Origin of the sequence: Rhodococcus sp. AH-ZY2 (genome assembly GCF_030916465.1) — a bacterium.
GTDB classification, from domain to species: domain Bacteria; phylum Actinomycetota; class Actinomycetes; order Mycobacteriales; family Mycobacteriaceae; genus Rhodococcus; species Rhodococcus ruber.
Map to the genome: position 1 here is coordinate 4,615,677 of NZ_CP126458.1, position 230,088 is coordinate 4,845,764.

The 230,088-nt window shown below is 70.3% G+C and carries 215 protein-coding genes and 1 riboswitch (2 of these 216 running past the window's edge); of the genes, 132 read left to right on the forward strand and 83 right to left on the reverse strand.

Annotated features, from left to right (window positions below; genetic code table 11):
- The 8 genes from QNA09_RS22225 to QNA09_RS22260 form a co-directional block, all read left to right on the forward strand.
- A protein-coding gene (locus tag QNA09_RS22225; RefSeq protein ID WP_029540004.1) for a phosphoribosyltransferase family protein crosses the window boundary here: on the forward strand, positions 1–55 show its final stretch. It extends 1,217 nt beyond the left edge of the window; only the last 55 of its 1,272 coding nucleotides appear in the window; its start codon lies off the left edge, out of view; the stop codon is at positions 53–55.
- The gene (locus QNA09_RS22230; protein ID WP_308072100.1) at positions 52–1,158 is read left to right on the forward strand and encodes a cysteine protease StiP family protein; all 1,107 of its coding nucleotides are present in this window, start codon (positions 52–54) and stop codon (positions 1,156–1,158) included. The genes QNA09_RS22225 and QNA09_RS22230 overlap by 4 nt, the downstream gene beginning before the upstream one ends.
- Positions 1,159–1,193: 35 nt before the next feature.
- Positions 1,194–2,051 (forward strand): HAD family hydrolase, encoded by an 858-nt coding sequence (locus QNA09_RS22235; RefSeq protein WP_308072485.1) that lies wholly within the window; start codon positions 1,194–1,196, stop codon positions 2,049–2,051.
- Between the two features lie 17 nt (positions 2,052–2,068).
- Positions 2,069–3,352, forward strand: coding sequence for a TerD family protein (locus QNA09_RS22240; RefSeq protein ID WP_308072101.1), 1,284 nt, complete (start codon positions 2,069–2,071; stop codon positions 3,350–3,352).
- A 273-nt stretch (positions 3,353–3,625) separates the two neighbouring features.
- Complete coding sequence (locus QNA09_RS22245; RefSeq protein ID WP_308072102.1) at positions 3,626–5,188, forward strand: long-chain-fatty-acid--CoA ligase; 1,563 nt, start codon at positions 3,626–3,628, stop codon at positions 5,186–5,188.
- Complete coding sequence (locus tag QNA09_RS22250) at positions 5,185–6,243, forward strand: MBL fold metallo-hydrolase (protein WP_140189025.1); 1,059 nt, start codon at positions 5,185–5,187, stop codon at positions 6,241–6,243. Before QNA09_RS22245 ends, QNA09_RS22250 begins: the two co-directional genes overlap by 4 nt.
- A 4-nt stretch (positions 6,244–6,247) precedes the next feature.
- Complete coding sequence (locus tag QNA09_RS22255; RefSeq protein WP_003938578.1) at positions 6,248–7,123, forward strand: LysR family transcriptional regulator; 876 nt, start codon at positions 6,248–6,250, stop codon at positions 7,121–7,123.
- 4 nt (positions 7,124–7,127) lie between these two features.
- On the forward strand, positions 7,128–7,997 hold the full coding sequence (locus QNA09_RS22260; RefSeq protein WP_026137612.1) for a LysR family transcriptional regulator: 870 nt from the start codon (positions 7,128–7,130) through the stop codon (positions 7,995–7,997).
- A gap of 70 nt (positions 7,998–8,067) precedes the next feature.
- Here QNA09_RS22260 and QNA09_RS22265 read toward each other — a convergent pair whose 3' ends face one another.
- Both QNA09_RS22265 and fabG read right to left on the reverse strand, forming a co-directional pair.
- Complete coding sequence (locus QNA09_RS22265; RefSeq protein ID WP_017680117.1) at positions 8,068–9,279, reverse strand: acetyl-CoA C-acetyltransferase; 1,212 nt, start codon at positions 9,277–9,279, stop codon at positions 8,068–8,070.
- Between the two features lie 52 nt (positions 9,280–9,331).
- The gene (gene fabG, locus QNA09_RS22270; protein WP_010594110.1) at positions 9,332–10,072 is read right to left on the reverse strand and encodes a 3-oxoacyl-ACP reductase FabG; all 741 of its coding nucleotides are present in this window, start codon (positions 10,070–10,072) and stop codon (positions 9,332–9,334) included.
- A gap of 206 nt (positions 10,073–10,278) precedes the next feature.
- Between fabG and QNA09_RS22275 the strand changes: the two genes are divergently transcribed.
- Positions 10,279–11,463 (forward strand): acyl-CoA dehydrogenase family protein, encoded by a 1,185-nt coding sequence (locus QNA09_RS22275; protein WP_026137613.1) that lies wholly within the window; start codon positions 10,279–10,281, stop codon positions 11,461–11,463.
- A 119-nt stretch (positions 11,464–11,582) separates the two neighbouring features.
- Here the strand turns inward: QNA09_RS22275 and QNA09_RS22280 are convergent, their stop codons facing one another.
- The 4 genes from QNA09_RS22280 to QNA09_RS22295 form a co-directional block, all read right to left on the reverse strand.
- The gene (locus tag QNA09_RS22280; protein WP_203011226.1) at positions 11,583–13,256 is read right to left on the reverse strand and encodes a class I adenylate-forming enzyme family protein; all 1,674 of its coding nucleotides are present in this window, start codon (positions 13,254–13,256) and stop codon (positions 11,583–11,585) included.
- A 10-nt stretch (positions 13,257–13,266) separates the two neighbouring features.
- On the reverse strand, positions 13,267–14,031 hold the full coding sequence (locus tag QNA09_RS22285) for an SDR family NAD(P)-dependent oxidoreductase (RefSeq protein ID WP_203011227.1): 765 nt from the start codon (positions 14,029–14,031) through the stop codon (positions 13,267–13,269).
- Between the two features lie 29 nt (positions 14,032–14,060).
- Complete coding sequence (locus QNA09_RS22290; protein WP_040269944.1) at positions 14,061–15,191, reverse strand: thiolase family protein; 1,131 nt, start codon at positions 15,189–15,191, stop codon at positions 14,061–14,063.
- A gap of 123 nt (positions 15,192–15,314) precedes the next feature.
- Positions 15,315–16,649 (reverse strand): MFS transporter, encoded by a 1,335-nt coding sequence (locus QNA09_RS22295; RefSeq protein ID WP_040269946.1) that lies wholly within the window; start codon positions 16,647–16,649, stop codon positions 15,315–15,317.
- A gap of 313 nt (positions 16,650–16,962) precedes the next feature.
- Between QNA09_RS22295 and QNA09_RS22300 the strand changes: the two genes are divergently transcribed.
- The 3 genes from QNA09_RS22300 (at position 16,963) to QNA09_RS22310 (ending at position 20,646) form a co-directional block, all read left to right on the forward strand.
- Positions 16,963–18,231, forward strand: a complete 1,269-nt coding sequence (locus tag QNA09_RS22300; RefSeq protein WP_308072103.1) for a CoA transferase — start codon at positions 16,963–16,965, stop codon at positions 18,229–18,231.
- Positions 18,228–19,421 carry an acyl-CoA dehydrogenase family protein gene (locus QNA09_RS22305; RefSeq protein ID WP_308072104.1) on the forward strand — a complete coding sequence of 398 codons (1,194 nt, stop codon included), beginning with the start codon at positions 18,228–18,230 and terminating at the stop codon, positions 19,419–19,421. Before QNA09_RS22300 ends, QNA09_RS22305 begins: the two co-directional genes overlap by 4 nt.
- 67 nt (positions 19,422–19,488) lie before the next feature.
- Positions 19,489–20,646: an acyl-CoA dehydrogenase family protein gene (locus tag QNA09_RS22310; protein WP_308072105.1), complete on the forward strand. Its 1,158-nt coding sequence runs from the start codon at positions 19,489–19,491 to the stop codon at positions 20,644–20,646.
- Positions 20,647–20,744: 98 nt separating this feature from the next.
- On the opposite strand, the gene QNA09_RS22315 is transcribed toward QNA09_RS22310, so the two are convergent.
- The 8 genes from QNA09_RS22315 to QNA09_RS22350 form a co-directional block, all read right to left on the reverse strand.
- The gene (locus QNA09_RS22315; protein WP_010594119.1) at positions 20,745–21,575 is read right to left on the reverse strand and encodes a sugar phosphate isomerase/epimerase; all 831 of its coding nucleotides are present in this window, start codon (positions 21,573–21,575) and stop codon (positions 20,745–20,747) included.
- Positions 21,572–23,302 (reverse strand): FAD-dependent oxidoreductase, encoded by a 1,731-nt coding sequence (locus QNA09_RS22320; protein ID WP_017680123.1) that lies wholly within the window; start codon positions 23,300–23,302, stop codon positions 21,572–21,574. The genes QNA09_RS22315 and QNA09_RS22320 overlap by 4 nt, the downstream gene beginning before the upstream one ends.
- Entirely contained in the window at positions 23,299–24,393 is a 1,095-nt protein-coding gene (locus tag QNA09_RS22325) for a Gfo/Idh/MocA family oxidoreductase (RefSeq protein ID WP_308072106.1), read from the reverse strand. The genes QNA09_RS22320 and QNA09_RS22325 overlap by 4 nt, the downstream gene beginning before the upstream one ends.
- On the reverse strand, positions 24,393–25,229 hold the full coding sequence (locus QNA09_RS22330) for an aldo/keto reductase (protein WP_119700167.1): 837 nt from the start codon (positions 25,227–25,229) through the stop codon (positions 24,393–24,395). Before QNA09_RS22330 ends, QNA09_RS22325 begins: the two co-directional genes overlap by 1 nt.
- Entirely contained in the window at positions 25,226–27,178 is a 1,953-nt protein-coding gene (locus tag QNA09_RS22335) for an FAD-dependent oxidoreductase (protein ID WP_017680124.1), read from the reverse strand. Before QNA09_RS22335 ends, QNA09_RS22330 begins: the two co-directional genes overlap by 4 nt.
- Complete coding sequence (locus QNA09_RS22340; protein ID WP_308072107.1) at positions 27,175–28,074, reverse strand: shikimate dehydrogenase; 900 nt, start codon at positions 28,072–28,074, stop codon at positions 27,175–27,177. The genes QNA09_RS22335 and QNA09_RS22340 overlap by 4 nt, the downstream gene beginning before the upstream one ends.
- Before the next feature lie 66 nt (positions 28,075–28,140).
- The gene (locus tag QNA09_RS22345) at positions 28,141–29,505 is read right to left on the reverse strand and encodes an MFS transporter (protein WP_119700169.1); all 1,365 of its coding nucleotides are present in this window, start codon (positions 29,503–29,505) and stop codon (positions 28,141–28,143) included.
- 145 nt (positions 29,506–29,650) lie between these two features.
- Positions 29,651–30,544, reverse strand: coding sequence for a LysR family transcriptional regulator (locus QNA09_RS22350; RefSeq protein ID WP_017680127.1), 894 nt, complete (start codon positions 30,542–30,544; stop codon positions 29,651–29,653).
- A 132-nt stretch (positions 30,545–30,676) separates the two neighbouring features.
- Between QNA09_RS22350 and QNA09_RS22355 the strand changes: the two genes are divergently transcribed.
- On the forward strand, positions 30,677–31,369 hold the full coding sequence (locus QNA09_RS22355) for an SDR family NAD(P)-dependent oxidoreductase (protein WP_017680128.1): 693 nt from the start codon (positions 30,677–30,679) through the stop codon (positions 31,367–31,369).
- A gap of 120 nt (positions 31,370–31,489) precedes the next feature.
- Here QNA09_RS22355 and QNA09_RS22360 read toward each other — a convergent pair whose 3' ends face one another.
- A complete protein-coding gene (locus tag QNA09_RS22360; protein WP_308072108.1) occupies positions 31,490–32,674 on the reverse strand; it encodes a 4-hydroxybenzoate 3-monooxygenase in 1,185 nt (394 codons plus the stop codon).
- Between the two features lie 101 nt (positions 32,675–32,775).
- A complete protein-coding gene (locus QNA09_RS22365; RefSeq protein ID WP_010594129.1) occupies positions 32,776–33,516 on the reverse strand; it encodes an IclR family transcriptional regulator in 741 nt (246 codons plus the stop codon).
- A gap of 81 nt (positions 33,517–33,597) precedes the next feature.
- Here QNA09_RS22365 and QNA09_RS22370 point away from each other — a divergent pair, with 81 nt between their 5' ends.
- The 9 genes from QNA09_RS22370 (at position 33,598) to QNA09_RS22410 (ending at position 38,617) form a co-directional block, all read left to right on the forward strand.
- Positions 33,598–34,218 carry an AIM24 family protein gene (locus QNA09_RS22370; RefSeq protein WP_003938727.1) on the forward strand — a complete coding sequence of 207 codons (621 nt, stop codon included), beginning with the start codon at positions 33,598–33,600 and terminating at the stop codon, positions 34,216–34,218.
- Positions 34,219–34,226: 8 nt separating this feature from the next.
- On the forward strand, positions 34,227–34,931 hold the full coding sequence (locus tag QNA09_RS22375; protein WP_040269958.1) for an AIM24 family protein: 705 nt from the start codon (positions 34,227–34,229) through the stop codon (positions 34,929–34,931).
- Positions 34,880–35,683: an AIM24 family protein gene (locus QNA09_RS22380; RefSeq protein ID WP_269071537.1), complete on the forward strand. Its 804-nt coding sequence runs from the start codon at positions 34,880–34,882 to the stop codon at positions 35,681–35,683. Before QNA09_RS22375 ends, QNA09_RS22380 begins: the two co-directional genes overlap by 52 nt.
- A gap of 135 nt (positions 35,684–35,818) precedes the next feature.
- Complete coding sequence (locus QNA09_RS22385; protein ID WP_003938724.1) at positions 35,819–36,016, forward strand: bacterioferritin-associated ferredoxin; 198 nt, start codon at positions 35,819–35,821, stop codon at positions 36,014–36,016.
- Between the two features lie 46 nt (positions 36,017–36,062).
- A complete protein-coding gene (bfr, locus tag QNA09_RS22390) occupies positions 36,063–36,539 on the forward strand; it encodes a bacterioferritin (RefSeq protein ID WP_003938723.1) in 477 nt (158 codons plus the stop codon).
- Positions 36,536–37,000 (forward strand): carboxymuconolactone decarboxylase family protein, encoded by a 465-nt coding sequence (locus QNA09_RS22395; RefSeq protein WP_017680132.1) that lies wholly within the window; start codon positions 36,536–36,538, stop codon positions 36,998–37,000. The genes bfr and QNA09_RS22395 overlap by 4 nt, the downstream gene beginning before the upstream one ends.
- 44 nt (positions 37,001–37,044) lie before the next feature.
- Entirely contained in the window at positions 37,045–37,506 is a 462-nt protein-coding gene (locus QNA09_RS22400; RefSeq protein WP_017680133.1) for a MarR family winged helix-turn-helix transcriptional regulator, read from the forward strand.
- A gap of 17 nt (positions 37,507–37,523) precedes the next feature.
- Positions 37,524–37,814 carry a GNAT family N-acetyltransferase gene (locus QNA09_RS22405; protein ID WP_017680134.1) on the forward strand — a complete coding sequence of 97 codons (291 nt, stop codon included), beginning with the start codon at positions 37,524–37,526 and terminating at the stop codon, positions 37,812–37,814.
- 23 nt (positions 37,815–37,837) lie between these two features.
- Positions 37,838–38,617, forward strand: coding sequence for a putative protein N(5)-glutamine methyltransferase (locus tag QNA09_RS22410; protein ID WP_017680135.1), 780 nt, complete (start codon positions 37,838–37,840; stop codon positions 38,615–38,617).
- A 97-nt stretch (positions 38,618–38,714) separates the two neighbouring features.
- Here the strand turns inward: QNA09_RS22410 and QNA09_RS22415 are convergent, their stop codons facing one another.
- Positions 38,715–39,236 (reverse strand): CGNR zinc finger domain-containing protein, encoded by a 522-nt coding sequence (locus tag QNA09_RS22415; RefSeq protein WP_308072109.1) that lies wholly within the window; start codon positions 39,234–39,236, stop codon positions 38,715–38,717.
- 26 nt (positions 39,237–39,262) lie between these two features.
- On the opposite strand from QNA09_RS22415, the gene QNA09_RS22420 reads away from it, so the two are divergent.
- From QNA09_RS22420 to QNA09_RS22460, 9 genes are all read left to right on the forward strand, one after another.
- Positions 39,263–39,433, forward strand: a complete 171-nt coding sequence (locus tag QNA09_RS22420) for a hypothetical protein (protein ID WP_308072110.1) — start codon at positions 39,263–39,265, stop codon at positions 39,431–39,433.
- A gap of 32 nt (positions 39,434–39,465) precedes the next feature.
- Positions 39,466–39,987: a DUF1992 domain-containing protein gene (locus QNA09_RS22425; protein ID WP_308072111.1), complete on the forward strand. Its 522-nt coding sequence runs from the start codon at positions 39,466–39,468 to the stop codon at positions 39,985–39,987.
- Positions 39,988–40,220: 233 nt separating this feature from the next.
- On the forward strand, positions 40,221–41,129 hold the full coding sequence (locus QNA09_RS22430) for a polyphosphate polymerase domain-containing protein (protein ID WP_308072112.1): 909 nt from the start codon (positions 40,221–40,223) through the stop codon (positions 41,127–41,129).
- Between the two features lie 42 nt (positions 41,130–41,171).
- Positions 41,172–41,849 (forward strand): DUF4956 domain-containing protein, encoded by a 678-nt coding sequence (locus QNA09_RS22435; protein WP_010594140.1) that lies wholly within the window; start codon positions 41,172–41,174, stop codon positions 41,847–41,849.
- A complete protein-coding gene (locus tag QNA09_RS22440) occupies positions 41,849–43,390 on the forward strand; it encodes a CotH kinase family protein (protein WP_308072113.1) in 1,542 nt (513 codons plus the stop codon). The genes QNA09_RS22435 and QNA09_RS22440 overlap by 1 nt, the downstream gene beginning before the upstream one ends.
- 235 nt (positions 43,391–43,625) lie before the next feature.
- Entirely contained in the window at positions 43,626–44,207 is a 582-nt protein-coding gene (locus tag QNA09_RS22445; RefSeq protein WP_308072114.1) for an AAA family ATPase, read from the forward strand.
- 167 nt (positions 44,208–44,374) lie between these two features.
- Positions 44,375–44,851: a sigma-70 family RNA polymerase sigma factor gene (locus QNA09_RS22450; RefSeq protein WP_308072115.1), complete on the forward strand. Its 477-nt coding sequence runs from the start codon at positions 44,375–44,377 to the stop codon at positions 44,849–44,851.
- A 270-nt stretch (positions 44,852–45,121) separates the two neighbouring features.
- Positions 45,122–45,787 (forward strand): GAP family protein, encoded by a 666-nt coding sequence (locus tag QNA09_RS22455; RefSeq protein WP_308072116.1) that lies wholly within the window; start codon positions 45,122–45,124, stop codon positions 45,785–45,787.
- Positions 45,788–45,885: 98 nt separating this feature from the next.
- On the forward strand, positions 45,886–47,061 hold the full coding sequence (locus tag QNA09_RS22460) for an ATP-binding protein (protein ID WP_308072117.1): 1,176 nt from the start codon (positions 45,886–45,888) through the stop codon (positions 47,059–47,061).
- Positions 47,062–47,066: 5 nt separating this feature from the next.
- Here the strand turns inward: QNA09_RS22460 and QNA09_RS22465 are convergent, their stop codons facing one another.
- Positions 47,067–48,251, reverse strand: a complete 1,185-nt coding sequence (locus tag QNA09_RS22465) for an ROK family protein (protein ID WP_308072118.1) — start codon at positions 48,249–48,251, stop codon at positions 47,067–47,069.
- Positions 48,252–48,419: 168 nt separating this feature from the next.
- Here QNA09_RS22465 and zwf point away from each other — a divergent pair, with 168 nt between their 5' ends.
- From zwf to QNA09_RS22510, 9 genes are all read left to right on the forward strand, one after another.
- Positions 48,420–49,883, forward strand: coding sequence for a glucose-6-phosphate dehydrogenase (zwf, locus tag QNA09_RS22470; RefSeq protein WP_308072119.1), 1,464 nt, complete (start codon positions 48,420–48,422; stop codon positions 49,881–49,883).
- Entirely contained in the window at positions 49,880–51,706 is a 1,827-nt protein-coding gene (gene edd / locus QNA09_RS22475) for a phosphogluconate dehydratase (protein ID WP_040269973.1), read from the forward strand. Before zwf ends, edd begins: the two co-directional genes overlap by 4 nt.
- 11 nt (positions 51,707–51,717) lie before the next feature.
- Complete coding sequence (gene eda, locus QNA09_RS22480; RefSeq protein ID WP_040269975.1) at positions 51,718–52,341, forward strand: bifunctional 4-hydroxy-2-oxoglutarate aldolase/2-dehydro-3-deoxy-phosphogluconate aldolase; 624 nt, start codon at positions 51,718–51,720, stop codon at positions 52,339–52,341.
- A 180-nt stretch (positions 52,342–52,521) separates the two neighbouring features.
- The gene (locus QNA09_RS22485; RefSeq protein WP_048771675.1) at positions 52,522–53,688 is read left to right on the forward strand and encodes an ROK family transcriptional regulator; all 1,167 of its coding nucleotides are present in this window, start codon (positions 52,522–52,524) and stop codon (positions 53,686–53,688) included.
- Between the two features lie 213 nt (positions 53,689–53,901).
- Positions 53,902–55,344, forward strand: a complete 1,443-nt coding sequence (locus QNA09_RS22490) for a sugar porter family MFS transporter (protein WP_017680146.1) — start codon at positions 53,902–53,904, stop codon at positions 55,342–55,344.
- A gap of 36 nt (positions 55,345–55,380) precedes the next feature.
- Positions 55,381–56,364 (forward strand): ROK family glucokinase, encoded by a 984-nt coding sequence (locus tag QNA09_RS22495; RefSeq protein WP_017680147.1) that lies wholly within the window; start codon positions 55,381–55,383, stop codon positions 56,362–56,364.
- An 83-nt stretch (positions 56,365–56,447) separates the two neighbouring features.
- Positions 56,448–57,338: a MoxR family ATPase gene (locus QNA09_RS22500; RefSeq protein ID WP_010594155.1), complete on the forward strand. Its 891-nt coding sequence runs from the start codon at positions 56,448–56,450 to the stop codon at positions 57,336–57,338.
- An 8-nt stretch (positions 57,339–57,346) separates the two neighbouring features.
- Positions 57,347–58,462, forward strand: a complete 1,116-nt coding sequence (locus QNA09_RS22505) for a VWA domain-containing protein (protein WP_017680148.1) — start codon at positions 57,347–57,349, stop codon at positions 58,460–58,462.
- On the forward strand, positions 58,455–59,594 hold the full coding sequence (locus QNA09_RS22510) for an XdhC/CoxI family protein (RefSeq protein WP_017680149.1): 1,140 nt from the start codon (positions 58,455–58,457) through the stop codon (positions 59,592–59,594). The genes QNA09_RS22505 and QNA09_RS22510 overlap by 8 nt, the downstream gene beginning before the upstream one ends.
- Positions 59,595–59,605: 11 nt before the next feature.
- Here QNA09_RS22510 and QNA09_RS22515 read toward each other — a convergent pair whose 3' ends face one another.
- Both QNA09_RS22515 and QNA09_RS22520 read right to left on the reverse strand, forming a co-directional pair.
- Positions 59,606–61,072 carry an aminotransferase class I/II-fold pyridoxal phosphate-dependent enzyme gene (locus QNA09_RS22515; protein WP_119700348.1) on the reverse strand — a complete coding sequence of 489 codons (1,467 nt, stop codon included), beginning with the start codon at positions 61,070–61,072 and terminating at the stop codon, positions 59,606–59,608.
- Between the two features lie 38 nt (positions 61,073–61,110).
- Positions 61,111–61,572 carry a DUF6098 family protein gene (locus tag QNA09_RS22520; protein WP_119700178.1) on the reverse strand — a complete coding sequence of 154 codons (462 nt, stop codon included), beginning with the start codon at positions 61,570–61,572 and terminating at the stop codon, positions 61,111–61,113.
- 198 nt (positions 61,573–61,770) lie between these two features.
- On the opposite strand from QNA09_RS22520, the gene QNA09_RS22525 reads away from it, so the two are divergent.
- The 5 genes from QNA09_RS22525 (at position 61,771) to QNA09_RS22545 (ending at position 67,349) form a co-directional block, all read left to right on the forward strand.
- Positions 61,771–62,274, forward strand: coding sequence for a (2Fe-2S)-binding protein (locus QNA09_RS22525; RefSeq protein WP_003938697.1), 504 nt, complete (start codon positions 61,771–61,773; stop codon positions 62,272–62,274).
- Positions 62,271–64,658: a xanthine dehydrogenase family protein molybdopterin-binding subunit gene (locus tag QNA09_RS22530; RefSeq protein WP_010594160.1), complete on the forward strand. Its 2,388-nt coding sequence runs from the start codon at positions 62,271–62,273 to the stop codon at positions 64,656–64,658. Before QNA09_RS22525 ends, QNA09_RS22530 begins: the two co-directional genes overlap by 4 nt.
- The gene (locus QNA09_RS22535) at positions 64,655–65,512 is read left to right on the forward strand and encodes a xanthine dehydrogenase family protein subunit M (RefSeq protein ID WP_010594161.1); all 858 of its coding nucleotides are present in this window, start codon (positions 64,655–64,657) and stop codon (positions 65,510–65,512) included. Before QNA09_RS22530 ends, QNA09_RS22535 begins: the two co-directional genes overlap by 4 nt.
- A 22-nt stretch (positions 65,513–65,534) precedes the next feature.
- Positions 65,535–66,212, forward strand: coding sequence for an SRPBCC family protein (locus QNA09_RS22540; protein ID WP_064066249.1), 678 nt, complete (start codon positions 65,535–65,537; stop codon positions 66,210–66,212).
- A 234-nt stretch (positions 66,213–66,446) separates the two neighbouring features.
- Complete coding sequence (locus tag QNA09_RS22545; protein ID WP_010594164.1) at positions 66,447–67,349, forward strand: LLM class F420-dependent oxidoreductase; 903 nt, start codon at positions 66,447–66,449, stop codon at positions 67,347–67,349.
- A 72-nt stretch (positions 67,350–67,421) separates the two neighbouring features.
- On the opposite strand, the gene QNA09_RS22550 is transcribed toward QNA09_RS22545, so the two are convergent.
- Positions 67,422–68,165, reverse strand: a complete 744-nt coding sequence (locus tag QNA09_RS22550) for a metalloregulator ArsR/SmtB family transcription factor (protein WP_048771316.1) — start codon at positions 68,163–68,165, stop codon at positions 67,422–67,424.
- A 94-nt stretch (positions 68,166–68,259) separates the two neighbouring features.
- On the opposite strand from QNA09_RS22550, the gene QNA09_RS22555 reads away from it, so the two are divergent.
- From QNA09_RS22555 to QNA09_RS22575, 5 genes are all read left to right on the forward strand, one after another.
- A complete protein-coding gene (locus tag QNA09_RS22555; RefSeq protein ID WP_010594166.1) occupies positions 68,260–68,709 on the forward strand; it encodes a hypothetical protein in 450 nt (149 codons plus the stop codon).
- 70 nt (positions 68,710–68,779) lie between these two features.
- Positions 68,780–69,256, forward strand: coding sequence for a hypothetical protein (locus QNA09_RS22560; protein WP_010594167.1), 477 nt, complete (start codon positions 68,780–68,782; stop codon positions 69,254–69,256).
- Between the two features lies 1 nt (position 69,257).
- Entirely contained in the window at positions 69,258–71,084 is a 1,827-nt protein-coding gene (locus tag QNA09_RS22565) for a glycoside hydrolase family 15 protein (RefSeq protein ID WP_102031738.1), read from the forward strand.
- 52 nt (positions 71,085–71,136) lie between these two features.
- Positions 71,137–71,778: a hypothetical protein gene (locus tag QNA09_RS22570; protein ID WP_102031739.1), complete on the forward strand. Its 642-nt coding sequence runs from the start codon at positions 71,137–71,139 to the stop codon at positions 71,776–71,778.
- Positions 71,775–73,178: an FAD-binding oxidoreductase gene (locus QNA09_RS22575; RefSeq protein WP_119700179.1), complete on the forward strand. Its 1,404-nt coding sequence runs from the start codon at positions 71,775–71,777 to the stop codon at positions 73,176–73,178. The genes QNA09_RS22570 and QNA09_RS22575 overlap by 4 nt, the downstream gene beginning before the upstream one ends.
- A 37-nt stretch (positions 73,179–73,215) precedes the next feature.
- Here the strand turns inward: QNA09_RS22575 and QNA09_RS22580 are convergent, their stop codons facing one another.
- Entirely contained in the window at positions 73,216–73,662 is a 447-nt protein-coding gene (locus QNA09_RS22580; protein WP_017680160.1) for a MarR family winged helix-turn-helix transcriptional regulator, read from the reverse strand.
- Positions 73,663–73,742: 80 nt separating this feature from the next.
- Here QNA09_RS22580 and QNA09_RS22585 point away from each other — a divergent pair, with 80 nt between their 5' ends.
- Both QNA09_RS22585 and QNA09_RS22590 read left to right on the forward strand, forming a co-directional pair.
- Positions 73,743–74,366, forward strand: a complete 624-nt coding sequence (locus QNA09_RS22585) for a DsbA family protein (RefSeq protein WP_017680161.1) — start codon at positions 73,743–73,745, stop codon at positions 74,364–74,366.
- A gap of 13 nt (positions 74,367–74,379) precedes the next feature.
- Positions 74,380–75,030 carry a maleylpyruvate isomerase family mycothiol-dependent enzyme gene (locus QNA09_RS22590; RefSeq protein ID WP_119700180.1) on the forward strand — a complete coding sequence of 217 codons (651 nt, stop codon included), beginning with the start codon at positions 74,380–74,382 and terminating at the stop codon, positions 75,028–75,030.
- Positions 75,031–75,037: 7 nt separating this feature from the next.
- Here QNA09_RS22590 and QNA09_RS22595 read toward each other — a convergent pair whose 3' ends face one another.
- Both QNA09_RS22595 and QNA09_RS22600 read right to left on the reverse strand, forming a co-directional pair.
- Complete coding sequence (locus QNA09_RS22595; RefSeq protein ID WP_003938681.1) at positions 75,038–75,289, reverse strand: hypothetical protein; 252 nt, start codon at positions 75,287–75,289, stop codon at positions 75,038–75,040.
- A gap of 47 nt (positions 75,290–75,336) precedes the next feature.
- Positions 75,337–76,482, reverse strand: coding sequence for an LLM class flavin-dependent oxidoreductase (locus tag QNA09_RS22600; RefSeq protein WP_119700181.1), 1,146 nt, complete (start codon positions 76,480–76,482; stop codon positions 75,337–75,339).
- Between the two features lie 104 nt (positions 76,483–76,586).
- On the opposite strand from QNA09_RS22600, the gene QNA09_RS22605 reads away from it, so the two are divergent.
- Positions 76,587–77,414 carry a triacylglycerol lipase gene (locus tag QNA09_RS22605; RefSeq protein WP_017680165.1) on the forward strand — a complete coding sequence of 276 codons (828 nt, stop codon included), beginning with the start codon at positions 76,587–76,589 and terminating at the stop codon, positions 77,412–77,414.
- Positions 77,415–77,423: 9 nt separating this feature from the next.
- Here the strand turns inward: QNA09_RS22605 and QNA09_RS22610 are convergent, their stop codons facing one another.
- Entirely contained in the window at positions 77,424–78,407 is a 984-nt protein-coding gene (locus QNA09_RS22610) for a DUF389 domain-containing protein (protein WP_017680166.1), read from the reverse strand.
- A 140-nt stretch (positions 78,408–78,547) separates the two neighbouring features.
- Here QNA09_RS22610 and QNA09_RS22615 point away from each other — a divergent pair, with 140 nt between their 5' ends.
- The 4 genes from QNA09_RS22615 to QNA09_RS22630 all read left to right on the forward strand — a co-directional run bounded on the left by QNA09_RS22615 (position 78,548) and on the right by QNA09_RS22630 (position 80,368).
- Positions 78,548–78,898, forward strand: a complete 351-nt coding sequence (locus QNA09_RS22615) for a sigma factor-like helix-turn-helix DNA-binding protein (protein ID WP_017680167.1) — start codon at positions 78,548–78,550, stop codon at positions 78,896–78,898.
- A complete protein-coding gene (locus tag QNA09_RS22620; RefSeq protein ID WP_225222707.1) occupies positions 78,850–79,296 on the forward strand; it encodes a hypothetical protein in 447 nt (148 codons plus the stop codon). Before QNA09_RS22615 ends, QNA09_RS22620 begins: the two co-directional genes overlap by 49 nt.
- Positions 79,297–79,380: 84 nt before the next feature.
- Entirely contained in the window at positions 79,381–79,833 is a 453-nt protein-coding gene (locus QNA09_RS22625) for a DUF6069 family protein (protein WP_010594179.1), read from the forward strand.
- Positions 79,834–80,152: 319 nt separating this feature from the next.
- Positions 80,153–80,368, forward strand: coding sequence for a hypothetical protein (locus QNA09_RS22630; protein WP_010594180.1), 216 nt, complete (start codon positions 80,153–80,155; stop codon positions 80,366–80,368).
- Between the two features lie 13 nt (positions 80,369–80,381).
- On the opposite strand, the gene QNA09_RS22635 is transcribed toward QNA09_RS22630, so the two are convergent.
- The 6 genes from QNA09_RS22635 to QNA09_RS22660 form a co-directional block, all read right to left on the reverse strand.
- On the reverse strand, positions 80,382–80,873 hold the full coding sequence (locus tag QNA09_RS22635; protein ID WP_010594181.1) for a TspO/MBR family protein: 492 nt from the start codon (positions 80,871–80,873) through the stop codon (positions 80,382–80,384).
- 342 nt (positions 80,874–81,215) lie between these two features.
- Positions 81,216–82,934 (reverse strand): ABC transporter permease, encoded by a 1,719-nt coding sequence (locus QNA09_RS22640; RefSeq protein ID WP_119700182.1) that lies wholly within the window; start codon positions 82,932–82,934, stop codon positions 81,216–81,218.
- On the reverse strand, positions 82,931–83,872 hold the full coding sequence (locus QNA09_RS22645) for an ABC transporter ATP-binding protein (RefSeq protein WP_119700183.1): 942 nt from the start codon (positions 83,870–83,872) through the stop codon (positions 82,931–82,933). The genes QNA09_RS22640 and QNA09_RS22645 overlap by 4 nt, the downstream gene beginning before the upstream one ends.
- A 72-nt stretch (positions 83,873–83,944) precedes the next feature.
- The gene (locus tag QNA09_RS22650; protein ID WP_119700184.1) at positions 83,945–86,527 is read right to left on the reverse strand and encodes a cation-transporting P-type ATPase; all 2,583 of its coding nucleotides are present in this window, start codon (positions 86,525–86,527) and stop codon (positions 83,945–83,947) included.
- Positions 86,528–86,749: 222 nt separating this feature from the next.
- A complete protein-coding gene (locus QNA09_RS22655; RefSeq protein WP_119700185.1) occupies positions 86,750–88,051 on the reverse strand; it encodes an MFS transporter in 1,302 nt (433 codons plus the stop codon).
- A 122-nt stretch (positions 88,052–88,173) separates the two neighbouring features.
- Positions 88,174–89,841, reverse strand: coding sequence for a class I adenylate-forming enzyme family protein (locus QNA09_RS22660; RefSeq protein ID WP_119700186.1), 1,668 nt, complete (start codon positions 89,839–89,841; stop codon positions 88,174–88,176).
- A gap of 288 nt (positions 89,842–90,129) precedes the next feature.
- On the opposite strand from QNA09_RS22660, the gene QNA09_RS22665 reads away from it, so the two are divergent.
- Entirely contained in the window at positions 90,130–92,448 is a 2,319-nt protein-coding gene (locus QNA09_RS22665) for an FHA domain-containing protein (RefSeq protein WP_017680176.1), read from the forward strand.
- Between the two features lie 16 nt (positions 92,449–92,464).
- Here the strand turns inward: QNA09_RS22665 and QNA09_RS22670 are convergent, their stop codons facing one another.
- Complete coding sequence (locus QNA09_RS22670) at positions 92,465–93,043, reverse strand: hypothetical protein (RefSeq protein WP_048771301.1); 579 nt, start codon at positions 93,041–93,043, stop codon at positions 92,465–92,467.
- Positions 93,044–93,134: 91 nt separating this feature from the next.
- Between QNA09_RS22670 and QNA09_RS22675 the strand changes: the two genes are divergently transcribed.
- On the forward strand, positions 93,135–94,181 hold the full coding sequence (locus QNA09_RS22675; RefSeq protein ID WP_119700187.1) for a GlxA family transcriptional regulator: 1,047 nt from the start codon (positions 93,135–93,137) through the stop codon (positions 94,179–94,181).
- Positions 94,182–94,188: 7 nt separating this feature from the next.
- On the opposite strand, the gene QNA09_RS22680 is transcribed toward QNA09_RS22675, so the two are convergent.
- Positions 94,189–96,558 (reverse strand): FdhF/YdeP family oxidoreductase, encoded by a 2,370-nt coding sequence (locus QNA09_RS22680; RefSeq protein WP_119700349.1) that lies wholly within the window; start codon positions 96,556–96,558, stop codon positions 94,189–94,191.
- Positions 96,559–96,724: 166 nt separating this feature from the next.
- On the opposite strand from QNA09_RS22680, the gene QNA09_RS22685 reads away from it, so the two are divergent.
- From QNA09_RS22685 to sfnG, 30 genes are all read left to right on the forward strand, one after another.
- Positions 96,725–98,299, forward strand: a complete 1,575-nt coding sequence (locus QNA09_RS22685; protein WP_010594192.1) for an FMN-binding glutamate synthase family protein — start codon at positions 96,725–96,727, stop codon at positions 98,297–98,299.
- A gap of 101 nt (positions 98,300–98,400) precedes the next feature.
- Positions 98,401–98,562 carry a hypothetical protein gene (locus QNA09_RS22690; protein ID WP_155621881.1) on the forward strand — a complete coding sequence of 54 codons (162 nt, stop codon included), beginning with the start codon at positions 98,401–98,403 and terminating at the stop codon, positions 98,560–98,562.
- 10 nt (positions 98,563–98,572) lie between these two features.
- Positions 98,573–98,665 carry an Ms4533A family Cys-rich leader peptide gene (locus QNA09_RS29200; protein WP_312026504.1) on the forward strand — a complete coding sequence of 31 codons (93 nt, stop codon included), beginning with the start codon at positions 98,573–98,575 and terminating at the stop codon, positions 98,663–98,665.
- A gap of 210 nt (positions 98,666–98,875) precedes the next feature.
- Positions 98,876–99,907, forward strand: a complete 1,032-nt coding sequence (locus QNA09_RS22695) for a sulfate ABC transporter substrate-binding protein (RefSeq protein WP_119700189.1) — start codon at positions 98,876–98,878, stop codon at positions 99,905–99,907.
- Positions 99,908–99,923: 16 nt separating this feature from the next.
- Positions 99,924–100,796 carry a sulfate ABC transporter permease subunit CysT gene (cysT, locus tag QNA09_RS22700; protein ID WP_029540016.1) on the forward strand — a complete coding sequence of 291 codons (873 nt, stop codon included), beginning with the start codon at positions 99,924–99,926 and terminating at the stop codon, positions 100,794–100,796.
- Positions 100,793–101,599, forward strand: a complete 807-nt coding sequence (cysW, locus tag QNA09_RS22705) for a sulfate ABC transporter permease subunit CysW (protein ID WP_010594194.1) — start codon at positions 100,793–100,795, stop codon at positions 101,597–101,599. The genes cysT and cysW overlap by 4 nt, the downstream gene beginning before the upstream one ends.
- On the forward strand, positions 101,596–102,609 hold the full coding sequence (locus QNA09_RS22710; RefSeq protein WP_119700190.1) for a sulfate/molybdate ABC transporter ATP-binding protein: 1,014 nt from the start codon (positions 101,596–101,598) through the stop codon (positions 102,607–102,609). The genes cysW and QNA09_RS22710 overlap by 4 nt, the downstream gene beginning before the upstream one ends.
- A 279-nt stretch (positions 102,610–102,888) precedes the next feature.
- Positions 102,889–103,860 (forward strand): amino acid ABC transporter permease, encoded by a 972-nt coding sequence (locus QNA09_RS22715; protein ID WP_119700191.1) that lies wholly within the window; start codon positions 102,889–102,891, stop codon positions 103,858–103,860.
- A complete protein-coding gene (locus QNA09_RS22720) occupies positions 103,857–104,639 on the forward strand; it encodes an amino acid ABC transporter ATP-binding protein (RefSeq protein ID WP_059174738.1) in 783 nt (260 codons plus the stop codon). Before QNA09_RS22715 ends, QNA09_RS22720 begins: the two co-directional genes overlap by 4 nt.
- Positions 104,640–104,656: 17 nt before the next feature.
- Complete coding sequence (locus QNA09_RS22725; protein ID WP_119700192.1) at positions 104,657–105,631, forward strand: ABC transporter substrate-binding protein; 975 nt, start codon at positions 104,657–104,659, stop codon at positions 105,629–105,631.
- A 28-nt stretch (positions 105,632–105,659) separates the two neighbouring features.
- Positions 105,660–106,790, forward strand: a complete 1,131-nt coding sequence (locus QNA09_RS22730) for an FAD-dependent oxidoreductase (protein WP_119700193.1) — start codon at positions 105,660–105,662, stop codon at positions 106,788–106,790.
- Positions 106,787–107,290 (forward strand): GNAT family N-acetyltransferase, encoded by a 504-nt coding sequence (locus QNA09_RS22735; protein WP_119700194.1) that lies wholly within the window; start codon positions 106,787–106,789, stop codon positions 107,288–107,290. Before QNA09_RS22730 ends, QNA09_RS22735 begins: the two co-directional genes overlap by 4 nt.
- Before the next feature lie 351 nt (positions 107,291–107,641).
- Positions 107,642–108,886 carry an LLM class flavin-dependent oxidoreductase gene (locus QNA09_RS22740; protein WP_119700195.1) on the forward strand — a complete coding sequence of 415 codons (1,245 nt, stop codon included), beginning with the start codon at positions 107,642–107,644 and terminating at the stop codon, positions 108,884–108,886.
- Positions 108,883–110,241, forward strand: a complete 1,359-nt coding sequence (locus QNA09_RS22745) for an NtaA/DmoA family FMN-dependent monooxygenase (RefSeq protein ID WP_010594203.1) — start codon at positions 108,883–108,885, stop codon at positions 110,239–110,241. The genes QNA09_RS22740 and QNA09_RS22745 overlap by 4 nt, the downstream gene beginning before the upstream one ends.
- A gap of 12 nt (positions 110,242–110,253) precedes the next feature.
- A complete protein-coding gene (locus QNA09_RS22750; RefSeq protein WP_244213196.1) occupies positions 110,254–111,675 on the forward strand; it encodes an MFS transporter in 1,422 nt (473 codons plus the stop codon).
- A gap of 45 nt (positions 111,676–111,720) precedes the next feature.
- A riboswitch (SAM riboswitch) is annotated at positions 111,721–111,812 on the forward strand.
- A gap of 204 nt (positions 111,813–112,016) precedes the next feature.
- Positions 112,017–113,648 (forward strand): ABC transporter substrate-binding protein, encoded by a 1,632-nt coding sequence (locus tag QNA09_RS22755; RefSeq protein ID WP_010594205.1) that lies wholly within the window; start codon positions 112,017–112,019, stop codon positions 113,646–113,648.
- Positions 113,649–113,651: 3 nt separating this feature from the next.
- Complete coding sequence (locus QNA09_RS22760) at positions 113,652–114,683, forward strand: ABC transporter permease (RefSeq protein WP_010594206.1); 1,032 nt, start codon at positions 113,652–113,654, stop codon at positions 114,681–114,683.
- A complete protein-coding gene (locus QNA09_RS22765) occupies positions 114,676–115,569 on the forward strand; it encodes an ABC transporter permease (RefSeq protein WP_119700196.1) in 894 nt (297 codons plus the stop codon). The genes QNA09_RS22760 and QNA09_RS22765 overlap by 8 nt, the downstream gene beginning before the upstream one ends.
- Positions 115,566–117,167 (forward strand): ABC transporter ATP-binding protein, encoded by a 1,602-nt coding sequence (locus QNA09_RS22770; protein ID WP_119700197.1) that lies wholly within the window; start codon positions 115,566–115,568, stop codon positions 117,165–117,167. The genes QNA09_RS22765 and QNA09_RS22770 overlap by 4 nt, the downstream gene beginning before the upstream one ends.
- Positions 117,157–118,260 carry an LLM class flavin-dependent oxidoreductase gene (locus QNA09_RS22775; RefSeq protein ID WP_119700198.1) on the forward strand — a complete coding sequence of 368 codons (1,104 nt, stop codon included), beginning with the start codon at positions 117,157–117,159 and terminating at the stop codon, positions 118,258–118,260. Before QNA09_RS22770 ends, QNA09_RS22775 begins: the two co-directional genes overlap by 11 nt.
- Before the next feature lie 14 nt (positions 118,261–118,274).
- Positions 118,275–119,645 (forward strand): NtaA/DmoA family FMN-dependent monooxygenase, encoded by a 1,371-nt coding sequence (locus tag QNA09_RS22780; RefSeq protein WP_308072120.1) that lies wholly within the window; start codon positions 118,275–118,277, stop codon positions 119,643–119,645.
- Complete coding sequence (locus tag QNA09_RS22785; RefSeq protein WP_040272923.1) at positions 119,642–120,418, forward strand: DUF1684 domain-containing protein; 777 nt, start codon at positions 119,642–119,644, stop codon at positions 120,416–120,418. Before QNA09_RS22780 ends, QNA09_RS22785 begins: the two co-directional genes overlap by 4 nt.
- Entirely contained in the window at positions 120,415–121,569 is a 1,155-nt protein-coding gene (locus QNA09_RS22790; protein WP_010594212.1) for an LLM class flavin-dependent oxidoreductase, read from the forward strand. The genes QNA09_RS22785 and QNA09_RS22790 overlap by 4 nt, the downstream gene beginning before the upstream one ends.
- 242 nt (positions 121,570–121,811) lie before the next feature.
- On the forward strand, positions 121,812–122,390 hold the full coding sequence (locus QNA09_RS22795) for a hypothetical protein (RefSeq protein WP_040272926.1): 579 nt from the start codon (positions 121,812–121,814) through the stop codon (positions 122,388–122,390).
- Positions 122,391–122,561: 171 nt separating this feature from the next.
- A complete protein-coding gene (locus QNA09_RS22800) occupies positions 122,562–123,734 on the forward strand; it encodes an LLM class flavin-dependent oxidoreductase (RefSeq protein ID WP_010594214.1) in 1,173 nt (390 codons plus the stop codon).
- A 1-nt stretch (position 123,735) separates the two neighbouring features.
- On the forward strand, positions 123,736–124,950 hold the full coding sequence (locus QNA09_RS22805) for an SfnB family sulfur acquisition oxidoreductase (RefSeq protein WP_010594215.1): 1,215 nt from the start codon (positions 123,736–123,738) through the stop codon (positions 124,948–124,950).
- A 122-nt stretch (positions 124,951–125,072) separates the two neighbouring features.
- Complete coding sequence (locus QNA09_RS22810; RefSeq protein ID WP_010594216.1) at positions 125,073–126,290, forward strand: acyl-CoA dehydrogenase family protein; 1,218 nt, start codon at positions 125,073–125,075, stop codon at positions 126,288–126,290.
- A complete protein-coding gene (locus QNA09_RS22815) occupies positions 126,287–127,699 on the forward strand; it encodes an LLM class flavin-dependent oxidoreductase (RefSeq protein WP_006943659.1) in 1,413 nt (470 codons plus the stop codon). The genes QNA09_RS22810 and QNA09_RS22815 overlap by 4 nt, the downstream gene beginning before the upstream one ends.
- A 29-nt stretch (positions 127,700–127,728) precedes the next feature.
- A complete protein-coding gene (locus tag QNA09_RS22820; protein WP_010594217.1) occupies positions 127,729–129,102 on the forward strand; it encodes a styrene monooxygenase/indole monooxygenase family protein in 1,374 nt (457 codons plus the stop codon).
- 100 nt (positions 129,103–129,202) lie between these two features.
- Positions 129,203–130,324, forward strand: coding sequence for a dimethylsulfone monooxygenase SfnG (sfnG, locus tag QNA09_RS22825; protein WP_010594218.1), 1,122 nt, complete (start codon positions 129,203–129,205; stop codon positions 130,322–130,324).
- 10 nt (positions 130,325–130,334) lie between these two features.
- On the opposite strand, the gene QNA09_RS22830 is transcribed toward sfnG, so the two are convergent.
- From QNA09_RS22830 to QNA09_RS22850, 6 genes are all read right to left on the reverse strand, one after another.
- Positions 130,335–130,826 (reverse strand): NADPH-dependent FMN reductase, encoded by a 492-nt coding sequence (locus QNA09_RS22830; protein ID WP_119700199.1) that lies wholly within the window; start codon positions 130,824–130,826, stop codon positions 130,335–130,337.
- 228 nt (positions 130,827–131,054) lie between these two features.
- On the reverse strand, positions 131,055–131,567 hold the full coding sequence (locus QNA09_RS22835) for a winged helix-turn-helix domain-containing protein (RefSeq protein WP_010596234.1): 513 nt from the start codon (positions 131,565–131,567) through the stop codon (positions 131,055–131,057).
- 101 nt (positions 131,568–131,668) lie between these two features.
- Positions 131,669–132,232: a flavin reductase family protein gene (locus QNA09_RS22840; RefSeq protein ID WP_119700200.1), complete on the reverse strand. Its 564-nt coding sequence runs from the start codon at positions 132,230–132,232 to the stop codon at positions 131,669–131,671.
- Between the two features lie 64 nt (positions 132,233–132,296).
- Positions 132,297–132,368, reverse strand: a complete 72-nt coding sequence (locus QNA09_RS29205) for a putative leader peptide (protein WP_353852504.1) — start codon at positions 132,366–132,368, stop codon at positions 132,297–132,299.
- Between the two features lie 95 nt (positions 132,369–132,463).
- On the reverse strand, positions 132,464–133,309 hold the full coding sequence (locus QNA09_RS22845; protein ID WP_010596236.1) for an NADPH-dependent oxidoreductase: 846 nt from the start codon (positions 133,307–133,309) through the stop codon (positions 132,464–132,466).
- Positions 133,310–133,403: 94 nt separating this feature from the next.
- Complete coding sequence (locus QNA09_RS22850) at positions 133,404–134,522, reverse strand: LLM class flavin-dependent oxidoreductase (RefSeq protein ID WP_010596237.1); 1,119 nt, start codon at positions 134,520–134,522, stop codon at positions 133,404–133,406.
- 492 nt (positions 134,523–135,014) lie between these two features.
- Here QNA09_RS22850 and QNA09_RS22855 point away from each other — a divergent pair, with 492 nt between their 5' ends.
- From QNA09_RS22855 to QNA09_RS22890, 8 genes are all read left to right on the forward strand, one after another.
- Complete coding sequence (locus QNA09_RS22855; RefSeq protein ID WP_010596238.1) at positions 135,015–136,079, forward strand: isopenicillin N synthase family oxygenase; 1,065 nt, start codon at positions 135,015–135,017, stop codon at positions 136,077–136,079.
- Positions 136,076–136,915 carry a MetQ/NlpA family ABC transporter substrate-binding protein gene (locus QNA09_RS22860; protein ID WP_006943671.1) on the forward strand — a complete coding sequence of 280 codons (840 nt, stop codon included), beginning with the start codon at positions 136,076–136,078 and terminating at the stop codon, positions 136,913–136,915. The genes QNA09_RS22855 and QNA09_RS22860 overlap by 4 nt, the downstream gene beginning before the upstream one ends.
- Positions 136,912–137,922 (forward strand): methionine ABC transporter ATP-binding protein, encoded by a 1,011-nt coding sequence (locus tag QNA09_RS22865; protein ID WP_102031753.1) that lies wholly within the window; start codon positions 136,912–136,914, stop codon positions 137,920–137,922. Before QNA09_RS22860 ends, QNA09_RS22865 begins: the two co-directional genes overlap by 4 nt.
- Positions 137,919–138,587 carry a methionine ABC transporter permease gene (locus QNA09_RS22870; RefSeq protein ID WP_029546695.1) on the forward strand — a complete coding sequence of 223 codons (669 nt, stop codon included), beginning with the start codon at positions 137,919–137,921 and terminating at the stop codon, positions 138,585–138,587. Before QNA09_RS22865 ends, QNA09_RS22870 begins: the two co-directional genes overlap by 4 nt.
- A 119-nt stretch (positions 138,588–138,706) precedes the next feature.
- Entirely contained in the window at positions 138,707–139,750 is a 1,044-nt protein-coding gene (locus QNA09_RS22875) for a YeiH family protein (RefSeq protein ID WP_006943674.1), read from the forward strand.
- A gap of 169 nt (positions 139,751–139,919) precedes the next feature.
- A complete protein-coding gene (gene ggt / locus QNA09_RS22880; protein ID WP_119700351.1) occupies positions 139,920–141,881 on the forward strand; it encodes a gamma-glutamyltransferase in 1,962 nt (653 codons plus the stop codon).
- A 134-nt stretch (positions 141,882–142,015) separates the two neighbouring features.
- Positions 142,016–142,444 carry a CBS domain-containing protein gene (locus QNA09_RS22885; protein ID WP_010596244.1) on the forward strand — a complete coding sequence of 143 codons (429 nt, stop codon included), beginning with the start codon at positions 142,016–142,018 and terminating at the stop codon, positions 142,442–142,444.
- A 105-nt stretch (positions 142,445–142,549) separates the two neighbouring features.
- Entirely contained in the window at positions 142,550–143,221 is a 672-nt protein-coding gene (locus tag QNA09_RS22890) for a hypothetical protein (RefSeq protein ID WP_119700201.1), read from the forward strand.
- Here the strand turns inward: QNA09_RS22890 and QNA09_RS22895 are convergent.
- The gene (locus QNA09_RS22895) at positions 143,212–144,939 is read right to left on the reverse strand and encodes a cutinase family protein (protein ID WP_119700202.1); all 1,728 of its coding nucleotides are present in this window, start codon (positions 144,937–144,939) and stop codon (positions 143,212–143,214) included. The genes QNA09_RS22890 and QNA09_RS22895 overlap by 10 nt on opposite strands.
- 245 nt (positions 144,940–145,184) lie before the next feature.
- Between QNA09_RS22895 and QNA09_RS22900 the strand changes: the two genes are divergently transcribed.
- Together QNA09_RS22900 and QNA09_RS22905 are read left to right on the forward strand one after the other, a co-directional pair.
- Positions 145,185–145,601: a TIGR03618 family F420-dependent PPOX class oxidoreductase gene (locus tag QNA09_RS22900; RefSeq protein WP_010596247.1), complete on the forward strand. Its 417-nt coding sequence runs from the start codon at positions 145,185–145,187 to the stop codon at positions 145,599–145,601.
- Between the two features lie 341 nt (positions 145,602–145,942).
- Positions 145,943–147,244 (forward strand): aromatic acid/H+ symport family MFS transporter, encoded by a 1,302-nt coding sequence (locus QNA09_RS22905; RefSeq protein WP_010596248.1) that lies wholly within the window; start codon positions 145,943–145,945, stop codon positions 147,242–147,244.
- A gap of 109 nt (positions 147,245–147,353) precedes the next feature.
- Here the strand turns inward: QNA09_RS22905 and dnaB are convergent, their stop codons facing one another.
- The 5 genes from dnaB to rpsF all read right to left on the reverse strand — a co-directional run bounded on the left by dnaB (position 147,354) and on the right by rpsF (position 152,657).
- On the reverse strand, positions 147,354–150,563 hold the full coding sequence (dnaB, locus tag QNA09_RS22910) for a replicative DNA helicase (RefSeq protein ID WP_201027024.1): 3,210 nt from the start codon (positions 150,561–150,563) through the stop codon (positions 147,354–147,356).
- Positions 150,564–151,031: 468 nt separating this feature from the next.
- Positions 151,032–151,487, reverse strand: coding sequence for a 50S ribosomal protein L9 (gene rplI / locus QNA09_RS22915; RefSeq protein ID WP_017680194.1), 456 nt, complete (start codon positions 151,485–151,487; stop codon positions 151,032–151,034).
- 19 nt (positions 151,488–151,506) lie between these two features.
- Positions 151,507–151,749: a 30S ribosomal protein S18 gene (gene rpsR / locus QNA09_RS22920; protein WP_003938621.1), complete on the reverse strand. Its 243-nt coding sequence runs from the start codon at positions 151,747–151,749 to the stop codon at positions 151,507–151,509.
- Between the two features lie 43 nt (positions 151,750–151,792).
- A complete protein-coding gene (locus tag QNA09_RS22925; protein WP_010596250.1) occupies positions 151,793–152,305 on the reverse strand; it encodes a single-stranded DNA-binding protein in 513 nt (170 codons plus the stop codon).
- 64 nt (positions 152,306–152,369) lie between these two features.
- Complete coding sequence (gene rpsF, locus QNA09_RS22930) at positions 152,370–152,657, reverse strand: 30S ribosomal protein S6 (RefSeq protein ID WP_003938619.1); 288 nt, start codon at positions 152,655–152,657, stop codon at positions 152,370–152,372.
- A gap of 130 nt (positions 152,658–152,787) precedes the next feature.
- On the opposite strand from rpsF, the gene QNA09_RS22935 reads away from it, so the two are divergent.
- The 3 genes from QNA09_RS22935 to QNA09_RS22945 all read left to right on the forward strand — a co-directional run bounded on the left by QNA09_RS22935 (position 152,788) and on the right by QNA09_RS22945 (position 155,031).
- Positions 152,788–154,131 carry a glycosyltransferase 87 family protein gene (locus QNA09_RS22935; protein WP_040273033.1) on the forward strand — a complete coding sequence of 448 codons (1,344 nt, stop codon included), beginning with the start codon at positions 152,788–152,790 and terminating at the stop codon, positions 154,129–154,131.
- A 124-nt stretch (positions 154,132–154,255) separates the two neighbouring features.
- Positions 154,256–154,606, forward strand: coding sequence for a CD225/dispanin family protein (locus tag QNA09_RS22940; RefSeq protein ID WP_010596252.1), 351 nt, complete (start codon positions 154,256–154,258; stop codon positions 154,604–154,606).
- 11 nt (positions 154,607–154,617) lie between these two features.
- Complete coding sequence (locus QNA09_RS22945; RefSeq protein WP_010596253.1) at positions 154,618–155,031, forward strand: DUF2752 domain-containing protein; 414 nt, start codon at positions 154,618–154,620, stop codon at positions 155,029–155,031.
- A gap of 98 nt (positions 155,032–155,129) precedes the next feature.
- Here QNA09_RS22945 and QNA09_RS22950 read toward each other — a convergent pair whose 3' ends face one another.
- The 3 genes from QNA09_RS22950 to QNA09_RS22960 form a co-directional block, all read right to left on the reverse strand.
- Positions 155,130–156,707 (reverse strand): glycosyltransferase family 87 protein, encoded by a 1,578-nt coding sequence (locus tag QNA09_RS22950; protein ID WP_119700203.1) that lies wholly within the window; start codon positions 156,705–156,707, stop codon positions 155,130–155,132.
- 9 nt (positions 156,708–156,716) lie between these two features.
- A complete protein-coding gene (locus QNA09_RS22955) occupies positions 156,717–159,155 on the reverse strand; it encodes a transglycosylase domain-containing protein (protein ID WP_308072486.1) in 2,439 nt (812 codons plus the stop codon).
- A 476-nt stretch (positions 159,156–159,631) separates the two neighbouring features.
- Positions 159,632–160,054, reverse strand: coding sequence for a DUF5318 domain-containing protein (locus tag QNA09_RS22960; protein ID WP_048771266.1), 423 nt, complete (start codon positions 160,052–160,054; stop codon positions 159,632–159,634).
- Between the two features lie 94 nt (positions 160,055–160,148).
- Here QNA09_RS22960 and QNA09_RS22965 point away from each other — a divergent pair, with 94 nt between their 5' ends.
- From QNA09_RS22965 to QNA09_RS22985, 5 genes are all read left to right on the forward strand, one after another.
- Positions 160,149–160,964 (forward strand): DUF1707 domain-containing protein, encoded by an 816-nt coding sequence (locus QNA09_RS22965; protein ID WP_010596257.1) that lies wholly within the window; start codon positions 160,149–160,151, stop codon positions 160,962–160,964.
- A gap of 23 nt (positions 160,965–160,987) precedes the next feature.
- On the forward strand, positions 160,988–161,809 hold the full coding sequence (locus tag QNA09_RS22970) for a DUF1707 domain-containing protein (RefSeq protein ID WP_119700205.1): 822 nt from the start codon (positions 160,988–160,990) through the stop codon (positions 161,807–161,809).
- Positions 161,806–162,357, forward strand: a complete 552-nt coding sequence (locus QNA09_RS22975; RefSeq protein WP_228287134.1) for a hypothetical protein — start codon at positions 161,806–161,808, stop codon at positions 162,355–162,357. Before QNA09_RS22970 ends, QNA09_RS22975 begins: the two co-directional genes overlap by 4 nt.
- 120 nt (positions 162,358–162,477) lie before the next feature.
- On the forward strand, positions 162,478–163,035 hold the full coding sequence (locus tag QNA09_RS22980; protein WP_010596260.1) for a PadR family transcriptional regulator: 558 nt from the start codon (positions 162,478–162,480) through the stop codon (positions 163,033–163,035).
- Positions 163,028–164,116, forward strand: a complete 1,089-nt coding sequence (locus QNA09_RS22985) for an inositol-3-phosphate synthase (protein ID WP_010596261.1) — start codon at positions 163,028–163,030, stop codon at positions 164,114–164,116. The genes QNA09_RS22980 and QNA09_RS22985 overlap by 8 nt, the downstream gene beginning before the upstream one ends.
- 236 nt (positions 164,117–164,352) lie before the next feature.
- On the opposite strand, the gene QNA09_RS22990 is transcribed toward QNA09_RS22985, so the two are convergent.
- The 3 genes from QNA09_RS22990 to QNA09_RS23000 are packed head-to-tail and all read right to left on the reverse strand — an operon-like array spanning position 164,353 to position 167,419.
- Positions 164,353–165,105, reverse strand: coding sequence for an SDR family oxidoreductase (locus QNA09_RS22990; RefSeq protein ID WP_119700206.1), 753 nt, complete (start codon positions 165,103–165,105; stop codon positions 164,353–164,355).
- On the reverse strand, positions 165,102–166,172 hold the full coding sequence (locus QNA09_RS22995) for a phosphotransferase family protein (protein ID WP_010596263.1): 1,071 nt from the start codon (positions 166,170–166,172) through the stop codon (positions 165,102–165,104). The genes QNA09_RS22990 and QNA09_RS22995 overlap by 4 nt, the downstream gene beginning before the upstream one ends.
- Positions 166,169–167,419 carry an acyl-CoA dehydrogenase family protein gene (locus tag QNA09_RS23000; protein ID WP_119700207.1) on the reverse strand — a complete coding sequence of 417 codons (1,251 nt, stop codon included), beginning with the start codon at positions 167,417–167,419 and terminating at the stop codon, positions 166,169–166,171. Before QNA09_RS23000 ends, QNA09_RS22995 begins: the two co-directional genes overlap by 4 nt.
- Positions 167,420–167,501: 82 nt before the next feature.
- Between QNA09_RS23000 and QNA09_RS23005 the strand changes: the two genes are divergently transcribed.
- Positions 167,502–168,158, forward strand: a complete 657-nt coding sequence (locus QNA09_RS23005; RefSeq protein WP_017681641.1) for a TetR/AcrR family transcriptional regulator — start codon at positions 167,502–167,504, stop codon at positions 168,156–168,158.
- Here the strand turns inward: QNA09_RS23005 and QNA09_RS23010 are convergent.
- The 6 genes from QNA09_RS23010 to QNA09_RS23035 form a co-directional block, all read right to left on the reverse strand.
- Positions 168,061–170,202, reverse strand: coding sequence for a transglycosylase domain-containing protein (locus tag QNA09_RS23010; protein WP_010596266.1), 2,142 nt, complete (start codon positions 170,200–170,202; stop codon positions 168,061–168,063). The two genes, QNA09_RS23005 and QNA09_RS23010, sit on opposite strands and share 98 nt — an antisense overlap.
- A gap of 170 nt (positions 170,203–170,372) precedes the next feature.
- Entirely contained in the window at positions 170,373–170,570 is a 198-nt protein-coding gene (locus tag QNA09_RS23015) for a hypothetical protein (RefSeq protein ID WP_010596267.1), read from the reverse strand.
- Positions 170,567–171,418, reverse strand: coding sequence for a carbohydrate ABC transporter permease (locus QNA09_RS23020; RefSeq protein WP_010596268.1), 852 nt, complete (start codon positions 171,416–171,418; stop codon positions 170,567–170,569). The genes QNA09_RS23015 and QNA09_RS23020 overlap by 4 nt, the downstream gene beginning before the upstream one ends.
- Positions 171,415–172,497, reverse strand: coding sequence for a carbohydrate ABC transporter permease (locus QNA09_RS23025; protein ID WP_040272965.1), 1,083 nt, complete (start codon positions 172,495–172,497; stop codon positions 171,415–171,417). The genes QNA09_RS23020 and QNA09_RS23025 overlap by 4 nt, the downstream gene beginning before the upstream one ends.
- Positions 172,498–172,511: 14 nt before the next feature.
- On the reverse strand, positions 172,512–173,789 hold the full coding sequence (locus QNA09_RS23030) for an ABC transporter substrate-binding protein (protein ID WP_010596270.1): 1,278 nt from the start codon (positions 173,787–173,789) through the stop codon (positions 172,512–172,514).
- 145 nt (positions 173,790–173,934) lie between these two features.
- Positions 173,935–175,008 (reverse strand): ABC transporter ATP-binding protein, encoded by a 1,074-nt coding sequence (locus tag QNA09_RS23035; RefSeq protein ID WP_010596271.1) that lies wholly within the window; start codon positions 175,006–175,008, stop codon positions 173,935–173,937.
- A gap of 89 nt (positions 175,009–175,097) precedes the next feature.
- On the opposite strand from QNA09_RS23035, the gene QNA09_RS23040 reads away from it, so the two are divergent.
- A complete protein-coding gene (locus tag QNA09_RS23040; protein ID WP_162919344.1) occupies positions 175,098–175,907 on the forward strand; it encodes a DUF2786 domain-containing protein in 810 nt (269 codons plus the stop codon).
- Entirely contained in the window at positions 175,904–176,419 is a 516-nt protein-coding gene (locus QNA09_RS23045; RefSeq protein ID WP_017681637.1) for a TIGR04338 family metallohydrolase, read from the forward strand. Before QNA09_RS23040 ends, QNA09_RS23045 begins: the two co-directional genes overlap by 4 nt.
- Before the next feature lie 4 nt (positions 176,420–176,423).
- Here QNA09_RS23045 and QNA09_RS23050 read toward each other — a convergent pair whose 3' ends face one another.
- Positions 176,424–176,645: a CsbD family protein gene (locus QNA09_RS23050; protein ID WP_040272969.1), complete on the reverse strand. Its 222-nt coding sequence runs from the start codon at positions 176,643–176,645 to the stop codon at positions 176,424–176,426.
- A 293-nt stretch (positions 176,646–176,938) separates the two neighbouring features.
- Here QNA09_RS23050 and QNA09_RS23055 point away from each other — a divergent pair, with 293 nt between their 5' ends.
- From QNA09_RS23055 to QNA09_RS23100, 10 genes are read left to right on the forward strand one after another with little or no spacing between them, the layout of a single operon-like run.
- Complete coding sequence (locus tag QNA09_RS23055; protein WP_026137977.1) at positions 176,939–177,643, forward strand: hypothetical protein; 705 nt, start codon at positions 176,939–176,941, stop codon at positions 177,641–177,643.
- A gap of 5 nt (positions 177,644–177,648) precedes the next feature.
- On the forward strand, positions 177,649–178,881 hold the full coding sequence (locus QNA09_RS23060; RefSeq protein WP_119700208.1) for an SRPBCC family protein: 1,233 nt from the start codon (positions 177,649–177,651) through the stop codon (positions 178,879–178,881).
- Complete coding sequence (gene gvpJ, locus QNA09_RS23065) at positions 178,878–179,300, forward strand: gas vesicle protein GvpJ (RefSeq protein WP_119700209.1); 423 nt, start codon at positions 178,878–178,880, stop codon at positions 179,298–179,300. The genes QNA09_RS23060 and gvpJ overlap by 4 nt, the downstream gene beginning before the upstream one ends.
- Complete coding sequence (locus QNA09_RS23070; RefSeq protein WP_119700210.1) at positions 179,300–180,097, forward strand: GvpL/GvpF family gas vesicle protein; 798 nt, start codon at positions 179,300–179,302, stop codon at positions 180,095–180,097. Before gvpJ ends, QNA09_RS23070 begins: the two co-directional genes overlap by 1 nt.
- 3 nt (positions 180,098–180,100) lie before the next feature.
- Complete coding sequence (locus tag QNA09_RS23075; protein ID WP_010596279.1) at positions 180,101–180,358, forward strand: gas vesicle protein GvpG; 258 nt, start codon at positions 180,101–180,103, stop codon at positions 180,356–180,358.
- A gap of 6 nt (positions 180,359–180,364) precedes the next feature.
- Positions 180,365–180,703 (forward strand): gas vesicle protein, encoded by a 339-nt coding sequence (locus QNA09_RS23080; RefSeq protein WP_119700211.1) that lies wholly within the window; start codon positions 180,365–180,367, stop codon positions 180,701–180,703.
- A complete protein-coding gene (locus QNA09_RS23085; protein WP_119700212.1) occupies positions 180,700–181,089 on the forward strand; it encodes a gas vesicle protein in 390 nt (129 codons plus the stop codon). Before QNA09_RS23080 ends, QNA09_RS23085 begins: the two co-directional genes overlap by 4 nt.
- Entirely contained in the window at positions 181,082–181,870 is a 789-nt protein-coding gene (locus tag QNA09_RS23090) for a GvpL/GvpF family gas vesicle protein (RefSeq protein ID WP_119700213.1), read from the forward strand. The genes QNA09_RS23085 and QNA09_RS23090 overlap by 8 nt, the downstream gene beginning before the upstream one ends.
- A complete protein-coding gene (locus QNA09_RS23095) occupies positions 181,867–182,103 on the forward strand; it encodes a gas vesicle protein (protein ID WP_010596284.1) in 237 nt (78 codons plus the stop codon). Before QNA09_RS23090 ends, QNA09_RS23095 begins: the two co-directional genes overlap by 4 nt.
- Positions 182,096–182,389 (forward strand): gas vesicle protein K, encoded by a 294-nt coding sequence (locus tag QNA09_RS23100; RefSeq protein ID WP_003934962.1) that lies wholly within the window; start codon positions 182,096–182,098, stop codon positions 182,387–182,389. The genes QNA09_RS23095 and QNA09_RS23100 overlap by 8 nt, the downstream gene beginning before the upstream one ends.
- Positions 182,390–182,399: 10 nt before the next feature.
- On the opposite strand, the gene QNA09_RS23105 is transcribed toward QNA09_RS23100, so the two are convergent.
- A complete protein-coding gene (locus tag QNA09_RS23105) occupies positions 182,400–183,536 on the reverse strand; it encodes an acyl-CoA dehydrogenase family protein (protein ID WP_017681628.1) in 1,137 nt (378 codons plus the stop codon).
- A gap of 9 nt (positions 183,537–183,545) precedes the next feature.
- Positions 183,546–184,718 carry an acyl-CoA dehydrogenase family protein gene (locus QNA09_RS23110; RefSeq protein WP_119700214.1) on the reverse strand — a complete coding sequence of 391 codons (1,173 nt, stop codon included), beginning with the start codon at positions 184,716–184,718 and terminating at the stop codon, positions 183,546–183,548.
- 181 nt (positions 184,719–184,899) lie between these two features.
- Between QNA09_RS23110 and QNA09_RS23115 the strand changes: the two genes are divergently transcribed.
- A complete protein-coding gene (locus tag QNA09_RS23115; RefSeq protein WP_119700215.1) occupies positions 184,900–185,538 on the forward strand; it encodes a TetR/AcrR family transcriptional regulator in 639 nt (212 codons plus the stop codon).
- 6 nt (positions 185,539–185,544) lie between these two features.
- Here QNA09_RS23115 and QNA09_RS23120 read toward each other — a convergent pair whose 3' ends face one another.
- Positions 185,545–186,021 (reverse strand): nitroreductase family deazaflavin-dependent oxidoreductase, encoded by a 477-nt coding sequence (locus tag QNA09_RS23120; protein ID WP_010596288.1) that lies wholly within the window; start codon positions 186,019–186,021, stop codon positions 185,545–185,547.
- A 92-nt stretch (positions 186,022–186,113) separates the two neighbouring features.
- Between QNA09_RS23120 and QNA09_RS23125 the strand changes: the two genes are divergently transcribed.
- The 7 genes from QNA09_RS23125 (at position 186,114) to QNA09_RS23155 (ending at position 195,539) form a co-directional block, all read left to right on the forward strand.
- Positions 186,114–186,908, forward strand: a complete 795-nt coding sequence (locus tag QNA09_RS23125; RefSeq protein ID WP_017681625.1) for an LLM class F420-dependent oxidoreductase — start codon at positions 186,114–186,116, stop codon at positions 186,906–186,908.
- A gap of 130 nt (positions 186,909–187,038) precedes the next feature.
- On the forward strand, positions 187,039–188,265 hold the full coding sequence (locus QNA09_RS23130) for an acetyl-CoA acetyltransferase (protein WP_082170342.1): 1,227 nt from the start codon (positions 187,039–187,041) through the stop codon (positions 188,263–188,265).
- Positions 188,266–188,275: 10 nt separating this feature from the next.
- A complete protein-coding gene (locus QNA09_RS23135) occupies positions 188,276–189,793 on the forward strand; it encodes a carotenoid oxygenase family protein (RefSeq protein WP_119700216.1) in 1,518 nt (505 codons plus the stop codon).
- A gap of 10 nt (positions 189,794–189,803) precedes the next feature.
- Positions 189,804–190,745 (forward strand): helix-turn-helix domain-containing protein, encoded by a 942-nt coding sequence (locus tag QNA09_RS23140; RefSeq protein WP_208643854.1) that lies wholly within the window; start codon positions 189,804–189,806, stop codon positions 190,743–190,745.
- 36 nt (positions 190,746–190,781) lie between these two features.
- Positions 190,782–192,578, forward strand: coding sequence for an ABC transporter substrate-binding protein/permease (locus QNA09_RS23145; protein WP_119700218.1), 1,797 nt, complete (start codon positions 190,782–190,784; stop codon positions 192,576–192,578).
- A gap of 3 nt (positions 192,579–192,581) precedes the next feature.
- Positions 192,582–193,325 carry an amino acid ABC transporter ATP-binding protein gene (locus QNA09_RS23150; RefSeq protein WP_010596296.1) on the forward strand — a complete coding sequence of 248 codons (744 nt, stop codon included), beginning with the start codon at positions 192,582–192,584 and terminating at the stop codon, positions 193,323–193,325.
- A gap of 138 nt (positions 193,326–193,463) precedes the next feature.
- On the forward strand, positions 193,464–195,539 hold the full coding sequence (locus tag QNA09_RS23155) for a PhoX family phosphatase (RefSeq protein ID WP_119700219.1): 2,076 nt from the start codon (positions 193,464–193,466) through the stop codon (positions 195,537–195,539).
- 52 nt (positions 195,540–195,591) lie between these two features.
- Here QNA09_RS23155 and QNA09_RS23160 read toward each other — a convergent pair whose 3' ends face one another.
- From QNA09_RS23160 to QNA09_RS23200, 9 genes are all read right to left on the reverse strand, one after another.
- Positions 195,592–196,311 carry a haloacid dehalogenase type II gene (locus QNA09_RS23160; RefSeq protein WP_059174492.1) on the reverse strand — a complete coding sequence of 240 codons (720 nt, stop codon included), beginning with the start codon at positions 196,309–196,311 and terminating at the stop codon, positions 195,592–195,594.
- A gap of 93 nt (positions 196,312–196,404) precedes the next feature.
- Positions 196,405–197,700 (reverse strand): CdaR family transcriptional regulator, encoded by a 1,296-nt coding sequence (locus QNA09_RS23165; RefSeq protein WP_048771234.1) that lies wholly within the window; start codon positions 197,698–197,700, stop codon positions 196,405–196,407.
- The gene (locus QNA09_RS23170) at positions 197,693–199,120 is read right to left on the reverse strand and encodes an NAD(P)/FAD-dependent oxidoreductase (protein WP_119700220.1); all 1,428 of its coding nucleotides are present in this window, start codon (positions 199,118–199,120) and stop codon (positions 197,693–197,695) included. Before QNA09_RS23170 ends, QNA09_RS23165 begins: the two co-directional genes overlap by 8 nt.
- Positions 199,117–200,904: a DUF3556 domain-containing protein gene (locus QNA09_RS23175; RefSeq protein ID WP_010596301.1), complete on the reverse strand. Its 1,788-nt coding sequence runs from the start codon at positions 200,902–200,904 to the stop codon at positions 199,117–199,119. The genes QNA09_RS23170 and QNA09_RS23175 overlap by 4 nt, the downstream gene beginning before the upstream one ends.
- Before the next feature lie 82 nt (positions 200,905–200,986).
- On the reverse strand, positions 200,987–202,447 hold the full coding sequence (locus QNA09_RS23180; RefSeq protein ID WP_119700221.1) for a class I adenylate-forming enzyme family protein: 1,461 nt from the start codon (positions 202,445–202,447) through the stop codon (positions 200,987–200,989).
- Positions 202,448–202,607: 160 nt separating this feature from the next.
- Entirely contained in the window at positions 202,608–204,077 is a 1,470-nt protein-coding gene (locus tag QNA09_RS23185; RefSeq protein WP_119700222.1) for an amino acid permease, read from the reverse strand.
- 170 nt (positions 204,078–204,247) lie between these two features.
- On the reverse strand, positions 204,248–205,669 hold the full coding sequence (locus tag QNA09_RS23190) for a permease (protein WP_119700223.1): 1,422 nt from the start codon (positions 205,667–205,669) through the stop codon (positions 204,248–204,250).
- Between the two features lie 167 nt (positions 205,670–205,836).
- On the reverse strand, positions 205,837–207,798 hold the full coding sequence (locus tag QNA09_RS23195; RefSeq protein WP_040273011.1) for a hydantoinase B/oxoprolinase family protein: 1,962 nt from the start codon (positions 207,796–207,798) through the stop codon (positions 205,837–205,839).
- A complete protein-coding gene (locus QNA09_RS23200) occupies positions 207,795–209,858 on the reverse strand; it encodes a hydantoinase/oxoprolinase family protein (RefSeq protein ID WP_119700224.1) in 2,064 nt (687 codons plus the stop codon). The genes QNA09_RS23195 and QNA09_RS23200 overlap by 4 nt, the downstream gene beginning before the upstream one ends.
- A gap of 110 nt (positions 209,859–209,968) precedes the next feature.
- Here QNA09_RS23200 and QNA09_RS23205 point away from each other — a divergent pair, with 110 nt between their 5' ends.
- Positions 209,969–211,528: a PucR family transcriptional regulator gene (locus QNA09_RS23205; protein ID WP_119700225.1), complete on the forward strand. Its 1,560-nt coding sequence runs from the start codon at positions 209,969–209,971 to the stop codon at positions 211,526–211,528.
- 28 nt (positions 211,529–211,556) lie between these two features.
- Entirely contained in the window at positions 211,557–213,107 is a 1,551-nt protein-coding gene (locus QNA09_RS23210; RefSeq protein WP_119700226.1) for a PucR family transcriptional regulator, read from the forward strand.
- Positions 213,108–213,245: 138 nt separating this feature from the next.
- Here the strand turns inward: QNA09_RS23210 and QNA09_RS23215 are convergent, their stop codons facing one another.
- Positions 213,246–213,890, reverse strand: coding sequence for an RES family NAD+ phosphorylase (locus QNA09_RS23215; protein WP_026138123.1), 645 nt, complete (start codon positions 213,888–213,890; stop codon positions 213,246–213,248).
- 7 nt (positions 213,891–213,897) lie between these two features.
- A complete protein-coding gene (locus QNA09_RS23220; protein ID WP_017682279.1) occupies positions 213,898–214,497 on the reverse strand; it encodes a hypothetical protein in 600 nt (199 codons plus the stop codon).
- 477 nt (positions 214,498–214,974) lie between these two features.
- Between QNA09_RS23220 and QNA09_RS23225 the strand changes: the two genes are divergently transcribed.
- Positions 214,975–216,123: a hypothetical protein gene (locus QNA09_RS23225; RefSeq protein ID WP_048771218.1), complete on the forward strand. Its 1,149-nt coding sequence runs from the start codon at positions 214,975–214,977 to the stop codon at positions 216,121–216,123.
- A gap of 84 nt (positions 216,124–216,207) precedes the next feature.
- On the opposite strand, the gene QNA09_RS23230 is transcribed toward QNA09_RS23225, so the two are convergent.
- From QNA09_RS23230 to gabT, 4 genes are read right to left on the reverse strand one after another with little or no spacing between them, the layout of a single operon-like run.
- Positions 216,208–217,323, reverse strand: coding sequence for a CaiB/BaiF CoA-transferase family protein (locus tag QNA09_RS23230; protein ID WP_017682277.1), 1,116 nt, complete (start codon positions 217,321–217,323; stop codon positions 216,208–216,210).
- Positions 217,320–218,786: an aldehyde dehydrogenase family protein gene (locus QNA09_RS23235; RefSeq protein ID WP_010596314.1), complete on the reverse strand. Its 1,467-nt coding sequence runs from the start codon at positions 218,784–218,786 to the stop codon at positions 217,320–217,322. Before QNA09_RS23235 ends, QNA09_RS23230 begins: the two co-directional genes overlap by 4 nt.
- Before the next feature lie 32 nt (positions 218,787–218,818).
- Positions 218,819–220,012 carry an acyl-CoA dehydrogenase family protein gene (locus QNA09_RS23240; RefSeq protein ID WP_119700227.1) on the reverse strand — a complete coding sequence of 398 codons (1,194 nt, stop codon included), beginning with the start codon at positions 220,010–220,012 and terminating at the stop codon, positions 218,819–218,821.
- A 28-nt stretch (positions 220,013–220,040) separates the two neighbouring features.
- On the reverse strand, positions 220,041–221,399 hold the full coding sequence (gene gabT, locus QNA09_RS23245; protein ID WP_048771209.1) for a 4-aminobutyrate--2-oxoglutarate transaminase: 1,359 nt from the start codon (positions 221,397–221,399) through the stop codon (positions 220,041–220,043).
- Between the two features lie 177 nt (positions 221,400–221,576).
- Between gabT and QNA09_RS23250 the strand changes: the two genes are divergently transcribed.
- Complete coding sequence (locus QNA09_RS23250; RefSeq protein ID WP_119700228.1) at positions 221,577–224,699, forward strand: NAD-glutamate dehydrogenase domain-containing protein; 3,123 nt, start codon at positions 221,577–221,579, stop codon at positions 224,697–224,699.
- Positions 224,700–224,704: 5 nt separating this feature from the next.
- Here QNA09_RS23250 and QNA09_RS23255 read toward each other — a convergent pair whose 3' ends face one another.
- The 7 genes from QNA09_RS23255 to QNA09_RS23285 form a co-directional block, all read right to left on the reverse strand.
- Entirely contained in the window at positions 224,705–225,031 is a 327-nt protein-coding gene (locus QNA09_RS23255; RefSeq protein ID WP_010596318.1) for a putative quinol monooxygenase, read from the reverse strand.
- Positions 225,032–225,131: 100 nt separating this feature from the next.
- The gene (gene groL, locus QNA09_RS23260) at positions 225,132–226,781 is read right to left on the reverse strand and encodes a chaperonin GroEL (protein ID WP_119700229.1); all 1,650 of its coding nucleotides are present in this window, start codon (positions 226,779–226,781) and stop codon (positions 225,132–225,134) included.
- Positions 226,782–226,818: 37 nt separating this feature from the next.
- On the reverse strand, positions 226,819–227,844 hold the full coding sequence (locus tag QNA09_RS23265; RefSeq protein WP_010596320.1) for an NAD(P)-dependent alcohol dehydrogenase: 1,026 nt from the start codon (positions 227,842–227,844) through the stop codon (positions 226,819–226,821).
- Positions 227,841–228,590, reverse strand: a complete 750-nt coding sequence (locus QNA09_RS23270; protein WP_010596321.1) for an iron-sulfur cluster assembly protein — start codon at positions 228,588–228,590, stop codon at positions 227,841–227,843. Before QNA09_RS23270 ends, QNA09_RS23265 begins: the two co-directional genes overlap by 4 nt.
- Positions 228,587–229,630 carry an amidohydrolase family protein gene (locus QNA09_RS23275; protein WP_010596322.1) on the reverse strand — a complete coding sequence of 348 codons (1,044 nt, stop codon included), beginning with the start codon at positions 229,628–229,630 and terminating at the stop codon, positions 228,587–228,589. The genes QNA09_RS23270 and QNA09_RS23275 overlap by 4 nt, the downstream gene beginning before the upstream one ends.
- Positions 229,631–229,708: 78 nt before the next feature.
- Entirely contained in the window at positions 229,709–230,044 is a 336-nt protein-coding gene (gene mimD / locus QNA09_RS23280; RefSeq protein WP_085999772.1) for a propane 2-monooxygenase effector subunit MimD, read from the reverse strand.
- Between the two features lie 2 nt (positions 230,045–230,046).
- Positions 230,047–230,088, reverse strand: the 3' portion of a protein-coding gene (locus tag QNA09_RS23285) for an aromatic/alkene monooxygenase hydroxylase subunit beta (protein WP_040273022.1). The gene runs 1,065 nt beyond the window's last position; only the last 42 of its 1,107 coding nucleotides appear in the window; its start codon lies beyond the right edge, outside the window; it ends in the stop codon at positions 230,047–230,049.

Below are 230,088 nucleotides of genomic sequence, written 5' to 3' on the forward strand. Positions count from 1 at the left end.
CGTCGTGCCCGCCACCGATCCCGCCGTGCTGCGCGCCGACCGGGAGGAACGATGACGACCCCGTTGACCGGGCCCGGCTTCGGCTCCTACGCCCCGGACGAGGTGAGCTGGCTCCTCAAGGACCTCTCACACGTCGCACTCGAGGCCGACGTCGCCGAACGCGAGCGCCGCATCCAGGCGGGCCTCGCCCACTACGCCGAGTCGCTGCCGATCGAATACCAACCCGATGCCGCCTACTGCGAGCTGTTCGACAAGGTGCTCGCCGCGACGGCGGGGCGCCTCGCGCACGCCGTCGGCACCGTCACCGAACTGCTGCTCGCCGAACGGGGCCGGGACCTGACGCTCGTATCGCTGGCCCGCGCAGGCACTCCCGTCGGGATCCTGATCCGCCGCTGGGCGCAGCGGCACCACGGACTGAACCTGCCGCACTATGCGGTGTCGATCGTGCGGGGCCGTGGTATCGACTTCGCCGCCCTCGACCACGTGACGGCACGACACGATCCGGCCTCGGTGGTGTTCGTCGACGGCTGGACCGGCAAGGGCGCCATCGCCCGCGAACTCACGGCGGCCCTGGCCGAGTACCGGGCCGCGGGCGGCCCGGAGCTTTCCGACGACCTCGCCGTGCTCGCCGACCCCGGGTACTGCGTGCGGACCTACGGCACCCGCGACGACTTCCTCATCGCCTCGGCGTGCCTGAATTCCACCGTGTCCGGACTGGTTTCACGCACTGTCCTCAACGAAACCCTGATCGGCCCGGGCGAGTTCCACGGCGCCAAGTTCTACGCCGAACTTGCCGGCGAGGACGTCTCGGCGGTCCTCCTCGACACCGTGGCGGCCGAGTTCGGCGACCGGGAGGCCGCGGTCACCGCCGCCGGGAACATCCTGCACTCCGATCGCACCCCCACGTGGGCGGGCTGGGAGTCGGTGGAGAAGGTGCGGGCCGAGTACGGCATCTCCACTGTCAACTACGTCAAACCCGGTGTCGGCGAGACCACCCGGGTGCTGCTGCGGCGCGTGCCGTGGCGGGTGCTGGTCCGCGAGGCCGACGCCGAGGAGCACGCGCACATCCGGATGCTCGCCGCCGCCCGCGACGTGCCGGTGGACGTGGTTCCCGACCTGGCATATTCGTGCATGGGCCTGATCAAGGATCTGCCGTGACCACCACCCTCGTCGCCACCGACCTCGACCGCACGATGATCTACTCACGCGCCGCGATGGGCGAATCACCTGTCCCCGACGGCGATCTGGTGTGCGTCGAGCACTACGACGGCGCACCCCTGTCGTACGTGACCGTCACATCCGCGCAGCGCCTGCGCGACCTCACCGCGGCGGCGGTGGTGGTGCCGACCACCACGCGCACCCCGGAGCAGTTCCGGCGCATCGACCTGCCCGGGGCGCCGTGGCGGTACGCGATCGCCAGCAACGGCGGCATGATCCTCGCCGACGGGGTGCCGGACGCCGGGTGGCGACGGACGGTGGACACGGCCGTGCGCACCGAGGGCGCCGGACTCGACGAGGTCACCGCCGAACTGCGCCGCCGCATCTCCGACGACTGGGTGCACAAGTTCCGGGTCGCCGACGAGCTGTTCTGCTATCTCGTGATCGACGTCGCCGCGCAGCCCGTCGGCTTCCTCGACGAATGGGACCACTGGTGCCGGCGCCGCGGATGGAACGCGTCTCAGCAGGGCCGCAAGCTGTACACGATGCCGTCGGCGGTGTGCAAGAGCCGCGCGGTCGCCGAGGTCCGCCGACGTCTGGTCGACGACGGCACGCTCGTCCCGGACGCCGTCGTACTCGCCGCCGGGGACGGCGCGCTCGACGCCGAGATGCTGACCGCCGCCGACGCCGCGATCCGGCCGCGCCACGGCGAACTCGAGGCGCTGGACTGGCGGCACCCGACACTGACGGTGACCCGGCAGGCGGGGATCCGGGCCGGCGAGGAGATCCTCGCCTGGTTCGCCCGATCCGCCCGGATCGGCGCGGCTTCGTACAGTGACAATGACGCCCCGCATTTCCCGAGACCGAGTTTCCCGAGACCGAGTTTCCAGTAACAGTGAGGACCCCACCCGTGCCCGTATCTCTCGCCAAGGGTCAGAACGGCCCCCTCACCGCCACCGACGTCGTCGTCTCCGTCGAGCTGACCACCCCGGCCGACCTGTCCGCCCTGCTGGTCAAGGCCGACGGCAAGGTGCGCTCCGACGCCGACTTCGTCTTCTTCAACCAGCCCACCGGGCCGGGCGTGCGGCTCGTGCCCGGCGCGCCCGGCCAGGCCGCGTCGCTGGCCGTGTCACTGAACCAGGTGCCGGCGGACATCGACCAGGTGCGTGCGGTCATCACCCTCGACGACGCGTCGAGCAGCTTCGGCCGCTTCGCCCCGCCGACCGCGCGGGTCGCCGACACCGCGGGCACCGTCCTCTACGAGTACCGGATCGACGGCCTGAGCAGCGAGTCGATCGTGATCGCCCTCGAGCTGTACCGGCGGCAGGGCACCTGGAAGGTCCGAGCCGTCGGCCAGGGCTACGCGGGCGGATTCGCCGCCCTCGTGACCGACCACGGCGTGAGCGTCGACGACGCGCCGGCCGCCGCCCCGCAACCGGCGCAGCCCGTCCCGCCTGCACCCCCGGCAGCGCCGCCCGTCCCGCCGGCCTACGCCACCCCGCCGGCGACCGCCCCGCAGCCCTACCCGCAGCCGGCCCCGCCGCAGCCGTACGTGCAGGCCTCCGCGCCGCAACCGGCGCCGGACGCCCAGCCCGAGGTCAGCCTCACCAAGAGCCGGCCCGTCAGCCTCGTCAAGGGCCAGAAGGTCACCCTCCGCAAGGAGGGCGGCGTGGCCCTGACCTACCTGCGCATGGGGCTGGGCTGGGACCCGGTCGCGAAGCGGGGCCTGTTCGGCAATCGTGCCGCCGACATCGACCTCGACGCGTCGGCTGTGCTGTTCGCCGACCAGAATCTCGTCGACGTCGCGTACTACGGGCAGCTGCGCTCCAAGGACGGCTCGATCCAGCACCAGGGCGACAACCTCACCGGCGAGGGCGCCGGCGACGACGAGGTCGTGCTCGTCGACCTCACCCGCGTACCCGCCCACATCACGACCGTCATGTTCATCGTCACCTCGTACAAGGGCCACACCTTCGAGCAGGTCGCGAACGCGTTCTGCCGGCTGGTGGACGGCACCAACAACGCCGAGCTGGCCCGCTACACCCTGCAGGGCGGCATGCCGTTCACCGGCATGGTGATGGCCAAGGTGTACCGGCAGGGGCAGGACTGGAAGCTCCAGGCCATCGGCGAGGCGATCCAGGCCAAGCATCCCGGTGAGGCCGCGCCGCAACTCGGCCGGTTCCTGGTGTCCTGACGCCGTGACGGGGAGATTCACGGCGCTGGGGCGCTGAGCCCGGGGTCGAACCGGACATCCGCGCGGGGTTGTGCTCCTTGCGCGCGTCCGTACCCGCGCAAGAAGCACTTCTACGCGCAGGGACAGTCGCCCACTGCCCGACCCCCGACATAGGCACTCGCTATCGGTCGCTGTGGATCTTGGACTTTGTCCCCTCGACGCGGCGGTGGTCGACTGATCGGGCACGGCGGGCCCGGCATCGAGGCGCTCGCCGAACGGAACGAGGAGTGTGATGTGAGCGGTCTGCACCTTCCGCAGCGGGTCCGGCAGCACGCGGCGGAACGGCCGGACGCACTCGCACTGACCTGCGGCGACACCACCGTCACCTTCGCCGAGCTCGACGGGCGCACCAACCGGGTCGCGACCGCCCTGAACGGGCTGGCCCGGCGCGGCGGGCGGATCGGGGCCCTGCTGCGCATGCGCCTCGAGGCCGCCGAGACGTTCGTCGCCTGCGGGAAGGCGGGGCTGGTGTTCGTCCCCCTGAACTGGCGGCTCACCCCGGCGGAGGCCGCCCGCATCGCCGAGGACGCGGAACTCGACGTGCTCGTCGTCGAATCCGGGTTCGCCGCGGCAGCGGAGGCGATCCGTGCCGCGCTGCCCGGCCTGCCCGTCGTCCTCGTCGACGCCGAACCCGGCGACGAGCTGCTGCCGGGGGCGTGGACGTGGCAACGACTCGCCGGTAGCGGCACGGACGACGATCCCGGCCGCGGCGACGATCCCGACGCGGTCCTGTTGCAGCTCTACACCTCCGGCACCACCGGCACGCCGAAGGGCGTGCTCATCACGCACCGCAACCTCCACAACGACGAGGAGGGGCAGCGCATCTACCACTGGCAGCCCGAGTCGGTGGCGCTGAACGCGATGCCGCTGTTCCACATCGCCGGCGCCGGCTGGCTGAGCACCTGCCTGTCCGCCGGGGTGCACGCCGTCCTGCTCGGCGAGTTCCATCCGCGCACCGTCGCCTCGCTCGTCGAGCAGCATGGCATCACCCACGCGTTCCTGGTGCCCGCGACCGTGCAGATGCTGCTCGACCTGACCGACCTGGACTCGTTCGACCTGTCGAGCCTGCAGCTGATCTTCTACGGCGCCTCCCCGGTCACCCCGACGATGCTGCGGCGCGCCGTGCGCACCCTCGGATGCGGCTTCGTCCAGCGCTACGGGATGACGGAGACGAGTGGCTCCGTCACCGCGCTGCGCGTCGAGGACCACGACCCGACCGGTCCGCGGTCCTACCTGCTGCGCTCGGCGGGCCGCCCGATGCCCGGCGTGGAGCTCGCCATCCGTGACGTCGTGACCGGTGCGGACCTACCCGTCGGACAGTCCGGCGAGATCGTGTGCCGCTCCCGGCACAACACGTCCGGCTACTGGCGGCGCCCGGAGGAGACCGCGGCGCTGTTCACCGACGACGGGTTCCTGCGCACCGGCGACGCCGGTCACCTCGACGAGGACGGCTATCTGTTCGTCACCGACCGGGTGAAGGACATGATCATCACCGGCGGCGAGAACGTCTACCCGATCGAGGTGGAGTCGGTGCTCGCCGAGCATCCCGCCGTCGCCGAGGTCGCCGTGATCGGAGTGCCCGACCGCAAGTGGGGCGAGGCCGTCACCGCCGTCGTGCGGGTGGCCGACGGTACCGCCGCACCGGACGAGAACGAACTGGTCGCGTTCACCACCGGCCGGCTCGCGTCCTACAAGAAGCCGCAGCGCGTCCACTTCGTCAGTGAGCTGCCGCGCAACGCCAGTGGCAAGATCCTCAAGCGCACGTTGCGCGACACTCTCGCGGAGGAGGTCTCGTGACCGCGATCGAGGTCGTCGGCGTCGTGCAGCAGGAGGCGTGGCGGCGCGGTGAGCTGCCGCCGGTCGAGCAGGTCCGGCCCGGGCTGTGGTCGATTCCCGTGCCCATGCCGAACAATCCGCTGCGCTACGTGCTGGTCTACGCGTTGGCACTGCCCGACGGCCTGGCCCTGATCGACGTCGGCTGGGACTCGGAACAGTCCTGGCAGGCCCTCGTCGACGGGATCCGGCAGACCGGGCACGACATCACCGAGGTCCGGTTCGCGGCGATCACCCACCTGCACCCCGACCATTTCGGCCTGGCACCACGGCTGCGCGAGGTCAGCGGAGCCGCGCTGGCGATGCACGCCGCCGACGCGTCGCTGCTCGGCCACCACACCGCGACGGACCGGGAAGGGTACGCCGCGTCGTGGGCCCGGCAGCTGGCCCGGCTCGGAGCGCCCGACGAAGTCCGCTCGGGCGAGGTCATGGAACTGGTCCGCTTCGGGCCGCACGAATCACTCGACGTCGTGCTCGACGACGGCACCCCCCTCGACCTGCCCGGCTGGGATCTGCGCGCCGTGTGGACGCCCGGCCACACCCCCGGTCACCTGTGCTTCGTCGACGACACCCACGAACTGGTGTTCAGCGGCGACCACATGCTCCCCCGCATCAGCCCCAACATCTCCACCATCCCGGGTGAGCTGCCGAATCCGTTGCACCGCTACCTGCTGTCGCTGCACGCCACCGTCGGCCTGCCCGACGGTGAGGTCTTCCCCGCGCACGAATACCGTTTCCGCGGTGTCGCTTCCCGCGCGCAGGCACTGCTCGGCCACCACGAGGAACGCCTGGACGAGATCGCCGACGTCGTGGCCCGGCATCCCGGCTCCACGGCATGGGAGGTCTCCACCCGAATCTCGTGGTCCCGGCCCTTCGAGACGATGGCGCCGCGGCTGCGCCGGCTCGCGGTGCGCGAGACCGACGCCCACCTGCTGGTTCTCGCCGACCGGGGAGTGGTCACCGGATGCGGCACCGATCCGGACCGCTGGGCGACGGCCGTGACAACCCCCGTACGATAAGCGAGTGGACCTTCACCTCATCACCTACTTCGTCGCGGTCGTCGACCGAGGTGGGATCACGAAGGCCGCCCAGTCCCTCTACATTTCGCAGCCGTCGCTGTCGCAGGCCATCCGGACCCTCGAACGTCGGCTCGGCACAACCCTGTTCGACCGCACCGGACGCCGGCTCACACTGACCGAGGACGGACGCCGGCTCGACGTAGCGGCCCGCCGGATCCTCGCCGACGTCGAACGGGCGAAGGCGAAGGTGGCCGCGGTACGCGAACTCGTCTCGGGCCGCGTCGACGTGGTGACGTACTCGTCGTTCTCCTTCGATCCGATGATCGAGCTCGCGCGCCGCTTCCGTGACCGCTACCCGCACATCCTGGTGCGGATCGTCGACGCGGACGGCCCGGGCGGCGTGCACACTGCGCTGCGACGCGGGGAAGCCGAGATCGGGGTGACCGACTTGTCCGTCGAGCACGCCGGCATGATCACCGTGCCGCTGTTCGAGCAGGAACTCGTGCTCGCTCTCCACCACGACCTCGCGGCCGGCCTGCCGGATCCGGTCCCGCGCGTCCGTGTGCGGGACGTGCCGCTCGTCGTCGACGTCGGTGATCGCACCAACGCTGCGAAGGCCGGCGAGTTGCTTGCCGAGAACGCCGCCAACGTCGTCGTCGACTGCGCCCACCCGGCGGCGACATGGGAGCTGGTGTGCCTGGGCACCGGCGCCACGGTGGTGCCCAGGCCGGTGGCCGAACAGCAGATGCCCACGGTGACGGTGCGGCCCCTGGAGCCGCCGCTGACCCGGCCGGTCGGGTTGGTGCTGCGTGCGGGTGAGCCGTCGCCGGCCGCGGCGGCGTTCCTCGAGGTCGCCTCGACACTGCGACAGGGGGCGTAGGACTGTGGATTTCCGGCAGGTGGAGTACTTCCTCGCGGTCGTCGAGAACAACGGCATCAACGGGGCCGCCGCCGCGCTCGGCGTCGCACAGCCGACGGTGTCGCAGGCGCTGCGCAGCCTCGAACGCGAACTCGGCGTCGAGCTGTTCCACCGCATCGGCCGCGGCATGGTCCTCACCGCAGCCGGGCGCAGCCTCGTCGGCCCGAGCCGGCAGATCCTGCGCGACGTGACCGCCGTCGAGGAGTTGCTGACCACGTCCGACGGCGCGGTCGCGGGCCGGCTCGACATCATGGCGTTCCCGTCGCTGTCCGTCGGACCGCTGGTGGAACTGATCGCCCGGTTCCGGCGCGAGTATCCGAAAGTGGCGGTGCGGCTCTCGCCGCTACGCGACGAGGAGCAGGTCGCGTCGTTGATTCGCGATGGCCACTGCGAGTTCGTCGTCGCGCACCTGCCGCTCGAGGGCGGTGACGGACTCGAGGTGATCGAACTCGGCGAACAGGAGTACTGGCTGGCGTATCCGCCGGGGTTCGAGGTTCCGGAGGGCCCGATCCACCTGTCCGAATTGCCGGACATTCCCATGGTGTTCGCGCCGACGGGCGCCTCGATGGTCGACGCGGTGGAATCGGCACTGCGCGCGGCCGGCGCCCGGCCGGAGATCTCCGTGCTCGTCGGCCAGCGCGAGGTCCGGCTGCCGATGGTGGCGGCTGGACTCGGCGGGTCGATCGTGGATCGGGTACCCGCCGAGGCCGCCGGGGACCGGGTCGTGGTCCGCGCATGCGAACCGCGGCTGGCGCGCGCGTACGGACTCGCCTTCGACCCCGCCTCTCTGTCGGCGGTCGGTCAGGCGTTCGTCGACCTGGTACGCCGGCGCTGACGCGCCGCCGGCGCTGACGCGCCGGTGCGCCCTTTGGGCGGCCCTGGCAACCCAAAGGACACACCGGCGGCTACGCCGCCTTTTCGAATACCGCGGCCAGGCCCTGGCCGCCGCCGATGCACATCGTCTCGAGGCCGTAACGGCCGTCGCGGCGGTGCAGCTCGCGGGCGAGCGTCGCCAGCATGCGGCCGCCGGTCGCGCCGACGGGGTGGCCGAGGGAGATGCCGGAACCGTGGACGTTGGTGCGTTCGAAATCGGCTGCGCCGAAATTCCATTCGCGGGTCACCGCGAGCGCCTGCGCCGCGAACGCCTCGTTGAGCTCGATGACGTCGACGTCCGCGAGGGTGATGCCGGCCTTCGCGAGGGCCTTCTCCGTGGCCGGGACCGGGCCGATGCCCATGATCTTCGGCGCCACGCCGGCCAGCCCCCAGGACACGACCCGAACCAGCGGGGTCAACCCCAGCTCCGCGGCCTTCTCCGGGGTCGTGACCAGGCACATCGATGCGGCGTCGTTCTGGCCGCTGGCATTGCCGGCGGTGACCGTCGCCTCGGGATCCTGCTTGTCCATGATCGGCTTCAGCCTCGCCAGCGACTCGACGGTGACGTCCGGACGGGGATGCTCGTCGGTGTCGATGACCTCGTCGCCGGCACGGGTGGTGACGGTGACCGGCACGATCTCCTCGGCGAGGATGCCGTTCTTCTGCGCGGCGACGGCCCGGGCATGGGACGACACGGCGAGTTCGTCCTGCTCGAGCCGGCTGATGCCGTAGTCGCGGCGCAGGTTCTCGGCGGTCTCGATCATGCCGCCGGGCACCGGGTAGTGGCGTCCGCCCGCGGTGGCGCGGGCCCGCACCAGACTGTCGTGCATCTGCACACCGGTGCGCGCACCGCCCCAGCGCATGTCGACGGAATAGAACGAGGCGTTGCTCATCGACTCGGCACCGCCGGCGACGACGACGTCGTTGTCGCCGTTGCCCACCTGCAGCGCTGCCTGGATGACGGCCTGCAGACCCGAGCCGCAACGACGGTCGATGTGCATGCCCGGCACCGTGATCGGGAGTCCGGCGTCGAGCGCGACGACACGGCCGATGGCCGGCGCTTCGCTGTTGCCGTTGCAGTGGCCGAGGATGACGTCCTCGATCGAGTCGGGGGCGATCCCGGTGCGGTCGAGCAGGCCCTTCAGGGCGGCGACACCGAGGTCTACGGCGTTGAGGGACTTGAACATTCCACCGTAGCGACCGATGGGGGTGCGGACGGGCTCGCAGATGACGACTTCGCGCATGACGACCTTCGGGAGAGGAGAGGGATAGTGAAAGAGACGGTGAGACAGGGACTCACATGAAGCGGCCGCCGGTGACCTCGAGCACCGTGCCGGTCATGTAGGAGGACATGTCGGAGGCGAGGAACAGGGCCACGGATGCGATCTCGGACACCTCGCCCGGTCGGCCCATGGGAATCTCGCTCATCTTCTGATCCCACGCCTTCTGCGGCATGGCCTCGGTCATCGCGGAACGGATCAGGCCCGGCTGGATCGCGTTGACGCGCACGCCGTGGTGCGCCATCTCCTTCGCGGCGGCCTTGGTCAGGCCGACGATACCTGCCTTCGCCGCCGAGTAGTTGGTCTGACCGACCATCCCGACCTTGCCGGAGAGCGACGAGATGTTGACGATGGCGCCGCGCTTGGCGTCGCGCATGATCGCCGACGCCTTGCGGGTGCCGTGCCAGGTGCCCTTGAGGTGCACGGCGATCACCAGGTCGAAGTCCTCCTCGGTCATGGTGCGCATCGTCGCGTCGCGGGTGATGCCGGCATTGTTGACGACGACGTCGAGCGAGCCGAATCCGTCGACGGCCTCCGCGAGGAGCGTGTCCCACTCGTCCGCGTTCACGACGTCGCACCGCACCGCGCGGGCCACGTCGCGGCCGCCGAGCTTCTCGGCGGCGGCCGTGGCGGCGTCGAGGTCGAGGTCGCCGAGGACCACCCGGGCGCCGGCGTCGACGAACTCCTGTGCGATTGCGAAACCGATGCCCTGAGCGCCTCCGGTGACGACGGCGGTTCGGTTCTCCAGCAGTGACATGAGGTTCCTTTCGCACGAGCCTGCCCGGTCCGGGGACGGCGGGAAGACACCGATGAATCGAGGACGCGGGCGACGCCCGTCGGCTGATGCTCCGAATATACCGAGAGGACCGGTGATTCGACCCCGCCCGATTCATCGACAGTGCCTATGTGGTGATGGGGCGATTCGTATTGGACACCCGAGGTCCCGGAACCGATGGTGGTGTCATGACAACCTCGACTGCGATGCCGGCCACTGAGGTGGACGACGACGACTTCCAGGAAATCCTCGCCCAGACCCGCGCATTCGTGCGTGGCGTGGTCGTGCCGCGCGAACAGGAGATCGCCGACACGAACGCGATCCCCGACGACATCCGCGCCGCGGCCAAGGAGATGGGTCTGTTCGGGTACGCCATCCCGCAGCAGTGGGGCGGGCTCGGATTGAACCTGATGCAGGACGCCGAACTGGCGATGGAACTGGGCTACACCACCCTGTCGCTGCGGTCGATGTTCGGCACCAACAACGGCATCGCCGGCCAGGTCCTCGTCGGGTTCGGCACCGACGAGCAGAAGACGCAGTGGCTCGAGAAGATCGCCTCCGGCGAGGTCGTCGCGTCGTTCGCCCTCACCGAGCCCGGCGCCGGCTCGAACCCGGCCGGGCTGCGCACCAAGGCCGTGCGCGACGGCGACGACTGGGTGCTCACCGGTGAGAAGCGGTTCATCACCAACGCCCCGATCGCGGACCTGTTCGTCGTGTTCGCCCGCACCCGCCCCGCCGACGCGAACGGCACCGGCATCGCGGTGTTCCTCGTCCCCGCCGACACCGCGGGCGTGACGGTGGGCAGCAAGGACGCGAAGATGGGCCAGGAGGGGGCGTGGACCGCGGACGTGCACTTCGACCAGGTGCGGGTGCCGGCGGCGGCGCTGGTCGGCGGCAGCGAGGACGTCGGCTACAAGGCCGCGATGACGTCGCTGGCCCGGGGCCGGGTGCACATCGCGGCGCTGTCGGTGGGGCAGGCGCAGCGCGCGCTGGACGAGTCGGTGGCGTACGCGGCGACCGCCACGCAGGGCGGCACCGCGATCGGCAGCTTCCAGCTGGTGCAGGCGATGCTCGCCGATCAGCAGACCGGGGTGATGGCCGGGCGGGCGCTGGTGCGCGACGCGGCGCGGGCGTGGGTGGCAGGCACCGACCGGCGGATCGCGCCGTCGGCGGCGAAGCTGTTCTGCACGGAGATGGTCGGCAAGGTCGCCGATCTGGCGGTGCAGATCCACGGCGGCACCGGCTACATGCGGGAGGTGCCGGTCGAGCGGATCTACCGGGACGTGCGGCTGCTGCGCCTGTACGAGGGCACCAGCGAGATCCAGCGCCTGATCATCGGCGGCGGACTCGTCAAGCAGGCCCAGCGCGGCTGACCCGCACCCGTGCGTGGTTCTGGCAGCAAGGGCTACCAGAACCACGCACGGGCAGAACGGCCTCGCCGTGCGTGTTTCCGGTAGTCGGTACTACCGAAAACACGCACGGCGAGGATGGTTCAGCGCGTGGCTGCGGACTGCTCGAGCCGCGTCCGCAGGTCCGTCTTGAGCACCTTGCCCGCCGCGGAGGTGGGCAGTGCGTCCACGAGGACGATCTCGCGAATCTTCTTGTAGGGCAAGACCTGCTCGGCGACGAACGCCATCAGCTCGGCCGGGTCGGGTTGCGTGCCCGGCACCGGCACCACGAAGGCGACCGGTTCCTGGCCGACGCTGCCGGCCTCCCGGCCGACCACCGCGGCCGTCGACACCGCCGGATGGGACACCAGAATCTCCTCGAGCTCACGCGGATACACGTTGTAGCCCTTGTAGATCAGCATGTCCTTGGCGCGATCGCAGATGTAGACGTAGCCGTCGGCGTCGCGGTAGGCGATGTCGCCGGTGTCGAGCCAGCCGTCCACGTACTGCTGGGCCGTGATCTCGGGATGGCCGAGATAGCCGTCGGTCACCTGCGGCCCCCGGATCCACAGCTCACCGCGCTCGCCGTCACCGAGGACGACGCTCGGATCGCCCTGTGCCCGGATCTCGAGCTCGGTGTCGAAGAGGGGCAGGCCCACACTGCCGAGACGGTAGGCCGACCCGACGACCAGCGGCATGGCGGTGACCACGCACGTGCCCTCGGTCAGGCCGTACCCCTCGGCCACACGGGCGTTCGGGAACGCCACCTCCAGCGCCTCGAGCGTGACGTGATCGATCGGCGCCGCACCCGACGACACGACCCGCACCGACGTGGTGTCACGGCGTGCGACGTCCGGGTGGGTGGCCAGCGCATGCCACATGGCCGGGCTGCCGGTGATGTAGCTGACGCGGTGCCGCTCGACGAGCTCGAGCATGCGCGCGGGGTCGAATCGGCCCGCGAGTACCTGGGTGAGGCCGCACAGCAGCAGGAACGACGTGTTGATCAGCGCGTGGGCGTGGAACAGCGGGGACACGACGACGGTGGCGCCCTCGCCGGGGATCACCCCGTGCACGTCGAGCCCCTCGATCGGGCGCAGCGCGACCAGCCCGTCACCGGTGGTGACGACCTGGTGGGCGGCCCGCCAACCGCACATCTGGGTCACGTTGGCGACCACGTTGCGGTGCAGCACCCGCACACCCTTGGAGATGCCGGTGGTGCCGCCCGTGTAGGCCAGATGCGCGACGTCCGTTCCGGCGACGTGTGCCGGTGTGAACGCGGTGGGCTGTCCGGAGAGGAAGTCGTCGAACCGCACCACGGCCGCGGACGTGGGCGGTGCGGACACCGGGTCGTCGGATGCCACCACGATCGTCGCGACGGTGGTGCCCGCGGCGGCGCCGAGCAGCACTCCCAACTGCTGCGTCTGGGTGACGGCCGCGACGGCGCCGGTCTCCTCGATCTGCTTGCGCAGACCCGGTTCCGGTTGCAGCGGGTTGACCAGCGTCACGGTAGCCCCGGTGCGTAGCGCGCCGTAGTAGGCGACGAGAAACTCGATGCAGTTGCCCACGTGCATCAGCACCACGTCGCGCGGAGCCACACCGGCCGCCGTCAGCGCGGAGGCGAACTGCGCGGACCGCTCGTCGAGCTCGCGGTACGTGCAGGTTCGCTCGCCGTCGACGACGGCGGGGCGGTCGCCGTACAGGGCGGCCATGCTCGGCGCCCACACACCCATCGTCACGTCCGGGTAGGTCAGGGACAGGGCGGGCACGTCGGTGCTCATCGTCGCCACCTCAGCGCGGGGCCATGCGGATGGCACCGTCGAGTCGGATGGTCTCACCGTTGAGGTAGCCGTTCTCGAGGATGTTGGTGGCCAGCCGGCCGAACTCGTCCGGGCGGCCCAGGCGCGCCGGATTCGGCACGGTCTTCTCGAGCGAGGCCCGCACGTCGTCGCGCAGGCGGGCGAGCAGCGGGGTGTCCATGATGCCCGGCGCGATCGTGTTGACCCGGATGTTCTTGCTCGCCAGGTCGCGGGCGGCGACGACGGTCATGCCGACGATGCCGGCCTTGGACGCCGAGTAGTTGATCTGGCCGATCTGGCCCTCGAACGCCGCGACGGAGGCGGTCATGACGATGGCACCGCGCTCGCCGTCGACCGGTTCGAGTGCGGCCATGCGCTCGGCGCCGAGGCGCAGCGCGTTGAACGACCCGATGAGATTGAGGCGGATCACGAACTCGAAGTCCTCGAGCGAACCGGCCTTGCCGTCCTTCTCGAGGATCCGCATCTTGCGGCCGGCGCCGGCGCAGTGCACGAGCCCGCGCAGACCGCCGCGCTCGTGCGCGACGTCCAGGGCGGCGGCGAACTGCTCGGCGTCGGTGACGTCGGCCGCAGCGAACGTGGCGCCGTCACCGAGGGACTTCGCGACGTCGGCGCCCGGTGAGCCGGGCAGGTCGACGAGGGTGACGGTGCCGCCGGCGTCGAGGACGCGGCGGGCGGTGGCCAGGCCGAGACCGGAGGCGCCGCCGGTGATCGCGACGGAAAGACCCTTCAGTTCCATATCTTTCGTTCCTTTGCGTGAAGTGCGTGTCAGAGCAGTTCGAGAATGGTGGCGTTGGCCATGCCGCCGGCCTCGCACATCGACTGCAGACCGTATCGGATTCCGTTGTCGCGCATGTGATGTGCCAGTCGAGTCATGAGGATCGCGCCGGATCCGCCGAGCGGGTGCCCCACGGCGATGGCGCCGCCGACCGGGTTCAGGCGCGCGTCGTCGACGCCGGTCTCGGCCTGCCACGCGAGCGGAACCGGTGCGAACGCCTCGTTGATCTCGAAGGCCCCGATGTCGTCGAGCGACAGGCCCGACCGGTCGAGGGCCTTCTGGGTGGCGGGGATCGGTCCGGTGAGCATGATGACCGGGTCGTCGGCGGCGACGACGGCGGTGTGGATCCGCGCCATCGGCGTCCACCCCTGGGCGGCCGCGTACTCGCTGGTGGTGACGAGCAGGGCTCCCGCGCCGTCGGAGATCTGCGAGGAGTTGCCGGCATGGATCACCCCGTCCTCCTTGAAGACCGTCTTCAGCTTGGCGAGCGATTCGACACTGCCGCCGCGGCGGATACCCTCGTCGGCGGTCAGCCCGGCGATCGGCGCGAGCTGCCCGGTGAAGGCTCCGGCGTCGGTCGCGGCGGCGGAACGCTCGTGCGAACGCAGCGAGAACTCGTCGAGGAGGGTGCGGGACAGGCCCCACTTCTCGGCCATCATCTCCGCGCCGACGCCCTGGCTGAAGCCGTCGACGCCGAACCGGTCGAGCACCTCCGTCGGGAAGTGCTCGCCGTTCTTCGCGGCCGTGCCCATCGGCACCCGGCTCATCACCTCGACGCCGCCGGCGATCACCACGTCGTTCTGGCCGGACAGGACGGTGGCGGCGGCGAACGAGACCGCCTGCTGGCTCGAACCGCAGGCCCGGGTCAGCGTGGTGGCCGGAACCGTCACGGGCCAGCCGGCGGCGAGCACCGCCGAGCGGGAGACGATGCCGGCCTGCTCGCCGACCTGGCTGACGCAACCCCAGATCACGTCGTCGACGGTGCCCGGATCGAGCCCGACCCGTTCGGCCAGCGCCGTCAGCACATGTGCCGACAGGTTGACGGGGTGGATCTCGGACAGGGCGCCGCCCCGGCGTCCGACGGGGGTGCGGACGGCATCGACGATCACGGCATCGCGCATGGGTGGATCCTTTGCAGTAGCGGGAGACGACGACCGGCCGGGTGGTGGCCCTCGATATCGAGTCGATCACGCACCCGGCCGGTGGGGAAAGGACATTCGGTGGATGGCTCCGTTAGGCGGAAGCTATGCCTTCGCGGGGGCCTCCGACCGGATGACGGCGCGGTCGCGTTCCGGGTTCGCGAAGACCAGGACCAGGATCGCGGCGACGATGCCCAGCGCACCGATGACCTGGAACGCGGTCGCGTAGCCCTCGGCCGCGGTGGCGGCGTTGTCGACGAGCACACCGGTGCCGTAGGGGGCGACGAGGCCGCCGACGGCCATGAGCGCGAGGAACACGCCCATCGTGCCGGCGGTCTGCTGCGGCGGGCACAGCTCGGAGATCGCGGCGTTGATGAGGGGGAAGGCGATCGCCCCGAAGCCGTAGCCGATGGACACGGCCGCGACCGCCAGGGCCGGGGTGCCGATGCTGGGCAGGAACACCAGGACGGAACCGCAGACCAGGACACCGGCACCGGGAACGATGATCCGCACGACGCGGGAGCGGTAGCCGCGCTGGGCGAGCCGGTCGGTGACCGAACCGGACGTGACCATCAGGATCAGGCCGACGATCGACGGCAGGGCGAACATCGAGCCGGCCTGCAGGGCGCTGTAGCCGAGACCCACCTCGAAGTAGGAGGGCAGCCAGGTCAGCACGACGGTGGTGAGCGCGTAGACGACCATGATCAGGACGACGCAGCTGAGGAACGTGCGGGTGAGGAAGATCTTCTTCCACGGCACCGACGGCTCGGTGGAGGCGGCGCCGGTCCCCTTCTTCACGGCCGTCGCGGTGAACGGGCCTTCCTTCCAGCCGGTCAGCCACGACGCCATCCACAAGGCACCGAGGATCGACAGCGCGATCAGGGCGGCGCGCCAGCCCCACTGGACGGTGATGTAGGCGAGGATCGGAGCGAGGGCGATCTTCGCGACCGACGCCGAGCCGGCGAGGAACGCGCCGGGCAGGCCGCGCTTGGCCGGGGGATGCCAGGAGTACGCGGCGGTGTGCATGAGCGCGGAGCTGGGGCCCTCGGCCAGGCCGAGCAGCATGCGGGTGACGATCAGCATCATCAGGCTCGCCGAGACGACCAGCGGCAGCATGACCACCGACCAGACGGCGCCCAGCGCCAGCAGCGCCCACCGCAGGGTGAGGTACTTGTTGAGGGGGCCGGCGAGGAAACCGCCGAGCGTGAAGGTCACGAAGAACAAGGATCCGACGAGGCCGATCTGGGAGGAGGACAGTCCCAGCTCGCGAGCCAGCGGCTGCGCGATGATGCCCAGCACAGCCTTGTCGGCATAGTTGACGACGTACAGGAAGATCACGAGGCCGGTCATGCCCCACGCCTGCTTGCCGCTGACGAGTGGGGTAGCCCCCTTCGGCGGGGCGCCGTGCGCTGCGTCGTGCGAGATTTCGCCAGTGGTCACCGGAGTGTCCCCTTAATGGCTCGAAGGGATGTGTCGGTCGGACGGTGCGTCGTCGACCGAGAGATGTGCACCGATCAGGCGCTCGGCATCCATTCAACGTGGTGTAGGTCACTGAAGCAATGTCCGGTCGGTGAATCGACCGATCACCGATACCTATGGACTTCCGGCGGTGCGAACGGGGCCATTGACGGCCGCTAACCGACCTATAGCCGAACGGTGTTGGTCCTACGGTCCGGCGGTGCTGCATATTTGGCCGTACAACTTCGTCGGCGCGTTCCGGGCTCCGACGTCCGGGCGGATGAGGACAGGCGACATGAACCCCACTGCTTCCATCGACGAGCTCCCCTCGTCCACCGCGCCCCTGGCCGGGGTGCGGGTCGTCGAGGTCTCGAGTTTCATCGCGGCTCCCCTGTGCGGCATGACGCTCGCGCAGCTCGGTGCCGAGGTCGTCCGCGTGGACCCGATCGGCGGGGCCGCCGACTACCATCGGTGGCCCGTCACCGACGACGGCGAATCGATCTACTGGGCGGGTCTGAACAAGGGCAAGCGTTCCTTCGCCGCCGACTTCCGGGATCCAGAGGCGCACAGTCTGATCCGTGATCTGATCACCGACGCCGGGGTGCTCGTCACCAACGCGGCCGGGCGGGACTGGCTGGACTACGACAGCCTCGCCGCGATCCGTCCCGACCTGATCCACGTGCAGGTCCTCGGCCGCGCCGACGGCGGCTCCGCCGTCGACTACACCGTCAACGCCGCCGCCGGCTTCCCGCTCGCCACCGGTCCCGTCGGCCACGACGGCCCGGTCAATCACCTGCTGCCGGCGTGGGACCTCGCATGCGGTCTCTACGCCGCGCTGTCGGTGGCGTCCGCGGTGCACCGCCGCGAGGTCACCGGCGCGGGCGCCAAGATCGTGCTGCCGCTCGAGGACGTCGCCCTCGCCACCGCCGGAAACCTCGGCTATCTCGCCGAGGCCCAGCTCGGCGGGCCCGAACGCGACCGCATCGGCAACTCCGTCTACGGCACCTACGGGCGCGACTTCACCACGTCCGACGGCGCCTCCTTCATGGTCGTCGCGCTGACCCCGCGGCACTTCCGGGACCTGACCGACCTGACCGGCACGACGACCGCGGTGGGCGCGCTCGAATCCGCCCTGGGCGCCGACTTCCGCAACGAGGGCGACCGCTACCGGCACCGCGAGGTGCTCGACGCGTTGTTCGCCGTGTGGTTCCGCGAGCACACCGCGGCCGAGGTCGAGGCCGCCCTCGCGGGCACCTCGATCCTGCACGAGCGGTACCGCACCTTCGCCGAGATCGCGAAAGACCCTCGCGTGACCGCCAACCCGATGTTCCAGTACGTCGACCAGCCCCGTGTCGGCGGGCACCTGGCCCCCAGCCTGCCGATGTCGTTCGACGGCCACCACCCCGCGCCCCGTCCGGCGCCCGCCAACGGCGACGACACCGCCGCCGTTCTCGCCGAGCACCTGGGTCTGACGCCCCAGGAGATCGATCGCCTCGCCACCGACGGGACCATCCGGGTGCCCGCCGGAACCCTCCCCGCCCTCGAGAAGGACCTCGCCGTATGACCCGCCTCGCCCAGACCCTCGGCCTGACCGAGTTCCAGACCGAGATCCTCGCCACCGTCCGGCGGTTCGTCGACCGCGAGATCATTCCGAACGCCCAGGAACTCGAACACTCGGACACCTACCCGCAGGACATCGTCGATGCGATGCGGGAGATGGGCCTGTTCGGGCTGATGATCCCCGAGGAGTACGGCGGACTCGGCGAATCCCTGCTCACCTACGCGCTGTGCGTCGAGGAACTCGCCCGCGGCTGGATGAGCGTGTCCGGGGTGATCAACACCCATTTCATCGTCGCCTACATGCTGCGTCAGCACGGCACCGTCGAGCAGAAGAGCTACTACCTGCCGAAGATGGCCACCGGCGAGACCCGCGGCGCGTTCTCGATGTCCGAACCCGAACTGGGCTCGGACGTCGCCGCGATCCGCACCAAGGCCAAGCGCGACGCCGACGGCGACTACGTGATCAACGGCCAGAAGATGTGGCTGACCAACGGCGGCAGCTCCACCCTCGTCGCCGCCCTGGTGCGCACCGAGGAAGGCGCCGCCAAGCCGCACGAGAATCTCACCACCTTCCTCGTCGAGAAGCCCGCCGGCTTCGGCGAGGTCGTCCCCGGCGTCACGATCCCGGGCAAGATCGACAAGATGGGCTACAAGGGGATCGACACCACCGAGCTGATCTTCGACAACTACCGTGCGAAGGCCACCGACGTCCTCGGCGGCGCCCCGGGCAAGGGGTTCTACCAGATGATGGACGGCGTCGAGGTCGGCCGCGTCAACGTCTCCGCCCGCGCCTGCGGCGTCGCGATCCGCGCGTTCGAGCTCGCCGCCCGCTACGCCCAGCAGCGCACCACGTTCGGCAAGCCCATCGCCGCGCACCAGGCGATCTCGTTCTCCCTCGCCGAGATGGCCACCAAGGTCGAGGCCGCCCACCTGATGATGGTCAACGCCGCGCGGCTCAAGGACTCCGGCGAGCGCAACGACGTCGCCGCGGGCATGGCGAAATATCTCACCAGCGAGTACTGCTCGGAGGTCACCCAGGCCAGCTTCCGCATCCACGGCGGCTACGGCTACTCCAAGGAGTACGAGATCGAGCGGCTCATGCGCGAGGCACCGTTCCTGCTCATCGGCGAGGGCACCAGCGAGATCCAGAAGACGATCATCAGCAAGGGCGTGCTGCGCGAATACGCGCTGTAGTCCCGATTCAGCTGTATTCCTGATTCAGCTGTATTCCCGATTCATCCGAGACCCGAGGAGACCGCCCGTGCAGCGTACGGTGTTCGACGAAGACCACGAAGCGTTCCGCAAGACCGTCCGCGACTTCATCGCGAAGGAAGTCGCCCCCGTCCAACACGAGTGGGAGGCCGACGGCCATCCCCCGCGTGACTTCTACCGCCGCCTCGGCGAACTCGGCATCCTCGGTATCCAGGCACCCGAGGAGTACGGCGGTGGTGGCGAGTCGTCGATCAAGTTCAACGCGGTCGTCGCCGAGGAGGTCGCTGCAGCCGGCGCGTCGTTCGGCTCCTACTCCGTGCACACGAATCTGATCCTGCCGTACCTGATGGAGTACGGCACGGACGAGCAGAAGCAGCGCTGGCTGCCCGGATTCTGTTCCGGCGATCTGATGTTCGCGATCGCCATGACCGAACCTGGCACGGGATCGGACCTCGCGAACATCTCGACGACGGCGAAGCTGTCGGAGGACGGCAGCCACTACGTCGTCAACGGCGCGAAGACGTTCATCACCGGCGGTGTGCTCGCCGACCGCGTCCTCACGGTGTGCCGCACGGCCCCGTTCGACCCGGAGAACCGGCGGGCCGGGCTGTCGATCCTCGTCGTCGACACCACCACTGAGGGGTTCGCCGTCGGCCGCAAGGTCGAGAAGATCGGCCTCAAGACCTCCGACACCGCGGAACTGTCGTTCACCGACGTCCAGGTGCCGGTGCAGGATCTGCTCGGTGAGGAGGGCAAGGGCTTTTCCTACCTGACGCACAACCTCGCGCAGGAACGTCTGACGATCGCATTCGGCGCATCCGCCACCGCGGCCGCCGCCCTGCAGCACGCACTGGCATACACCAAGGACCGCAAGGTGTTCGGCAAGCCGGTCGCCGCGTTCCAGAACACCAAGTTCGTGCTCGCCGAATGCTCCACCGAGTTGCAGGCCGTGCAGTTGATGGTCGACAACGCCCTCGAGCTGCACGACCGCGGAGAGCTCACCGTGCCGGATGCGGCACGTGCCAAACTGTTCAGCACCGAAGCCGCGGGCCGCATCATCGACAAGTGCCTGCAGCTGCACGGCGGATACGGCTACGTCCTCGAATACCCGATCGCGCGGCTCTACGCGGACACCCGCGTCAGCCGCATCTACGGCGGCACCAGCGAGGTCATGAAGACGATCATCGCCAAGGACCTCGGTCTCTGACCCCACGCACACAGGATCCGTGCGGTGAACCGGAATCCGCCCACGTCACGGCGTGGGCGGATTTCGATGTTCCGAGCGAATTCAACTGTGCGGCGCAGCTACTCGATGGTCGCGGCGGCCGGGACCCGACCCAGTACGGCCCTGGCCGCCGTGATCAGTTGCTCGAGCCAGACGTCCGTGCCGACCGCTCGGCGCAACGGCTCGTTCGGCAACTCGATGCTCACCGGCAGCCCCGCCGGGAGGGCGGACCAGATCGCCGGCAGGTCGATGCCGCCCGACCCCGGCACCAGGCGTTCCTCGCGGGCGTGCCGGATCAGCTCCGCGTGGTCACGCGGGGCGGGAACCGAGCCGTCGCACATCTGGGCATAGTGCAGCCACTCGCGCGGAATCGCGGCCAGGTCCTCGGGCGACGTGGCCGAACGCGCGACGTGCAGCGCGTCGACGAGGACGCTGCGGGCCGGGCCGTCGGCCTGCCCGACGATCTCCACCGCGGTCTTCGCGTCGGGAACCGCGGTCCACGGCATGAATTCGAGGCTCGCGACGATGCCGTAGGAGGCGCACAGTTCCGCCAGCCGCGCGTACGAGTCGGTGAGACGGCTACGGTCGCGGTCGTCGCCGCCGACGAGCACCGCCTTCGCCCCGAGCCGGGCCCCGGCCTCGAGCAGCGGCACGTACGCCGTCGCGTCGAAATCCGGTCCGATTCGGATGATCTCGAGATCGAACACCTCGACCGGAGAATCGTTCAGCCGCCGGACGAGTGCGGACAGCGCGGCGTCGTCCTCGTGCAGTGGATAGGCGGTGGTGCCGGGCGCTGCGGGCAGCAGACGCAGTCCGATCGTGTCGAAGCCGTGCCGCTCGGCGAGGTCGACGTGCTGCAGCGGCGGTGTGTCGAGGACGGTGAGGGCGGCGAGGCCGAGTGGGGTGCTCATCGGGTGGCTCCTGTGGTCGAGGCGAGTCGGCGTCCGGTCAGGTACCCGAAGGTCATTGCCGGGCCCAGGTTGATTCCGCCGGAGGGATAGTGGCCGCCCATCACGCTGGACTGGTCGACACCGACCGCGAACAGCCCGTCGATCGGCCGGTCGTCGCCGTTCAGCACCCGCGACGACGAGTCGGTGACCAGGCCGGCGAACGTGCCGAAACTGCCCGGGACGACCTTGACGGCGTAGAAGGGACCGCGTTCGAGCGGGGCGAGGGACGGGTTCGGCCAGGGGTTGTCCGCGTCGCCGGACTTGACGTTGAACGGTGTGGTGCCACGGCCGAATTCGGGATCCTCCCCGACTCGGGCGCTCTCGTTGAACGCGGTGACGGTCTTCTCGAGCCCGTCCGGGTCGACGCCGATCTTCTCCGCGAGGTCGCGGATCGTGCGCCCCTTCGAGAGGTATCCGGATCGCAGGTAGGGCCAGGTGGGGATCGGGAAGGGCTTGGCCATGCCGAGCGGGAAGTACCGCAGGTACTGCTGGTCGGCGATCAGCCAGGAGCACACCTCCTCGCCGTCCGGCACCTGTTCGATCATGGCCAGGGTGTAGTCGTGGTAGCCGAGCGCCTCGTTGACGAAGCGGCGCCCGTCGGCGAGCACCCCGATGACGCCGGGCTTTCCGCGGTCCAGGATGTGCGGGAACACCCCCTGCCTGCCGTTGCGGTAGCGGACCAGGGAGACGGGACAGTACGCCACCGGTGACGCGAGGGAGCGGTCGAGGCGGCCGCCGACGGATTCGCCCAGTGAGATGCCGTCGCCGGTCGTCGTCGGCGGGGTGAGCGTCCAGTGTTCGCGTCCGCTCGGAGTCCGCGGGAACAGCTCTCGTCGCCGGTCGATGTCGTGGGTGAACCCGCCGGTGGCGAGGACGACACCGCGGCGGGCGGACACGGTACGCGCACCGCCGGGGCCGTCGATCCGGACTCCGGTGACGCGCCCGGACGGGTCGGTGACGAGTGCGGTGGCGGCGGTGGCGACCCGGATGTCGACGCCGGCGTCGAGGGCGGAGCGCAGCAGCCGGCCCACGAGTGCGGTGCCGTTGACCAGTTGCTGGCCGCGGCGCTCGGTGGCGAGGTCGAGCATGTGGGTCGAGACCCGTCGTGCACAGTGCACGAACGCGCGGCCGGAGCGCGTCGAGTGCAGGAAGGCCTGCAGGTCCGGGCCGGCCATGATGCCCATGCCGAGGAACGAGGTCTCGTACAGCTGCCGTCGCAGCAGCGCAGCGACGTCGGATCCGAGGCGGCGCAGGCTCACCGGCTTCGGCGCGACGGATCGGTGTCCCGTGCCCGCGCCGGGCGTGTCACCGTGGATGTCGGCGATGGCGGCACCGGGGACGAACTGCAGCGCCGTGTGACGTTCGAAGAATTCGACCATCTCGGGGGCGCCGTCGAGGAAGGCATCCACCTTGGCGGCATCGAACTCGTCCCCGAGCCGGTGTTCGAGGTAGCGGCGCGGCTGCGCGCGGTCCTCGTGCACACCGTCGGCGTGGGCGAACAGGTTCCGCGGTGTCCACATCCATCCACCCGACCAGGCGGTGGCGCCGCCGCACACGTCCGCCTTCTCGACGACGAGCACGGAGGCGCCCCCGTGGGCGGCAGCCACGGCCGCGGACAGCCCGCCGGCACCGGACCCGACGACGACGACGTCGTAGGTGAGGGATTCGGACACTGTGGCGGGGTTCATCGGGGCTCCTTGCCGGACGGGACGGGGGTGGGTGCGGGCGCGAGTTCGACGACTCTGCCGGTGCGGGAGGATTCGTAGATCGCGGCGACGACGGCCAGTGAGGCGCGGGCGTCGCGGCCGGTCACCGCGGGCCGGCGCCCGGTCAGCACCGCCTCGGCGAAGTCCTGGACCTGCAGGGTGTGGAAGTCGGTGAGCCCGGCGTTGATGTCGCGGACGTCGAGGTTGGCGTCGACAGCCGGCGAATACGGAGACCTCAGCTCCACCTCGCCCGGCACGGTCCACAGCTCGTTGACGCCCTCCCGCCCCTCCGGGAACTCGAGGACGCTCGCGATCGCCCCGGTTGCGCCGATCACCGTGACGCGGTTGCCGAGGTTGTGGCCGGCGCCGGTGGTGGCGGTGATCGTCGCGGTGCCGCCGGAGGCGAACGAGACGACGGCCGAGGCAGTGTCCTCGGTTTCGATGTGCTCGCCGTGGAAACGGGTGCCGACGAACCCGCCGACGCGGACCGGCTCGCCCATGAACCACTGCAGCATGTCGATCTGATGGACGGCCTGCGTCATCAGGACGCCGCCGCCGTCGGTGTCCCACCGCCCGCGCCACGCGTCGGCCGAGTAGTAGCGGGACGGGCGGTGCAGGAGCACCGACACCTCCCCGAGAACGGGCACGCCGAGACGGCCGTCCTCGATCGCCGCCTTGATGCGGCGGGCCGCGGGCCAGAATCGGCGCTGGAACAACACCCCGAAGGTGATGCCCGCGCGGTCGGCGGCCGCGATCATCCGGTCGGCCGCGGCCACGTCCACCGCGATCGGCTTCTCGCACAGCACGTGGATCCCGGCCTCGGCCGCGGCGACGACGATCTGTTCGTGCACGGGGTGCGGGGTGCACACGGTGCAGGCGTCGAGGCCGAGCCCGAACAGCTCGTCCACCGATCCGACGGCGTGAGCGATACCGTGCCGGGCAGCGAAGGCGCGGGCGCGCTCCAGGTCGGGATCGCAGCACGCGACGACCTCGACGCCGGGCACCTGCTGCAGCGCGTGCGCGTGGTTGCCCGCGATCTTTCCGCATCCGACGATGCCTGCGCGGAGGGCCATCAGAAGTGTTCCTCTCGTTCGACGTCCCGGGCTGCGGCTTCGCCACGGTCCAACCGGTTCAGCGCGGCGACGTCCGCTGCCGTGAGTGCCACGTCGACGGCGGCCAGATTCTCGGCCTGGCGCGCCGGATTCGCCGACCGCGCGACCGGCACGACGCCCTGCGCGAGGTGCCAGGCCAGCACGACCTGCGCACGGGTGCAGCCGATGCGGTCCGCGATCGAGGCGACGGCGGGGGCCGCGAGCACCTCGCCGCGGCCGAGCGGGCTCCACGACTGCGTGAACACGCCGAGTTCGTCGTTCGCGCGGCGGACGGGCAGCCGGGCCAGCGACGGGTCCATCTGGATCTGGTTGACGGCGGGCGCCTCCCCGGTCTCGGCCACCACCTTGTGCAGGTGGTGACCGAGGAAGTTGGACACCCCCACGTAGCGCACGAGCCCGGCGTCGCGGCACTCGAGCATGGCCTCGAACGCCGCGGCATACCGGTCGAACCGCGGCAGCGGCCAGTGGATCAGGAACAGGTCGAGCCGCTCGAGGCCCAGGCGCTCGAGGCTGCGTTCCACGGCGCCGCGGACGTCCCCGGACACATGGTCGCTGCCGCGGAGTTTCGTGGTGACGAACAGGTCCTCGCGGGGCACGCCGCAGGTGGCGAGGGCGGCACCGACGGCGTCCTCGTTTCCGTAGATCGCGGCCGTGTCGATCAGCCGGTAGCCGGCCTCGATGCCGGTGAGCACGGCGCGGGTGGCGTCGGGCCCGACGAGCGGCCAGGTGCCCAGGCCCAGGCGCGGCAGTGCGGTGCGGACGGAATCGGGCGCGGGTGCGGTGGTCTCCGCGCTCATGCGCCGGCTCCCACGCGCGAATCGGCGGCCTCGGTGATCCGGACGGCGACGTCGGCGGCGGTGACGAGCGCGGCCTGGATCGATCCGCCGTCGCCGCTCGCGTCGCCGACGCAGTGCACGCCGAGGCGGGGCTCGAGCCGGCGCAGATCGGCCAGCAGGTCGGTGCGCGGCTCGATGCCGTGCGAGACGAGCAGCTCACCGGGTGCGGCGACGGTGCGTTCGCGCCCGTTCGTCGAGACGACCACGTGCTCGGGTTCGATCCGGGTGACGATCGACGACAGGTGTGTGGTGAGGCGTTCGCTCGCCGCGAGCCGGGGCAGCAGGACGATCTTCGCCCGGCGGCCGACGTCGTGCGCGATCGTCTCCTGGGGGCCGATCAGCACGACCGTCGTCCCGCGCCGGAGCAGATCGTCGGCCACGGCCGCGGCCTCCCGGTCGGCACCGAAGATCGTGATCGCCTCGGGCGCAGGGTCTCCGGAGGCGAGAAACTCCCGCACGTCGCGGATCGACCGGGTGTGGGCACCGGGGATGTCGATCGCGGGTCCGCGTCCGCCGGTGGCGAGCACCACCGCGTCGAAGCCGAGCGGCGCCAGGGTCGCGGCGTCGACCCGAGTGCCGGTGTGGCAGGTGACGTCGAGGTCGGCCAGTTCGTCGCGGTACCAGTCGACGATCCGGTGGTACTCCGGGTACTCGTGCAGCCGGGAGGCCAACGCGAAGTCGCCGCCCAGGGTGTCGCGCTCGTCGTAGAGGTCGACGCTGTGGCCCGCCAGGGCGAGCTCGCGCGCTGCCGCCGTACCGGCCGGGCCGCCGCCCACGACGGCGACCCGCACCGGGGTCCCGGCCGGTTTCGTCGGCTGCTCGAGCTCGCGGCCGACCCAGGGGTTGACCGAACACGGAATCGGCCCTGCGGCAAGGTTGTCGATGCAGAAGTTGCAGGCGATGCAGGGCCGGTAGCGGCCTCCGTCCAGCGCCCGGTTCGGGAAGTCCGGGTCGGCGTGCAGCGTCCGGGCCAGGCTCACGAAATCGGCGCGGCCGGAGGCGATGATGTGTTCCGCCGTCTCGGGGGTGTTGATCCGGCCGGCGACGCCCACCGGGATGGCGAAGTCGCGGGCATACGGTTCGGCGTAGGGGGCGAGCAGACCGCGCTGCCATTCCCCCGGCTGGATGATCCACTGCCCCGACTCGTAGTTGCCCGCCGAGACGTCGAGGAAGTCCAGCCGGTGCGTGTCGACCGCGTCGATACGCTCGCGGGTCGTCTGCGCATCGAGCCCGCCGTCGACCGCCTCGAACGCCGAGAAGCGCAGTCCCAGAGCGATACCCGGTGCCATGGTGCGGACCGCATCGATGACCCGGTTGAGGAACAGTGCCGGGTCGGCCCACTCGTCGTCGCGGTGGTTGTATGCGGGCGAGAGGAATTGGTGGATGAGATAGCCGTGGCCGCCGTGCAGGGAGATCACGTCGACGCCGGCCTCCGCGCAGCGCGCGGCGGCCTCACCGAAACACTCGACGATGTGCTCGATGTCGTCGCCGTCGAGTTGCTCGGGCATCTCGCCGCCGACCACCGCGCACGGGATCGGGGTGGGGGCCACCGGGACGAACCCGCTGACCGCTCCCTGCGCGGTGCGGCCACCGTGGTTGAGTTCGACCCCGAGCAGCGCGCCGTGCGCGTGCACCGCCTCGGCGAGCCGGGCGATGCCGGGGATGCGGTCGTCGACGTCGACCCCCATCTGCCGGATGCGGCCCTTGCCGTCGGCCCGCACATAGCTCGCCTCGGTGAAGACGAGCGCGGCACCGCCGGCGGCACGTCGTTCGAGATAGGCGATGTAGGCGTCGGTCATCGAGCCGTCGGGTTCGCAGTAGTTGCGTTCCATCGGCGCCGACACGAAGCGGTTGCGCAACCGGACGGGACCCATGTCCAGGGGCCGCGCGAACGCGGGGGTGGTGGTCATCGTGCCTCCTGGTGCGTGGCGAGGACCTGGTTCGACAGCAGCTCGTCGAGGTGACGTCGCATGCGGTCCGCGTCGGGGTCGATGCCGGTCAGCAACGCGAACGTGTCGGCGGCCTGGGCGACGAGCATCTGTCCGCCGTCGAGCACGTCACAGCCGAGAACCGCGGCGGCGGAGATCAGTTCGGTTCGGATCGGCCGGTAGACGATGTCCGCGACCCACAGCCGGGGGTGCAGGGCAGCGACGTCGAACGGCGTTCCCGAGTGGCCGACCATGCCGATCGGCGAGGCGTTGACCACCCCGGTGCACGTGCGCAGGGCGGCCGGGATCGCCTCCACCGGCAGAGCCGTGGCCCGTGTCGAGGGGAAGGCGGCCGACAGTCGTGCGCAGACGTCCGCGGCGCGAACGGTGTCGACGTCGGCGATCCGCAGGTCCGCGACACCCGCGGCGGCGAGCGCGTACGCCACGGCCGAGCCGGCGCCGCCCGCACCGACCAGCACGACCGCATCCAGCGCGGCGGCCGGCAACCCGCGCCGCAGCGCCGTGAGGAATCCGCTGTGGTCCGTGTTGTGGCCGATCAGGCGCCCGTTCCGGACGACGACGGTGTTGACCGCGCCGAGCAGACGGGCGTTGTCGGACAGATCGTCGAGGACCGGCAGGACGACCTGCTTGCACGGGTGGGTGATGTTCAGCCCGGTGCAGCCGTCGGCGACGGCGGAGCGCACCAGGTCCCCGGTGCGTTCGGCGGGTACGTTCTCCGCCTCGAGGTCGAGCAGTTCGTAGCGGTAGTCGGTCAGGCCGAGTGCGGCGGCCTCGCGCTCGTGGAGGGCCGGCGACAGGGACGAGGCGATGCCTGCCCCCACGAGCCGGATGCGGTGGCGGGCGGTGGACGGGGTCACGGTTACTCCTACGGGATGGGACGGGCCGTGGCCCCGGCGCCTCGGGCGCCGGGGCTCGGTGGCCGGTCAGACGTCGCTGCGGACGAGTTCCTGCGCCGGTCGCGCCACTGACGCCGGGCGAGACTCGCCCAGGTCCTCGGTGCGGGTGCGGTAGGTCTCCGGCCCGGTGAGGGCGGCGATCGACGACAGCACCGCGAAGCCCAGGCACATCCAGGCGACCGGGGTCCAGTTGCTGGTGTCGCCCGCCGAGAGCAGCTGCGCGACGGCGGGGGTGAATCCGGCGACGAGCAGACCCAGCATGAGGCTCACGGCCATGCCGGTGTAGCGCACCCGCGCCGGGAACTGCTCCGGGAAGTAGGCCGGGTAGACACCGTTCGGCATGGCGTAGAAGAAACCGATCAGGACGATTCCCGAGGCGAACACCAATGGCGCGCTTCCGGTTCCGATGGCGTGGAAGAAGACGAACACCATCGCGCCGGAGCCGAGGGCACCGAACACGAACACCGGCTTGCGGCCGACCCGGTCGGCGAGCAGCCCGGCGACGGGCTGGCTGAGCACCGCCACGAAGTTGGCGGTGGCGATCGCCCACAGCATCGTGGAGCGCTCGAAGCCTTCGACCTGCACGGCGTAGGCGAGCGCGAAGACGTTGACGATCGTGTTGATCATGGCGAACGTGGCGCTGAGGCTGATCCGCACGACGGTGCGCCAGTGCGACCGGAACATCTCGACGACGGGGAGTGCGGCGGTGTCGCCGTTCTCCTGGAGTTCCTCGAACACCTCGGGTTCGTCGAGCTTGCGGCGCAGCCATACCGCGACCACCGTGACGACGATGCTGAGCCAGAACGGCACCCGCCAGCCCCACGAGTAGAGCGCCTCGTCGGGAAGCGACGCCACCGGGATGAACACGAGGCTCGAGATGACGATGCCGAACATGATGCCGCTCATGGTGAACGACGTGAAGAACGAGCGCCGGTTCGCCGGGGCGTGCTCGAGTGTCAGGGACGACGAGCCCGGGGATTCACCGCCGGCCGACAGGCCTTGCAGCAGGCGCAGCAGCACCAGGATCACCGGTGCGGCGATGCCGATCTGTTCGTAGGTGGGCAGGCAGCCGATCACGAACGTGGCGATGCCCATCAGCAGCAGGCAGGCCAGCAGGGCGTTGCGCCGGCCGAACTTGTCGCCCCAGTGCCCCCACAGCACCGCGCCGAGCGGGCGGGCGATGTAGGCGACGCCGAGGGTGCCGATCGACAGCAGCGTCGACGTCGCTCCGTCGCCGGGGAAGAAGATCTTCCCGAAGACGAGCGCTGCGGCGGAGCCGTAGATGAAGAAGTCGTAGTACTCCAGGGTGCTGCCCAGGAAACCGGAGATGGCCGCCCGGCGGGCGTTCTCGTTCGGTCGTCCGTCGGGGCCGGCAGCGTGTGTGTTCGCCATGGCGTTCCTTTCGTCCCAGGATCCGACGGACGCCGAGTCGGCCTTCGGTGATGGCCCTCACAGTCGCCGGAACGGAACGAGCCTGACACGCCGCACTATGCAGCGTCCAACACTGAAAAAGTCTCAGATAAAGACGATTGTCGTCTCAATCCGGAGTGGGAAGGATCTCCTCGGCGACCCGCAAGGCGACTTCGAGCGCCGGGGACACGCGGCGCGGTGACCAGCCGATCCCGTGGTGCATGTAGACGGATTCGTCGGCGAGAGGGACGAAGACCGTGCCCGGCGGCGTGATCGTCGCGATGCTCGACGTCATCAGCGCCACTCCCACGCCGGCCGAGACGAGCACCAGGATCATGTACGGGTCGGTGATCTCCTGGACCACGCGCGGGCGGAATCCGGCGTCGAGGCAGGCCCGCATGGCGCTCTCCTGCAGGGCCGACCCCGCCGACAGCGGCGTGGTGATGAAGCCGTCGTCCGCGAGGTCGTGCAGGTCGATCTCCGCCTCCCCGGCGAGCGGGTGGTCGGAGGGCAGCACGGCGCCGAACGACTCGCGGCGGATCAGCCGGGTGGCCACCGCCGTGGACTGGACCGGCAGCCCGACGAACGCGAGATCCAATGCGCCGCTTTCCAGTTGGGTGACGGCCTCACGGGTCATGATGCGGCCGACGAGATCGAGTTCGATGTCCGGGTACCGCTGCCGCAGCGCCCGCGTCAACGGGGGGAGCGAAATATGGTTCAGCACACCGGTGAACCCGATCTTGATGCGGCCGTACACACCGCCGGCGGACGCGCGCGTGGCCTGTCGTGCCGTCTCGACGCTTTCGAGAATGTGGTAGGCGTGGGGCAGGAAGGCATGCCCCCCGGCCGCGAGAGCGACGCTGCGCGTATTGCGTTCGAACAACGGCACACCGAGGTCCTTCTCGAGCTTGCGCACCGTCTGACTCAGCGGCGACTGCGCCATCTGCAAGCGGGCGGCCGCCCGCCCGAAGTGCAGTTCCTCAGCGACGGCGACGAAGGCCTGAAGCCAGCGGATCTCCATCTCGATCCCTCCGGGGACTTGACGGCTGCGCCTACAGCCGTATATCCAGATCCATACATGGTGCGTCGTCGATTGTTTCGATTTCGCACATGGATTCAGACTACTACCGGCACACCCGCGAGGAGCGAGCGCATGGTGACCTATCCCTCGGGCGCGACCGCGCTCGTCACCGGCGGGGCGAGCGGAATCGGTGCGGCCTGCGCGAGGCGGCTGTCCGCCGAAGGCATCCGGGTCGTCACCGCCGACGTCGCGGACGGTGCCGACGAGCACGTCGACGTCACCGATCCCCAGGCCGTCGACCGGCTGCGCGCACGCCTGGGGCGGGTCGACATCCTCGTCAACAGCGCCGGGGTGGTGGGTCCGTCGGCCCCGCTCGTCGACACCGCCCTGACGGACTGGCAGCGGACGTTCCGCATCAACGTCGACGGCACGTTCCTCATGTGCCGCGCCTTCGTGCCCGCCATGATCGACGCCGGCTGGGGCCGGGTGGTGAACCTGGCGAGCATCGCCGCCAAGGACGGCAACCCGAACCAGAGCGCCTACTCCGCGTCCAAGGCCGCGGTGATCGCGCTGACGAAGTCGCTCGGCAAGGAGATCGCGACCACCGGGGTGCTCGCCAACGTGGTTGCGCCCGCGGCGGTGGAGAGCCCGATGAACGCCGGAACGGATCCGGCGATCCTGGCCCGGTCGCAGAGCCTGACGCCGATGGCCCGGATGGGCCGGCCCGACGAGATCGCCGAACTCGTCGCCTGGCTGTCCTCGGACGCGCTGAGCTTCTCGACCGGCGCCGTGTACGACGCGAGTGGCGGCCGCGCGTCGTACTGACGGATGCCGCGTCCAGCGGGAGCTTGTCGTCGGGGCTACTCGGCCGATGCCGCGGTCACGGCCCGCTCGGCGCGACCGGTCGGCCGACGCCGAGCGGACCGCGCAGCGAACTCCCGCGTCTCAGACCAGCGGCCAGCCGGTGTACTGCTCGGCGATCAGGGTGCGTCCCGCGACGGAGCGGGTGACCGCGTCGAGCTCGGCGTCCTGCCGCTTGTTGTCGAACGGGCTGTTGCCCGGGTGGGTGTGCAGCATCGACGACATCCACCACGAGAAGTGCTGGGCCCGCCACACGCGCGGCAGGACCTCTTCGGTGTAGCCGTCGAGCCGGGCGCGGTCGCCGCGGGCGAGGTACTCGTCCATCGACCGGGCGAGCACGAAGACGTCGGCGACTGCGAGGTTGAGGCCCTTGGCGCCGGTGGGCGGGACGGTGTGCGCGGCGTCGCCGGCGAGGAACAGGTTGCCGTGCTGCATGGGTTCGCACACGAAGCTGCGGAACTGCAGGATCGACTTCTCGAAGATCCGGCCGTCCTTGATCTCGGCACCCTCCCCGTCGACCCGGGCGTGCAGTTCGCCCCAGATGCGGTCGTCGGACCAGTTCGCGATGTCGTCGTCCGGATCGACCTGCAGGTAGTGCCGCTGCACGTCGGCGGTCCGGGTCGAGACGAGCGCGAAGCCACGCTCGTGCCGCGCGTAGATCAGCTCCTCGGACGAGCGCGGCGCCTCGGCGAGGATGCCGAGCCACGCGAACGGGTACTGACGGAAGTGGTCGGTGCGGATCTGCGGCTCGGGGATGAGACCGCGGGTGCTGGTGCGCGAGCCGTCGCATCCGGCGACGAGCCGGGCATCGAGACGCTGCGGGTTGCCCTGCGGGTCGGTGTAGGTGAGGTAGGGCCGATCGGTGAGGTGATCGTGGACCTGCACGTCGGAGACCCCGAAGCGGATGTCGCCACCGTCGGCGAGGCGGCGCGCGATGAGGTCCTTGTTGACCTCGTGCTGCGGGTAGACGGTGACCGCACGGCCGACGAGTTCGTCGAACGCGATGCGGTGTCCTCGGCCGCCGAAACGGAACTCCACGCCGTGGTGCTCGTACCCCTCGGCCTTCAGCCGGTCGCCGACCCCGGTTTCGACCATCAGGTCGACGGTGTTCTGCTCGAGCACGCCCGCACGAATGGTGGCCTCGATGTCCTCCCGCGAGCGCACCTCGAGCACGACGGACTCGATGCCGCGCAGATGCAGCAGGTGCGACAGCATCAGGCCGGCGGGGCCGGCGCCGACGATCGCGACCTGGGTGCGGGACTCGCTCATGGGAAGACTCCTCGGAAACGGGGACGATCGGTGATGCCCCTCACTGTCCGGCAGGAAGGACCACGTCGTCACCCCCTGCTTTCACTCACCGAAAGACGGCTTCAGGTCAGCCTGCGGGAGATGCCGCTCGCGGCGGCCCGCATCGCCGGGATCAGCGGCGCGGGATCCGCCTCGATCGACACCACCACCGACACCGCGGCGACGACCCGGCCCGAGCGCTCCCGGATGGGCGCCGCCATCGCCATCGTGCCGACGTTCAGGTACTCCCGGGCGATCACGACGCCGGTCCGCCGGATGTCGTCGAGCACCCGCCGGAGCCGGGACTCGTCGACGATCGTGGCGGGGGTGAAACGTTCGAGTCCGGCGTCGAGCACCTCCTGCAGCAGCTCCGTCCCGCCGTGGGCGAGCAACACCAACCCGCCGCTCGACGCGTGCAGGGGTAGCCGGCCGCCGGCCCGGCCGACGACGGGCACGGCGCCGCGCGCCGAGAGCCGCTCCACGTACAGAGCCTCGAGTCCCTCGCGGACGACGAGTTGCACGTTCTCCCGCGTCGCGTCGAACAGATCCTCGAGATAGGGCATCGCCACCTGGCGCAGACCGTGGGCCCGCGGCGCGAGGGCGCCGAGTTCCCATACCCGCACCCCGATCTGGTAGCTGCCGTCCGCCCGCCGCTCGAGCGCTCCGGCGTCGACGAGCTGACCGCACAACCGGAACACCGTCGGCAGGGGCAGTCCGGTCCGGCGGCTCAGTTCCGACTGGGTCAGGCGCGGCCGTTCGGCGGTGAACGCGCCCAGCACTGCGAAGGCACGGCCGAGCAGGGACCGGTCGGGAGCATCGGGCACGCACTCATTGTGGGGTGTCCGCGCCACCGGGCGCCGAGCCGGAAGGGCGAACCGGCGGCCGAGCGTCTATCGTCTTCCCGCATGCGACTGGTCGAGAAATCGAAACGGGTCATAGAGGCGCACCTGAACAACACCAGTGTCCGGGCACTGTCGGGGTCGATGGTGGCGTACGAGGGCCAGGTGCAGTTCAAGTCGGCCGGGTTCGGCGGGGGCGAGGGCGTGCTGGCCGGACTGCGCCAGCGGGCCACCGGGGAGGGTCTGTCGCTGATGGAGTGCAGCGGCAACGGCGTGGTCTATCTCGCCCACCAGGGGCAGGACGTCACGGTGCTCGAGTTGAACAACGAGACACTGCAGGTCGAATCGGAGCAACTGCTCGCCCTGAACGGCAACCTCGGCACGAACGTCACGTTCGCCGGGGTGCGCGGCAACATGAGCGGCCAGGGCCTGTTCACCACGACGGTCACCGGCAGCGGGCAAGTGGCGCTGCTCTCGGCCGGCGGTCCACTGATCCACCTCGAGGTCTCCCCGCAGTATCCGCTCGTCGTCGACCCGGACGCGTTCGTGTGCGCGAAGGGACAGCTGAGCCAGTCGTTCGTCACCGACGTCTCGTGGCGCACGTTCGTCGGGCAGGGCAGCGGCGAGGCGTTCTCGCTGCGGTGGGACGGCATGGGCGTCGTGTCCATCCAGCCGGCGGAGCGGTGAGGGAGAGCATGTTCTCGAAGATCAACGGCAAGGTCGTCAAGGTCGATCTGAACCAGTCCGGTCCGGTCGTCGCCCGCCGCGGGGCGATGCTGTTCTATACGGGCATGGTGCAGTTCGCTCCGCATCAGGTGCCCGGCGCCGGCGGGATGCCGGGCATGGGCGGGATCGCCGGAATGGCGGGACGGATGATGCAGGGCGAGCACGAACGCACGATGCTCGCGCAGGGCAACGGCGTCGTCCACTACGGCTTCCGCGGCCTCGAGGTGCACGTGGTGGACCTGTCCGCCGGCGGTGACCTGCGGGTGGAGGCGTCGCGGCTGCTCGGCTACACCGCGAGCCTGCAGAGTTCGGTGGTGTCGATGTCGGCGCCGCCGGCGGGCGGTGGCGGCGGCGGGGGCGGCGGTTTCCTCGGCGCGCTGCGCAACGCCGCGACGGGCATGGTGACCGGCACCGGCATGTTCACCACCCAGCTGTCGGGGCGCGGCACCGCGGTGCTGCTCGGGCACGGCGGCTTCCTCGAACTGCAGGTGGGCGGTCCGGCCCCGGTCGTCGTCGACCCGCAGTCGTTCATCGCCGCGTCCGGACCGGTGCGGACGGAACTGAAGTCCGCCATGAGCTGGCGCAACGCCGGCCGCAGCGGCGGCGAGGGCCTTCAGCTCGAATGCACCGGTCAGGGCATCGTCTACGTGCAAGCGTCCGAGGAGAAACTGTGAGCGTCGTCCTCAATCCCTCTCATCTCGTCGGCAGCGACAACCTGCCCGGCAATCACTACGCCTTCTGCATCGACCTGCAGAGCCCGTGGTTCCTGTCCAAGGGCGCGATGATCGCCTACTACGGGCAGGTGCAGTTCACCTCGCTCACGCACGGTCTGCAGGGCCAACTCCTGCAGATGGTCGCGCATCAGTTCTCGGCGCCGCTGTACATGGGCGACTACGTCGTCGCCGAGGGGTACGGGAAGCTGATCATCGGCGACCGGGGTTACGACATCAACTCCTACGACCTCGACGACGGCAATCTGACCATCCGGGCCGCGAACCTGCTCGCCTTCGAGCCGGGGTTGTCGCTGAACCAGTCGATCGTGCCCGGCTTCCTCACCCTGATCGGCACCGGCAAGTTCCTCGCCTCGTCGAACGGGCCGGTGATGTTCGCCGAGCCGCCCCTGCGGGTCGACCCCGAGGCGCTCGTCGGCTGGGCGGACTGCCCGTCGCCGAGCCACCACTACGACGAGGCGTGGGTGAACGGCTTCGTGGCTGCGGGGGCGCGCATGTTCGGCGTGCAGTCCGGGGAGGAACGGCAGTTCGACTTCACGGGCGCCGGGACCGTGCTCATCCAGTCCAGCGAGAAGGTGATCGACGACAGCGCGGTCGTCCGGACCATCGAAGGGCAGCTGCCCGGTCTGACCCCTGGTGGTCTGCAGCGGATCAACCAGGTGGTGGCGTCGCAGCTGCAGTCCCAGCAGCACTGAGCCCGGGCGCCCTGGGTCGGGACTGGGCACTTGCCCGGGGCGCCCACCGCTGGACTGTGACTACGCTCACAGGTAAGCCACACCTCAGTGAGGTAAGGTTTGGTGAACCTAAGTAGTATGTCCAGGAGGGCCTCGATGATCGTCTGCAGCTGCCACGCTCTCTCGCACCGGCACATCGAGGCCCACATCGCTGCCGGCGCGCGCTGCACACGCGAGATCGGGGCGGCCTGCCGCGCGGGCACCGACTGCGGACGCTGCGTCCGGAATATCTCGGCGATCGTTCGCGCATCCCGCGACCGGGATGAGAGGATCGAACTCGAGACCGCCGTCTAGACCCAATACCCGGCGGTCGATCCGCGTTCGGTCCCCGGGAGGCGCCATGAAGGGCGACAAGAAGGTCATCGAGTACCTCAACGAGCAGCTCACCGCCGAGCTCACGGCGATCAACCAGTACTTCCTGCACTCGAAGATGCAGGACAACAACGGTTGGACGAAGCTCGCCGCGCACACCCGCGCCGAATCCTTCGAGGAGATGCGGCACGCCGAAACCCTCACCGACCGGATCCTGTTCCTCGAGGGCCTGCCCAACTACCAGCGCCTGGGCACGCTGCGGCTCGGCGAGACGGTCAAGGAGATGTTCGAGGCCGACCTGCAGGTCGAGATCGAGGCCCGCGACCGGCTCCGCAAGGGCGCCGAGTACATGCGTTCGGTCCACGACATCACCTCGGCCCGCATCTTCGAGGAGATCCTCGCGAACGAGGAAGAGCACATCGACTACCTGGAGACCCAGCTGGGCCTGCTCGAGCAGCTCGGCGAACCCCTCTACATCTCCGTGCACGTCTCACCGCCGGAGTGAGCGACAAGCGCGTCGCGATCGACAAGCAGACCCGCCCGGTGTACCGGGCGCAGATCGCGGTCGCCCAAGCGATACGCCAGGCCACGGCCGACGCCGGACTCGGGCGTCGGCTCGTGGAGCTGGTGAACATCCGCGTCTCCCAGATCAACGGCTGCGCCTACTGCCTGGACGTGCACGTCCGGGACGCCCTGCGCGAGGGCGAGACCACTCAGCGGCTGGCGGTGTTGCGGGCCTGGCGGGACACCGACCTGTTCAACGAGCAGGAGCAGGCCGCCCTCACCCTCGCCGAATCGATCACCGAGCTGCCCGACAGTCGTACCCAGGACCGGGACTACGCCTTCGCCCGCGCCCGCCTCACCGAGGACCAGCTCTCCGCGATCGCGTGGGTGGCCGTGGCGATGAACACGTTCAACCGGGTCTCCATCGTCAGCCGGCACCCGGTCCGTCCCCCGCAGGAGTGACGCCGAACTGATTTCCTGAGCAACCATCCGGTTATCCTCGACTGATGACGAAGACCCGGTGGCTCAGCGACGACGAGCAGCGCACCTGGCGCGCCTACCTCGACAGCACCCGCCTGCTGATGAATGCCCTGGACCGGCAGCTCACCCGGGACTCCGGCATGTCCCTCACCGACTACGAGCTGCTGGTCGCGCTCTCGGAGGCCCCCGGCCGGCGGCTGCGCATGCGGGCGCTCGCCGACGCCGTCGTCACCACCCGCAGCGGCGTCACCCGCGCGATCAGCCGCCTCGTCGACGCCGGGTGGGTCCGGCGCGTCGAATGCGACGAGGACAAGCGCGGCATGCTGGCCGAACTCACCGACGCCGGGGCCGCGAAGCTGGCCCAGGCCAGTCCCGGGCACGTCGAGGCCGTACGCTCCTACGTGTTCGACCTGCTCGGTCCCCGGGACGTGACCCGCTTCGGGGACACGTACACCGCGATGCGCACGCACCTGCTCGAGAACACCTGAACAGCCGGAGGAATGCCATGAGCGACCCGTCCGTCGTCGCCGTCCACAATCCGCAGCGCCAGCGTTACGAACTGCGCGACGGCGACACCGTCGTCGGCTACACCCAGTACCACCCCGACGGCGACGTCCAGCTCGTGTTCGACCACACCGAGGTCGACAACGCCTACTCGGGCCGGGGCCTGTCGAGCACGCTGGTGCGGTTCGCGCTCGACGACGTCCGCGCCCGCGGAAAGCGCGTCGTGGCGATCTGCCCGTTCGTCGACGGCTTCATCGACAAGCATCCCGAATACAAGGATCTCGCCGACTGAGACCCGCCGCCGGGCACCACCGCATGCCGCCCCCACCGGACGTCACCGCCGTCGCCGCCACCCTGCGACGGGCGGGGTGCGTGTTCGCGGAGGACGAGGCGCGGCTGCTGATCGACGCCGCCCGGACGCCCGGCGACCTCGCCGACTCGGTGCGCCGGCGCGCCGCCGGCGAACCGCTCGAGCACGTTCTCGGCTGGACCGAGTTCCGCGGCCTGCGCATCCACGTGACCCCCGGGGTCTTCGTCCCCCGCCGGCGCAGCGAGTTCCTCGTCGAGTGCGCCGTCGCGCTTGCCGCGCCGGGCGTCGTCGTCGACCTGTGCTGCGGATCCGGGGCGCTCGGTGCCGCGGTGGCGGCGGCCGTCGCCGACGTGGAACTGCATGCGACGGACCTCGATCCGGCGGCGGTGGAGTGCGCGGGCCGCAACCTCGCCGCGTTCGGCGGCCACGTGTACGAGGGCGACCTCTACGACCCGCTGCCCGCGGGACTGCGCGGGCGCGTCCACCTCCTGCTCGCCAACGTGCCGTACGTCCCGACCGCGGACCTGGCGCTCCTGCCGGCCGACGCCCGGGAGCACGAAGCCCGCATCGCCCTCGACGGCGGTGCCGACGGCCTCGACGTGCTGCGCCGGGTGGCAGCGGCGGCCGGACGATGGCTCGCGCCGGGCGGACATCTGCTGGTCGAGTCGAGCACGCAGCAGGCCGACGGGATCGCCGCGTGCTTCGACCGGAACGGGCTGACCCCGCAGGTGGCACACAGCGACGACGACTTCGCGACCGTCGTCGTCGGCACCGCGCCGCGCTGAGCGCGGTTCAGCCGGCGCGCAGCGCGGTTCAGCCGGCGCGCACAGCGCGGTTCAGACGGCGCGCACGGCGCGGTTCAGACGGCGCGCACGGCGCGGTTCAGCCGGCGCGCACAGCGCGGTGCCGGCGCACGGCGTCGCGGTTCGCGCACCGCGGCGAACAGTACCGCTGCCGCCCGTTACGGGAGGTGTCCGCGTAGACGTCGTCGCACTCGTCGAGGGCGCAGCGGCCGAGTCGGTGCATGCCCCGGCCCACCAGGTGCAGGGCCGTACCGACAGAGATCAGCGCCTCGAGCACCCCGGCGAGCGAATGCTGATCGTCCCGGTAGTGCAGGTGCCAGCCGTCCCCCGCGTGATTCGTCATCCGCGGATACGCCGAAGCGGCGGCCAGCATCTCGTTGACGAGCGCGGCACGCTCGGCGTCACCGGTCGCGTCGACGACGCCACACCATCGCACGAGCATCGCCTCGACGTCGCGCAGGTCGCCGGCACCGACGGGAAAGTCGATCACCAGGCCCGCTTCGAGGCAGCGGCGCACCAGAGCCTCGACGGTCGCGGGTGGGTCGTTCACCAGATCCGCGGCGAGGCGCACGGCGTACTCGCCGTAAGGGTTGAGATGCACAATGTCATTACATCACGCTGGGTGGCATGCAGACATCCCACAGCCACCACTGGACCGAGGTCTCCCGCCACCCGACGAGCGAAGGGGTGGTGCGGTACCAGCGCTGCGCGTGCGGCCGCTGGCGCCTGCTCTCGACGCCCTTCATCCCCGACCCGATCGGCGTGTCCGCAACGGTCCCGGTGACCCGCCGAGCGTGAAACCCGGCGTCTCGCGGAGGACAATCGCCTCCATGACCGAGCGCAAGCGGCCGGACATCACCTTCGAGTCGTGGATCGAACGCCAGATCCGCGTCGCGCAGGAGCGGGGCGACTTCGACAACCTGCGCGGAGCGGGCAAGCCGATTCCGCACCGCAGCGACGACGAGCTGTGGTGGGTCAAGGACTACCTGCGCCGGGAAGGACTGTCGACCGAGGCCCTGCTGCCACCCCCGCTGCAGCTGCGCAAGGAGGTCGAGCGGCTGCGCGACACCGTGCGCGACGTGCCCACCGAGCCGGCGGTGCGGCAGATCGTCCGGGAGCTGAACCGGCGAATCGTGGACTGCCTGCGCGCACCGAGCGGTCCCCTGGTTCCCATCCACCGAGTCGACCCGGAAGCGGTCGTCCGCCAGTGGGCCGCGGACCGGGCGGAGCTGCGGTCGACACGCGCCGAGCGGGCCGCGGCGGCGGCCGCAGCGCTGCGTGAGTACACCGCCGAGCCGCCGCGTCGACGCTGGTGGCACCGCATCCTGGGGATCCAGCCCGCCGGAACCTGACGACGCGCGGGACAGCCTTCTTCGGAGCCGCACAGCCGCGCACTTCGCAGCCGTACGCGACAGCGATCGTCGGTGCGTATGTCGATTCGTGTCGCGGGTACGAGTCCCGATCCCGACACGTTGCCAGCAGACTGCCAGGAACGTCCCAAGATCCCTCGAGCGTCACCGGCTGTACTGGTCCCGTTCGCATCGCGTTCCCCGCAGCGCAGTTCGCCGACGAGAGGCCGGGTTCCATGACAGTGTTCGACCGATTCCGCACGTCCACCCCGCAGGACATGCCCCCGACCGACGCCGTTCCCACGGCACCGACGGGCTACCGGCGGACCGCCGGTAGCCTGCATGCCTTCAACCGCTACGAGATCAAGTACTTCGTCGACGAACTGAAGGTTCCCGACCTGCGCCGGGAACTCGCGGCACGGATGGACACCGATCCGTATTCACCCCACGGCGGGTACCCAGTCACCTCGCTCTACTACGACACGCCGGACCTGCGGTTCTACTGGGAGAAGATCGAGGGCCTGAGATTCCGGCGAAAACTGCGGATGCGTCTGTACGGCAACCCTTCCGAATGCACCCACGACACGCCGGTGCACATCGAGATCAAGCAGCGCGTCAACCGGGTCACCCAGAAGCGGCGCATCGCGATGCCGTACGGGACGGCGCAGCGCTGGCTCGACGGACGGCAGGAGGTCGGCTGTGATCCCCCGCAGCGTCCATTCGTCCACGAGGTGACGACGTTGATCGGCAATCTCGACCTGCGACCGATCGTGACCACGGGATATCTGCGGGAGGCGTTCGTCGGCCGCGAGGCCGACCTCGGCCTCCGAGTGACGATCGACCACAAGGTGCACGGCCGCGACCGCGATTTCGGCTTCGCGTCGGGAGCGCAGAACCGGTTCGTCGTGCCGCCGAAACTCGCGATCGTCGAACTCAAGGCCAACGAACGCGTTCCGTACTGGGCGACCGATCTCACTGCCCGCATGGACATGTCGGTCGTCCGCGTCTCGAAGTACTGCCAGTCCGTCGAGGCGTTCGGTCTCGCGCCCCGTTCCCGGTTCGGCGCTCCCGAACTCGTTCTGCCGCAAGGCTTCGACGGCCGTGTGCCGACCGGCCTCCTCGAAACCACGACGACGGTGCCCTGACCTGCCGCCCTGTTCCCGTCCCTACACCGAACCAGGACTCTCATGAATTTCGACCTGCAAGACCTCAGCGGGACGTTCACCACGTTCGACATCATCGTGTCGCTGTCACTGTCGTTCGTGCTCGCCTCGATCATCGGCTGGGTCTACCGGCACACCCACAAGAACGTCTCCTACAGCCAGTCCTACGTGCAGACCCTGGTACTGGTCGGCATGGTGATCGCGCTGATCATGCTGGTCGTCGGCTCCAACATCGCCCGCGCGTTCGCACTCGTCGGCGCCCTGTCGGTGGTTCGGTTCCGCAACGCCATCAAGGAGACTCGCGATGTGGGCTTCATCTTCCTGGTGATGGCCGTCGGCATGACCACCGGCACCCGCTTCTACCTGCTGGCGATCGCCGCGACGATCGCGATCTGCCTGGTGCTGCTGATCATGAGCAAGTTCAACTGGTTCGAGCTCGACGTCCGGCGCCAGGTTGTCAAGGTGCAGGTACCGCCGGAGCAGCAGTACAGCGCGATGGTCGAAGACGTGCTCGTCCGGTACTGCACCGAGTTCGAGCTGGTCTCCACCGAATCCGTCCGCTCCGGGGCGCTGACCGAGTTGTACTACACCGCGCAGCTGAAGAAGGACGCGAAGCCGAACGAGCTGATCTCGGCCCTGAGCGCGGTCAACACCGGTCAGCGGGTGACGGTCCTGACCGGCTACGACCAGACGGACATCTGATGGGCGGGACGCCGACCGGCGGACAGCCGCCACCGCGACGACGGCTCCGGCACCGGATCCCGGTGTCGTTACGACAGCACTGGAAACTTCTGGCGGTGTTCGTCGCGTTCGTGACGATCCTGGCGACCGTGTTCGGGGCGACCCGCATCCGGCCGTACCTCACCGGCGACCCGACGATCATCGCCTCGGAGATCACCGACAACATCACCGGCACGGTGGACCTGTTCGACGCCTCTGTCCCGCACGAACTCTCGGTCGAGCTCACCGACGCGGAGTACGACGAGATGATCACCGCCTTCCAGAGCACCGGCGAGAAGAAGTGGGTCACCGCCGACGTCACCCTCGACGGCACGCTGATCACCGACGTCTCGGTGCGATTGAAGGGCAACTCCACCCTGATGGGATTGCGCGGCACCGATACTCGCGTCGGCGGTCAGGGCGTCGCACCACCGGCGGGGCTGGAGCTGCCCGAAGGATTCGAGCCGCCGGCCACGGGCGGCATGTCGCAGGCGACCGCGGACGATCCGACGTCGCTGCCGCTGCTCGTCAGCTTCGACGAGAACGCCGACGGCCGCGCCTACCAGGGCATGACCGAGATCTCGGTGCGCCCCGGTTCGCCCGTGCTCAACGAGGCGATGGCCTTGTCGCTGACCGCGGAGACCGAGCAGCCGACACAGCGTTACGCGTACACGGTCTATTCGGTCAACGGCAGCGCCACCACCACGCGCCTGCTGCTCGAACATCCCGACGACACCTATGCGAACTCCCTGTTCGACTCCGAAGGCTATCTGTACAAGGCGGATGCGTCGTCGCGGTTCGAGTATGTCGGCGACGACCAGTCGGACTACGCCGACCAGTTCGAGCAGATCAACGCGGTCGGGACGGGGAACCTGCAGCCGATCGTCCGCTTCCTGGAGTGGCTGGATTCGGTGGGCGACGAGGAGTTCGACGCACACTTGTCGGAGTGGGTGGACGTGGACTCGTTCGCGCGGTACGTCGCCACACAGAATCTGCTCGTCAACGGCGACGACATGAGCGGGCCGGGCCAGAACTACTACCTCTGGTACGACCTCGGGACGGGCAGGCTCTCCGTCGTGTCGTGGGACCTGAACCTTGCCATGCAAGGTGACGCCACGACCGGCCCGCACGACACCGTCTCGATGGGCCCCGGGGCGAGGGGCGGCGCCGGGCAGGACGGCCGCGGTACCCCACCCGCCGGCGTCGGCGCGGTGGCTCAGCCGCGCGCGATGCCCTCGGACGCAGCCGCGCCCCCGGGAGATGGCCGGATGCAGTCCGGCAATGCGCTGAAGACACGGTTTCTCGGATCCGATGCCTTCACCGGCGTCTACGAGGACGCCTACCGGGAACTGTACGACCAGATGTACGGCAGCGGACGCGCCCTCGAGATGCTCGACACCCTCGTCGCGACCGTTCCGGTGAGCGACGGGCTCCCGGCCGATTCGCTCCGATCGAGTGCGGACTCGATGCGGTCCTGGATCGAGCAGCGCACCGCTGCGCTCGCGGAGCTGCGTGACAGTTGAGCTGCGTGAGTGGGGACCGGCCGAGGCATGAGAGGCGGGCCGCGCGGTGCGGCCCGGTTTCACAGCCGGACCTCAGGAAGGTCTCAGCGGTGACCCAGTCCGTGCCGGCATTCTGGAGACGGCAGAATCGATCGCGAACCTGTTCGCGGGGAAAGGAATCGTCATAGCCGCTTCAGCTCCGACGGTCTCCCGCCTGGCACATCCGTCCGGGCGCGACACCGGTGCCGTCTTCCTGATGGTCGGTGGCATTCCCGGAGCGGGTAAGAGCACCCTGCTTCGCCGGATCGAGCACGACATCCCGGGTCTGACCGTTCTCGATCCGGAACGCCGTGCCGAAGGCCTCGCCGCCGCGCTTCCGCCGGCCCTGCCGTATCGCCGGTATCGGCCACTCGTCCATCTCATGCACACCCTCGACGTGATGCGCACTCTCCTGGCCGGACCGCACAGGAGCGAAGGGCCTGTGGCCGTTCACGACACCGCCACACGCAGCCGCCGACGCGACTGGACGGCTCGCCTGGCGCGGCGGCGAGGCTGGACGCCGGTGCTCGTCTTCCTCGACGTACCCCGCGATGTCGCGCAAGCCGGGCAGCACGCTCGCGGGCGCGTTGTGAACGAGTCGTCGTTCGCGCGGCACTGGCATCGATGGACCGTTCTGCGATCGCACCTCACCGACGAGGACGACGCCACGGCCGGGAGCCCGTGGGACCAGGTCGTCGTCACCACCCGCGACAATGCGAAGAGCCGAGTGTTCGACGTGCTGACACAGGACGAAACGGTCCCCTGCGGGCTCGGCGGCGGATCTCCGGTACCGCAGTGACATCGACACCCCGGTGACCGGTGTCTCCGACGCCTGCCGGGTTCGCCGCAGACGCAGTTCCCAGCAGATCCACGGCGCACTCCCATGGGCGCCGGGCGAACGTCCGGTTGTGTGGGTGCGTGGACGGACGCGATGCGTCATGTCACAGCAAGGAAAGGCACGACTCGATGACAGCTCCTGTGAACGACGGGCTTCCGTCCGACTCCCTACGATCGAGTGCGGACACGATGCGGCCCTGGATCGAGCAGCGCACCGCTGCGCTCGACCCCGGGAATCCTGATGCCGTGCGGTCGGATCCACGGAACGCAGCACCGGTCGGAGACGTTCCCGACGTACCGTGGGGACCGGAGGCTCCCGAAACCCACGCACGGCGCCACTACGAGCGGCGTCGCATCGATGCGCTGCTGGACGTCCTGACCGACAGGCAACGCGACATCCTGCATCTGCGGGTCGTCCACGGCATGTCGACGGCGGAAACCGCCGCCGTCCTGCACATCACGCCCGGCGCGGTCCGGCTCGGACAGCACCGCGCACTGTCTCGGCTGCGCGTCGCCCTGGCCCGGCCTGCGGATGAGCCGATCACCTGCCGAGGCACGGTGGTTCCGCTCGATGCCCGGCGCCGCGACGCGACCCGGCCTGCGTGACACCGGCCGTTCGGTGTGCGGTGCCGAGCGTGCACGTCCCGTCGGTGGCACGACCGGGGTGTACCGGACCGTATGTGTGCTTCATGTTCCCCAACGGGTGATTCGGACGCCTGGGACGGGCGGGGTGGCAGAGACAGGGGGACAAGATCCGCGTCGCGGAGGACTGGGTGTCGGCCCGGAGGAGACCGCGCGACCGTGTCCGTCTCCACCGGACGGGGATGCGACTACTCTTCGTCGGAGATCGATGATCGGCGATCCGAGGGGTGGCTCATGGCAGGTGCGATCGGGCAGTCCCTGCCGATTGCGGTCGGCCTGCTGCTGGCGGCGATGCCGATAGTGATGCTGTCGGTGCTCTTGGTCACCAAGCGGCCGCTGCGCGTCTCCTATGCCTTCGTCGGCGGCTGGTTCGCGGGTCTGCTCGTGGTGGGCGCCGTGGTCGTCGCGGTGGCGGATGTGATCATGCTGTCCGACGAGCCCACCTGGTGGGCCGCTGCTGCGAAACTCGTGCTGGGAGTCGTGCTGGTCTTCCTGGCCGTCCGGAAGTGGTACTCGCGGCCGCAGCCGGGAGAGGAATCCACCGTGCCCGGATGGATGGCGGCCGCGCAGACCATGACCGCTCGACGGGCTCTGGCTCTCGGGTTCCTGTTTGCGGCGGCGAATCCGAAGAACCTCGCCCTGGTCGCAGCCGGCGCGGTGGTGATCGCGGACGCGACTGCGCGCGTTCCCGAACAGATCGTGGCGCTGATCGTCTTCGCGGTCGTAGCCAGTCTGGGGGTGGCTGCCCCGCCCGTGGTGCGCGGCGTGTTCGCCGACCGTGCCGACCGGGCGCTCGCGGCCGCCGACGAGTGGATGACCCGCCAACACACGGTGATCATGGCGGCAGTTCTTCTGATCCTCGGCCTGAGCCTGATCGGCAACGGGATCGCCGGGCTGTGAGTCGGACGGCGAAGAAGCGCGGCGGACGAATCTATCGGTAGTTATGGACGACTATGGAGCGATTCAGATAAGTCGCCATAAGTCTCTATACTCGGTTCGTGGATCTCGAGCTCAATCCGTTCAAGCCCGGCTCCGGCCTGCGGCCGCCGGCGCTCGAGGGGCGTGACGAGCAGATCGGGGCGTTCGAACTCCTCGTCGCCCGCAGCAAGCGGCAGATCTACGACCGCGGACTCATCCTGTCGGGTCTGCGGGGGGTCGGGAAGACGACCCTGCTCAACGCTCTCGTCGAGCACGCCGACCGGCAGGGTTGGCTGACGATCGCCCTCGAGGCACGGCCCAGCGAGGCCGGAACCAGCGCGGTTCGCGCGAAGCTCTCCCAGGAGCTGACCGTCGGACTGCGCCGCTACAGCCGCAAGCACCGGATCCAGCATGCGATCGACCCGCTCATCGACCTCGCCAGGGGCTTCTCCCTCGGTCTCGGCCTCGGCCCGGCCACCGCGAGCTTCTCCCTCGACCAGCGTCCGGCGGCGACCGGGGACATCGACCTCGACCTCGAGGAACTCGTCGAGGCGATCACCGCCGAACTCCGGCCGAGATCCAGCGCCTTCGGATTGTTCGTCGACGAGATGCAGGACCTCGACTCCGACCTGCTGTCGGCGTTGCTCGCCGTCCAGCACCGGGCGAGCCAGCGGGAATGGCCGTTCTTCCTCGTCGGCGCCGGACTGCCCAATCTTCCCGCGGTCCTGGCCGGCAACCGCTCGTACGCGGAGCGCCAGTTCCTCTACAGCACCATCGGCCCCCTCTCGCCGACCGCCGCCGCCGACGCCCTGCGGATCCCGGTGCGCCGTCAGGGCGGAGACTTCACCGACGACGCCCTCGCCGTGCTCGTCCAGGCCAGCGGGGGCTATCCGTACTTCCTCCAGGAGTTCGGGAAGGCAATCTGGAACATCGCTCCGCACAGCCCCTTCCAGCTCGAGGATGCCGAGCTCGCCGTCGAGGTGGGCCGCCGTCACCTCGATGAGGGATTCTTCCCGTCGCGCTGGAACCGGGCCACCGACCGTGAGCGCCGGTATCTCACCGCACTCGCCGCGGCCGGCGAGGAGGCACCCCGGTCCGGAAAGGTCGCCCAGCTGATGGGCTCGACGGCCACCGGTGTCAGCGACGTCCGCAACTCGGCCATCCGCAAGGGCCTGATCTGGGCGCCGGAGCACGGTCGCATCGCCTTCACCGTCCCGGGTATGGCCGACTTCATCCGCCGCCAGCCGGCGGAGTAACCGGGTCACCGGCCCCGCTCGGCCACCATCCGGTCCACGGCGCGCACGCTGAGTACCTGGTCCAGCGCCATGGAGGCGCAGCCGATCATCCCGGAGCGATCGCCGTGCGACCACGGCAGGATCTGCAGGGCACGGGTGGCGACGGACACCGCATCGCGATAGAGGGTCTCGCGCAGTCCGGCGACGAACACGTCGTAGGCCTCGGCCATGTCGCCGCCGACGACGAGCACCGCCGGGTCGAGAAGGTTGACGGCGCCGGCGATCACCTCGCCGATCCGCCGGCCGCTGTCGCGAATCATGCGGCGCGCCTCCGCATCCCCGCCGACGGCGAGGGCCACGACGTCGCGGATGTGGGTCACGTCCCGGCCCTGCTCCTGCAGGTCACGGACCAGCGCCCAGCCCCCGGCGATCGCCTCGACGCAGCCGATGTCGCCGCAGCGGCACAGGACGCCCTGCGCCGCAGCGGTCTTGGTGTGCCCGATCTCGCCGGCCGCGCCCACCGCGCCGCGCTGCAGCACCCCGCCCGACACGATGCCCGCCCCGAGGCCCGTGGATGCCTTGATGAGGAGCATGTCGTCGAACTGCCTTCGTTCGCCCAGTCTTTCGGCGAGCACCATGACGTTCGCGTCGTTGTCGACGAAGACCGGTGCGCCGCCGAGGTCCGCCAGGAACGGCTGCAACTCGACACCGTCCCAGCCGGCCATCATCGGCGAATCCAGGCTGCAGCCCCGGACCGTGTCCACGGTGCCCGGCAGGCTCACCCCGATGCCGACGGTGCGGGGGGCGCCGGGACCGAGCGCGTCGCGCAGGTCGGCGAGGTGCGCGGCCACCTTCGGCATCAGCTCACCCGGGCTCGCCCCGATCTCCTGCTCGAGGTCCTCGGTACGGAGCAGTTCCCCGGCGAGATCGCAGACGGCGAGCTGGGTGCGGCTGCGGCCGATCGCGACGACGAGCACGATGCCCGCCCCCGCCCCGAAGGTGAGGGTGAGGGGCGGGCGCCCCCCGGTCGAGGGCCCCTCCTCCGTTTCGACGACGAGGCCGAGGTCCTGGAGCGCCGCGACCCGGGCCGCGACGGCGGTGCGGGAGAGCCCGGTGTGGTGCCCGATCTCGCTTCGGGTGGTCGCGGCGCCGGCACGGACGAGGGCGAAGACCTCGCCCGCTGTGGCGGGCGCGCTGGAGGATCGGCTCATACCGCCATTGAACCAAGGAAACGCATTCGAGAGCGCCCGGCGCCGCGGCAGGACGCCACACTCCGGCGGACTTTGTTCTTAGAAATGCGTAAGTTTGTTGTTTAAGTGCGGAAGATGCTCTACGGTTGCGAGTGACAGCCCTCACCCCCTCATTCGGGAGGACAAGCCATGTCACCCGCCGCCCCCTGTACCGTCGTCGTCTTCGGCGGCACCGGCGATCTCGCCGTCCGTAAGCTCCTGCCCGCCCTCTACCTGCGCGATCGGGACGGCCAGCTGCCACCCGGCAGCCGGATCGTCGGCGCCGCACGCGCCGGCCTCGACACCGACGGCTACCGCGACAAGATTCGCGGCGAGCTCGCGCGCTTCGTGCCCGCTCCCCTGCTGGACGCCGGCACTCTCACCCGGTTCCTGGACCGCCTCGACTACGTGAGCCTCGACTTCGCAGGCGGGGACGACTGGTCCGCCCTGCACGACGTCCTGACCCCGGACTCCGTGCGCGTGTTCTACCTCGCCTGTGCCCCTTCGCTGTTCGGGCCGATCTCCCATCACCTCGACCGGCACGGACTCGTCGAACCGACCTCGCGGGTGGTGCTCGAGAAGCCCATCGGCCGCGACCTCGCCTCCGCCCGCGCGATCAACGACGCGGTCGGCGAAGTGTTCGACGAGTCGCAGATCTTCCGCATCGACCACTACCTCGGCAAGGAGAGCGTCCAGAACCTGCTGGTCACCCGGTTCGCCAACACCCTGCTCGAGCCGCTGTGGAACTCGACGTGGATCGACCACGTCCAGATCACCGTCTCCGAATCCCTCGGCGTGGGCACCCGCGGCGGCTACTACGACACCTCCGGGGCGCTGCGCGACATGCTGCAGAACCACCTGCTGCAGGTGCTGTGCCTGGTGGCGATGGAACCGCCGACGATCGTCGACCGCGAAACGGTGCGCGACGAGAAACTCAAGGTGCTGCAGGCACTGCGGCCGATGACGGCCGACGACGTCGAAAGATTCACGGTGACCGGCCAGTACGGCCCGGGACTCGTCGACGGCGGTGCCGTGGCCGGGTATCGCGACGAGGTGGAGAACCCGGACAGCCGCACCGAGACCTTCGTCGCGGTGCGCGCGGAGGTGCGCAACTGGCGCTGGGCCGGCGTGCCGTTCTACCTCCGCACCGGCAAGCGCCTCGAGAAGCGCAGCTCCGAGATCGTGGTGCAGTTCAAGGACGTTCCGCACCCGATGTTCCCCCGCGCCGAAGGCGCCACCGAACCCAATCGACTGGTGATCCGGCTGCAGCCCGACGAGGGCATCTGCCTGCACATGACCGCCAAGGAACCCGGACCCGGCGGGATCCGCCTGCGCCCGGTCTCACTGGATCTGAACTACGTCGACGCGTTCGACCGGCCCTCCCCCGACGCGTACGAGCGGCTGCTGATGGACGTGGTGCGGGGCGACCCGACCCTGTTCATGCGGCGCGACGAGGTCGAGACCGCATGGGCGTGGGTCGAACCGATCCTGCAGACCTGGGACCGCACCGGCCGGATGCCGCGCCGCTACCCGGCGGGAACGTCCGGCCCCACCGACGCGACCACCCTCATCGAGCGCGACGGACGCGCCTGGTACGAAGGAACTTCCGTATGAGCCATCCCGTTCTGGACCGGGTCACCGACCGCATCGTCCGGCGCAGCCGCGCCGAGCGCGGCGCCTACCTCGAGCGGCTGCGTGCCGCCGCCGACAAGGGCCCCGCCCGCGGGCGTCTCGCGTGCGCCAACCTGGCCCACGGATTCGCCGCCGCCGAACCTGCCGACAAGTCCGCCCTGCGCGGGCTGGTGAAGCCGAACATCGCGATCGTCTCCTCCTACAACGACATGCTCTCGGCGCACCGGCCTTTCGAGGACTACCCGGCGCGGCTGAAGGCGGCGGTCCTCGAGGCGGGCGGCATCGCGCAGTTCGCCGGTGGCGTCCCGGCCATGTGCGACGGCATCACCCAGGGCCGCGACGGCATGCAGCTGTCGCTGTTCAGCCGCGACGTCATCGCAATGTCCACCGCAATCGCGTTGTCGCACGACATGTTCGACGGAGCCCTCATGCTCGGTGTCTGCGACAAGATCGTCCCCGGCATGCTGATCGGCGCGCTCGGCTTCGGGCACCTGCCGACGGTGTTCGTCCCGGCCGGGCCGATGACGTCGGGGTTGCCCAACGGCGAGAAGGCCCGGGTGCGGCAACTCTACGCGGAGGGCCGCGCCGGCCGCGAAGACCTGCTCGAGGCCGAGGCCGCCTCCTATCACGGCGCCGGCACGTGCACGTTCTTCGGCACCGCCAACTCCAATCAGCTGCTGATGGAGGTGATGGGCCTGCACCTGCCCGGCGCGAGTTTCGTCAATCCCGGCACCGAACTGCGGGACGCGCTCACCGCCGAGGCCGCGCGCCGCGTCACCGGCCTGACCGCCCTCGGCTCCGATTTCACCCCGGTCGGTGAGGTCGTCGACGAGCGGGCCGTCGTCAACGGCTGCGTCGCACTGCTCGCCACCGGCGGCTCCACCAACCACACGATGCACCTGGTGGCGATCGCCCGGGCCGCCGGGATCACCCTCACGTGGCGCGACCTGGCGGACCTGTCGGCCGTCGTGCCGCTGCTCGCCCGGATCTACCCCAACGGCGCGGCCGACGTGAACCACTTCCACGCCGCCGGCGGGCTCGGTGTCGTGGTCTCGGACCTGCTCTCGGCGGGCCTGCTGCACGACGACGTCACCACCGTCGCCGGGCCGGGGCTGCACCGGTACACGCAGGAACCGCGGCTGCGCGACGGGACGCTGCGGTGGGAAGCCGGGCCGTCCGAGAGCCTGGACCGCACCGTGCTGCGCGGCGTCGCGGATCCGTTCGCCGTCGACGGCGGACTCAAGGTGCTCGACGGCAACCTGGGCGAGGCCGTACTCAAGGTGTCCGCGGTCGCCCCGGAGCACCACGTCGTCACCGCCCCGGCCCGGGTGTTCGACGACCAGGCCGACTTCCTCGCGGCGTTCGAGGCCGGCGAACTCGACCGCGACGTCGTGGCCGTGCTGCGCTACCAGGGCCCGCGCGCGAACGGGATGCCCGAGCTGCACAAGCTCACCCCCGCGCTGGGGGTGCTGCAGGATCGGGGACGCCGGGTCGCGCTGGTGACCGACGGCCGGATGTCGGGCGCGTCCGGCAAGGTTCCCGCCGCCATCCACGTCACGCCCGAGGCCGCGGCCGGGGGTCCGCTCGCCCGCGTCCGCGACGGCGACCCGATCACCGTCGACGCCGTCGCCGGCTCGCTGTGTGTGCACCTGTCCGACGCCACGCTCGCCGGCCGCGCGGCGACCGGTCACGCCCCCACCGACGACGCCTGGACCGGCACGGGCCGTGAGCTGTTCGCGGGCCTGCGGGCCACCGTGGGCCCGGCCACCCACGGCGCCAGCGTCTTTCAATCCGACTTCGCGTGAAGGAGACCCCGATGAGCCTGCTGGACGTGACCCCCGTCGTGCCCGTCGTCGTGATCGACGATGCCGCCGACGCCGTCCCGATCGCCCGGGCCCTCGCCGACGGCGGCGTGCCCATGATCGAGCTGACCCTGCGCACCCCGTGCGCCCTCGAGGCGATCGAGCGGATCGCCGACGAGGTCCCCGACATCACCGTCGGTGCCGGCACGATCGTCGAACCCGGCCAGGCCGCGCAGGCCGCGGCGGCCGGTGCGCGCTTCCTGGTGTCGCCGGGCGCGACGGAGTCGCTGCTGAAGGCCATGACCGACACCGGGCTGCCGCACCTGCCGGGGGCGGCGACCGTCTCGGAGGTGCTGCTGCTGCTCGAACGCGGCTACCGCGAGATGAAATTCTTTCCCGCGGAGGCCGCAGGCGGCACCCGGTTCCTCGCGTCCGTCCACTCCCCCGTGCCGGCGGCCCGGTTCTGCCCCACCGGCGGAATCTCGGTCGCGACGGCCCCCGACTACCTCGCGCTGCCCAATGTGGGCTGCGTGGGGGGCTCGTGGCTCACCCCCGCCGATGCGGTGCAGACCCGGGACTGGGCCCGGATCACCCGCCTCGCGCAGGTGACCACGGGACTGCGCCGGGCCGAGGCGTAGGCGAACCGGACTCGCCTCCGCCCCGCTCGGATGCGGCGGGGGCGAGTCCTCGACGTCACCGCATCCGCGCGCCCGATCGTCGTACGCGACCGTCGCGACGCGCGCGTACGACCGGGCCGGTCGCGGATGTTCCCGGCCGTCCGGAACGAGCGGACGGTCGCGGGCCGGTACCCTGAGCGGATGCGTGAGGACACCGAACATCCCGGCTCGCAGTCGTCGCTGCGTTCGGCCAATCAGCAACGGGTGGTTCGGGTTCTGCAGTCCGGCGGTGAGCTCACGCAGGCGGAGATCGCTCGGCGCACCGGTCTGGCCCCGGCCACGGTGTCGAATCTGGTCCGGGAACTGACAGCCGGCGGTCTGGTGGAGGTGGCCGCCGCCGAGCGTCCGGGCCAGCGGGGACGGGCCGTGAAGCTCACCCGGTCGGCGGGCCTGGCCGTCGGGATCGACTTCGGGCACCGGCATCTCACCGTCGCCGTCGCCGACCTGTCGCACGAGATCCTCGCCGAGAAACGGGTCGAGCTGGCGACCGGGCACCGCGCCGAGGACGGAATAGAAAGAGCCGGAGCGCTTCTCGACGACGCTCTCGTCGAACTCGGGTGCGGCCGCGACGCCGTTGCGGCCGTCGGCATGGGCCTGCCCGCACCGGTCGAGTCCGCCACGCACCGCATCGGTGGGCCGTCGATCCTGCCGGGCTGGGTCGGCGTCGACCCGGCCGCCCTGGCCGCCGAGCGGCTCGCGCTTCCCGTCCACGTCGACAACGACGCGAATCTCGGCGCACTGGCCGAACACATCTGGGGCGCCGGGCGCGGCATGGACGACCTGGCCTACATCAAGCTGTCCGACGGCGTCGGCGCCGGACTGGTCCTGGACGGGCGGCTGTACCGCGGCCGCGCCGGCACGGCTGGGGAGATCGGCCACACCTCCCTCGACGAGTTCGGCCAGGTGTGCCGGTGCGGCAATCGTGGCTGCCTCGAGACGATGGTGGCTTCCCACGTGGTGATCGGGCTGCTCGAGCCGAGCCGGGGGCCCGGCCTGACGATCGCGGACGTGGTGGCGCTCGCCGAGGCCGGCGACGCCGGGTGCGCCCGGGTGCTCGCGGACACCGGCCGTCACGTCGGGGTCGCGGCGGCGGGCCTGTGCAACCTGCTCAATCCGCAGCTGATCCTGATCGGCGGCGAACTCGCGCTCGCGGGCGAGTGGCTGCTCGAGCCGCTGCGCCGTGCGATCGAGCGGTATGCGGTGCCCAGCGCCGCGCGCACCGTGCAGGTGCGGACCGCGGCCCTCGGGGCCCGCGCCCAGGTGCTCGGGGCGGTCGCCCTGGGCCTGCGGGCGGCCAACCCGCACTGATGATCGACTCCGACGATTTCTTCTCGCTCCAGGTCGCTACTTAAGTTCAAATTCGAACATAGAAGATCATCGACAAGGATTTGTTCATTCATTTCTTGACGACAGAGCCGTCTTCGCCCTACTGTGGTCCAGCACACAGTTCGCGTGACCGCCGCCACTCGCCTCCCGGAACGGGACCGCCGCGGCCGGTTCCCGCCGCCTACGAGGAGTCCCATGAGCAACCACGTCGCGCTCCCGACCGTCCCCGACACCGGGCCGGACACTGCCGGCGCCGCGGTGCCGGTCCGCATCGCCGTCATCGCCGCGCTCGGCGGTCTGTTGTTCGGCTTCGACAGCGCCGTCATCAACGGCGCCGTCTCGGCCATCGAATCCCGGTTCGCCGTCTCGTCCGCCGTCCTCGGTTTCGCCGTCGCCTCGGCCCTGCTCGGCGCGGCCGGCGGCGCCGTCCTCGCCGGCCGCATCGCGGACCGCTACGGCCGCCTCACCACGATGCAGGTCGCCGCCGCGATGTTCCTGGTCAGCGCGTTCGGCACCGGATTCGCCTTCAACGTCGAAACTCTCGTCCTGTTCCGGATCGTCGGCGGCGTCGGCGTCGGACTCGCCTCCGTCATCGCCCCCGCCTACATCGCCGAGATCTCCCCCGCCCGGGTACGTGGCCGCCTCGGATCGCTGCAGCAACTCGCGATCGTCGTCGGTATCTTCGCCGCCCTGCTCGTCGACTATGCACTCGCCGCTCTCGCCGGCGGCTCCCGCGAGGAACTGTGGTTCGGGCTCGAGGCGTGGCGCTGGATGTTCCTGTCCATGGCCGTCCCCGCCCTCGTGTACGGATTCCTGACCCTCACCATCCCGGAGTCGCCGCGCTATCTCGTCGCGAAGGGCCGCATCGGCGAGGCCCGCGGCATCCTCGGCATGCTGCTCGGCGAGCAGGGAATCGACCTGCGCATCGAATCGATCCGCGCCACCCTCGGCCACGAGCACACACCGTCGCTGCGCGACCTGCGAGGACCCGCGCTGGGCCTGCTGCCCATCGTGTGGATCGGCATCGGACTGTCGGTGTTCCAGCAGTTCGTCGGTATCAACGTGATCTTCTACTACTCCAGCATCCTCTGGCAGGCAGTGGGATTCGATGAGAGCAGCTCCCTCGTCATCACCGTCGTCACCTCGGTCGTCAACATCGCCACCACCCTCGTGGCCATCGCATTCGTCGACCGCGTCGGACGCCGGCCCCTGCTGATCATCGGCTCGGCGGGCATGGCCGTCACCCTCGCCACGATGGCCGTCGTCTTCGCCACCGCCTCGACCACCGTCGTCGACGGTGTGACCACCCCGCACCTGACCGGACTGCAGGGACCGATCGCGCTGATCGCCGCGAACCTGTTCGTCGTCGCCTTCGGCATGTCGTGGGGACCGGTCGTGTGGGTCCTGCTCGGCGAGGCCTTCCCCAACCGGATCCGCGCGGCGGCACTGTCGCTCGCCGCCGGCGCGCAGTGGGCGGCCAACTGGGTCATCACCGTCTCCTTCCCCGCCATGAAGGAACTGTCGCTGGGGATGTCGTACGGCTTCTACGCCGTGTGCGCGGTGCTGTCGCTGCTGTTCGTCCTGCGCTGGGTGAAAGAGACCAAGGGCCGCGAGCTCGAGGACATGGACGTCGCCTGAACCCGTCCGGCAACTGAAGTCAGGGAGAGAACAGACATGGCACTGACCATCGGAATCGACGTGGGCGGCACCAAGGTTGCCGCCGGCGTGGTCGACGAACACGGCACTCTGCACGCCCGGCTCCGCCGCGCCACGCCGTCGGACGACCCTGCCCGCACCGAGGACGTCGTCGCCGACGTCGTGCGCGAACTCCGCGCCGCGCACGACGTGTGCGCGGTGGGGATCGGCGCCGCCGGGTTCGTCGCCTCCGATCGTCGTACCGTACTGTTCGCCCCCAACCTCGCGTGGCGCGGCGAACCGCTCGGGGCGGCCGTCGAGGCCGCGTGCGGGCTGCCGACCGTCGTCGAGAACGACGCCAACGCCGCCGCCTGGGGCGAGGCGCGCTTCGGCGCGGGCCGCGGCGCCCGCACCGCGATCGTGCTCACCGTCGGCACGGGCATCGGCGGCGGGCTGATCATCGACGGCGCCCTGCACCGCGGATCCTCCGGGCTCGCCGCGGAACTCGGCCACCTCAACGTCGAACCGCACGGGCGGCGCTGCGGGTGCGGGAACCACGGCTGCTGGGAGCGGTACGCCAGCGGGCGGGCCCTGGTGCGGGAGGCACAGGAGATCGCAAGCGTCTCGCCCGCGCTCGCCGGCCGGCTGCTCGAGCTGGCCGGCGGGCGCGCCGAGCAGATCACCGGGCACCACGTCACCACCGCCGCCCACGAGGGCGACGCCGCCGCGCTCGAGTGCTTCCGCACGATCGGCACGTGGCTCGGGCACGGCATGGCCGACCTCGCGGCGTTCCTCGACCCGGAGGTCTTCGTCCTCGGCGGCGGAGTGTGCGAGGCCGGGGAGCTGCTGCGCGGCCCCGCCGTCGCCACGTTCGCCCAGCGGCTGACCGGACGCGGGCACCGCCCGGCCGCGCCGGTGCGCCTGGCCGAACTCGGCCCCGACGCCGGGATCGTCGGCGCCGCGGACCTCGCGCGGCACCGCACGGACGACACCCCGCGCCTCGAGGTCGTGGCCGTCGCCTGACCGCCGAGCTGCTCGGTCCCCGCCCGCGGTGCCCGGGGATCGGAAAACGCACCTCGGCAGCGACGCTGCCATAGGCTCGCACCATGACGGCAACGGCGGCGATCGGCTCACCGGCGGAGCTGACGCGGGCACTGGACACGACCGGGTACCTCGCCGACGACGGGCTCGCGACGGTGGCGTTCCTGGCGCTGCGCATGGGCCGCCCGCTGTTCTGCGAGGGGGAACCCGGCACCGGCAAGACGTCGCTGGCCGTCGCCCTCGCCGACGCGCTGGACCTGCCGCTGATCCGGTTGCAGTGCCACGAGGGCATCGACGCGTCCCAGGCCCTCTACGACTGGGACTTTCCCCGGCAGCTGCTGCACCTGCGCACCCTCGAAGCCGCGAGCGGCGGCCGGCTCGAGGCCGAGGAGGCGGAGCGCTCGCTGTACACCGAGCGGTTCCTGCTCGCGCGGCCCCTGCTGCAGGCGCTCACCGACGCGCCGTGCGTGCTGCTCGTCGACGAGATCGACCGGGCCGACGACGAATTCGAAGCCTTCCTGCTGCAGGTGCTCGACGAGAACGCCGTCACCATCCCCGAACTCGGACAGGTGCGGGCGCAGACGCCGCCGCTCGTGGTGCTCACCTCGAACCGCACCCGCGAGGTGCACGACGCCCTCAAACGCCGCTGCCTGTACCACTGGCTCGAACACCCCGACCTCGCGCGGGAAGTGGAGATCCTGCGCCGCCGCATCCCGGGCATCGACGAACACCTCGCGGCGCAGGTCGCCCACGCCGTGCAGGCCATGCGCGGGATGGACCTGCTCAAACCACCCGGGGTCGCGGAGTCGCTGGACTGGGCACGAGCGCTGCGGGAACTCGACCGCGACGTGCTCGACGCGACGACCGCGGCCGCGACCCTCGGTGCCGTCCTGAAGTACCGGGAGGACCTCGACCGGGTGGTCCGCACCGGGCTCGACCGGCTCCTGACGGGGTGACAGCGGCGATGACGACGACCACTGACGCCGGGGGTTCCCTCGTCGGACTCACCGGCTTCACCCGCGCCCTCGCCGCGGCCGGCCTGTCCGTCGCCTCGGACGCCACCGTGGCCTACCTGCGCGCCCTGCGCGAGATCGACCTCGGCGACCGCCGTCAGGTGTACTGGGCCGGGCGCGCCACCCTGTGCCACGACCCCGACGACATCCCCCGCTACGACCTCGCGTTCGAGAGCTGGTTCGGCGGAACGGCACCCGACGTGACGTCGCCGCGCACCCGCACTCCGCGCCGGGCCCGCATCGCGGGCCTCACGCCTTCGGGAGGCGACGAGACCGCCGGCGGCGGCCCCGAACTGCGGGTCGCCGCGGACGACACCGACGTGCTCCGCCGGCGCGACATCGCGGAACTGACCGACGCCGAGCGGGCACATTTGGCGGAACTGATCGCGACGCTGCATCCTCGGCCGCCCACCCGTCCGGCGATGCGGCTGCGCCCGTCGCGCCGGGGCCGCATCGACCCGCACCGCACGGTGCGCCGGATGCTCGCGGCCGGCGGCGAACCCGTCCGGCCGAGCCGGCACGGCAGGGCGACCCGGGCGCGCCGCGTGGTGCTGCTGCTCGACGTCTCCGGCTCGATGAGCCCGTACGCGGACGCGCTGCTGCGTTTCGCGCACGTGGTGACCCGCGCCGATCCCGCCCACACCGAGGTGTTCTCCCTCGGCACCCGCCTCACGCGGCTCTCGCGCGCGCTGCGGGCCCGCGACCCGGAACGCGCCCTCGCCGCGGCGGGCCGGGCGGTCCCCGACTGGGCGGGCGGCACCCGGCTCGGCGAGACCCTGCGGGCCTTCCTGAACCGGTGGGGCCGGCGCGGCCTCGCGCGCGGCGCCGTCGTGGTGATCTTCTCGGACGGGTGGGAACGCGGCGATCCGGCCCTGCTCGCCGAGCAGCTCGCCCAGCTGCGGCGGCTCGCCCACGCCGTCCTGTGGGTCAATCCGCACGCCGGGGCAGCCGGGTACGAGCCCGTGCAGTCCGGCATCGCGGCCGCCCTGCCCCATCTCGACCGTCTGCTCGCGGGGCACAGCCTCGCGACGCTGCAGGAACTGCTGGAGGAGGTCCACCGTGCGTGAAGTTCTCGACGAACTCGAACGTCGCTACCGGGCCGGTGACACCGTCGCCCTCGGAACCGTGGTCTCGACGTTCCGGTCCGCGCCCCGCGCACCGGGCGCCGCGATGCTCGTCGCCGGGGACGGCACGGTGACCGGCAGCGTCTCCGGCGGTTGCGTGGAAGGCGCCGTGTACGAGCTCGGGCAGCAGGTGCTCGACGACGGTGTGCCCGTGTTGCAGCGGTACGGCGTGTCCGACGACGACGCCTTCGCCGTCGGCCTCACGTGCGGCGGCATCATCGACGTGTTCGTCGAACGGGTGGATGCCGCCACGTTTCCCGAGCTGGGTGAAGTCGTCGCGTCGATGCGGGCCGAGGAGGCCGTCGCGGTCGCCACCGTTACCGAACATCCCGATCCGGCATGGGTGGGGCGTCGCCTGGCGGTGTGGCCGGATCGCGCGCGCGGGTCGCTGGGGTCGGCGCGGGCGGACGACGCCGTCGCCGACGACGCGCGGGGCCTGCTCGCCGCGGGCCGGACCGCGACGCTGCACTACGGGCCCGACGGGCAGCGCCGCGGCGAGGGCATGTCGGTGTTCGTCCACTCCTTCCAGCCGCCGCCGCGGCTGCTGGTGTTCGGCGCCATCGACTTCGCGGCCGCCATGGCGCAGCTCGGCTCGTTTCTCGGCTACCGCGTGACGGTGTGCGACGCCCGGGGCGTGTTCACCACCGCCGCCCGGTTCCCCGCCGCCGACGAGGTGGTCGTGGACTGGCCGCACCGCTACCTCGCCGCCGAGGCGGCCGCGGGTCGCGTGGACTCGCGCACCGTGGTCACGGTGCTCACCCACGACCCGAAGTTCGACGTGCCGCTGCTCGAGGTGGCATTGCGGCTCGACCTGGCCTACGTGGGCGCGATGGGCTCGCGGCGCACGCACGAGGACCGGTCGGCGCGCCTGCGTGCGGCGGGAATGACGGACGACGAGCTCGCGCGGCTGTGCTCTCCCATCGGCCTGGATCTCGGGGCGCGCACCCCGGAGGAGACCGCGGTGTCGATCGCGGCCGAGATCATCGCGCTGAAATGGGGTGGCCGGGGCGAGCACCTCGCCCGCACCGCAGGCCCGATCCACGCCCACGAGGACACCGCGGTGCCGGGGCCGTAGGGCCGCGGCGGTCAGTTCTCGGCGACCACCCGGAACTGCTCGACCGAGGTGTCGGTCGCATCGGGAATCGTCATCCCGGCATTCACGCCGCTGCGCAGATAGTCGACGACGGCGTCGTCGAGCCGCTCACCCGGCACGACGGCGGGAATGCCCGGCGGGTAGGGGGTGATCTGCTCGGCAGCGATGCGCCCGGTGACACTGCTCGCATCGACCATCTCCGCCTTGCCGAAGAACGCGTCGCGTGGCGACATCACCGAGTCGAGCTGCAGTTCATCGGGGCTCGGCAGAGACATCTGCGGCGGCGGATCGAACGACTCCGCGGCCTGCGACAGCGACTCGAGCGCCGAGACGAGCCGATCGGTGGTGCTCTCGTCGTCGGCCATGGACAAGGTCGCCAGGATGCGCCGGTGATCGGTCATGCCGAGGTCGAGCCGGCAGTGCTCGCGCAGCCAGTCGCTGCACTGGTAGCCGGAGACGCCGAGCTCGCTCACGTCGATCAGCACCTGCAGCCGATCCAGGTCGTGCGAGGCCTCCTCGCCGAGCAGCCGGTCCTCGAGGACGGCGAGACCGTCGATCCCGGCGATCCGCTCACGGGTCCGCCGGGCCAGGTGCAGGGCGTCGCCGAGCAGTTCGGTGCCGTACTCGACCATCTGCCGGCGCCACCCGTCGATCGCCGTGTAGATCATCACGTTCGGGCTCGTCGTCATCAGCAGATCGGCGCAGGCCGACAGGTGTGCGCCGTCCACCAGGTCGCCCTGCAGGTGATAGACCGATCCCTGCTCGAAGCCGGCACCCATCTTGTGGACACTGACGACACAGATGTCGGCGTCGGCGTCCATCGCCCAGGTGGGCAGGTCGTCGTGGAACGGCAGGTGCGCACCCCACGCCTCGTCGACGATGAGGGGCTTGCCCCGCTCGTGACAGACGTTCGCGATGCCCTCGATGTCGGCGCACGTGCCGTAGGGACTGGGACTGACGATCAGCGCGCCGGCCGCGTCCGGGTACTTCTCCCACGTCTCGCGCACCTGTTCCGGCGACGGCGGATGCGAGAAGTGCATCTCCTCGTCCCAGCGGGGCGTGATCCAGCGGGGCGTGACGCCGCTGAAGATCAGACCGGCCACGATCGACTTGTGCGAGTCCCGGCCGACGAGCAGTCCCCCCGGGTCGTTGCCCGCCACCGCCATCATCGCGGCCTTGACCGACAGCGAGCTTCCGCAGGTGGAGAAGAACGCCTGCTGCGCTCCCACCGCCTCGGCCATGAGCTGCTCGGCCCGCGACAGGTAGCCGTTGCGCGACCTGCGGTCGTCGAGGCCGCCGGAGGCGAGCACGTCCGAGCGGAAGGGGTCGAGCCCGAGCACCTTCTTCACCCGCGGGTCGGCGCCGCGCCCCTGGCGGTGGCCGGGCGGGGAGAACCCGTAGCGGTCGAGTCGGTGGTACTGATCCAGCGCATCCAGCATGGGAGTTTCGGACTGGTCCATGCCCGACGGGTACCCCGCGCGCGCCCCCGCGACGCGGGTCAGCTTCGCGAATCGTTCCCGACGCGGAACCGGGTCCGGTAGCACTCGGCCGCCTCGTCGAGCATCTCGTCGGACAAGCGCGCCAGCGGGCGGGCGCGCACGACGAGCGGTTCGTGGTCCGGTCCCTCGCCGACCACCGTGCCGGTCAGCAGCCACGCGAATCGGCCGCTCTCGCGGCCCAGCTCGGCGTACTTGCGGATCCGGCGCGCCACCCAGTCGACGGCGGGCCGCGGCCACCACGGCTCCGGGACGATCCTGGTCACCGACAACCCGGACAGTGTCACGTCGGCCTCGTAGTCCCGGCTCGGGCCCTTCCGCGCATCGCTGTCCGGTCCCTTCGAGTACCGCAGGTAGATCTCGGAGTCGTGGGACATCACCAGGTCCGTCAGTTCCGCCAGGCTGCCGACGACGGGCAGGTCCCGGCCGGCGCCTCGCTCGACGATCTCCTCCACCGTGGTCACCTCTCACCTCCGCCTGTCGTTCTCCGACGAACGTGTCCGTGCGGATTCCCTCGTCCCGGTCGTCGCAAACGCGGGAACGAGGTTGATCCGCCACCGATTCGGCGAATCGGCGTGTTCGGTGGTCACCGTTGGAGCACAGTGTCAGTGAACACTTCTCGACGATCTTGGATCCCGGATGTTCCCGGCATTGGAGGCCCGATGCGCATCACTGTCACCGTCGACGGGACGGCCTACACGGACGAGGTGGAACCGAGGCTGCTGCTCGTGCACTATCTGCGCGAGCGGCTCGGCAAGGTCGGCACCGTGGTCGGCTGCGACACCAGCAACTGCGGCGCCTGCACCGTGCATCTCGACGGCCGCAGCGTCAAGTCCTGCTCGGTGCTCGCCGTGCAGGCCGACGGTTCGGAGGTCACCACCGTCGAAGGCCTGTCCCGCGACGGCGTGCTGCACCCCGTCCAGCAGGCGTTCCACGACAACCACGCCCTGCAGTGCGGCTACTGCACGCCCGGCATGATCATGTCGACGATCGACCTGCTCGAGGAGAATCCCGATCCCGACGAGCAGGAGGTGCGGCTCGGCCTCGAAGGCAACCTGTGCCGCTGCACCGGCTACCAGAACATCGTGAAGGCGGCACTGGACGCGGCGCAGAAGGCCCGCGCCGCCGAACTGCAGACCGACGCGGCCGCAGGAGGCGGACGATGACCAGTACCGTCGAACCGGAGATCGGCCAGGCGCGGCGGCGCAAGGAGGACGAGCACCTCGTCACCGGACGCACCCGCTGGACCGACAATCTCGTCCTCCCCGGGATGCTGCACATGGCGATCCTGCGCAGCCCGTTCGCCCACGCCCGCATCACCTCGATCGACACGTCGGAAGCCCGGCAGAGGCCCGGCGTGGTGGCGGTGCTCACCGGTGCGGACGCCTCACCGGAGCAGGGCAGCCTGCCGTGCGCGTGGGTGATCACCCCCGACATGAAGATCCCGCCCGCGCCGTCCCTGGCCGTCGACACGGTCAACTTCGCCGGGGAGGCCGTCGCCGTCGTCGTCGCGCGCAGCGCCTACGAGGCGCACGACGCCCTCGAGGCGATCGACGTGGACTACGACGACCTGCCCGTGGTCCTCGACCTGGCGGACGCGGCCCGCGACGGCGCCGACCTCGTGCACCCGGACCTCGGCACCAACGTCAGCGCGACGTGGACGTTCGATTCCGCCGAGGCCGGTACCGGGGGCGACGTCGAGCAGGCCATCCGGGACGCCGAGGTGGTCGTCGAGCGTACGTTCCGGCAGCAGCGGCTCATCCCGGCGTTCATGGAGCCGCGCTCCGTCGTGGTCGACCCGACCGGCCCGCAGATCACGGTGTGGTCGGCCACGCAGGTCCCGCACATCCTCAAGATCATGCTGGCGATGACGCTCGGCATCCCCGAGCACAAGCTGCGGGTGATCGCCCCGGACGTCGGCGGTGGTTTCGGCGGCAAGCTGCAGGTGACGCCGGAGGAGCTGCTCGCCCTGCTCGTCGCGCGCCGGCTCGGGAAACCGGTGAAGTACACCGAAACCCGCAGCGAGTCGATGGTCGCGGCGCATCACGGCCGCGACCAGATCCAGAAGCTCACCCTCGCCGCGCGCCGCGACGGCACCGTCGTCGGCCTGAAGGTGGAGCTGCTGGCCGACATGGGCGCCTACCTGCGGCTGGTCACCCCGGGTGTACCGATCCTGGGTGCGTTCATGTTCAACGGCATCTACAAGTTCGGCGCCTACCACTTCTCCTGCACCAACGTGTTCACCAACAAGGTGCCCACCGACGCCTACCGCGGGGCAGGCCGGCCGGAGGCGACGTTCGGAATCGAACGCATCATGGACGAACTCGCCGCCGAACTGTCGATGGATCCGCTCGAGCTGCGAGCGAAGAACTGGATCCGGCACGAGGAGTTCCCGTTCGACACCGTCGCGGGCCTGACGTACGACTCGGGCAACTACGAGGCCGCCACCGCGAAGGCCCGCGACCTGTTCCACTACGACGAGCTGCGCCGTGAGCAGGAGGAACGCCGTCGCCGGAACGATCCGGTCCAGCTCGGCATCGGGGTGTCGACCTTCACCGAGATGTGCGGCCTGGCGCCCTCGCGGGTGCTCGGCTCGCTCAACTACGGGGCGGGCGGCTGGGAGCACGCCGCGATCCGGATGCTGCCCACCGGCCGGGTCGAGGTGGTCACCGGCTCGTCGTCGCACGGGCAGGGGCACGAGACGGCGTGGAGCCAGATCGTCGCCGACCGGCTCGGCGTGCCGTTCGAGGATGTCGAAGTGCTGCACGGCGATACGCAGACCTCCCCGCGCGGGCTGGACACCTACGGATCCCGGTCGCTGGCCGTGGGCGGCGTGGCGGTGGTCAAGGCCGCGGAGAAGGTGATCGCGAAGGCCCGTCCGATCGCGGCGCACATGATGGAGTGCTCGGAGGACGACCTCGAGTTCGCCGAGGGCCGGTTCCGGGTCCGCGGCACCGAGAAGGCCGTGGGCATGAGCGACATCGCGCTCGCGGTGTTCACCGCCGCGGACCTGCCCGAGGGCATCGAACCCAACCTCGATTCCGAGGCCACCTACGACCCGGACAACTTCTCGTTCCCGCACGGCACGCACCTGTGCGCCACCGAGGTGGACACCGAGACCGGGCAGGTGCGTATCCGCTCGTACGTGTGCGTCGACGACGTCGGGCACGTCGTCAACCCGCTCATCGTGGAGGGCCAGGTGCACGGCGGCCTCGCCCAGGGCATCGCGCAGGCTCTGTACGAGGAGGCCGTGCACGACGAGTCCGGCACCCTGCTCAGCGGCTCGTTCGCCGAGTACCTGCTGCCGTCGGCCGCGGACCTGCCGACGTTCACCACCGACCGCACCGAGACCCCCGCGACCGGAAACCCGCTGGGCGTCAAGGGGGTCGGTGAGTCCGGCACGATCGCCTCCACGCCGGCGGTGGTCAACGCCGTCCTCGACGCCGTGCGCCATCTCGGCGTGCGGGACATCGAGATGCCGTGCACGCCGATGCGGGTGTGGCACGCCGTCGAATCAGCTCGGAACTCGGCTCAGGGAGGCGTCCGATGATCCCGTCGACGTTCGACTACGTCGCGCCCACCACCGTCGACGAGGCCGTCGCCGCCCTGGCCTCGGCGGGGGAGGACGCCAAGATCATCGCCGGGGGGCAGTCCCTGATGCCGGTGCTGCGGCTGCGGCTGGCGGCCCCCACCACGCTCGTCGACCTCGGACGGGTCCCGGAGTTGCGGGGTGTCCGCGAGGACGGCGGCGACCTGGTGATCGGGGCGATGACCACGCACCACGACGTGATCCACGATCCACTCGTGCGGGAGCACGCCCGGTTGCTCGCCGAGGCCACGAGCACGGTGGCCGACCCCCAGATCCGGCACCGGGGCACCCTCGGCGGGGCTCTGGCCCACGCCGATCCCGCCGGGGATCTCGGCGCGCCGGTGCTCGCGCTCGAGGCGACCCTTGTCGCGGCGGGACCGTCGGGGCGGCGCAGCATCCCCGTCGCGGACTTCTTCGACGACTACTTCACCACCACCCTGCAACCCGATGAGATCCTCGTCGAGGTGCGGATCCCCAAGCGCACGGGATGGGCGGCGCGGTACGAGAAGTTCAACCGGGTGGCGCACGCCTGGTCGATCGTCGCGGTCGCCGCCACCGTGCAGACGGACGGCGGCACGATCCGGCAGGCCCGGGTGGCGCTGACCAACATGGCGGCCGTGCCGGTCCGCGCGCACGCCGTCGAGCAGGCACTCGTCGGGCAGCCCGCGACGGCCGACACCATCCGGGCCGCCGCCGAGCGGGCCACCGAGGGCACCTCCCCCATGAGCGACGGCAACGCCGACGCCGACTACCGTCGCCAGCTCGCGCGGGTGCTCACGCGCCGTGCGGTGTCGACGGCAGCGGACGTCGCCTGAGCAAACACTGGAGACGAAAACCATGCAACTCGAACACCACATGTCCGTGCCGGCACCCGTCGACGAGGTGTGGACGGCACTGCTCGATCCGGAGAAGGTGGCACCCTGCATGCCCGGGGCCACCCTCACCGGCGTCGACGGCAACGCCTTCACCGGCACGGTGAAGATCAAGATGGGGCCGGTGCAGCTGCTGTACAAGGGCACCGGCAAGTTCGTCGAGACCGACGAGCAGGCGCGTCGCGCGGTCATGGAGGCCGCGGCGAAGGACTCGCGCGGCAACGGCACCGTGAACGCGACGTTCACGATCACGCTCACCGGCGACGGCGACCGCACCGAAGGCACCGTCGTGACCGACCTGTCCATCACGGGCAAGCCCGCCCAGTTCGGCCGGGGCATGATCTCCGACGTCGGCGGCAAGATCATCGAGCAGTTCACGGCGTGCCTGGCGGACAAGCTCGGCGGCCCGCCCGCCGCCCCGGCCCCGGCCCCGACGCCGGAAGCGGTCACACCCGCCGCGCCCGCCGCACCGGCGGTCGCGCCGGTGACCCCGGCCCCGGCGGCGCAACCCACCGAGGCTGCCCCGCTGGACCTGATGCAGTTCGCCCGCGGGTCGGTGCTGAAGAGGGTCGGGCCGGCGGTGGCCGTCGGGGCGCTGCTGGCGCTGATCATCTACCTGGTGCTGCGGCGCCGACAGGGGTGAGCCGAGGCCGCCGAGCCCGCCGAAAACGCACGGACCCCGCCGGCGCATACATCCGAGAGCGCCGGCGGGGTCGTCGGGCGCCGGCACGACCGCGAGGTCCTTCCGGCGGATCACCCACGCAGGGGGGAGTGGGTGATCGCCCTCCACGCTAACGCGACACGAAACCCGTGCGCCGCCCCCGCAGCACGAAAGACGCAACCGTTGCGGGATCGATATCCGCCGCGGCCCGACGGAATGAAACCGGAACCGGTGGAGGTTGGACTCGGCGTGACGGATTCGACGAAGGCAGAGAACTCGACGCAGACTCCCCCGCTCGGCCGTTTCGGCGTCTGGCGGCACGCGACCGGTCTCCCCCCGGAGACCGGGGCCGAGATCGAGAAACTCGGTTACGGCACGATCTGGATCGGCGGCTCACCGCCCGCCGACCTCGAGGTGGCCGAACGCCTCCTCGACGCCACCGAGACCGTGGTCGTCGCCACCGGCATCGTCAACATCTGGACCGCTCCCGCCGACGAGATCGCCGCCTCCTACCACCGGCTCGAGGAGCGCCACCCCGGCCGCTTCCTGCTCGGGGTCGGCGTCGGCCACCCCGAGGCGCACGGTGAGACGTACCGCAAGCCGTACACGGCGCTGGTCGAATACCTGGACGTGCTCGACCGCGAGGGCGTACCCGCGGCGCGGCGGGTGCTCGCCGCGCTGGGACCGAAGGTGCTGAAGCTGTCCGCAGACCGGTCCGCCGGGGCCCATCCCTACCTCACCACCCCCGAGCACACCCGTGAGGCGCGCGACGTGCTCGGCCCGGACGTCGTGCTCGCGCCCGAGCAGAAGATCGTGCTGTCCACCGACGTCGCCACGGCCCGCGACGTCGGCCGCAAGGCCGTGGCCAACCCGTATCTGAAACTGCGCAACTACCGCGCGAATCTGGAACGCACCGGCTTCACCGCCGAGGAACTCGACAACGACGGCACCGACCGGGTCGTCGACGCACTCGTCGCGCACGGCGACGCGGAGTACATCGCGACCCGGCTGCGAGAGCACCTCGACGCCGGGGCGGACCACGTCGCGGTGCAGACCCTGCCGATGCGTGACGACCCGGTCCCGGCCCTGCGCGAGGTAGCCGCAGCTCTCGGGCTCTGACACCCGGACGGGACCGCACGGCCGGTGCGGTCCCGTCGTCCGCGGCGGGACCGGTGCGGCGCCGCCGGCCGTTCACCGGCCCCCGCTCCGGATCCGGACGCAGCAGAATCCCGGTTCCGGTGCGAGCTCTGTGTCGAGACCGGCAGTGTCGAGACCGGCAGCCCCGAGCCCGGCGACGACCGCCTCGACCAGGGCGAGGTTCATGCCGCAGACCAGGTCCCGGTGTTCGCCGGCCAGCCGGTCGAACGGGCAGTTCGCCAACCGGATCTGGCCGTCGCCGGACAGGCGCGGCTCGTAGCCGTGCCGGGCGAGTACGCGCGCCACGCCCTCGAGGCCGGCGGGCGTCTCGGCATCGTCTCCGCTTGCGGGGTCGTCGGCCGAGGTCGCCGGGGCCTGCTCCACCGCGATCCGCCGCCCTCGTTCGGCGGCGGCGCTTCGCACCGCGTCCGCGATGGGCACCGACTCCCGCATCGATCGCTCGATGGCAGCTGCCAGGATCTCCCCCGCCAGGTCGTAGCGACGCTCGGGCAGGGAGATCGACAACTCCTGCGACGAGCGCCGGTAGAGCTTCGACGGCCGTCCTGCGCCCGGCCCGGTCCGTCCCGAGAGCCGTCGGAACTCGGTCTCGAGCAGCCCGTCGGCCACGAGCCGGTCGAGGTGGAATTTCGCCGCGTGCACCGGCACCCCTGCCGCGGCCGCCGCCTCCTCGCGTCCGACCGCGTCCGCCTGCGCGACGACGTAGCGGTAGAGCGAGCGCCGGACCGGGTCCGCCAGCGCCCCGATCCCTGCGGCCTGCTCCGCGAACTCGTCCTGCACGCTCGTCCTCCTTCTAAAAGAGAAACTTCTTGACGTAATCTACGTCACATATCTAAAATAGAGCCTACTCTCTTTTAGAAGTCAGGAGACTTCGATGAGCCCCTCACCTCTCTCCCCTGCCACATCCCCTCACACCCGCACCGACGCCGAGGTCGGAGCACGCCAGGCATTCATCCTCCTCCGGACCGTCTTCACCGTCGCTCCGATCGCCTTCGGCCTCGACAAGTTCACGAACCTGCTCACCGAGTGGGAGCACTATCTCGCCCCCTGGATCGACGACATCGTCCCCGGCACCGCCCACCAGGCCATGCTCGCGGTGGGAGCGGTCGAGATCCTCGCCGGCATCCTCGTCGCGATCCGGCCTGCGATCGGCGGCTACGTCGTCGCCGCATGGCTGCTCGGCATCATCGTCGATCTGCTCACCCTGGGCGGCTACCTCGACATCGCACTGCGCGACGTCGGACTGGCGGTCGCCGCCCTCGCCCTGGCCCGGCTGGCTACCGCCCCGGCCGCCCGGCGCAGAGTCGCCGCCGGCGCCCCGTGAATTCGAGCGGCAGGGCCACGGCGGACGCCGGCCGTGGATCTGCCGCTCCCGCACCCGAAGGTGAAATGCCATGGACTGGGCCGGATGGGCACTCTTCGGATCGCTGGCCACCACCGTCCTGACGGCGGTCATGATCGCCGCCCAACTGGCCGGTTTCAGCCGACTGGACCTGCCGTTGGTGCTCGGCACGGCCGTCACCCCCGACCCGGACCGCGCCCGGGTGGTCGGCTTCCTCGTCCACCTCGCGATCGGCCAGGGCTTCGCCCTGGGGTACGCCGCCACCTTCGCACTTCTCCATCAGGCGACGTGGTGGCTCGGCATGGCGCTCGGCCTGCTGCACGGCGTCGTCGCCTTGACGGTTCTGCTGCCGCTGCTGCCGGGCGTGCATCCACGTATGGCATCCCAGCGAGCCGGCCCGCGCAGCACCGCCGTCCTCGAACCGCCCGGCCTGCTGGGCCTGAACTACGGCGCCCAAACCCCGACCGTCGCCGTCGTCGCACATCTCGTCTACGGCGTCGCACTCGGACTGCTGTTGCAGGTGAACTGAAGTGACCTTCACGGCAAGCACTTTCGAACGGATCCGGGACGACGCGGCCGTGCCGTCCCGGATCGAGGACTACGGCCTGCTCGGCGACACCCGCACTGCGGCGCTGGTCTCCGAGGACGGATCGCTCGACTGGCTCTGCGTGCCGCGCTTCGACGCAGACCCCGTCTTCGGCCGGCTCGTCGGCGGGGCCCAGGCGGGGCGGTTCCGGCTCGGCCCCGACGGGCCCGCCCCTGTCGTCCGGCGCCGCTACCGGACGCACACCGCGACGCTGGAGACGACCTGGGATCTCGGCAACGCCCGGCTCACCCTGCGCGAGGCGATGATCGCGGAGGTGGCCGGGCGGCTGCTACCGGCGACGGTCCTGGTGCGGCAACTCTCTGCCGAGGGCGGATCTGTCCGAGCCGCAGTCGATTTCGACCCCAGGTTCGGCGAACGGCACCGCGCGCCCAAGGTTCGGCGGCGCGGTCCCGATCTCGTGTGCGAGTGGGGCTCGCTCGCCCTGTCGCTGGCCTGCGATCCCGGAACCTCGATCACGCCGGGCCGGCCGACCTCGATCCACGTGTCCCCGGGCCACCCGGTCACCGTCGTCCTGGCCGTGGCTCACCGCGAGCCGCTGATCCACCTCACTCCTGGCGCGGCGTGGGAGCTCGTGGCCGAGGACGAGGCACGCTGGCGGACATGGACGGCGGACATCGCTCACGACCTGCCCTACCGGGAGGCCGTCGTGCGAAGCCTGCTGACGCTGCGTCTGCTCACCTACTCTCCCTCCGGCGCACCGGTGGCCGCGCCGACGACGTCGCTGCCCGAACGGCTCGGGGGGATCCGGAACTGGGACTACCGCTACGCCTGGCCGCGCGACGCCGGCATCGGCGTCGCGGCGTTTCTCGGGGCCGGCAAGGTCGACGAGGCACGCGGGTTCCTCGGGTGGCTCCTGCACGCGAGCCGTCTGCAGCGACCCCGCCTGCCGGTCCTGTTCACACTCGACGGCCGGCCCGGACCCGCCGAACGCACCCTGGCGGGATGGCCCGGCTTCGCCGGCAGCGCCCCCGTGCGGTTCGGCAACGACGCGGCCGACCAGCACCAACTCGACGGCTACGGCTGGGTCGTCGACGCCGCGTGGGCGTTCGTCCGGACCGGCCGGTCGCTGAATTCCGAAACCTGGCGAATGGTACGCGGATTCACCGATCATGTCTGCGAACGGTGGCGCGATCCGGATGCCGGCATCTGGGAGATCCGCGCCGACGCCGCCCACCATGTGCACTCGAAGACGATGGCCTGGCTGGCCCTCGACCGTGCCTTGCGCATCGGCGAGACCCATCGCCTGTCCGCCCGTCGCCGCCGGCGCTGGCGCGCAGCGCGGGACGCCGTCGCCACGGAGGTGCGCGCTCGCGGCTTCGACCGGCTCGGAGACCGCTACACCCGTACCTACGGCTCCCGCGACGTCGATGCCGCCCTGCTCGTGCTTCCCGTGCTGGGCATCGACGACCCGGACTCGCACCGGGTGAGGGGCACGATCGACGCGATCCGGCGCGAGCTGTCGGCCGGAGGTCCGCTGCTCTACCGGTATCCGCCCGGCCAGGACGGACTGCCCGGAGGCGAGGGCGCGTTCCTGCCGTGCTCCTTCTGGCTGGTCCAGGCGCTGGCCCTCACCGGCCGGCGGACGGAAGCCGAGGAGCTGTTCGAAACCCTGCTGCGGCGCACCGGCACCCTCGGCCTTCTTCCGGAAGAAGTGGATCCCGCCACCGGCGCCTTCCTCGGCAACTACCCGCAGGCGCTCACCCATGCCGCGGTGGTGCAGGCCGCCCTCGCCCTCCGGGCCGCCCGATGAGCAGGACCGCCGGGACCTTCTCTCCCCGGCTCCGGTGTGGAACAGTTCTCTCATGGCGATCCGCACGCTCGCCGCAGTTGCGACAGCGGTGAGTGCCTTCGTCCTGTATCGCCGGTGGCACCGGCGGTGGGGAGCGACGACTGCCGAGTGCGCCGGCCCGATGCCCGGAGACGACATCCTCTCCTCGGCCGCGTTCAGCGCGACCCGCGCCCTCACGATCGACGCGCCGGCCGAGTGCGTGTGGCCGTGGATCGTCCAGGTCGGCTACAACCGGGCCGGCTTCTACTCCTACGACCGTCTCGACAACCTGGGGCGGCCCAGCGCGACGACGATCGATCCACGCCTGCAGTGCATCGAGGTCGGCGACGTGGCGGCGCCGATGGCGAGTCCGGCCACGGCGGCGACGTCCTTCCGGGTGCACTCCTTCGATCCGGGGCGCTACCTGGTGTGGGCGAAGCCGGATTCGACGTGGTCGTGGCGCCTCGATCCCGTCGACGGCGGGCGACGGACCCGGCTCGTGAGCCGGTTGCAGGCCGCCTACCGGCCCACACCGTCGCTGCCGCTCACCGTCGCACTGATGGAACTGGCCGATTTTCCGATGATGCGCAGGATGCTGCTCGGCATCCGGGAGCGCGCCGAACGCCTCGCCGGAGAGGATCCCGCCTGCGCCCGGCAACGTCTGGAGAACACATGACTCACACGACCGGCGACCTCGGCATGCTGCGGGCCGCGATGGAGGGCCCGGTTCTCGGACCCGGCGACGCGGACTACGACGAAGCGCGCACGGTGTGGAACGCCGACATCGACCGCCGCCCGGCCGCGATCGCACAGTGCCGGAGTACCGCCGATGTTCAGGCGGCGATCGCCTATGCGACCGGGCACGGACTGGAGCTGGCTGTGCGCGCGGGCGCCCACAGCACCGCAGGCGCGTCGGTCGTCGACGACGGCCTCGTGATCGACCTCGGATCGATGGATCACGTCGTCGTCGACCCGGAGCGCAGACGGGCGCGGGTCGGTGGCGGCGCCCTGCTGCGTGATCTCGATGCCGCCACACAGGCCCACGGACTCGCCGTCCCGGCTGGGCTGATCAGTCACACGGGCGTCGCGGGACTCACGCTGGGCGGAGGAATGGGCTGGCTCACGCGGCAGGCCGGATTGACCATAGACAACCTCGAATCGGCCGAGGTGGTCACCTCCGACGGCCGGATCCTGCGCGCCGCCGAGGACGAGAATGCGGACCTGTTCTGGGCCATCCGGGGCGGCGGCGGAAACTTCGGTGTGGTGACGGAATTCGAGTTCCGCCTGCACGAGGCCGGTCCCGTCGTGCAATTCGGACTCCTGTTCTGGGGCCTGGATCAGGGCACCGAGGTGCTGCGGCTCGCCCGGGAGGTGATCGGTACGCTGCCGCGCGAGCTGAACATCGTGGTTGCCGGCGTGAACGCCCCACCGGCCCCGTTCGTGCCCGAGCAGTACCATCTGCAGCCCGGCTATGCCCTTCTGGTCACCGGTTTCGGAGCAGCGCAGACGCACGAGGACGTGCTGACGCGAATTCGGCGCGCTCTGCCACCACTGTTCGAGTTCGTCACGCCGATGCCCTATCCAGACGTGCAACAGCTGCTCGACGAGAGCAACGCGTGGGGCTTCCACTGCTACGACAAGGGCTGCTACCTCGAAGCTCTCTCCGACGACGTCATCGAGACCGTGGTCGAGTTCGTGCCGCAGAAGACTTCGCCTCTGTCGCTCCTGTTGTTCTACCGGCTGGACGAGGCGTACTGCGAGACCGGGGAGGACGACACCGCCTTCGGCGGCGGACGGACGCCACGCTTCGCCGTCTTCATCGTCGGCGTCTGTCCCGATCCCGCACTGCTGCCACCGGAGCGAGCCTGGGCCCGGTCCCTGTGGGATGCCCTGCGCCCGTATTCGGTCGGCATCGGCGCGTACGTCAACTCCATGACCGAATTCGAGCAGGACCGGGTGCGCGCCACCTACGGTCCGGACAAGTACGCGCGATTGGCCGAGATCAAGGCGAAGTACGATCCGCACAACGTCTTTCACCGGAATGCGAACATCGTTCCCGGCGTAGGGCACGCGTGACACCGGGTGGACGTCCCGGCCGGATGCGACCGGACGACTACGCTCCCGTGGACCGATACGGATCGGTGATCTCCCGGAGCAGGGTGAGCGCCTCGCGCAGCTGCTTCATCCGGCGCACGCCGAGGTGCTCGGTCCATTCGGCCTCGATCCGCGCCTCCTCGGCCCGGGCGACAGGGAGGGCCTCCGTGCCGCGCCGCGCGATCCGCACGAGTCGCGCACGGGCGTCGGTGGGGTCGACGGTGCGTTCGACGTAGCCGGCCCGCTCGAGCTGGTCGACGAGGAAACTCGCCGTCTGCTTGGCCACCTGGGCCTGCTCGGCGAGGTCCGTCAACCGCGTGCCGTCGGGTCCGATGCGGGCGGCCACCCGCGCCTGAGCGAGCGTGATGTCGTCGTAGCCGGCGCGCCGCAGCGCCGCGAGAATGCGGTTCTCCGCCGACCGGGCGGCGATGAACATCAGCAGGGCGGTATTGAGATCGACTGCCATCCCACTCCTTGCAGATAGTACGATCCTCGAACTATATTGGTACCAGCATCGTACTTGTTGGCCCGCCCGGGAGGTGCGAGATGGCCGACGAAGCGCCCGTCGTGGACTTCTACTTCGACCCCGTCTGCCCGTACGCGTGGATCGCGTCCCGGTGGCTGCTGGAAGTGGAGCGCCGGCGGCCCCTCGATCTGAGATTCCATGTGATGAGCCTGAGGGTTCTCAACGAGAACCGCCCGGGCGATCCCGCCTATCTCGCCAACATCGAACGTTCCGCCGGTCCGTCACGAGTGGCCACCGCTGCCGCCGTCCAGTTCGGCGAGGCGGTCCTGCGGGACTTGTACACGGCATTCGGTGACGCGATCTTCGATCGGTGGCGCTACCCCGATGCGGACGAATATCGCACCGCGATGGCCGGTGCGCTCGAGCGGACCGGCCTGCCGGCCCGGCTCTCGTCCGCGGGCGACTCGACCGAGTACGACGACGCGCTCCGCCGCAGTCACGACGCCGGGATGGCGCCGGTGGGCCGCGAGGCCGGCACGCCGACCGTCCACCTCGACGGCGTCGCGTTCTTCGGTCCGGTACTCAACTCGATTCCGCGCGGCGACGACGCCGTGCGCGTCTTCGAGGGCGCGCGATTGCTGTCCGGGTTCTCGGACTTCTTCGAACTCAAGCGCACCCGGACCCGCCCACCGGTGTTCCACTGACAAGGGGGGCCCCATGATGAACGAGGACGAGATCTGGGCCGCGATCGACAGCGCGCGAGGGCGCACGGCCGACCTGCTCGAACGGCTCTCCGACGACGAATGGGCGCAGCCCTCGCTGTGCGACGGCTGGACGGTGCGTGACGTCGCCGCCCACCTGACCCTGCAGCAGTTGACCGTCGGGGACGCCGTCCGGATCGCCCTGCGGCATCCCGGCCCGATGAATTCGATGATCCGTGCCGCCGCGCGCGACCGGGCGGCGCTGCCGACCGACCGGTTGATCGCGGACCTGCGCGCGACGATCGGCTCCCGCCGCCACAATGTGGGGCTGACCGCCTTCGAGCCCCTGACCGACATCCTCGTGCACGGCCAGGACGTCGCGATCCCGCTGCACCGCGACCTCGGGATGCCCGCGGACGCGGCGTCCGCGGTCGCCGCGCGGGTGTGGTCCCAAGGCGGCAGGGGCAAGGCCCGGGTCTTCCGCTCCCTTCCCCTGCGCGGCTACCGGCTCACCGCCACCGACGTCGCGTGGTCGGTCGGCGAGGGACCGGAGATCCGGGGACCGATCTCCGCGATCCTGTTGCTGCTCACCGGCCGTCGCGTGGCGCTGCCCCGATTGTCCGGGGCGGGTGTGGACGATCTGCGGGCACGGGTGGCGACCGGGTGATCCGGGTTCAGGACGAGCCGTCGCGCTCCCACGCCGCGGCGATCTCCGGGTATCCGGCCGCGATCTCGTCGAGCCGCTCGTCCGAGGCGGTCTCGATCTCGGCACGGTGCCGCTGCGCCGCCACGAGGGACCCGTCGAACTCCCCCGACGTCGGCACCGGACTCTGTTCGCCGGGACCCGGGGCACTCGTCTCGAGGGCCCCGATGATCTCGTCGAGCCGCTGAGCCACGAACCTGCGCTTGTCGTTGTGTGTCTCCATACGGACCGGCATACCCGGCTCGCTGCGCGTCACACCGCCGGTTCGGCTCAGAGAGTCTCGGCCTCCCCGGCGGCGGACAGGTCGACCTTCGCGGGTATCACGAGCCGGTGCGGCGAGTCTGCGCCCTCGGCGACGAGCGAGGCGTGCGTCGGCGGGTCCGACGGCACGTGCGCCGGGCGGCGACGCTCGAATTCGGCGCGCAGCACGGGCACGACGTCGCGACCGAGGATCTCGATCTGCTCGAGCACCACGTCGAGGGGCAGGCCGGCGTGGTCCATGAGGAACAGCTGCCGCTGGTAGTCGCCCGCGTAGTCGGCGAAGCCGAGGGTGCGCTCGATCACCTGCTCGGGGGTGCCGACGGTGAGCGGGGTGGTCGCGGAGAAGTCCTCGAGCGACGGCCCGTGACCGTAGACGGGGGCGTTGTCGAAGTACGGCCGGAAGACGCGCTTGGCCTTCTCCTCGGTCTCGGCCATGAACACCTGGCCGCCCAGCCCGACGATCGCCTGGTCGGCGGCGCCGTGGCCGTACTGCTCGAACCGGGTGCGGTAGAGGCCGATCATCTGCTGGATGTGTTCGCGGTTCCAGAAGATGTTGTTGTGGAAGAAGCCGTCGCCGTAGAACGCGGCCTGCTCGGCGATCTCCGGCGAGCGGATCGAGCCGTGCCACACGAACGGCGGGGTGTCGTCGAGAGGCCACGGAGTCGAGGTGTAGCCGCGCAGCGGGGTGCGGAACCTGCCTTCCCACTCGAGGTCCTTCTCCCGCCAGAGCCGGCGCAGCAGGTGGTAGTTCTCGATCGCGAGCGGGATGCCCTGGCGGATGTCCTTGCCGAACCACGGGTAGACCGGGCCGGTGTTGCCCCGGCCCATCATGAGGTCGACGCGGCCGCCGGACAGGTGCTGCAGCATCGCGAAGTCCTCGGCGATCTTGACCGGGTCGTTCGTCGTGATCAGCGTCGTGGCCGTGGAGAGGATCAGTTTCTCGGTCTTCGCCGCGATCCAGCCGAGCATGGTGGTCGGCGACGACGGGACGAAGGGCGGGTTGTGGTGCTCACCGCTCGCAAAGACGTCGAGCCCGACCTCCTCGGCCTTCAGCGCGATCTCCGTCATGGCGACGATCCGCTCGTGCTCGGTGGGGACGCGGCCCGTGGTGGGGTCGCGGGTGACGTCGCCGATGGTGAAGATGCCGAACTGCACGGGTGCCTCCGTCTAATCGTTGATTGCTCAACTATACGAACGGCGGGGGCTCGCCGGTATTCCCCCTCCGGCCGTTCCGGCCCCCGCCTGGACCTCGGCGGTGCATGATCGGCGTCATGATCCGCACACTCGCGGTCGCCGGTCTCCTGGTGCTGGGCGGCAGTGTCGCCGCGAGTCCGTCGGCCTCCGCCGACGAGCCGACCGGCCCACCGCAGAGCACCTTCGGCGCCGCGCTCGCCTACTCGCTGGTGCATCCCGGGGTCGTCCCGGCCGGGACGAACGACTTCGGCTGCGTGCCTGTGCCGGAGCACCCCGAGCCGGTGGTGCTCGTCCACGGCTTCCTGGAGAACTCCTACGCCAACTGGGCCGGATTGGCGCCGGCGCTGAAGACCGAGGGGTACTGCGTGTTCGCACTCGACTACGGCGCCCCGCCGGCCGAGCCGTTCAAGGCGCGGGAGCCGATCCCGGATGCCGCCGGCGAACTGGCGGCGTTCGTCGACGCCGTCCTGGCGGCAACCGGTGCGGAGCGGGTGTCCGTCGTCGGCCACTCCAAGGGCGGGGCCGTCCCCCGGTGGTACGTGCGGTTCCTCGGCGGGGCGGACAAGACCAGCCGCATCGTCGGGCTGGCGCCGGCGAACTACCCGTCGCTCGGGCCGCCGTCCGTCGCGCAGGACGCCGTGCTCGCCGAACTCAACGCGGGCAGCGACACCGTCGAAGGGGTTTCCTACACGGTCGTCGCCACCAGATACGACCAGGTGATCATCCCCTACACGGCGTCGTTCCTCACCGGCCCCGGCGCGCGGAACATCCTGCTGCAGGACGTGTGCCCGGCGAACACCGCCGACCACGTCTCGATCCCCTACGATCCCGTCGCCGAGCAGCTCGTGCTGGCCGCGCTGGACCCGTCCGCGGACCGGCCGGTCGTGTGCTGACCGCGGCCGCTACCCGCCCGGCAGGCGCCGCGTTCCCCCGATGACGAGGGTGACCTCGACGTCGACGTCGCGCAGACCCGCCTCGTTCAGGGCCTCGCGCAGCGTCGCCGGGTCCGCCTCCGGCGGCGGCCCGAGCGCCTCGATCCAGAGCACGGACTGCCGGAACCCGATCTCGGTGATCGCCCAGCCCTGCTCCTGGGCCCACCGCTCGGCGACCGGAGCGACGTCGGCCTTCAGCGTCTCCTGCCGGATCACCCGGGTGCTGGACAGCCCCAGCGGCACCGCGACGACCACCACCGCGGCCACCACCGTGAGCAGGCTGAGGCCGCGCAGGTCCCCGACCTCGCGACCGGCGCGGCGCGCCGCCCCGCGCACCCCCGCGAACAGGAAGACCAGCGTGCCGGTGGCGACGATCGCCGCGACGTTCGTGGCGAACAGCAACAGCGCCCCACCGGCCTGGCGTGGCGCGTCGGACTCGAGGGTCAGGCCCACCACCGCGAGCGGCGGCACCAGCGAGATGGCGATCGCCACCCCGGGCAGGGCGTCGGACACGTCGCGCCGCACCAGCGCGAACGCCCCGACCGCGCCCGTGGCCAGGGCCGCGACGAGGTCGATCAGCCGCGGCGCGACCCGGCCCGCCACCTGGCTGTTGTTCTCGGCGAGCACATCCAGTGGATCGAGCAGGCCCACCGCGTATCCCGTCGCCACCACCGCGGCCGCACCCGCCGCGACGAGCAACGCGGAGGCGACCAGGTTGCGATGATCGTTGAGCACCACCGCCAGGGCCGTCCCGACGATCGGCGTCATCAACGGGGCGACGATCATGGCGCCGATGACGGTGGCGGTGGAGTCCGCGACGACGCCCGCCGAGGCGATGACCGAGGCCAGCACGAGCAGGGTCCAGAACGTCGCGCGCCGCGACCGCGGCTGGGCGTCCTCGGACAGGAACAGCGTGGCGGTCATCCGCTCGATGTCCTCGGCGGTCGGTCTCACGGAAGCCTCCCTGGGTGCGTCGTGTCGCGAGTGCATCACAGCAGACGCCGGGCGCCCGCGCGATCGGGACACCGGTCCCTTCCGTCCGGGACACCGGTCGCGACACGATGTCCCGCACCGGACGGAGGAGGACGCACGCGGTGACGACGGACGAGGCGGTGACGACGGACAAGGCGGCGACACGACCCTCGACGCTGATCGCTGCCCTCCCGCACCGCTACCGCGCCGTGCTGCACCTGCGCATCGCGTGTGGCCTGTCGATCACCGACACGGCTCGTGCCCTGAACACCGATGCCGCCTCCGTCCGGCTCGCTCAGCACCACGCTCTGAACCTGCTCCGGCACCAGCTCCGGCACTCCCGGAACATGTCGGACCCCCGGCGCACACTGATCACAGAACCGGGGACCACCTCGCCCGGACGTACCGAGGAGGAGCGAGTGTCATGGACACGGGGTGTGGGGCCTTCTTCAGCTGGACCTCACGACGGGTGACGTTGCCGCACTGCCTGCGGGCCGTCGCGGCGGGAACGCCCGCGCGGTCCGGGCTGACTCTCGATCGGCGGCTCGTCTCGGGCACCGTCCGCGGCCGGCTGCTGGCCTATCACGACGCGGACGACGACGCCGACTACGTGGCCCTGCTCATCGGCGACGTGGTCGGATCGGACGACGTGCCCGTGCGGGTCGTCGACGAGGAGCGGCTGCTGGTGGAGGGCGCGCGCAGCACCGAGCCGGCGGAGATCCTCGTGGGTGCCCCCGACGCCCGCGACCCGGACGCCGAGCAGCGCGAGCTCGACCGGCAGCTGTGCCTGGGTGGCCCCGTGCGTTCCATGCTCGCGCATTCCGGTGCGCGTTCGGTCACCGTGGACTGGTGCGCCGTGGCCGCCGCGTAGCTCGCGAGGAAAGAACTTGACCTCGAGTCGACTCGAGGTTGAACGATGGGCGACGTCAGTTCATCCGCCCTTCCGGAGGACATCATGAGTGTTGTCAAGCCTCTCGACCGCACCGCCACGCCGACCCTGCCCGCGTTCTCGCTCAATCGTCCGATGGCGGTGCTCGTCCCGGTCGTCGTGGCTCTCGTCGCCAACATCGCCCTGTGGCTCGTCGGCCTCGCCGCCGGCGGCACGTTCGAGGTCACCAACGGTGACACCGTCGAAAGCGCCGCCCCGGGTGGCGTTCTCGTCATGACCGTCGTCCCGCTCACCGTGGGCATGGGTCTCGCGGCGCTGCTCAGCCTGCGCTGGTTCGGCATCGTCCGCGTCGCCGAGGTCGTGGGCGCGGTGGCCGCGCTCGGCACGATCGCGTCGACGATCGTCGCCGACTTCGACACCCCGAGCACGATCACACTCTCGCTGATGCACGTGGTGATCGCGATCGTCGTCGTCGGGGGGCTCGAGGCGATGCGCAACCGCATTGCAGCCCAGCGGTAGTCGCGCAGCGACGCCACCCGTCCGGGGTCACCGGCTCGAAGGTCCCGATTGTCGAGGGACCTTCGAGCCGCCGCCGGCCCCTCCGTGGGCGCTGACCTACGGCACGGCGGCCGATGCCTCTTCCGTTTCTCCCCAGGGACTTTCGCATCGAACCGCGCGCCGGCTGCAGGTGGTGCCGGTTCCACGGGTGGCGCCGGCGTTTCGTCCGCAGCCGCCGTCCACAGGACCGAAGCACCCGACCGGCAGGGACGTACGTCCCGAGATCCGTTTCCCGGTAATCCGTCCGGCACACACGGCGATTCGCAACGCGGCCGGTTCCGTGGAGTTCCATGTCCGTCGCGTCTCCGGCGGGTGGGTGAGCCCGTACATCGTCGGCCATGCCCGCGTCGGCGAGACGTGGGTGCTCGGCTCCGGGGACTGGTCGGGGCACGACGTGCAGATCGCCGGCCCGCCCGCCATGATCCAGGCGACCGAGTTCCGGCTGCAGGCCGCCGGCGTGCCCGCGGACCGCCTCCGCCACGACCCGCTCTACTGACCTCCGCGCCCGCTCAGGACCGGTTGAGCCGCGCGATCCGGCCGCTGAGAACCGTGGCGAACGCGCACCACACCGCGTACGGACCGAGCGCGGCCCCTGCCGCCGGCTTCGCGACGGCGGCGCGGCGCGCCAGGTCGGCACTGCTCACCGCGAGCGCTCCGGCGACCACCGTCGCCGGCACGAGCCGGTGCGCCTTGAAGAACACCCACGACCAGGACGCGTTGAGCACCAGATTCACCGCGAGGGCGGCCCGATAGTAGGTGGCCTCGTCGACCCGCGCCTCCGATTCGAGTTCGTCGATCGCCACCGCGGAACTCACCGCGATGTCGGCGTACAGCGCCGTCCACACGACGGGAAAGACCGCACCCGGCGGCTGGAACGACGGTTTGCGCAACCGCCGGTACCACCGCGTGTCCACGTCCCGCGAGGCGATCGATCCCGCCACCGCCGTCGCGGCGGTCGCCGCGGTCGTTCCGAGCAACGTGCGGCCGAACATGCTGGACATACCTGCTCTCCTCACTCTCGCCGTCGGCGAGGTCGTCACATCGCGTTGTCGGGGATCTGAGGGAAGGGCCGCTGCGGATGCGGGGGCGAGGGCTCGGGATCCGGTTCCGGCGGGAACGGCGGCTGCGGCTCCGGTGGGGTCGGCACCGGATTCGGCTCCGGCGGGAACGGTGACGGCGGCGTGGGCGTCGGTGGGACGGGCGGGGCCGGCTCGGGCGAGCCCGGCCCCGTGTCCGGGTCCGGTGTGGTCAGGCAGGGCGTGGTCAGGCAGGGTGTGGTCAGGCAGGGTGTGGTCAGGCAGGGTGTGGTCAGGCAGGGGGTGGTCATGGCCGGTCCCTTCCGATCATCGGCGAGCGCTGTTCCGGGCATACCCGGAGCCGCGGCGGCGCAATCCCAGTGGGGCGGCGGACGGCGCCCCGTGCTCCGCCCGCGGACCCCAGCGGAAGGTGCGCGTCGCGACGAGCGCGGCGGCGACGAGCCAGGCAGCCATCACCGCGATGGCGCCCCACAGGATCCGGGGACCGGACGGATCCAGGGCTGCGGCAAGTGAATTCGAGAAATGCTTCAACGGAAAGGCCGATCCCACCGTCTGCATCCAACCGGGGGTGTCGCCGAGGAAGAAGATGTCGGAGAAGAACGCGAGCGGGAGGAGGATCGCGAGGCCGACCGCGGAGACCGCCTTGCTGCTCGGCAGCACCGCAGCGAGAGCGAAACCGCACGCAGCCAACGTCGCGGTGCCGAGCACCACCACAGCGGCGGCGAGGAACACGCCGGGCCACGTGAGGACGAGGCCGAAGAAGACGACACCGACGGCCACGACCAGAACTGCGGTGACCAGGGCAATCCACAGCGTCGACACGGTGTGCCCGGCCATGAAACCGACCGGCCCGAGCGGGGTGCCGCGCAGCCGCTTCAACACCCCCCGGTCGCGGGCCCGCACCACCGCCTCGGGCATGTTGACGAACGCGGTGACCGCTGCACCCCACGCCGCCATGCCCGCCGCCCCGGACAACTCCGGGGGCACGTCGGCGACCGTGACGGCACCGTCGGGCAGCACGGCCATGATGAAGGCGTACAGGCCCACCGGCAGGGCGACCGCGAAGAACACCCAGCCCGGGTCGCGCGCGGCCGCCCGGGTGGTCCAGGCGATCCGGCCGAGGACCAGTCGGGCCGTGGAGGGCCGGCCGGGCACGTCGGCGTCCAGCATGCGATCTGCGCGCCGGGACGCGACGGGCGGGGCAGACGCGCGGCCGGTGCTGCCCCGCGCGGGGTCCCAGCCGAAGGCACGCACCGCGACGAGGGACGCGGCGAAGGTCCACGCCGTCATCACGGCCAGCGCGCCGAGATCCCAGCCGCCACCGGCGGCGAACGGATCGAACTGCTCCTGTACCGCCTCGGCGAACGGCTTCAGCGGGAAGACGGCCGCGATCGAATCCGCCCACCCCGGCATGTCACCGACGATGAACAGTCCCGACACGAACCCGAGCGCCACCGCAGCGGCGATCGACACCGCCTCCGCGACGGCAGCGGTGGGGGACAGCGCGGCCACGGCCAGGCCGAGTGCCGCGAAGCAGGCGATTCCCACCGCGATCGTCACGACGGTGGCGGGTGCGGTGCGCCACAGGATCTGCACGTCGTAGACGACCGTCCCGACGAGCAGCATCGTCAGCACCGAGCACAGCGCGAACACCACGGCGCCCCCGACACGCCCGGCGAGGTAGATCCACGCCGGCAGCGGGGTTCCGCGTACCCGCTTCAGGACTCCCTGTTCGCGTGCGGTGGCCAGGGCCGTCGCCACGGTCGGAAAGGCAGCGTAGAGGACACCCATCACCGCCGCGGTGGGCGTGACGAACTGCATCACGCGCACCCCGCCGGTCTCGTCCACGGTGGCGTTGCCGGCGAGGAACCCGATGACGACCAACCAGGTGAGGGGGAACAGGAAGGTGAAGACGAAGACGACCCGGGCGCGCCACAGGTCGACGACGGTGTGGCGCAGCTGCTCGGCGAACAGACCGGCCGCGGCCGGACGGCCGGTGTGCGCGGAGGCCTGGGGGACGCTCACGACGGCACCTCCGCGGACCGGGCGGTCGCGCGCCGGTCGTCGTGCCGGGCGACCAGCTCGAGGTAGACGTCCTCGAGGGACGGTCGGGTGACGGTCAGCGCGGGCAGCTCCTGGCCGCGGTCCCGGGCCCACTCCGTGAGCCGGCGCAGCGCCGCGGTCGGGGTGGAGGTGCGCAGCTGCCAGTCCGCCCCGTCGGTGGTCAACGGTGCGCCCAGGTCGGGTAGCCCCGACGGTGCCGCGCCGGGTGGCAGGCGGAAGCTCACGACGGCGGCACTGCCCTGTTCGCCGCCGATCTCGCCGGGCGTGCCCAGCGCGATCATGCGTCCGGCGACGACGATGCCCACCCGGTCCGCGAGATGCTCGGCCTCGTCCATGTAGTGGGTCGTGAGCAGGACGGTCTTGCCCAGACCGCGCAGGGCCTCGACGAGATCCCAGGCGCGGCGCCGGGCGGCGGGATCGAACCCGGTGGTGGGTTCGTCGAGGAACAGCAGTTCGGGATCGCCGACGAGGCCGAGCGCCAGGTCGAGGCGACGCCGCTGACCGCCGGACAGGGTCTCGACTTTCGCGTCGCGCTTGTCCGACAGGCCCACGAGATCCACGACATCGTCCACGTCCAGCCGGCGCGGATACAGGGACCGGTAGTGACGGACGAGTTCCCGGACGGTGAAGTGCTCCTCGAAACCGGCTTCCTGCAACACGATTCCGATACGTTCGCGAAAGTCCCGTCCCCCGGTCTCCGGGTCGAACCCGAGCACGTCGACCTCTCCGGACGTGCGCCGCCGGTGTCCCTCGAGAATCTCGACGAGGGTGGTCTTGCCCGCGCCGTTCGGTCCCAGCAGCGCGAAGACCTCACCGGCCTGCACCGCGAACGACACCCCGTCGACCGCCCGCACGTCTCCGTAGTGCTTGTGCAGATCCGTGACTGTGACGACATCCATGTGCCCTCCTCCCTTCGGTCCCATCGTGCGCGTGCGGGTCCCGGACCGCACCCCGAGGCCGGCGCGCCGCACTCACCGGCGGCTACGGACCGTCTTGTACACGAAGTCCGCGGCAAGGACCGCGGGGATGCCCAGCAGCGCGACACCCAGCGCCTCGAGCGGCGGAACCGCATGGCCCAGCACGTCGGCGACCGGGACGACTCCCAGGAAGACGACGAGGGCGACGAGCTCGACGAGAACGGCCCACAGCAGCAACCGGTTCGAGCCCCACCCGAGCTGCCACGGCGGCCGGGACGCGCTGCGGCAGGCGAACGCGGTGCCCACCTGCCCCAGGACGACCGCGGCGAACGCGGCGCCCGAGGCCGCGAGAAGCGCCGGACCGGTGGGAAATTCACCTCCGGGACGCCAACCCGCGACGAGGAGCGCGACGAGGAACGCACTCATCTCGACGATCGCCTCGACCGGTCCGAGAACCCCGAACACCCGGACCAGCAGGGTCCGGTCGACGAGGTGCCGACGCTCCGGTGGCCGCTTCAGCGTGTCCCGGCTCGGCGGTTCACCGCCGAGGGCCAGCGCCGGCAGCAGATCGGTGCCGATGTCGATGCACAGGATCTGCAGCACCCCCAGGGCGAGCGGAAACTGCCCGCCCGACAGTCCCCACAGCGCGAACGGCGTCAGTTCCGCCACGTTGGAGGTCAGGTGATAACTGAGGAAGCGGCGGATGTTGGCGTAGGTGGCCCGGCCCTGCTCGACCGCGGTGAGGATGGTTGCGAAGTCGTCGTCGAGCAGCACCAGGTCCGCGGCCTCGCGCGCGACGTCGGTGCCGCCCTCGCCCATCGCCACCCCGATGTCGGCCTGCCGCAGGGCCGGTCCGTCGTTGACACCGTCGCCGGTCATCGCGACGACGTGACCGCGGTCCTGCAGGGCCTTCGCGACGCGCAGCTTCTGCTCCGGAGAGACCCGGCTGATCACGACGCCGTCGCGATCGAGGAGGGCACCGAGCAGCTGATCGTCGTCCGGCAGATCCTTGCCCTGCACCACCTTGCCCTCTGCGCCGAGCAGGCCGATCTCGCGGGCGATGGCGCGGGCCGTCTCCGGGTGGTCACCGGTGAGCATCGCGACCTTGATGCCGGCGCCGCGCGCGGCCCGCAGCGCGGCCGGGACGGCGATCCGCGGCGGATCCTCCATACCCAGCAGGCCGAGGAGTTCGAGGTCGCGTTCGGCGAGCCCGGGGTCGGTGAGCGCGCCGGAATCGCTCAGGGTCCGGCGGGCGACGGCGAGCACCCGCAGTCCCCGCGACGTCATGCTCGCGAGTGCCGCCTCCGCGCGGTCGATCAGCTCGCCCGGGTCGGCGCAGCGCGGGAGCACCGCGTCCGGTGCGCCCTTGAGCAGCAGCCGCCCGCCCACGATCACCGATTCCCGGCGGCGCCGCGGGTCGAACACGAACCGGCGGGTGACCGGTCCCGGCTGCACGTCGGGGCCGGCGAGACGCGCCGCGAACGCGGCGATCGCCGCCTCCATCGGGTCACCGACCGCCCGCCACTCGTCGTCGTCGAGGGCGATCCCGCCCTTCGAGGCGGCGGCACCGGCGAGGCCCGCGGCCGCGGCGGCCGCCACCGCCGGCTCCGGGCCGGTCACCTCGCCGGTGGGCGCATACCCCTCTCCGCGCACCGTGACCGTCCCGGACGGGGTCCAGGCCTCGACGACGTTCATCCGGTTCTGGGTGAGCGTGCCGGTCTTGTCGGTGCAGACGAACGTCGTCGCCCCGAGGGTCTCGACGGCCTCGAGGTTGCGCACCAGCGCGTTGTCCCTCGCCATGCGCTGCGCCCCCATCGCCAGCGACAGCGTGACCGTGGGCAGCAGTCCCTCGGGTACCAGCGCGACGGTGATGCCCACCGCGAAGAGGAAGGCGTCCCGCCAGGCGATCCCCACCAGGAGGGACACGGCGAAGAACACCGCGCCGACGCCGACGGAACCGAAGGCGAGAGTCCGGACGATGCGCTGGATCTCCCGGTCGAGCGGACCGGGTGGGCGGCGCACCGACGTGGTCAGGGCCGCGATACCGGCGAGGCGAGTATGCGCACCCGTCGCGGTCACGACGCCCTCGGATTCGCCCTCGGCGACGAACGTGCCCGCGAACACGACCGCGCCGGCCTCGCGGAGCACCGGTTCGCTTTCCCCGGTGAGGGTGGACTCGTCGAAGGTGCAGCGGCCCGCGACCACAAGGTTCAGATCGGCCGGGACCCGGTCACCGCCGGTGAGCACGACGACGTCGCCGACCACCAGGTCTCGGGCGTCGACCGTGCGCAGCGCCCCGTCCCGGCGCACCACGATGGTGGTGGGCAACAGCTCGCCGAGGCGCTCGGCGGCCTTCTCCGCGCGTTCCTGCTGCACGAAGGCGAAGATGCCGTTGACGACGATCACCACGATCACGGCGATGCCCAGCTCCGGCATGCCCGCGACGAACGCGAGCGCCGAGGCGAACCACAACAGCAGCGCGAAGAAGTGCGTCAGCTGCGCGACCAGCCTGCGCCACCACGGCACCCGGCGCGCGGCGGGGAGCTGGTTCGGGCCGTCGCGGGTCAGCCGCGCGGCGGCCTCACTTCCAGTGAGACCGCCGCCGGGGAGCACCTGCGGACCGGAATGTGCCTGCACACCGCCTCCTCGCCCACCCGGGATGCGTCACCGCGACCGGGGTCGGCCCCCGTCGCGGCAGGCCCAGCGTATCGGCACGGGGGCTGTCGCGGACGCGACTGCGCCCCACCCGTCGCGGACGCGACTGCGTCCCACCCGTCGCGGACGCGACTGCGCCCCACCCGTCGCGGACGCGACTGCGCCCCACCGCCACGATGCCGGTGGGGCGCAGGGGACGAGCCGTCAGGCGTGCTCGAGGCGGATGCCCTTGGTCTCCCTCATGAAGATGCAGGCGATGCCGGTCAGCACGCACAGCACCATGATGTACACGCTGAACGCCCATCCGAGGCCGCGGCCGATCAGCAGCTGGTTCAGGTACGGGGCGGTGCCGCCGAACACCGCGACGGAGAACGAGTACGCGAAGCCGATCGCCTGGGTCCGCAGCCGGGTGGGGAAGCTCTCCGACAGCGTCGCCGACAGCACCGACGCGGGAACGGAGATGACGAGCAGCGCGACGGTCGTCGCGACGAGGAGGGTCCATCCGGCCGAGGAGATCATCATCGTCAGCGGCAGCTGCAGCACGAGCATCAGGCCGGCGAACGCGAACAGCATGGGACGGCGGCCGATCCGGTCCGACAGCATGCCCCAGAAGGGCAGGGAGATCAGCGCGATCGACTGGGCGATCACCGACATCCAGTAGGCGACGTCGGGGTCCATGCCCTGCTGGGTGATGGCGTAGGTGGAGACGTACGACGTCCAGGTGTAGTGCGCGGCGGTGATGCCGGAGGTCATGCCGATCATCAGCAGGATCGCGCGGACGACGGTCTTGCGCGGGATGCGCGGCTGCTCGTCCTGCTCCTGGTGGGCGTCGAACACGTCGCTCTCGTCCATGCTGCGGCGCAGGTACAGGGCGACCAGGGCCAGGCAGGCACCGATGAGGAACGGGATGCGCCAACCCCATTCGGCGACGGCGGATTCGGAGAGCGACGAGGTGACCGCGCCGCCGATGCTGTAGGCGAGGACCGAGCCGCCGAAGATCGCGATGAAGGCGACGCTGCCCCACATGCCGCGGCGGTGCGGCGGGGCGATCTCGCCGACGTACGAGTAGGCGGTGGCCGATTCACCGCCGTGGGCGAAGCCCTGCATGATCCGCGCGGCGAGCAGGATCAGCGACGCCCACGCCCCGATGGACTCGTAGGTGGGCATGATGCCGATGACGAGGCTGCCCGTCGCCATCATGAGCATCGTGGTGACGAGGACGAACTTGCGGCCCCGCCGGTCGGCGATGCGGCCGAACACGATGCCGCCGAGGGGGCGCATGAGGAAGCCGACGGCGAAGACCGCGAGCGTCGACAGCAGCGCGGAGATCGGATCGGAGTTGTTGAACATCACCGCGGCGATGAACGGTGCGAAGACCGCGTAGGCGCTCCACTCGTACCACTCGAGTACGTTGCCGACCGCGCTGGCGAACAGCGATTTCTTCTTCGAGGCCAGGGTGGGCGCGGTGTCGACCGCATCCCGGGGGTTCCGGACGTCGGTGTTCACGTGGTGTCTCTTTTCGTTCGCGGGAGCAGTGGCCGAATGTCACATCGGTTCGATGTGACCGAACCGGTGTGACATTCGGTCGGTCGGTCGGTCATTCGGTCGGGTGGGAGGGGGGCGGATCGTCAGGTGGTCGCGGTGGGGGCGGTGCGGTCGCGCAGGTCGCTGCGCCGGATCTTGCCGGTCTGGGTCTTGGGGAGGTTCTCGACGATGTGGACCCGGCGGGGCCGCTTGTAGGCGGCGAGGCGGTCGCGGACGAAGTCCACGAGCTCGCGCTCGGTGGCGTGGGCGTCGCGTTCGAGCGACACGTACGCCACCACGGATTCGCCCTGGTAGTCGTCGGGCTGACCGACGACGGCGGCCTCGTGGACGGCGGGGTGCTCGTAGAGGGCGTCCTCGACCTCGCGGGGCCACACCTTGTATCCGGAGACGTTGATCTGATCCTTGAGGCGGTCCACCAGGTAGACCCAGCCGTGCCGGTCGATGATCGCGCCGTCGCCGGTGCGCAGCCGTCCGCCGGGCAGGGTGGAGGCGGATGCCTCGGGCTTGCGCCAGTACCCCGAGATCACCTGCGGGCCGGCCAGTTCCAGCTCCCCCTGCGTGCCGGGTTCGACGACGGCACCGTCCGCGTCGACGACGCGCGCATCGATCAGGGGCAGCGGGACGTCGATCGCGAGGGTGCCGCTGGCGGGGTCCACGGGTGCCCGCCGTCCGGGGGGCACCGCGATGACGCCGGAGGAGGTCTCGGTCATGCCGTACGCGTTGTGGATGTACTTGCCGAACTTCGCTTCGAACTTCTCCACGGTTGCGGGCGGGATCGGTGCGCCGCCGGAGTAGAGGGTCTTGACCGACGCGAAGTGGCGGGCGTCGGCGCCGGGGGTTTCGTACAGGGCGTTGAACACCGTGATCGAGCCGATCGTGAACGTGACCCCGTGCTCGACGAGGGCCTCGAGCGCGACCTCGGCATTGAAGCGGTTGGCGAAGACCAGGGTGGTTCGGTGCACCAGCGCCAGCGTGGCGTTGATGACGGCGCCGGTGATGTGGAACAGGGGGGCGACGGCGAACACCGCGTCGCCGGCGGTCAGGCCGACGAAGGAGCCGAAGGTGGTGGCCACGGCCAGCACGTTGGCGTGGGTGTTCATCGCGCCCTTCGGCGGTCCGGTGGTGCCCGAGGTGTAGGCGAGCAGGGCGACGTCGTCGCCGGTGATCTCGACGGGCGACGGCCGCCGGCCCCGGTGTTGTTCGATCAGCTCGACGAGGTCGCCGTCGGGCGCGGCCACGGCACGGTCCGTCGTCGGGAAGACCCGTGCGTCGTCGCGGCTCTGGAAATCCAGGTCGCTGGTGCTGACGATCCAGCGCACCGAGCTGTCGCGCACGGTGTCCGCGGTCTCCGCGACGGCGGTGTCGGCGCACACCATGCCGACGATCTCGGCGTCGTCGACGAGGCGGCGCAGTTCGGCTCGCCGGTACATGGGGTTGAGCACGAGCGCCGCGGCGCCGAGTTTCCACAGCGCGAGCAGGGTCAGCGCATACTGGGGGATGTTCTGCAGGTAGATGCCCACACGGTCGCCGCGCCGCACCCCGCGAGCGGCGAAGGCGACGGCGAGAGCGTCGGAGAGCTCGTCGGTCTCGCGGGCGGTCAGCACACCGTCGAAGTAGGCGATGGCCTTGCCGTCGGGGTCGGCATCCACGCGGGCGCGCCACGCGTCCACCAGGGAGACGAACGGCACCACCGGCTCGGGGTCGAGTCCGTTCGGGTAGAGCGCGGTCCAGGGGCGCATCTGGGACGTCACGACGCAGTTCCTTCCACTCGACTGCGGGGCCTTCCACCGCCACGACCGATCGCTCGGTCGGTAAGCGGTCTGTCAGTAGTGTCGTGGGCCACACAACCGCGTGTCAAATCGGACAGGACACACCCGTGGCGTCCGCATGCGGGCCCTGGCCTGGGCATTCCCGGAGTGGGAGAATCGGAGATCGAACGACCCCCGGCGCGCGACGCGACGAGCGGTCGGAAATCGTCGGTGGGCGGTCGAGAACCGCACGTCGGTACGAGCGGACACGGCTGACGGAAGGCCGAGACGATGGACGACGTGGACACCCGGCACGCGCAGGTTCTGCTCGAATGGGACAGCGGCCGCGCCGGCTACGACCCCGGAACGACGGTGCACATCGGCCGCGACCGATCGATGGATGTCACCCTCGAACACCCGGTGGTCTCCCGCGAACACGCGCTCCTGCAGTGGGAGGACGGCTGGTATCTCGTCGACTCCGGCAGCAAGAACGGGCTCTTCGTCGACGGCCGCCGGGTGGAGCGGATCCGGGTGACCGGCACGGTCGTCGCCCGCCTCGGCGACCGCGCCGAGGGACCGGACCTCCGGATCTCCGTCGCCGAACCCGAGGCGACCCGCGAACGCCGCGGGGGTCTGCTCGACCAGCTGACCGCGGTCCGGGCCGGCGAGACCCGCGGGGCGCGGCGCCGGACCCGCCGCGCGCCCCGCACCGGCGACGTGTCGATCGGCCGCGCCGCCGACAACACCGTCGTCGTCGACGACGTCCTGGCCTCCCGCCAGCACGCGGCCCTGCGCACCGGGCCGACCGGCCTCGAGATCGAGGACCTCGGCAGCGTCAACGGCACGTTCGTCGCGGGCACCCGCATCGATCACGCCGTCCTCGCCGAGGGCGACGTCGTGACGATCGGCAACACCGACCTCGTCGTCCGCGACGGCACCCTCGTCCCGCGGGAGAAGACGGCGGCGGCCACGACCGACGGGCTGCGCGTGCGCGCCGTCGGACTGACCATCGACGGGAGCCGGCGACTGCTGCACGACGTCACCCTGGCCGCGCCGCCCGGCACGCTCACCGCCGTCATCGGCCCCTCCGGTGCCGGCAAGTCCACCGTGGCCAAGATCGTCTCGGGCACCGGCAGTCCCACCGACGGGGTCGTGGAGTTCGACGGCCACAGCGTGCACGCCGAATATCAGGCGCTGCGCTCCCGGATCGGCCTCGTCCCCCAGGACGACGTGCTCCACCGGCAGCTCACCGTCCGCGAGGCCCTCGGTTACGCCGCCGAACTGCGGCTGCCGCCGGACACCACCCGCGCCGACCGCGAGGAGGTGATCGCCCGGGTGCTCGGCGAACTGCAGCTCACCGAACACGCCGGCACCCGGGTCGACCGCCTCTCCGGGGGGCAGCGCAAGCGCGCGTCGGTCGCCCTCGAACTGCTCACCGGGCCGTCGCTGCTGATCCTCGACGAACCCACCTCCGGCCTCGATCCGGCACTCGACCGGCAGATCATGACCACGCTGCGCCGCCTCGCCGACTCCGGCCGGGTCGTCCTCGTCATCACCCACTCCCTGTCCTACCTCGAACTGTGTGATCAGGTGCTGCTGCTCGCTCCCGGCGGCAAGACCGCCTATGTGGGGCCGCCCGGCGAGGTGGGCACCGCGCTCGGCAGCTCCGACTGGGCGGAGATCTTCGCGCGCGTCGCCGCCGAACCCGACGCGGTGCACGCCGAGCACCTCGCCCGCAGTGCGACCGTCGACCATCCACCCGCCGCGGCCCCCGGCCCGCTGGGCCGACCCGCCCACACCTCCCGTCGCAGACAGCTGAGCACCGTCGCGCGGCGGCAGATCCGGTTGATCCGCGCGGACCGCGGCTACCTGATCTTCCTGTCGCTGCTGCCGTTCATCCTCGGCGGGCTGTCGATCCTGGTGCCCGGCAGCGACGGATTCGGCCCGCCGAGCCCGGGGGCGGATCCGGGCGAGCTGGCGTTCATCCTCATCCTGCTGATCCTCGGGGCCTGCTTCATGGGCTCGTCGCTCACCGTCCGGGATCTCGTCGGCGAACGGATGATCTACCACCGCGAACGCGCCGCCGGGCTCGCACCGTCGGCGTACCTGATCGCGAAGATCGTGGTGTTCTGCGCCGCCGCGATCGTGCAGTCGTTCGTGCTGGTCCTCGTCGTCCTGGTCGGCAAGGGCGCCCCCGGTGCCGGCAGCGTGATTCCTTCCGGCAGCGTCGAACTCGTCGTCGACATCGCCCTGACCACGTGTGCCTGCGTGGTGGTCGGCCTGGCCCTGTCGGCCGTCGCCCGGTCCGGTGAACAGGTGATGCCGCTGCTCGTCGTGACGGTCATGGTGCAGCTCGTGCTCAGCGGTGGCCTGATCCCCATCACCGGGCGCGCCGTGCTCGCCCAGCTGTCGTGGCTGTCGCCGTCGCGGTGGGGCTACGCCGCGACCGCCTCGACCGTCGACCTGCGTGCCAAGGATCCGACCGCCGAGGCCGACGTGCTGTGGCAGCACGCCCCGTCGTGGTGGCTGCTCTCGGCCGGGATGCTGCTCCTCCTCGGTATCGTCTACGCCACGTTCACCTACACCCGGTTGCGGCTGCGCGCCCGGTGAGCGCGATGCCGATGTCTCACACGACGACGAGCGCGACGGCGACCGCGATGTCGAGGACGGCGCAGAACTCGGCGAAGGAACGGTCCACGGTGACCCGGAGCCGATGGTGGACGAGATCCCACACGCCGTGCAGGAACCATCCGGCCGCGACGAGGTAGCGGGCGACGTCCGGATCGACGGCGAGCGCGACCAGGCCGAGCACCCCGAAGGCGACCATGCCGGCCACCTGGACGAGGAAACGGCGGTCGCGCAGCCGGCCGCGCACCGCGCCCACGACGATCACGACCGCCGCCGCGGCGCCGATCAGCACCGTCGACGGCACGACGTCCAGCGCCCGCAGCACGAACCACGCCGTGTAGGAGGCCGGGAACACCACCCATACCGCCCGCGGCCGACCCAGCACGGACGTGACGAGATACAGGAACGGCAGCAGCATCATCATCTCGGTGAGGATCTCGACGCTCGCCTCGGCGGGCGTGCCGATCAGGGCGAACGCCAGAGCCGCGACCGTCGGCCAGCGCTGCGCCAGGAAGGCCGGACCGGCCGGGCGGCGCGATGCGGGGCGGGCCGTGCTCACGGCCGTCGTGGTGTCCATGAGGTCTCCCGGGGGCAGTGGTGGGCGGATGCCTCCACGATCGGCCCCCGGATCCGGCCGGAGGAGATCCCGAGGTCGGACGTGTCCGGAAATGTGGGATCCCTGTCCGTCGGACACGCCGCGTCCGGCCCCGGCCGCGGCTACCGTCGACGGTGTGGACGAACGACGCGTGGTGGTCGTCGGCTACGACCGGGCGGAGCTGCTCGACATCGCCTGCGTGACGACGACGTTCGCGGCGGCGAACCGATTCGGCGCCGCCCCGGCGTACCGGGTGGAGCTGGCCACCCCCGGCGGGGCCGCGATCACCTGCGACACCGGGCTGGTGCTGGCCGGACAGCGACGGCTCGAACGGCTCGTCGGAGCACTCGACACCCTCGTCGTCTCCGGCGGCTTCGGGCACGTCGACGTGGCCGACGACGCCCGGTTCGTCGGCCACGTGCGCCGCCTCGCGCGGGACAGCCGCCGGGTGGCGTCCGTGTGCACGGGCGCCTCCGTCCTCGCGGCCGCCGGTCTGCTCGACGGCCGGCGCGCCACCACCCACTGGGCGTTCGCCGCTCGGCTCGCCGCGCGGTACCCGCAGGTGCAGGTGGATCCGCTGCCGATCTTCGTGCGCGACGGCCACGTCGCGACCGCCGCCGGGGTGACCAGCGCCCTGGACCTCACCCTCGCGTTCGTCGAGGAGGACCACGGCCCCGACCTCGCCCGCCACGTCTCCCGCGCCCTGGTCACCTACCTGCAGCGACCGGGCAACCAGGCGCAGATGAGCCTGTTCACCACGGTGCCCGAGCCGGAGGACCGCGGGATGCGGCGCCTCGTCGACCACATCACCACCCACCTCGGCGGCGATCTGTCGGCTACCGCGCTCGCCGCGCGGGCCGGGATGAGCGAACGGCACCTCACCCGGATGTTCCTGCACCACCTGCACGACACCCCCGCCCGCTACGTCCGCCGGGTCCGGCTCGAGGCCGCCGCCGTCCTGCTCACCACCACGTCGCTGCCGGTCACGGCGATCGCGGCGCGCTGCGGGTTCGGCACCACCGAGACGCTGCGGCAGGCGTTCACCCGGCGCTACGGGGCGTCACCGGCGGCGTTCCGCGCCGGTCACTCCCACGCCGCCGCCCGGCACACCGGGGGCTGAACGGGTCTCAGGACAGGTACTCGGGGTCCGGGCAGGTCTTGTGCGACCAGTCCGAACCGAGGGTGCCCTGGTGCGAGTCCTCCGGGCACTCGTCGCTGCGTTCGCCCACGCGGGCCAGGGACACCACGACGGACTTGGAGGTAGGGCAATTGCTCTGGCGGGCAGTCGAATCCAGCGGCACCAATCCGTTGGTCTCGGGATAGTAGGCGGCAGCCGATCCGCGCGGAGTGTCGTACTCGACGATCCGGAACGACCGCGCGCACCGGACCCGCTCGTCGCCGTCCCACCGCGTGAACAGGTCGACCAGATCACCGTCGTCGAAGCCGAGGGCGGCGATGTCGTCGCGGTGCAGGAAGATCACCCGCCGCCCGCCCTCGACGCCGCGGTACCGGTCGCTCAGCCCGTAGATGGTGGTGTTGAACTGGTCGTGGCTCCGCAGGGTCTGCAGGATCACGTGCCCCTCGGGCACGTGCAGCACGTCGATCGGGGAGACCGCGAATTCGGCCCGCCCGGAATCGGTGTGGAAGGTACGCGAATCGCGGGGCGGGTGCGGCAGGACGAACCCGCCCGGGCGACGGACGTTGACGTCGTAGCTCTCACAACCCGGGACGACGCGGGAGATCAGGCCGCGGACGACGCCGTAGTCGTCGCGCATCGCCTTCCAGTCGAGGCCGTACCGGTCCCCGAGCGTGGCCTCGGCGATCCGCGAGACGATCTCGACCTCGGACTTCAGGTGCGGGCTCGCGGGCTCGAGCGGCCCGCGCGACGCGTGCACCGAGCACGTCGAGTCCTCGACCGTCACGAACTGCGGGCCCGACGCCTGCACGTCCTGCTCGGTGCGCCCCTTGGTCGGCAGGATCAGCGCCGTCTCGCCGCACACGAGATGCGAGCGGTTGATCTTGGTGGAGACCTGCACGGTCATCCGGGCCCGCCGCATCGCGGCCGCGGTGACGTGGGTGTCGGGCGCGGCCTGCACGAAGTTGCCCCCGAGACCCATGAAGAAGCGGGCCCGGCCGTCGCGCAGCGCCCGGATCGAGTCGACGGTGTCGAAGCCGTTCTCGCGCGGCGGATCGAAGCCGAACTCCCGTTGCAACGCATCGAGAAAGTGGGCCGGGGGCCGCTCCCAGATTCCCATGGTGCGGTCGCCCTGCACGTTGGAATGCCCGCGCACGGGGAACAGACCCGCGCCGCGCTTACCGATATTGCCCTGTGCCAGAGCCAGATTGGTGACCTCCTTGATGGTGGCGACCGCGTTGCGGTGCTGGGTCAGGCCCATCGCCCAGCAGAACACCGTCGCCCGCGAGTCACGCAGCAGCCTCGCGGCCTCGGTGATCTGCTCCCGCGACAGCCCCGTGGCGGTGGTGACGACGTCCCAGTCGACGTCGGCGACGTGGCGGCGCCACTGCTCGAAACCGCGGGTGTGCCGCTCGATGAACTCGTGGTCGAGCGCGTCCCACTCCACGAGCAGCGACCCGAACGCCTGCAGCAGCGCCAGATCCCCGTTCAGCGCGATCGGCAGGTGCAGGTCCGACAGGTCGGTGCCCCGGCCGACGACCCCGCGCGGGGTCTGCGGATTGCGGAAGTTGACCAGGCCCGCCTCCCGCAGCGGATTGATCGACAGGATAGTGGCGCCGTTGCGTTTGGCCTTCTCGAGCGCGGTGAGCATGCGTGGATGGTTCGTCCCCGGATTCTGGCCCTGCAGGACGATGAGCTCCGCGTGGTAGACGTCGTCGAGCGTGACGCTCGCCTTGCCGATGCCGATCGACTCCTGCAACGCGATGCTGGTGGACTCGTGGCACATGTTGGAACAGTCGGGCAGGTTGTTCGTGCCGAACGCCCGGGCGAAGAGCTGGTAGGCGAACGCCACCTCGTTCGAAGCCCGCCCCGAGGTGTAGAAGATCGCCTCGTCGGGGCTGTCGAGCGCGTTCAGCTCCGCGCCGATCAGGGCGAACGCCTCGTCCCAGTCGATCGGTTCGTAGTGGGTGCCGCCGGGCCGCTTGATCATCGGATGCGTGATGCGGCCCTGCCGGCCGAGCCAATGCTCGCTGTGCGCATCCAGCTCGGCGAGGCTGTGGGCGGCGAAGAACCCGGGGGTGGCGCGGCGCCGGGTCGCCTCCTCCGCCACCGCCTTCGCACCGTTCTCGCAGAACTCGGCGACCGACCGATGTCCCGGGTCCGGATCGGGCCACGCACAGCTCATGCAGTCGAAGCCCTCGGCCTGGTTCAACCGCAGCAGTGTCTGCGCCGTCCGGATCGGTCCCATCCGTTCGAGGGACCGCTTCATCGACACCGCCACCGCGGTCGGGCCCGCGGCATGATCCTCGGCGTCGTCGACCTCGAGGTCGCGCTCGTCGTAGTCCCGATCGTGTCTGCGCATCGCCGGCCCCTCGTCGTCCACACCGTGTCCGCGGTCGTCCACACCGTGTCCGCGCGCCCGGCTCCCCGCGCACGCGTGTCGATGCTCTGCCTACCCGCGCGCCGCGCCCGCGAAACCGGATTCACGAAGGTCGGCGGGCCTCGCGGCCGCGTCGTACGGTGGCCTCATGAAGTGGTCGAAAGCCCTCGGACTCCCCGCCGCGGCGATGGCCGCGGTCGCGTCGTACGACCTGCTGCAGCGGCGGCACGCCATCCTGCGCAACTTTCCCGTCGTCGGGCACGGCCGCTACCTGCTCGAAGCCGTCGGTCCCGAGTTGCGGCAGTACATCACCACCGGAAACGACGAGGAGCGTCCCTTCACGCGCGATCAGCGCCGCTGGGTGTACACCTCCTCGAAGCTCGTGAACAACACCTTCGGTTTCGGCACCGACAACGACGTCGAATACACCGACGGCTACACGATCATCAAGCACCGCACGTTCTCCGAGACCCCGCCGTCGGCGGCGCCGCACGCCGGGGAGAAGCTGCCGATCCCGTCGGCGAAGGTCCTCGGCGGACCGCGTGGGCGGGCGAAGGCGTTCCGGCCGCAGTCGATCGTCAACGTCTCGGCGATGAGCTTCGGGTCGTTGAGCGGGGCCGCCGTCTCGGCGCTCAACTGCGGCGCCGCCGACAGCGGTTGCCTGCACAACACCGGCGAGGGCGGGCTGTCGCGCTACCACCGCAACGGGGCAGACCTGATCTTCCAGATCGGCACCGCGTACTTCGGTTGCCGCGACGAGGAGGGCCGGTTCGACCTGGCCCGGCTGAAGGCCGTCGTCGAGTCGGCGCCGGTGCGGGCGATCGAGATCAAACTGAGCCAGGGCGCCAAGCCCGGCCTCGGCGGCCTGCTGCCCGGGGCCAAGGTGACGCCCGAGATCGCCGAGATCCGCGGCATCCCGGAGGGCCGCGACTGTGTCAGCCCGTCGCGGCACACCACGTTCCACGACGTCGACAGCATGCTCGACTGGATCGAACTGCTCGCCCACGAGACCGGGCTGCCGGTCGGCATCAAGTCGGCGGTCGGCGACATGGCCTTCTGGCAGCACCTCGTCGACGCGATGTGCAACTCCGACCGTGGCGTCGACTTCGTGACGATCGACGGCGGCGAGGGCGGCACGGGTGCGGCGCCGCTCGTGTTCACCGACGCGGTCTCGCTGCCCTTCCGCAGTGGCTTCGCCCGGGTCTACAAGCTGTTCGCGGAGGCCGGTCTCAGCGACGACGTGACGTTCATCGGCGCCGGCAAGCTCGGACTGCCCGACAACGCGGTGGTGGCGATGGCCCTGGGCTGCGACATGATCAACGTCGCGCGGGAGCCGATGCTCGCGATCGGCTGCATCCAGGCCCAGAAGTGCCACACCGATCGGTGCCCGACCGGCGTCGCCACCCAGAACCCGTGGCTCGAGCGGGGCCTCGACGTCGAGCTGAAGGCGGTGCGCGCCGCCAACTACCTCCGGGCGCTGCGCCGGGACATGTTCAAGCTGGCCGAGGCCTGTGGCGTCGCGCATCCCGGTCTGATCACCCCGACCGACGTCGAGGTGGCCGACGGCAACCGGCGCGCGATCACCCTCGCGGAGATGTACGGCTACCAGCCCGGCTGGGGTCTGCCCGGTGCGGCGGACCGCGAGGAGATCACGCGGCTGATGCTCGGGGTCGCCGCGGCCGAGGGCGGCGAGGGCTCGCCGGGCGCGCGAACGACGCCCTGACACCGGCACTGTCCAGAATCCGGACAGTTCGGGACGCCGACCCCACGTCACGCTGGAGCACGACCACTCGCGACACCACCGAACCCGCCGGGAGGCAGATCGTGATCGACAAGATGTACGCCGCGGTGCTTACCGTCGGCGGTGTCGTGTTCGCCGGCTGCCTCCTCCTCGGCGAGGCCGTGGACGCGATGGGCGGCGCGGGCGTCATCGGACTGCGCGCGCTTCCGGACGACACCGTCGAACAGGCCGAGCGCTTCTGCTAGAGTCTGCCGCGTGTCCGCTACCGCCGTGCCTCGCGTCCGCCATGAACTGGCGCTGATCGCTGTCGGCGTGCGCGCGGTCGCCGACGTCGACTGTCGTCGCTGACTCCCGTCACCAACCCTTGCGGCATCGTTGCCGCCCCCGGTTGCCGAGGAGTCGCGTCGCCCCGTCCGGCGTGACATTCGTCGGCCCGACTCGTTCGGGTCCACGTCTCCACCACCTTCGTCCGTCCTGCGGAGCGTCTCCTCGAACCGGTGTGCCCGGGTCCTCCCCCGGTCTCGCACAGAGACACTCCTGCAGGAAAGGCATCACCTCATGAAGAGACGTTCGGGTCTGTTCGTCACCGCCCTCGTCGCCCTCGGCGCGACCGTGCTGACCGCGTGCTCCGGCGGATCCAGCGACACCGTGGGCGGAGGTGAGAGCAGCGGCGACGGCTCCGGCGGCACGATCAACCTGTACGCGTACGCCGTGCCGAAGCCTGGATTCGACAAGCTGATCCCCGCCTTCCAGGCCACCGAGGAGGGTGCGGACGTCGAGTTCCAGCAGTCCTACGGCGCCTCCGGCGATCAGTCCCGGAAGGTCAAGGACGGCGCCGAGGCGGACTTCGTCAACTTCTCCGTCGAGCCGGACATCACGCGTCTCGTCGACGCCGGGCTCGTCGAGGCCGATTGGAACTCCGGTCCGTACAACGGAATTCCCTTCGGATCGGTGGTGACGATCGTGGTGCGCGAGGGCAACCCCAAGAACATCACCGACTGGGACGACCTGCTGCAGCCCGGCCTCGAGGTCGTCACGCCCAACCCGTTCAGTTCCGGCTCGGCCAAGTGGAACCTGCTCGCCCCCTACGCGGCGAAGAGCGACGGCGGCGCGAACCCGCAGGCGGGTCTGGACTACGTCACCACACTCGTGAACGAGCACGTCAAGATCCAGCCCAAGTCCGGTCGCGAGGCCACCGAGGCGTTCCTGCAGGGCTCCGGCGACGTGCTGCTCAGCTACGAGAACGAGGCGCTGTTCATCGAGCGCAACGGCGACCCGGTCGAGCACGTCACCCCGCCCACCACCTTCAAGATCGAGAATCCGGCTGCAGTGCTCACGAATTCGAAGAACGCCGAGAAGGCACGGGCGTTCGCGGACTTCCTCTACACCCCGCAGGCGCAGCGTCTGTGGGCGGAGGCGGGCTTCCGGCCCGTCGACCCCGCGGTGGCGGAGGAGTTCGCGGCCGACTTCCCGCAGCCGGCGAAGCTGTGGACGATCGCGGACCTGGGCGGCTGGAAGGCTGTCGACGAGCAGTTGTTCAAGGCCGAGACCGGCTCGATCGCCGTGATCTACGACAACGCCACGAAGTAGAGCCCGGACAGTGAGTATCACCGACAGCGCCACCGGGGTGGGACCGAGGCCGGCTCCCGCCCCGGCGGCGCGCCGCCGCACTCCGCTGCGCGCAGCGACCGGCACGGTCGGACCGCTCGGCATCGGAGTGTCCGTGCTGTGGCTGTCCGTCATCGTTCTGTTGCCGCTCGCGGCGCTGACCGCGGAGGCGTTCGCCGACGGTCCGAGTGGCTTCTGGAACGCCGTCACCGCCCCGGCCGCGCTGGCGACGCTGCGGATCACCGTGGTCGTCTCCGCGATCGTCGCGGTCGTCAACGTGGTCATGGGCACCCTCATCGCGTGGGTACTGGTGCGCGACGAGTTCCCGGGCAAGAAGTTCGTCAATGCCCTGATCGACCTGCCCTTCGCGCTGCCCACCATCGTGGCGAGCATCGTGCTGCTGGCGCTGTACGGGCCGGAGAGCCCGATCGGTATCCATCTCAACGCCTCCCAGCCGGGGCTCGTCGTCGCGCTGGCATTCGTGACGCTGCCGTTCGTGGTGCGTTCGGTGCAGCCGGTGCTCCTCGAGGCGGACCGGGAGGTGGAAGAGGCCGCGGCGTCCCTCGGCGCGAACAACCTGACCGTCTTCCGGTCCGTGGTACTGCCCGCGCTGACCCCGGCTGTCGTCAGCGGTGCCGGGCTCGCGTTCGCCCGTGCCCTCGGCGAATACGGATCGATCGTGCTCATCGGCGGCAACATCCCGTACGAGACCCAGGTGGCGTCGCAGTACATCCAGCAGCAGATCGAGATCGACCGCCCGATGAACGCTGCCGCGGTGTCCGTGGCACTGCTGCTCATCGCCTTCGTCGTGCTGTTCGTGCTGCGCCTGGCAGCGGGACGCAGCCTGCGCCGGGAGGAGGAGGACCGATGAAGGTCTCCCCGTGGACGCGAATCTCGCTGCGGACGATCGCACTCGGCTACCTGTTGGTCCTGTTGCTCGTTCCGATCGGGGTGATCCTCTACCGCACATTCGAGAACGGCGTGGGTGCGTTCCTCCAGTCGATCAGCACGCCCGCGGCGATCTCGGCGTTGAACCTGTCGCTGCTGATCGTCGCCATCGTGGTGCCCGTCAACGTCGTGTTCGGTGTCGTCGTCGCACTTGCGCTCGTGCGCGGCCGGTTCCGCGGCCGCGGGCTGCTGCAAGCCGTGGTGGACCTGCCGTTCGCCGTCTCACCGATCGTTGTCGGTGTCGCCCTGATCATGCTGTGGGGTGCCGGCGGGTGGTTCGGAGGTGTCGAATCCCTCGGATTCAAGGTGATATTCGGGCTACCGGGCATGGTGATCGCCACGATCTTCGTCACCTTGCCGTTCGTCGTGCGCGAGGTCGAACCGGTGCTTCACGAGATCGGCCAGGAACAGGAGCAGGCCGCCGCGACACTCGGCGCGAACGGCTGGCAGACGTTCCGGCGCATCACCCTCCCCTCGATCCGGTGGGGCCTGACGTACGGCGTGGTCCTCACCGTCGCCCGCGCGCTCGGCGAGTTCGGGGCTGTCATCATGGTCTCGTCCGGCTTCCCCGGCGTGTCCCAGACCCTGACGTTGCTGGTGCACTCCCGCTACATCGACGACCACAACACCTTCGGCGCCTACTGCGCCGCGACCCTGCTCATGGCCATCGCCGTGATCGTGCTGCTGCTGATGACCCTGCTCGACCGCAAGAGGAGTACCAGATGATCACCGTCACGGGCGCACGAAAGAACTACGGCGACTTCGCGGCCCTCGACGACGTCGACATCGAGATCCCGTCCGGGTCGCTCACCGCGCTGCTCGGACCCTCGGGCTCCGGTAAGTCGACGCTGCTGCGGTCCATCGCCGGACTGGAAACCCTCGACGACGGCATCGTGCGCATCGGCGGCGACGACGTGACCGGCGTGACCCCGCAGAAGCGGGACATCGGTTTCGTCTTCCAGCACTACGCGGCGTTCAAGCACATGACCGTCCGCGAGAACGTCGCGTTCGGACTGAAGATCCGCAAGCGGCCCAAGACCGAAATCAGCCGCCGCGTCGACGAACTGCTCGGCATCGTCGGGCTCGACGGGTTCCAGCAACGCTATCCGGCACAGCTGTCCGGCGGCCAGCGCCAGCGCATGGCCCTGGCCCGCGCCCTCGCCGTCGATCCCAAGGTGCTGCTGCTCGACGAACCGTTCGGCGCGCTCGACGCCAAGGTGCGCGCCGACCTGCGCACGTGGCTGCGCCGCTTGCACGACGAGGTGCACGTGACCACCGTGCTGGTCACCCATGATCAGGAGGAGGCGCTCGACGTCGCCGACCGGATCGCCGTGATGAACCGGGGCCGCATCGAGCAGGTCGGAACCCCGCGGGACCTGTACGACCGGCCCGCGAACGACTTCGTGATGTCGTTCCTGGGCAATGTCTCCAGGCTCAACGGAAAGCTGGTGCGGCCGCACGACATCCGTCTCGGTCGCGAACCCGATCTCGCCCGCGCCCAGGACGCGGGCACCGCCGGGTCCGTGGGTGTCACCCGCGCGACGGTGGAGCGGGTCGTGCACCTCGGGTTCGAGGTCCGCGTCGAGCTGCGCAACGCCGCGACCGGTGAGGACTTCACCGCGCAGGTCACCCGCGGCGACGCACGCGCTCTCGGTCTCGCGCCCGGCGAGACCGTCTATGCGCGCGCGACCGAGGAACCGGCGCTGCCGGAGACGACGCGGGTGCCGATCGGCTAGCCCCACGCCCGCGCACCGCTGCTGCACACGACCGAATGTCACACGGGTTCGAGTAGATCGAACCCGTGTGACATTCGGCCATTCAGAGGTGCAGTATCCCCGCGGACTTCTCGGGTCCGGAGCCGGGTTCGAATCAACCGGATCGGAATCCGTGACGAGCAGGACCCCGCCGGGCGAGAGTGGTGTCCACGCGCCCCGCCCTCCCGGTGTGCACGCCGATCACTCACCCGAGATCCGTGAAAGGTACTACCCGATGAACGCTTTCCCCGGTGGGTCGGCGTGAGCGCGCCGACCGGGATCCGTCCTGCGCCGGCGAGCACCGCGGAGCCCGACGACGCAGGGTTGATCGTCGCCCCCGCCCGCCACCCGCTGCGCTGGCTGGTCGCCGCCCTCGCCCTCGTCCTGGTGGCGCAGTTCGTGCACGGCCTGGCTACCAACCCGGGCTGGGACTGGGCGACGTTCGCTCGGTACTTCACCGCACAGTCCGTGCTCTCGGCCCTGGTGGTGACCATCGAACTCACCGTGTGGGGAACGGTTCTCGGATTCGGGCTCGGCGTGCTGCTCGCCGTCGGCAGGCTGTCGAGGAATCCCGTCCTGCAGGTGATCTCCTGGGTGTACATCTGGGCATTCCGATCCATCCCGCTCATCGTGCAACTGCTGTTCTGGTTCAATATCGCGTACCTGTACCGAACGCTGTCGCTGGGTGTCCCGTTCGGACCGTCGTTCTTCGAGTTCGAGGTCACCGGCGTGATCTCCGGCTTCACCGCCGCGGTGATCGGCCTGGCCCTGCATCAGGCCGCCTACTCGGCGGAGATCATCCGCGCCGGCGTCATCTCCGTGGACCACGGCCAGATCGAAGCGTCGCAGGCCCTGGGCATCCCTCGTCGCCGGCAGTTCTTCAAGATTATTCTGCCGCAGGCCATGCGATCGATTCTGCCCAACGCCGCCAACGAGGTCATCAGCCTGTTCAAGGGCACCTCGATCGTCTCCACGATGGCGATCGCCGAGCTGTTCTACCAGGTGCAGGTCGTCTTCGGCCGCAACGGCCGGGTCGTGCCCCTGCTCATGGTGGCCACCGTCTGGTACATCGTGCTCACCACCGCATTGTCGATCGTCCAGTACTACGTGGAGCGGCACTACGCGCGCGGCTCGTCCCGCGCCCTCCCGCTCACCCCCTGGCAGAAGACCGTCGGCAAGTTCCGCGAGATCCGTGACTCGGGTATCGCCGCACCCCGCGGAGCCACCCGATGACCACGCCGGTCGACCCCACCACGTATGCCGTCGACGTCCGGGGCGTGCACAAGTCGTTCGGATCCCTCGAGGTCCTGAGGGGTGTGGACCTGAAAGTCCGCAAGGGCGAGGTCACGGTGATCCTCGGCCCCTCCGGCTCCGGCAAGTCCACCCTGCTGCGCACCCTCAACCACCTCGAGAAGGTCGACCGCGGCACGGTCCGTATCGACGGCGAACTCGTCGGCTACCGCCGCCGGGGCAACAAGCTGCACGAGTTGCGCGAGAAGGACATCCTCCGTCAACGGTCACGCATCGGATTCGTGTTCCAGAACTTCAACCTCTTCCCGCACCTGACCGTGCTCGAGAACGTGGTCGAGGCGCCGATCTCCGCGCAGCGCCGCGACCGCACCGAGGTCGAGACGCTCGCCCGGGAACTGCTCGACCGGGTCGGCGTCGGCGACAAGATCCACGACTACCCCAAACAGCTGTCCGGTGGGCAGCAGCAGCGCGTCGCCATCGCCCGCGCACTCGCGCTGCGCCCGGCCGTGATCCTGTTCGACGAGCCGACCTCCGCCCTCGACCCCGAACTGGTCGGCGAGGTGCTCGAGGTGATCCGCGACCTGGCCCGCGACGGCGCGACCCTCGTGATCGTCACCCACGAGATCGGCTTCGCGCGTGAGGTTGCCGACACCGTCGTGTTCATGGACGGCGGCGTCGTCGTCGAACAGGGGCCGCCCGCGCAGGTTCTCGACCGGCCCACCCAGGAACGCACCCGCGCCTTCCTGTCCAAAGTCCTCTGAAGTCCTCCCGAAAGGCAATGATGTCCGCGTTCACCCGACGCACGAGGCTGGTCGCCTCGGCCCTGACCGCCGTCGCCCTGCTGTCGGTCGCCGCCTGCAGCTCCGGCAGCGGCACCGACGAGCCCGACGCGGCCACCTCTTCCGGCTACAACCTCACCGCCGACCAGAACCGCATCACCACCGACTCCGTACCCGAAATCGCCGCCAAGGTCCCGCAGCCCATCCGCGACCGCGGCACCCTCATCGTCACAGGGTCCGCCGGCACCGCACCCCCGCTGCGGTTCTATGCCGACGACGACAAGACCATCATCGGGTCCGAGACCGACTTCGCACATCTCCTCGGCGACGTTCTCGACCTCGACGTCGAGCTCACCGCCGCGGACTGGGCACAGAACTTCGTGCGCGTCGACTCCGGTGAAGCGGACGTGTTCATCTCCAATGTCACCGTCACGGAGGAACGCAAGGAGAAGTACGACTTCTCCACCTACCGTCTCGACAACCTCGCCTTCGAGGTGAAGAAGGACAGCGGGATCGAGGTGAAGGATCCGAAGGATGTCGCGGGTCTGAAAGTCGGCGTGAGCTCCGGCACCAACCAGGAGGCGCTCCTCGTCGAGTGGAACGAGCAGAACGTCGCCGCGGGCCTCGAGCCCACCGAAATCCTCTACTTCCAGAACGCCACCGACTACTACCTCGCGCTCGGCTCCGGCCGCATCGACGCCTACTTCGGGCCCAATCCGTCCGCGTCGTTCCACGTCATCCAGGCCGGGGAGACCGAGATCGCCGGCACGTTCTCCGGCGCGGGTGCGGACCTGCAGGGCGAGATCGCGGTCCTGACCAAGAAGGACAACGGCCTGATCGAGGCGATCAACGCGGCACTCAACCACGTCATCGAGAACGGCACCTACCAGCAGGTGCTCGACCGATGGGGTATCGCGAACGAGGCTGTCGCGACCTCGGTGATCAATCCTCCGGGCCTGCCGAAGAAGCAGTAGCCGGACGACAGCCAGGGGAGGGACAGCAATGAGTCAGGTGGAGCTCCGGGCCGACATCGTGATCGTCGGGGGCGGCGTCATCGGGTCGGCGGCGGCGTGGCGCCTGGCCGCCCGCGGGAAGGTGGTGATCCTGCTCGAACAGTTCGAGCCGGGTCACCGTCGCGGCGCCTCGCACGGCAGTTCCCGCATCTACCGGCAAGCCTACGACGGCGAGTTCTACACGGCCCTCGCCGGCCGTGCCCTGCCGCTCTGGCGGCACCTGCAGGACACCACGGGCACGGAGGTACTGACCCTCACCGGCGCGGTCGACCACGGACTGCCCGCCGTCGTCGAGGCACGTGCCCGGTCGCTGGCCGCCCTCGGCGTCCGGCACGAGGTCCTCGAGCCGCGTGCCGCGGAACGTCGTTGGCCCGGAATACGGTTCGACACAACCGTCGTGCATCATCCCGAGGCGGGACGGCTGCACGCCGACCGCGCGGTCGCCGCGTTCCAGGATGCCGCGGCGCAGGCCGGGGCCGACGTGCGGCACGGGACCGTGGTCGAAAGCCTGCACAGTCACGGAAACGGCGTCGACGTGGTCACCCCGGACGCGGTGGTGCGCGCCCGGCACGTCGTCGTCGCAGCCGGCGCGTGGTCGCACCGGTTGCTCACCCGGGCTTCGGATCCGGCGCCCCTCCTCCCGGCGATGCGCACCACGCAGGAGCAGCCCGCACACTTCGTTCCCGTCACAGGGCCCGACTGGCCGAGCTTCGTGCATCACCCCGGCGCGTTGCTCACGACAGCCGGCATCTACGGGCTCGGCTCCGAGGACGGCATCAAGATCGGCGAGCACGGCACCGGACCCGAAGTGACGCCCGAGACAAGAACCTTCCGGGCCGACCCCGCCGGCGTCGCGCGGCTCGCCGCCTACGCTGCCCGGTGGCTGCCCGGCGTCGACCCGGGCAGCGCCGTGGCCGACACCTGCCTGTACACCAGCACACCCGACAGCAATTTCGTCGTGGACCGCATCGGCGCCGTCGTCGTAGCCGCAGGCTTCTCCGGGCACGGCTTCAAGTTCGCCCCCGCGATCGGCGAGCTGATCGCAGGTCTCGTCGAGGGCACGACCGTCGCACCGGAGCCGTTCCGGTTCGGCACCCGCGAGGCGGTGACCGCGCGATGACCACCGCCCGCCACATCCAGGTCTGCACCGTGCGGCAGGACGACCCGCTGGCCGCCCCGCTGCTCGCCGAACTCGCCGTCGAATACAGCACCCGCTACGAACGTCCGCTCGACGAGCAGATCCATACCCTCACCACCCACCCGGCCGACGAGTTCGCCGGACCCGACGGCACGTTGCTGGTGCTCGTCGAGGACGGCGAACCTGTCGCCGGAGGCGCGTTCCGGCGCTACGACGCGACCACCGCTGAGCTCAAGCGCATTTGGACGTCGAAAAAGCACCGGCGGCGCGGACTCGGCAGACTCGTGCTGGAGGAACTCGAGGCCGAGGCGGCCCGGAGGGGGTACGCCCGCATCTACCTGACCACCGGGTGGCGTCAACCCGAGGCAGTCGCGCTGTACCTGGCCGCGGGATACACCGCCCTGTTCGATCCCGGCCGACCGGCCGAGGAGATCGGGCCGCACCCCTTCGAGAAGATGCTGATCCGGTTGCGGACGGGCTGAACCGCGCCGAGCGGCTCGAGGCAGTGCACGAATCGGACGTCCACAGCCGTCGCGACGGGTGTGGACGTCCGATTCTCGTGCGGTTGGCTGCGGCGCGGTCTCCTCCGCCGCAAGTCTTTTCGTTCACGGTGAGTGCAACGGTTCAGGAACCGGGGCCGTGCGTCCTATCCTCGGCGGGAACCATCAAGAGCGACCGAGAAACCCTGATCGGCCGCGGCTCGGTCCCCGGCCCGAAATCCTCCCACCAGACCCGGCAGCATCGCGAGCCCGCGGTGCTGCCGGTGCGCCCCGCGGCCGGACACCCGTGTGACGCCACCGATCCCCGCCGCACACCGACCAGGAGTCTCGCCGATGACCTCGACAACACCCGTCCACCTCGCCGTCGCTCTCGACGGCGCCGGCTGGCATCCCGCCGCCTGGCGTGAAGAGAATTCCCGTCCCGACGAATTGAGCTCGTCCGCATACTGGACCGATCTCGTCACCACGGCAGAGCGTGGACTGCTGGACTTCGTCACGATCGAGGATTCCCTTGCCGTACCGTCGAACCCGTACACGAGCGAGGACCCCGACGCGGTGGACCGGGTACGGGTCCGGCTCGATGCGCTCCTGATCGCCGCGCGGGTTGCACCGTCGACCCGGCACATCGGGCTGATCCCGACGATCACCACCACGCACACCGAACCGTTCCACGTGTCCAAGGCGCTGGCCGCCCTCGACTACACATCGCACGGTCGCGCCGGCTGGCAGGTCAAGGTGTCCTCCTCCGCGCAGGAGGCCGCACACTTCGGCCGGCGCGACATCCCCGGACTCGACAAGCGCGACCGGCAGGCGCTCGCCGAGAATCGCCTGCCCGAGTTCGTCCACGACCTGTTCGACGAGGCCGCCGACGCCGTCGAGGTCGTTCGGCGGCTGTGGGACAGCTGGGAGGACGACGCGGAGCTCCGCGACGTGAGGACGCGACGGTTCATCGACCGCGACAAGCTGCACTACATCGACTTCGAAGGCCGGTTCTTCCACGTTCGAGGGCCGTCGATCACGCCCCGACCGCCGCAGGGGCAGCCGGTGGTCGCACTGCTGGCCCACCGCGACCTTCCGTACGAACTGGCCTCGCGGCAGGCAGATCTGGTGTTCGTCACCCCGTCGGACACCCGCCGCGTGCGTGACCTCGTCGACGAGGTCACGGCGGCGGGGGTGCGGGTCGGGCGTGTCGGTGAACCGCTGCGGGTGTACGCGGACCTCGTGGTCTTCCTCGACACACCGCGCGAGAGCGGCGCCGAGCGGCTCCGGCGTCTCGACGCACTCGCGGGCAGCGCATTCGACTCGGATGCACTCGTGTTCACCGGATCGGCGACCGAACTCGCCGACCGGATCGGTGAGTGGCGTCGACAGGGTATCGACGGCTTCCGGCTCCGGCCCGGGGTGGCAGTCGACGACCTCGACGTCATCGTCGACGTGCTCGTCCCGATCCTGCAACAGCGCGAGTTGTTCCGCTCCGAGTACCCCGGCACGTCCCTGCGCGGACTTCTGGATCTGCCGACCGACATTCCCCACCGCTACGCCGTCACCACGGCCGGAACCGAAGGACACGACCGATGAGTACACGCAAGCAGGTCATCCTCGGGGCCTACCTCGGCGGTGTCAATCACCACACCGCATGGTGGGATCCCCGGGCGGGCAGCCAGATCGAGTTCTCGACCTTCGAGCACACCGCCCGTACCGCCGAGCGCGGCAAGTTCGACTTCTTCTTCCTCGCCGAGGGCCTCGTGCTGCGCGAGCGCGCGGGCCGGATCTTCGATCAGGACATCATCGGCCGGCCCGACACCTTCACGGTCCTCGCGTCGCTGGCCGCCGTCACGGACCACCTCGGCCTGGCCGCCACCATCAACGCGACCTTCAACGAGCCGTACGAGCTGGCTCGGCAGATCGCCTCTCTCGATCACCTCTCCGGCGGCCGGGCCGCGTGGAACGTGGTCACCTCCTTCGATGCCTTCACGGGGCGCAACTTCCGCCGCGGCGGCTTCCTGGATCGCTCCCACCGGTACGAGCGCGCGGAGGAGAACCTGACGCTCATCCGTCAACTCTGGAATTCGTGGCGTAGCGACGACATCGTCGCCGATAAGGCCGGCGGCCGGTTCCTGCGTCGACCCGACGCCGGCGCCTTCGAACACCACGGCAACCACTTCGACGTGCACGGCAGGTTCACGGTTCCGCGCAGCCTCCAGGGACGCCCGGTGATCCTCCAGGCCGGGGTGTCCCCGCAGGGCCGGGACTTCGCTGCCGCGAACGCCGACGCCATCTTCTCCCCGTACGGGAAGCTGCCCGAGGCCACGGAGTTCTACCGAGATGTCAAGGCCCGGGCGATCGCTGCCGGCCGCTCCGCCGACGACATCAAGATCCTGCCGTCGGCGAGCTTCGTGATCGGTGACACCGAGGCCGAGGCCGTCGAGAAGTACCACGAGATCCGTAACCAGCAGGTCACCGGGCAGACCGCCCTGATCCTGCTCGAGCAGATCTGGAATCGGGATCTGTCCGAATACGATCCGGAGGGCCCGCTGCCGGACATCGATCCCGACCCCGACGCCGAGCCGATCATCCAGGGACGGGCGTTCGTCCACCAGGACCGGTTCGAGACCGTCGCACGGCTCCGCGCGATCGCGGAGGAGAAGAAGCTGACGCTGCGAGAGGTCGTGATCGACCAGTTCGAGCGCGGACCCCTCGTCGGTACCGCGGCACGGATCGCCGAGCAGATCGACGCCTTCGTGCAGAACGACGGCTCGGACGGGTTCATCCTCGGTTCGCACCTCGTGCCTTGGGGGCTCGACGATTTCGTCGACGAGGTGGTGCCCCTGCTGCAGGACCGTGGTGTCCTCCGCGTCGAGTACACCGGAACCACGCTGCGGCACAACCTCGGGCTGCGGGTGCCGGCCGATCCGGTGGCGGTCGGCGGTTAACCCACCTCCCGCGTGACACTCACCGATCGGGCGCAGACGCCCCGGCAGACGACGTCAGTGGTGCCGGTCTGTGCGGCCGCCGGCTTCACCACCCTGCTCGATTCGTCGGTGCTGAACATCGGCCTTCCCGCCTTGCGGACCGGTCTCGACGCGGGCGTTTCGCAGGTGCAGTGGATCCTGGCCGCATACTCGCTGAGCTTCGGTCTTGCGCTGGTCCCGGCAGGCCGGCTCGGCGATGTGGCCGGCCGGCGGCGGCTGTTCCTCGCGGGCATGACCCTCTTCGCGGTCATGGGGGTGTGCGGAGCTGTCGCGTCCGACCCCTGGACGGTCGTCGCCGCACGGGCCGGTCAGGGGGTCGGGGCGGGCCTGATCAGCGCGCAGGTGCTCGGGATCCTGACCGAGAACTACACCGGCCCGGCGCGCGCCCTGGCCCTGGCCGCCTACAGCACGGCCGGAGGCCTCGCCGGGCTGTGCGGTCCACTCGTCGGTGGGCTGGTGCTCGGCGCTGCACCCGGGGACTACGGGTGGCGTGTTCTGCTGATTCTCAACGTGCCGTGCGCACTCGTCACACTCGTGCTCGCGGCCCGCCGCCTGCCCCCGGATCGGGGACGACCGTCGGCCCGCAGCGGGGTCGATGCCGGGGGCCTCGCGCTGCTCGCGGCGGCCACGACGCTGGTGATGGTGCCCGTGGTCTCCGAACCGGGTCCGGTGGGTGCGGTGTTCGCCGTCGGGGGAGCGGCGGTCTCACTCGCCACCTTCCTATGGTGGGAACGCCGTGTCGCCGTGCGCGGCGGCAAGCCCGTGCTGCTTCCCGAACTGACCGGATCCGGCGGATACATCCTCGGCACCTTGGTCGCACTGTTCTGGTTCGGTGCGGTGCTGTCCCTGAACACCGTCGTGAGCCTGTACCTCATCGAGGGGCGCGGCTATGCCGCGGTCCAGGCCGCCGCCGTGCTGTCCGCCGCCGCCGCGGCGATGGCCGTCGCCTCGGCCGTGGGGTGGCGGGTCGTCGCGCGATACGGCCGGGTGACGGTCGTCGTGGCGGTGGCGGCCGAGATCGCCGTCGTCGGTGGCTACGCCGCCGCTGTGCGGCACGACGCCACGATGCCGGTGTTCGTGGCGCTGGCCGCTCTGTCGGGCCTCTCGGGTGGATTCGTGGATGCACCCAACCGGGCGCTGACGCTCGAGTCGTCCCCGGCGGGCGGTCACGGTGTCGCGGCCGGGTTCCTGCAACTGTCACAGCGGTTGTCCGCGACGGTCGCCCTCGCCGCGGTGTCCGGCCTGTATCTGTCGGCGCTGGCGACGGACGGGGACGACTTCGCCGGTGCCGCGTCGGCCGGCCTCGCGGTGTGCGCCGCCATGCTCGCGGTGTCGCTGCTCTGTGCGCTCGCCGACCGGCGCCGTCGTGCCGGCGCCGGGTTTCGATCACGGTGAGCGAAAGGGTTCTCCGAACTCGTTCGCAACGCGTACGGTCACCGGGAACCATCCAGAGCGACCGAGAGACCCGGCTCGACGACGTCGCAGCAACCCCCTGCCGCAGGTGAGGGTGCTACCGCCGGGAACGATGGAGGAGAAGGCATGGCAGGCGAGGGGTTCGTGGGCGCGTGGGCGCGCCTGCACGTCGACCTGTGCCGTCAGTGCTCGGGCATCTGTCGCCCCCGATCCTGTCGCGCCTGAGCGGCGCAACCCAGTCGAAGAACTACGACCGTCTGCCCGGCCGGTGGCATCGCGAAGCGCGGTGCCATCGGCGCCTCACGAGATCATGGAGTTCCCCGGTGCCTGTTCCGTTCACCTCTGCCGCCCGACGTCGCGCCGTCGCGGGCGCCACCGCCGCAATCCTCACCGGTGGGCTCGCCGCGTGCGGCGCCGACACGGCGGGCACCTCCTCCGGTGGCGGCACCCCGCAGCCCGGCGGCACCCTGCGCTACGGCCTGTCCCAGGCCCCCACGTGTGCCGATCCCGCGCAGGCCGGCAGCAACCAGACCATCTACGTCGCCCGTCAGATCGTCGACTCGCTCACCGATCAGGACCCCGGGACCGGTGAACTGAAGCCGTGGCTCGCCGAAAGCTGGGAGGTGAACGGGGACGCCTCGGCGTTCACGTTCCGGCTGAAGGACGGCGTGACATTCAGTGACGGCACCCCGTTCACCGCGGAGTCGGTGAAGAAGAACTTCGACGCGATCGTCCAGACCCTCACCGGCGCCAAGGCAGCGCTGGCGGCGAGCTACCTGTCGGGGTACACCGGCACCACGGTGCTCGATCCGCTCACCGCCCAGGTGTCCTTCGCCGGACCGAACGCGCAGTTCCTGCAGGCGTCGTCGACGCTGCAACTCGGCTTCCTGTCCGACAGGGACGTCGCGAAGTCCGCGGAGGAACGCTGCGCCGGCGACCTGTCCGGCACCGGTCCCTTCGTCTACGAGGACTACCAGCAGGACAAGTCCGCCACGCTGGTCAAGCGCACTGGATACTCGTGGGGATCCGACGTTTTCGCGCACGACGGCGAGGCCTACCTCGATCGCATCGAGTTCACGATCGTCCCGGAGTCCGGTGTACGCACCGGCAGCCTCGCATCCGGCCAGCTCGACGCGATCAGCGATGCGCTGCCGCAGGACGCTTCCCAGATCGAAGGCAGCGGCGGACGGATCCTCACCACGCCGAACCCGGGTGTCCCGTTCGGTTTCCAGCCGAACGTCACCCGTGGCGTCCTGACCGATCCGGCGGTGCGCGCTGCGATCGTGCCGGCCCTCGACCGCCAGGAACTCGTCGACACCGTCCTCGGCCCCGATTTCCGGCCCGCGACCAGTACCCTCGCCTCCCGCACCCCCGGCTACGCCGCACTCGACGACGTCACCTACGACCCGGCGAAGTCGAAGTCGATCCTCGACGCCGCCGGCTGGGTTCCCGGCCCGGACGGCATCCGCGTCAAGGACGGCAACCGCCTGTCCTTCTCGGTGCTGTTCAGTTCGGTGTTCGCCGGCAACCAGGCGATCCTCGAGCTCGTGCAGCAGCAGCTGCGCGAGGTCGGTATCGACCTGCAGCTCGACCTGGTCTCCACCCCGGAAGCCACTGCCCGGCAGGGCACGAAGGACTTCGACGCCACCTACTACAACAGCACGCGCGCCGACGGCGACATCCTGCGCACCACGTTCGGACTCGACGGGCGCAACCTCAACAACCGCGGCCCGATCCCGGCGCTGGACGAGGTCCTGTCCGCGCAGCTGCGCACCACCGACCCGGCCGAACGCGGCGAGCTGATCGAGCAGGCACAGCAGCTCGTCCTCGACAACGGCCTGTGGCTGCCGACCGTGGAGCTGTCCCAGGCCATCGGTGCGGCGGGGGCGGTGCAGGACCTGAAGTTCGAGGCCTCCGCCCGGTTGCAGTTCTTCGACACCTGGCTGAGCGAGTAGACCATGGCCCGGTATCTCGGTTCCCGGCTCGTGCAGGCGCTGTTGGTGCTGTGGGCGGCGTTCACCGTCTCGTTCGGCGTGCTGTACCTGCTGCCGTCCGACCCGGTGAGCATCGCGGTCGACGGCGCCGGCAGCGGCACACCGGTGGATGCGGCCGCTGTCGCGCAACTGCAGGAGCGGTACGGGCTCGACCGTCCGTTGTCGGGGCAGTACCTTACTGCGCTGAGCAACGCCGTCCGGGGTGACTTCGGCATCTCGATCGTCACGGGACAACCCGTGACCGACGCGATCGCCGCCGCCGTACCCAGCACCCTGGCCCTGGCCGCGGTCGCCCTGGCGCTCGCCGTGCTCCTCGGCACCTCGATCGCGTTCGTCGCCACGTACACGCGCGCCCGGTGGCTGCGCAGCACGCTGTTCTCGCTGCCGCCGCTCGGTGTCGCGGTTCCGACCTTCTGGGTGGGACTGCTTCTGCTCCAGCTCTTCTCGTTCCGGATGAAGCTGCTTCCGGCATTCGGCGACCAGGGCATCGAGCATCTGGTGCTGCCCGCGATCACCCTCGCGCTCCCCACCGGTGCGGTGATCGCGCAGGTCCTCGCCGCCAGCCTGCAGACCACATGGCGGCAACCGTTCGTCGAAGCAGCTCGCGCCAAGGGCGCGTCCCGGTGGCGCATCCAGACCCGGCACACACTGCGGCTGTCCAGCATCCCCGCATTCACTATCGCCGGGGTGACAGTCGGCAACCTGTTGGCGGGGTCCGTGGTCGTCGAGACGGTGTTCTCCCGCGCCGGTGTCGGTCGTCTGACCCAGACTTCGGTTCTGGCGCAGGATATTCCCGTCGTCCAGGGCATCGTGGTCTTCAGTGCGGTGATCTTCGTGCTCGTCAACCTCGCGGTGGACCTGGTCTATCCGCTCATCGATCCACGCATCGCCGACGGCCGTCGCGGCGGCGGTTCGCCCTCGCATCCGACGCCCGCCGAGGTGACCACCGAACTCACCGGCTTCGCGGTGGAGGAGGAGAGGAAGGCTCATGTCTGACGTCCTGATCCGGGAACCGGTCGCCGCATCCGCGCAGGCCGCGGCCGGGCCACACGGACCGTCCCGGCTCCGGGGAGCGACGAGCGCCCTGCGCCGCTACGGGGTTCTCGTGGTCTCGACGACCGTGCTGCTCCTCGCCGTCGGCTTCGCCCTGTTCCCCTCGGTCTTCGCGTCCGGTGATCCGCTGCAGGGCGTCCCGGCCGACAAGTTGCAGGGGCCGTCCGCGGCGCACTGGTTCGGCACCGACAACATCGGGCGCGACGTGTACACCCGGGTCGTGCACGGTGCGGGCCTGTCCCTGACCGCGACGCTCGTCGCCGTCGGAATCGCTCTCGTCGTCGGCTCGCTCGTCGGGTTGCTCTCCGGCGCGGTCGGCGGAGCGGTCGACGGGCTACTCATGCGGGCCGTCGATGTTCTGCTGTCCATCCCCGCCCTGTTGCTGTCCCTGGCGCTCGTCACCGCGCTCGGATTCGGCACCATGAACGTGGCGATCGCGGTCGGCGTCGGGCTCGTCGCGAACTTCGCCCGCGTGATGCGGTCGGAGGTCCTGCGCGTGCGCCGCGCCCTGTACGTCGAGGCGGCGTTCGCATGCGGTGCCCGCTGGCACAGCGTCCTGCGCCGACACGTGCTGCGCAACTCGTACGCCCCCGTCGTCGCGCTCGCGGCGGTCGAGTTCGGCATGGCCGTGCTCGCTGTGTCGTCGCTGAGCTTCCTCGGCTTCGGCGCGGTGCCGCCCACCCCGGAGTGGGGATCGTTGATCTCCGAGGGCAGGAACTACCTGGCCACCGCCTGGTGGATGACGACGCTGCCCGGCCTGGTCATCGTGGCGGTCGTCCTGTCGGCGCATCGCCTCGGTCACGCCATCGAAGAACGGAGCACTCGATGACCGCGCCCCTGCTGGACGTACGCGACCTGCGGGTCGAGTACGGCAGCCGTCGCGACCCGGTCACCGCGGTGGACGGGGTCGGCTTCACGCTTTCCCGGGGTGAGGTCGTCGCGGTGGTCGGCGAGTCCGGTTCCGGCAAGTCGACGACCGCACACGCGATCCTCGGCCTGCTGTCGGGCAGCGGCCGGATCACCGGCGGCACCGTCACGTTCGACGGGCAGCGACTGGACACCCTGCCCGAACGCGCCTTCGAGAAGGTGCGCGGTGCCCGCATCGGACTCGTGCCCCAGGACCCCACCACGTCCCTGAACCCGGTCGTCCGCATCGGTGACCAGGTCGCCGAGGTCCTGCGTATCCACGGTCGCGCCGACCGGCGCACCGCGAAGATCGACGCGCGGCGCATCCTCGCGGAAGCCGGCCTCGACGATCCCGAACTCCGTGCCAGGCAGTACCCGCAGGACCTGTCCGGCGGGCAGCGGCAGCGCGTGCTCATAGGCATCGCGCTCGCATGCCGGCCGGACCTCGTCATCGCCGACGAGCCGACCAGCGCGCTCGACGTCACCGTGCAGCGGCGCATCCTCGACCACCTCGACAGCCGCATCGCCGAGACCGGTACCGCGGTCCTGCTCATCACCCACGACCTCGGCGTCGCCGCCGACCGCGCCGACCGCATCGTCGTGATGAGCCAGGGCCGGATCGTCGAGACCGGGCCGGCCCGGCAGATCCTCGAGAACCCCCGGCACGAGTACACCCGGGCGCTCGTCGCCGCCGCACCGAGCCTCGCCGGCACCGCGGCCCGGCCCGGCCGCGGACCCGCGGAACCCCTGCTCACCGTGTCCGGGGTATCGAGGACCTTCCGCATCGACCGGCGCACGTCGCTCGAGGCGGTGCGCGACGTCTCCTTCTCGGTTCCGCGCGGTCGCACTCTGTCCCTGGTCGGCGAGTCCGGTTCCGGCAAGTCCACGGTGTCCCGCATCGCGATCCGATTGGAATCCGCCACGTCCGGGCAGGTCCGGTTCGACGGGCGGGACATCACCGCGCTGCGCGGCCGGGACCTGCGCGAGCTCCGCCGCCGGGTGCAGATCGTCCACCAGAACCCCTATGCGGCCCTGAATCCCAAGCTCCGCATCCGCGACGTCGTCGCCGAACCGCTCGAAGCCTTCGGCATCGGCACGAAAAGCGAGCGCGCCGAACGTGTTGCGGAGCTGCTCGGGCAGGTGGCGCTGAGCACGGCACACCTCGAGCGCAGACCCGCGGAACTGTCCGGCGGACAACGACAGCGCGTTGCGATCGCCCGCGCGCTCGCGCTGCACCCGGAACTCCTCGTGCTCGACGAGCCCGTCTCCGCGCTCGACGTGTCGGTCCAGGCGCAGATCCTCGACCTGCTCGCCCGCCTGCAGGACGAGCTGGGGCTGAGCTACCTGTTCATCTCCCACGATCTTGCCGTGGTCCGGCAGATCAGCGACACCGTCGCGGTGATGCGGTCCGGCGAAATCGTCGAATCCGGGACCACCGCACAGATTTTCGACAGACCACAGCACGAGTACACGAAACTGCTGCTCGATGCCATTCCAGGGAAGGTTCGGCATGCCCGATAGTTCACAGTTGTTGCTCGCCCTCGAATTCCGCGGAACCGGCTCGCATCCGCATTCGTGGCGTCGCACGGATTCACGCGCGGAGGACGTGTTCACCGCCCGCTACTGGGCGGATATCGTGGGCCGCGCGGATCGTGCCGGCGTCGACCTGGCCTTCCTCCCCGACTCGTTCGGCATCGACTCCGATGCGGACACCGTGCGCGGCCGGCTCGAAGCGGTCGGCGTCGCCGCCCGGCTGTCCGCCGTCACCTCGCGGATCGGGCTGATCCCCACCGCGACGGTGACCCACACGGAACCGTTCCACGTGGCCAAGGCCGTGCAAACCCTCGACCACACCACGGCCGGCCGTGCGGGGTGGCAGGTCGCCGTCTCCGAGGGTGAGGACCGGGCCGCCCTGTTCGGCCGCAAGGGCACCCAGGACACCGGCTCACTGTGGACCGAGGCCGCCGAGGCCGCCGAGGTCGCGGCCCGCCTGTGGGACAGCTGGGAGGACGACGCCGAGATCCGCGACGTCGCCACCGGCCGATTCGTCGACCGGGACAAGCTGCACTACATCGACTTCGTCGGCGAGCACTTCTCCGTCAAAGGTCCGTCGATCACGCCCCGGTCACCCCAGGGCCGGCCCCTCGTCGCGGTTGCGGCAGCGGACGAGCAGTCGTTCGACTTCGCCGCGGAGCGCGCCGATCTCGTGCGTATCGAGGCCGCCGACCTCGGGTCCGCCGCGAACCTGGCCGAACGCCTACGCGCGCAGGCCGGTGATCGGCGACCGGCGGTGCTGCTCGACATCGACGTGCTGCTCGCCGCGGACGACCCCACCGCCGCCGCGGACCTGGCCCAGCTCGAGAACTGGGCCGGCGCTGCCTACACGCCGGAGTCGCTGTTCTACCGCGGCGGCCCGGCCGGGCTGCTCGCACTCCTCGGGGACGTGGACGGCCTGGACGGCGTGGTGCTACGTCCGCTGGCCCTCGCCGGCACGGTCGCGGCGCTCACCGAACGGGTCCTGCCGGTGTTGCGGCCGCAGGTCCCGACGTCCACCGGAACCCTGCGGGACCGTCTCGGCCTGCCGCGCCCCGCCAACCGCTACGCCACCGCCTGAGGAGGCCGATCACCATGCCGCAGAACACCGTTCGAAAGCAAGTCCACCTGGCCGCGCACTTCCCGGGCGTCAACAACACGACCGTGTGGGCGGATCCCGAATCGAAGAGCCAGATCGACTTCGAGTCCTTCCTGCACCTGGCCCGGACCGCAGAACGCGGACTGTTCGACTTCTTCTTCCTGGCCGAGGGACTGCGGCTGCGCGAGCATCGCGGCCGCATCCACGATCTCGACGTCGTCGGCCGGCCCGACACCCTCACGGTTCTCGAGGCCCTCGCCGGTGCGACGACCCACCTCGGGCTCGCGGGCACGATCAACACCACCTTCAACGAGCCGTACGAACTGGCCAAGCAGTTCGCCACCCTCGACCATCTGTCCGACGGCCGCGCCGCGTGGAACCTCGTCACCTCCTCCGACGCCTTCACCGGCGAGAACTTCCGGCGTGGCGGCTATCTCGACCACTCGCAGCGCTACGTCCGCGCCCACGAGATCGTCGACGTCACCCGGCGGCTGTGGGACGGCTGGCGCCCCGGAGCACCGGTCGTCGACCGCGAAAACGGCATCTTCGCGGCGGATTCCGACATCGCTCCGTTCGACATCCACACCACGCAGTTCGACATCTCCGGGCGGTTCGAGGTGCCACGCAGCCCGCAGGGACACTCGGTGCTCCTGCAGGCCGGCGACTCGGACGAGGGCCGCGAATTCGGCGCCGCCAAGGCCGACGCCATCTTCACCGGCCACGGCACCCTCGAGGAGGGCCACGCCTTCTACGCCGACGTCAAGGGCCGCCTCGCGAAGTACGGGCGCAGCCACGCCGACCTGAAGATCCTTCCGGCCGCGACGTTCGTCCTCGGCGACTCCGCGGAGGACGCGGCCGAGCGAGCCCGCCACATCCGGCTGCAGCAGGTGAGCCCGCAGACCGCGATCGCGTTCCTCGAGCAGGTGTGGGGCCGCGACCTGTCCGGGTACGACCCCGAAGGGCCGCTGCCGGACGTCGAACCGGAGGACAACCTGAACATCACGCGCGGCCGCGTCCGCCACGCCAAGGATCCGCGCGCCGTCGCGCTGGCCTGGCGGGAGAAGGCCGAGGCCGAGAAGCTCAGCATCCGCGAACTGATCATCGAGGTCACCGCGCGGCAGCAGTTCGTCGGCACCCCCGATCACGTCGCCGCCGAGATCGACCGCTATGTGCAGACCGACGCGAGCGACGGCTTCATCCTGGTTCCGCACCTCACCCCCGGCGGCCTCGACGAATTCGTCGACAAGGTCGTGCCGCTGCTGCAGGAACGCGGCAGTTTCCGCACCGAATACGAGGGCACCACCCTGCGCAGTCACCTCGACCTGCGCCACCCGCACGAGATCGACGAAGGAGTTCAGGCATCGTGACCACCACACTCGACCGAGAGACGTTCACCGAGGACTGGCGGAGCTGGCACGCAGCCCGCGAGGAGGCGCTGCGCCGCCCGGACGGCTGGCTCAGCCTGACCGGGCTGTACTGGCTGGACACCGAGCCCACGATCCTCGACGAGGTGCCCGGATTGTGGCGGGTGGACGGCGAGCGCGTGCTCCTCGAATCCGACGGCGGAACCGAGGTGCACAAGCCGATCGAGGGCGCACCCGGTGTCCGGGTCGCGGCCGGCGACGGCTACGCCGAGATCATCCGCCGCACCGGCCGGTTCGCCGTCCGCATCCACGACCCGAAGTCGCCGGCTCTGACGGCCTTCACCGGAATCCCCGCGTACGAGCCTGCGCCGGAGTGGGTGCTGCAGGGCCGCTTCGAGGCCTTCGATCAGGTGCGGACCGTCACCACCGGCGCCGTGGTCGACGGCCTCGAGCACCACCACAGCGCGGCCGGGCTGATCCGCTTCACCCACGACGGCGCCGAGCACCGCCTCGTCGCCTTCGGCGACGGCTCGGGTCCGCTGCGCGTGCTGTTCACCGACGGAACCAGCGGCGTGACGACCTACCCGGCCGCGCGGATCCTCGAGGTCGCCGCGCCGACCGCCGACGGCTCGGTCACGCTCAACTTCACCCGGGCAGCCAACCTGCCGTGCGCGTTCACCGACGCGGCGACGTGCCCCATCGCCCCGGCGGAGAACCGGCTGCCGTTCGCCGTCGAGGCCGGCGAACGCACTCCGCGCGACGAGGAGGCCCGGTGACGACCGCATCGAATCCGGTGCCGCTCTCGGTCCTCGACCTCTCCCCCGTCAGCGAGGGATCCACCACGGCGCAGGCGTTGCACAACACCGTCGACCTGGCCCGGAGGACGGAAGGGTGGGGGTACCGCCGGTATTGGGTGGCCGAGCACCACTTCGTCGCCGTCGCGTCGTCGTCGCCGGCCGTGCTGATCGGCGCAATCGCCGCCGCCACCAGCACCATCCGCGTCGGCGCCGCCGCGGTTCAGCTCGGTCACAACACCGCGGCCGGTGTGGTCGAGGCGTTCGGCACGCTGGACGCGCTGCATCCGGGCAGGATCGACCTGGGACTCGGCCGGTCGGGACAACGCCGGGCGGAGGCGCTCGCGGCCGCCCGGTCCGGGGCCGCCGAAGAGGAATCGCACCGCGCCACCGAGGTGCGCGACGGCCTGGTCATTCCGCCGCCGTACCAGCCCGGGCCGTTGCTGTCCTCGCCGCGCCTGGTCGCCGGGTTCGCCGCGTTGCAGCAGCCGGGGGCGCAGGCCCCGGACTTCGACGGGCAGGTGGACGACATCCTCGCTCTGCTGGACGGGACCTATCGCACCGAGGACGGGATCGAGCTGCACGCCAGCCCCGGCGAGGGCGCGGACGTCGAGCTGTGGGTCTTCGGGACCAGTGCGGGGCCGTCGGCGTCGCTGGCCGGACGGCTGGGTCTGCCGTTCGGTGCGAACTACCACGTCAGTCCCGGCACCACCGTCGAGGCGGTCGAGGCGTACCGCGCGGCGTTCCGCCCGTCCCGCTTCCTCGACCGACCGTACGTGGTGGTGTCCGCCGACGCGGTCGTCGCCGACGACGACGCCACCGCGCGTGACCTGGCGGCCACGTACGGGCACTGGACGCACAGCATCCGGTCCGGCCACGGGGCCGTCCCGTACCCGGACCCGGCCACGTCGGCACCGCTGAGCGACGAGGAGCGCAGCCTCGTCGACGACCGGCTGATCACCCAGTTCGTCGGCGCTCCCGCCACCGTGGCGGAGCGGCTCGAGTCGCTGCAGCGCGTTACCGGGGCGGACGAGCTCGTGGTCACGTCGGTGACGCACCGGCACGAGGACCGGCTGCGTTCGTACGAATTGCTGGCGCGCGAGTGGGGGCTCGCCGCGCTCCGCGCCGCATGACCCCGGTGGTGGCCCCGCCCGGACGGCGGGTTCACCACCGAATCGAGCATTCCCGACCAATTGTGTAGGATATCGCCCATGGCACCCGAGACCGCAGCGACCGTCGTCGCCCGCTGGTGCCGTCGTCACGTCGATCTGGGCCGGACCTCCTCGGGCATCTGTACGGGCTGACCGCTCACAGCCCCTTCCGCCACGTCGCGCCGGAGTACCACCGGAGCGGCGCATTCTCCAGGAGAAAACCCTTGTCGCACAACGCTATCCGGACCATTCATCGCCCCCTGCGTATCGCCGTCGAGCTTGCCGGACCCGAGGGACCGCACTACTGGGCCGATCTGACCACCGGACGCGCCGACGAACCGGCGCTCGACCTGAGCGCCTCGCCGTCGAACGTGGTCCGGATCCGCGCCGCCGACCTGAGGGAGAGCGCGAAGCTCCGCGAACGGGCACGCTCCGAAGCCCGCGCCGACGGTCGCGATCCCGACAGCATCAGCGTCCTGGTCGATCTCGAGGTGCTCGTCGCCGAGGAGGCCCGCGGCGCCCGCAAGCAGTATGCGCTGCTCGACGGCCGTCGTCGCGCAGACACCCTGTCCTACATCGGCACCCCGCACGGCCTCGCCGGACTGATCGCCGACATCCACACCACCCGCGTGGCCGACGGCGTGACGCTCCTCCCACTCGGTGCCGAGTTCACGATCGAGCACATCGTCGACGGCACCCTGCCGTGGCTCGAATCACGGGGGCTGGCAACGCCGTCGCCCGCTGTGGTGGAGGTCCTGCGCCGCTTCGGCACCGGGGACCGCGGGCTCATCCTGGCCTCCTGACCGTCGTTCGAGACGCGGGGCGAGAGTTTCTTCTCTCGCCCCGCCTTTCGTCGTCCGGTCCACGCGTCCCGCTCGGCAGGGGCGCCGGGCGCCGTCCGGCGCGGACCAGAATTGGAATCGGACCGATTTCAACCGTGGCCCGCGCTCCGCCCCGCCCTTAACCTCGCAACAATGTCCCTCGCATTCCATTGGTTTCTTCCCACCTACGGCGACAGCCGCCTGATCGTCGGCGGCGGCCACGGAACGCCCGCCGGGGCGGCCCGCGGTGATCGGCGCGCCACCGTCGGGTACCTGGCGTCGATCGCCCGCGCCGCCGAGGAGTTCGGATTCGCCGGCGCACTCACCCCTACCGGCGCATGGTGCGAGGACGCCTTCCTCACCACGGCAATGGTGGCGCGCGAATCCGAGCGACTCGCCTTCCTCGTGGCGTTCCGCCCGGGACTGATCAGCCCCACCCTCGCCGCGCAGATGGCGGCGACGTTCTCACTGCACGCCCCGGGGCGGATCCTGCTCAACGTGGTGGTGGGCGGCGAGGCCCACGAGCAGCGCGCGTACGGCGACCACCTCGGCAAGGACGAGCGGTACGCCCGAGCGGACGAGTTCCTCTCGATCGTCCGACGGTTGTGGGCCGGCGAGACCGTCACCCACTCCGGCACGCACCTGAACATCTCGGAAGCCGCGCTGGCCACGCTCCCGAGCCCTGTCCCCCCGTTGTACTTCGGTGGATCGTCCGCCGCGGCGGGCCCGGTGGCCGCCGAGCACGCCGACGTCTACCTCACCTGGGGTGAGCCGCCGGCGGCCGTCGCCGAAAAGATCGCATGGATCCGCGAACTCGCCTCCCGGCGCGGACGCACCATCCGGTTCGGCATCCGCCTGCACGTCATCACCCGGGACACCGCCGCCGATGCGTGGGCGCAGGCCGACCGGCTGATCGCGGCACTCGGCCCCGACACGGTGACCGCGGCACAGGCGGGTCTCGCACGCAGTGAGTCCGAAGGACAGCGCCGCATGCTCGCCCTGCACGAGAACAACCGGCGCAGCGGAGACTGGCGCGACGCCCGTAACCTGGAGGTGGCGCCGAACCTGTGGACCGGGGTGGGTCTCGTGCGCGGCGGGGCCGGGACGGCGCTGGTCGGCAGCCATACCGAAGTCGCCGACCGGATCGCCGAATACGCCGCGCTGGGCATCGACGAGTTCGTCCTCTCGGGATACCCGCACCTCGAGGAGCTGTACTGGTTCGGCGAGGGGGTGCTACCGGTCCTGCGGGAACGCGGACTGTTCACCGGCGGTGCCGGCGGCGCCGTATCCGGAAGCGTTCCCTTCCTTCCCGCCGGGGTCCGCTGAGATGGGCACTGCCGAGGTCACATCCGGGATCGTCGACGGCGACCACGCGCTCGAGACGGCCACGGTGCTGGGCCGGCGATTCGCCGAGAACGCCACGCTCCGCGACGCGAACCGCGAACTGCCGCACACCCAGATCCGCGAGTTCGCCGGATCGGGCCTCGGCGCGGTGACGGTGCCCCGCGCGTACGGCGGGCTCGACGTGCCCACCGAGACGCTCGTGGAGATCTTCCGGCTCCTCGCCGAGGCAGATCCGAGTATCGCGCAGATCCCCCAGTCCCATTTCACCTTCCTCGAACTGCTCCGGTCGCAGGGAACCCCGGATCAGCAGGAGTTCTTCTACGGTGAGGTGCGGTCCGGAGCCCTGTTCGCGAACGCGCAGAGCGAACGGGGCCCCCATCCCGTCGACGTGGACACCACGGTGCTCGTCCCGTCCGGTGCGGGTTTCACGCTCTCGGGCCGCAAGTTCTACAGCACGGGCGCCCTGTTCGCGGACTGGATCGCCGTGCGCGCCAGTGTGGTCGGCGACGGCGGCACCCCGGGCCGCGGCACTCCGAAGGCCGTGGCGTTCGTGCCCCGCGACGCCGCCGGGCTCACCGTCGTCGACGACTGGGACGGCATGGGGCAGCGCACCACCGCCAGTGGCACCGTCACCCTCGACGGCGTGACGGTGCCCGCCTCGTCGATCGTCCCGTACTCGGGGTTGTTCGACGGGCCCACCACCTACGGGGCACAGGCACAGATCCTGCACGCCGCGATCGACGTGGGGATTGCGACCGGCGCCCTGCGCGAGGCGGTCGTGCAGGCCGGCCGCGCCCGTCCCCACTTCGAGGCGGGAGTCGACCGCGCGGTGGACGATCCGCTACTGGCTCACCTCGCCGGCGAGGTGACGGTCACGGTGCGGGCGGCCCAGGCCCTGCTGACCGTCGCGGCCCGCGCGGTGGACTCCGCGCGCGCCGACCTCGACGCCGACACCGCCGCGGCGGCATCGATCGACGTCGCCACCGCGAAGGTCGCGGCGACCCGCGCCGCGCTCGACGCCGCGAACGCGGTGTTCGAACTGGGCGGCACCCGAAGCGCATCCGGCGCGGCCAACCTGTCCCGCTACTGGCGCGACGCACGCACCCACACCCTGCACGACGCGACGCGCTGGAAGCTGCAGCACATCGGCCGTTGGACGCTGGACGGGACATCTCCACCGCGGCACGGGGTGATCTGAGACGACCGCACGCCCGTTCCCCGGCGCCAGTATTGAACTCTGGCCGATCGCAACCGGTGCCATCGCGGGCCCGATTGTCCATCGTTGTGTCGACATCGACGCCACACCGAGGAGCATGACAGGTGAGCAGTTCAACGATCCAGACGCCGGCCGTGACCGACGACGAACTCCGGGAGCGCTTCCGGCCGACCTTCGACCGGATCGCCGAGGGAGCCGTCCAGCGCGAGCACGAGCGCCGGCTGCCGTTCCACGAGGTGCAGTGGCTGCGGGAGGCCCGTTTCGGCGCCCTGCGGGTACCGGTCGAGTTCGGCGGCTTCGGTGCCACGGTCCGTCAGCTGTTCGACCTGCTGATCGACCTCGCTGCCGCCGAGTCGAACCTGCCACAGGCGCTGCGCGTGCACTGGAGCTTCGTCGAGGACCAGCGGCTCGCGGGTGACGAACGCGCCCGGCACTGGCTCGCGGCCACCGCGGACGGCACGCTCGTCGGCAACGCCATCACCGAACCGGGGGTCGGTGCCGCCGACCGCTACCGCACGACCCTCACCCGCAAGGGCGGCGACTGGGCCCTCGACGGAATCAAGTACTACAGCACCGGAAGCCTGTACGCCGACCACATCCTCGTCGCCGCGGACCGCGACGGCGAGCGGGTCTCGGTACTGGTGGACGCGCGGCAGGAGGGCGTCGAGCAGACCGACGACTGGGACGGTTTCGGCCAGCGGCTCACCGCGAGCGGTACCACCACCTTCACGGGAGTCGTGGTGCCGGAGGACCGCATCCTCGGGCCCGGCTACGGCGCCCCGGGCCGCACCTACGCGACCGCCTACCTGCAGCTGGTGCAGCTCGCGGTGCTCGCCGGCATCGCCCGGCGCGCCGAGGCCGACGCCGTCGACTGGGTTCGGGCGCGCACCCGCACGTTCACCCACGCCGTGGCCGACCTGCCACGGCACGACCCGCTGGTCCAGCAGGTGATCGGGAAGCTGTCGGCCGCGGCCTTCGGTGCCCGCGCCGCCGTGCTCGCCGTCGCCGACGACCTCGACGTCCTTCTCGACGCGGGCGCCGACGACCCCGAACTGCTCGACCGCGCCGAGGCTTCCGCCGCCCGCGCCCAGTCGGTGGTGATCGGGCTCGTCCTCGACGCGACGGCGCAGCTGTTCGAGGTCGGCGGCGCATCCATCACCTCGTCGGAGGCGGCGCTGGACCGGCACTGGCGCAACGCACGGACCGTCGCGGCGCACAACCCGCTGATCTACAAGCAGCAGGCCGTCGGCGCCCATGTGCTCAACGGAGATCCGCTCCCCTACGCGTGGAGCGCGGGCCGTCGCCCCGGAGTCATCGCGTGACCCGGCACATCCGCTTCAACGCGTTCGACATGAACTGCGTGGCCCACCAGTCCCCCGGACTGTGGCGCCACCCCGCGGACCGGTCGCATCGCTACACCGACCTCGGGTACTGGACCGAACTTGCCCGGCTCCTCGAACGCGGCCTGTTCGACGGCCTGTTCATCGCCGACGTGCTCGGCACGTACGACGTCTACGGCGGCACCGACGAGGCGGCGCTGCGGCAGGGGGCGCAGGTCCCGGTGGCCGATCCGCTCCTGCTCGTCTCCGCGATGGCCGCGGCGACCGAGCATCTCGGCTTCGGCATCACCACCGGAACAGGATTCGAGCATCCTTACCCGTTCGCGCGGCGGCTCTCGACCCTCGACCACCTCACCCGCGGCCGCATCGGATGGAACGTCGTCACCGGATACCTGCCGTCCGCGGCCCGCAACTTCGGCGAGGCCGACCAGCTCGATCACGACACCCGCTACGACCACGCCGACGAGTACCTCGAGGTGCTCTACAAGCTGTGGGAGGGCTCCTGGGAGGACGACGCCGTCGTCCGGGACGCCGAGCGCGGCCTCTACATCGACCCGGAGAAGGTGCACCACATCGGGCATCGCGGTGCGCATTTCACGGTGCCCGGCATTCACCTGTCCGAACCGTCACCGCAGCGGTCCCCGGTGATCTATCAGGCCGGGGCGTCGCCGCGCGGCGTGCGCTTCGCGGCGGAGAACGCGGAGGCGATCTTCGTCGGGCCGCCGTCCAAGCGGGTCCTGCGCGACACCGTGGCCCGCATCCGGGCCGCGCTCGTCGACGCCGGCCGCGATCCGTACTCCGCGCGGATCTACGCCCTCGCCACGATCGTCACGGACGCCACCGACGAGGCGGCCGCGGCCAAACACGAGGAGTACAAGCGGTACGCCAGCCTCGAGGGCGCGCTGGTGTTCACCTCCGGCTGGATGGGTATCGACCTGTCCCGCTACGACCTCGACGAGCCGATCGGCAACGTCGAGAGCAACGCCATCCGCTCCGCGGTCGCGGCGTTCCAGGAGGCCGACGACGACGGCCGCGAATGGCGCGTCCGCGACATCGCCGAGTGGGCGAGCATCGGCGGACTGGGCCCCCGCTTCGTCGGCTCCGGCGAGTCCGTCGCCACCCGGTTGCAGGAGTGGGTGGCCGAAACCGACGTCGACGGGTTCAACCTCGCCTATGCCGTCACGCCCGGCTCGTTCGAGGACGTGATCACCCACGTCGTCCCCGTCCTCCAGGAGCGCGGTGCCTACCCGACGACCTACACCGAGGGAACGCTGCGCCACAAGCTCTTCGGCAAGGGCGACCGCCTCCCCGACGAGCATCGGGGCGCCCGCTACCGGCTCGGCGCGCCCCTCTCGACCGTGACCGACCGCCACCGCGCCTACGTCGGCTGATCCATCACCGCCCACCACGAGGAGATTCCATGACCACCACTCGACGTTCCGTCGCCGTCGTCGGCGCCGGACTGGCCGGGACCACGGCCGCGCTCGGCTTCCTCGATGCCGGATTCGACGTCACCGTCCTCAGCGATCGGGATCGCGAGTCGCTGCGCAACGACGTGCCGGCGACCGGAACGGCCGTCTACTTCGGCAAGTCCCGCGAGTCCGACGCCCGGATCATCGAGGATCTGTACGCCGACGGACCCCATTCGACCGGCATGAGCACGCGCCTGTACTCGGGCGACGGCGACACCCGCGCCGAGGTCCTCGAGTTCGACCCGGATTTCCGGTACGTCGCGCAGGGCGTCGACGTCCGGCTTCGGGCGGACGACCGGCTGGGCCGTTTCCTCGACCGGGGTGGCCGGTTCGAGGTGCGCGCGGTGACGCCGGAGAGTCTCGATGCGATCGCCGCCGAGCACGACCTGACGCTCGTCGCGACCGGCAAGGGCGGCCTGTCGTCGCTGTTTCCCGTCGACGCCGAGCGCACCGTCTACCGCGAGCCCCAGCGCACCCTGCTGCTGGTGACGCTCCGGGGACTCGGGCACGGCCCGGACACGTGGGGTTACCGCTCCGAGGCGGGGGGCGCCCACAACCTGTTCAACCTGCACACCGAGTACGGCGAGGCCTGGCTCGGCCCGTACCTGCACAAGGACGCGGGTCCGACGTGGAGCTTCCTCGGCTTCGCCAAGCCGGGCAGCCCGTGGGTCGAGCGGTTCGAGGCGGTCACCGACGTCCACAGCGCGCGTCGCACCGTCGTCGAGCTGTACCGCGACTACTTCCCGCAGGACGCCCCCGAGGTGGAGAAGCTCGAGGTCATCGAGGCCGATCCGCACTCGTGGCTGCGCGGGGCCGTCACCCCGACGGTGCGGCGGGCGGTGGGCCGCACGGCCGGGGGCCACGTCGTCGCCGCGATCGGCGACACCGCCATCGCGTTCGACCCCATCGCCGGCCAGGGCGCACAGAACACCGTGGTGCAGGTGGCGGCGCTGGTCGAGGCGGCACGCGGCCACGAGGGCGAGTTCACCGCCGGCTGGCTCACGGAGCAGTTCGAAAAGCACTGGGACGCCCGCGGTCACGCCGCCGCGGAGGTGACCCGGTTGTTCCTCGGCGATCCGAAGTACGCCGTGCACGCGGAGTTGCTCTTCCCCGCGGCGACCGTGAGTGAGCCGGTGGCCGCCGCGCTGTTCGGGTTCCTGTCCGAACCCGGCACGCTGCTCGGCATCGGCACCCGCGACGACGTGCTGGCGTTCATCACCGCGCATGCCGGCGAGCCGGCCGAGGACGTGCTGGCGCGGTTCCAGCCGAGCGGCGGCTTCAGCGCGTCGCCGCTCGCCGGCGCAGCGGTCCAGCCCGCCTGACGACGACCCGGTCCCGACCGTCGCGACCGCTCGCGACGGTTGGGATCGGGTTGATTCCAACGATTGGGTGCGGCGGGTGCGGACGCTTGAATTGGTGCCCATGTCGACCGAACACATCACCCCCGAGATCAAATTCGCCTACTGGGTGCCCAACGTCAGCGGCGGCCTGGTCACCTCGAACATCGAACAGCGCACCAGCTGGGACTACGACTACAACGTCCGGCTCGCCCGCACCGCCGAGAACAACGGCTTCGAGTACGCACTCAGCCAGGTGCGGTACGAGGCCAGCTACGGCGCGGAGTTCCAGCACGAGTCCACCAGCTTCTCCCTCGCTCTCCTGCTGGCCACCGAGCGCCTGAAGGTGATCGCCGCCGTCCATCCCGGACTGTGGCAGCCGGCGGTGCTCGCCAAACTGGGTGCCACCGCCGACCAGCTCTCCAGCGGCCGGTTCGCCGTCAACGTCGTCAGCGGCTGGTTCAAGGACGAGTTCACCCACCTCGGCGAGCCGTGGCTCGAGCACGACGAACGCTACCGCCGCAGTGCCGAGTTCCTGCAGGTGCTGCGCAGGATCTGGACCGAGGACGATGTCGACTTCCGCGGCGACTTCTACCGCATCCACGACTTCACCCTCAAGCCCAAGCCCGCCAACACGCCCGAGCGGCCCAATCCCGAACTGTTCCAGGGCGGTAACTCCACTGCCGCGATCGCCAACGGTGGCCGCTACGCGGACTGGTACTTCAGCAACGGCAAAGACTACGACGGCATCAGCGACCAGATCGCCGACCTGCGCGCCGTCGCCCGCGAGCACCAGCGCGAGGTAAAGGTCGGCCTCAACGGGTTCATCATCGCCCGCGACACCGAGAAGGAAGCGCGCGACACGCTCCGCGAGATCATCGAGAAGGCGAACCGCCCGGCGGTCGAGGGCTTCCACAGCGCCGTGCAGCAGGCCGGCGCGTCCACCGGGGACAAGAAGGGTATGTGGGCCGACTCGACATTCGAGGACCTGGTCCAGTACAACGACGGCTTCCGCACCCAGCTCATCGGCACGCCTGAGCAGATCGCCCATCGCATCGTCGAATACCGCCGGCGCGGGGTCGATCTCATCCTGTCCGGCTTCCTCCATTTCCAGGAGGAGATCGAGTACTTCGGCGAGAAGGTGCTGCCGCTCGTGCGCGAACTCGAGGCCGCCGATCAGGACGACCGCGAGCCCGTGGTCGTCTGACCCGGCCCGATCACCGCCACGCGGATCGCAGGACAGGCGCCCAGCGCTCGGCGTAGTCCGCGATCCGCGTGTCGGTGGTGTAGGTGGAGTCGAGCAGGTACAGACCCGGCGCCGGGGTGGTGGCGCCGAGTTCGACGAGCACCGGCTCGAGCAGCAGGTCCGGGGCCATGGCGTGGGCCGGGCCGGCGCCGAGCATGAGCGGCACGGCGGTGACGTCGCGCAGGCCGTCGCCGGTGGCGAACTGGTCGAGGAGCAGCTTGAGGATGCCGGTGTAGGTGGCCTTGAAGGTGGGGCTGGCGACGACCACGAGGTCCGAGGCGGCGACGGTGTCCACCGCCGCCGTGACGGCGTCGTCGCCCCAGCCGAGCAGGCCGGGTCCGAGGGTGATCACGTCGACGACGTGGTCCGGTGCGGAGCCGGTGAGTTCGGTGGCCAGGAGGGTGGCGGCGTCGAGGGTGCGGGAGCCGGGCCTGGGGTTGCCGGCGACGACGGTGGTCTTCACGCAGGGGCCTTTCCACATACATTCGGGATATCCCGGCGCGGTGCGCTGCCGGGAGGTTCTGGTCGGACCGCGCTCACCATGTGCACAGCTCTATCACCGCGTAGGTGGTGGCGACGTCCGGCCACCGGACCTCGGCGAACAGCCGCCGCAGTAGACCTTGCCTCTCGCACTCCGATTCGCGTGCGGCCGCCGAAGGGCGACCTGTGGGGAGGTCGTCGTGCCCGGGCGTCATGCGCACCGCCTCGTCAGCAGTTCCGTGATGTGAACGGCCGGGTGCGGGTCGAAGCGGTATCCGCTGCCGCGGACCGTGGAGATGATGCTGCCGAACTGCTGCAATTTGGTCCTGATCCGGGAGACGTGGACATCGACGTTCCGGCCGCGACTGTCCACCTCCCGCACCCCGGTGCCGAGGTCGCGCAGGACGGCCCGGGACACCACGGTCCTCGGGTTGCGGACGAGATAGGCGAGGATCTCGAACTCGCTGTGGCTGAGCAGCACTCGCCGGCCGTCGAGCAGGACGTCGCGGGCGGGAAGGTCGATGATCAACGGGATGGGGGTCGGGCTGAGCACTGTATGGGTGCTCACGCCCGGAACCAGATCGTGGGCGGCCTCGCGAAGGGCGTCGGCGAGCGCCGCCAGGTCACGCGAGGAGTGTGTTCCGATGTCGGGCAGCCGCAGGACGAGAACGAGTTCGGCACCGGCGGCGGTGACTACGTCATTGCGAGTGGCGAGGATTTCCATGTGAGGCTCCGGTCGAGGAGGGGATCCGACGAGCTGACGGGCGATGCGGTGCGGCGACAGCTCGGACACTCGTTCCGGAGACTCGGCAGGCGACTCATGATTCACTCCTCCAATGCGACGGGGCGGTGGTAGGCGCCCTCGTGGTAGAGCAACGGAATACTCTTGCCCTCCGCCGAATTCGGGTCCTCGTGCGCACGAACCACGACACCGACGACCAGAGTGCTGTCACCGAGCGGAATCAACCGGTCGACGACAACCCGGAGCCAGACCGGCGTGCCGTGCAGGACGGGTTCACCGGATTCGATTCGGGTCCAGAGTGACTCGTCGGAGAACCGCTCCGCCGCGCTGCGCGCGAAGCGCTGCGCGAGATGCTGCTGATGGTCGCCCAACAGGTGGATCACCAACGACTCGGCCGAGCGGACGGCGTCGATGCTCGACGACGTGTCGGTGATGTTGAACGAGACCAGCGGCGGATCGAGGGAGAGCGAAGCGAAGGACGTCGCAGTGAACCCGACCGGGCCGGAGCCGGATTCGAGAGTGACGATCGTGACCCCGGCGGGGTGCCGCCGAAGGGCCGAGCGGTATTCGTCGCCACGGACGCCCGGAGCGTGCTCCGATGCGGCGGTGGCGGAGTATTCGAGGGCATTCGACATCGACAGGGACATAGCCGTTCCTTGAAGGAGGTACATACCGAGACGGAGGGAGGAGTCGGGAAGACACGTACTCAGGTCAGGAGGCACAGAGACACGAGCGGGTGCGGCACAGGTCCACGTGCCTGCGGCTCCACGCTGTTTCGGTCATAGTGCTCGATCCTCACCTGTCTGCAGTCGATCGTGGCCGTCCCCGACGGTCTTCGTCGGGGCACAGCCGAGGCGGTGCCGGGGTTGCCGGCGCCCCTAGCTCGTCGGGAAACCCCTTTCGCGCAACGCGTCTCGAAGTCGGCGGCGCGATCCCAGGGTACCCGGATCCGTCAGTCGTGCCACGATTCGCCCGGTCCAGCTGCCCGGCAGGCCCTGTCCACGGTAGAAGTCCTCGGCGCGGGTGTCGTACCGGACGATACCCGCGTCCTGCGCCTCGAGTCGGTAACGGTCCCGGTGGCACACCACGTCGAATCCGAGGCGCGGCTTGACCTCGGCCCGCTCCGCGGGATCAGGGAAGCCGACCGAGAGGCCGACGACCGGGAAGACCCGCTGCGGCAGCTCCAGGACGTCGGCGACGCGCTCGGGCTCGTTGCGGATGCCACCGATGTACACGGTGCCCAGGCCGACCGATTCCGCCGCGACCACGGCATTCTGCGCGGCCAGGGCCGCGTCGACCACGCCGAGCAGGGTGCCCTCGGCGAAGTCCGCGTTGACGAGTTCTCGGCCGTGGACCGTAGCGATGCGCTCCGAGCGGGCGAAGTCTGCGAGCCAGACCAGGAAGAGCGGCGCGTGGCGGACCGCATCCTGATCGCCCGCAAGGGTGGCGAGCGCATCGATCCGCTCGCGGTCGGTGACGGCGACGACGGACCACAGCTGCAGATTGCTCGAGCTGGCCGCGGACGACGCGGCGGCGACGACGGCGCGCAGATGATCCTCGGGGACGGGACGGTCGAGGAACCGGCGCACCGACCGGTGCGCCAGCTGAGTCGCCAGCACCGCGTTCCAGGGACCGGTCGTGTCGGCAGCACCGAAGCGTCGCTCGAGAGCACCGCGTCGTTCGAGAGCACCGCGTCGTTCGAGAGCATCGGAGCGAGCGACCACCCGATCCGCGCCGGCGCCGGGGTTCGCTGTGAGTGGGTGAGACGTGGTCACGAGTGGAGCCCTTCTGGCCGGTTCCCGGCCGGTCGACGGATCGCTATCGGCTGCCCACCGGCGAATCGGCGGTGAACCCTCTGGCGCGCTCGGTGTCGGATTCGCTCCACAGCGTCGTCGGCGGTACCTCCGCGCGCACCAGCGGCACGACCTCCTCGGCGAATCGACGCAGGGTGTCCTTCTGGCGTTCGAAGTCGAGCACGTGGTTGACGGATACGGATTGGAGGACGTGGCCGAAGCACTCGTGGTAGTCGAGGATCTTCTCGGCCACGCGATCCGGCGAACCGACCAGGGCCGGACCCCGCTCGACCGCCTCCTCGATCGTGCGGAAGCTGGTGGTCTTGCCGACGGCGCCCGGATCATGTTTCCTCTTGTCGGCCTGGCGTACCGCACCTTCGTAGATGGGCCGGTACTCCTCGATCGCCTTCTCCGTGGTGTCCGCGAGGAACAACCCGCCCGAACCCGATCCGACGTAGGCCTTCGCCGGGTCGTGACCGTGTGCGGCGTAGTGCTCGCGGTATCGATCGATCAGGACCTTGTAGTTCTCCCGGGGCTGCAGGGCGTTGGCCGTCACGATCGGGTCTCCCCACTTCGCCGCCAGGTCCACTGCCCGCGCCGACGTGGCGGATCCGTGCCAGATGCGGAACGGCCCGTCGAACGGGCGGGGCAGCGTCGTGACATCGGCGAGTGCCGCTCGGTACTCACCCGACCAGTCGACGTGTTCCTCCCGCAGCAGCCGGCGCAGCAGTTCGTAGTTCTCGGTGAGGTAGTCGTACTGTTTGCCGATGTCGAGGCCGAACAGGGGGTACTGGAGCACCTCGTTGCCCTTGCCGATGACGATCTCGAGGCGGCCCCGGCTCAGCTGATCGACGGTGCACAGATCCTCGGCGACGCGCACGGGATCGAGCACCGACAGCACGGTCACACCCGTGGACAACAGGATCCGCTCGGTGGCCTGTGCGATGGCACCGAGGACGACGATCGGGCTGGACGAGAGCACGTCGCCGGCATGACGTTCGCCGACCGAGTAACTGTCGATGCCGAGCTGCTCGGCGAGCACGGCCATCTCGACGACGCGGTTCAGGCGCTCCGCGGGAGCGACGACGTCGCCGGTGACCGGATGCGGCGGGTTGAAGATGATGTCGAGGATCTGGAAGCGCACGAACTACAGAGTCTGCCGTCCCGGTGGGCGTCCGCGAAGGGTTGTCCTCGAGGTGATCGGAACCGTTGCGCCCGGCCGGACACGTCGCCGTCTCGGCATCGGCGTCACGGTAGCCGTGCACCGGGGTGCGGACCAGGATTGCGATCGTCGTGATCCGAAATCGGTGCAGGTCGGACCCGCCCGAAAGGGCGTGGGTTGTCCGAGACCCGTCCACTGGATAGCGTGACCGTCCGGCAGCACCGAGGGCGGATTCCCGCCACGAACGGGCCGCGCCCGCGGCCCATCGGAGGAAAGATGGTCGGCACCAGTCACGCGCAGGTCGTGATCGCACGCGTCGTGGGCACGCACGCCCCGGCGTGTTGTTGTCGCTGACAGCCGTCCCACCGGACGCACCCGCGTCTCCCGATACTGACATCTCCTCCGGCCGCCGGTGCCGCGTTGCCCGTTTCCCGGGCACCCGGCGCTCGACGTGGCCCGAAAGGACTCCCTGCGATGCCTCCCTCGACCACCCTGCCCGTCGTCGACCTCACAGGCCTCGACGGCGATGCCGCCACCCGGGCCGCCCTGCTCGACCGGCTGCGCCGGGTCACGCACGAGGTCGGCTTCTTCCACCTGGCCGGCCACGGCATCGACCCGGCCCTCGCCGACCGGCTGATCGCGGCGGCACGCGCGTTCTTCGCCCTGCCCGACCCCGTGAAGCTGGAGATCGAGAACTCCCACTCGCCTCATTTCCGCGGCTACACCCGCGTCGGGGGTGAACGAACCCAGGGATATGTGGACTGGCGCGAGCAACTCGACATCGGCCCCGAACGGGCTCCGGTGGCACAGTTCGACCCCCAGCGGCCGTGGGAGGTGCTGCACGGTCCGAACCTGTGGCCGAGCCGGGTGCCGCAGCTGCGGACGCTCGCGCTGCAGTGGATCGAGCAGGCCGGCGCGGTCGGCCGTCGACTCCTCCGGGCATGGTCCGAATCCCTCTCCGCACCAGCCGATTTCTTCGACGGCGCGTTCGCGGACCCCGATCCGCTGCTGAAGATCGTACGGTACCCGGGCCACGACCGATCGATCACCGGACAGGGTGTGGGCAGTCACAAGGACGTGGGAGTTCTCACGCTGCTCTATCCGGAACCCGGAAGCACCGGCTTCCAGGTGGAGATCGACGGCACCTGGGTCGACGTCGAACCCCTGCCCGGACACTTCGTCGTCAACATCGGCGAACTCCTCGAACTGGCCACCGGCGGCTACCTGAAGGCGACGACGCACCGGGTCCTTCCGCCGGCTCCCGGCACCGACCGGGTATCCCTGCCGTTCTTCCTCAATCCCGCACTGGATCAGGCGTTGCCGCATGTGCCGCTGCCCGGCGCACTCGCCGCCGAGGCCCGCGGGGTGGGTGCGGACGAGCACGGTGACGCCCTGCACGCCGTGTACGGGCTCAACGCGCTCAAGTCACGGCTGCGGGCACACCCCAACGTCACCGAGCGCCATCACGCCGACCTCTCGAACTCCCCCCTCCTCGCCGGCCGGCCCGGCGATCTCGACGAAAGCGAACACTCCGAATGACTCTGCGCCGCACCCTGTCCGTGGTCTCCGCCGTCGCCCTGGCCACCGGGCTGGCCGCCTGCTCCGCCTCCGGGACCGGTGAGGACACGCTCGTGATCTCCGCCTCCGCGACACCGCACGTCGAAATCCTGGAACACGTGCGGCAATCCGGTGCGCTCGGCGACGTCGTCCTCGACATCAAGCCCGTGACCGGCGAGGTGGACCCGAACGAGTTGCTCGAAGCCGGTGACGTCGACGCCAACTTCTTCCAGCACCACCCGTACCTCGCCGACTGGCAGCAGCAGAAGGGCGTGGACAACCTCGAGTCGGTCGCCGCCGTACACCTCGAACCGCTCGGCCTGTACTCGAACAAGATCGCCGCGGTCGCGGACCTGAAGGACGGCGACACGATCGCGCTGCCGAAGGACACGACCAATTTCGCGCGTGCGCTCTACCTCCTGGAGTCGGCGGGCCTGCTCGAACTCGACAAGCCGCTGTCCGAAGCGGACATCGCGACGGTCACTGCCGCGAACATCGTCTCGAATCCGAAGAACCTGAGGTTCGTCGAGCTCGAACGCGCGCAGCTCGCGCGCACCGTCGACGATCCGGCGATCACGGCCTCGGTCGTCAACTCGAACTACGCGCTCGAAGCGGGGCTCAACCCCGCGGACGACAGCATCGTGCGGGAATCCGTCGACAACAACCCGTTCGAGAACATCCTCGTGGTGCGATCGGAGGATGCGTCCGATCCCGCCGTCACCGCCCTCGCGGACGCCCTCGAGTCGCCCGAGGTCGCCGCCTGGATCGCCGAGAACTACGACGGCGCGGTCGTACCCGTCCACGAGGTCGGCGCGTGATCGTCGTCGACGGACTCACCAAGTCGTACCCGGCAACGGGCGGCACCGGCACGATCGACGCACTCCGCGGAATCGACCTGAGGATCGACGAGGGAGAGGTCTTCGGCATCGTCGGCCCCAGCGGTTCCGGCAAGTCCACGCTGCTGCGGTGCCTGAACCTGCTGGAACGCCCCACGAGCGGACGCATCCTCCTGCGCGGCGAGGACCTCTCGCACCTGTCCGAAGGCCGGCTGCGCGCGTCCCGTCGCCGCATCGGCACCGTGTTCCAGCAGTTCAACCTCCTGCACTCCCGCACCGTCCGCGCGAACGTCGAGTTTCCGCTCGAGGTCGCCGGCGTACGGAGGACGGAGCGACGGGACCGGGCCGAGACGTTGCTCGAGCTGGTCGGGCTCACCGACAAGCGGGACGCCTTCCCCTCGCAGTTGTCCGGCGGGCAGCAGCAGCGCGTCGGCGTCGCGCGCGCACTCGCCGCCGAGCCCGACGTCCTGCTGTGCGACGAGGCGACCAGTGCCCTCGACCCGGCCACCACGGAGCAGGTGCTCGATCTGATCGCGACCGTCAACCGGACCCTCGGCGTCACCATCGTCGTCGTCACCCACGAGCTGTCCGTGGTGCGCCGGATCTGCACGTCGGCGGCGCTGCTGGACGGGGGCCGCATCGTCGAATCCGGTCCCGTGGCCGATCTCGTGGCCGACCCCCTCTCCCGCCTCGGTGATGCGCTGCTGCCGGCGGGCGTCGGCGAGCAGAACGGGGACGTGACCGCGCTCGTCACCGCCCGCGGCTCTGCCGTCGCCACGCCGTGGCTGTCCCGGCTCTCCCGCGACGTCGGGGTCGACGTCGCGGTCGTCGGTGGCCGGGTCGACCGTGTCGCCGGTACCGACATCGGCAAGCTGCACGTGCGTTTCGACGGCGACGTGGATCGCGACGCGGTGGACCGATTCTTCGCCGCCCTGCCCGACGTCACCGTCGCGTGGACGACCGGCGTCGTGGCGAGGGTCGGGGCATGAACAAACTCAGCTGGTACGACGCCCTGCCCGAGGTGTGGGCCGCCACGCTCGACACCCTCTACATGGTGGGCGTCGCCTTCCTCCTCACCGTCGTGGGCGGGGTGCTCGTGGGTGTTCTGCTGCACGTGACCGCGCCGGACGGGCTGCGCCCGATCCGCACGCTGTATCTCGTGGTCGGGGCCGTGGTCAACGTGTTCCGTTCGCTGCCGTTCCTGGTCCTGCTGATCGCGCTGATCGGTGTGACCCGTCTGGTGGTCGGGACTGCGATCGGGCCGACCGCCGCGCTCGTCCCCTTGACGATCGGCGCGATCCCGTTCTTTGCCCGCATCGTCGAGAGCGCGCTGCGAGAGGTTCCGCGTGGGCGGGTGGACGCGGCCCGGGCCATGGGGGCCTCGAACCGGCAGATCGTCACCAAAGTACTTCTTCCCGAATCGCTTTCGTCTCTGATCTCCGGTGCCACCCTCACCGCGGTTCTGCTGGTCGGCTACTCCGCGATGGCCGGGGTCGTCGGTGGCGGCGGGCTCGGCGACTTCGCCATCGTCTACGGGTACCAGCGCTTCAACACCCCGGTCCTGATGGTCGCGGTGGTGGTGTTGATCGTGCTCGTGCAGGCGCTGCAGACCGTGGGAGACGTCGCGGTGCGGGCGCTCGCACACCGGCGATGAAGTTCGCTTCGCGGCGGCGCGGCCGTGCCTACCGCGGCCCTGTCTCATATCGAATCGATATGAGGTGATGCCGAAACACCGTCTATCCGCGACGCACGCCACCCGCCAGGGTGGAGACCATGGCCACTTCTCTCCAGACGCTCTCGGCCCCGGCCGCGGTACGCCTGCGCGCTCCGCTTCCGGGACTCGCCGTCTGTGCTGCGGCGGCAGCGGCGGCCCTCGTCGCCGCCCGGCTCGCCGGGGGCATCAGCCCCCTGCTGATCGCCATCGTCCTCGGCGCACTCCTGGCCAACACGACCTCGCTCCCGGCGTCCACCGAACCCGGCCTGGCCGTGGCCTCGCGCCGGTTGCTCCGGATCGGGGTCGCCCTCCTCGGTCTGCAACTCCTCGTCACCGACGTGCTCGCCCTCGGCTGGGGCGTGCTCGGCCTCGTCGTGGCCGTGGTGGTCGGCGGCATCGCCGGAACGATGGCACTGGGCAGGATCCTCGGGCTCGACTGGACCCAGCGCCTGCTCGTCGCCTGCGGCTTCTCGATCTGCGGCGCCGCCGCCGTCGCCGCGGTGGACGGGGTCGTCGACGCCCGCAAGCAGCACGTGGTCACCGCCGTCGCACTGGTGGTCGTCTTCGGCACCGCCATGATCCCCGGCCTGCCGCTCGCGGCCTCCGCGCTGGGACTCGACACCACCCAGGCCGGCATGTGGGCCGGCGCCGCGATCCACGAGGTGGCGCAGGTCGTCGCCGCGGGGGAAGCCGTGGACGCCGGCAACGCCGGGGCGCTGGGCGCGAGTGCCCTTGCGGTGGCCGTGACCGTGAAGCTCGCCCGGGTCGCGATGCTCGCGCCCGTGGTCGCCTGGATCGGCGCGGTGTCCCGCCGCCGCAGCCGCGAGCAGACCGAAATGCGGCGGCCCCCGCTGGTGCCGCTGTTCCTGCTCGGCTTCCTCGGCTGCGTGGCCCTGCGCGCCACCGGCCTGCTCCCCGACCCGGCTCTGGACGTCGCCCGGCTCGCGCAGACGGCGCTGCTCACCGCCGCCATGTTCGCGCTCGGCACCGCCGTACGTATCGACGTCCTGCGGGGCGTGGGCTGGCGGCCCTTCGCGCTCGCCGCCGCATCCACGGTGTGGGTCTCGGCGATCGCCCTCACCGGAATTGTGCTGCTGGGATAGCGGATACGCTCCACAGCCGCGCGCCGATCGGCCACACACAACAGTCGTGCCGCACGCGGGTGACCGGAAGGTTCGCGGCTGGACGCGGTGGCCCGGCACGACGGCCCGGCCGAAACGGATCTCGCGGGAAGCACTTCGGGCACCGGTGGCCGCTGTTACCGTCGGCGAGATGACACCGGTGGCGAAGGTGGGCTCCACGATCCGCGTCGCGATCGCCGCGACCCTGTCGGTCGCGCTGCTCGGCGCCTGCACGTCGGCCGGTGACGACCCGGCGGGACCCGCCGAGTGCGTCTCGGTTCCCAACGGCACCCCCCTGTCCGCCGCGCCGCCCGCCCCGGCCACCGGTGACCGGGACCTGGCCACCAACCCCGAGGTCGCCACCGGCTACCGCGACGACATGACGGCGGTGACGACCGCGTCGTACGCGGTGTCCACCGCCAACCCGGTCTCGACGGAGGCGGCGTGCAAGGTGCTGCGCGACGGCGGCACCGTTGCCGACGCGCTGGTCGTCGCGCAGACGGTGCTCGGGCTCGTGGAGCCCCAGTCGTCGGGGATCGGCGGCGGCGCCTTCCTGCTCTACTACGACGCGGAGTCCGGGCAGGTGCAGGCGTACGACGGCCGGGAGACGGCGCCGATGTCGGCCACCGAGAACTACCTGCGCTGGATCAGCGACACCGACCGCACCGCGCCCCGGCCCGACGCCCGGGCCAGCGGCCGCTCGATCGGGGTGCCCGGAGTGGTGCGCCTGCTCGAGGAGGTGCACCGCGAACACGGCGGCACGGAGTGGGCCCGGTTGTTCGACCCGGCCATTTCCCTCGCCGACGACGGGGTGGTGATCAGCGACCGGATGGCCGAGTCGATCGCCGACTCGGCGCCCGACCTCGCCGTCGACGACGAGGCGCGGGCGTACTTCCTGAACCCCGACGGCACGCCCAAGACCGCGGGCACCGTCCTGGTCAACCCGGCCATGGCGAAGACGCTCGGCGCCATCGCGTCCGACGGAGCCGACGCGTTCTACACCGGAGCCCTCGCTCAGGACATCGTCGACGCCACCGCCACCGCCACGGGGGGCCGCACCCCCGGGACGATGACCGTCGACGACCTCGCCGGCTACGAGGTGAAGACGCGCACCCCCGTGTGCACGCCCTACCGGGAGCACGAGATCTGCGGCATGCCGAACCCGTCCTCGGGAGGCATCGCCGTCGCGGCGACGATGGGCATTCTCGAGAACTTCGACGTGTCCGCGCTGGGACCGACCGAGGTCGACGAGAACGGGGGCGAGCCGACCGCCGACGCCGTGCACCTGATCTCCGAGGCCGAGCGGCTCGCGTACGCGGACCGCGACAAGTACGTGGCGGACTCGGACTTCGTTCCCCTGCCCGGCAACTCGCCGCAGACCCTGCTCGACGACAACTACCTGCGCGCACGGGCCGATCTCATCGACCCGGGCCGGAGCATGGGCACGGCACAGCCCGGCGACTTCGGGCCGGTGCCCCTGGGGGTTCCGGCGCAGGACCGCGAACACGGCACCAGTCACATCTCCATCGCGGACGAATACGGCAACGTGGCCTCGATGACCACGACGATCGAATCGGCGTTCGGCTCGTTCCACATGGTCGACGGCTTCCTGTTGAACAACCAGCTGACGGATTTCGCCGCCGAACCCGTGGACGAGGCCGGGGTCCCGGTGGCCAACCGCGTCGAACCGGGCAAGCGGCCGCGCAGTTCGATGGCACCGACCCTCGTGTTCGACCGCAACCCCGACGGCACCCGCGGTGACGTGCGCATCGTCGTCGGCTCGCCGGGTGGTTCCGTCATCATCCAGTTCGTGGTCAAGACCCTCGTCGGCATGCTCGACTGGGGCCTGGATCCCCAGCAGGCGGTGTCGGCGGTCGCCTTCGGCGCGGCCAACACGCCCGTCACCGGGGTCGGCGGCGAGCACCCGGCGATCGACGGCAGCGACGACGGGGCCCGCGATCCGCTGGTCGCCGAGTTGCGCGCACGAGGTCATCAGGTGGCGGTGCTCCCCCAGTCCAGCGGGCTCAGCGCGCTGCGGCGGGACGAGACCGGGTGGATCGGCGGCGCGGACCCCCGTCGAGAGGGCGCCGTGATGGGCGACACCACCGGATAACGATCCGGGGCGAAGGTCCGGGCGCCGAGTCACGACTGAATAACCACACGGGGTTTCGCCGATCTGCGGGAATAAGATCGACAACCATCGATCGCCGTCACGGCGGGTGGGAACGGATGGATCGGGGTACCGGGATGCGGATCGCGGACGTGCTGCGGAACAAGGGGCCGGTCGTGGCCACGGTGGATCCGGACCTCTCGGTCGAAGACATGATCGGCGAACTGGCCCGCAACAATGTGGGCGCCCTCGTCGTGATGGAGGGCGGCGCCGTGATCGGCATCGTCTCCGAACGCGACGTCGTGCGCCGGCTCCACCAGCACGGTCCCGCCCTGCTCGACGCCCGCGTCCGGGACATCATGAGCACGACGGTGTCCACCTGCCTGCCCACCGATACGGTGGACAGCCTCGCCGAGACCATGACCGAACGCCGGATCCGGCATCTGCCCGTCGTGGTGGACGGCCGCATGGTGGGGATCGTCAGCATCGGCGACGTCGTGAAGAGCCGGATCGACGAACTGCAGTGCGAACGCGACCAACTCGAGTCGTACATCGAGCACGGCTGAACCCGGGCACCAGATTTCAGCACCAGATTTCAGCGCCAGATTTCAGGGGGATTCTCCGGGTGATCCCGGATTCGCTCCAGCGTGTGCCGGGCGACAGTGGACCACATGGCGAAGCGTCCGGGGCAGCGGTGGCGGCAGGCGACGGTGTGGCTGCACGTGGTCACATCCGTGGGATGGATGAGCCAGGCCCTCGCGCTGCTCGTCCTGCTGACACTGAGCCGCACCGCGGTGGATCCCGCGGTGCGGGTGGCCGGAACGACGATGGCGCAGCACCTCGACAGCACGCTGCTCGCCCCGCTGGCCAACGCGTCGGCGTTCACGGGCTTCCTGCTCGCGGCGGCGACGCCGTGGGGCTTCCTGCGCTACTGGTGGGTCGCGATCAAGTTCGTCCTCACCGTGGTCCAGGTGAACCTCGGAATCTTCCTGCTGTCGGCGGGCCTGAACAGTTCGGTGGCCGCCGCCCGCGACGACGCGTCCGGACCGGCGGGGCCGATGATCGCGGGCACCGCGCTGATGGTCGGCGCGCTCGCCTTCCAGGCGTGGCTGTCGGTCGCGAAACCCTGGTCCCGCACCCCCTGGACGACCGGGAAGGCGAAACTGCCCGCCGCGCCGCCGTGGGTCTTCATGATGGCGACGGGCGCAGTGGCCGCCGATCTGACCGTCGCGGTGCTGCTGGGTCACCCGCTGCCCGCCTTCTCCGCGGTGGCCCTGGTCGTCGCGTCGACGACCAGGGCCAGGACGATCCGCGAGGCGAGCCTTCGACCCGCCTACGGCTGAGGCACCGCCGTGGTCGTCGCGGTGGTGGTGGCCGCCGGCGTCGTGGTCTCGGGGGCGCTCGACTCCGTCGTCGTGGACTCGACCGGCGGCAGCGGCTCGACGGCCGGAGCCGGGGACTGCACCGCGGGCGACGGGACCGGGGACGGCGTGGTCGTCGTCGGAGCGGGGGCCGCCGCCGGGGCGGGAGCCGGGGCCTGGACGGGCGCCGGCGACGCTGCCGTCGTGGTGGTCGCGGCCGGGGTCCGCGAGGTGGTCGTCGGGGCGGACGTGGTTGCCTCGGCGGCGGTCTTCTCCGCGTCCTCGTCCGCCGTCGGCGGGATCGGCGCCGGATCGATCGGCTTCGACGAGACGACGAGCTTCGGGGCGGTCGACTCGGCCTCGGCCTTGTCGAGCTCGCCGCTCTCGGCCTGCTTCGCCAGGTGCGTCAGCCAGGCTGCCGCGTACTGCGCCGAGGTCAGGGGCTTGCCGTTCTCGGGGTCGGAGTCGCGCCAGTAGTCGAAGTGGTGCCCGGTATCGGGACCGAGGGTCTGCTGGTAGGGATCGCTCAGCGCCACCTCGAGGGTGTTCTCGTTGTCGGCGAGGAACCCGATGACCTCGTTGCGGAGCTTCGCCGGCAGATAGGCCAGGTCGATCAGCTCACCGGAGGTGATCTCGTCGTCCGTGCCGTCCGAGGCGACATCGCGGACGGCCGGCTCGTAGGACGGATCCGACACCTTGATGAGCACGTCGAGGAACGTCTCGTCGCTCTGCATCCAGTTCTCCTGCGACTGGATGTCGGCGAACGCGGCCATGGCGATCCGCCCGAGGACCGTGGCGACGTCCAGCGCGGTCTGCGGCGTGAGGCCCTCGCGCTCGAGCGCGTCGACGTTCAACTGCCGGCCCACGTTCACCGCGAGCTGCAGCAGGGCGATGTTCTCCGGGGCAGAACACGTGAGGTCGCCCTCCGAGCAGAACGACGCCACCTTGCCGTCCAGCGCCCCGAAGCTGCCCGAGGTGCCCGGCAGCGAACCGCTGCCCGACGCGCTGTTGCGGCCCGACTGGTAGGCGAGGTCGAACCCGTCCGGGTTGCGGAACTCGTCCTCCGCGCCGGGGAACGGTCCCTCGCCCGCCTCACGACCGGCGTCGGCCAGGATGACCACACCCACGACCGAATCCGGATCGACGATCTCGTACGACCCGTCCTCGGCGACCTCCTGGTTACCGATCTCCATCGCCACCCGGCGCGCCACATCGGCGCCCTCGCTGTACCCGACGACGGCGAACTTCGTGTCCGGGCATGCCTCGCGGATCGCCTGCATCACGGTCTGGGCGTTGTCCACGCCGGTCTCGACGGCGTCGTCGTACGACGACATGTTCGCCGGGTACTCGACGTACACCGCGGAGTAGGAGCCCTCCGGGACGTCGTCGCGCGGCGCGTTGACGACCTCGTCGACCCAGGGGCTGCTGAAGTCGGTGGACGATGCGGCGGGCAGAGGGTTCCCGTCGGCGTCGAGGAGCATCGCATGCGTTCCGGGGCGGGGGCTGTCGTTGCGCCCGCCGACCGCGATGCTCACCATGTCGTGGCACTCGGTGACCGACGCGGTCAGCGTCGTCGGGGTCGTCGACGGCGCCGACGGTTCCGAGACCGCCACCGCTATCACCGCCGCCGCGCCCAGCGCCACGGGAGCCACCGCAGCCGCGGCAATCCGCTTGTTTCGCACCGCCCAATCGAGTGCCATGGTCCCACCCCATCCGATCTCGGTCCGTGCCGACGACCCCGGTTGCGGTGTCGACGCGTCGGACGGAACGTCGCTCGGGGACTCGGTCGTGTTACATGTCCGTATCGCGGGAGGGGCCGCGATACGCGGTCGAGGCTTCTGTCCCCCGCGTCGTTCCGCTCGGGCAGCACCGTCGTCCGGGGGCGGTCCCCCTGTCCTGCGGCAACAGCCTGTGCATCCATGTGGGCGCGAGTAGGCTGCCGGTCATGGCCGAACTGTCCGCCGAGGTGCGGGCTCTGCTCGGGGCGCGGAACATGGCACACGTCGCGACGCTCATGCCCGACGGCTCACCGCATGTCTCTCCCGTGTGGATTGCGGTCGAGGGTGATCGCTTGGCGATCTTCTCCGCTCGCGAGAACCGGAAGGTCGCCAATCTACGCCGTGACGGGCGCGTCGCCGTGTCGGTCTGCGACGAGCACAATCCGTATCGGTCGGTCGTCGTCCGCGGCCGGGTCGTCGAGGAACTCCAGGGCGACGAAGCGGTCGAGATCATGGACCGGATGAGCAACCGCTACGTCGGCACCGACTTCCCGATGCGCTCGGCGATCGTCTCGCTCATCGAACCCGAGCGAGTTCACCTGCAGGACCTCCCGTTCCACCACCCCTCCGGCACCGGAACCTGAGCCGCGACCTCCGAGGCCGTCCGGGTGCGACCGTCGACCGCGATCCGGGGATGCCCTGCACGACCGCAGCGCAATCCGATTCGGCGCGAGGATTCGGTTGCGCGCGCGGCGCAGGCTCCGCTCGGTCCCGTCGTTCCGGGGATCGCCTTTCACTCTCGCGGCCCACACCGAGCGCGTCTGATCCATCTCGGGACCGCCGACACAACGGTCGTTTTCACTGAGTGAAATAGCTTCTGCCTGATCGATTTTCCCGATCGGCCCTGTCCCACAGCGGAGTTGACGTACGGCAGTGCACGCAGTCACAATCCGAACGATCACTCGGTTACGAACAGGTGTGCACTATGCGAACAAGCTCCGACGGGGTCGCCACCGAGGCGCCCCGACACACGACCCGCTCCGCGCGACTCGTCATCGCGCTGTGCTGGGTCGCGGTACTCCTCGACGGCTTCGACCTCGTCGTTCTCGGCGCCGTGAACCCGGCGCTGCTGGACTACCCGGACTGGAACGTCGATGCCGGCGGCCTCACGGTCATCTCGACCGCCGGCCTGGTCGGCATGACACTCGGAGCCCTGGCCATCGGCACACTGACCGACGTCCTCGGCCGGCGACGCACCCTCATCTTCTCCGTCACCGCCTTCTCGGTGCTGACCCTCGCATGCGCGTTCGCGACATCACCGGAGATGCTCGGCGTCCTGCGCTTCCTCGCGGGCCTCGGCCTCGGCGGCGCACTGCCCACCGCGCTGGCCATCGTCGCCGAATTCGCGCCCGGGAAAAAGGGATCCGCGTCGACCACCGTCATGACCGGCTACCACGTCGGCGCCGTGGCGACGGCCCTGCTCGCCCTCGTCCTGCTGGAGAGTTCCGGGTGGCGTTCGATGTTCGTCGCGGGCACACTGCCGGCGTTCGTTCTCGTCCCCCTGATGTTCCGCTACCTGCCCGAGTCGCCCGCGTACCTCTCCGCCCGAGGCCGGCACGACGAAGCCGCACGCATCGCTGCCGACTACGGACTTCCGTCCACCGACGTCGTGCCACCGGACCCCGGCCACACCCCGGACGCGAAGCCGGCGTCGCCGGTGCGGGCCCTGTTCTCGCCGCAGTTGCTGCGCACCAGCGTGTCCATCTGGGTCACCTCCTTCATGGGGCTGCTCCTGGTGTACGGCCTCAACACCTGGCTGCCGACGATCATGCGCGAAGCCGGATACGACCTCGGTGCGTCGCTGTCGCTGTTGCTCGTGCTCAACGCCGGTGCCGTCGCGGGCCTGCTCGTCGCCGGCCGCGTCGCCGACCGGATCGGCGCACGCACCGCGGGCCTCGTGTGGTTCACCCTCGCCGCGCTGTTCCTCGCCACGCTCAGCATCAACCTCGCCTACGGCGTCTACGTGCTGGTGTTCCTTGCCGGCTGCTTCGTCTTCAGTTCCCAGGTGCTCGTCTACGCCTTCACCAGCGCGGCCTACCCGGCCGAGGCACGCGCCACGGCGCTCGGCTGGTCCGCCGGCGTGGGCCGCATCGGCGCCATCTGCGGTCCGATCCTCGGCGGTGCGCTCCTGCAGGCCGGCGTCGCATACCCCTGGGGCTTCTACGCCTTCGCCGCCGTCGGCGTACTCGGCGCCGTCGCACTGTCGACGAGCCGGCCGGTGCGGTAGCGCTCGGAACTTGCCCACCGAATCGGAACTTGCCGCGTGAATTGCGTGGGCAAGTTCCGAATCGGTGCGCGAATCCCGTCGGACGCCGTCCGGGCTGTGAGGCGAACCCTCAGCCCCGCGCCATGTCCACGAAGCGCGACAAGTGCAGCTGGTGCGCGACGGTGATCGTGGCCGTCGGACCGTTGCGGTGCTTGCCGAGGATCAGATCCGCCTCACCGCCGCGCGGGTCGTCACGTTCGAACGCGTCTGGCCGGTGCAGCAGAATCACCATGTCGGCATCCTGCTCGAGACTGTTGTGCACCGAGATGCCATCGGCAACAAAGTTGTGCGTGCCCGGGACGGTCCCGTCGTACACGTCCTGCTCACCGAGGCTGACGATGGATACGATCTCGTCCCAGTACACATTGTTGGTGGCGAGCATGTCGATGTCGGCGGTGTCGAGGACGCCTGCCACCTGAGCCAGACTCGACCGTGAACCCCCAACGGACCGCGAAGCCGCGGCCGCGACGAGCTCGCTGGGAGCGAGTTCCTCGACAGCGAGGAGCCGGCCCAGCGCCGCCTCGACGTCGGGTGTCACGGTGTCGGCGTCGTGACGTACGAGCTTCGGGCCGAGCTGCGCGAGCACCCACTGTGCCGCGGTGCCGTGGGCGCCCACGTCGTGCAGGAAGACGGCCTGATTCTCCGGGCCGGTGACGACGACATCCCAACCTGTTTCGGCCGCAGCGATCCGAGCGAAGACGCCGATTCGCAGGAGCAGACGGGCCAAGTCGTCGGCGAGGCACCGGGCTGCGCACGGATACCGGACATCGGCCCGCCCTCGGGCTCCGTCCCACGCGACGATTCCGTTGCCCTCCCACACGTGGCACACGAGCGCGGCGACCTGTTCCTTCGGCAGCGCGAACGCCTGGGACGGAACAGAACTTTCGACGACGGCGCGCTCGGCCAGCGCGACGACGTCGTCCTCGGAGACGGCGTGCGTGGCGAGAGGAGCAGGAACGGCGCGGGGCGCCGCGACCCGCTCGCCGACCGTGAGCTCGCCGAGGGGAATCCACCCGTCGACGGTGAGGAAGGGATGGTTCGCGGTGGCCTCCACCTGACGACCGGAGTCGAGCGTCAGCCGGAACACCTCCTTGCGTCCGCTCGGGAACACCTTGGTCATCGAGCGCGCAACCATGCGCATGCGCTCGTCCAGCGACCAGACGACGGGCTGTTCCCCACTGACCAGCAACTCGCCGAGGGTGACCTCGCAGCCGTTGTCCGCGCGCAGGACGCGGGTGCTCGCGGTGAGGCAACCCGACTCACGCAGGTCGGAGACCATGGGCTTCTTGTCGGTGCGCTGCTCGGGACCGCGGTTGAGCTGACAGATCGCGACCACCGGGACCTCGAGCTCCTTCGCGAGAAGCTTGAGGCTACGGGAGAATTCGGAGACCTCCTGCTGGCGGGACTCGACCTTCTTACCGGAGGTCATCAGCTGCAGGTAGTCGACGACGACCAGCCGGATGTCGTGTTTCTGCTTGAGGCGCCGCGCTTTTGCGCGAATCTCCATCATCGTCAGGTTGGGGGAGTCGTCGATGAACAGGGGCGCTTCGCTGATCTCGCTCATCCGCCGGGCGAGGCGCGTCCAGTCGTCGTCGGTCATGCGGCCCGAACGCATGTCACCGAGCTTGATCTTCGCCTCGGCGGAGAGCAGCCGCATGACGATCTCGGTCTTGCCCATCTCGAGGGAGAACATGACGGAAGCCATGCCGTGCTTGACCGAGCAGGACCGCAGGAAGTCCATGCCGAGCGTGGAGTTGTGGGTGGGCACCATCGACCGCCCGGCGAGATACAGGTGCTCACCGTCGACCTCGACGCACCGCACCGGTACGGACTCGACGGGACGGACGGCGACGATGCGACGCTGCCGCGCCACCGTCGTACGGGTCTGCTTGTGCGCCTTGGCCTTGCTGGGGAGGACGAACACGTCGTCGTCGGTGGCGAATCGCACCGCCGACCCGGCGGCGGCGCAGGTGTAGCCGAGGCCGGCCAGCAGCTCGGCGACGTCGTCCCGCAGGCGGGCGCAGTCCGACTCGAATCGCACGGTGCCGTCGTCCTCGACGTGGCCGCCGGCGTCGAGCAGACCGGCGAGCAGTTCACGCCGCTGCTGTTCCGACGCCCGCTGGTAGGCGCCGGGGATGTGCGCGCCGAGCGTCATGAGTTCCTCGGCGAATCCGCCCTCGCCCTGCACCCGCATGTGCACGTGGGGATCGGCCGACGGGCCACCGAGCCAGGCGCCGAGAGTGAACGGGGCGACGGGCAGATCGGCGACGGGCAGGCGCAGCGGAGCGACGTTGCCGACGATGTGGCCGGTGGAGAGTGAGGCCGCGAGCTCCCCGGTGGTGCGTACCCGCGACGGGCCGCCGTCGGAGGTGAGCCACTGATGCTGCTCGTCGGCGACGAGGACCGTGCCGTCGGAGAACTCCACCTCGAAGCAGGGGCGGCCGTGCAGCACCTCGGTGGCGGCCAGCACCCGGGTGGGGCGACCGTGGGCGTCGAGAAGTTCGTCGCCGACGGCGACCTCGCCCATGGTCGTCCAGCCGCCGGGGGTGGGCAGTGCAGTGTCGAGGGACAGCGCCTTTCCGACACCCGGGCGGGCGGCGACGATGATCATCTGCCCGGCGTGGAGACCGTTGGTGATCTCGTCGAGTTCGGCGAACCCGGTGGGCACACCCAGGGAGATGCCGCCGCGGCTGGCGATCGAGTCGATCTCGTCCATGGTGGGCTGCAGCAGCTCTTCGAGCGGGACGAAGTCCTCGGACGTGCGGCGCTCCGAGACCTCGAAGATCTCGGCCTGGGCGCGGTCGACGACCTCGGCGACGTCCTGCCCATCGGAGCCGGCGTACCCGTACTGGACGATGCGGGTGCCGGCCTCGACGAGGCGGCGCAGGATGGCCTTCTCGGCGACGATCTCGGCGTAGTAGCTGGCGTTCGCGGCGGTAGGCACGGTCTGGGTCAGCGTCACCAGGTAGGCGGCGCCGCCGATGCGGCGGAGCTCTCCGCGCCGGTCGAGTTCCGCGGACACCGTGACGGGGTCGGCCGGCTCACCGCGACTGTAGAGATCGAGGATCGAGTCGTACACCGCCTGGTGGGCGGGACGGTAGAAGTCGCCGGGCCGCAGCACCTCGAGCACGTCGGCGATGGCGTCCTTGCTGAGCAGCATGCCCCCGAGCACCGACTGCTCGGCGACCATGTCCTGCGGGGGCTGGCGGCCGAAGTCGCCCGCCGGCTCCTCCGGCGGTCCCGGGTACTCGGAATGGCCCCGATCGTCCACTACAGCCACGCGACGCCGTCCTTCCCCGTCTCGGCACCTTCGCGGGGGACAGGCCCTGTCCATCCGCGCTCGTCACCACTTCTACCCGGCCCCACCGACACGTCCTCCGGACGCGCGCGCTCGACGTTAGGCACTGGGAACGCCCCGTCCAAATCCGCCTGTGCACACATCTGTGGATGAATTGTGGAAACAGGAGGACGACCTTGTGCACCCCTTGGGGACAACCTGGGGACAACGCATCTCACACTTTGCATCGCTGCTGTTCAGACGGCACAAATCGTGTTTCACAAGTGTGGAGAACAACCCGCTCGGCGTGTCGTGCCGGATGTGTTTCCGGGCGTGTTACGCGGTTCCGGCACCCCGCCGCTATGCTGCAGGTCACAAACCTACCGGTACCCCCGTCGGGTTATCCACAAGCCTGTGGACAGACGACGAAGAGCCCTGCACCAGGGGCGCAGGGCTCTTCGAGGACCGGAATCAGGCGGCCACGACGTTCAGATCGAACTTCGCGGTCACGTCCGGGTGCAGCTTCACGATCACCGTGTGCTTGCCGGTCGACTTGATGTGCGCCTTGGGCAGCTCGATGATGCGCTTGTCGACGACGGGGCCACCGGCGGCCTTGACGGCACCGGCAACGTCGGCGGCGGTGACCGAGCCGAACAGCTTGCCCGAGTCGCCGGCGGTCTTCACGGCCAAGGTGACGCTCTCGAGGCCCTCGATCGCGGCCTTGAGCTCCTTGGCGTGATCGAGGCCGCGCACCGCACGAGCCTCCTGGGCCCGGCGGATGCCCTCGACCTGCTTCTGGGCACCACGGGTGGCGACGATCGCCAGGCCGCGGGGCAGCAGGTAGTTGCGGCCGTAGCCGTCCTTGACCTCGACGGTGTCGCCAGGCGCACCGAGGTTGTCCACGTCGGCAGTGAGAATGAGCTTCATCGTGTGTCCCTCCCTTTCCTTAGCGAGCCGTCGAGACGTAAGGAAGCAGGGCCACCTCACGCGAGTTCTTCACAGCGATGGCAACGTCGCGCTGGTGCTGCACGCAGTTGCCCGTGACACGACGGGCGCGGATCTTGCCGCGGTCGCTGACGTACTTGCGCAGCAACGTCGTGTCCTTGTAGTCGATCTGCACGTTCTTTTCCTTGCAGAAGGTGCAGACCTTCTTCTTCAAAACCTTTTCGCGCGCGGGCGCCTTAGGCATGGTCTTTCTCCGTACTTTCCGAATGTTCCGATCGAAGGTCGGATCAGAACGGGGGCTCGTCGTCCCCGCCGAAGGAGCCCGCCGCCGGGGCGCTGCCCCACGGGTCGTCCCCGCCGGTGCTCGCGCCGGCACGGGCCCCGCCCGATCCTCCGGAGGAACCGCCGAAGCCGCCCCCGCCACCGCCCCCGCCACGGCTGGCCTTGTTGACCTTGGCCGTCGCGTAGCGGAGCGAGGGGCCGATCTCGTCGACCTCGAGCTCCACGACAGTGCGCTTCTCGCCTTCACGCGTCTCGTAGCTGCGCTGCTTGAGCCGGCCCTGCACGATCACGCGCGAGCCACGGGTCAAGCTCTCGGCCACGTTCTCCGCTGCCTCACGCCAGATGTTGCAGCGCAGGAACAGCGCCTCGCCGTCTTTCCACTCGTTGGACTGACGGTCGAAGATGCGGGGCGTGGACGCGACGGTGAAGTTCGCGACCGCGGCCCCCGCCGGGGTGAAACGCAGCTCGGGATCAGCCGTCAGATTGCCGATGACGGTGATGACGGTGTCGCCTGCCATGTGGTTCCTCCTGCTGTGTGTGGAGTCCTGATGCGCCCGAGCCTACGGCCGGACGCCGACAGACTCACTTGCCGTGGCGCAGAACCTTGGTGCGGAGCACCGACTCGTTCAGGCCGAGCTGGCGATCCAGCTCCGCGACAGTGGCGGGCGTAGCGCTGATGTCGATCACCGCGTAGATGCCTTCGCTGTGCTTGGCGATCTCGTACGCGAGACGACGCTTACCCCACACGTCGACCTTGTCGATCTTGCCGCCGTCCTGGCGAACGACGTTGAGGAACGTATCCAGCGACGGGGCGACAGTGCGCTCGTCCAGGCTGGGGTCGAGAATGACCATCAGTTCGTAATGACGCATAAGACCTCATCACCTCCTATGGACTATGGGCGGTCACGGACGGTCCGTGACAGGAGGGTCGTTGCGTCAGCAACCCATGCAGGCTACACGACGCGCCCTTGACCAGCGAAATTGGCCTAGGGTGAAGAACATGCGCACGAGTTCCCGGACGCCCGCGCTCGTCGCCGTCGTGACGTGCGCGCTCGCCATGTGGCTCGGCTACCTGAACAAGGCCCGCTGCGCCGGGCCGCCGTTCGACCCGCAGGGCCGCAGCGTGCGGTTCGACGCGGTCAAGGACGCCACGGTCTGCTACTCCGACATCCAGCAGTTGTGGATCGGACGCGGCATCAACCTGCACCTGTTCCCGTTCCTCGACGGCGGGATCACCCGCGACGGCGTGCTCACCGGCGGCACCGTCGAGTACCCGGTACTGAGCGGCATCCTGATGTGGGTGGGGGCCCTGCGCGCCGACACCGACGCCGAGTTCCTCCTGCACTCCGCGCTGCTGCTGGCCCCGTTCGGCCTGCTCGTCGCGTGGCTCCTCGGCCGGCTGGCCGGATGGGCCGCGCTGCTCTGGTCGGTGACGCCGCCGCTGGTGCTGTACGGCTTCCACAACTGGGACCTGCCCGTCGTCGCGACCACCGTCGGGGCCGTGGCCGTGCTCGGGGTGCGACGGTGGTCCCTGCGCACCCGCGCGGTGGCCGCGGCCGTCCTGCTCGCGGTCGGGTTCTGCCTCAAGGTGTATCCCGGCATCTTCGTGCTGCCGCTGATCGCGTACGTCCTGACCGGCGGGGACGAACCGCGACCCCGGCGCGACGTGCGGGGCGCGGTGACGGTGGGCGCCGCAGCGGCGGTAACGGTGATCGCCGTGAACCTGCCGTTCGCGCTGCTCGGCTATCCGGGATGGCGCGCATCGTTCGAGTTCCAGGGCAACCGCGCGGCCGACGCCACGAGCAACTCGATCTGGTACTGGGGGCTGCGGCCGCTGGTCGGCGGCTATCAGGACACCGAGGTCACGGCCGAGTACAACGACATCGTCGCCGTCGTCTCGCCGTTGTCGATCTGCGCCGCCTTCGCGCTGGCGCTGTGGCTGGGGTGGCGGCGGTACCGCCGCGACGGCAGCTACCCGTGGGTCGCGGTCGGCGCCGCGATGCTGTGTGGATTCCTGCTGCTGCACAAGGTCCATTCACCGCAGTACACCCTGTGGCTGTTGCCGTTCCTGGTGCTGCTGCGGGTGCGCTGGCCGCTGATCGCCTCGTACCTCACCGTGGACCTCGCCATCGGGATCGGGGTGTTCCTGTGGTTCGACGCGACCATGACCCACAGCGACACCACGATCCCGCTGCTGCTCACCCTGGTCGGGGTGTGGGGGCGGGCCGCGCTGCTCGTCGTGCTGTTCTTCGTGTTCGCCGGCGCACCCCTGCGCCGATCCGGCCAGCCCCCACCCGACGAGGAGCAACCCCGGATGCCGGCTATGAGCGGAGAAAATCGGTGAACACGTCCCGGGCCGGGCGGCCGGCGCGGTCGTGGTGAGTGCGGCAGCACCGCGGCTGGTCTACCCTTCCGCGCGGGGGGAACCGGAACAGGCCGGGATCCCGACGGGGTGATCGAGGACGAAGATGAGTGACTATCCGCAGTACCCGCCGAACAATCCGGGCGGGTATCCCCCGCCGGGCGGCTACGGGTACTACCCGGGGCCGCAGTTCGGGCCGCCACCCGACAACAACCTGGTGTGGGGCATTCTCACGACGATCCTCTGCTGCCTGCCGCTCGGCGTCGTTTCGATCATCAAGGCGAGCCAGGTCAATTCCCTCTGGGCGCAGGGCCAGTTCGATGCCGCGCGCCGATCGGCCGACGACGCGAAGAAGTGGGCGATCTGGTCGGTGGTGGCGAGCGTCGCGGTATGGGCGGTGGTCGTCGTCTTCTACATCGTCGTCCTCGCCGCGGCGGTCTCGTCGTCGGGTTACTGAGGGACCCGGCCGTGCAGACGCTCACCGCCCGGCTCGCCGCTCCCGTCGGGGTGGCGGCCGTGTCGGTGTGCGTGTGCGCGGCCGTCGCGTGGGCGGATCCGACGACGCCGGGTGGCCCGATTCCGCCGTGCCCGACCCGCGCCCTGTTCGGTATCTGGTGCCCCGGGTGCGGATCGTCGCGGATGCTGTATTCGCTGCTGCACCTCGATGTTCCGGCCGCGCTGCGCTACAACGCCCTCGGCGTGGCCGCGGTGCTGCTGCTGGGGTGGTCGTTCGTCGTGTGGACGGCCGCCCGGGTCCGTGGACACCGGATCGTCCAGTGGTACCAGTGGCGGTGGGCGCCGCAGATCGTGCTGTGGGCGGTGCTGGGCTGGTTCGTCGTCCGCAACCTCCCCGTCGCGCCCTTCGACGCGCTGCGCGTGTAGACGACGCTCGTCGCGGACGAGCACTCGCGCGCGAAAATGCTTCCCGCGCAAGTTTTTACGCGCGCGGGCAGCACCCGTCGCGCGCGGCTCCGGCCGGGCTACGATGCGGCGCTCGACGCGGGTGTCCGCCGCTCGGCCGATTCGGGAGGTGATGTCCGCCGGGCGCCGGGCCGCACTCCCTCCGGAATCCACCGCGGGGGAGCGTCGGGGGCGTGGTCGAGCACACCACCGACGGGGTCGTCGACGAAGCCGTAGCGCACGAGATCCTCGGCCGGACGGAGAATCTGCCGGACGACGAGCGCGCACAGCGCCACGACCGCGAGGTCGCGCAGTAGCACGGTCGTCGTGAACCACTGCTCGGGCAGGCCCTTGTTCTCGGCGCCGAGATAGAAGTACATGCGCGGCACCCAGACGAGGGCGTCGATCGTCATCCACGCGAGCAGGATCCGCCGGTGCGGCAGGGCCAGCACGGCGAGCGGCACCAGCCACAGCGAATACTGGGGGCTCCACACCTTGTTGGTGAGCAGGAACGCGGCAACCACGAGGAAGCACAACTGGGCGAGGCGGGGGCGGCGCGGAGCCGTCCACGCGAGCCACGCGATGCCGCCGCAGGCCGCGGCGAACAGCAGCAGCGACACCGAGTTCAGCGTGGAGGTGTCCCAGCCGGACCACCCGGTCAGCGACCGCGCGACGTTGTAGATCGAATCGGGGTCCGCCCCGCGTTCGGTGTTGAGCCGGAAGAACTCGGCCCAGCCGCGCGGGTAGAGGACCATGATCGGCAGGTTCACGGCGAGCCAGGCGGCCGCCGCGGCACCGGCCGCCTGGCCCAGTGCCCGCAGCTTCCCGGTGCGCAGGCACAGCAGCAGCAGCGGACCGAACAGCAGCAGCGGGTACAGCTTGGTGGCGGCACCGAGCCCGAACAGCACCCCGGCGAGCACCGGCCGCCGCCGCGCCCAGGCCAGCAGCCCACCGGCCGCGAAGGCGGTGGCGAGGGCGTCGAAGTTGGTGAAGGCGTGCACGGCGACGAGCGGCGAGGCGGCGACGAGCGCCGCGTCCCAGATGCGGCGGCCGGCGGAGAGCGCGGTGGCCCACACGGTGACGAGCCAGGCCGCGGCGAGACCCACCGCGACGATGTCGAAGTAGATCGCCACCTGCAGGCCGCCCGGAAGCCACGACGCGGCGTCCCAGGCCTTCGCTGCGCGCATCGAGACGTACTGGTAGAGGCCGGCGAGGACCGGATACTCCATGTACCGGACCTGGGACTGCCCGTCCGGTCCGGGCTCCTCCCACGACGTCTTGTACGGGAAGGCACCGGCACTGAGGCGTTCGGCGCCGTAGAGCGGCACGACGTCGGAGTAGCACATGGCGACGTACTGCCGGTTGTCGCCCCAGTCCAGCCCGAGGGCACCGTTCTCGCCCACCGGCCCCTGCTGGATGCAGGCGGCCTTGGTGAACCAGCCGAGAGCGAGGAACACGACCGCCAGGAGCAGCAGCGCGCGCAGCGGCGTGAAGAACCGGGTGCGTCCGAGCAGGGCGTACCGTCCGACGGGGCCGCCGATGCCGGTGGACAGACGCGACACCGTCGGATCGGTCCATCCGGGTGCGTCGCGCCAGTCCGCGGAGCGGCGGTCGGCAACGAGCGGACCCGGCGACGCGAGCTCTCTCTTCTCGGTCACCCCGCGAGGCTACCCGCCGGGTGTGGCGCCGGCGGGGTCCTCCTGGAAGCGGCTGTTGCCGGACTGCTCGTCCCCGCCGGCACCGGTCGACTCGTCCTGCGTCCCGAAGCCCGGCGTGTCCTCTTCCGTGGTGGGGGTCGGTGTGGGCACCTGCTGGGTGGTGGTCTGCGGCGCCACGCCCGGCATGGGGATGGTCACGCCCGGGAGGATCTCGACGTTGCGGGTCGTGATCTCCGGCGGCGTGGGCAGCTCCGGCGTCGTCCGCTCGGTCGTCGTCGGGGTCTGCGTCGTGGTCCTCGGCGGCGCCGGCGCCGAGTACGCCGGGACGCCGGCCTGTCCGGCGATCGGTTCGGGAGTCGGGAACTTCTCGACGTCGGTGCCTTGGAGGGCACCGTCCATCGTGTCCTTCCAGATGTCCGACGGCAGGCCGGACCCGTAGATCATGCCGCCCCAACTGTTCTCCAGGGGCAGGCCCTGTTCGGTGCCGACCCACACGGCCGTCGACAGCGACGGCGTGTAGCCCACCATCCAGGCGTCCTTGTTCGAGCCGGTGTCGCCGAGCTGCGCGGTGCCGGTCTTGGCGGCGGACGGGCGACCGCCGGCGAGGGCATGCCCGTTGGAGTACGCGGCGATGGGCATCATCGCGGCGGTGGTGTTGTCTGCCACGGCCTCGTCGACACGCTGTTCCCCGGCGGGGGTGCCGCGGTCGAGCAGCACGGTGCCGTCGGCGGTGACGACCTTCTGCACGAAGTAGGGCTCGTGGTAGGTGCCGGACGCGGCGAGCGTCGCGTACGCCGACGCCATGTCGATCACGCGGGACTGGTACTGGCCGAGCACGATGCCGTAGTTGGGGCCGACGCCGCCCGGCTCGGTGAGGGTCTCGCCGACGCCGGGGATCTCCTCGGGGATGCCGAGCTGATGTGCCATGTCGGCGATGGCCTGCGGGCCGTTGTCCATCTCGAGCATCATCCGGTAGAAGCTGGTGTTGAGCGACCGCTTCAGCGCCTCGGCGATGGTGCAGGTGCCGCAGTTCTCGCCCTCGACGTTGCCGATCGAGATGCCGTTGACGGTGAGCGGGCCGCTGTCGTACATCGCGGACAGCGGGTTGCCCTGGTCGAGGTTGGCGGCCAGGCCGAACACCTTGAACGACGATCCGGTCTGCAGACCGGACTGGGCGAAGTCGAAGCCACCGCCGTTGTCGCCGCCGTAGTAGGCGCGGACGGCGCCGCTGCGCGGGTCGACGGATACGACGGCGGTGCGCAGCTCCTCCGGCTCGCCGTCCATGTTCGTGCGGACCGCGTCGAGCGCGGCCTCCTGTGCCTGCGGGTCGATCGTGGTGGTGATCTGGAGTCCCTCGGTGTTCAGCAGGTTCTCGTCGATGCCCTCCTCGGACAGCTCCCGCAGCACCTGGGTGCGTAGCAGGCCCTCCGGCCCGTTGGACTGTCCGCCGTTGTCGACCTCGGCCAGCGGCACGTACCGCGGATACTGCATCGAGGCCCGGTCGGCCTCGTTCAGGGTGCCGGCGGTCACCATCCCGTCGAGGACGTAGTTCCAGCGCGCCTGGGCGCCCTCGGGGTTGGTCTCCGGATCCAGCAGCGACGGCAGCTGGATCGAGGAGGCGAGCACAGCACCCTCCTCGACGGTGAGCTCGCCGACGGGCTTACCGAAGTACGCCGTGGAGGCAGCGGCGATGCCGTACGCGCCACGACCGAAGTAGATGGTGTTCAGGTAGGCGGCGAGGATGTCGTCCTTGGACCACTGGTTGGCCATCTTGGACGCGAGGACGAGTTCCTTCATCTTGCGGGTCAGGGTGCGCTCGGAGCCGACCAGCGCCGTCTTCACGTACTGCTGGGTGATGGTCGAACCACCGCCGGCGCTCTCCCGGCCGAGGATGTTGTCGCGGGCCGCGCGGGCGAAGCCGCTGACCGAGAATCCGGGATTGCTGTAGAAGTCACGATCCTCGGCGGCGAGTACGGCGTTGCGGACGTGCTCGGGGATCTCGTCGAGGCCCACCTCGGTGCGGTTGCCCTCGGGCGGCACCACCTTGGTGATGACGGTCGAGCCGTCGGCGGCGTAGACGGTGGCGACCTGGTTGGTCTTCAGGTCACCGGGACGCGGAACCTCCTGGACGACGTAGGCCAGCATGAACGCGAGGATCGGCAGCACCAGGGCCAGGGCCAGGGCCACGGCCACGTAGCCGACACGCCGCACGGTGCGCCAGCGCGTCGACTTGGGGTCGCCCGGACCACGCGGGGGCTCGTCACCCCCGCCGCGCGCGGTCGGGGGCGGGGTCGGTGGGCGCCCGCCGGGGGGCGCGCCTGCGGGCCGGTCGGGCGGCTGCTGAGGGTTGCGGTTCTGCACCGGCGGCCGGTTCTGCGGCGGGAGTTGCCGGGTCCGGTCGGCCGGTGGTTGCTGCGGTCGCGGCCCGTGAGCGTCCGGCGACGGCATCCCTGCGGCCCCGTACTGCTGCGGGGGACGTTGCTGCGGCGGATACGGCTGGGGCCGCGGGCCGCCCGGCTGGGGGCGCGGCGGCGGCGGGTACGGACGTCCCTGCGGCGGGGGCATCCGCCGTTCGGCGGGCGGCGGCCCGCCGGGACCGCGCTGCGGTGGGGGACCCCCCACAGGTCCCGGTCGCCGCGGCGGCGGGGGACCTGCCGGTCCGTTCCCGTGCGGCGGCATCGGCCGGTCGCCCTGCGGGTCGTTGTGGGGGGAACTCACGTACTCATCTCCAACCGGTAGCGCGGACGCGCGGCACGCGTCCTCGTTTCACGTCTGCAGACTTCGGTCTCGTCGGGCAGCGCGCGTTCGGGCAGTGCAATGTTTCGGGCAGTGCAGTGTTCTCGGGCAGTGCAGTGTTTTCGGGCAGTGCAGTGTCACCCGGGGACCTCACCGGGCGCGGCGGTTCAGCAGGGGTCGCGCACGGCTCACTCGCTCGCGGTGCGGCGGCTCTGGCCGGTCGACCTGCGGCGGGGCCGCTTCGGCGCGGGTTCCGCCCCCAGGACATAGGACTGGACGAGGTGGTTCCAGCTGCACGTGCGGCACACCTCGACCACGTGGACGGAGAACTCCTCCTGGCTGGCGGCCAGGCGGACCAGTTCCTCCGCGGTGCGGGCCGACCCGGACACCGGACCGAGCTTGTCGCCGAACACCCACGACACGAGTGTCAGCTGCTCCTTGCGGCAGATCGGGCAGACCACGTCACTGCCGCGGCCGTGGAACTTGGCGGCACGGAGCAGGTAGGGGCTGGCGTCGCACACCTCCGAGACGCCGGTCCGTCCCGAGTAGACCTGAGCGAGCAGCGACCTGCGCTGCAGCGCGTAGTCCACCACCTGCCGCTGTATCCGCACGGGTCCAGAGTACGTGCGGACGGCACGCGGGTGGGCAGGGTGTGGGCCGCGTGACTGTGCGACGCGCCCATATCGGACGTTCTACGCTGCCCGGATGGTGAGCCGACACACGCCGCGAACGCGGGCACGCGACATCGACCGGGCGCAGGCCTGCGGCCGCCTCGACACCGCCTACGCCGACGGTCAGCTCGACTTCGGGGAACACCGGGACCGGACGGCCCGGGCCATGTCCGCGAAGACGCTGGGCGAGCTCGCGGACCTGGTCCGGGACCTGCAGCCACCCGAGAATCCGGCGGTCCCGTCTTCGGCCCGGCGGCCCGGGCTGCGCCGGATCGTGGCGGTGGCCGTCGCGGTGGCGGCCGCGGTGGCCGGCGCGGTGCTGCTGCTGTCGGCGGGTCCGGCGCCGGAGCCCGCGGCCGTGCGGGAGCAGCCCGCCGCACCGGTGGCAGTTCCCGGCGACGGCGTCGACCCGATCGTGGTGACTCCGGTGCGGCCGCTCGAACCCGGCGGATTCGAGGGGGTTCTCGCGTCGGTGCGGGACCGCTTCGGTGACACGGTCGTGTATCGGCTGGTCCTCCGTCCGGATCGGGCTCACATCGAACGGGCGCTGCCGGACGACCCCGGCCGGATCGCCACGTACAGCTACGCGGGCGGGGCGCTACGGGCCCAACCGGTGACGACGCAGCGCCTCCCCGGCTACCGCGATGTCGACCTCGGCGGGGTCGACCCCGGGGCCCTGACCACCCGGATCGCCGAAGCCCCCGCGCTGGTCGGACTGCCCGACGGCGCGGTCTCGCACGTCTCGTTCGCCCACGACGGCACGCCGACGGCGAACATCTACGTCGAGTCCGGCGACCGCACCCGATACGTGAAGGTTCTGTTCGACGGCACCGTGCAGCGCGTGTTCTGAACTGCATCGTTACGATCTCCCGCATGATCGGCCGCCGTTCGCCTTCCACCAGGGCACGCGACGTCGATCGGGCGGCGGTCCGGGCGCGTCTCGACGCGGCGTACGCGGACGGGCAGCTCACCGGTCCCGAACACGAGGCCCGGGATGCGCGTGCCGACGTCGCCGGCACGCTCGGCGAACTGGACGAGCTGGTCGCCGACCTGCAGGCGAGTTCGGACGTCGCCGCGACGGCACGGGTCCGCGCGCGCGGTCCCGGGGTGTTCACCGCGGTCGTGGTGGCGTCGGCCGTGGCGGCAGGGGTGGCGACGTTCTCCTGGGTACGCGTCGATGCACCGTCCGCGCCGCTGGGGCCGGCGCTCGATCCGGCAGCGCTGCGGCCCGTCGTGGTGCCGACGCCGAGCCCGGTGACGCGGGCCGGCCTCGAGCAGTTCCGAGCCGACCACCTGGCGGCGTTCGGGGACACGCTGGTCGACGAGGTGGACTTCTTCGAGCAACATGCGCGCGTCACCCGTTCCGTGCCCGGCAGCCCGGACCGCATGGTGTCGTACACCTACCGCGGCGGTTTCGACGCGGACGACGTGCCCCGCACCCGCGCCGTGGACACCGCGGTGGTCGACCTGGCGACGTTGGACGTCGACGCCCTCGCGGGGTACGTCGCGGGGGCGCCGCAGAGTGTCGGCGTACCGGACGGCACGGTCGGCCACATCTCCGTCGACGTGTCGTACGGCCAGCCGTCGGTGCGCATATTCGTGAGCAATACGGCTCGCGAGACCGGTTTTCTCGAGGTGACGCCGCAGGGCGAGCTGATCGAACTGCACCGGTTCGAGAACCGGGGAACCCGGTGAGGACTCGTCGAGTGGTGGTCGCGGCGACCGCGGTCGCGGCAGGGGCTGTGACGGGGGCGCTGGCGGGACTGGCCGCGAACGCGGCGGACGGACCGCCGCCGCCACCGGAGTTGACGTCGCCGCAGGGACTGGCCCGGTTCGTGGAGGAGTACCGGGCCGAGTTCGGCGACACGCTCGTCGACGACGTGACGCTGTTCCCGGAGCACGCGTCGTTCGACCGGGCGGTCGCCGACGAACCGCACCGGTATCTCTCGTACACCTTCGACGGCGAGTTCGCCTCGTGGAGCAGTCCGCACACCCGGCCGTCGGATGCGGTGGCCTTCGATCTGGCAGGCCTCGACCTGGTCGCGGTGTCGCAGGTGATCCTCGGCGCTCCAGCGACCCTGCGGGTGCCCGACGGCCGGGTCGAGCAGGTCGGTTTCGACGTCGACGACGCGGGCCGGGCGACGGTCGCGGTCCACGCGCGGCGTCCGGGCACCGATCAGGGCGGGCACCTGGTGCTGGCGTTCGACGGTACGCCGATCGCGGTGTTTCCCTACGAGCCCTGAGGAAAATTACCGCTACCCGTTGTTACATGCACTGCTGTCGGTTATCGTCCTATATATCGGTGCGATATAATCGGTGATCGCATCACTCGGATAGTTCGACGACACGGTGGAGGAGGCCTCTTGCTCGAGCTGGCAATTCTCGGGCTGCTCCTCGAGTCGCCCATGCACGGCTACGAGCTCCGCAAACGACTGACCGGGCTGCTCGGCGCGTTCCGCGCCTTCTCCTACGGTTCCCTCTATCCGACGCTGCGACGGATGCAGGCCGACGGACTCATCGAGGAGGACGCAGGACCACCCGGCACCGTCAAGCGACGAGCGCGTCGCGTGTACCAGCTCACCCCGGAGGGGCGCAAGCGCTTCTCCGAGCTGGTGGCCGACACCGGTCCGCAGAACTACACCGACGACGGTTTCGGCGTGCACCTCGCCTTCTTCAGCCGCACCCCCGCCGAGGCGCGGATGCGGATCCTCGAGGGCAGGCGCCGCCAGGTCGAGGAGCGCAGGGAAGGGCTCCGCGACGCAATCGGACGGGCCAGCGGGACGTTGGATCGCTACACCCGTCAGCTTCATCAGCTCGGCCTCGAGTCCAGTGAGCGCGAGGTCCGCTGGCTCAACGAACTGATCGCCGCCGAGCAGTCGACAGCACAACGCAACACAGAAGGAGAACCCGACCATGGGTGAGAACAGCACCTCGGTGCGCGTGGCCATTGTAGGCGTGGGGAACTGTGCCTCGTCCCTGGTCCAGGGCGTCGAGTACTACAAGGACGCGGAAGCGAACACGACCGTTCCCGGCCTGATGCACGTCGAGTTCGGCCCGTACCACGTGCGCGACGTCCAGTTCGTCGCGGCATTCGACGTGGATGCGAAGAAGGTCGGCTTCGATCTCTCCGAGGCGATCTTCGCCAGCGAGAACAACACCATCAAGATCGCCGACGTTCCGCCGAGCGGCGTCACCGTCCAGCGTGGCCACACCCTCGACGGCATCGGCAAGTACTACGCCGAGACCATCGAGCTCTCCGAGGCCGAGCCCGTGGACGTCGTCCAGGCGCTGAAGGACGCGAAGGTCGACGTGCTCGTGTCCTACCTCCCCGTCGGGTCCGAAGAGGCCGACAAGTTCTACGCCCAGTGCTGCATCGATGCCGGTGTCGCGTTCGTCAACGCGCTGCCCGTGTTCATCGCCTCCGACCCGGAATGGGCCGCCAAGTTCACCGACGCCGGTGTCCCGATCGTCGGCGACGACATCAAGTCGCAGGTCGGCGCCACCATCACCCACCGCGTCATGGCGAAGCTGTTCGAGGACCGCGGTGTGCAGCTCGACCGCACCATGCAGCTCAACGTCGGCGGCAACATGGACTTCAAGAACATGCTCGAGCGTGAGCGTCTCGAGTCGAAGAAGATTTCCAAGACCCAGGCCGTCACCTCCAACCTCAAGAAGGAGATGGGCACCAACGACGTCCACATCGGCCCGTCCGACCACGTCGGCTGGCTCGACGACCGCAAGTGGGCGTACGTCCGCCTCGAGGGCCGCGCCTTCGGCGACGTGCCGCTGAACCTCGAGTACAAGCTCGAGGTGTGGGACTCGCCCAACTCGGCCGGCATCATCATCGACGCGATCCGCGCCGCGAAGATCGCCAAGGACCGCGGCATCGGCGGCCCCGTCCTGCCGGCGTCCGCCTACCTGATGAAGTCCCCGCCGGTCCAGATGGCCGACGACAAGGCCCGCACCGAGCTCGAGGCCTTCATCATCGGCGCCGACGCCTGATCCGTAGCGTCACAACACCCCTCGCGGGTGGTGGCCGAATGTCACATCGCGTCGATTCGATCGACCGAATGTGACATTCGGCCACACTGCGTCGTACGGCCACACTGCGTCGTACGGCCACACTGCGTCGTACGGCCACACTGCGTCGTACGGCCACACTGCGTCGTACGGCCACACTGCGTCGTACGGCCACACTGCGTCGTACGGCCACACACGCGTCCACACACGTTGCGTCGTCAGACCATCCGGCTGACGACGGACAGCGGCAGTACCTTCATCGCATAGGCGAGCGGTGTCCACGGCCAGGCCGGGACGTACGCCTTGTGCGGTTCCTTCTCGATCGCGGCGGCCAGTGCGCGGCACCCGGTCTCGGTGTCGACGATGAACGGCACGTCCTTCACCTTCTCGTTGATCTCCGAGCGGATGAACCCGGGGAAGATCGTGCTCACCCGGATGCCCGTGCGCGCCAGGTCCGCACGCATTCCCTCGCCGAGCGCCGCGACGGCGGCCTTCGACGCCGCGTACGTCGTGAGATTGCGCGGCATCCCGCGCACCGCACTCACCGACGAGATGAGCACCACGTGACCGGCATTGCGGGGGCGCATGAGCTCGAGGGCGGCCTCGCTCTGTGCCAGCGCACCGAGGAAATTGGTGTTCGCCGTCTGCACGTTGGCACGGAAGTAGCCCGTGCCCAAGGGCTGCCCCTTGCCCAGGCCCGCATTGACGACGACGCGGTCGAGGCCGCCGAGTTCGTCGTCGAACTCCCGGAAGACGGTGAACACGTCCTCGTGCCGGTCCACGTCGAGCCGCCGCACCGCGACGGTGATACCCGGATGCTGCGCGAGCAGTTCGTCGCGCAGCTCCTCGAGCCGCTCGGTCCGTCGCGCCGCGAGGGCGAGGTTGCGCCCCCGCGCGGCGAACTCGCGGGCCATGCCGGCGCCGAGGCCGGAGCTCGCGCCGGTGATGAGAATGTTCCTCCGCGTGCTCATGCGCGTCCCGCCTCGATGTCGTCGATCAGCGTGTTGCATCGCGAGTCCAGATAGCCCACGATCACCCAGAAGTCCTTGAACGCCGGGTTGGTGGTCTGCCCGTGGTGGTAGCGGTAGTAGATCTGCTGCGCGATCACCGCGAGCCGGAACAGGCCGAAGACCTCGTAGAAGCCCCAGTTGTCCACGGCCAGACCGGTCTTGCTCGAGTAGTAGTCGACGATCTCGCGGCGGGTGAGCATGCCCGGCAGGTCCGACGGCTGCCGCTTGGTGGCGAGCAGCATCGGATCGTCGTCGGCCTGCACCCAGTAGGCGAGGGAGGATCCGAGGTCCATGAGCGGATCGCCGACGGTGGCCAGTTCCCAGTCCAGCACCGCGACGGGCTGCAGCGGGTCGTTCTCGTCGAGCACCACGTTGTCGAGCCGGAAGTCGCCGTGGATGACGGCCGAGGCCACGTCGGCGGGCTGGGTGTCGTTCAGCCACTTCGTGACCCGGGCGAAGTCCGGAACGTTCTCGGTGCGCGCCTTCTCGTAGCGCGCAGTCCAGCCCGACACCTGGCGCGCGACGTATCCGGAGCCGCGGCTGAATTCGCTCAGCCCCGTGGACGCGGGGTCGACGCCGTGCAGCTCGACGAGCAGGTCGACGATCCGCAGGCACAGGGTGCGGGTGCGCTCGGGGGTCAGGGCGAGTTCGGCCGGGGGGTTCGCCCGCAGGATCGTCCCCGGCACCCGTTCCATCACGTAGAAGTCGCTGCCGAGCACGCTGTGGTCGGTGCACAGGCCCACCATGCGCGGCACGTACCGGTATGCGGGCGCGAGCAGCGACTGGATGCGGTACTCGCGGACCATGTCGTGACCGGAGGACGGCTTGGCCCCCACCGGCGGTCGGCGCAGCACGAGGTCCCGGTCGGGGTAACGCAGTAGATAGGTGAGATTCGATGCGCCACCGGAGAACTGGTGCACCTCCGGGATTCCGGCGATGCCGGCGTGCTCGCCGAGCCAGGCCGCGACGGCCGCGACGTCGAAGGCGTCCTCGTCACGGACGGCGCGGGCATTGTCGGGAATTGTCACTTGCGACCCTCCGGGTTGGTGTACTTGCCGAGTTCGAAGCGGGCCACCAGTCCCTGGTGCACCTCGTCGGGGCCGTCGGCCAGGCGCAGCGCCCGCGCGGCCGTCCAGGCACCGGCGAGCGGGAAGTCGTCCGAAAGACCGGCGCCGCCGTGGATCTGGATGGCGAAGTCGACCACCTGCTGGACGACGCGCGGGGTGGCGACCTTGATCTCGGAGACGGCGGAGCGGGCGCCGGCAAGGCCCTGGGTGTCGAGCAGCCAGGCGGTGTGCAGCACGAGCAGCCGCAGCTGGTTGATCGCGATGCGGGCGTCGGCGATGCGTTCGCGGTTGCCGCCGAGGTTGACCAGGGGCTTGCCGAACGCGACGCGGTCGAGGCCGCGCCGGCAGGCGAGTTCGAGGGCGTGTTCGGCGAGCCCGATCAGACGCATGCAGTGGTGGACGCGGCCGGGACCGAGCCGGCCCTGGGCGATTTCGAATCCGCGGCCGGGTCCGGCGATGATCGCGTCGAGCGGCAGGCGCACGTCGGTGAACGACACCTCGCCGTGTCCGCCGGGCTCGTCGTAGAAGCCCATCGTGGACAGCATCCGTTCGACCTTCACCCCGGGGGTGTCGATCGGCACCAGCACCATCGAGTGCTGCTGATGCTTGGGCGCCTGGGGATCGGTGAGCCCCATGAAGATCAGGATCTTGCAGTCGGGACTGCCGATGCCCGTGCTCCACCACTTGCGTCCGTTGAGCACCACCTCGTCGCCCTCGACGAGGGCGGTGGCGGCCATGTTCGTCGCGTCCGAGGACGCGACCCCGGGTTCGGTCATGCAGAACGCCGAGCGGATCTCGCCGTCGAGCAGGGGGCGCAGCCAGCGTTCCTTCTGTTCGGGGCTGCCGTAGTGGTACAGCACCTCCATGTTGCCGGTGTCCGGGGCGTCGCAGTTGAAGATCGCGGACCGGAACGGGGAACGACCCATCTCCTCCGCGAGGGACGCGTACTCGACGTTCGTCAGCCCGGCTCCGAGTTCGGCGTCGGGGAGGAAGAGGTTCCACAGGCCCTGGGCGCGGGCCTTGCGCTGCAGTTCGCGGAACTCGTCGGGTACCGACCACGTCGCCGTGCCCGAACTGTCGCCGCGCGCCGCGAAGGGGGCGATCCGTTCCCGCCGCAGCGTCTCCTCGACGGGCACCACCTCGGTGGCGACGAAGTGGCGCAGCCGCTCGAGGTAGTCGCGCGAGCGTTCCGACTGACCGAAATCCATGAGGCCTCCGTAGCTCTAACTGAGCAATGCTTAGTTAGACTAGCCGGGCGCGCAGCACACCATCAAGAGGGAGGGACCATCCGTGAGCACCGAGAAGCGGCGGCGCCTTCCTCCGGAAGAGCGCAAACGCCAGCTCGTCGCCATCGGCCTGCAGGAACTGGCCACCCGCCCGATCCACGCCCTGTCCGTCGACCGGGTCGCCGAGATCGCCGGCATCTCCCGCGGCCTGCTGTTCCGCTACTTCCCCACCAAACAGGACTTCTACGTCGCGGTCGTGGCCGCGGCCGCTCGGCGCCTGCTGCGGGCGGCGGTCCCCGATCCCGACGACACCGACCCGCTGCGCGCGGTGGTGCAGCCGTTCGTGGCGTTCATCGACCGGCACGGCCGGCACTACCAGGCGTTCTTCCACGGCGGGTTCGGCGCCGATCCGCAGATCCGGACCATCCACGAGAACATGCGGAACACGATGGTCGAACGCACCGTCGCCGCGATCGGCGTCGCGCCCACACCGCTCGTCACCATGCAGCTGCGGGGGTGGTGGTCGCTGGTCGAGTCCATGGCGATGGACCGGCTCGACGAGCCGTCGGTGTCGGTCGACGACGTCGTCGACTGTGTGACAGCCGCGCTCGCGGCGTGGTGTCCTACCCCGGGATCTGGATCGTCACGCCCGGCAGCACCTCGATCTGCTGCGGCACCTGGATCTCCGGTGGCAGTTCCACCGGAGGCGCCGGGATCGTGATCGGCGGCAGCTCCGGCAGCTGCAGCTGGGGCAGCTGCACCGGGGCCGGGACGTTGTTCGACGGGGCTGTGACCCCGGTGTCGACGGGGACACCTGCCTGCCCCCCGATCGGATCGGGCCACGGGAAGCTCTCGACCTCGGTGCCCTCGAGAGCGCCGTCCATCGTGCCCTTCCAGATGTCCGACGGCAGCATCGAACCGTAGATCGACCCGCCCCAGCTGTTCGTGATGGCGGTGCCGTCCGGCGTGCCGACCCACACCGCCGTGGACAGCGACGGGGTGTACCCGACCATCCAGGCATCCTTGTTCAGGCCGGTGTCGCCGAGCTGGGTGGTGCCGGTCTTGGCCGCCGACGGCCGCCCCCCGGCGAGCGCGTGTCCGCGCGAGTACGCGGCGATCGGCTGCATGGCCTGCGTGACGTTGTCCGCGACGGCCGGATCGAGGCGCTGCTCGCCCGGCGACGCGGGCCGGTCCAGCAGCACCTCGCCCTCGGCGTTGACGACGCGCTGCACGAAGTAGGGCTGGTGGTAGGTCCCCGACGCGGCGAGCGTGGCATATGCCGACGCCATGTCGATCACCCGCGACTGGTACTGGCCCAGCACGATGCCGCCCTCCGGCGCGCCGCCGTTGTGGCTGAGCGTGCGGCCGTCGACGCCGGGGATCTCGAGCGGGATGCCGGCCTCGTGAGCGGCGTCCGCGATCTTCTGCGGCCCGTTCTCCATGGCCATCATCAGCCGGTAGAAGCTGGTGTTCAGCGACCGCTTGAGCGCCTCGGCGATGGTGCACACCCCGCACGATTCGCCCTCGACGTTGCCGATCTCGAGATTGCCGACGGTCAGCGGGGCGCTGCTGAACCGGGCGTTCAGGCCGATGCCGTCCTTCAGCGCCGCGACGAGGCCGAACACCTTGAACGCGGAGCCGGTCTGCACCGGGGCCTGCGCGAAGTCGAACCCGGCGCCCTCCTCGCCGCCGTAGTACGCCCGCACCGCGCCGGAGCGCGGGTCGATCGACACGACGGCCGTGCGCAGGTTCGCCGGTTCCCCCTCGAGGGTCTCGCGCGCCGAATCGATCGCCGCCTGCTGCGCCCGCGGGTCGATCGTCGTCGTGATCTGCAGGCCCTCGGTGCTGAGCACCTGGCCGCTGATCCCCGCCGCCTCGAGCTCACGGATCACCTGGGTACGCAGCAGCCCCTCCGGGCCGGTGGCCGCGTCCGCCTGCGTCGCCTGCGCGGCCGGCACCGTCGGCGGGAACTCCTGGGCGTCGCGTTCGGCGGTGTCGAGCTCGCCCATCTCGACCATGCCGTCGAGGACGTAGTTCCAGCGCGCCTCGATCGCCGGCCGGTTGAACTCGGGGTCGAGCGCCGACGGCGTCTGGATCACCCCGGCGAGCACGGCGCCCTCGGCGACCGACAGCTCACCGACCGGCTTGCCGAAGTACGCCTGCGCGGCGGCGGCGATGCCGTAGGCGCCGCGGCCGAAGTAGATGGTGTTCAGGTATGCCTGCAGGATCTCGTCCTTGGACCACTGCCTGGCCATCTTCGTCGAGATCACCAGTTCCCGCATCTTGCGGGTGACGGTCCGGTCGGCGCCGACGAGCACGTTCTTCACGTACTGCTGGGTGATGGTGGAGCCGCCGCCGGCGGTCTCCTTGCCGAGCACGTTGTCGCGGGCCGCGCGGGCGAATCCGCTCACCGAGAAGCCCGGGTTGCTGTAGAAGTTGCGGTCCTCGGCCGAGAGCACGGCGTTGCGCACGTGCTCCGGGATCTCCGCCAGGTCGACCTCGACACGGTTGCCCTCGGGTGGCACGATCCGGCTCAGCTCGGTGGTACCGTCCGCGGCGTAGACGGTCGCGACCTGGTTGGTCTTCATGTCCGACGGGCGGGGCACGTCCGTGGACAGGTACGCCACCGCGAACATCAACGCCGGCACGAGCACCAGAACGGCCACCACGGCGAGCGCGAGGTTGCCGACGATGCGCCACCGCCGCGCTTTCGCAGCGGCGGTGGGTTTTCTGTGCTGGGGGTTCGGCGGGGTCGTAGAACTCACACGTACCACTTTCTCGGATGGATCCGGGTCCGACGAAATAATCGCACCCTCTCGATCGCATGGTACGGAGTTCTGTCCCGATGTGACGGGGACCGCAGGCCGCGCAGACCCGTCCCGGCCCGCGGGCCGGGACGGAGAAACCGCCCCCGGCCTGCGGCGATACGCCGGCCTCAGGAACCTGCGCGCCGCCAGGCCCGGAACGTCAGCCCCCACGCCACCACGCACGCGAGCAGCAGCAGCGACGGGACCACCCCGGGCGTGGCGGACAGCAAACCGGCGACCGCGCCGACCAGCGTCAGCAGCGTGACCATCGTCAGGAACCCGAGCAGCAGCTCGAGCCGCTGCCGGCGCGACGGCCGTCGGCTCACGACTTGACGCCGCCGGCGGTCAGGCCCGCGATGATGCGACGCTGGAAGATCAGCACCATCACCACCAGCGGCACCATCACCAGGGTGCCGCCCGCCATGATCGACGCATACGGGGTGACGTACGGGTCGGTTCCGGTGAAGCGGGCCATCGCCACCGTCACCGGGGCGGTCTTCTCGGTCGACAGCTGCGACATGAGCAGGAACTCGTTGACGGTCGCGATGAACGCGAGGATCGCGGTGGTGAACAACGCGGGCGCCGCGAGCGGCAGCATGATCATCCGGAATGCCTGGCCCCGGCTGGCGCCGTCCATGCGGGCGGCCTCCTCGAGCTCCCACGGCAACTCGGAGAAGAACGAGGTCAGGGTGTAAATCGTCAGCGGCAGCACGAACGAGATGTTCGGGATGATCAGGGCCTGGTACGTGCCGATCCAGTCCAGGTCGGTGAACAGCTGGAACAGCGGCGTCACCAGCGCGACGACGGGGAACATCGACGCACCGAGGATGATGCCGGTGACGAAGTACTTGCCGCGGAAGTCGTACCGCGACAGGGCGTAGGCGGTGAACACACCGACCAGCAGCGCGATCGCGGTGGTGGCCCCGGCGATGATCACACTGTTGACCAGCGCCCGGGAGAAGTTGACCTTCGCCGACGGATCCAGGGCATCCGCGAAGTTCTGCAGCGTCGGATTCGACGGCCACAGCGTGGTGCTGAACGTGTCGGCCGGGTCGCGCAGCGCCGTGACGATCATCCAGTAGCACGGGGCCAGGCCCCACACGACGATGAGCGCGACGCCGACATAGGTGCCGATACTGCCGCGCAGTGCCTTGCCGGTGCCCGGTCGGCTCATGCCGGGGTCCCCTTCCGCTGTTCTTCCTGCGTGCGCACCGCGTTGGCACCGAGGAACCGGACCAGGACGAACGCGACCGCGAAGATGATGAGGAACGTGATCGTGGACAGGGCCGACGCGGAGTTCGCGCCCTGCCGCATCTGGTCGACCACCAGCACCGAGATGGTCGAGGTGGCCGGGTTGGAGCCCATCATGATGGCGGGCAGGTCGTACATGCGCAGCGCGTCCATCGTGCGGAACAGGATCGCGACCATGAGCGCGGGCTTGACCAGCGGCAGCGTGATCTGGGTGAACCGCTGCCAGGCGGTGGCACCGTCGACCTTCGCGGCCTCGTACACGTCCGACGGGATCATCTGCAGCCCGGCCAGGATGAGCAGCGCCATGAACGGCGCGGTCTTCCACACGTCGGCGACGATGATCGCGAAGCGCGCGGGCCACGGGTCGGCGGTCCACAGGATCTCGGTGCCGAGGATCTGGTTGGCGATGCCGTCGTTGGCGAAGATGAAGAACCACAGCTTGGCGGTGACCGCCGTCGGGATCGCCCACGGCACGAGCACGGACGCGCGCAGCAGGCCGCGCCCGCGGAACGACTTCGCCATCACCAGCGCCATCGCGAACCCGATGACCGTCTCGAGCGCCACCGTCACCACGGTGAAGAAGAAGGTGTTGCCGACCGAACCCCAGAACTGCGAGCCGAGGGTGCCCGGTGGGCACGGGATCGAGCCCGTCGCGGTGCCGCAGGTCTGCGTGATCCACCGGACGTAGTTCTCGACTCCGACGAAGCCGCCGGTGACGAACCGGCCCGTCTCGGGGTCGAGCTTCTTCGCGTCGCCGTGCAGCGACATCCACACCGCCCGGCCGAGCGGATACAGGATGACGACGGCCAGCACGACCAGCGTCGGCGCGACGAACGCCCATACCGGGATCCGCCGGCGCGGCTTCACGGCCGCGACCGGCGGCTCGGGGGGTTCGGGGGCTCGGTGCCGGCCGCCCCCACGGCCACGGTCGGGACCGAGCACTGCGGTCCCGACCGTGGTGGGGGGCGACTGATCCGCGGGCTCGACCTGCGGCTTCGCCATGTACTACTCCTGCATCAGTTGCCGGCGGTCTCGATGCCGGCGCGGGTGTCCGCGAGCGCCTGATCGACCGTCTTCTCACCGCGGATCGCCGCGTAGGCGTTGTCACGGATGGCCTTGGAGACCTGCGAGTAGTACGGGGTGACCGGACGCGGCTGCGCGTTGGCCAGGGATTCCTTCAGGGTCGCGAAGTACGGGTACTGCTCGAGGATCTGCGGGTCGTCGTAGACCTCCTCGAGGACCGGCGCGCCGCCGGCCTCGGCGTAGTAGGTCTGCGACTTACGCGTCTGCATGAACTCGAGGAAGTCGCGGGCGGTCGCCGGCGCGTCGGAGAACGCGCTGATGCCGACGTTGTAGCCGCCCAGCGTGGAGGCGCCGGGGCCGTCCACGCCCGGCAGCACGGCGATGCCGTAGCGGCCGGCGACCGACGAGGACTCACCGTCGGTGAAGAAGCCCGGCCAGGTCCGCATGAACAGGGCGCGGCCCTCACCGAAGGCGTTCTGCGACTCGCCCTCGGTGTAGGTCTGTGCGGCTTCGGGGATGGTGCCGTCCTCGAACGAGTCGACGATGAACTGCAGGCCCTCGGCGGTCTTGTCGTCGATGGCCGGGGTGGTGCCGTCCTCGGCGACGAAGGACCCGCCGTAGGCGTTGACGATCTCGGAGACGTTGACCGTCAAGCCCTCGTAATTCTTGAACTGCCCGACGTAGCAGTCGATGCCCGCCTCCTGCGCCTTCGGGCACTGCTCCTTCAGCTCCGCCCACGTCTCGGGTGCGCGGTCGACCAGGTCCGTGCGGTAGTACAGGAACGCGCCGTTGGTGTTCTTCGGCGCCGCGTACAGGGTGCCGTTGTAGGTGGCCGAGTCGACCGTGGCGGGCAGCAGGCCGTCGGTCTCGATCGCGTAGTCGCCCTCGAGCGGCCGCAGCCAGCCGTTGGCCGCGAACTCGGCGGTGTTGGTGACGTCGACGGCGATGAGGTCGTACTCGTCGCTCTGGGCCTGCATGCGCTGGGTGATGTCGTCGCGCTGCTGGTCCGCTTCCTTGCCCAACGGCTTGAAGGTGACCTGCTCGTCCGGGTGCTCCGCGTTCCAGTCGGCGATGATGCTCTCGAGTGCCGTGTTCAGCGGATCCTGACCCTCGACGATCGTGATCGGCCCGCGGCCCTCACCGCCGGCGGCGGTGCCTCCTTCGCTGCCCGAATCCGAGCCACCGTCGGAGGAACAGGCTGTGAGCACCAGCATCGACGCGGCCGACGCCGCGACCGCTGCGCGGCGCATCGCCTTCGAGTTCAGAATCATGAATGACTCCCCGTTGAGATCGTGAGAAAACCGTCGTCGGCGGCACCGGGCCACCGACATCGGCCCTTACTCTGGCATGGAGGGCACCGAACCGCAGACATTCCACCCGACCTTGATCGGTTCCGTGTCGGCGCCCGGCACCCGGTCAGCCCAGGCGACGACCGTCGGACGTGGTGAAGACGTGCACCTGGTCCGGGTCGAACCGCAGGTGCACCCGCTCGCCCTTCTGCGGCGGATTCCGCCAGTCCCCGCGCGCGACGATCTGCTGCGGGCGGCCGGCGACCTGGGCGCGGCCGTAGACGTAGGCGTCGGAGCCGAGTTCCTCGACGACGTCGACGTCCATCTCGAGGCCGTCGGGTGCGATCTCGAAGTGCTCGGGACGGATACCGACCACCACCTCGGACTCGGTGACCCGGCCGACGACGTCGCGCGGCACCTGCACGGCGGTGTCGCCGAGCATCACCCCGCGGTCGAAGACCGGCAGCGTGAACAGGTTCATCGCCGGCGAACCCATGAATCCGGCGACGAACACGTTCGCGGGCTTGTTGTAGAGCACGCGCGGTGAGGCGCACTGCTGCAGGATCCCCTTGTCGAGCACGGCGACGCGATCGCCCATCGTCATCGCCTCCACCTGGTCGTGCGTGACGTAGACGGTGGTGGTGCCGAGGCGGCGCTGCAGCTGCGCGATCTGGGTGCGGGTCTGCACGCGCAGCTTCGCGTCGAGGTTGGACAGCGGCTCGTCCATCAGGAACACCTGCGGCTGGCGGACGATGGCGCGGCCCATGGCGACGCGCTGGCGCTGACCGCCGGACAGTGCCTTGGGTTTGCGGTCGAGGTACTGCTCGAGGTCGAGCATCTTCGCCACCTCCTCGACCCGCGCCCGGATCTCCGCCTTCGGTGTCTTGGCGAGCTTGAGCGCGAAGCCCATGTTCTCGGCGACGGACATGTGCGGGTAGAGGGCATAGTTCTGGAACACCATCGCGATGTCCCGGTCCTTGGGCTCCTGCGCCGTGACGTCGCGGCCCCCGATGAGGATGCGCCCACTGTGCACCTGTTCGAGTCCCGCGAGCATGCGCAGGGAGGTGGACTTGCCGCAGCCGGACGGGCCGACCAGGACGAGGAACTCCCCGTCCTCGATCTCGAGGTTCAGCGCGTCGACGGCAGGCGTGGTCGACCCGGGGAACAGACAGGTCGCATGGTCGAAGGTCACTGGGGCCATGGCAGGAGAATAGGCGACCCCGGCGCCCCGGTGTCCTTCCGGATCGCCGCAGGCCCGAAAAGGCACCACGGCAGGCGTAACCTGCCGGAGTGAGTTCGGAGAAGATGCTGACCCGCATCGGTGGCCTGCTCCGGCAGGCGGAATCCACCGACAACCCCCACGAGGCCGACGCGTTCCTCGCCGCCGCGCAGCGGCTGGCCACGGCGGCATCGGTGGATCTGGCGGTCGCGCGTGCCCACACGGCGAGCCGGGAGCGCCGGGCGACGCCGGTGCAGCGCTTGATCACGATCGGGGAGAGCGGGAGGAAGGGGTTGCGCACGTACGCGCAGCTGTTCCTGGCGATCGCCGCCGCCAACGACGTGCAGTGCGACATCACCACGACGTCGACGGTGATCTACGCCTACGGTTTCGCCTCCGACATCGACGTGTGCGAGGCCCTGTACTCGTCGCTGCTGGTGCAGATGGTCCGCGCCTCCGACGCCTACCTGCGTTCGGGCACCTACAAGGACGAGACGACGGTGCGCACGGTGGTCGAGACCCGCGGGGGGCGGCGCGTGCGGACGCGGGTGCGCCGGCCCGTCGCGGCCGTCACCGCGCGGCTGAACTTCCAGTCGGCGTTCGCGACGCGGATCGGGCAGCGACTGTCGGACGCCAAGCAGGACATCGAGCGGGAGGCGAGCGTCGACACGCCCGGGGCGGCCCTGGCGCTGCGCGACAAGCAGATCGAGCTGCGGGACTTCTACCGCAGCACGTCCGAGGCGCGCGGCCGCTGGCGCGGGTCCGCGGTGGGGGTGGGGCACTCGTCCGACGCCCGTCGTGCCGGGGACCGGGCGGGGCGACAGGCGCGCCTGGGTACCGGTCCGGAACTGCCGGCCGCGGCCCGGAGGTTGCCGCGGTGACCCGCCTGCGCGACACCCGGAGGACCGCCGTCTACGAGGCGGAATCCTTGGTACGCACGATGTTCGACCGGGCCGACGAGCGCGGCCTGCGGGTGGTGGAGCTGGCCGGATCGCAGCTCACCCTGCCGGTGGAGCGACGCTTCGCCTCCCTCGAGTCCGTCCAGGCGTACGTGGACTCGGTGCTGGCGCTGAACTGGGTGCGGGCCCACTGGCCGCGGGCGTCGGTGCGAGCGCGCGTCCGGGCACGCGCCGGAAATTCCGCCGCTCACTACGAAAGCGATTGCGCCACAATCGCACTCCCGGAGCACCACGCCAACACCGCGTGGGCGTTCCGCGAGCTGGTGGTGCTGCACGAGCTGGCGCACCATCTGGACCCGTCCGATCCGGACGATCCGGCGGAAGCTCCGCACGGGCCCGCGTTCGTCGACCGGTTCCTGACCCTGGTCGACGAGATCGTCGGGCCCGAGGCGGCGTTCGCGCTGCGCGCCTGCGGCATCGCCGCCGGCGAATGACGACTCAGCGGAGATCGGAACGATGTGACCTGTTCTTGAACCTTCCTTGGGCGTTCCTTACCGCATGCGTGAGATTGTCCCCGAACCCCTTGACGCGCCCGGAGACCTGACCGCGCCGACCCACGCTCTGCAGGTTCCTGTTTCCGGTCCGCTTACCCAAGTTGTACCGGGTCTTGCCGACCATCTCCTCGGCCTTGTGCATCACCTTGTTGGCGAGGTGAGCCATGATGCCCTCCTTGTGGATTCCGGTGGGGACGCAACTGCGCCCGTCGAGTGTTGCGATACCCCCGTCGCGCCGGCGGGAAACGCCTCCGAGACGTACCGATCGGTCTGGTAGCACACCGCCGTCGCGCCGGATGGGCATTCCGGTCGATCGTCAGCGAATCGATGTTTGGAATGCGTAGTGTGGGCTACATCACATTCGAACCGCACCGCGGGCCCACCGCATCGGACGAGACACCGTGCGCAGCCGGGAACCTGCCCGCAACAGCGGCCACATGCAGGCGAAGGAGAATGGTCATGAAAGGTGGGGCACGAGTCGCCGCCGGGGTGAGTATCGGATACTTCCTCGGACGCACGCACAAGATGCGGCTGGCGTTGATGCTCGCGGGGGCAGGCCTGACGGGACGGCTGCCGAACAACCCGCAGGACATCCTCAAGCGTGGGGCCTCGATGGTCGGGTCCTCACCGGAACTCGTCAAGATCACCGATTCGGTCCGTGGCGAGCTGATGAGCGCCGCCCGCGCGGCCGCGGTCACCGCCGCGAGCAATCGGATCGACTCGCTCAACGAGCGGCTCCAACAGCGGGCCACCGGGCGTCCCAAGGCTTCCGAGGAGGAGCCGGAGGAAGAGGAGTACGCCGACGAGGGTCCCGAAGACGAGTACGCGGAGGGCGAATACGAACCGGCCGAGGAGTCCGCCGAGGAGGAGTATCCCGAGGAGGAAACCGACGAGGAGGAAGCCCCCGAGGAGGGAGAAGGCGCTCCGGAAGAGGCCGAGGAAGCGGAAGAAGAGGCCCCGAAGCCCGCCCGGCGGCGACCGGCCGCCAGGCGACGCACCGGCGAATCCACGAGCCGTCCCAAGACATCCCGAGCCAAGTCGAAGGCGAAGGAACCGGAGGAGTCCGGCGACGAGGACGAGGAGCCGGCGAAGCCCCGGCGACGCAGCACCCGCGCCGAGGCATCCGCCTCCGGGCGCGCTCCGGTCCGGCGCACGAGGAAGTGAGTTCGATGACGCGATCACTCGAAGACGCCACCCGCCGGCTGGGCAAGACCGCCAAGGAGACGGCCGGCAAGGCCGGAAAGACCGCCGCCGGCACGGCGGGACAGGCCGGAAAGACGGCGAGCGGGGCTGCCGGCAGCGCCGGCAAAGCGGCACAGGACCTCTCGCCCACCAAGCACCTGCAGAAGTCACTGCAGGGCCTGGCCGGCACGTTCGCCGAGCGTGCCCTGTCGACGGTCTCCGACAAGGTGACCGGAACGGCCGGGCGCCTCAACGACTATGCCGAGGGCGGGGGAGGGAATCTGCTCGGCGCGATCACCGGTGTGCAGAAGTCCGCCGAGGGGAAGTCTCCGATCACCGCGGCGCTGAGCGGCGGCTTCGAGAACGTCAAGCAGACCGCCAAGGACAAGTTCGACGACGTCAAGGAATCCCTCGGCGGCGGCGAAGGCAAGGGTAAGGGCGGCGGCAACAAGAAGCTCAAGCTCACCAACATCGTCGAGCAGATCGACGTCGGTGTTCCGATCGACCTCGCCTACGACCTGTGGACGCAGTTCGCCGACTGGCCGAAGTTCATGAAGAAGGTCGAGCAGGTCGAGCAGGCCTCCGACGAGAAGCTGCAATGGACCGGGAAGGTCTTCTGGTCCCGGCGCAACTGGGAGTCGACGATCCTCGAACAGGTTCCGTTCGATCGGATCGTGTGGCGCTCGAAGGGCGCCAAGGGCTACATCGACGGGGCGGTGACCTTCCACGAGCTCGCCGACAATCTGACCCGGATCATCATGGTGCTCGAGTACCACCCGCGGGGGTTGTTCGAGAAGACCGCCAACCTGTGGCGCGCCGTCGGCCGACGAGCGCGCTTGGAACTCAAGCACTTCGAGCGGCACGTGATGACGGAGGCCGTCCTGCACCCGGACGACGTCGTCGGCTGGCACGGGGAGATCCGTGACAGCGAGGTCGTCAAGGACGACGAGACCGCGCGGCGCGAGGAGGAGGAGCAGGAACAGGAGGAGGACGTCGGGGACGAAGGTTCGGAGGACGAACTCACCGAGGACGAGGCCGAGGACGAACTCCCCGAGGAGCAGGACGAGGAGGACGAGGGTCTGCAGGACGACGAGGACGAAGGTCTGCAGGACGAGACCGAGGAGGAGCCGGAGGAGCCCGAGGAGGAGGAGGCACCGGCACGGCGACGGCGCGGGGGCGCAGGCACACGTAGGGGCGCCCGGCGAGGAGCACGCACATGACCATCCAACCCGCCAGCGGCGGGGGCGGCGGAGGAGGAGGTGGCGGCGGCGGCACGATGGCCCGGCCGAACTCCTCCGGCCTCGCCGACGTCATCGACACCATCCTGGACAAGGGACTCGTCATCGACGCGTTCGTGCGAGTATCGCTGGTGGGCATCGAGCTGCTGACCATCGACGCACGCATCGTGGTGGCCAGCGTCGACACCTATCTGCGATTCGCCGAGGCGGTGAACCGCCTCGAGATCGCCGACAACGAGCCGAAGGGCCTGCCGGACCTCGTCGGTGACATCACCCAGGGCGGGGCGAAGCACAAGACCAAGGGCGCGCTCGAAGCCGCGGGTGAGAAGGTGATGGACTTCCTCGGCGACGTCGAGGACAAGCGGGAGACGGCAAGCCGACCGAAGCGAAGGGGGGATTGATGTCCACCGATCAGGCCGCAGAGGCACCCGAGAGCGAGGGCGGGCAGAGCACCGCGATGTACGTCTACGGCATCGTGCCGGCCGACGTGGAGCCCGAGGAGCACGCGAAGGGTGTGGGTGATCCGCAGAGCGACGTCGCGGTGGTGCGTCACGGCGACATCGCCGCCCTCGTCAGCGAGATCTCCGTCGACCGGCCGCTCGGCACGCCCGACGACCTGAAGGCGCACGCCGAACTGCTGGACGGTTCCGCGGCCGTCGCGCCCGTGCTGCCGTTGCGGTTCGGGGCGGTGATGACCGACGCCGAGGCGGTGGAGAAGGAACTGCTCGAGGAGAACCACGACGAGCTGAAGGCGGCCCTCGACGAGCTCGAGGGCCGGGCACAGTTCGTGATCAAGGGCCGCTACGTCGAGAACGCCGTGCTGCGCGAGGTGCTCGACGAGAACTCCGAGGCCGCCCGGCTGCGCGAGGAGATCCGCGACAAGTCGGAGGACGCCACCCGCGACGCCCGCATGGCGCTCGGGGAGATCATCACCCAGGCGATCGAGGCCAAACGCGCCGAGGACACCCGTCGGGTGATCGACACCCTCGAGGCCCTCGAACCGATGGTCAACGAGCGGCAGCCCACCCACGAGGAGGACGCGGCGCACATCGCCGTCCTCGTCGAGCTCGACCGGCAGGGCGAACTCGAGGAGGCGGTCGGCTCCCTCGCGCAGGAATGGGACGGCCGCGTCGAGATGACGCTGCTGGGCCCGATGGCGGCGTACGACTTCGTGATGAAGCGGGAACCGGAGGGCTGACACATGGGACTGATCTCGGCCATCCTCACGCTGCCGCTGGCACCGGTCAAAGGCGTGCTCTGGCTCGGCGAAGTCATCCAGGACCAGGTCGAGCAGAAGATGCACGACCCCGCGACCATCCGGAAGGAACTCGAGGAGATCGACGAGGCGGCGGCGGCCGGTCACTTGTCGGAGGACGAGAAGGAGGAGGCACAGCAGGCGGTCCTGGACCGCATGATCCGGCCGGGCGGCGGCACGACACCCGCCGCGAGGGGGGAGTGAGAACCCGTGAGCGCCAAGGACACACCCGAGGATCCCGGCGACGGCCACGACGAGGAAGCGGGCGAGCCGCCGGCCCTGACGGCAGGTGAGGCCGCCGCGACCGCGATCGAGCACCTCGTGCAGCTGACCTCGAAGGAGCCGCAGGGCGCCACGTCGGTGGAACCGGCCGATCACGGCTGGACGGTGGAGGTCGAGGTGCTCGAGGACCGGCGCATCCCGTCGTCGGCGGACATGCTGGCCCTCTACGAGGTGGAGATCGACCTGGACGGCAACCTGCTGGCCTACCGCCGGACCAAGCGGTACGGCCGCGGCAGCAGTGACATCGGAGAAAGGGACCGGCGATGACGGTGGTGGGGGGCAGTTCGTCGCCGCAACCGTACGGGGGTGGCCATCAGTCGACGAACCTCGGCGACATCCTCGAGCGGGTGCTCGACAAGGGGCTGGTGATCGCCGGGGACATCCAGGTGAACCTGCTCGACATCGAGTTGCTCACCATCAAACTGCGGCTGGTGGTCGCGTCGCTCGAAACGGCGAAGGCGGTGGGCATCGACTGGTGGGAATCGGATCCGTGGCTCAGCAGCAAGGCCCGCAACCGCGAGCTCGATCGGGAGGACGACAAGCTGGAACTCGAGAACCGGCGGCTGCGCGAGCGGATCGCCGAACTCGAGGCCGGGCAGGGCCGGCGCGCGGCCGTCGAGAGCGCCCGTGACGAAGAGGAGGACCGTGGCTGACGGAACGGGAGTGTGGCTGTACGCCGTGACGGACGACCGGCTCGCCGAGGGGGATCTCGGCGGGCTGGCCGGCGTCGCCGGCGAGGCGGTGCGCGCCGTGGGATCCGGGGGGCTCACGGCCGTCGTGGGTTCGGTGCCGCTCGCGGTGTTCGGGGAGGAGCCGCTGAAACGCAATCTCGAGGACCTGTCGTGGCTCGAGGCGACGGCCCGGGCGCACGACGCGGTCGTCTCGACCGTCGCCCAGCGCGGTCCGGCGGTCCCGTTGCGCCTGGCGACCGTCTACCTCGACGACGCCCGTGTGCGCGACCTCCTCGACGAGCGGCAGGCCGACTTCGAGTCGGCGCTGACCCTCGTGACGGGTCGCACCGAATGGGGTGTCAAGGCGTACGGCGACCGGCAGGCCCTCGCCGACGCGGTCGCGGAAGCGCAGATCGCGGGCAGCGCCAAGGGTTCGGGAACGGCGTATCTGCTCCGTCGCCGCGCGCAGCTGGCCGCGCAGGAGTCCGTCGAACGCGACGCCGCGGCCCGCGCCGACGAGATCCACTCCCGGTTGCTGCGGCAGGCCGCCGCCGGTCGGCGGCAGCCCGCGACGGATCCGGCGCTGAGCGGCCGCCGGGACTGGATGGTGCTCAACGGCACCTATCTGGTGGACGACGACCGCGCGGACGAGTTCGCGAGGGCCGTCGAGGAACTCCGCAAGGAGTATCGCGGGATCCGGCTCGAGCTGACCGGGCCGTGGCCGCCGTATTCGTTCGCCGGCGTCGAACGGGACACGGCATGAAGCACGTCGACCCCTCCGTGGACGGCGAGCGTCGCATCGCCCTGATCGATCTGCTGGACCGGGTGCTCGCCGGCGGCGTCGTCATCACGGGCGACATCAAGCTTTCGATCGCGGACGTCGACATGGTGCAGATCTCGCTGCGGGCGCTCATCTCCTCCGTCAGCACGCTGTCGGTCACGGCGATCGAGCCACCCGTCCCGCGGGACGCCCTGGAGCCTCCGGTCGATGACTGAATTCGAGGGCATCCCACCGCGTATCGACGCCGATCCCGAGTCGGTCGAGCGTGGACTGGTCACGCTCGTGCTCACCCTCGTGGAGTTGCTGCGGCAACTGATGGAACGGCAGGCGTTGCGGCGCGTGGACGAGGGCGACCTGAGCGACGAGCAGATCGAGCGCATCGGCACCACCCTCATGCTGCTCGAGGAGCGCATGGGGGAGTTGCGCGACCACTTCGGGCTCACCCCCGAGGATCTCAACATCGACCTCGGACCGCTGGGGACGCTGCTGCCCCGGGAGTGAGCCCGTGTCGTCACATGCCGGCGACCTCGATGCGGTCGTAGTCCGCGACGGATCCGGCAAGCACCCGCACGTGGTCCTCCATGGTGCCGAGCGTGTGCTCGATCGCGGTCAGCCGGCTCACGTAGTGGCCCACCGGGTATTCGGCGGTGATCCCGATACCGCCGTGCATCTGGATCGCCTCCTGCCCGAGCTTCCGGGCCGACCGGCCCACCTGCAGCTTCGCCCGCGACGCGATCGTCGGGTCGACGATGCCGTCGGCGAGGGCCATGGTGGCGTACAGGCTCATGCTCGACGCCAGTTCGAGCAGGACGTACATGTCGGCCGCGCGATGGGTCAGCGCCTGGAAACGGGCGAGGGGGGCGCCGAACTGCTTGCGCTGCTTCAGGTAATCGGTGGTCAGGCGGAGCGTCTCGGACAGCGCACCGACGGCCTCCGCGCACAGCGCGGCCTGCGCCCGCACCTGGGCGGCGGTGATCGCCGAGGTGACGTCCGCGGCCTCACCGAGCGGCACGGCGGCCGCCGAGTCGAGGACGAGCTGCGCGGCGCGGCGCTCGTCGTGGGTGCGGTACGGGGTGCGGGTGACGCCGGCCGCGTCGGCGTCGACGAGGAACAGCCCGACCCCACCCTCCGGCAGCCGCGCCGAGACCACGAACGTCTCGGCGCAGTCCCCGTGCAGCACAGGGTTCTTGCGGCCGGTCAGGGTCCAGCCGCCGCCGCTGTGGGCGGCGCTCGTGGCGACCTCGACTGCCGGCCAGCGGCTGCCCGGCTCGTCGTGGGCGAACGCGAGCAACAGCGCGCCCTCCGAGAGGCGCGGCAGGAGGTCCGTGCGCTGCGCGTCGGTGCCGACCTCGGCGACGAGGCCGCCCGGCAGGAACACCGCGTTCAGGAGCGGTTCGGGGGCCAGCGCCCGGCCGATCTCGCCCATCACGGCCATGATCTCCACCGGTCCTGCACCCATTCCGCCGTGCTCCTCGGCGAACGGCAGGCCGAGCACGCCGAGCTCGGCGAGCTGGCGCCACACGTCGGTGCTCCAGCCGCGGTCGGTATCGGCGACCTTGTTACGGGTCTCGGTGTCGTAGGTGCCCGAGAGCACGTCCCGGACCGTCTTGCGGAGCAGGTCCTGTTCGGTATCGAGTTCGAAGTTCATGACAGTGGCTCACAATCCGAGGATCGAGGAGGCAATGATCGAGCGCTGCACCTCGCTCGATCCGCCGTAGATGGACACCTTGCGGTAGTTCAGGTAGGTCGGGGCGGTGCGCTGCGCCCACTCCGGCGAGTCGATACCCTCCGCGCCGACCGGCAGCGAGTCGGGTCCGGCGATGTCGGTGAGCAGTTCGGTGACCGCCTGCTGCAGCTCCGAGCCGCGCAGCTTGAGCAGCGACGACGCCGGATTGGGCTTGCCGTCGGCGGAACCGGCGACCACCCGCAGCTGGGTGAGTTCGAGTGTGAGGAGCTCGTTCTCGATCTCGGCGAGGCGCGCGGCGAACAGCGGATCGTCGAGCAAGGTGCCGGATCCGGCACGGGTCCGTGCGGCGAGCTGCTTGGCGCGGGCGAGCCGGACCTTGGTGGCCCCGACGCGGGCGATACCGGTGCGTTCGTTGCCGAGCAGGAACTTCGCGTAGCTCCAGCCCGCGTTCTCCTCGCCGACCAGGTTCTCGGCGGGGACGCGCACGTTCTCGAAGAAGACCTCGTTGACCTCGTAGCTGCCGTCGACGAGCTTGATCGGACGGACGGTCAGGCCGGGGGTGTTCATGTCGATGAGCAGCATCGAGATGCCGGCCTGCTTCTTCGGCGCATCCGGGTCGGTGCGCACCAGGCAGAAGATCCAGTCGGCGTGCTGGGCGAGGGTGGTCCACGTCTTCTGGCCGTTGACGATGTAGTCGTCGCCGTCGCGCACGGCGCGGGTCTTGAGGGAAGCGAGGTCGGAGCCGGCCTCGGGCTCCGAGAATCCCTGACACCACCAGATGTCGAGGTTCGCGGTGGCGGGCAGGAAGCGCTCCCTGAGCTCCTGCGACCCGAAGTGCGCGATCACGGGTCCGATCATGGATGCGTTGAACGGCAGCGGATCGGGCACGGAGGCGAGCTGCATCTCGTCGAGCCAGATGTGGCGCTGGACGGGGGTCCAGTCCTTGCCACCCCACTCGACCGGCCAGTTCGGCACCGCCAATCCCTTGGCGTTGAGGATCTGCTGGCTCCGGACGACCTCGTCGCGTTCCAGGTGCCGGCCGGCCGCGACTTTCTCGCGGATCTCGGCGGGGAACTCGGTGGTGAAGAACGTGCGCAGTTCGTCGCGGAACGCGAGCTCTTCGTCGGTGAGCTTCAGGTTCATGGGGGCCTTCCGTCACGGTTGTGCCTGTGCGAGCGCAACACCGGCGACGACCGATCCCCGCGCCGCGCTACCTGATTCGCCGGGACGAGGGGGTGGTTCGCTCTGGTGCTGCCTACTCCCCGACTGTAACCTGACAGTGTTAGGTTGTCCAGGTCCCGGATTCGACGAGGAGGGAGCATCGATGGCCCGGCCCCGCACCCCGCTTCTCAGCCGCCCGCTCATCCGCGAGACCGCGCTGCGCCTCGTCGACGAGCACGGCCTCGACGAACTGTCCATGCGCAAGATCGCCGCGGAGCTCAGCGTCCGCGCCCCATCGCTCTACAGCCACTACGCGAACAAGGACGAACTGCTCGACGACATCGCCGACCGGATCGGGGAGTCCGTCGACGTCGGCGGGTTCGACACCGACGACTGGCTCGACGCGCTGCGGCGCTGGGCGAGGTCCTACCGCGCCGCCCTCGCCGAGCACCCGAACCTCGTCCCCTTCCTCGCACGCAGCCCCGGCCGGCGAGAGCTCGCCCTCGACCACGCCAATGCCGTGCACGGCGGTCTCACCCGTTGCGGCTGGCCCCCGCGCACCGCAACCCTGATCGGCGCGTCGATCAAGTACCTCGTCGTCGGCTCGGCCATCGCCTCGTTCTCCGGGGGCTTCCTGGACGATCTCACCATCTACCGGGAACGCTATCCGCATCTGTCCCAGGCACACCGGCTGCGCGAACATGCGGACGAGATCGACCGCGACGGATTCGAGCTGGCGCTCGAGTCGTTCCTGCAGGGCCTGGCACAGCGGTTCGCGAGCCTCACCGGCGCGGACCGCTGAGCGGTCTCAGGTACGGCGCAACCGCACGAACCGCAGCTGCCGGCCCGCCGCCCGATAGTCGGCCTCGCTGCCGTCGACCTCGAACCCCATCGCCGCGCACAACCGCGGCGCGACCTTCGGGTGCCGGCGCCCGTACCGCGCCATGAACTCCGCGGCGTCGTCGGGCGGCAGGAACTCGGCGGTGACCGCCAGCTTCTCGCGCCCCGACTCGATCCGCGCCGCGGGGTGCGCCCGCAGGTTGCGGTACCAGTCGGTCTGCTTCCCGAAGCCGACGGCCACGACGAATCCGCCGGACGTGTCCTCGTGGTTCACCACCTCGAGCACCGTCTGCCGGGGCACGCCGCTGCGCCGGCCGACATGGTGCAGCAGCAGGAATCTGCGACCCAGCACTCGCCCCAGCCCGATCCGGTAGAGGTGGATCGGAGCACGCAGGAATCGGCGGCGCAGCCCGGTCGGTGGTGCGGCAGGTTCGGTGAGGCGCATTCCTTCACTGTGCGCCCGAGCCGTCGGCCGCACCACCGGAACGCGGCCGCGGATCGGCTGCGAGACCCGCGCGACGGCCCTACCGTTGACCCATGCACCGTCCCATACGCATCGGTCTCCAACTCCAGCCCCAGCACCAGCCCGACTACGGGAAGATCCGCGACACCGTGCTCCGCGCCGAGGACGCGGGCGCCGACATCGTCTTCAACTGGGACCACTTCTATCCCCTCTCCGGGGACCCGGACGGCGCCCACTTCGAATGCTGGACGATGCTCGGGGCCTGGGCGGAACAGACCGAGCGCGTCGAGATCGGGGCGCTCGTCACCGGCGGCGGCTACCGCAATCCCGATCTGCTCGCCGACATGGCCCGCACCGTCGACCACATCAGCGGCGGCCGGCTCATCCTCGGCATCGGCGCCGGCTGGTTCGAGAAGGACTACGACGAGTACGGCTACGACTTCGGCACCAAGGGTTCCCGGCTGAAACTGCTCGGCGAATACCTGCCCCGGATCACCGCGCGGCTCGCGAAGCTCAACCCCCAGCCGACCCGGCACATCCCGCTGCTCATCGGCGGCGGCGGACCCCGCAAGACCATCCCCCTGGTGGCGCAGTACGCCGACATCTGGCACAGCTTCGGCGACCTCGACACCCACAGGGAGAAGGCCGGGATCCTCGCCGCGCGCTGCGCCGACGTCGGCCGTTCGCCGAACCAGATCGAACGGTCCGTGCCGTGGCGCGGTACCGGGAACGCGGCCCCGCTGGTCGAGGCCGGCGTCACCCTGTTCACCGTGGGAGTGAGCGGACCCGACTACGACCTGACGGACCTCGTCGAGGCGATCGGGTGGCGGGACGAGAACTCCGCGCCGCCGCTCTCCGGCCTGGCCTGACAGCGGGCTCGGGCCGCCGGGGACGCGGCAACCGGAGTGCAGGGTTCCCGGCTACCCGCGAGCCCACCGTTGCGCCGAACCAGTCACTCTGTTTACTGTAGTTGAAACCACGGACGGTCGAACCCAGGCGGTGAGCGGCGTGAACCCTGCGGGCGTGTGGATCGCCGGTGGATACCAATCCGACTTCGCGCGGAACCTGACCAGGGAAAATCGGAACCTTGCGGACCTCGTCGCCGAGACGGTGACGGAAACGCTGCACGACGCCCACATCGACGCCGCCGACGTCGGGGTGATCCACGTCGGCAACGCCTTCGGACAGCTCTACACCGGTCAGGGACACCTCGGCGGCATGCCGGCCTCCGTGCTGCCCGAACTGTGGGGGATCCCGGCTACCCGGCACGAGGGGGCCTGCGCATCCGGCTCACTCGCCGTGCTCGCCGCGACGGCCGATCTCGAGGCCGGGCGCTACGACTGTGCCCTCGTGCTCGGCGTCGAACTCGAACGGTGCGTCCCCGGCGACGCCGGCACCCGGGTCATGGACGCCGCGGCCTGGGTCGGACAGGAAGGTGCCGAGGCGAAGTACATGTGGCCGTATATGTTCGACAGGATCGCCGACGAGTACGACCGCCGCTACGGCCTCGACGACGAGCACCTGCGGGCGATCGCGGAACTGAACATCCGCAACGCGCGCGCCAATCCGAATGCGCAGACCCGCAACCGGACCTACGGACCTGGGAGCTTCGGCCCGGACGACACCGCCAATCCGGTGGTCGAAGGACGCCTCCGCAGGACCGACTGCAGTCCGTTGACGGACGGGGCCGCAGGCGTGGTGCTGCTGAGCAACCGCTATCTGAGCCGGCACCCCCGCACCGTCGACGACATGACCCGCATCCTCGGCTGGGGCCACCGCACGGTCGGACTGTCCTTGTCCGGCAAACTTACCCGCGACGACGACGATCCCCTCGTCATGCCGCACGTGCGCGCCACGATCGTCGACGCGTTCGAGCGGAGCGGCATCGGCGGCGTCCGCGACCTCGACCTGATCGAAACCCACGACTGCTTCACGGTCGGCGAATACCTGGCCGTCGACCACTTCGGGATCACCGCCCCCGGCCGGAGCTGGCAGGCGATCGAGAACGGCGACCTCGAGATCGGTGGCCGCATCCCCGTGAACCCCAGCGGCGGGCTTCTCGGCGGCGGGCATCCGGTCGGCGCCACCGGAGTCCGGATGCTGCTCGACTGCCACCGCCAGATCACCGGGCGCGCCGGCGACTACCAGGTGCCCGGCGCCGCCCGAGCCGCGACCCTGAATATCGGCGGAAGTACCACCACCACGGTCGCTTTCGTCGTCGGCTGAAAGGACTTCCATGGAACTCGAGATCCTGGGACGGGCGCTGTCCACCCTGCCCGCGGACGACGACCACCCGTACCGCACCGGTCCGTGGCGTCCGCAGCACACCGAGCGTCGCGCCGACGACCTCGAGGTGGTCGGCGACCTGCCGGCCGACCTGGACGGCGTGTACCTGCGTAACACCGAGAACCCGGCGCACCCCGCACTCGAAGGTCTCTACCATCCGTTCGACGGTGACGGCATGGTGCACGTCGTCGGCTTCCGGGACGGAAAGGCCTTCTACCGAAACAGATTCGTGAGGACCGACGGTTTCCTGGCCGAGCAGGAGGCCGGCGGCCCGCTGTGGGCGGGCATCGCCGAACGGCCCCAGAACTCGATCCGCCGGGACGGCTGGGGCGCCCGCGGCCACATGAAGGACGCCTCCAGCACGGACGTCACCGTGCATCGCGGCGTCGCCCTGACCAGTTTCTGGCAGTGCGGGGACCTCTACCGCCTCGACCCGACCACCCTCGAGACCTTGGGCAAGGCGACGTGGGACGGCCGATTCCCCTCCGACTGGGGCGTTTCCGCCCATCCGAAGGCCGACGCCCGCACCGGCGAGTTGCTGTTCTTCAACTACGGCACCGACGCCCCGTACCTGCACTACGGCGTGGTCGACGCCGAGGACCGGCTGGCGCACTACGTCGACATCCCCCTGCCCGGCCCGCGCCTGCCTCACGACATGGCATTCACCGAGAACTACGCGATCCTCAACGACTGTCCCCTGTTCTGGATCCCGGAGGCCCTCGCGCACGGCAAGTACGTGCCGCGCTACCACCCCGACCTGCCGATGCGGCTCGGCGTCCTACCCCGGCGCGGCCGCCCGGACCAGATCGTCTGGTTCGACGCCGACCCGACCTACGTGCTGCACTGGACCAACGCCTACGAGGACGGCGACGAGATCGTGCTCGAGGGATTCCATCAGGAGACGCCGGAACCGCCGGACGACGGCACCGGAACGCTCTACCGGCGGCTGTTCCGTTCGCTGGCGCTCGACCGCATGGGCACCCACCTGCATCGCTGGCGGTTGAACCTGCGCACCGGTTCGCTCACCGAGGAGCGGCTGTCCGAGTCCGTCACCGAATTCGGAATGATCAATCCGCACCACGGCGGCGTCCGTCACCGCTACACCTACGCCGCGACGGGGGTACCGGGCTGGTTCCTCTTCGACGGGCTCGTCAAACACGACGTGCAGACCGGCGCAGAGGAGCACTACTCGTTCGGCGAGGGCGTCTTCGGCAGCGAGACGGTGATGGCGCCCCGCACCGGGTCCGCGGGCGAGGACGACGGCTACCTGATCACGATCACCACCGACATGAACCGGGACCGGTCCGAATGCCTGGTCTTCGACGCACAGCGACCCGCGGACGGACCGCTCGCGCGGATCCGACTGCCCGAACGGGTCTCGAGCGGCACCCACTCGACGTGGGCGGCGGGGTCGGGCCTCCCGGGATGGCGGGACGCGGACCGGGCCGGCGACGTCCTGAACCTATGATCATGTGTCGATGGCAGGTTCCGGCACGGTCACCGAACTCGAGCCGGGCGGTGACAACGCGATCGCGGTCACCCTCGGCATCCTCGGCGACGAATGGAACCTGTGGATCCTGCGGTACGCGTTGCAGGGCGACCGCCGCTACCGGGACTGGATCGAGCGGGGGGAGATCTCCAACGCCGTGCTGACCGCGCGGCTGACCCGCCTCACCGACTCGGAACTCCTCGAGCGGGTGCAGTACCAGACGCGGCCGGCTCGGCACGAGTACCGGTTGACGGCGCGCGGCCACGGCGTGTGGCCGGTCCTGCTCACCATGTGGGCGTGGGAACAGCAGTGGGCGCCGGACCACAGGGGGCAGCTCCCGGCCCGGCGGCACACGGTCTGCGCCGCCCGGTTCACCCCGGTCCTCGTCTGCGGCCACTGCGACCGTCCAGTCGGCACGCCCGACGTCGAGGCGCAGCTCGGCCCCAGCGGGCAGTGGTCGCGGAGCGTGCCCGCGGCGACCGGGCGCCGCCGGTCCGGCCGCGCCCGCTCGCCGGAGATCCTGCCGCACACGATGGAACTGCTCGGCGACCGGTGGTCGGCGGCACTGCTCGGGGCGGCGTTCCTCGGCGCCACCCGCTACGGCCAGTTCGCCGAGCGCATGGGTGCGCCGCCGACGGTGGTCGCCGGCCGGCTCCGGCGCTTCACCGAACTCGGCGTGCTCCAGGAACTGCCCAATCCCGCCCGCCCTGCGTGGGTGACCTACCACCTGACCGACAAGGGGCGCGCGTTCTTCCCCGTCGTCGCCTGCATGATCGACTGGGGGCTGCGCTGGTTCCGCGCACCGGAGGGACCGGCGATCGTCCTGTGTCACCGCGAATGCGACCATACCTTCACCCCCGTCCTGGCGTGCAGTCACTGCGGGGAGCGGCTGCGGGCCTCCACGGTCTCGATCGAGCCGTCCGGCGGCTGACCCGCCCGGCGCCTCGATTCGGATTAGGCTCCCACCATGCCCGAATCCGTGATCGCGAAACGGAGCACCGTGGCAGCGCTGCTCCTGGCGGTGCTCCTGGCGCTGACCATGACGGCCTGCTCGTCGGGCGGTGATCGATCGTCTGCTCCGCAAGACCTGTGTTCCCCGCCCGGAGTCGGCTCGGCGTCCGCGGCACCGGCGAACCTGGACACGTCGGCCGCCGCCGCGGAGGACCGGTACACGACGCCGGACGTGGTGCCCCTGGACTCGATCGACGTCGCGCGGCTGAACCTCATCACCCCCGGCGTGCTCACCGTCGGCACGCTCTCCGACGCGCCACCGAGCATCTGCGTGAACTCGAGCGGCGAGTTCACGGGCTACGACAACGAACTGCTGAAGGCTGTCGCGGAGAAGCTCGGGCTGCGTGTGCAGTTCGTGGGCACCGAGTTCGCAGGCCTGCTCGCCCAGGTGGCCGGCCGGCGCTTCGACGTCGGCTCGTCGTCGATCACCACCACCGACGAACGGCGCCAGTTGGTCGGCTTCACCAACGGCTACGACTTCGGGTACTTCTCGCTGGTCGTGCAGAACGGCAGCCCGATCCGCGGGTTCGGCGACCTGAACGCCGCCACGCGCATCGGGGTCGTGCAGGGCACCGTGCAGGACGACTACGTCGTCAACACCCTCGGCCTCGATCCGGTGAAGTTCCCGGACTACAACACCGCCTACGCGAACCTGAAGACCGGCCAGATCGACGCGTGGGTGGCGCCGTCGCAGCAGGCCGAGGGCGCCATCGCCCCCGGCGATCCCACGTCGATCGTGCAGAACACCTTCAGCCTCAACAACTTCGTCGGCTGGGCCGTCGCGAGGGAGAACCAGCCGCTGATCGACGCCCTGAACTCCGGGCTCGACGCGGTGATCGCCGACGGCACCTGGGCCGAGCTGTACACCCGATGGGTGCCCCGGGAACTGCCCGAGGGCTGGAAGCCCGGCAGCAGGGCCGCGCCGGAACCGGACCTACCGGACTTCGCGGCGCTGGCCGCCGAGAACGCCGGCGAGGAACCGGGAGCGACGGCACCGAAGTCCACGCTCGAGCAGCTGCGCGAGACGTTCTTCTCCTGGGAGCTGTACCGGCACGCCTTCCCCGATCTGTTGAAGACCGGGTTGCCCAACACCCTGATCCTCGCCGTCACGTCGGGCGTCGCCGGGACGATCCTCGGGATGTTGCTCGCCATGGCCGGGATCTCCCGCACCCGCTGGCTGCGCTGGCCCGCCCGCGTCTACACCGACATCTTCCGGGGGCTGCCCGCCGTCGTGATCATCCTCCTCGTCGGCCTCGGTGCCGGACCGGTGGTGCAGGGCCTGACGGGCAACAACCCGTACTGGCTCGGCGCCGCCGCCCTGGCGCTGCTCGCGGCCGCCTACATCGGGGAGATCTTCCGGTCGGGCATCCAGTCGGTCGAACCGGGGCAGATGGAGGCTGCCCGCGCCCTGGGCTTCAGTTACCGCCGGGCGCTGACGCTGGTGGTGATCCCCCAGGGGGTGCGACGCGTGCTGCCCGCGCTGATGAACCAGTTCATTTCGCTCATCAAGGACTCGTCGCTCATCTACTTCCTCGGCCTGCTGGCCACCCAGCGGGAACTGTTCGCCGTCGGCCGCGACCTGAACGCCCAGACCGGCAATCTCTCCCCGCTCGTCGCGGCGGGCCTGTTCTACCTGATCCTCACGGTGCCGTTGACGCACCTCGTGAACTACATCGACCACCGCCTGCGCACCGGCCGGCCCGAGGCCACCCTCGACCCGCTCGAACAGGAACTCGTCGTGGAGAGGGGCTGACCGATGCCGACCACCGTCCCCGAGAGTGTGTCCCTCACCGGGACCGGGCTGCACCTGGCCTTCGGAACCAACCGGGTGCTGCGCGGGGTCGACATCCACGTCGACGCCGGGAAGACCGTCACCGTGGTCGGCCCGTCCGGTTCGGGCAAGTCGACCCTGCTGCGCGTGCTCAACCGGCTGCACGAACCCGACGCCGGCGACATCCTCCTCGACGACCGCTCGGTGCTGAAGGACAACCCCGACGAGCTGCGGCAGCGGATCGGGATGGTGTTCCAGCACTTCAACCTCTTCCCGCACAAGACGGTGGCCGAGAACATCGCGCTCGGCCCCCACAAGCTCAAGGGGCTGTCGAAGGAGCGGGCCCGCGCGCTCGCCCTCGAACAGCTCGACCTGGTCGGGCTGAAACACAAGGCCGACTCCCGTCCCGGCAACCTGTCCGGCGGGCAGCAGCAGCGCGTCGCGATCGCCCGCGCCCTCGCGATGGCCCCGCAGGTGATGTTCTTCGACGAGGCCACCTCGGCGCTCGATCCGGAACTCGTCAAGGGGGTGCTCGCCCTCATGGCCGACCTCGCCTCGGGCGGCATGACGATGGTGGTCGTCACCCACGAGATGGGCTTCGCCCGCTCGGTGTCGGACACCGTGGTGTTCATGGACCACGGCGCGGTAGTCGAGACCGGCCCACCCGAGGAACTGTTCGACGCCCCGAAAACCGAGCGCCTGCAACAGTTCCTGTCGCAGGTCCTGTAGGCCGCTCCGCGGCCGGTGTGTCCTTTGGGCGGCTGGGGCAGCCCAAAGGGCACACCGGACGTTCACCTCGTCTTTCCCTTCGCCTGGTTTCGGTCTCCTACGGTGCCCGCGTTGAACCGATTCGACGAGGGAGTACCTGTGAGTCCGAAGCCCCTGCCGCTGATCGTCACGCACGACGGCAAATCGTCACGCGCCGCCGTCACCTGCCGCTACAAGTGCGGCAACGCGTGTTCCCACGCCGTGCCCAACACCTCCGGGGGCGAGTACTTCGGTGACGTCGTGCGCACCGCCATGAGCCGGCGCGGCGTGCTGCGCGGCGGCGCGATGGCGGTGCTCGCGGTCGGTGCGGGCGGTGTGCTCGCCGCGTGTGCCGACGACGCGGGCAGCACCGGCGGCGCCACGACGTCGGGCCCGGCGGACCTCGGCCCCGCGCCCACCGGCACCGACTTCACCGCCGTCGTCCCGAACACCGACGACGTCGTGACCGTTCCCGAGGGCTACGACCAGTCCGTCGTCATCCGGTGGGGTGACCCGGTGCTGCCGGATGCGCCCGCCTTCGACATCGGCAACCAGACCGCGGCCGCGCAGGAGAAGCAGTTCGGCTACAACAACGACTTCGCGGGGCTGCTGCCCGTCGACGGCGTGCCGAACACCTACCTGCTGGTGGTCAACCACGAGTACACGTCCGAGCCCTTCATGTTCGCCGGCTACGATCCCGACAACCCCACCGAGGAGCAGGTGCGCATCGGATGGGCCAATCACGGGCTGTCCGTCGTGCAGGTCAAGGGTGAGGCCGGATCCGGTCGTCTCACACCCGAATTCGGCCCGCACAACCGGCGTATCACCGGTCTGACCGAGTTCGTTCTCACCGGTCCCGCCGCGGGCAGCGACCTGGTCAAGACCGCCGCCGACCCGACCGGCACCCGCGTGCTCGGCACCCTGAACAACTGCGCCGGCGGTCTCACCCCGTGGGGCACGGTGCTCTCCGGCGAGGAGAACTTCAACCAGTACTTCGCCAACGCCGAGAACGTCACCGACCCCGTCGCCGCCGAGCGACTGGCACGCTACGGCCTCGAGGGCGGCGCGTCGGAACGCCTGTGGGAGCGCTTCGACCCGCGTTTCGACATCGTCGCCACCCCCAACGAGGTCAACCGGTTCGGGTGGGTCGTCGAGGTGAACCCGTGGGACGCGACGTCCGTGCCGGTCAAGCACACCGCCCTCGGACGGTTCAAGCACGAGGCCGCGACGATCCACGTCACGGGCGACGGCACCGTCGTCTCCTACAGCGGCGACGACGAACGCTTCGACTACATGTACAAGTTCGTCTCCTCCCGCAAGATGCAGCCCGGCACGTCGCAGGCGGCGATGCGGCACAACATGACGCTGCTCGACGCCGGCACCCTGTATGTGGCCAAGCTGACCGGTGATTCGCCGGACGAGATCGACGGCAGCGGCGTGCTTCCCGCTTCCGGCACATTCGCCGGCACGGGAGAGTGGATTCCCCTGCTGCGCACCGCCGAGGACGGCCGCGGCGAGTCCCTGGTCGACGGCATGACCGCCGAGGAGGTCGCGGTGTTCACCCGTCTGGCCGGGGACAAGGTCGGGGCCACCAAGATGGACCGGCCGGAGGACTTCGAGCCGAACCCCGTCACCGGCAAGGTCTACGTCGCGTTGACCAACAACACCAAGCGCGGCGAGGACGGCAAGGCCGCCGCCGACGTCGCGAACCCCCGCAACAACAACAAGAACGGGCAGGTGCTCGAGATCGACGACGACCACGCCGGCACGTCGTTCACGTGGAGCCTGCTGCTGGTCTGCGGCGATCCGGAGGCCGCCGACACGTACTTCGGTGGTTTCGACAAGGCGCAGGTCAGCCCGATCTCGTGCCCGGACAATCTCGCCTTCGATCCGCACGGCAACCTGTGGATCTCCACCGACGGCAACGCCCTGAAGTCCAACGACGGACTGTTCAGCGTCGCGCTCGACGGCCCGCGCCGCGGGGAGACCAAGCAGTTCCTCACCGTGCCCGTCGGTGCGGAGACGTGCGGACCGATCGTGCAGGAGAACCGCGTCGTCGTGTGTGTGCAGCACCCGGGCGAGACCGACGACGCCACGTGGGACGCCCCGTCGTCGCACTGGCCCGACGGCGGCACCTCGCAGCCGCGCCCGGCCGTCGTCGCGGCCTGGAAGTCCGACGGCCTGATCGGCGCCTGACCCCGTGCGCGCTTCTGGTAGCAGCCGCTACCAGAAGCGCGCACGGGTGCCGTCAGGCGCCCAGGCGGCGGGCGAGGTCGATCAGGTCGTCGGCGATCACGTCCCAGTCCTGTTCCGCGCGCAGGTCCGTGGTCTGGGCCGGGCCGTGCTCGGTGGGTCGCGCGAAGAACGCGGTCCTCAGGCCGCAGGACCGCGCGGCCGCCAGGTCCTCGTTGTGGGCGGCGCACATGCACACCTCGCCCGGCTCCAGGCCCAGGATGTCGGCCGTGCGCAGATACGCCTCGGGCATGGGCTTGTAGGCTCGCGCGACCTCGGCACCGAGGACGGCGTCCCAGGGCAGGCCCGCCCGTTTGGCGATGTCCACCATCATGCCGATGTTGCCGTTCGACAACGGGGCGACGACGAAACGCTGCTTCAGCCGGGTCAGTCCCTCGACGGCGTCGGGCCAGGGATCGAGCCGGTGCCAGGCGAGATTGAGCCGATCGAGATCGGTCCCCGGCACGGCGGCCGGATCGATGCCGACCGTACGCAGCGCCGCGTCCAGGTTCTCTCGGTGCAGCACGTCCAGCCGCACGAACGGCCGGGTGCCCGCTCGCACCGCCTGCATCGCCGGCTGGTAGCGAGCCCGCCAGGCGTCGGCGAAGACGACCGGGTCGATCGACTCGTCGTAGCGGGCCAGCAGGGGCGCCGCCTCCCGCGCGATGCTGGTGCGCCAGTCCACCACCGTGCCGAACACGTCGAAGACCAGTGCCTTCACCCCGGAGATGCTCATACGCCGCATCCTCCCAGCACCGCCGGGCCGGTGCACGTCAACCAGCACCGCCGGGCCGGTGCACGTCATCCAGCACCGCCGGGCCGGTGCGCGTCAGCGCAGCACCGCCGCCCCGAGGAACTCGCACGCCTGCAGCGCCAGCGCGATGTCCAGCTTGTCGTGCACCGCGGGTGCCCCGGTCGGGTCGCCGAGCGCCTTGTTGATCCGGTACTTGACGGTGTTGCGGTGCAGGTTCAGCCGTTCGGCGGTGTGCAGGTGGCTCTCACCGGTGGCGAAGTAGGTGCCGAGGGTGACCCGCAGCATCGCGGCCTGTTCGGTGTCGTCGGCGAGCGGACCGAGGATCTCGCCCACCCATGCCCGCGCGGCGTCGAGGTTGCGGGCGAGCAGCGACACCACCGCGACGCCCCGATCCCCGAAGCCGACGACCCGCCGGGTGCACGTGGTCTGCGCCACCGCAATCGAATACGCGGCCTCGGCCTGCTCGTGCGAGCGCCGGAAGCCGGCCAGGCCGGAACCGGGCAGGCCCACCGCGAGACGGCCGGCCGGATGGGAGCGCACGACGGCGTCGAGCGCCGCCGTGTCGATCACCGGCCGGCGCCGATCGAACGGAAGCCACGCCCACACCGTGCGCCGGTCGATGGCGGTGAGGATCGGCGGGGCGTCCGACCCGAGATGCACCGCCACCGCACGCACCAGCCGGTCCAGCGGATTGATGGCACCGTCCGCGGATTCGACTGTGGTCCAGGCGATCACCCCGACGTGACAGCGGTCGAGCCGGTACCGGGTCTCCGCCTCGAACGCCGCGGCGTCGGTCTCGGATCCGTCGACGAGGCCGTGGATCAGGGCGGAGTGCACGTTGCCGCGCACGGCCGACCACCGGCGACGTTCCTTCTCGTACGCGTCGAACACGTACAGGGTGATCCAGTCGATGTACCGGTAGACCACCGCGGAGATGTACTCGACGACGTCGAGGGTCACCTGCGGCGGCAGGTTCATCGACCGCACCTCGTCGAAGCACAGCCGCATGAGGTCGTTCTGCCCCATGTGGTACGCTCGGACGAGGGAGTGCGACGGCACGTCGCGCTGCGCGAGACGGAGCGCGTATTCCACTGCCGCCGTCGTGGGTTGGAGGTGGTCGGCAGGGATCTCGTTGGTGAGCACGTGGATGATCGTCGCGATGTTGCCGTGCACGCTCGCCTCGAGGAGTTCGACGAGTTGCGGATCCTCGTCGAGGTGGGCGATCTCGCGCGCCATCATCGCGGTCATGGAACGGCTGATCTCCCGTTGGCGGGCGTCGAAGCGGCGCGCGACCTCGGCGACGACGCGCCGGACGTCGTCGACGGCCGACGGTGCACCCGTCGACCGCCCCGAGACCACCGGCTCAGCCACGGCCCGTGCTCCGCAGGTGCCGCAGCGCCGACTCGGCGGCGTTGTAACCGCACATTCCGTGCGCGCCCGCCCCGGGCGGGGTGGAAGCCGAGCACAGGTAGACACCCGGAACCCCGGTGCTGTAGGGGTCCAGTGCAATTCGTGGCCGGAAGACCACCTGCAGGTCGGCGTTGGCACCGCCGACGATGTCCCCGCCGATCTGGTTGGGGTTCTGCCGCGCGAGGTCGGCCGGTGCCGTCGTCGAGGTCGCGACGACGCGGTCCCGGAACCCCGGGGCGAACCGCTCGATCTGCGCGACGATCGCGTCCGTCGCGTCACCGGTGTAGCCGGCCGGGACGTGGGCGTAGGCGTACACCGGGTTCAGGCCGCCCGCCGAGCGGGTCGGGTCGGCGACGTACTGCTGACCGAGCAGCACGAACGGCTTCGCCGGCATGCGGCCCGTCGCGACGTCGCGTTCGGCCCGGGCGATCTCGGCGAACTCGCCGCCGAGGTGGACGGTCCCGGCCCGCCCGCAGTCCGGATCGGTCCAGGGGATCGGGCCGTCGATCGCGAAGTCGACCTTGAAGGCGCCGGGAGCGTGACGGAACTTGCGGTAGGACTTGGCGATCCGCGACGGCACCGCGTCACCGAGGATGTCGAGGGCGGCGCCGGGGGCGACGTCGAGGAGGACGACGTCCGCCGGCGGCAGGTCCGCCGCGCGACGGACCCGGACGCCGGTGTGCACCTTGCCACCGTGCTCGGCGAGCTGGGCGGTCAGTGCGCGCGCGATGGCCGCGGAGCCGCCCTCGGCCACCGGCCACCCGTAGCGGTGGCCCGCGGCGGTGATCATCAGCCCCACGGCGGACGTCGCCGGGCGGTCCAGCCGGTGGTAGGCGTGGGCGGCGATGCCGCCGAACAGGGCCCGTCCCTTCGGCGTGCGGAACCAGCGGGCCGCGGCCGTCGCGGGCAGCAGGGCCCGCGGCCCGAACCCCGCCAGCCGCAGCGGGTGGCGGGGGACGTTCAGCACCGGCCGCATCAGGTCCGCGGCGAGCGCGTCGAACCCGGATGCGAGGTCGGCGAACATCCGCCGCCACCGCGGCCCGTCCGCGCCGAGACCGGCCGCGGTGACGTCGAGGGAGCGGTGCAGCAGGGCGGCCTCACCCCCGTCGAGGGGGTGGGCGCAGTCGATCTCCGGCCACCGCCACCGCAGGCCGTACCGTTCGAGGCCGAGGGTCTGCAGGTAGGGGGAGCCGGCACCCATCGGATGGAAGGCCGAGCAGTGGTCGTGGACCAGGCCGGGGACGGTGAGCTCGCCGGAGCGGGTTCCGCCGCCGATCTCCTCGGCTGCCTCGAGGACCTGGACGTCCACGCCGCGACGGGCGAGGTGGACGGCGGCGGCGAGCCCGTTGGGCCCGCTGCCGACCACGACCGCCGTACTCACGCCTGCACCTCCAGCTGTTCGGCGTCTGTGCGGTCCATTGTCCACTGCACGTCGAACGGGATGGGTCCGTTGGGCAACCAGGGCTGCTCGGCGACGGCGTCGGCCACCCTGTAGGTGCCGCGTTCGATCACGCCGAGGGCCGCGTCGATCACCTTGTACTCCTGGGTGCCCCGGTGGATGGGCTGCGATTCGATCCACGCGACGACGAACTCGCCGGGGGCGAAGTTGCAGCGGCGCTGGATGGCGGCGATGAGGTGCTCGTTGTGCAGGTGACCGTCCCCGAAGTTGAAGGCGACGATCGAGTTGCAGGAGAACTCGGCCTCGCGCAGGTCGTAGGTGTCGATGTCGTCCCCGAGGTGCCGCATCATGAGGGAGAACAGTGCCCGGCCCTGGCTGTGCAGGGACCGCCAGCCGAGCAGCTGGTGCATCACCACGTCCGCGACGTCCTCGGGGTAGGTGGCGAGCAGCTGGGTGCGGGTGTTCTGCGCACCGCGGACGATGTGCCGATTCAGCTTCTCCTCCGCGCCCGGCGCGAACGCCCAGGTGGCGGACGCCCAGTTGCCGGCGTACTGCCGCATCGACGGCAGGAACGACACCAGGTCGGGACGCAGATTGCCCAGCACCGGGAAGAAGCACAACCCGGCGGTGATCCCCCCGGCCAGCCACAGCGACGACATGTCGGTCACGGCGTAACCGTCCCACGCGGGGAAGCCCCAGAACAGGAAGACCGTGGCGTAGGCGAACAGCAGATTCCATTCCAGCGGCACCGCGAGCGGGAAGGTCGACGCGATGAAGAAGTGGAACGCCACCATCAGCAGCACGGCGAGCAGCGTGAGGGTGCGGTTCGTGGAGAACAGCAGCACGAGCGGCGTGGCGATCTCGACGAGGGTGCCCAGGACGTGCCCGACGCCGCCGGCCAGCACGGACGGGCGCAGATCGTTCGGGAAGCTGCGGTAGTGCGCGCGCTTGATCGTCCTGGACAGCATCCACGGCGTGTTGCTGATCATCGGCGGGATCACCATCGAGAAGTGGTGACCGAACTTCGAGACGCCGGCGCCGACCCAGACGGTGACGATGAGCAGCTTGAGGGCGACGATCATGTCGACGAACGGCAGGAAGGTGAAGAACACCAGCGCGGGCAGGTACTGCTCGCTGCGCGCCGCAATGAAGATCACCTTGTCGCGCAGGCCGATCAGGACGAGCAGCACGACGATCGGTGCCACCACCGCGGGCCGGACCAGTCCGGCGTTGTCGGCGATCACCGCGTCGACCGAGGCGGTGTGGACACCCGGAAGAACGATGGCGGCAAGAAGATTGACGAGCAGGACGGCGTAGAGCGCGACGTCGCCGGCGGTGCGGCGGTCACCGGCCGTGCCCGGCACCTTGCCCGGCCACGGTGGGAGCCGGATCGTGTCCGGCTTCAGCCAGGAATGGAATCCGCCGGTCATCGGCTTGAAGTGCCCGGCGAGCGGGCCCCACGAGCCGCCGACGCCGAGCGCCTCCACCAGCACCGTCCACAGGATCAGCTTCTGGTAGACGATCGGCTGGTTCCACCACGACGCCACGTCGAGCCAGGGCAGGCCCGAGGTCAGCGTCGCGAGGGCGGTGCCGGCGCCGACGTAGAGGACCAGCAGCTTGAGGATGTAGACGGTGTGCACCATCTTCGGGGTGCCGAATCCGTGGTCGACCCAGTGGGTCGACATGGCCCGCAGCCGATCCCGGAACGGGAGCTGACGGAAGGTGGCGGGATCCACTTCCGGGAAGTGGCCGGTCTTGAAACCCATGGGAATTCGCCTTTCGGGTAGGGGCGGCCGCCCCACCGGCCCGGGGCCGGCGAGTCGGAGCGTGTGGTGTCTCGGGGAGCGGTCAGGCGTGCACGGGAGCCCCGTGGCTGCGCCGCAGAACGGGCTTGTCGATCTTCCCGACGGGGTTGCGCGGCAGGGAGTCGACGACGTGTACCTCGGCGGGCACCTTGACCCTCGTCAGCCGCTCGGCGACGTGGGTGAGCAGTTCGGCCCCGGTGACGGTCCGGCCGGGGCAGGTCACGACGTACGCGACGGGGACCTCGCCGTACACCTCGTGCGGCGCGCCGATCACGGCGGACTCGAGGACCGCGGGGTGGGTGGCGAGCGCGTTCTCGATCTCCTTGGGGTACAGGTTCTCCCCGCCGCGGATGATCATGTCCTTGATGCGGTCGACGAGGGTGAGGTAGCCGTCCTCGTCGAGCCGGCCGACGTCGCCGGTGTGCAACCAGCCGTCGACGACGGTGCGGGCGGTCTCCTCGGGCCGGCCGAGATAGCCGCGCATCACGTTGGGGCCCTTGATGAGCACCTCGCCGGTGGCGCCGGGCGGCAGGTGCCGGCCGTCGGGTCCGGCGACGGCGATCTGCTGACCGGGCAGCGCGGGGCCGACCGTGCCGAGCTTGCGGGGGCCGTCGACCGGGTTGCACGCCGACGCGCAGGTGCCCTCGGTGAGCCCGTAGCCCTCGACGACGACGAGCCCGAAGCGCTGCTCGACGCGGTCGAGGAGTTCCTTGGAGATCGGGGCCGCGCCGCAGATCGCGAAGCGCAGCGACGAGGTGTCCACCGGGGTGTCCTGCGGCTGGGAGACCAGCAGGGCGTAGATGGTGGGCACGGCCGAGAAGTACGTCGGTCGCAGCCGGGCCACGTCGCCGAAGAAGCGGTCCGGGGAGAACCGGCCGGTGATGCTGAGCTGAGCACCGGCCAGCAGGGGCGCGAGGAAGCTGACCGCGATCGCGTTGACGTGGAACAGCGGCAGGATCAGCAGGCAGTGGTCGGTCTCGGTCAGCCGCAGGTGCGTGCGGAAGGAGTCCGCCATGAACTGCAGGTTCGCGTGGGTGAGCTGCACGCCCTTCGGGCGGCCCGTGGAGCCGGAGGTGTAGATCAGCAGGGCGGTGTCGTCGGGTTCCGGGTCGGCGCCGGCCGCCCATCCGGCGGGAGCGGCGACGGCCATGTCGTCCACGTGGATCACCGGTCGGCCGCCCGACGGGGCGCCGGGACCGGCGTTCACGACGAGTGCGGCTCCGGCGTCGTCGATCTGGTACCCGGCCTCGCTCGCGGTGAACGCCGGATTGACGGGGGTGGCCGTCGCGCGCAGCCGCCACGCCGCCATGAGGGCGACGAGCAGTTCGGCCCGGTTGGGCAGCATCACCGCGACGACGTCACCCGCTGCGATGCCGTGCTGCTGGAGCTGCGCCGCGAAACCGTCGACTCTGCGGGCGAATTCGGCGTAGGTGAGCTGCCGGTTGTCGTCCCGCACGCAGGGCCGGTCCGATTCGCGGTGCCACACCAGGTATTCGATCGTCACTACCGTCGGTCCTCTCGTTTTCGGCTGACCACGACGGTAGTGACGGGGATCACGTCCCGGCTACGGCCTCGCGGGCTCGAGTTCCGGCCGGGTGTTGTCCTCCGAGCACAAACACCGCGCCGCCGGCTGCGGAAGGCAGCCGGCGGCGCGGAACGGATCGTCAGGGTGCCGGATCGCCCGAGGCGGCGGGCTGCGGCGCCGCCGCGACGTGCATCGCCCGGGCCAGTGCCGCCTCCTCGGGCGCAGCGGTCCGTGCGCCACCACGCCGGCGCAGGTACCGGGTCTTGAGGTGGTACGCGGCGACGATGACGGCGAGCGCGATCAGCGACTGCACCAGTTCGGCGCGGGCGCCGGTGAACCACATGCCGACGAGGATCGCGACGATGACGGCCGTGACGACGACGGGCAGGACGGGGTAGAGCCACACCCGGAACTGCAGGATCTCGGGCGACGTGCGTTCCCAGCGGCGGCGCAGCACCAGTTCGGACAGGCAGATCATGATGTACACGAACAGGCAGATCGCACCGGACGACGTGACCAGGTACAGGAAGATGGTGTCGGGCCAGACGTAGGCGGCGACGATGCACACGTATCCGACGAACGTGCACGACAGCACGCCCTTCAGCGGGACACCGCGGGAGTTGACGGCCGTCATCCAGGCGGGGGCGTCGCGGTGGGCACCGAGCACGAACAGCATGCGCGACGCGGTGTAGAGCCCCGAGTTCAGGCACGAGAGCACGGCGACCAGCACCACGAAGTTGAGGATCTCGGCCGCGCCGGGGATACCCAGGACCTCGAGGGCGGACACGAACGGGGATTCGCCGACGACGTAGCTGTCCCACGGCAGCATGGTGACGAGCAGGAACGTCGCGCCGACGAAGAACGCGAGGATCCGGAACACGACGGTACTGGTGGCGCGGCGGATCGCCGCGGCCGGCTCCTTCGACTCCGCCGCGGCGATCGTGACCAGCTCGGCTCCCGTCATCGAGAAGATGACGGCGACCACTCCGACCAGGACAGGGGTGAAGCCGTTCGGCAGGAAGCCGCCGTGGGCGGTCAGGTTTACGAACGACAGGTCGGCCCCCGGCCAGACGCCCAGCACGTAGAGACCGGCCAGGACGAGGAACGCGATGATCACCGCGACCTTGATTCCGGCGAACCAGTACTCGGCCTCACCGAAGTTGCCGACCGACAACAGGTTCACCACGGTCATGATCAACAGCAGGCCGGCCGCCATCAGCCACAACGGAACACCGGGGAGCCAGCGGCCGAGCAGGGTGGCCCCGACCACGGCCTCGATTCCGACGACGACCACCCAGAAGTACCAGAACAGCCAGCCGGTGGCGAAGCCCGCCCAGTTGCCCATGGCGTCGCGGGCGTACTCGGTGAACGAGCCGGTGCAGGGCTTGGCGACGGCCATCTCCCCGAGCATGCGCATGACCAGGAAGACGATGAGTCCGCAGATCAGGCAGGTGAGGATCGCGCCGGGGCCGGCCTGGCCGATGATCGCGCTGATGCCCACGAAGAATCCCGCGCCGATCACCCCGCCCATGGACAGCATGGTGAGATGACGCCTCTTCAGCGCGTGACCCAGGGTGTCGGACCTTTCGGCCGGTGAATCGGTGTGCACGGCACTCCCTTCGAGACCTGGTGTGCGGCGCCGTGGGGTGCCGGTTCCGGCGTCCCGGCGGCGCTGTCGCTCGGATGGGAGAACCCTACGACCGCGATGTGACCCACGACATGTCCGTGATGTACACAATCGTGAGTCACACCCGCCGTCGGGGCGATTGTCCGTCGGATTCAGACCGGTTGCGCCTCGTCCGGCGCCGCCTCGGGTGCCTGCGACGTTTCGGGCTTCTGCGACGTTTCGGGTCCCTGCGGCGTTTCGGGTCCCTGCGGCGTTTCGGGTCCCTGCGCCGCCTCGGGTTCCGAGGGCGCACGATCCGTCGGGGTGAGCAGCACGTAGCTGCCCGCGGCCAGCAGCACCGTCACCACCGGGGCGAGCTGCGCCCACGTCGTGCTGACCTCCTGCACGGTGAGCACGATGCCCGCGACGGAGGAGATCAGCCACGCCAGCGCCCCGCCGGACGCGGTACGGGGCATGATGCGCCCCCGATCGCGCAGCACGTAGACCACCGCGATCGCCACCCACGCGGTGATGAGCACGCCCTGCCAGGCGAGGGCCTGCAGCAGGTATCCCAGCACGTCGGTGAGCATGAGCAGGTAGGCGAGCACCGCGGTGACCACCACCCACACCGGCCGGGGCACGTCGAGGCGCAGTGCCCGGTGGACGAACACCTGCAGGTTGGTGGAGGCGAGGTAGAAGTTGGCCGAGTTGATGCGGGTCTGGGACACGATGATCAGCAGCACCCCGGCGAAGCCGAGGGAGCCGACGACCGCCTCGACCACGCCGGTCTCGGTGCCGGCGATGTCCCAGGCGCCGAGGAGGTAGAGCCCGACGAGTCCGTTGACGCCGAAGGTCAGCGCGTAGAACACCCAGCCGAAGGTGACGGTGCCGTGGAAGCCGGCGTCGGCGCGGCGACCGAGCCGCGCGTAGTCGAAGGTGTACATCATCAGCACCCAGACGCCCATGTAGACGAGGTAGGCGGTGAGCCAGCCCGGAAGCGGACCCGAGGCCACCGTGGCGGTGAGCCACCCGGTGGGGTAACCCTGCTGCACGGTCGCAGCCACCACGACGGCGACCATGCCGACGAGGTAGAACGGCAGCAGGATCCCGTTGAGCTTGTCGAGCCATGCGGCCACGCCCCCGATCACCACCGGGATCATGTACACCGTGCACAGCAGGTACCACAGCCGGATGTCGCCGCCGAAGTACTCCTGCAGCGCCACCGCGACGATGGAGCCTTCGAAGACCCCGTAGTAGAGCGCGGTGGCCGCGAACAGCGCCGGGGCGAGCAGCGAGCCGACGGCGCCGAACATGCGCCGGGACAGCAGCTCGACGGACAGGCCGGTGTGGATCGCATAGCGGGAGAGCAGCAGATTGACGACGCCGAAGGTGGCGATGGAGGCGGCCATCCCGGCGAGGGTGGCCGGTACCCCGACCGCGCCGGCCGAGGCGACCGCGATGTAGAGCCAGAACATGGCGCTGAACATGGCCCACCAGGCCATCGTCAGCGACCAGCGGGACAGCCGGCCGGATTCGGGCACGCGATCGCGGTCCACGGGGGATTCGGGGGCGGAGTCGGTGAGGTGATCGGACATGGGGGTCGCCTCTCGAGGGGAGGGAATCCGAACCGGCGCAGGGGCGCTCGACCGCCCGCGGCACGGGAGGTTCGGCAAGGGGAGTCTTCGGGGAGGGGAGAGTCTTCGGGGAGGGGAGAGCGGGAAACCTCAGGCGGGGCAGCGGGATCGCTGCCCCGCCTCACGCGTCAGGACCAGTGCGCGACGGAGCGGGTCCGCAGCAGGTCGCGGAACTGGGCGGTGGTGGTGGGCAGCAGCGCGCCGGTGCCCCAGTCGACGATCACGCCGTAACGGCGCACGAGGTCGAGCATGGACAGCTCCCCGCTGCGGTAGCGGGCGGCGACGGCTTCGGGGTCCTCGCCGAGCCAGCCCTCGCGCGATGCACGGATCTCCGTGCGGAGCCGATCGGTGGCGTCGTCGTCGAGCTCGTAGCGGTCGATCTCGGGGTCCACCGGCACGACGACGACGCCGTAGTCCAGGGCAGCGCGCTCGACGGAAACGTAGCCGTCGATCACGTCCTCGAGCACGGCCTCCGGGTCCCGCTGCAGCGGATCCCCGTACCCCCCACCGCCCGCCGACGGCCGCTCGAACGAATCCCCGGACTGGACCGGCACATTCGAGAACACGGACCCCAGGAAGCGCTCCTCGGGAGTGCCGCGGTTGAGCCAGACGCCGTGCGGGATGGACGGCAGACCACCCTCGATGCCCCACGTGACCGAGCGGGAACGGTCACAGCAGTACGACATCACGCTGTTGTCGCTGTCGGTGAGGACGCCGCCCTTGGACAGGCCGCACCCACCGCGGTATTCGCCGGGCCCACCGGAATCGGTGATGATGGCGTGCTCGGTGGTGAGCACGGGGGTGAGGCGTTCCTGTCCCTCGCACGGCTGCACGGCCAGGCCGATGCCGAACACCGGTGCCGTGGCGCTCGATCCGTCCTTCGAGCTGCGGCCTCCCCAGCCGCCGGCCATCCAGTCGTACCACATGAAGAACGGCCGCTCCTCGGTGCGGGCGTCGCGCCCGCCGACGAGCAGGTACTCGAGGTTGAACGAGCAGGCGATGGCCCGGGAGGGCACGACCTTCGACCACAGTTCGAAGATCGCGTTCATGATCTTCTCGTAGGGACCGGAGCAGAACCCGGTCACCGCGTGCGGCCAGCCCGCGTTGACGACGGTGCCCTCCGGCCCGAGGTCGGTGTGAATCGCGTTGTACAGACCCGAGTTCAGCGGCACGTCGGGGAAGAACGACTTGGTACCCGCCACGATCCCGGAGAACGCGGTGCCGTAGCCGCTGTTGAGGAAGCTGGCGACGGCGGGCGCACTGCCGGTCAGGTCGTAGCTGAGCTGGTCGCCCTCGATCGTCATGGTGACGCGGATCGGGACGAGCCCTTCGGGACGCGCCGGATCGGAGTCGAGGTAGTCCTCGGTGGTCCAGGTGCCGTCCGGCAGGTCGGCGACCCGGCTGCGGACGATGCGCTCGACGTAGTCCTGGACCTCGCGCATCGCGTCGGTGACGGTGCCGCGACCGTACTTGTCCACCAGCCGGTGAATCTCGCGTTCACACACGCCCGTCGCCTCGGCCTGGGCGTGCAGGTCGCCCATGCTGATCTCCGGCGACCGGGTGTTCGCGACGAGCAGTTTCGCGACGTCCGCGAGGAAGCGGCCCTCGTGCCACACCCGCACCGGGGTGATCCGCAGGCCCTCACCGAAGTGCTCGGTGGCGGTCACGTCGAACGATCCGGGGACGCTGCCGCCGATGTCGGCCCAGTGTCCCTTGTTCTGCGCGAAGGCGATGAGGACCCCGTCCGCGAAGATGGGCCGGACGAAGCTGACGTCGTTGAGGTGGGTGCCGCCCCGGTAGGGGTCGTTGACCATGAAGATGTCGCCGGGGTTGATGTCGGAGCCGAATTCCTCCAGCACGGCCTTGCACTGGAAGTGGAGGGTGCCGACGTGGACGGCGATGTCCTGGCTGCCCTGCATCACGGTGTTGCCCTCGGCGTCGCACAGCGCGGAGGAGAAGTCCCGCGAGTAGATGACGAACGAGTAGCAGGTGCGCAGGATCTGCTCGGACATCAGGTCGACCGAGGTGGCGAACGCGTTCTTGAGGACCTCGAACGTGACCGGATCGAGGGTGGGGGACGTGGTGGTCATCGGGACTCCTGGATGTCGATGCGGATGTTCGCCCACTCGTCGATGGTGGCGGTGGTCCCCGGGGGGACGACGGTGGTGGAGTCGAGCTGGGTGATCACGGCAGGGCCGGGGATGCGCGTACCGAACTCCAGGGTGTCGCGGTCGAAGACGGGTGTGTCGAGCCGTCCGTGCGCCTCGTCGAAGTAGACGCTGCGCCGTTCCACTGGCACCGGCTCCGCGGTGGTGGGTTCGGAGGTGCGGGGGAAGTTCGGCTTCGGTGTGGTACCCACCGCGCGCAGGCCGATCTGGTAAATCTCCACAGGCGTGTCGTCGCGCCGGAACGAGTAGTCCCGCTCGTGCTCCTCGTGGAATCGTTCGACGGCCTCCGCGAGGAAGCCGGGACCGCTGCCGGCGGTGACGGTGAGCGACCGCCACTGTCCCGCGTAGCGCATGCTGATGTGACGGTCGAGGACCATCCGTTCGGGTGCGACCCCCTCGTGGCGCAGACGCTGCGTGCCCTCCTGCTCGAGGCGCAGGAACTCGCGTTCGAGTGCGGTCGTGTCGATCTCGTCGACGCGGCCCTGGAACATCGCCGACAGGTCGTGGCGGATGTCGACGAGCAGGCAGCCCTGCGCCGAGGTGATGCCCGGATGGGGCGGCACCACGACGGTGGGAATGGACAGTTCCTTCGCGAGGGCCGCGCCGTGCAGGGCGCCCGCGCCGCCGCAGACGACGAGGACGAAGTCACGTGGATCGTAGCCCCGGCGAATCGACAACAGCCGCACCGCATCCGCCATGTTCGCGTTGGCCACCTGGATGATGTTGCTCGCCGCCGTGTCGGCGTCGAGACCCAGCGGTCCGGCCACGCTCTGCTTGATCGCGTTCTCCGCGGCCGCCACGTCCAGGGTGAGTCCGCCGCCGATGAGGGCGGTGCCCAGGCGGCCGAGCAGCACGTTCGCGTCGGTGTTGGTCGGCTCGGTGCCGCCGCGCAGGTAGCAGGCCGGGCCGGGGGAGGCGCCGGCGGACTGCGGCCCGTTGCGCAGCGAGCCAGCCTCGTCGAGCCAGGCCAGGGAGCCGCCGCCCGCCCCGATGGTGAGCACCTCGATGCTGGGGAAGGAGATGGGGAAGCCGTACTCGACCTGCCACTGCTTGGTGGTGCGGACCTCACCGTCGTAGACGAGCGAGATGTCGGTGCTGGTGCCGCCCATGTCCAGGCCGATCGCGTTGGGGTATCCGCAGCGGGTCGCGATGTCCGCGACGGCGATCGCGCCGGCGGCGATGCCCGAGGCGGCCAGCCGGACGGGGTACTTCTCCACCATCGCGGGGGTCATGGAACCGCCGCCGGAATGGAGCAGGAGCAGGTCGCCGTCGTACCCGTCGGTGCGCAGCTGCGCTTCGAGCCGGTTGACGTATCCGCTGACCAGCGGGGCGAGCACGGCGTTGGCGACGGTGGTGGAGGCGCGGTCGTACTCGAAGATCTCGGGGAGGATCTCGCTCGACGTCGAGACGGTGACGTCGGGCAGCTCGGCCTCGAGCAGGGCCCGTACACGCTGCTCGTGAGCGCTGTTGACGTAGCTGTTGATCAGGCACACCGCGACGGTCTTGATGTTCTTGCGGCGCAGGATCCGGGCGATCTCGCGGACCTCGGTTTCGTCGAGCGGGGTGACGACCTCGCCGGCGTAGTCGATGCGTTCGGTGACCTCGTACCGGTCACGGCGGCGGATGTAGGGGGTGCCGACGTCGACGTACGTGTCCCACAGCTCGTCCTTGGTGCCGTCGCGGATCTCGAGCACGTCGCGGAACCCGCGGGTGGTGACCAGGGCGGCGGGCGGGAAGTTGCGGGTGATGAGCGCGTTGGTCGCGACGGTGGTGCCATGGGAGAACAGGGTCACCTCGGTCAGGTCGATGCCCGCGGTGCGCACACCGTCGACCACGGCGCGCATGGGGTCGTCGGGGGTCGAGGGGACCTTCGCGATGCGGGTGGTCGATGCGCTCTCGTCGAAGATGCACACGTCCGTGAAAGTGCCGCCGACGTCCACGGCGACGCGCAGGTGGGGATTGCGAGATGTGATCATCGTCATACTCCTGAATCGGGTGGACTCAGTATTCGGCCTGGTCGACGCCTCATCAATTGGAGAAAGTGAATCGAGTTCGGCAAATCGTTGGAGATTCTCACATCGGAGGGGGAAAGATGTCGCGCATGCTTCCGGACCGTTTCCGGCTCGTCGACCTGCTGCTCGAACCCGATCTCGGGCTCCGGCTGGTGACCGACGCCGACCCGAACGTGGGAATCACCGGGGCGCACCCGATCGAGATCGAGAACCCGACCCGGTGGCTGCGGCCGGGGTCGATGATGCTCACCACCGGCTCGCGCTTTCCCAGCCTCGAGCACCCGCAGCAGGCCTGCCGCGAGCTGATCCGCGAACTCGTCGGTTCGGGCATCACCGCACTCGGGTACGGCGTGGGAGTGATCACCGGCGACATTCCCCGGTCCCTGCTCGACGAGGCCGAACGCCACCGGTTCGCCGTGGTGGCGATCCCGCCGGAGCTGCCGTTCATGGAGGTGGTCGGACGCGTCAATGCGGCAGTGCAGGCGCAGGACTCGATGCTGCTGCGACGTACGCTGCAGATGCAGAACCACCTGCTCGAGGCGATGACCGCCGAGTCCCCGGAAGCCGACCTCGTCGCGCGTCTCGCCGGGCTGCTCCGCAGCAGCGTGGTCCTCTACAACGAGGTCGGCGACGTCGTGGCCTCGGCCGGCGGCGCACCCGTCCACCTGATCCGCAACCAGTTGCGCGGCCGGGACGGGCGGCTGCTGTTCCGGGTGGGCCGGTGGTCGGTGAGCGCGCATTCGATCTCGCCCGGCGACCAGCACTACTGGCTGGCGCTCGCGTCCAAGAGCAACGAACTCGCCGACCCGCTCACCGCTCCCGCGGTCGAGGTGTCGCTGCGGCTGCTCAACACCATCGAACGCACCCGCCAGCGCGCCACCGTCGAGAACCGCGCGCGGCACGCCGCGCTGGTGCGGGCACTGGCGTCGGGCGATCCGGCCGATGCCGACACCGTCCTGGACCAGCTCGAGATGCTCCGGTTCGGCCCCGAGCCCGACATGCGGATGCTGGTCCTGTCCGCCGCCCCCGACTACGACAACCGCCGATGGGTGTTCCGGGCGAACTCACTGCTCGACGCCGTCGAGTCGGACGTGTCCGGTCTGGCCCGCGACATCGGGCTGACCCTGCTGCTCGCCCGCGGCGACGGCGGCCTGATCGGAGTGGTCCCGGCCCGGGCCGAGGCCTTCGAGTCGTGGTCCCACAACCTCCCGCAGGGATTGACGTGCGGCTCGAGCGAGCCGTTCACCGATCCCGCGCGCGGGCCCGGCAAACTGCGGGAGGCGCGCTGGGCACGACGGTCCGCCGAGCGGCTCGGCAGGACCGCCCAGCGCTTCGAGGACGTGAGCCTCGCCGACTGGCTGCTGGCGGGCCGCGACCCGGAGCAGGCCCTCGGGCGCGCCACCGCGGTGCTGGGTCCCCTGCTCGACGGCCACGACGACCTGGTCGATTTCCTCGTGCTGCACCTGGCCCGGGACCTGGACGTGGGACGCACGGCACGGGAGCTGAATCTGCACCCGAACACCGTGCGGCACCGGGTGAAACGCGTCGAGGACCTGCTGGGCCGGTCCCTGCGCTCCCCGCGGGACGTCACCGACCTCCACCTGGCCCTCGAAGTCCTCGCCGAACGCCCCACCTCATAGTCGCCCGGTGTGCGGAAGGATCGTCGTCATGGCTGTCACCGTGCGTCGGCTCACGACGCTGCCGGATCTCGGGCTCACTCTCGTGGCCGGTCGCGACGGCGCCGACCGTGTCATCGAGTGGGCGCATCCGATCGAGCTTCCCGACCCCACCCCGTGGCTCTCGGGCGGAGAGCTCGTGATGACCACCGGCCTGGAGATCGGCGCCGACGCGGACGCGCAGTTCGCGTACCTCCAGGGCCTGGTCGGAGCCGGCTGCGTGGCATTGGCGTTCGACACCGGCACCCGGTTCGACCGCGTGCCCGACGGTCTGCGCGCCGCGGGTGACGCGCTCGGGTTCCCGGTGCTCGCCGTGCCCGCCTCGACGCCGTTCATCGCCATCACCCGGGCGGTCATCGACGAACTGACCGCCGATCAGGTGCGGGCGGTGCAGCGGGTCGTCGACCAGCAGGAGCGGCTGGCCCGGGCCACGCTGCGCGGGGGCGTGCCCGCGGTGGTGACCGCGCTCGGCCAGGCGCTCGCCGGCGTCGTCGCCGTCGTCGACCCCGACGATCGCGTGCTCGCGGAGTACGGATCGGACACGAGCCGGGCGATCCGGCACGCCCGCGCGGTGTCGGAGTCGGCGTCCCGATCCCCGCGGCGGCGGCAGCTGAGCAAGGTGCTGGCCGACGACGGCGGGCACTACACCGTGCAGAGCATCGCGGCCGCCCAGGACCTCTACGGATACCTCGCCGTCGGCACCGCGGAACCGCTCCCGCCGGCCGACCGTCTGCTCCTCGCCCACGCCGTGTCGCTGATCTCCATCGAACTCGGCAAGCCCGCGAAGGTGCAGAGCGCGGAGCAGCGGTTGCGGGCCGTCGTCACCCGGACCCTCTTCGACGCACCCGAACGCATGGACGCCGGCCTGCTCCGGTACTTCGGGTTCGAACCGACCGACACCGTCGCGGTCGCCGTGCTGACCGACGTCGGTCCGCTGCTGCCGGCGGAACGGCAGGTCGGCGCCGCCCTCGCCGCCGAGGGGATCCCCCACCTCACGGCGTCGATCGGTGCGGATGTCGCGGTGGTCCTGCCGGCCGACCGGGCACGCGAGGTCGCGACCCGGGTCCAGGACCGCGTCCGCGCGCAGCTCGGCCGCCCGGTCCGGTGCGGGCTGGGTGGTCCGGGCGCCGTGACGGACGCGAACAGCAGTGTGCATCAGGCGCTCTCGGCGGCACGCGCGGCGCGGGACGGCAGCCGGGCACCGGTGGTGTTCGCCGAGCTGGGCACCTTCTCCGTGTTGCTGGGCATGCAGGATCCGGATGCGCTGCAGGCCATCGCCCACTCGGGTCTCGAAGCACTCGATGCCTACGACGAGAAGCACGGAGCGAGTGGACGACTGGTCGAGACCCTTGCGGCGTACCTCGAGCACAACGGTCAGGCCGAGAGCACCGCCGTTGCCCTCGGTATCCACCGGCACACCCTGCGCAACCGGCTCGCCCGCATCACCGAACTCACCGGCCGCGACCTCGACTCGATCCACACCCGCGTGGAGTGGTGGCTGGCCGTCAAGGCTAGGGAAATGCTGGACGGCCGTGGTGGATAGGTGCCGGCGTCCGAGTTACCACACGAAGAGTCCGGCACCAGAGCAGAGGCATCGCGTCTGCGCCTCCCGGGGATACAGCCGTCCAGGGCGGGACAGAGCAGGCGCGGGGCGAGCGAGGCACTGGAGTGGATCGGCCGGTTATTCGATCGCGTAGCCGATTCGGTCGGCAGCTCCGGCCAACCGGGATGCGAATCCCGGGTGGTCGAGGGGGATGGTCATCTCAGGCTGATCCGGGAACGCCCGGGCGGCGGGCGTGAAGAGCACAACGCACAGTCCACCGGCGAACCGGCCGCGGTAGGCGAGCCCGTCGAGATCCGGGTGGGCGGCGCGAATGGTGCGCGCCCAGTGCTGGGCGATGCCGTGTGCTGCGGTCGAGAGCGCGAAATTCGCTCCGACGCGAGTCGGCCATCGGCCGGGCCCGTGGGCGGCGACGTCGAGCAGGTGCAGGGGACGGGTGAACCGCACCGCGGTCAGGTAGGGGACGCGGGTGCGGGTATCGATCACTCGAGTGGTCTGGAACGCCTCGGCCAACGCCCCGGGCACATCGGCGGCGCCGTACCAGACCCCGTGCCGGGCGTGGTCCCGGCGCGGCAGCGGGTGCGGATCGAACCGCAAGACCGGCCCGAAGGTGCGCAGGGTGTTCCACGGCAGGACGTGGTCGCCGCTCGTGGAGTGCACCCGCCAGACGATCGTGTCGGTGTCGAGGATCAGGTATTCGTCAGGGGTGATTCCGGCCGCGCGGAGCGCCTCCACGCCCGGCGGATGGGGCAGAGCTGGGAGCATCGGCGGCTCAGGCCGTCAGATACTGGTCGACGACCGACAGGGCGTCCTCGACGGCGCCGCCGGTGAGCAGCCAGTCGACGACCGAGGTCGGGGCACCGTCGACGACAAGGGACGGTTGCGGCGTCGTCAGCAGACCGTGGATCGACAGGGGCTGCATGTTCTCGGGCAGTGCCCGCAGGACGGCGTCGAGGCCGGGCACCTGGCCGTCGTCGGTGAACTGCACGGCGGGGAGCAGCAGCCGGTTCGCTCGCTTGAGCGCCCACAGGCTGCGGTCGCCGACGCGCTGTCGGACGCGGGAGGGGCCGACACCGCCGAGTCGTTCGGCGGCCTGCCCGACGGTCAGGGCGCTGTCGAGCAGGCGGCGCATCCGTGCGGTCCGGTCGGCGACGACGGTGGCGAGGGCGAGGAGCGATTCGGGTGCGCCGCCGACGTCGAGGAGGTCGGCTTCGTGGGCGGGCAGGGACGCTGCGGGACGCTTCGCGGCCCGCAGCGCACGCAACAGGGGCAACAGATCGCGGCGATCGATGCTCGGGGTGCCGAGCGCGTCAGCGGCGGCGCTTTCGAAGTCGACGTCACCGGCCAGGTAGCGGTCTTCCGTGTCGGCCATCCCCACCACCTCCTAACAGTCACTAACAGAGTATCGCGCTGTTAGTGAGGTGAGAGTGGGAGTTGTCCAAGGTGCCCGACAGCGCGCACACCGCGAACGATGTGGCCGGGAACTCGACGCAATCCACACCCCGACGGAGTGGTGAGCGGCCGTCGAGGCCCGGCAGATGCCGGCGGTGGCGGACGATCCGGACCCGGGCGGGGGATGCAACGCGGCGCAACGGTTGTGACGCGTGATCGTTTCGAGTGTGCTCCGAGTCACATTCTCACGAGTCGCATCCTCACGGGAAGGACACTCCGATGCTCCACGCTCCCACGGCCGGTCCCGAACTGCGCCGCCGGAGCTGACGAAGAACCGTCGAGGACACGGTCCGCGATCCGGCAGCCGGCTCCGGCCACCACGCCACTCACCGATCTCCTCGGCCGACGTTCCCCTCACCCCTCGATTCGAGGGCATCACAGAAGGTTCCGGTATCCCATGCCCGAACGCTCGCACGCCGACACGTCCCCGGGGTGGCTCGGATTCGGTGTCGTCAACACCGCCGTGGTCCTCACCGTCTCCGTCGCGGCGTGGTATCTGCTCGCCGACCCGCAGTTCAGTCCGTTCGACCTGTATCCGCTACCGTTCAATGCCCTCCTGTTCTGGGCGCTCCTGTTCGTCGTGTGGGCCGGATTCAACCTCGAGTTCTGGGGATTCGACCGGCTACGGCAGCCGTGGCGCGGACTGGTGTTCCTCGGCGCCACCTCGGTTTTCGCCGTCGTCGTCACCTACGTCCTGGCGAGCGGGATCGGCCACCTGTATCCCGACTACGCGGCCGACCGTCCCGACGGCCTGGGCTACTTCACGGGCGCGCTGTTCGTCCTGTTCGGCTTCTCCACGTGGGTTCTGGTGGTGCTCAACTGGGGGCACTGGCCGTGGACCGATCTGGGCCTGAAACAGCCGTGGGTCGGTGCCTGCGAGATCGTCACCCTCCTCGTCCCCACCGCACTGCTCTATTTCGTACTGGGGGTACCCGCGGTCTCGGAGACGGTTCGGGAGGGCACAGCACTGCTCGACGTCGACACACTGCTCGGCTGGTACTACTCGATCATCGTCGCGATCGTGCTCACCGGGCAGACCCTGGAGAACTGGCCGTGGCGACTGGCCGGGAGCCGCATGCGGGTCGCGCTGGTCTCGACGATCGGCAACATCGCGCTCGGCACCGTGTTGTTCGTGGCACTGCGCGCCGTGTGTGCGGTGCTCGTCGGCTCCGGCACGGCCGCCGACCCGGGCTTCCCGCTCGATCAGTTCCCGGCCCAGCTGGGCGTGTGCTGGGTCGCCTGGATGATTCTGTGGGCCAACGCCTTCGGTAACAAGCCGACGGCAGCCGGGGCCGTAGCGAATCTGGTGTCCCGCGCGGCGATCACGTTCGCCCTCGCCGTGACCACGTTCGTCCTGTACTACTACGTGGTCGCCGAGATCGTGCTGCACGAACCGGCCGTCGCCGACGGCCTGCACGGCAATGCCCTCGGGTTCATGGACCTGTTCGCGTTGGTGACTCTTCTGTACGTCGTCGGTTTCGAGTCCTTCGGGATCCGCCGGCCCGCCGTTCCCGCGCCCGAGGATCGCGCCGTCGCGCATCCCTGATCCGGCGGCGGTCCCGTCGGCGCGCGACGCCCGTCCCGCCGCGGCCGGACGCGACGGGACGGGCACTCCTCCGGGCCGCTCCGGTCAGTCCGCGGCTCCACCCAGGGGTGGCGGAGCCGACCGGTACCGGACCGGAGTCCTGGAGAAGGTCAACGGGTTTCCGACCTGCGGTGTGGCACTTCCGGGCACCGACACGACGGCGTCGAGACCGAGTCGCCGCGCGAACTCGAAGGCCTCGGCGACGTCGTTGATGGGTCCGGCCGGAACACCCACGCGGGCGAGTTCGTCGTACCAGTGGTCGGCCCCGGCCGTCGCGAGGATCGAGGTGATCTCCTCGCACAGTTCCTCGCGGTGTGCGACCCGCAGCGGGTTGCTGCAGAACCGCGGGTCGGTGGCCAGTTCCGGCGCGCCGATCGTCTCGGCGAGCCGGGTGAACTGCTTGTCGTTGCCCACCGCCAGCGCCAGCGGCCGGTCCTTGGTCGGGAACACCTCGTACGGGGCGATGCTGGGGTGCCGGTTGCCGAGAATCCCCGGCACCACCCCGGCACCGAGGTACGCCGAGCCCTGGTTGACGAGCGACGACAGCAGCGCGGCAAGGAGATTGGTCTCGACGCGCTGCCCCTCGCCGGTGCGCTGCCGGTGGTGCAGCGCAGCGAGGATCCCGGCGAGGGCGTGCAGGCCCGTGAGCACGTCGACGACCGCGACGCCCACCTTCGTCGGCGTGCCGGCCTCGGGTCCGGTGATGCTCATGAGCCCGCCGACGGCCTGCACGAGCAGGTCGTAACCCGGCAGGGCCGCTCCGTCGCCGCTCCCGAACCCGGTGACGGAGCAGTAGATCAGCCCCGGGTTGACGTCGAGCAGGTCGTCGTAGCCCAGGCCGAGCCGCTCCATGGTGCCCGCGCGGAAGTTCTCGACCACGATGTCCGCGCGCGCGACAATCCGGCGGGCCTCGGCCCGGCCCTGCTCCGACGCGAGGTCGAGGACCACGGAGGTCTTGTTGCGGTTGACCGAGTTGAAGTACGTGGCCGAGCCCGCGTCGTCGTAGGGCGGTCCCCACGCGCGGGTGTCGTCGCCGGTGCCGGGACGTTCGATCTTGACGACCTCGGCGCCCATGTCCGCGAGCATCATCGTGGCGTAGGGGCCGGCGAGGACCCGGGTGAAATCGGCGACGACGATGCCGTCGAGTGCGCCCTGGCTCATGCGATCGGCCTCCCGCCGCGAAGGTAGACGGTCGTGGTGTGGGTGAAGAACTCCCGCGCGGCGCGGCCCTGTTCCTTCGGTCCGTAGCCGCTCTTCTTCGCGCCGCCGAACGGGACGTGCGGATCGGCGCCGGCGGATTCGGAGTTGATGTGCAGGATGCCCACGTCCAGGTCCTCGAGCGCCCCGAGTGCGCGGGTGAGGTCCTGGGTGAACACGGCCGCCGACAAGCCGTAGTCGCTGTCGTCGGCGAGCGCGAACGCCGCCTCGGCGTCCGCCGCGCGGCACACGGCCAGGACGGGTCCGAACAACTCCTCCCGCCACACGTCGAGCCCGGTGCCGGGCAGTTCGAGCACGGTGGGCGGCACGTAGAACCCGGCCGCGAGTGCACCGTCCTCGTACGGCCGGCCGCCGCACAGCACGCGGGCACCCTGCCGGACCGCCTCGTCGACACCTGCCTGGATCGAGGTCCGCGCCGCGGCATCGACCACCGGACCCATGTGGACGTGCTCGTCGAGGGGATTGCCGACGGTCCACTTGCCGATCCGGGCGACGAGTTCACCGACGAACTCGTCGGCGACGTCGTCGGTGACGATCAGCCGGGAGGTCGCCGTGCACTTCTGCCCCGACGACCGGAACGCGCCGAGGAGCACCTGTTCGGCGGCGAGATCGAGGTCCGCGTCGCCGAGCACGACGGCCGCGTTCTTGCCGCCCATCTCCGCCTGCACGGGCACGCCCCGCGCGGCCCCGGCCGCCGCGAGGCTCCGGCCGACCGCGGTCGAACCGGTGAAGGTCAGCGCGTCGATCCCCGGATGGTCGGCGATGCCGGCGCCGACCTCCCGGCCGCCGATGACGAGGTTGAGCACCCCCGGCGGCAGGCCCGCATCGGCGAGGGCCTGCACGAGCCGCATCGCCAGCAGCGGCACGGTGCCTGCCGGCTTCCACACCACGGTGTTGCCGTAGGTCAGTGCCGGGGCGATCTTCCAGGCGGGGATGGCGATGGGGAAGTTGAAGGGGGTGACGACCCCCACCACGCCGACGGGCTTGCGCGCGACCAGGATCTGCTCCCCCCGGCGCGGGGAGGCGAACACCTCGCCGGCCTCCCGGTCGCCCTCGCCGCCGTAGAAGCGCAGGATCTGGGCCGCGCGGAGCACCTCGGCGACGCCCTCGCCCCGCGTCTTGCCCTCCTCCCGGGCGAGCTCCGCACCCCACCGTGACGCGGACGATTCGACGACGGCGGCCGCCCGGGCCAGGACGGCACCGCGCTCGTGCGCCGGGGTCCGCGCCCAGTGCCGGGCCGCGGCCCGCGCGGCGGCGACGGCCCGGTCGACGTCGTCGCCGGTGGCCGCGCGGCCGTGCGCGACGGTGACGTCCGGCTCGGCGGGGCTGATGCTCACCAGGGCATCGGCCTCGCCGTCGAACCACTCGCCGTCGATGTAGTGCTGCAGCAGAACGGGTGTCGTCATCGTGTGTCCCTTCGACGCGTCGACGGTGCGGGTCAGCGGAATGCGGCGTGACCGGTCAGGGCGCGGCCGATCGAGAGCAGGTGCATCTCGCTGGTGCCCTCGTAGGTCAGCACCGACTCGAGGTTGTTGGCATGCCGCAGCGGCGAGTACTCGAGCGTGATTCCGCTGGCGCCGAGAATGGTCCGGCATTCGCGGGCGATGGCCAGGGCCTCGCGCACGTTGTTGAGCTTGCCGAGGCTGATCTGCTCGGGAGTGACCCCGGACTCGTCCTTGAGGCGGCCGAGGTGCAGCGCGAGCAGGAAGCCCTTGCCGAGCTCGAGTGTCATGTCGGCCAGCTTCTCCTGGGTGAGCTGGTAGGCGGCGAGCGGCCGATCGAAGACCTCCCGGGAGGCGGCGTAGTCCAACGCGGTCTCGAGGCTGTTGCGGGCGGCGCCGAGCGCGCCGAACACGATGCCGAACCGGGCCTCGTTGAGGCAGGACAGGGGAGCGCCGAGTCCGCGGGCGAGCGGCAGCTCGGCCGATGCCGGCAGACGCACGTTGTCGAGCACCAGTTCGGAGGTCACCGAGGCCCGCAGCGACAGCTTCCGGTGGATCGGGTTGGCGGTGAAGCCGGGGGTGTCGGTGGGCACGACGAACCCGCGCACGCCCTCGTCGGTCTGGGCCCACACGGTGGCGACGTCCGCGAGATTACCGTTGGTGATCCACATCTTGGTGCCGGTGAGGATCCAGTCCGACCCGTCCCGGCGGGCGCGGGTGCGCATTCCCCCGGGGTTGGAACCGAAGTCGGGTTCCGTCAGGCCGAAGCATCCGATGGCGTCGCCGGAGGCGAGCCGGGGCAGCCAGTGCTCCTTCTGTTCGTCGGAGCCGTAGCGGTGGATCGAGAACATCGACAGCGAGCCCTGCACCGAGACGAAGCTGCGGAATCCGCTGTCGCCGGCCTCGAGTTCCAGGCAGGCCAGGCCGTAGCTGACGGCGTTGGTGCCGGCGCACCCGTATCCGTCCAGGTGCATGCCGAGGACGCCGAGGGCGCCGAACTCCTTCGCCAGTTCCTTGGGCAGCGTGGCGGATTCGAACCAGTTGCCGACCTCGGGGGCGAGCCGGGTCTCGACGAAGCGCCGGACGGTGGCGGCGATGTCGCGTTCGTCGGCGTCGAGCAGGGTGTCGGCGCCGAGGAGTTCGAGCGGCCGCAGGGGGCCGGTCGTGCGTGCGGGTGCGGTGGTGGTCATGTGCTGGTCCTCGGGGAAGTAGGGGTGGTCAGAGGGCGGCGAACGCGTCGCGCAGCACCGAGAACGCCTCGGTGAGCAGCGCGTCGGAGATCGACAGCGGCGGCAGGAACCGGAGCACGTTCCCGAAGGTGCCGGCCGTCAGGGTGAGGACTCCGTGGGCCTGGCAGTACCGGGCGATCTCCGCGACGGCTTCGCGGTTGGGGGTGGTCGTACCGGGCTCGACGAGTTCGACGGCGACCATGGCGCCGCGGCCACGGACGTCGCCGACGACGGGGTGACGGGTGCCGATCTCGCGCAGTTCCCGCAGCATCAGCGCGCCGATCTCCTGGGCGCGGTCGAGCAGATGCTCGGCCTCGATCGTCTCGAAGACGCCGAGCGCCGCGGCACACGCGGCGGGGTTGCCGCTGTAGGTGCCGCCGATGCCGCCCGGATGGGCACGGTCCATGATCTCGGCTCGGCCGGTGACGGCCGCGAGCGGGAGCCCGCCGGCGAGTCCCTTCGCCGTGACGATCAGATCCGGCACGAGGCCCTCGTGCTCACACGCGAACCACGCTCCGGTGCGGGCGATTCCGGTCTGGACCTCGTCGGCGACGACGAGGATGCCGCGGTCCCGGCAGAAGTCGGCGACGCGCCGCAGGAAGCCGTCGGCGGGGACGATGAACCCACCCTCGCCCTGGATGGGTTCGACGACGACGCACGCCACCTGGTCCGCGCCGATCTGGGCGTCGACGAGCAGCCGGAACTGCTCGAACGCCTCGTCCGCGGCGCGGTCGGGCCCGCTCGGCCACCGGTAGGGGTAGGCCATCGGCGCGCGGTAGACCTCCGGGGCGAACGGGCCGAAGGAGTGCTTGTAGGGCTGGTTCTTCGCCGTCATGGTCATCGTCATCAGCGTGCGGCCGTGGAAGGCGTGGTCGAACGTGACCACGGCGGACCGGCCGGTCGCCGCGCGGGCGTACTTCACGGCGTTCTCGACGGCCTCGCTGCCGGTGTTGAACAGGGCCGTGCGCTTGGCGTGCGTGCCCGGGGTCAGCCGGTTGAGGGCCTCGGCGACCTCGATGTACGGCTCGTAGGGGGTGGCGAGGAAGCAGGTGTGGGTGAACTGCTGCAGTTGTGCGGTGGCGCGTTCGACGACCCGCGGCGCGGAGTTGCCGACGGTGGTGACGGCGATGCCGGAGCCGAGGTCGATGAAGGAGTTCCCGTCCACGTCGACGAGCACACCCCCGCCCCCGGCGGCCGCGTAGATCTCGGCGCCGCTGGCCAGGCCCGCCGGCAGCGCGGCGGCGCGGCGCTGCGCCAGCTCGCGGGACCGGGGTCCCGGGATCTCCGTCACGATGCGACGTGCCTGCTCGAGCCCGGGGCCACCCCGTACGAGTTCGACTGCGGTCATGTCCTTCTCCCTTCGTCGGTTTCCTCGAACTGTAGGAGCGCAGACCCGGGTTTCTGATGGACCTCGAGTACAAGTTCAGCCGTCTACATGGACATCGAGTACATGTCCGTTCTCGGCGGTCCGCCGCAGACTGGCGGCACACCACGGCCCACACCGGGTGACCGAAAGGACATACCGATGACCACCGCCCCCACGCACCCGTACGAACCGGCGCCCACCGACGTCGCCGGGGCCGCGCGGCGCCTCGCGCGCGCACAGGATGCCGGACCGGCACTGCTGTTCGTGGAGGACTCGTCCTCCGACGGCACCGCCTGTGCCGTCATGCGATGGCCGGGCCGGGACCCGCTGCTCGCCGACTCCGTCCACACGTTCGAGCACTTCGGCCTGCGGATCGACGATCACGAACTCCTGACCACCGGCGACGCGGACCGCCGGGTGCATCGATTCGCGTTCGTCACGCCCCCGGAGTGGGAACCGGGTTCGCCGCGCCGGGTGGCGGCGGTCTTCGACGCCCACGCACAGGGCCGCACCGTCGTCGACGGGTACTCCCGCCTCGCCGTCGTCGCCGAGGTGGGCGTGCGGGACATCGCCCTGGTCCGCGCCGCCGCCCGCTTCGCCCGCCAGGCGGGACTGATCATGTCGGAACGGTACGTCGTCGACACGCTCTGCCGGCATGCCGGATTCGTCGAGGCACTCGTCGCCTGCTTCGCCGCGCGCTTCGACCCGGACCGGCACGATCGGGACGTCGCCGCCGGACAGGCGCTCGCCGAACGGCGCGGCGCGGCGGAAAGCCTCGACGAGGACCGCATCCTGCGCAGCCTCGAGTCGTTCGTCACCGCCACCGTGCGCACCAACTGGTACCAGCGCGACGATCGCGGTGCGGCGAAACCGTACGGGGCATTCATGCTCGATTCCGCTCGTCTGGCCGACCCCGGACCGGTCGTTCCGCACCGCGAGATCTTCGTCCACTCGGACGACGTGGAGGGCATCCACGTGCGGAGCGGCACCGTCGCCCGCGGGGGGCTGCGGTTCTCGGACCGTCCGGAGGACTACCGCACCGAGGTCCTCGGCCTGATGAAGACCCAGGTCGTGAAGAACGCCCCCATCGTCCCCGTCGGTGCCAAGGGCGCGTTCGTCCGCAGAAACCCGGATATTTCTCCCGCCCAGGCATATTCGACGTTCGTCCGGGGAATGCTCGACCTCGCCGACAACATCGTCGACGGTCGGATCGTGCATCCGGACCGCACCGTCGTCCACGGCGGGGACGACGCCTATCTGGTGGTGGCCGCGGACAAGGGCACGGCCCGGTTCTCCGACCTGGCCAACTCCATCGCCGCGGAGTACGACTACTGGCTCGGCGACGCCTTCGCCTCGGGCGGATCGAGCGGATACGACCACAAGGCGATGGGCATCACCGCGCGCGGCGCGTGGGTCGCGGTCCGCGAGCACTTCACCGACCTCGGCATCGACGTCGAGACCACCGAGGTGACGGCGGTGGGGATCGGGGACATGTCCGGCGACGTGTTCGGCAACGGGATGCTGCTCTCGCCGCACCTGCGCCTCGTCGGCGCCTTCGACCACCGGCACATCTTCCTCGACCCCGACCCGGACACCGCCCGTGCCTACGCGGAGCGCCGGCGGCTGTTCGAGCTTCCCGGATCGAGCTGGGACGACTTCGACCGCGACGTCCTCTCCGCCGGGGGCGGCGTGTGGCCGCGCTCCGCGAAGTCCGTCACCGTCCCGGAACCGGCACGGCGCCTGCTCGGACTGTCCCACCCGACCACCACCCCGGACGAGTTGATCAAGGCGCTGCTGACGGCCCCGGTGGATCTGCTCTGGAACGGCGGCGTCGGCACCTACGTCAAGGCATCCTCCGAAAGCCACACCGAAGCAGCGGATCCGGCAAACGACCCCGTCCGTGTCGACGCCTCGCAGCTGCGGTGCCGCGTCGTCGGCGAGGGCGGGAACCTCGGTTTCACGCAGCGGGCCCGCATCGAGTTCGCGGCCGCGGGCGGGCGCGTCAATGCGGACTTCATCGACAACGCGGCCGGCGTGGCCACCTCCGACGCCGAGGTGAACCTGAAGATCGCCCTCGAATCCGCCCGGCGCAGGGGAGGTCTGACCCTCGAGGAACGCAACCGGCTGCTCGACGACGCCCGCGACGAGGTGGCCCGGACGGTGCTGCGCACGAACCGGGACCAGGCGGTGGCGCTCGGACTCGCCGTCTCGCGCGCGGCCCGGCTGCTCGGCAGGCACGAGCGGCTCATCATCCACCTCGAGACCGGCGGCGGACTCCGGCGCAGCACCGAGGTGCTGCCCACCGTGCAGGAACTGGCCGCCCGCGCCGGCGCCGGCCGCGGGTTGACCAGGCCGGAGATCGCGGTGCTGCTCGCCCGGTCGAAGAACGTCGTGTGCCGGGATCTGCTCGAGTCGGACGTGCCCGACGACCCCGTCTTCGCCGACGTCGCCCTCGAGTACTTCCCCGCCGGCATGCGCGCCGTGCTGCGGGACGAGATCCGGGACCATCCCCTGCGCCGCGAGATCGTCGCGACCCGGATCGCCTCCGATCTCGTCGACCACGTCGGTCCGGGGATGATCTATCAGCTCGAGGAACGGCTCGGGGTGCGCACCCCGGCGGTCGCCCGGGCGTACGCGGTGATCCGGGCGGTGTTCGACACCGACCGGTGGTGGGCCGAGGCACGCGACGGCGCCGACCGCTGGGAACGGCTCGGCGCCGTGCAGGGATTCGTCGAGCATGCGGCCTCGTGGATTCTGCGGCTGCGGCCGTCGCCGCTCGACGTGACCGCCGAGATCGCGCGGCTGCGTGCCGGGGTCGAGGATCTGCTCGCAGACGACGCGCCGGGCGACGGCCCCGACTTCCGGTTTCTCGCCGAGTGCCCGGCCCTGGTCGACACCGCGCACACGCTGGACTGCCCGGCCCGCCTCGTCGCCCGGGTGCACGCCGCCACGGGATCGCTGCTCGGGATCGAGGGGATGTCACCGGACCTGTCCACCGGATCCCACACCTGGTGGGACAGCACGGCGATCGCCACCGCGCGGGACGAACTCGCCGATCGCCACCACGGTCTCGTCGCCGCGATCCTGCGCCGGGACGGCGCGCCGACCGGCCCGGCGGACGTCGACGAGGTCCTGGCGCGGTGGCAGGCGCGAGTCCCGGACGCGATCGCCCGGGTCACGCGCCTGACCACCGAGCTGCGTGAGAACGGGCCCGTCGATCTGCCGCGGGCGTGCACCCTCGGCGCGGAACTGCGCCTGCTCGTGCGCGCGACGGAGCGGTGACCGCCTCAGCCGGCCATCTCGAGTTCACCCATGCGGGCCCACTCGACGCCGGGGAGCTCGGTGTTGAGGATCCTCGGCGTCTCGCTCAGCGCGGGGCGCATGGCGTCGAGTCCCTTGCGGAAGTGGTCGGCACCGACGTGCGCGGCGCCGGCCTCGCCGTCGCGGAACGCCTCGACGAGCACGTACTCGGACGGATCGTCCACGCTGCGGGACCACTCGAACCACAGGTTTCCGGGTTCGGCCCGGGTCGCCTCGGTGAATTCCCTTGTGAGCGAAAGCCAGTCGTCCCGGTACTCGGGACGGACCCGGAACTTGACCACGATGAAGATCATTGCGTACTCCGATTCTGCCGGGTGGACACGGCGGCGGCCGGTCGCCCCGGAGGGAAGCGACCGACGGGGCCCGGCCGCCGCCGAGACCGTCCCCCCGCGCTCAGTAGATGTTGGACGGGCGGACCATGCCCTCGGCCAGGTCCCCGAAGCCGGGCGCGTGGATAGCGCCGGGATTGCCGACGACCTCCTCCACGATCGCGGTCTCGGTGGTGATGAGCAGCGCCGCGATGGACGCGGCGCTCTCGAGCGCGGCGCGCGTGACCTTGAGGGGGTCGACGATGCCCTCGTCGAACATGTCGCCGTACTCACCGGTCAGGGCGTCGAAGCCGTGCCCCGACGGCAGGCCCGCGACGACCTCGACGACCTCGTCACCGTCGAAGCCGGCATTGACCGCGATCCACCGCAGCGGCTCGGGCAGGGCCCGCCGCACGACGTCCCGGCCGATGGCCTCGTCGCCAGGCAACTCGAGATCGGCCAGCGCGCGGTGCGCCTGACCGAGCGCGGTGCCGCCGCCGGCGACGATGCCGTCCTCGAGGGCGGCCCGGGTGGCGGCGAGGGCGTCCTCGACGCGCAGCATGCGCTCCTTGAGTTCGACGCTCGTGGCGCCGCCCACCCGGATGACCGCGACCCGCCCGGTGAGCCGGGCGATGCGCAGCTGGAGGCTGTCCTGGTCGGCGTCGATCCGGGCGCGGTCCAGCTGCGTCTCGAGCTGCGCGATCCGGGCCTCGAGCAGCTTCGCGTCGCCGTGGCCGCCGACGATGGTGGTCTCGTTCTCGGTGACGGTGATGCGGTCGCAGGACCCGAGATGCTCGCGTGTCACCTCGGACAGCTCGACGCCGGTGTCCTTGGCGATCACGTGCCCGCCCAGCGCCACCGCGAGGTCCTGCAACTCGGCGACCCGCCGGTGACCGAATCCGGGCGCGCGTACGACGACGGACTGCATCGTCTTGTGCATGTTGCCGCCGACGAGGAGCTGCAGGGCGGGGCCGTCGACGTCCTCGGCGAGCACGACGAGGGGCCGGTCGGCGCGTTTGGCGGCCTCGATGCTCGGCATGATGTCCTGCACCTGGCTGATCTTCTTGTTGGTGAGCAGGATCAGCGGATTGTCGTGGACCGCTTCCATGCGTTCCGGGTCGGTGACCATGTAGCCGGAGATGTAGCCGTGGTCGAATTCGATGCCGTCGACGACGCTCACCGACATCCCGAGGCTGTCGCTCTCCTCGGTGGTGACGATGCCGGACCTGCCGACGTACGAGACGGCCTCGGCGATGGCCTCGCCGATGGACTCGTCGTCGCTGGCGGCCAGCGTCGCGACGCGCCGCAGGTCCGCGCGATCCTCCACCGGCACGGACCGGTCGCGCAGCGCCTCGACGACGACGGGAACGGTGCGTTCGATGCCGCGGCGCACCCGCATCGGGTTCGCGCCGGCGTCGACGGCGCGCAGGCCCTCGCGGACCATGGCCTGCGCGAGCACCGTCGCGGTGGTGGTGCCGTCACCGACCACGCCGTTGGTCTTCATCGCCACTTCCTTGACCAGCTGCGCACCCATGTTGGCGAACGGGTCCCGCAGCTGGATCTCCCGGGCGATCGTGACGCCGTCGTTGGTGATGGTGGGTGGGCCGGTGAGCTTTTCGAGCACCGCGTTGCGGCCCTTCGGACCGAGCGTCACCTTGACCGCGTCGGCGAGGGCGTTGACGCCGTACTCGAGCAGGGTGCGTGCTTCCTGAGCGAACCGCAGATCCTTTGCCATGACTGGGTTTCCTTTCGTGCCGACCGGTGGATGCGGTTCAGGGGACCAGGATCGCGCGGCCGCGGACCCGTCCCGCGTCGAGGTCTTCGATCGCCTGCTGGAACTGCTCGAGCGGGTACTTGGTCGTGTGCAGCGCGACCTTGCCCTGCGCGGCGAGGACCATGAGCTCCTGCAGGTCGTTGTAGGAGCCGACGAGGTTGCCGACGAAGTTGATCTCGGTGGAGATCACGTCGATCGTGGGCACGTCGATGTTCTCGCCGTAGCCGACGACGTAGTAGTTGCCGGCGCGGCGCAGCATCGCGACACCGTCCTTCGTGGCGCCGCCCTCACCGACGAAGTCCACGACGGCTTCGGCGCCGCGCCCGCCGGTCAGTTCCAGGATCTGCTGCACGTGGGTGCCGTCGGCGACGATGCCGTGGTCGGCGCCGATCTCGACGGCCAGGGCGACCGCGGCCGGATTGCGGTCCACCACGATCAGGGTGGCCGCGGAGATCGCCTTGAGCACCTGGATGCCGATGTGGCCGAGACCGCCGGCGCCGATCATGACGCACACGTCGCCGGGCCGCGTCGCACGCGCCGCCTTCGCGACGGCGTGGTAGGCCGTGAGCCCGGCGTCGGCGAGCGCCGCGACGTCGGACGGCTCGAGCGAGTCGTCGATCCGGACCACGCTGCGCGCGGTGGTGCGCAGGTACTCGGCGTAGCCGCCGTGGGTGTCGATGCCGGGGAACTGGCTGTTCTCGCAGTGCACGTCGTCGCCGAACCGGCACGCGCGGCAGAGCCCGCACGTGATGAGGGGGTGGAGGATGACCTTGTCACCGACGGCGACGTTGGTGACGGCGTCGCCGACGGCATGCACCCAGCCGGCGTTCTCGTGGCCGATGGTGTACGGCAGGACGACGCCGCTCTTCTCGGCCCACTGTCCCTCGAGGATGTGGATGTCGGTGCGGCACACCCCCGCCCCGCCGATGCGGACGATGACGTCGAGCGGGCCTTCGACCTTCGGCTCGGGGATGTCGTCGAGTTGAAGCTTGGTGTGGTAACCCACGACCTGCACGGCCTTCATGACACTCTCCTGACGATTTCGGAACAACGGACGTCGGCGACCCGGGGCGCTGCCGATTCGCCGTCGTCGGCGTACCGGGTGGCCAGCAGGCCCCGGCAGAAATGCGCGTTCCCCTCCATGGAGATCCGCACGGACTTCGCGAAACGCAGCCGCATCGGCACCGCCTCGTGGGGGATCGGCCGCCCGTCGTCGTCGACGAACACCCGGCCGGCCGGGCACAGGCTCAGGCCGATGTCGAACCGTCGCCGCATCAGCGCCGACTTGTGCCGGCCCGGCGGCAGGTCGCTCAGGGTGAGCGACGGGATGTCGTCGACGGTGAGGGACGAGTGCTGCAACAGGGATTCGAGGCAGCGCTCCAGCGCGGCGAGGTGCGCCTTGCGCCGGAACGTGCGGCGCAGCTCGTCGAGGTTCTCCTCCGCCTCGGACCCGAAGGTGCCCCGGTAGCCGGCGTCGGCGGCGAGCCCCGCGTTGATCTTGGCGCTGTCGTGGTGGTCGTCCAGCAGGATCCGCACCTCGCCGATGCCCTCGATCGCGCGCAGCGCGTCCTGGGCGTCGGAGGCCATGAGGTACGCGAAGTTCGGTGAACAGAACGCGGTGGGCAGCCGCAGGTGCACGGTGACCCCGTCGTCGTCGAGCACCACCGACCGCACGAAACCGAGATCGGTGATCGGCTCGTCCAGTTCGGGGTCGACCACGGTGCCGAGCGCGGCGAGCACGTCGCTGCCCGACACCGGTGCGGCCGTCACGACGACACCGCCTCTCGAGCTCCCGCCGCCACCTCCACGCCCTCCTGTCCGGCGGGCTCGGGCAGCCGCAGGTGTTCCGGAACGTCGATGTCGTAGAGCGCCGCGGCGTTGAGACCGAGGATCTTCTTCTTCTGCTCGATCGTGATCGGCGCGTATTCGGTCATGTCCTCGGGGATCTGGAAGTCCACGAACTTCTCGATCAGCCACTTCGGTGTCCACAGCGCGTAGTCGCTGGAGAACAGGATCTTGTCCTCGCCGAGCCAGTAGAGCAGTTCGCCGATGATCTGGGCGAAGTACCGGGGGCGGGTGTGGATGAACGGAATCGCCACGGCCAGACCGCCGTACACGTTCGATTCCTGGGTCGCGATCCAGCAGAAGTCCTCGAGCCGGGGCAGGCCCACGTGCTCGACGACGAACCGCAGCTCGAGGTAGTCGGTGGCGACCTTGTCCACGTCGGCGACGTCGAAGGCGTCCCGGTCGAGCGGGCGGATGGTCGGGCCCTTGTGCACGTGGATGTTCTTGATGCCCAGCTCGATGCACTCCTCGAGGTAACGCCTCGACCACGGGTCGTCGAGCTTGTATCCGCGGGAGTCACCGTGCCATTCGGCGGTGTACAGCTTGACGCCCTGAAGGTTCATCCGCTCGGCGTCCCGGCGCAGCTGCTCGAGTCCGGCCTCGCCGTGGCGGGGGTCGTAGGCATGGTTGTAGGTGAGCTTGTCCGGGTGCTTGCGGGTGAGCTCGAACGCCTCCTCGGTCTGCCCGAACCCGTTGTGGTAGAACTCGCTCAGCAGGGTGGCCTGGAAGATCGCATGATCCACGTGCCCGTCCACGAAGAGGTCCTTCATGAGGCGTTCGCCACCGTAGTAGGTGTAGGTGTCGTAGTCCCACACCTCCTCCTCGGGGCTGAGGTTCTTGTGGTAGTCGTAGAAGCAGTCGATGAACTGCCGTCCGTGCACGTTCTTCTGGTTCGACTCGCGGCCGTCCCAGATGTGCACGTGGCCGTCCACGATGAAGTACTGCTGGCCGTCCTTCTCGTACATCGCTTCCCTCGTTCTGTCGTGTGCCGGTGGTGGATCGGGAGCCGTCCGGGCCCGGCGGGCGGACCCGGACGGCTGCGGTCAGTGCGCCGTGAGATCGAATCCGATGTACTCGGCGGCGTCCTCGGGGCTGGCGAAGAGCATGGTCTTGTCGTCGAGATGCACCATGCGCCCGTAGTGGGTGGAGCTGATCTCCTCGAAGATCGATCCGTCGAAGTCCTCACCGAGGGCGTCGGTGAGCTCGGCGTAGTCGAATTCGAGGCGGTTCACGCCGTCGACGCGGATCATCGACGGGTACTCCGTCAGCTCCACTCCCTCCTTGGTTCCCATGACGTCGGCGACGACGCGTCCGATCGGGGTGTTCATCAGGGTGACGCCACACATGTTGGAGAACTCGGTGGCCGATCCGAATTGCATGCTCACTGGTCCAACTCCTTCGGGATGTCGAGCCCGAGATCCTC

Excerpts from the sequence above, each read along its gene's own strand:
- QNA09_RS22635 (WP_010594181.1), bottom strand. The coding sequence starts at position 80,873 with ATGTCCAGCATGTTCGGCCGCACGTTGCTCGGAACGACCGCGGCGACC.
- QNA09_RS22675 (WP_119700187.1), top strand. The coding sequence starts at position 93,135 with ATGTGGGATCCCTGTCCGTCGGACACGCCGCGTCCGGCCCCGGCCGCG.
- QNA09_RS22970 (WP_119700205.1), top strand. The coding sequence starts at position 160,988 with ATGATCGGCCGCCGTTCGCCTTCCACCAGGGCACGCGACGTCGATCGG.
- QNA09_RS22800 (WP_010594214.1), top strand. The coding sequence starts at position 122,562 with ATGTCCCTCGCATTCCATTGGTTTCTTCCCACCTACGGCGACAGCCGC.
- QNA09_RS22400 (WP_017680133.1), top strand. The coding sequence starts at position 37,045 with ATGACGAAGACCCGGTGGCTCAGCGACGACGAGCAGCGCACCTGGCGC.
- QNA09_RS22725 (WP_119700192.1), top strand. The coding sequence starts at position 104,657 with ATGATGTCCGCGTTCACCCGACGCACGAGGCTGGTCGCCTCGGCCCTG.
- QNA09_RS22275 (WP_026137613.1), top strand. The coding sequence starts at position 10,279 with ATGACAACCTCGACTGCGATGCCGGCCACTGAGGTGGACGACGACGAC.
- gabT (WP_048771209.1), bottom strand. The coding sequence starts at position 221,399 with ATGACCGCAGTCGAACTCGTACGGGGTGGCCCCGGGCTCGAGCAGGCA.
- QNA09_RS22525 (WP_003938697.1), top strand. The coding sequence starts at position 61,771 with ATGCGCATCACTGTCACCGTCGACGGGACGGCCTACACGGACGAGGTG.
- QNA09_RS22890 (WP_119700201.1), top strand. The coding sequence starts at position 142,550 with ATGGCGAAGCGTCCGGGGCAGCGGTGGCGGCAGGCGACGGTGTGGCTG.
- QNA09_RS22780 (WP_308072120.1), top strand. The coding sequence starts at position 118,275 with ATGCCGCAGAACACCGTTCGAAAGCAAGTCCACCTGGCCGCGCACTTC.
- QNA09_RS23230 (WP_017682277.1), bottom strand. The coding sequence starts at position 217,323 with ATGAGCCAGGGCGCACTCGACGGCATCGTCGTCGCCGATTTCACCCGG.
- fabG (WP_010594110.1), bottom strand. The coding sequence starts at position 10,072 with ATGTCACTGCTGGAGAACCGAACCGCCGTCGTCACCGGAGGCGCTCAG.
- QNA09_RS22710 (WP_119700190.1), top strand. The coding sequence starts at position 101,596 with ATGATCACCGTCACGGGCGCACGAAAGAACTACGGCGACTTCGCGGCC.
- QNA09_RS23125 (WP_017681625.1), top strand. The coding sequence starts at position 186,114 with ATGCACCGTCCCATACGCATCGGTCTCCAACTCCAGCCCCAGCACCAG.
- QNA09_RS23145 (WP_119700218.1), top strand. The coding sequence starts at position 190,782 with ATGCCCGAATCCGTGATCGCGAAACGGAGCACCGTGGCAGCGCTGCTC.
- QNA09_RS22290 (WP_040269944.1), bottom strand. The coding sequence starts at position 15,191 with ATGCGCGATGCCGTGATCGTCGATGCCGTCCGCACCCCCGTCGGACGC.
- QNA09_RS22770 (WP_119700197.1), top strand. The coding sequence starts at position 115,566 with ATGACCGCGCCCCTGCTGGACGTACGCGACCTGCGGGTCGAGTACGGC.
- QNA09_RS22670 (WP_048771301.1), bottom strand. The coding sequence starts at position 93,043 with ATGGACACCACGACGGCCGTGAGCACGGCCCGCCCCGCATCGCGCCGC.
- QNA09_RS23190 (WP_119700223.1), bottom strand. The coding sequence starts at position 205,669 with ATGTCCGATCACCTCACCGACTCCGCCCCCGAATCCCCCGTGGACCGC.
- QNA09_RS22280 (WP_203011226.1), bottom strand. The coding sequence starts at position 13,256 with ATGAGCACCGACGTGCCCGCCCTGTCCCTGACCTACCCGGACGTGACG.
- QNA09_RS22765 (WP_119700196.1), top strand. The coding sequence starts at position 114,676 with ATGTCTGACGTCCTGATCCGGGAACCGGTCGCCGCATCCGCGCAGGCC.
- QNA09_RS22775 (WP_119700198.1), top strand. The coding sequence starts at position 117,157 with ATGCCCGATAGTTCACAGTTGTTGCTCGCCCTCGAATTCCGCGGAACC.
- QNA09_RS22370 (WP_003938727.1), top strand. The coding sequence starts at position 33,598 with ATGCGACTGGTCGAGAAATCGAAACGGGTCATAGAGGCGCACCTGAAC.
- eda (WP_040269975.1), top strand. The coding sequence starts at position 51,718 with ATGAGCCTGCTGGACGTGACCCCCGTCGTGCCCGTCGTCGTGATCGAC.
- QNA09_RS22680 (WP_119700349.1), bottom strand. The coding sequence starts at position 96,558 with ATGCGCAGACACGATCGGGACTACGACGAGCGCGACCTCGAGGTCGAC.
- gvpJ (WP_119700209.1), top strand. The coding sequence starts at position 178,878 with ATGACCATCCAACCCGCCAGCGGCGGGGGCGGCGGAGGAGGAGGTGGC.
- QNA09_RS22445 (WP_308072114.1), top strand. The coding sequence starts at position 43,626 with ATGGTCGGTGGCATTCCCGGAGCGGGTAAGAGCACCCTGCTTCGCCGG.
- QNA09_RS22665 (WP_017680176.1), top strand. The coding sequence starts at position 90,130 with ATGGACGACGTGGACACCCGGCACGCGCAGGTTCTGCTCGAATGGGAC.
- QNA09_RS22740 (WP_119700195.1), top strand. The coding sequence starts at position 107,642 with ATGACCTCGACAACACCCGTCCACCTCGCCGTCGCTCTCGACGGCGCC.
- QNA09_RS22935 (WP_040273033.1), top strand. The coding sequence starts at position 152,788 with ATGCGCACGAGTTCCCGGACGCCCGCGCTCGTCGCCGTCGTGACGTGC.
- QNA09_RS22545 (WP_010594164.1), top strand. The coding sequence starts at position 66,447 with ATGAAACCGGAACCGGTGGAGGTTGGACTCGGCGTGACGGATTCGACG.
- QNA09_RS23050 (WP_040272969.1), bottom strand. The coding sequence starts at position 176,645 with ATGGCTCACCTCGCCAACAAGGTGATGCACAAGGCCGAGGAGATGGTC.
- QNA09_RS22490 (WP_017680146.1), top strand. The coding sequence starts at position 53,902 with ATGAGCAACCACGTCGCGCTCCCGACCGTCCCCGACACCGGGCCGGAC.
- QNA09_RS23205 (WP_119700225.1), top strand. The coding sequence starts at position 209,969 with ATGTCGCGCATGCTTCCGGACCGTTTCCGGCTCGTCGACCTGCTGCTC.
- QNA09_RS23100 (WP_003934962.1), top strand. The coding sequence starts at position 182,096 with ATGACTGAATTCGAGGGCATCCCACCGCGTATCGACGCCGATCCCGAG.
- QNA09_RS22685 (WP_010594192.1), top strand. The coding sequence starts at position 96,725 with ATGAAGTGGTCGAAAGCCCTCGGACTCCCCGCCGCGGCGATGGCCGCG.
- QNA09_RS23105 (WP_017681628.1), bottom strand. The coding sequence starts at position 183,536 with ATGAACTTCGAACTCGATACCGAACAGGACCTGCTCCGCAAGACGGTC.
- QNA09_RS23220 (WP_017682279.1), bottom strand. The coding sequence starts at position 214,497 with ATGGCCGACACGGAAGACCGCTACCTGGCCGGTGACGTCGACTTCGAA.
- QNA09_RS22300 (WP_308072103.1), top strand. The coding sequence starts at position 16,963 with ATGAACCCCACTGCTTCCATCGACGAGCTCCCCTCGTCCACCGCGCCC.
- QNA09_RS23160 (WP_059174492.1), bottom strand. The coding sequence starts at position 196,311 with ATGAGCATCTCCGGGGTGAAGGCACTGGTCTTCGACGTGTTCGGCACG.
- rplI (WP_017680194.1), bottom strand. The coding sequence starts at position 151,487 with ATGAAGCTCATTCTCACTGCCGACGTGGACAACCTCGGTGCGCCTGGC.
- QNA09_RS22530 (WP_010594160.1), top strand. The coding sequence starts at position 62,271 with ATGACCAGTACCGTCGAACCGGAGATCGGCCAGGCGCGGCGGCGCAAG.
- QNA09_RS23175 (WP_010596301.1), bottom strand. The coding sequence starts at position 200,904 with ATGGGTTTCAAGACCGGCCACTTCCCGGAAGTGGATCCCGCCACCTTC.
- QNA09_RS22745 (WP_010594203.1), top strand. The coding sequence starts at position 108,883 with ATGAGTACACGCAAGCAGGTCATCCTCGGGGCCTACCTCGGCGGTGTC.
- QNA09_RS22805 (WP_010594215.1), top strand. The coding sequence starts at position 123,736 with ATGGGCACTGCCGAGGTCACATCCGGGATCGTCGACGGCGACCACGCG.
- QNA09_RS23115 (WP_119700215.1), top strand. The coding sequence starts at position 184,900 with ATGGCCCGGCCCCGCACCCCGCTTCTCAGCCGCCCGCTCATCCGCGAG.
- QNA09_RS22320 (WP_017680123.1), bottom strand. The coding sequence starts at position 23,302 with ATGAACCCCGCCACAGTGTCCGAATCCCTCACCTACGACGTCGTCGTC.
- QNA09_RS22735 (WP_119700194.1), top strand. The coding sequence starts at position 106,787 with ATGACCACCGCCCGCCACATCCAGGTCTGCACCGTGCGGCAGGACGAC.
- QNA09_RS23025 (WP_040272965.1), bottom strand. The coding sequence starts at position 172,497 with ATGGCGAAGCCGCAGGTCGAGCCCGCGGATCAGTCGCCCCCCACCACG.
- rpsF (WP_003938619.1), bottom strand. The coding sequence starts at position 152,657 with ATGCGTCATTACGAACTGATGGTCATTCTCGACCCCAGCCTGGACGAG.
- groL (WP_119700229.1), bottom strand. The coding sequence starts at position 226,781 with ATGGCAAAGGATCTGCGGTTCGCTCAGGAAGCACGCACCCTGCTCGAG.
- QNA09_RS22540 (WP_064066249.1), top strand. The coding sequence starts at position 65,535 with ATGCAACTCGAACACCACATGTCCGTGCCGGCACCCGTCGACGAGGTG.
- QNA09_RS23000 (WP_119700207.1), bottom strand. The coding sequence starts at position 167,419 with ATGGATTTCGGTCAGTCGGAACGCTCGCGCGACTACCTCGAGCGGCTG.
- QNA09_RS22385 (WP_003938724.1), top strand. The coding sequence starts at position 35,819 with ATGATCGTCTGCAGCTGCCACGCTCTCTCGCACCGGCACATCGAGGCC.
- QNA09_RS23060 (WP_119700208.1), top strand. The coding sequence starts at position 177,649 with ATGACGCGATCACTCGAAGACGCCACCCGCCGGCTGGGCAAGACCGCC.
- QNA09_RS22985 (WP_010596261.1), top strand. The coding sequence starts at position 163,028 with ATGGGTGAGAACAGCACCTCGGTGCGCGTGGCCATTGTAGGCGTGGGG.
- QNA09_RS22350 (WP_017680127.1), bottom strand. The coding sequence starts at position 30,544 with ATGGAGATCCGCTGGCTTCAGGCCTTCGTCGCCGTCGCTGAGGAACTG.
- QNA09_RS22760 (WP_010594206.1), top strand. The coding sequence starts at position 113,652 with ATGGCCCGGTATCTCGGTTCCCGGCTCGTGCAGGCGCTGTTGGTGCTG.
- ggt (WP_119700351.1), top strand. The coding sequence starts at position 139,920 with ATGACACCGGTGGCGAAGGTGGGCTCCACGATCCGCGTCGCGATCGCC.
- QNA09_RS22720 (WP_059174738.1), top strand. The coding sequence starts at position 103,857 with ATGACCACGCCGGTCGACCCCACCACGTATGCCGTCGACGTCCGGGGC.
- QNA09_RS22595 (WP_003938681.1), bottom strand. The coding sequence starts at position 75,289 with ATGGAGACACACAACGACAAGCGCAGGTTCGTGGCTCAGCGGCTCGAC.
- QNA09_RS22380 (WP_269071537.1), top strand. The coding sequence starts at position 34,880 with ATGCACCGGTCAGGGCATCGTCTACGTGCAAGCGTCCGAGGAGAAACT.
- QNA09_RS22315 (WP_010594119.1), bottom strand. The coding sequence starts at position 21,575 with ATGAGCACCCCACTCGGCCTCGCCGCCCTCACCGTCCTCGACACACCG.
- QNA09_RS23020 (WP_010596268.1), bottom strand. The coding sequence starts at position 171,418 with ATGAGCCGACCGGGCACCGGCAAGGCACTGCGCGGCAGTATCGGCACC.
- QNA09_RS22485 (WP_048771675.1), top strand. The coding sequence starts at position 52,522 with ATGCGTGAGGACACCGAACATCCCGGCTCGCAGTCGTCGCTGCGTTCG.
- QNA09_RS22360 (WP_308072108.1), bottom strand. The coding sequence starts at position 32,674 with ATGAGCGAGTCCCGCACCCAGGTCGCGATCGTCGGCGCCGGCCCCGCC.
- QNA09_RS22425 (WP_308072111.1), top strand. The coding sequence starts at position 39,466 with ATGACCGAGCGCAAGCGGCCGGACATCACCTTCGAGTCGTGGATCGAA.
- QNA09_RS22730 (WP_119700193.1), top strand. The coding sequence starts at position 105,660 with ATGAGTCAGGTGGAGCTCCGGGCCGACATCGTGATCGTCGGGGGCGGC.
- QNA09_RS22335 (WP_017680124.1), bottom strand. The coding sequence starts at position 27,178 with ATGACCACCACCCCCGCGTTCGCGCGGCCCCTGGACATGGGTCCCGTC.
- QNA09_RS22900 (WP_010596247.1), top strand. The coding sequence starts at position 145,185 with ATGGCCGAACTGTCCGCCGAGGTGCGGGCTCTGCTCGGGGCGCGGAAC.
- QNA09_RS22860 (WP_006943671.1), top strand. The coding sequence starts at position 136,076 with ATGACTCTGCGCCGCACCCTGTCCGTGGTCTCCGCCGTCGCCCTGGCC.
- QNA09_RS22420 (WP_308072110.1), top strand. The coding sequence starts at position 39,263 with ATGCAGACATCCCACAGCCACCACTGGACCGAGGTCTCCCGCCACCCG.
- QNA09_RS22230 (WP_308072100.1), top strand. The coding sequence starts at position 52 with ATGACGACCCCGTTGACCGGGCCCGGCTTCGGCTCCTACGCCCCGGAC.
- QNA09_RS22820 (WP_010594217.1), top strand. The coding sequence starts at position 127,729 with ATGACCACCACTCGACGTTCCGTCGCCGTCGTCGGCGCCGGACTGGCC.
- QNA09_RS23195 (WP_040273011.1), bottom strand. The coding sequence starts at position 207,798 with ATGACCACCACGTCCCCCACCCTCGATCCGGTCACGTTCGAGGTCCTC.
- QNA09_RS22495 (WP_017680147.1), top strand. The coding sequence starts at position 55,381 with ATGGCACTGACCATCGGAATCGACGTGGGCGGCACCAAGGTTGCCGCC.
- QNA09_RS22580 (WP_017680160.1), bottom strand. The coding sequence starts at position 73,662 with ATGGCAGTCGATCTCAATACCGCCCTGCTGATGTTCATCGCCGCCCGG.
- QNA09_RS22515 (WP_119700348.1), bottom strand. The coding sequence starts at position 61,072 with ATGGACCAGTCCGAAACTCCCATGCTGGATGCGCTGGATCAGTACCAC.
- QNA09_RS22285 (WP_203011227.1), bottom strand. The coding sequence starts at position 14,031 with ATGGAACTGAAGGGTCTTTCCGTCGCGATCACCGGCGGCGCCTCCGGT.
- QNA09_RS22620 (WP_225222707.1), top strand. The coding sequence starts at position 78,850 with ATGGACACGGGGTGTGGGGCCTTCTTCAGCTGGACCTCACGACGGGTG.
- QNA09_RS22645 (WP_119700183.1), bottom strand. The coding sequence starts at position 83,872 with ATGGATGTCGTCACAGTCACGGATCTGCACAAGCACTACGGAGACGTG.
- QNA09_RS22885 (WP_010596244.1), top strand. The coding sequence starts at position 142,016 with ATGCGGATCGCGGACGTGCTGCGGAACAAGGGGCCGGTCGTGGCCACG.
- zwf (WP_308072119.1), top strand. The coding sequence starts at position 48,420 with ATGTCACCCGCCGCCCCCTGTACCGTCGTCGTCTTCGGCGGCACCGGC.
- QNA09_RS23235 (WP_010596314.1), bottom strand. The coding sequence starts at position 218,786 with ATGACGACACCCGTTCTGCTGCAGCACTACATCGACGGCGAGTGGTTC.
- QNA09_RS23055 (WP_026137977.1), top strand. The coding sequence starts at position 176,939 with ATGAAAGGTGGGGCACGAGTCGCCGCCGGGGTGAGTATCGGATACTTC.
- QNA09_RS22625 (WP_010594179.1), top strand. The coding sequence starts at position 79,381 with ATGAGTGTTGTCAAGCCTCTCGACCGCACCGCCACGCCGACCCTGCCC.
- QNA09_RS22570 (WP_102031739.1), top strand. The coding sequence starts at position 71,137 with ATGGCGATCCGCACGCTCGCCGCAGTTGCGACAGCGGTGAGTGCCTTC.
- bfr (WP_003938723.1), top strand. The coding sequence starts at position 36,063 with ATGAAGGGCGACAAGAAGGTCATCGAGTACCTCAACGAGCAGCTCACC.
- QNA09_RS22405 (WP_017680134.1), top strand. The coding sequence starts at position 37,524 with ATGAGCGACCCGTCCGTCGTCGCCGTCCACAATCCGCAGCGCCAGCGT.
- QNA09_RS22990 (WP_119700206.1), bottom strand. The coding sequence starts at position 165,105 with ATGAGCACGCGGAGGAACATTCTCATCACCGGCGCGAGCTCCGGCCTC.
- QNA09_RS22585 (WP_017680161.1), top strand. The coding sequence starts at position 73,743 with ATGGCCGACGAAGCGCCCGTCGTGGACTTCTACTTCGACCCCGTCTGC.
- QNA09_RS22435 (WP_010594140.1), top strand. The coding sequence starts at position 41,172 with ATGAATTTCGACCTGCAAGACCTCAGCGGGACGTTCACCACGTTCGAC.
- QNA09_RS23265 (WP_010596320.1), bottom strand. The coding sequence starts at position 227,844 with ATGAAGGCCGTGCAGGTCGTGGGTTACCACACCAAGCTTCAACTCGAC.
- QNA09_RS22940 (WP_010596252.1), top strand. The coding sequence starts at position 154,256 with ATGAGTGACTATCCGCAGTACCCGCCGAACAATCCGGGCGGGTATCCC.
- QNA09_RS23135 (WP_119700216.1), top strand. The coding sequence starts at position 188,276 with ATGGAACTCGAGATCCTGGGACGGGCGCTGTCCACCCTGCCCGCGGAC.
- QNA09_RS22965 (WP_010596257.1), top strand. The coding sequence starts at position 160,149 with ATGGTGAGCCGACACACGCCGCGAACGCGGGCACGCGACATCGACCGG.
- QNA09_RS23030 (WP_010596270.1), bottom strand. The coding sequence starts at position 173,789 with ATGATTCTGAACTCGAAGGCGATGCGCCGCGCAGCGGTCGCGGCGTCG.
- QNA09_RS22465 (WP_308072118.1), bottom strand. The coding sequence starts at position 48,251 with ATGAGCCGATCCTCCAGCGCGCCCGCCACAGCGGGCGAGGTCTTCGCC.
- QNA09_RS23200 (WP_119700224.1), bottom strand. The coding sequence starts at position 209,858 with ATGACGATGATCACATCTCGCAATCCCCACCTGCGCGTCGCCGTGGAC.
- sfnG (WP_010594218.1), top strand. The coding sequence starts at position 129,203 with ATGTCGACCGAACACATCACCCCCGAGATCAAATTCGCCTACTGGGTG.
- QNA09_RS22235 (WP_308072485.1), top strand. The coding sequence starts at position 1,194 with ATGATCTACTCACGCGCCGCGATGGGCGAATCACCTGTCCCCGACGGC.
- QNA09_RS22840 (WP_119700200.1), bottom strand. The coding sequence starts at position 132,232 with ATGTCCCTGTCGATGTCGAATGCCCTCGAATACTCCGCCACCGCCGCA.
- QNA09_RS22265 (WP_017680117.1), bottom strand. The coding sequence starts at position 9,279 with ATGCGCGAAGTCGTCATCTGCGAGCCCGTCCGCACCCCCATCGGTCGC.
- QNA09_RS22695 (WP_119700189.1), top strand. The coding sequence starts at position 98,876 with ATGAAGAGACGTTCGGGTCTGTTCGTCACCGCCCTCGTCGCCCTCGGC.
- QNA09_RS23075 (WP_010596279.1), top strand. The coding sequence starts at position 180,101 with ATGGGACTGATCTCGGCCATCCTCACGCTGCCGCTGGCACCGGTCAAA.
- QNA09_RS23120 (WP_010596288.1), bottom strand. The coding sequence starts at position 186,021 with ATGCGCCTCACCGAACCTGCCGCACCACCGACCGGGCTGCGCCGCCGA.
- QNA09_RS23250 (WP_119700228.1), top strand. The coding sequence starts at position 221,577 with ATGACCACCGCCCCCACGCACCCGTACGAACCGGCGCCCACCGACGTC.
- QNA09_RS22345 (WP_119700169.1), bottom strand. The coding sequence starts at position 29,505 with ATGGCGAACACACACGCTGCCGGCCCCGACGGACGACCGAACGAGAAC.
- QNA09_RS22535 (WP_010594161.1), top strand. The coding sequence starts at position 64,655 with ATGATCCCGTCGACGTTCGACTACGTCGCGCCCACCACCGTCGACGAG.
- QNA09_RS22590 (WP_119700180.1), top strand. The coding sequence starts at position 74,380 with ATGATGAACGAGGACGAGATCTGGGCCGCGATCGACAGCGCGCGAGGG.
- QNA09_RS23110 (WP_119700214.1), bottom strand. The coding sequence starts at position 184,718 with ATGAACCTGAAGCTCACCGACGAAGAGCTCGCGTTCCGCGACGAACTG.
- QNA09_RS22410 (WP_017680135.1), top strand. The coding sequence starts at position 37,838 with ATGCCGCCCCCACCGGACGTCACCGCCGTCGCCGCCACCCTGCGACGG.
- mimD (WP_085999772.1), bottom strand. The coding sequence starts at position 230,044 with ATGCAATTCGGATCGGCCACCGAGTTCTCCAACATGTGTGGCGTCACC.
- QNA09_RS22575 (WP_119700179.1), top strand. The coding sequence starts at position 71,775 with ATGACTCACACGACCGGCGACCTCGGCATGCTGCGGGCCGCGATGGAG.
- QNA09_RS23210 (WP_119700226.1), top strand. The coding sequence starts at position 211,557 with ATGGCTGTCACCGTGCGTCGGCTCACGACGCTGCCGGATCTCGGGCTC.
- QNA09_RS22925 (WP_010596250.1), bottom strand. The coding sequence starts at position 152,305 with ATGGCAGGCGACACCGTCATCACCGTCATCGGCAATCTGACGGCTGAT.
- cysW (WP_010594194.1), top strand. The coding sequence starts at position 100,793 with ATGAAGGTCTCCCCGTGGACGCGAATCTCGCTGCGGACGATCGCACTC.
- QNA09_RS23255 (WP_010596318.1), bottom strand. The coding sequence starts at position 225,031 with ATGATCTTCATCGTGGTCAAGTTCCGGGTCCGTCCCGAGTACCGGGAC.
- QNA09_RS22560 (WP_010594167.1), top strand. The coding sequence starts at position 68,780 with ATGGACTGGGCCGGATGGGCACTCTTCGGATCGCTGGCCACCACCGTC.
- QNA09_RS22505 (WP_017680148.1), top strand. The coding sequence starts at position 57,347 with ATGACGACGACCACTGACGCCGGGGGTTCCCTCGTCGGACTCACCGGC.
- QNA09_RS22355 (WP_017680128.1), top strand. The coding sequence starts at position 30,677 with ATGGTGACCTATCCCTCGGGCGCGACCGCGCTCGTCACCGGCGGGGCG.
- QNA09_RS22875 (WP_006943674.1), top strand. The coding sequence starts at position 138,707 with ATGGCCACTTCTCTCCAGACGCTCTCGGCCCCGGCCGCGGTACGCCTG.
- QNA09_RS23085 (WP_119700212.1), top strand. The coding sequence starts at position 180,700 with ATGACGGTGGTGGGGGGCAGTTCGTCGCCGCAACCGTACGGGGGTGGC.
- QNA09_RS23095 (WP_010596284.1), top strand. The coding sequence starts at position 181,867 with ATGAAGCACGTCGACCCCTCCGTGGACGGCGAGCGTCGCATCGCCCTG.
- QNA09_RS23140 (WP_208643854.1), top strand. The coding sequence starts at position 189,804 with ATGGCAGGTTCCGGCACGGTCACCGAACTCGAGCCGGGCGGTGACAAC.
- QNA09_RS22330 (WP_119700167.1), bottom strand. The coding sequence starts at position 25,229 with ATGAGCGCGGAGACCACCGCACCCGCGCCCGATTCCGTCCGCACCGCA.
- QNA09_RS22855 (WP_010596238.1), top strand. The coding sequence starts at position 135,015 with ATGCCTCCCTCGACCACCCTGCCCGTCGTCGACCTCACAGGCCTCGAC.
- QNA09_RS22325 (WP_308072106.1), bottom strand. The coding sequence starts at position 24,393 with ATGGCCCTCCGCGCAGGCATCGTCGGATGCGGAAAGATCGCGGGCAAC.
- QNA09_RS22555 (WP_010594166.1), top strand. The coding sequence starts at position 68,260 with ATGAGCCCCTCACCTCTCTCCCCTGCCACATCCCCTCACACCCGCACC.
- QNA09_RS22450 (WP_308072115.1), top strand. The coding sequence starts at position 44,375 with ATGACAGCTCCTGTGAACGACGGGCTTCCGTCCGACTCCCTACGATCG.
- QNA09_RS22955 (WP_308072486.1), bottom strand. The coding sequence starts at position 159,155 with ATGCCGTCGCCGGACGCTCACGGGCCGCGACCGCAGCAACCACCGGCC.
- QNA09_RS23240 (WP_119700227.1), bottom strand. The coding sequence starts at position 220,012 with ATGACCACCACCGCACCCGCACGCACGACCGGCCCCCTGCGGCCGCTC.
- rpsR (WP_003938621.1), bottom strand. The coding sequence starts at position 151,749 with ATGCCTAAGGCGCCCGCGCGCGAAAAGGTTTTGAAGAAGAAGGTCTGC.
- QNA09_RS22440 (WP_308072113.1), top strand. The coding sequence starts at position 41,849 with ATGGGCGGGACGCCGACCGGCGGACAGCCGCCACCGCGACGACGGCTC.
- QNA09_RS22455 (WP_308072116.1), top strand. The coding sequence starts at position 45,122 with ATGGCAGGTGCGATCGGGCAGTCCCTGCCGATTGCGGTCGGCCTGCTG.
- QNA09_RS23150 (WP_010596296.1), top strand. The coding sequence starts at position 192,582 with ATGCCGACCACCGTCCCCGAGAGTGTGTCCCTCACCGGGACCGGGCTG.
- QNA09_RS23070 (WP_119700210.1), top strand. The coding sequence starts at position 179,300 with ATGTCCACCGATCAGGCCGCAGAGGCACCCGAGAGCGAGGGCGGGCAG.
- QNA09_RS22430 (WP_308072112.1), top strand. The coding sequence starts at position 40,221 with ATGACAGTGTTCGACCGATTCCGCACGTCCACCCCGCAGGACATGCCC.
- QNA09_RS23215 (WP_026138123.1), bottom strand. The coding sequence starts at position 213,890 with ATGCTCCCAGCTCTGCCCCATCCGCCGGGCGTGGAGGCGCTCCGCGCG.
- QNA09_RS22605 (WP_017680165.1), top strand. The coding sequence starts at position 76,587 with ATGATCGGCGTCATGATCCGCACACTCGCGGTCGCCGGTCTCCTGGTG.
- edd (WP_040269973.1), top strand. The coding sequence starts at position 49,880 with ATGAGCCATCCCGTTCTGGACCGGGTCACCGACCGCATCGTCCGGCGC.
- QNA09_RS22905 (WP_010596248.1), top strand. The coding sequence starts at position 145,943 with ATGCGAACAAGCTCCGACGGGGTCGCCACCGAGGCGCCCCGACACACG.
- QNA09_RS23035 (WP_010596271.1), bottom strand. The coding sequence starts at position 175,008 with ATGGCCCCAGTGACCTTCGACCATGCGACCTGTCTGTTCCCCGGGTCG.
- QNA09_RS23275 (WP_010596322.1), bottom strand. The coding sequence starts at position 229,630 with ATGTACGAGAAGGACGGCCAGCAGTACTTCATCGTGGACGGCCACGTG.
- QNA09_RS22305 (WP_308072104.1), top strand. The coding sequence starts at position 18,228 with ATGACCCGCCTCGCCCAGACCCTCGGCCTGACCGAGTTCCAGACCGAG.
- QNA09_RS23225 (WP_048771218.1), top strand. The coding sequence starts at position 214,975 with ATGCCCGAACGCTCGCACGCCGACACGTCCCCGGGGTGGCTCGGATTC.
- QNA09_RS22870 (WP_029546695.1), top strand. The coding sequence starts at position 137,919 with ATGAACAAACTCAGCTGGTACGACGCCCTGCCCGAGGTGTGGGCCGCC.
- QNA09_RS22500 (WP_010594155.1), top strand. The coding sequence starts at position 56,448 with ATGACGGCAACGGCGGCGATCGGCTCACCGGCGGAGCTGACGCGGGCA.
- QNA09_RS22895 (WP_119700202.1), bottom strand. The coding sequence starts at position 144,939 with ATGGCACTCGATTGGGCGGTGCGAAACAAGCGGATTGCCGCGGCTGCG.
- QNA09_RS22375 (WP_040269958.1), top strand. The coding sequence starts at position 34,227 with ATGTTCTCGAAGATCAACGGCAAGGTCGTCAAGGTCGATCTGAACCAG.
- QNA09_RS22835 (WP_010596234.1), bottom strand. The coding sequence starts at position 131,567 with ATGGAAATCCTCGCCACTCGCAATGACGTAGTCACCGCCGCCGGTGCC.